This window comes from Streptomyces sp. M41(2017) (assembly GCF_002078175.1).
In the GTDB taxonomy this organism is placed as follows: domain Bacteria; phylum Actinomycetota; class Actinomycetes; order Streptomycetales; family Streptomycetaceae; genus Streptomyces.
Genome location: NZ_MWFK01000001.1, coordinates 5,448,615 through 5,676,090 on the forward strand (window position 1 = coordinate 5,448,615; position 227,476 = coordinate 5,676,090).

Annotated in this window: 207 protein-coding genes and 5 pseudogenes (1 of these 212 running past the window's edge); 134 read left to right on the plus strand and 78 right to left on the minus strand. The window is 69.2% G+C overall.

The window, feature by feature from the left end; translation table 11 throughout:
* The 6 genes from B0675_RS23805 to B0675_RS23830 all read left to right on the plus strand — a co-directional run.
* Positions 1-346, plus strand: partial view of a helix-turn-helix domain-containing protein gene (locus B0675_RS23805; RefSeq protein WP_081220843.1) — the 3' end only. 497 nt of this gene lie to the left of the window's left edge; 346 of the gene's 843 nt are visible here — the last part of the coding sequence; its start codon lies off the left edge, out of view; it ends in the stop codon at positions 344-346.
* Between the two features lie 73 nt (positions 347-419).
* The gene (locus tag B0675_RS23810; RefSeq protein WP_081220845.1) at positions 420-1,031 is read left to right on the plus strand and encodes a dihydrofolate reductase family protein; all 612 of its coding nucleotides are present in this window, start codon (positions 420-422) and stop codon (positions 1,029-1,031) included.
* Between the two features lie 103 nt (positions 1,032-1,134).
* On the plus strand, positions 1,135-1,371 hold the full coding sequence (locus B0675_RS23815) for a ribbon-helix-helix protein, CopG family (RefSeq protein WP_081220848.1): 237 nt from the start codon (positions 1,135-1,137) through the stop codon (positions 1,369-1,371).
* Positions 1,368-1,742 carry a fic family toxin-antitoxin system, toxin component gene (locus B0675_RS23820; RefSeq protein ID WP_081220851.1) on the plus strand — a complete coding sequence of 125 codons (375 nt, stop codon included), beginning with the start codon at positions 1,368-1,370 and terminating at the stop codon, positions 1,740-1,742. Before B0675_RS23815 ends, B0675_RS23820 begins: the two co-directional genes overlap by 4 nt.
* 149 nt (positions 1,743-1,891) lie before the next feature.
* Positions 1,892-2,368, plus strand: coding sequence for an SRPBCC family protein (locus B0675_RS23825; RefSeq protein ID WP_081220853.1), 477 nt, complete (start codon positions 1,892-1,894; stop codon positions 2,366-2,368).
* A gap of 220 nt (positions 2,369-2,588) precedes the next feature.
* Entirely contained in the window at positions 2,589-3,185 is a 597-nt protein-coding gene (locus tag B0675_RS23830; protein ID WP_081220855.1) for an HD domain-containing protein, read from the plus strand.
* 72 nt (positions 3,186-3,257) lie between these two features.
* Here the strand turns inward: B0675_RS23830 and B0675_RS23835 are convergent, their stop codons facing one another.
* Both B0675_RS23835 and B0675_RS23840 read right to left on the minus strand, forming a co-directional pair.
* A complete protein-coding gene (locus tag B0675_RS23835; protein ID WP_081220857.1) occupies positions 3,258-3,941 on the minus strand; it encodes a hypothetical protein in 684 nt (227 codons plus the stop codon).
* A gap of 11 nt (positions 3,942-3,952) precedes the next feature.
* On the minus strand, positions 3,953-5,212 hold the full coding sequence (locus B0675_RS23840) for a 2-isopropylmalate synthase (RefSeq protein ID WP_241539851.1): 1,260 nt from the start codon (positions 5,210-5,212) through the stop codon (positions 3,953-3,955).
* A gap of 334 nt (positions 5,213-5,546) precedes the next feature.
* Here B0675_RS23840 and B0675_RS23845 point away from each other — a divergent pair, with 334 nt between their 5' ends.
* Positions 5,547-5,789: a hypothetical protein gene (locus B0675_RS23845; RefSeq protein WP_081220858.1), complete on the plus strand. Its 243-nt coding sequence runs from the start codon at positions 5,547-5,549 to the stop codon at positions 5,787-5,789.
* 45 nt (positions 5,790-5,834) lie between these two features.
* Here the strand turns inward: B0675_RS23845 and B0675_RS23850 are convergent, their stop codons facing one another.
* Complete coding sequence (locus tag B0675_RS23850; protein ID WP_081220859.1) at positions 5,835-6,740, minus strand: LysR substrate-binding domain-containing protein; 906 nt, start codon at positions 6,738-6,740, stop codon at positions 5,835-5,837.
* Positions 6,741-6,827: 87 nt separating this feature from the next.
* Here B0675_RS23850 and B0675_RS23855 point away from each other — a divergent pair, with 87 nt between their 5' ends.
* Entirely contained in the window at positions 6,828-7,313 is a 486-nt protein-coding gene (locus tag B0675_RS23855; RefSeq protein WP_241539852.1) for an ester cyclase, read from the plus strand.
* Between the two features lie 43 nt (positions 7,314-7,356).
* Here the strand turns inward: B0675_RS23855 and B0675_RS23860 are convergent, their stop codons facing one another.
* The 3 genes from B0675_RS23860 to B0675_RS23870 all read right to left on the minus strand — a co-directional run bounded on the left by B0675_RS23860 (position 7,357) and on the right by B0675_RS23870 (position 11,424).
* Positions 7,357-8,583: an NUDIX domain-containing protein gene (locus B0675_RS23860; RefSeq protein WP_107482715.1), complete on the minus strand. Its 1,227-nt coding sequence runs from the start codon at positions 8,581-8,583 to the stop codon at positions 7,357-7,359.
* A gap of 31 nt (positions 8,584-8,614) precedes the next feature.
* The gene (locus tag B0675_RS23865) at positions 8,615-9,475 is read right to left on the minus strand and encodes an NUDIX domain-containing protein (protein ID WP_241539853.1); all 861 of its coding nucleotides are present in this window, start codon (positions 9,473-9,475) and stop codon (positions 8,615-8,617) included.
* 233 nt (positions 9,476-9,708) lie between these two features.
* Complete coding sequence (locus B0675_RS23870; RefSeq protein WP_081220862.1) at positions 9,709-11,424, minus strand: sodium:proton antiporter; 1,716 nt, start codon at positions 11,422-11,424, stop codon at positions 9,709-9,711.
* A gap of 345 nt (positions 11,425-11,769) precedes the next feature.
* Here B0675_RS23870 and B0675_RS42045 point away from each other — a divergent pair, with 345 nt between their 5' ends.
* Both B0675_RS42045 and B0675_RS42050 read left to right on the plus strand, forming a co-directional pair.
* Entirely contained in the window at positions 11,770-12,558 is a 789-nt protein-coding gene (locus B0675_RS42045) for a DUF6348 family protein (protein WP_241539854.1), read from the plus strand.
* 27 nt (positions 12,559-12,585) lie between these two features.
* Positions 12,586-12,934, plus strand: a pseudogene (locus B0675_RS42050) (hypothetical protein); the annotation flags it as partial.
* Between the two features lie 34 nt (positions 12,935-12,968).
* Here B0675_RS42050 and B0675_RS23885 read toward each other — a convergent pair.
* Positions 12,969-13,703: an alpha/beta fold hydrolase gene (locus tag B0675_RS23885; RefSeq protein WP_081220865.1), complete on the minus strand. Its 735-nt coding sequence runs from the start codon at positions 13,701-13,703 to the stop codon at positions 12,969-12,971.
* Positions 13,704-14,050: 347 nt separating this feature from the next.
* Between B0675_RS23885 and B0675_RS23890 the strand changes: the two genes are divergently transcribed.
* The 18 genes from B0675_RS23890 to B0675_RS23975 all read left to right on the plus strand — a co-directional run bounded on the left by B0675_RS23890 (position 14,051) and on the right by B0675_RS23975 (position 32,971).
* Complete coding sequence (locus B0675_RS23890; protein WP_081220867.1) at positions 14,051-14,863, plus strand: helix-turn-helix domain-containing protein; 813 nt, start codon at positions 14,051-14,053, stop codon at positions 14,861-14,863.
* A 109-nt stretch (positions 14,864-14,972) separates the two neighbouring features.
* Positions 14,973-15,602 (plus strand): TetR/AcrR family transcriptional regulator, encoded by a 630-nt coding sequence (locus tag B0675_RS23895; RefSeq protein ID WP_081220869.1) that lies wholly within the window; start codon positions 14,973-14,975, stop codon positions 15,600-15,602.
* A 653-nt stretch (positions 15,603-16,255) separates the two neighbouring features.
* A complete protein-coding gene (locus B0675_RS23900) occupies positions 16,256-17,134 on the plus strand; it encodes an ABC transporter substrate-binding protein (RefSeq protein ID WP_081220871.1) in 879 nt (292 codons plus the stop codon).
* Positions 17,135-17,247: 113 nt separating this feature from the next.
* On the plus strand, positions 17,248-17,550 hold the full coding sequence (locus B0675_RS23905; RefSeq protein WP_081220873.1) for a muconolactone Delta-isomerase family protein: 303 nt from the start codon (positions 17,248-17,250) through the stop codon (positions 17,548-17,550).
* Between the two features lie 581 nt (positions 17,551-18,131).
* Complete coding sequence (locus B0675_RS23910; RefSeq protein ID WP_081220875.1) at positions 18,132-19,322, plus strand: CoA transferase; 1,191 nt, start codon at positions 18,132-18,134, stop codon at positions 19,320-19,322.
* Between the two features lie 28 nt (positions 19,323-19,350).
* Complete coding sequence (locus B0675_RS23915; protein ID WP_081220877.1) at positions 19,351-20,238, plus strand: TIGR03619 family F420-dependent LLM class oxidoreductase; 888 nt, start codon at positions 19,351-19,353, stop codon at positions 20,236-20,238.
* Between the two features lie 23 nt (positions 20,239-20,261).
* Positions 20,262-21,716, plus strand: a complete 1,455-nt coding sequence (locus B0675_RS23920; RefSeq protein ID WP_081220878.1) for an aldehyde dehydrogenase family protein — start codon at positions 20,262-20,264, stop codon at positions 21,714-21,716.
* Entirely contained in the window at positions 21,698-23,329 is a 1,632-nt protein-coding gene (locus B0675_RS23925) for an AMP-binding protein (RefSeq protein ID WP_081220879.1), read from the plus strand. Before B0675_RS23920 ends, B0675_RS23925 begins: the two co-directional genes overlap by 19 nt.
* Before the next feature lie 189 nt (positions 23,330-23,518).
* Positions 23,519-23,992, plus strand: coding sequence for a VOC family protein (locus B0675_RS23930; RefSeq protein ID WP_081220880.1), 474 nt, complete (start codon positions 23,519-23,521; stop codon positions 23,990-23,992).
* 190 nt (positions 23,993-24,182) lie between these two features.
* Complete coding sequence (gene npdG, locus B0675_RS23935; protein ID WP_081220881.1) at positions 24,183-24,851, plus strand: NADPH-dependent F420 reductase; 669 nt, start codon at positions 24,183-24,185, stop codon at positions 24,849-24,851.
* On the plus strand, positions 24,848-25,171 hold the full coding sequence (locus B0675_RS23940) for an NIPSNAP family protein (protein ID WP_081220882.1): 324 nt from the start codon (positions 24,848-24,850) through the stop codon (positions 25,169-25,171). The genes npdG and B0675_RS23940 overlap by 4 nt, the downstream gene beginning before the upstream one ends.
* 138 nt (positions 25,172-25,309) lie before the next feature.
* Positions 25,310-26,359 carry an LLM class flavin-dependent oxidoreductase gene (locus tag B0675_RS23945; RefSeq protein ID WP_081220883.1) on the plus strand — a complete coding sequence of 350 codons (1,050 nt, stop codon included), beginning with the start codon at positions 25,310-25,312 and terminating at the stop codon, positions 26,357-26,359.
* Positions 26,356-27,012 (plus strand): enoyl-CoA hydratase/isomerase family protein, encoded by a 657-nt coding sequence (locus B0675_RS23950; RefSeq protein ID WP_206602727.1) that lies wholly within the window; start codon positions 26,356-26,358, stop codon positions 27,010-27,012. Before B0675_RS23945 ends, B0675_RS23950 begins: the two co-directional genes overlap by 4 nt.
* Before the next feature lie 59 nt (positions 27,013-27,071).
* On the plus strand, positions 27,072-28,229 hold the full coding sequence (locus tag B0675_RS23955; protein ID WP_081220884.1) for an acyl-CoA dehydrogenase family protein: 1,158 nt from the start codon (positions 27,072-27,074) through the stop codon (positions 28,227-28,229).
* A gap of 31 nt (positions 28,230-28,260) precedes the next feature.
* On the plus strand, positions 28,261-30,831 hold the full coding sequence (locus B0675_RS23960) for a bifunctional FO biosynthesis protein CofGH (protein WP_081220887.1): 2,571 nt from the start codon (positions 28,261-28,263) through the stop codon (positions 30,829-30,831).
* Positions 30,828-31,508, plus strand: a complete 681-nt coding sequence (cofC, locus tag B0675_RS23965) for a 2-phospho-L-lactate guanylyltransferase (protein ID WP_143661083.1) — start codon at positions 30,828-30,830, stop codon at positions 31,506-31,508. The genes B0675_RS23960 and cofC overlap by 4 nt, the downstream gene beginning before the upstream one ends.
* Positions 31,505-32,245 carry a 3-oxoacyl-ACP reductase FabG gene (gene fabG / locus B0675_RS23970; RefSeq protein WP_081220892.1) on the plus strand — a complete coding sequence of 247 codons (741 nt, stop codon included), beginning with the start codon at positions 31,505-31,507 and terminating at the stop codon, positions 32,243-32,245. The genes cofC and fabG overlap by 4 nt, the downstream gene beginning before the upstream one ends.
* Before the next feature lie 177 nt (positions 32,246-32,422).
* Positions 32,423-32,971 (plus strand): hypothetical protein, encoded by a 549-nt coding sequence (locus B0675_RS23975; protein WP_081220895.1) that lies wholly within the window; start codon positions 32,423-32,425, stop codon positions 32,969-32,971.
* Between the two features lie 211 nt (positions 32,972-33,182).
* Here B0675_RS23975 and B0675_RS23980 read toward each other — a convergent pair whose 3' ends face one another.
* The 3 genes from B0675_RS23980 to B0675_RS23990 all read right to left on the minus strand — a co-directional run bounded on the left by B0675_RS23980 (position 33,183) and on the right by B0675_RS23990 (position 35,544).
* Positions 33,183-33,545, minus strand: a complete 363-nt coding sequence (locus tag B0675_RS23980) for a hypothetical protein (protein WP_081220898.1) — start codon at positions 33,543-33,545, stop codon at positions 33,183-33,185.
* A 137-nt stretch (positions 33,546-33,682) separates the two neighbouring features.
* Positions 33,683-33,952, minus strand: coding sequence for a hypothetical protein (locus B0675_RS23985; RefSeq protein WP_081220901.1), 270 nt, complete (start codon positions 33,950-33,952; stop codon positions 33,683-33,685).
* A 674-nt stretch (positions 33,953-34,626) separates the two neighbouring features.
* Positions 34,627-35,544 carry an NADP-dependent oxidoreductase gene (locus B0675_RS23990; RefSeq protein WP_081220904.1) on the minus strand — a complete coding sequence of 306 codons (918 nt, stop codon included), beginning with the start codon at positions 35,542-35,544 and terminating at the stop codon, positions 34,627-34,629.
* A 395-nt stretch (positions 35,545-35,939) separates the two neighbouring features.
* On the opposite strand from B0675_RS23990, the gene B0675_RS23995 reads away from it, so the two are divergent.
* On the plus strand, positions 35,940-36,242 hold the full coding sequence (locus B0675_RS23995; RefSeq protein ID WP_081220906.1) for a metalloregulator ArsR/SmtB family transcription factor: 303 nt from the start codon (positions 35,940-35,942) through the stop codon (positions 36,240-36,242).
* Entirely contained in the window at positions 36,239-36,631 is a 393-nt protein-coding gene (locus tag B0675_RS24000; protein ID WP_081220909.1) for a VOC family protein, read from the plus strand. The genes B0675_RS23995 and B0675_RS24000 overlap by 4 nt, the downstream gene beginning before the upstream one ends.
* Positions 36,632-36,696: 65 nt before the next feature.
* On the opposite strand, the gene B0675_RS41425 is transcribed toward B0675_RS24000, so the two are convergent.
* Positions 36,697-36,855 (minus strand): hypothetical protein, encoded by a 159-nt coding sequence (locus B0675_RS41425; RefSeq protein ID WP_179165354.1) that lies wholly within the window; start codon positions 36,853-36,855, stop codon positions 36,697-36,699.
* 243 nt (positions 36,856-37,098) lie between these two features.
* On the opposite strand from B0675_RS41425, the gene B0675_RS24005 reads away from it, so the two are divergent.
* From B0675_RS24005 to B0675_RS24020, 3 genes are all read left to right on the plus strand, one after another.
* Positions 37,099-37,326, plus strand: coding sequence for a hypothetical protein (locus B0675_RS24005; protein WP_081220912.1), 228 nt, complete (start codon positions 37,099-37,101; stop codon positions 37,324-37,326).
* Between the two features lie 693 nt (positions 37,327-38,019).
* The gene (locus tag B0675_RS24015; RefSeq protein ID WP_081220917.1) at positions 38,020-38,673 is read left to right on the plus strand and encodes a hypothetical protein; all 654 of its coding nucleotides are present in this window, start codon (positions 38,020-38,022) and stop codon (positions 38,671-38,673) included.
* Positions 38,674-38,748: 75 nt separating this feature from the next.
* Positions 38,749-40,011 (plus strand): DUF6357 family protein, encoded by a 1,263-nt coding sequence (locus tag B0675_RS24020; protein WP_081220919.1) that lies wholly within the window; start codon positions 38,749-38,751, stop codon positions 40,009-40,011.
* Positions 40,012-40,103: 92 nt separating this feature from the next.
* Here the strand turns inward: B0675_RS24020 and B0675_RS24025 are convergent, their stop codons facing one another.
* Complete coding sequence (locus B0675_RS24025) at positions 40,104-40,856, minus strand: hypothetical protein (protein ID WP_081220922.1); 753 nt, start codon at positions 40,854-40,856, stop codon at positions 40,104-40,106.
* Positions 40,857-41,190: 334 nt separating this feature from the next.
* Here B0675_RS24025 and B0675_RS24030 point away from each other — a divergent pair, with 334 nt between their 5' ends.
* From B0675_RS24030 to B0675_RS24075, 9 genes and pseudogenes are all read left to right on the plus strand, one after another.
* Positions 41,191-41,727, plus strand: a complete 537-nt coding sequence (locus tag B0675_RS24030) for a YcxB family protein (RefSeq protein WP_081220924.1) — start codon at positions 41,191-41,193, stop codon at positions 41,725-41,727.
* A 364-nt stretch (positions 41,728-42,091) separates the two neighbouring features.
* Positions 42,092-42,871: a hypothetical protein gene (locus B0675_RS24040; protein ID WP_179165423.1), complete on the plus strand. Its 780-nt coding sequence runs from the start codon at positions 42,092-42,094 to the stop codon at positions 42,869-42,871.
* A 142-nt stretch (positions 42,872-43,013) separates the two neighbouring features.
* Positions 43,014-43,751 carry a GNAT family N-acetyltransferase gene (locus B0675_RS24045; protein WP_081220933.1) on the plus strand — a complete coding sequence of 246 codons (738 nt, stop codon included), beginning with the start codon at positions 43,014-43,016 and terminating at the stop codon, positions 43,749-43,751.
* A gap of 127 nt (positions 43,752-43,878) precedes the next feature.
* On the plus strand, positions 43,879-44,313 hold the full coding sequence (locus B0675_RS24050) for a VOC family protein (RefSeq protein ID WP_081220936.1): 435 nt from the start codon (positions 43,879-43,881) through the stop codon (positions 44,311-44,313).
* Positions 44,314-44,657: 344 nt separating this feature from the next.
* Complete coding sequence (locus B0675_RS24055) at positions 44,658-45,521, plus strand: STAS domain-containing protein (protein WP_081220938.1); 864 nt, start codon at positions 44,658-44,660, stop codon at positions 45,519-45,521.
* Positions 45,518-45,859: pseudogene (locus B0675_RS24060) on the plus strand (STAS domain-containing protein); the annotation flags it as partial. The gene B0675_RS24055 and the pseudogene B0675_RS24060, both read left to right, overlap by 4 nt.
* A gap of 95 nt (positions 45,860-45,954) precedes the next feature.
* Positions 45,955-46,368 carry an anti-sigma regulatory factor gene (locus B0675_RS24065; RefSeq protein WP_081220944.1) on the plus strand — a complete coding sequence of 138 codons (414 nt, stop codon included), beginning with the start codon at positions 45,955-45,957 and terminating at the stop codon, positions 46,366-46,368.
* On the plus strand, positions 46,365-47,582 hold the full coding sequence (locus B0675_RS24070) for an ATP-binding SpoIIE family protein phosphatase (RefSeq protein ID WP_081220947.1): 1,218 nt from the start codon (positions 46,365-46,367) through the stop codon (positions 47,580-47,582). The genes B0675_RS24065 and B0675_RS24070 overlap by 4 nt, the downstream gene beginning before the upstream one ends.
* Entirely contained in the window at positions 47,579-48,943 is a 1,365-nt protein-coding gene (locus B0675_RS24075; RefSeq protein ID WP_241539855.1) for a PP2C family protein-serine/threonine phosphatase, read from the plus strand. Before B0675_RS24070 ends, B0675_RS24075 begins: the two co-directional genes overlap by 4 nt.
* Positions 48,944-49,098: 155 nt before the next feature.
* Here B0675_RS24075 and B0675_RS24080 read toward each other — a convergent pair whose 3' ends face one another.
* Together B0675_RS24080 and B0675_RS24085 are read right to left on the minus strand one after the other, a co-directional pair.
* Complete coding sequence (locus B0675_RS24080) at positions 49,099-50,217, minus strand: acyl-CoA desaturase (protein ID WP_081220950.1); 1,119 nt, start codon at positions 50,215-50,217, stop codon at positions 49,099-49,101.
* A gap of 7 nt (positions 50,218-50,224) precedes the next feature.
* On the minus strand, positions 50,225-51,280 hold the full coding sequence (locus tag B0675_RS24085; protein ID WP_081220953.1) for a ferredoxin reductase: 1,056 nt from the start codon (positions 51,278-51,280) through the stop codon (positions 50,225-50,227).
* A gap of 86 nt (positions 51,281-51,366) precedes the next feature.
* Here B0675_RS24085 and B0675_RS24090 point away from each other — a divergent pair, with 86 nt between their 5' ends.
* On the plus strand, positions 51,367-52,506 hold the full coding sequence (locus tag B0675_RS24090) for a helix-turn-helix domain-containing protein (protein ID WP_081220955.1): 1,140 nt from the start codon (positions 51,367-51,369) through the stop codon (positions 52,504-52,506).
* 205 nt (positions 52,507-52,711) lie between these two features.
* Here the strand turns inward: B0675_RS24090 and B0675_RS24095 are convergent, their stop codons facing one another.
* Together B0675_RS24095 and B0675_RS24100 are read right to left on the minus strand one after the other, a co-directional pair.
* Complete coding sequence (locus B0675_RS24095) at positions 52,712-53,368, minus strand: maleylpyruvate isomerase N-terminal domain-containing protein (protein WP_081220958.1); 657 nt, start codon at positions 53,366-53,368, stop codon at positions 52,712-52,714.
* Positions 53,369-53,471: 103 nt separating this feature from the next.
* Positions 53,472-53,819 carry an NIPSNAP family protein gene (locus B0675_RS24100; protein ID WP_081220960.1) on the minus strand — a complete coding sequence of 116 codons (348 nt, stop codon included), beginning with the start codon at positions 53,817-53,819 and terminating at the stop codon, positions 53,472-53,474.
* Positions 53,820-54,173: 354 nt separating this feature from the next.
* Here B0675_RS24100 and B0675_RS24105 point away from each other — a divergent pair, with 354 nt between their 5' ends.
* The 5 genes from B0675_RS24105 (at position 54,174) to B0675_RS24125 (ending at position 58,927) form a co-directional block, all read left to right on the plus strand.
* Positions 54,174-55,505 (plus strand): glycoside hydrolase family 18 protein, encoded by a 1,332-nt coding sequence (locus tag B0675_RS24105; RefSeq protein WP_081220962.1) that lies wholly within the window; start codon positions 54,174-54,176, stop codon positions 55,503-55,505.
* A gap of 274 nt (positions 55,506-55,779) precedes the next feature.
* Positions 55,780-56,406 carry a hypothetical protein gene (locus B0675_RS24110; RefSeq protein ID WP_347109818.1) on the plus strand — a complete coding sequence of 209 codons (627 nt, stop codon included), beginning with the start codon at positions 55,780-55,782 and terminating at the stop codon, positions 56,404-56,406.
* On the plus strand, positions 56,403-56,795 hold the full coding sequence (locus tag B0675_RS42055; protein ID WP_241539856.1) for a hypothetical protein: 393 nt from the start codon (positions 56,403-56,405) through the stop codon (positions 56,793-56,795). Before B0675_RS24110 ends, B0675_RS42055 begins: the two co-directional genes overlap by 4 nt.
* Positions 56,796-57,121: 326 nt before the next feature.
* The gene (locus B0675_RS24120) at positions 57,122-57,652 is read left to right on the plus strand and encodes a hypothetical protein (protein ID WP_081221978.1); all 531 of its coding nucleotides are present in this window, start codon (positions 57,122-57,124) and stop codon (positions 57,650-57,652) included.
* 72 nt (positions 57,653-57,724) lie between these two features.
* On the plus strand, positions 57,725-58,927 hold the full coding sequence (locus B0675_RS24125; RefSeq protein ID WP_081220965.1) for a serpin family protein: 1,203 nt from the start codon (positions 57,725-57,727) through the stop codon (positions 58,925-58,927).
* Between the two features lie 21 nt (positions 58,928-58,948).
* Here the strand turns inward: B0675_RS24125 and B0675_RS24130 are convergent, their stop codons facing one another.
* A complete protein-coding gene (locus tag B0675_RS24130; protein ID WP_206602728.1) occupies positions 58,949-59,191 on the minus strand; it encodes a hypothetical protein in 243 nt (80 codons plus the stop codon).
* An 845-nt stretch (positions 59,192-60,036) separates the two neighbouring features.
* Here B0675_RS24130 and B0675_RS24140 point away from each other — a divergent pair.
* The 3 genes from B0675_RS24140 (at position 60,037) to B0675_RS24150 (ending at position 61,778) form a co-directional block, all read left to right on the plus strand.
* Positions 60,037-60,510, plus strand: coding sequence for an ion channel (locus tag B0675_RS24140; RefSeq protein WP_081220970.1), 474 nt, complete (start codon positions 60,037-60,039; stop codon positions 60,508-60,510).
* Positions 60,511-60,788: 278 nt separating this feature from the next.
* On the plus strand, positions 60,789-60,992 hold the full coding sequence (locus B0675_RS24145) for a cold-shock protein (protein ID WP_081220973.1): 204 nt from the start codon (positions 60,789-60,791) through the stop codon (positions 60,990-60,992).
* A 600-nt stretch (positions 60,993-61,592) separates the two neighbouring features.
* Positions 61,593-61,778, plus strand: coding sequence for a hypothetical protein (locus B0675_RS24150; protein WP_081220975.1), 186 nt, complete (start codon positions 61,593-61,595; stop codon positions 61,776-61,778).
* Positions 61,779-62,044: 266 nt separating this feature from the next.
* Here B0675_RS24150 and B0675_RS24155 read toward each other — a convergent pair whose 3' ends face one another.
* Both B0675_RS24155 and B0675_RS24160 read right to left on the minus strand, forming a co-directional pair.
* A complete protein-coding gene (locus tag B0675_RS24155) occupies positions 62,045-62,545 on the minus strand; it encodes a TspO/MBR family protein (protein ID WP_081220977.1) in 501 nt (166 codons plus the stop codon).
* A gap of 538 nt (positions 62,546-63,083) precedes the next feature.
* On the minus strand, positions 63,084-64,406 hold the full coding sequence (locus B0675_RS24160; RefSeq protein ID WP_241539857.1) for a phosphatase PAP2 family protein: 1,323 nt from the start codon (positions 64,404-64,406) through the stop codon (positions 63,084-63,086).
* Between the two features lie 773 nt (positions 64,407-65,179).
* Here B0675_RS24160 and B0675_RS24165 point away from each other — a divergent pair.
* The gene (locus B0675_RS24165; RefSeq protein WP_081220980.1) at positions 65,180-65,470 is read left to right on the plus strand and encodes a WhiB family transcriptional regulator; all 291 of its coding nucleotides are present in this window, start codon (positions 65,180-65,182) and stop codon (positions 65,468-65,470) included.
* 130 nt (positions 65,471-65,600) lie between these two features.
* On the opposite strand, the gene B0675_RS24170 is transcribed toward B0675_RS24165, so the two are convergent.
* The 4 genes from B0675_RS24170 to B0675_RS24185 all read right to left on the minus strand — a co-directional run bounded on the left by B0675_RS24170 (position 65,601) and on the right by B0675_RS24185 (position 70,526).
* Positions 65,601-67,061 carry a GH1 family beta-glucosidase gene (locus tag B0675_RS24170; protein ID WP_081220982.1) on the minus strand — a complete coding sequence of 487 codons (1,461 nt, stop codon included), beginning with the start codon at positions 67,059-67,061 and terminating at the stop codon, positions 65,601-65,603.
* 86 nt (positions 67,062-67,147) lie between these two features.
* The gene (locus tag B0675_RS24175) at positions 67,148-68,089 is read right to left on the minus strand and encodes a carbohydrate ABC transporter permease (protein ID WP_081220984.1); all 942 of its coding nucleotides are present in this window, start codon (positions 68,087-68,089) and stop codon (positions 67,148-67,150) included.
* Between the two features lie 13 nt (positions 68,090-68,102).
* On the minus strand, positions 68,103-69,050 hold the full coding sequence (locus B0675_RS24180) for a sugar ABC transporter permease (protein ID WP_081221980.1): 948 nt from the start codon (positions 69,048-69,050) through the stop codon (positions 68,103-68,105).
* Positions 69,051-69,212: 162 nt separating this feature from the next.
* Positions 69,213-70,526 carry an extracellular solute-binding protein gene (locus tag B0675_RS24185; RefSeq protein WP_081220987.1) on the minus strand — a complete coding sequence of 438 codons (1,314 nt, stop codon included), beginning with the start codon at positions 70,524-70,526 and terminating at the stop codon, positions 69,213-69,215.
* A gap of 285 nt (positions 70,527-70,811) precedes the next feature.
* On the opposite strand from B0675_RS24185, the gene B0675_RS24190 reads away from it, so the two are divergent.
* Complete coding sequence (locus B0675_RS24190; RefSeq protein ID WP_081220990.1) at positions 70,812-71,828, plus strand: LacI family DNA-binding transcriptional regulator; 1,017 nt, start codon at positions 70,812-70,814, stop codon at positions 71,826-71,828.
* Between the two features lie 85 nt (positions 71,829-71,913).
* Here B0675_RS24190 and B0675_RS24195 read toward each other — a convergent pair whose 3' ends face one another.
* Complete coding sequence (locus B0675_RS24195) at positions 71,914-72,549, minus strand: class I SAM-dependent methyltransferase (RefSeq protein ID WP_081220993.1); 636 nt, start codon at positions 72,547-72,549, stop codon at positions 71,914-71,916.
* A 176-nt stretch (positions 72,550-72,725) separates the two neighbouring features.
* On the opposite strand from B0675_RS24195, the gene B0675_RS24200 reads away from it, so the two are divergent.
* On the plus strand, positions 72,726-73,331 hold the full coding sequence (locus B0675_RS24200; protein ID WP_081220996.1) for an XRE family transcriptional regulator: 606 nt from the start codon (positions 72,726-72,728) through the stop codon (positions 73,329-73,331).
* Positions 73,332-73,496: 165 nt separating this feature from the next.
* Positions 73,497-74,234, plus strand: coding sequence for a flavodoxin family protein (locus tag B0675_RS24205; RefSeq protein WP_081220998.1), 738 nt, complete (start codon positions 73,497-73,499; stop codon positions 74,232-74,234).
* Positions 74,235-74,623: 389 nt separating this feature from the next.
* On the opposite strand, the gene B0675_RS24210 is transcribed toward B0675_RS24205, so the two are convergent.
* Complete coding sequence (locus B0675_RS24210) at positions 74,624-75,592, minus strand: DUF5996 family protein (RefSeq protein WP_081221001.1); 969 nt, start codon at positions 75,590-75,592, stop codon at positions 74,624-74,626.
* 281 nt (positions 75,593-75,873) lie between these two features.
* Here B0675_RS24210 and B0675_RS24215 point away from each other — a divergent pair, with 281 nt between their 5' ends.
* Entirely contained in the window at positions 75,874-76,470 is a 597-nt protein-coding gene (locus tag B0675_RS24215) for a nucleotidyltransferase family protein (protein ID WP_081221981.1), read from the plus strand.
* 445 nt (positions 76,471-76,915) lie between these two features.
* Here the strand turns inward: B0675_RS24215 and B0675_RS24220 are convergent, their stop codons facing one another.
* The 3 genes from B0675_RS24220 to B0675_RS24230 all read right to left on the minus strand — a co-directional run bounded on the left by B0675_RS24220 (position 76,916) and on the right by B0675_RS24230 (position 79,609).
* Complete coding sequence (locus B0675_RS24220; RefSeq protein WP_081221003.1) at positions 76,916-77,938, minus strand: DNA-directed RNA polymerase subunit alpha; 1,023 nt, start codon at positions 77,936-77,938, stop codon at positions 76,916-76,918.
* A 406-nt stretch (positions 77,939-78,344) separates the two neighbouring features.
* Positions 78,345-78,683, minus strand: a complete 339-nt coding sequence (locus B0675_RS24225; RefSeq protein ID WP_081221006.1) for a cyclic-phosphate processing receiver domain-containing protein — start codon at positions 78,681-78,683, stop codon at positions 78,345-78,347.
* A gap of 102 nt (positions 78,684-78,785) precedes the next feature.
* A protein-coding gene (locus B0675_RS24230) for an IS5 family transposase (RefSeq protein ID WP_241539977.1) occupies positions 78,786-79,609 on the minus strand; the annotation gives its coding sequence in 2 pieces (ribosomal slippage) (positions 78,786-79,246 and positions 79,246-79,609; 825 coding nt in all).
* Positions 79,610-79,859: 250 nt separating this feature from the next.
* On the opposite strand from B0675_RS24230, the gene B0675_RS24235 reads away from it, so the two are divergent.
* Positions 79,860-80,984, plus strand: coding sequence for a DUF6183 family protein (locus B0675_RS24235; RefSeq protein WP_081221982.1), 1,125 nt, complete (start codon positions 79,860-79,862; stop codon positions 80,982-80,984).
* 149 nt (positions 80,985-81,133) lie between these two features.
* Here B0675_RS24235 and B0675_RS24240 read toward each other — a convergent pair whose 3' ends face one another.
* Complete coding sequence (locus tag B0675_RS24240) at positions 81,134-81,490, minus strand: hypothetical protein (RefSeq protein ID WP_107482717.1); 357 nt, start codon at positions 81,488-81,490, stop codon at positions 81,134-81,136.
* Between the two features lie 846 nt (positions 81,491-82,336).
* Here B0675_RS24240 and B0675_RS24245 point away from each other — a divergent pair.
* Both B0675_RS24245 and B0675_RS24250 read left to right on the plus strand, forming a co-directional pair.
* On the plus strand, positions 82,337-82,897 hold the full coding sequence (locus B0675_RS24245) for an SMI1/KNR4 family protein (RefSeq protein WP_081221009.1): 561 nt from the start codon (positions 82,337-82,339) through the stop codon (positions 82,895-82,897).
* A 557-nt stretch (positions 82,898-83,454) separates the two neighbouring features.
* On the plus strand, positions 83,455-83,808 hold the full coding sequence (locus B0675_RS24250; RefSeq protein WP_081221984.1) for an amphi-Trp domain-containing protein: 354 nt from the start codon (positions 83,455-83,457) through the stop codon (positions 83,806-83,808).
* A gap of 30 nt (positions 83,809-83,838) precedes the next feature.
* Here B0675_RS24250 and B0675_RS24255 read toward each other — a convergent pair whose 3' ends face one another.
* Positions 83,839-84,831: a LacI family DNA-binding transcriptional regulator gene (locus B0675_RS24255; RefSeq protein WP_081221012.1), complete on the minus strand. Its 993-nt coding sequence runs from the start codon at positions 84,829-84,831 to the stop codon at positions 83,839-83,841.
* A gap of 328 nt (positions 84,832-85,159) precedes the next feature.
* On the opposite strand from B0675_RS24255, the gene B0675_RS24260 reads away from it, so the two are divergent.
* The 3 genes from B0675_RS24260 to B0675_RS24270 all read left to right on the plus strand — a co-directional run bounded on the left by B0675_RS24260 (position 85,160) and on the right by B0675_RS24270 (position 88,988).
* The gene (locus B0675_RS24260) at positions 85,160-86,878 is read left to right on the plus strand and encodes a discoidin domain-containing protein (RefSeq protein WP_081221015.1); all 1,719 of its coding nucleotides are present in this window, start codon (positions 85,160-85,162) and stop codon (positions 86,876-86,878) included.
* Positions 86,879-87,030: 152 nt separating this feature from the next.
* Positions 87,031-88,401, plus strand: a complete 1,371-nt coding sequence (locus B0675_RS24265) for a DUF1996 domain-containing protein (protein ID WP_081221018.1) — start codon at positions 87,031-87,033, stop codon at positions 88,399-88,401.
* 11 nt (positions 88,402-88,412) lie between these two features.
* Positions 88,413-88,988 (plus strand): DUF305 domain-containing protein, encoded by a 576-nt coding sequence (locus B0675_RS24270; protein WP_143661085.1) that lies wholly within the window; start codon positions 88,413-88,415, stop codon positions 88,986-88,988.
* Between the two features lie 181 nt (positions 88,989-89,169).
* Here the strand turns inward: B0675_RS24270 and B0675_RS24275 are convergent, their stop codons facing one another.
* From B0675_RS24275 to B0675_RS24290, 4 genes are all read right to left on the minus strand, one after another.
* Positions 89,170-90,813 carry a M4 family metallopeptidase gene (locus B0675_RS24275; protein ID WP_081221022.1) on the minus strand — a complete coding sequence of 548 codons (1,644 nt, stop codon included), beginning with the start codon at positions 90,811-90,813 and terminating at the stop codon, positions 89,170-89,172.
* Positions 90,814-91,311: 498 nt separating this feature from the next.
* A complete protein-coding gene (locus tag B0675_RS24280; protein ID WP_241539858.1) occupies positions 91,312-92,685 on the minus strand; it encodes an MFS transporter in 1,374 nt (457 codons plus the stop codon).
* Complete coding sequence (locus tag B0675_RS24285) at positions 92,682-94,694, minus strand: PEP/pyruvate-binding domain-containing protein (RefSeq protein WP_081221025.1); 2,013 nt, start codon at positions 94,692-94,694, stop codon at positions 92,682-92,684. The genes B0675_RS24280 and B0675_RS24285 overlap by 4 nt, the downstream gene beginning before the upstream one ends.
* Positions 94,691-96,064: an ATP-grasp domain-containing protein gene (locus B0675_RS24290; RefSeq protein ID WP_081221028.1), complete on the minus strand. Its 1,374-nt coding sequence runs from the start codon at positions 96,062-96,064 to the stop codon at positions 94,691-94,693. Before B0675_RS24290 ends, B0675_RS24285 begins: the two co-directional genes overlap by 4 nt.
* A 300-nt stretch (positions 96,065-96,364) precedes the next feature.
* Between B0675_RS24290 and B0675_RS24295 the strand changes: the two genes are divergently transcribed.
* Positions 96,365-97,405: a PAS domain-containing protein gene (locus tag B0675_RS24295; RefSeq protein WP_241539859.1), complete on the plus strand. Its 1,041-nt coding sequence runs from the start codon at positions 96,365-96,367 to the stop codon at positions 97,403-97,405.
* A gap of 215 nt (positions 97,406-97,620) precedes the next feature.
* Here B0675_RS24295 and B0675_RS24300 read toward each other — a convergent pair whose 3' ends face one another.
* Positions 97,621-98,172 (minus strand): TetR/AcrR family transcriptional regulator, encoded by a 552-nt coding sequence (locus B0675_RS24300; protein WP_081221030.1) that lies wholly within the window; start codon positions 98,170-98,172, stop codon positions 97,621-97,623.
* A 121-nt stretch (positions 98,173-98,293) separates the two neighbouring features.
* Here B0675_RS24300 and B0675_RS24305 point away from each other — a divergent pair, with 121 nt between their 5' ends.
* Genes B0675_RS24305 through B0675_RS24315 form a run of 3 tightly spaced genes read left to right on the plus strand, consistent with a single transcriptional unit; the run spans position 98,294 to position 100,865 of the window.
* Positions 98,294-99,343, plus strand: coding sequence for an aldo/keto reductase (locus B0675_RS24305; protein WP_081221032.1), 1,050 nt, complete (start codon positions 98,294-98,296; stop codon positions 99,341-99,343).
* 59 nt (positions 99,344-99,402) lie between these two features.
* The gene (locus tag B0675_RS24310; protein ID WP_081221035.1) at positions 99,403-99,774 is read left to right on the plus strand and encodes a VOC family protein; all 372 of its coding nucleotides are present in this window, start codon (positions 99,403-99,405) and stop codon (positions 99,772-99,774) included.
* 41 nt (positions 99,775-99,815) lie between these two features.
* Complete coding sequence (locus B0675_RS24315) at positions 99,816-100,865, plus strand: aldehyde reductase (RefSeq protein ID WP_081221038.1); 1,050 nt, start codon at positions 99,816-99,818, stop codon at positions 100,863-100,865.
* Between the two features lie 191 nt (positions 100,866-101,056).
* On the opposite strand, the gene B0675_RS24320 is transcribed toward B0675_RS24315, so the two are convergent.
* The 4 genes from B0675_RS24320 to B0675_RS24340 form a co-directional block, all read right to left on the minus strand.
* On the minus strand, positions 101,057-101,722 hold the full coding sequence (locus tag B0675_RS24320) for a hypothetical protein (protein ID WP_081221041.1): 666 nt from the start codon (positions 101,720-101,722) through the stop codon (positions 101,057-101,059).
* Positions 101,723-102,185: 463 nt separating this feature from the next.
* Positions 102,186-103,109 carry a sucrase ferredoxin gene (locus B0675_RS24330; RefSeq protein ID WP_081221046.1) on the minus strand — a complete coding sequence of 308 codons (924 nt, stop codon included), beginning with the start codon at positions 103,107-103,109 and terminating at the stop codon, positions 102,186-102,188.
* Complete coding sequence (locus B0675_RS24335) at positions 103,106-104,308, minus strand: cupin domain-containing protein (protein ID WP_081221048.1); 1,203 nt, start codon at positions 104,306-104,308, stop codon at positions 103,106-103,108. Before B0675_RS24335 ends, B0675_RS24330 begins: the two co-directional genes overlap by 4 nt.
* Entirely contained in the window at positions 104,305-104,658 is a 354-nt protein-coding gene (locus B0675_RS24340; protein WP_081221050.1) for a BatC protein, read from the minus strand. The genes B0675_RS24335 and B0675_RS24340 overlap by 4 nt, the downstream gene beginning before the upstream one ends.
* Positions 104,659-105,434: 776 nt before the next feature.
* Here B0675_RS24340 and lanKC point away from each other — a divergent pair.
* From lanKC to B0675_RS24360, 4 genes are all read left to right on the plus strand, one after another.
* Complete coding sequence (gene lanKC, locus B0675_RS24345) at positions 105,435-108,020, plus strand: class III lanthionine synthetase LanKC (protein ID WP_081221986.1); 2,586 nt, start codon at positions 105,435-105,437, stop codon at positions 108,018-108,020.
* A gap of 58 nt (positions 108,021-108,078) precedes the next feature.
* A complete protein-coding gene (locus B0675_RS24350; protein ID WP_058940762.1) occupies positions 108,079-108,207 on the plus strand; it encodes a SapB/AmfS family lanthipeptide in 129 nt (42 codons plus the stop codon).
* Between the two features lie 188 nt (positions 108,208-108,395).
* Complete coding sequence (locus B0675_RS24355; protein WP_081221052.1) at positions 108,396-110,285, plus strand: ABC transporter ATP-binding protein; 1,890 nt, start codon at positions 108,396-108,398, stop codon at positions 110,283-110,285.
* Complete coding sequence (locus B0675_RS24360; protein ID WP_081221053.1) at positions 110,285-112,417, plus strand: ABC transporter ATP-binding protein; 2,133 nt, start codon at positions 110,285-110,287, stop codon at positions 112,415-112,417. Before B0675_RS24355 ends, B0675_RS24360 begins: the two co-directional genes overlap by 1 nt.
* Here B0675_RS24360 and B0675_RS24365 read toward each other — a convergent pair.
* The gene (locus tag B0675_RS24365) at positions 112,392-113,003 is read right to left on the minus strand and encodes a response regulator transcription factor (protein WP_179165356.1); all 612 of its coding nucleotides are present in this window, start codon (positions 113,001-113,003) and stop codon (positions 112,392-112,394) included. The two genes, B0675_RS24360 and B0675_RS24365, sit on opposite strands and share 26 nt — an antisense overlap.
* 486 nt (positions 113,004-113,489) lie before the next feature.
* Here B0675_RS24365 and B0675_RS24370 point away from each other — a divergent pair, with 486 nt between their 5' ends.
* Positions 113,490-114,323 (plus strand): hypothetical protein, encoded by an 834-nt coding sequence (locus B0675_RS24370; RefSeq protein ID WP_241539860.1) that lies wholly within the window; start codon positions 113,490-113,492, stop codon positions 114,321-114,323.
* A gap of 339 nt (positions 114,324-114,662) precedes the next feature.
* Here the strand turns inward: B0675_RS24370 and B0675_RS24375 are convergent, their stop codons facing one another.
* Both B0675_RS24375 and B0675_RS24380 read right to left on the minus strand, forming a co-directional pair.
* Positions 114,663-115,502 carry an RNA polymerase sigma factor SigF gene (locus B0675_RS24375; RefSeq protein ID WP_081221055.1) on the minus strand — a complete coding sequence of 280 codons (840 nt, stop codon included), beginning with the start codon at positions 115,500-115,502 and terminating at the stop codon, positions 114,663-114,665.
* A gap of 1,123 nt (positions 115,503-116,625) precedes the next feature.
* On the minus strand, positions 116,626-116,796 hold the full coding sequence (locus tag B0675_RS24380; protein ID WP_067385923.1) for a hydrophobic protein: 171 nt from the start codon (positions 116,794-116,796) through the stop codon (positions 116,626-116,628).
* Between the two features lie 181 nt (positions 116,797-116,977).
* On the opposite strand from B0675_RS24380, the gene B0675_RS24385 reads away from it, so the two are divergent.
* The 6 genes from B0675_RS24385 (at position 116,978) to B0675_RS24410 (ending at position 123,152) form a co-directional block, all read left to right on the plus strand.
* Positions 116,978-117,154 carry a CsbD family protein gene (locus tag B0675_RS24385; RefSeq protein ID WP_081221057.1) on the plus strand — a complete coding sequence of 59 codons (177 nt, stop codon included), beginning with the start codon at positions 116,978-116,980 and terminating at the stop codon, positions 117,152-117,154.
* 763 nt (positions 117,155-117,917) lie between these two features.
* A complete protein-coding gene (locus tag B0675_RS24390) occupies positions 117,918-119,483 on the plus strand; it encodes a PP2C family protein-serine/threonine phosphatase (protein WP_107482834.1) in 1,566 nt (521 codons plus the stop codon).
* On the plus strand, positions 119,480-120,562 hold the full coding sequence (locus B0675_RS24395) for a B12-binding domain-containing protein (RefSeq protein ID WP_081221060.1): 1,083 nt from the start codon (positions 119,480-119,482) through the stop codon (positions 120,560-120,562). Before B0675_RS24390 ends, B0675_RS24395 begins: the two co-directional genes overlap by 4 nt.
* Positions 120,559-121,047, plus strand: coding sequence for an STAS domain-containing protein (locus tag B0675_RS24400; protein ID WP_081221062.1), 489 nt, complete (start codon positions 120,559-120,561; stop codon positions 121,045-121,047). The genes B0675_RS24395 and B0675_RS24400 overlap by 4 nt, the downstream gene beginning before the upstream one ends.
* A gap of 60 nt (positions 121,048-121,107) precedes the next feature.
* Positions 121,108-121,638 (plus strand): MarR family transcriptional regulator, encoded by a 531-nt coding sequence (locus B0675_RS24405; RefSeq protein WP_081221064.1) that lies wholly within the window; start codon positions 121,108-121,110, stop codon positions 121,636-121,638.
* A gap of 347 nt (positions 121,639-121,985) precedes the next feature.
* Complete coding sequence (locus B0675_RS24410; protein WP_081221066.1) at positions 121,986-123,152, plus strand: PP2C family protein-serine/threonine phosphatase; 1,167 nt, start codon at positions 121,986-121,988, stop codon at positions 123,150-123,152.
* Between the two features lie 97 nt (positions 123,153-123,249).
* On the opposite strand, the gene B0675_RS24415 is transcribed toward B0675_RS24410, so the two are convergent.
* The 3 genes from B0675_RS24415 to B0675_RS24425 all read right to left on the minus strand — a co-directional run bounded on the left by B0675_RS24415 (position 123,250) and on the right by B0675_RS24425 (position 124,761).
* Positions 123,250-123,747, minus strand: coding sequence for a MarR family transcriptional regulator (locus tag B0675_RS24415; RefSeq protein WP_081221989.1), 498 nt, complete (start codon positions 123,745-123,747; stop codon positions 123,250-123,252).
* Positions 123,748-123,960: 213 nt separating this feature from the next.
* Entirely contained in the window at positions 123,961-124,230 is a 270-nt protein-coding gene (locus B0675_RS24420; RefSeq protein ID WP_081221068.1) for a GlsB/YeaQ/YmgE family stress response membrane protein, read from the minus strand.
* 237 nt (positions 124,231-124,467) lie between these two features.
* A complete protein-coding gene (locus B0675_RS24425) occupies positions 124,468-124,761 on the minus strand; it encodes a DUF1330 domain-containing protein (RefSeq protein WP_081221071.1) in 294 nt (97 codons plus the stop codon).
* 18 nt (positions 124,762-124,779) lie between these two features.
* Between B0675_RS24425 and B0675_RS41430 the strand changes: the two genes are divergently transcribed.
* Both B0675_RS41430 and uvrA read left to right on the plus strand, forming a co-directional pair.
* On the plus strand, positions 124,780-125,052 hold the full coding sequence (locus B0675_RS41430; protein ID WP_179165357.1) for a hypothetical protein: 273 nt from the start codon (positions 124,780-124,782) through the stop codon (positions 125,050-125,052).
* 9 nt (positions 125,053-125,061) lie between these two features.
* Positions 125,062-127,530 carry an excinuclease ABC subunit UvrA gene (gene uvrA / locus B0675_RS24430; protein WP_081221073.1) on the plus strand — a complete coding sequence of 823 codons (2,469 nt, stop codon included), beginning with the start codon at positions 125,062-125,064 and terminating at the stop codon, positions 127,528-127,530.
* A 265-nt stretch (positions 127,531-127,795) separates the two neighbouring features.
* On the opposite strand, the gene B0675_RS24435 is transcribed toward uvrA, so the two are convergent.
* Complete coding sequence (locus B0675_RS24435; protein ID WP_081221075.1) at positions 127,796-128,602, minus strand: crotonase/enoyl-CoA hydratase family protein; 807 nt, start codon at positions 128,600-128,602, stop codon at positions 127,796-127,798.
* A 103-nt stretch (positions 128,603-128,705) separates the two neighbouring features.
* Between B0675_RS24435 and B0675_RS24440 the strand changes: the two genes are divergently transcribed.
* Positions 128,706-130,040 (plus strand): PLP-dependent aminotransferase family protein, encoded by a 1,335-nt coding sequence (locus B0675_RS24440; RefSeq protein ID WP_081221076.1) that lies wholly within the window; start codon positions 128,706-128,708, stop codon positions 130,038-130,040.
* A 40-nt stretch (positions 130,041-130,080) separates the two neighbouring features.
* On the opposite strand, the gene B0675_RS24445 is transcribed toward B0675_RS24440, so the two are convergent.
* Entirely contained in the window at positions 130,081-130,560 is a 480-nt protein-coding gene (locus B0675_RS24445; protein ID WP_081221078.1) for a VOC family protein, read from the minus strand.
* A gap of 301 nt (positions 130,561-130,861) precedes the next feature.
* Here B0675_RS24445 and B0675_RS24450 point away from each other — a divergent pair, with 301 nt between their 5' ends.
* The 10 genes from B0675_RS24450 to B0675_RS24500 all read left to right on the plus strand — a co-directional run bounded on the left by B0675_RS24450 (position 130,862) and on the right by B0675_RS24500 (position 142,082).
* The gene (locus tag B0675_RS24450) at positions 130,862-131,476 is read left to right on the plus strand and encodes a redoxin domain-containing protein (protein WP_081221079.1); all 615 of its coding nucleotides are present in this window, start codon (positions 130,862-130,864) and stop codon (positions 131,474-131,476) included.
* Positions 131,473-132,432, plus strand: coding sequence for a nitronate monooxygenase (locus tag B0675_RS24455; RefSeq protein ID WP_081221081.1), 960 nt, complete (start codon positions 131,473-131,475; stop codon positions 132,430-132,432). The genes B0675_RS24450 and B0675_RS24455 overlap by 4 nt, the downstream gene beginning before the upstream one ends.
* A gap of 163 nt (positions 132,433-132,595) precedes the next feature.
* Positions 132,596-132,802 carry a hypothetical protein gene (locus tag B0675_RS41030; RefSeq protein WP_143661086.1) on the plus strand — a complete coding sequence of 69 codons (207 nt, stop codon included), beginning with the start codon at positions 132,596-132,598 and terminating at the stop codon, positions 132,800-132,802.
* Positions 132,803-133,225: 423 nt separating this feature from the next.
* Entirely contained in the window at positions 133,226-134,776 is a 1,551-nt protein-coding gene (locus B0675_RS42060; protein ID WP_241539861.1) for a methyltransferase domain-containing protein, read from the plus strand.
* Between the two features lie 310 nt (positions 134,777-135,086).
* On the plus strand, positions 135,087-136,118 hold the full coding sequence (locus tag B0675_RS24470; protein WP_081221083.1) for an NlpC/P60 family protein: 1,032 nt from the start codon (positions 135,087-135,089) through the stop codon (positions 136,116-136,118).
* A 297-nt stretch (positions 136,119-136,415) separates the two neighbouring features.
* Complete coding sequence (locus tag B0675_RS24475; protein ID WP_081221084.1) at positions 136,416-136,946, plus strand: SigE family RNA polymerase sigma factor; 531 nt, start codon at positions 136,416-136,418, stop codon at positions 136,944-136,946.
* A 500-nt stretch (positions 136,947-137,446) separates the two neighbouring features.
* Positions 137,447-137,881 carry a hypothetical protein gene (locus tag B0675_RS42065; RefSeq protein WP_241539862.1) on the plus strand — a complete coding sequence of 145 codons (435 nt, stop codon included), beginning with the start codon at positions 137,447-137,449 and terminating at the stop codon, positions 137,879-137,881.
* Between the two features lie 294 nt (positions 137,882-138,175).
* A complete protein-coding gene (locus tag B0675_RS24485; protein ID WP_081221089.1) occupies positions 138,176-139,912 on the plus strand; it encodes an LCP family protein in 1,737 nt (578 codons plus the stop codon).
* 845 nt (positions 139,913-140,757) lie between these two features.
* Positions 140,758-141,339 carry a TIGR00730 family Rossman fold protein gene (locus B0675_RS24495; protein WP_081221991.1) on the plus strand — a complete coding sequence of 194 codons (582 nt, stop codon included), beginning with the start codon at positions 140,758-140,760 and terminating at the stop codon, positions 141,337-141,339.
* A gap of 317 nt (positions 141,340-141,656) precedes the next feature.
* A complete protein-coding gene (locus B0675_RS24500) occupies positions 141,657-142,082 on the plus strand; it encodes a DUF6003 family protein (protein WP_081221095.1) in 426 nt (141 codons plus the stop codon).
* A gap of 59 nt (positions 142,083-142,141) precedes the next feature.
* On the opposite strand, the gene B0675_RS24505 is transcribed toward B0675_RS24500, so the two are convergent.
* The gene (locus B0675_RS24505) at positions 142,142-142,576 is read right to left on the minus strand and encodes a DUF2267 domain-containing protein (protein ID WP_081221097.1); all 435 of its coding nucleotides are present in this window, start codon (positions 142,574-142,576) and stop codon (positions 142,142-142,144) included.
* A 363-nt stretch (positions 142,577-142,939) separates the two neighbouring features.
* Positions 142,940-143,374 carry an Hsp20/alpha crystallin family protein gene (locus B0675_RS24515; protein WP_081221099.1) on the minus strand — a complete coding sequence of 145 codons (435 nt, stop codon included), beginning with the start codon at positions 143,372-143,374 and terminating at the stop codon, positions 142,940-142,942.
* A 331-nt stretch (positions 143,375-143,705) separates the two neighbouring features.
* Here B0675_RS24515 and B0675_RS24520 point away from each other — a divergent pair, with 331 nt between their 5' ends.
* From B0675_RS24520 to B0675_RS24535, 4 genes are all read left to right on the plus strand, one after another.
* On the plus strand, positions 143,706-144,509 hold the full coding sequence (locus B0675_RS24520) for an alpha/beta hydrolase (RefSeq protein WP_081221102.1): 804 nt from the start codon (positions 143,706-143,708) through the stop codon (positions 144,507-144,509).
* A complete protein-coding gene (locus tag B0675_RS24525) occupies positions 144,506-145,795 on the plus strand; it encodes a SpoIIE family protein phosphatase (protein ID WP_107482720.1) in 1,290 nt (429 codons plus the stop codon). Before B0675_RS24520 ends, B0675_RS24525 begins: the two co-directional genes overlap by 4 nt.
* Positions 145,792-146,145: an STAS domain-containing protein gene (locus B0675_RS24530; protein WP_081221108.1), complete on the plus strand. Its 354-nt coding sequence runs from the start codon at positions 145,792-145,794 to the stop codon at positions 146,143-146,145. Before B0675_RS24525 ends, B0675_RS24530 begins: the two co-directional genes overlap by 4 nt.
* 462 nt (positions 146,146-146,607) lie before the next feature.
* The gene (locus tag B0675_RS24535; RefSeq protein WP_179165425.1) at positions 146,608-147,321 is read left to right on the plus strand and encodes a GAF and ANTAR domain-containing protein; all 714 of its coding nucleotides are present in this window, start codon (positions 146,608-146,610) and stop codon (positions 147,319-147,321) included.
* A 236-nt stretch (positions 147,322-147,557) separates the two neighbouring features.
* Here B0675_RS24535 and B0675_RS42070 read toward each other — a convergent pair.
* A pseudogene (locus B0675_RS42070) lies at positions 147,558-147,758 on the minus strand (Hsp20/alpha crystallin family protein); the annotation flags it as partial.
* Between the two features lie 133 nt (positions 147,759-147,891).
* Between B0675_RS42070 and B0675_RS24545 the strand changes: the two are divergent.
* Positions 147,892-148,542 (plus strand): type III effector protein, encoded by a 651-nt coding sequence (locus B0675_RS24545; RefSeq protein WP_081221114.1) that lies wholly within the window; start codon positions 147,892-147,894, stop codon positions 148,540-148,542.
* 231 nt (positions 148,543-148,773) lie between these two features.
* Here B0675_RS24545 and B0675_RS24550 read toward each other — a convergent pair whose 3' ends face one another.
* Positions 148,774-149,175, minus strand: coding sequence for a hypothetical protein (locus tag B0675_RS24550; protein WP_081221117.1), 402 nt, complete (start codon positions 149,173-149,175; stop codon positions 148,774-148,776).
* Between B0675_RS24550 and B0675_RS41035 the strand changes: the two genes are divergently transcribed.
* Positions 149,151-149,384, plus strand: a complete 234-nt coding sequence (locus tag B0675_RS41035; RefSeq protein WP_143661087.1) for a hypothetical protein — start codon at positions 149,151-149,153, stop codon at positions 149,382-149,384. The two genes, B0675_RS24550 and B0675_RS41035, sit on opposite strands and share 25 nt — an antisense overlap.
* 710 nt (positions 149,385-150,094) lie before the next feature.
* Here the strand turns inward: B0675_RS41035 and B0675_RS24555 are convergent.
* A complete protein-coding gene (locus B0675_RS24555) occupies positions 150,095-150,694 on the minus strand; it encodes a hypothetical protein (protein WP_081221120.1) in 600 nt (199 codons plus the stop codon).
* Positions 150,695-151,020: 326 nt separating this feature from the next.
* On the opposite strand from B0675_RS24555, the gene B0675_RS24560 reads away from it, so the two are divergent.
* From B0675_RS24560 to B0675_RS24595, 8 genes are all read left to right on the plus strand, one after another.
* Positions 151,021-151,509, plus strand: a complete 489-nt coding sequence (locus B0675_RS24560) for a DUF6193 family natural product biosynthesis protein (RefSeq protein WP_143661088.1) — start codon at positions 151,021-151,023, stop codon at positions 151,507-151,509.
* A 333-nt stretch (positions 151,510-151,842) separates the two neighbouring features.
* Positions 151,843-153,192: an FG-GAP-like repeat-containing protein gene (locus B0675_RS41735; RefSeq protein WP_193791572.1), complete on the plus strand. Its 1,350-nt coding sequence runs from the start codon at positions 151,843-151,845 to the stop codon at positions 153,190-153,192.
* Positions 153,193-153,673: 481 nt separating this feature from the next.
* Positions 153,674-154,264, plus strand: a complete 591-nt coding sequence (locus B0675_RS24570) for a TetR/AcrR family transcriptional regulator (protein WP_081221123.1) — start codon at positions 153,674-153,676, stop codon at positions 154,262-154,264.
* A 267-nt stretch (positions 154,265-154,531) separates the two neighbouring features.
* On the plus strand, positions 154,532-155,302 hold the full coding sequence (locus tag B0675_RS24575) for an SDR family NAD(P)-dependent oxidoreductase (protein WP_081221124.1): 771 nt from the start codon (positions 154,532-154,534) through the stop codon (positions 155,300-155,302).
* A gap of 502 nt (positions 155,303-155,804) precedes the next feature.
* Entirely contained in the window at positions 155,805-157,391 is a 1,587-nt protein-coding gene (gene dacB / locus B0675_RS24580) for a D-alanyl-D-alanine carboxypeptidase/D-alanyl-D-alanine-endopeptidase (RefSeq protein ID WP_241539863.1), read from the plus strand.
* Between the two features lie 331 nt (positions 157,392-157,722).
* Positions 157,723-158,592, plus strand: coding sequence for an alpha/beta hydrolase (locus B0675_RS24585; protein WP_081221126.1), 870 nt, complete (start codon positions 157,723-157,725; stop codon positions 158,590-158,592).
* Positions 158,593-159,395: 803 nt separating this feature from the next.
* Positions 159,396-160,589: an Ig-like domain-containing protein gene (locus B0675_RS24590; RefSeq protein ID WP_179165358.1), complete on the plus strand. Its 1,194-nt coding sequence runs from the start codon at positions 159,396-159,398 to the stop codon at positions 160,587-160,589.
* A 966-nt stretch (positions 160,590-161,555) separates the two neighbouring features.
* Entirely contained in the window at positions 161,556-162,335 is a 780-nt protein-coding gene (locus B0675_RS24595) for a hypothetical protein (RefSeq protein WP_081221992.1), read from the plus strand.
* 144 nt (positions 162,336-162,479) lie between these two features.
* On the opposite strand, the gene B0675_RS24600 is transcribed toward B0675_RS24595, so the two are convergent.
* Together B0675_RS24600 and B0675_RS42585 are read right to left on the minus strand one after the other, a co-directional pair.
* A complete protein-coding gene (locus tag B0675_RS24600; protein ID WP_081221130.1) occupies positions 162,480-163,121 on the minus strand; it encodes a hypothetical protein in 642 nt (213 codons plus the stop codon).
* A 172-nt stretch (positions 163,122-163,293) separates the two neighbouring features.
* Complete coding sequence (locus B0675_RS42585; protein ID WP_347109823.1) at positions 163,294-163,632, minus strand: RHS repeat-associated core domain-containing protein; 339 nt, start codon at positions 163,630-163,632, stop codon at positions 163,294-163,296.
* 56 nt (positions 163,633-163,688) lie between these two features.
* On the opposite strand from B0675_RS42585, the gene B0675_RS24605 reads away from it, so the two are divergent.
* The 4 genes from B0675_RS24605 (at position 163,689) to B0675_RS41440 (ending at position 167,187) form a co-directional block, all read left to right on the plus strand.
* Positions 163,689-164,477, plus strand: a complete 789-nt coding sequence (locus B0675_RS24605) for a hypothetical protein (RefSeq protein ID WP_241539864.1) — start codon at positions 163,689-163,691, stop codon at positions 164,475-164,477.
* A 581-nt stretch (positions 164,478-165,058) separates the two neighbouring features.
* Complete coding sequence (locus B0675_RS24610) at positions 165,059-165,664, plus strand: sigma-70 family RNA polymerase sigma factor (RefSeq protein ID WP_081221132.1); 606 nt, start codon at positions 165,059-165,061, stop codon at positions 165,662-165,664.
* Positions 165,665-165,666: 2 nt separating this feature from the next.
* Positions 165,667-166,632 carry a CU044_5270 family protein gene (locus tag B0675_RS24615; protein ID WP_081221135.1) on the plus strand — a complete coding sequence of 322 codons (966 nt, stop codon included), beginning with the start codon at positions 165,667-165,669 and terminating at the stop codon, positions 166,630-166,632.
* 387 nt (positions 166,633-167,019) lie between these two features.
* The gene (locus tag B0675_RS41440) at positions 167,020-167,187 is read left to right on the plus strand and encodes a hypothetical protein (RefSeq protein ID WP_179165359.1); all 168 of its coding nucleotides are present in this window, start codon (positions 167,020-167,022) and stop codon (positions 167,185-167,187) included.
* Between the two features lie 19 nt (positions 167,188-167,206).
* Here the strand turns inward: B0675_RS41440 and B0675_RS24625 are convergent, their stop codons facing one another.
* Positions 167,207-168,394 carry a lipase gene (locus tag B0675_RS24625; RefSeq protein ID WP_241539865.1) on the minus strand — a complete coding sequence of 396 codons (1,188 nt, stop codon included), beginning with the start codon at positions 168,392-168,394 and terminating at the stop codon, positions 167,207-167,209.
* 695 nt (positions 168,395-169,089) lie between these two features.
* Between B0675_RS24625 and B0675_RS24630 the strand changes: the two genes are divergently transcribed.
* Both B0675_RS24630 and argG read left to right on the plus strand, forming a co-directional pair.
* Positions 169,090-169,539 (plus strand): hypothetical protein, encoded by a 450-nt coding sequence (locus tag B0675_RS24630; RefSeq protein WP_241539866.1) that lies wholly within the window; start codon positions 169,090-169,092, stop codon positions 169,537-169,539.
* Between the two features lie 319 nt (positions 169,540-169,858).
* Positions 169,859-171,307 carry an argininosuccinate synthase gene (argG, locus tag B0675_RS24635; protein ID WP_081221141.1) on the plus strand — a complete coding sequence of 483 codons (1,449 nt, stop codon included), beginning with the start codon at positions 169,859-169,861 and terminating at the stop codon, positions 171,305-171,307.
* A 264-nt stretch (positions 171,308-171,571) separates the two neighbouring features.
* Here the strand turns inward: argG and B0675_RS24640 are convergent, their stop codons facing one another.
* Positions 171,572-172,210, minus strand: a complete 639-nt coding sequence (locus tag B0675_RS24640) for a dihydrofolate reductase family protein (protein WP_081221143.1) — start codon at positions 172,208-172,210, stop codon at positions 171,572-171,574.
* A 601-nt stretch (positions 172,211-172,811) separates the two neighbouring features.
* Between B0675_RS24640 and B0675_RS24645 the strand changes: the two genes are divergently transcribed.
* Positions 172,812-175,019: a PP2C family protein-serine/threonine phosphatase gene (locus B0675_RS24645; RefSeq protein ID WP_081221145.1), complete on the plus strand. Its 2,208-nt coding sequence runs from the start codon at positions 172,812-172,814 to the stop codon at positions 175,017-175,019.
* Between the two features lie 140 nt (positions 175,020-175,159).
* Here the strand turns inward: B0675_RS24645 and B0675_RS24650 are convergent, their stop codons facing one another.
* From B0675_RS24650 to B0675_RS24660, 3 genes are all read right to left on the minus strand, one after another.
* Entirely contained in the window at positions 175,160-175,555 is a 396-nt protein-coding gene (locus tag B0675_RS24650; RefSeq protein ID WP_081221147.1) for a hypothetical protein, read from the minus strand.
* A 389-nt stretch (positions 175,556-175,944) separates the two neighbouring features.
* Positions 175,945-176,583 (minus strand): CchlQ, encoded by a 639-nt coding sequence (locus B0675_RS24655; protein ID WP_241539867.1) that lies wholly within the window; start codon positions 176,581-176,583, stop codon positions 175,945-175,947.
* Between the two features lie 223 nt (positions 176,584-176,806).
* Positions 176,807-177,196 carry an ATP-binding protein gene (locus B0675_RS24660; protein ID WP_081221149.1) on the minus strand — a complete coding sequence of 130 codons (390 nt, stop codon included), beginning with the start codon at positions 177,194-177,196 and terminating at the stop codon, positions 176,807-176,809.
* A gap of 901 nt (positions 177,197-178,097) precedes the next feature.
* On the opposite strand from B0675_RS24660, the gene B0675_RS24665 reads away from it, so the two are divergent.
* From B0675_RS24665 to B0675_RS24685, 4 genes are all read left to right on the plus strand, one after another.
* The gene (locus B0675_RS24665) at positions 178,098-178,436 is read left to right on the plus strand and encodes a MerR family transcriptional regulator (RefSeq protein ID WP_081221151.1); all 339 of its coding nucleotides are present in this window, start codon (positions 178,098-178,100) and stop codon (positions 178,434-178,436) included.
* A 218-nt stretch (positions 178,437-178,654) separates the two neighbouring features.
* Positions 178,655-179,182, plus strand: a complete 528-nt coding sequence (locus B0675_RS24670) for a MarR family transcriptional regulator (protein WP_081221154.1) — start codon at positions 178,655-178,657, stop codon at positions 179,180-179,182.
* A 665-nt stretch (positions 179,183-179,847) separates the two neighbouring features.
* Positions 179,848-180,204 (plus strand): STAS domain-containing protein, encoded by a 357-nt coding sequence (locus B0675_RS24680; protein WP_081221159.1) that lies wholly within the window; start codon positions 179,848-179,850, stop codon positions 180,202-180,204.
* Positions 180,205-180,591: 387 nt separating this feature from the next.
* Positions 180,592-181,305 (plus strand): SDR family oxidoreductase, encoded by a 714-nt coding sequence (locus B0675_RS24685; protein ID WP_081221161.1) that lies wholly within the window; start codon positions 180,592-180,594, stop codon positions 181,303-181,305.
* 93 nt (positions 181,306-181,398) lie between these two features.
* Here B0675_RS24685 and B0675_RS24690 read toward each other — a convergent pair whose 3' ends face one another.
* Positions 181,399-181,824: a helix-turn-helix domain-containing protein gene (locus B0675_RS24690; RefSeq protein WP_081221996.1), complete on the minus strand. Its 426-nt coding sequence runs from the start codon at positions 181,822-181,824 to the stop codon at positions 181,399-181,401.
* 98 nt (positions 181,825-181,922) lie between these two features.
* Here B0675_RS24690 and B0675_RS24695 point away from each other — a divergent pair, with 98 nt between their 5' ends.
* Complete coding sequence (locus tag B0675_RS24695) at positions 181,923-182,564, plus strand: MBL fold metallo-hydrolase (RefSeq protein ID WP_081221163.1); 642 nt, start codon at positions 181,923-181,925, stop codon at positions 182,562-182,564.
* A 190-nt stretch (positions 182,565-182,754) separates the two neighbouring features.
* On the opposite strand, the gene B0675_RS24700 is transcribed toward B0675_RS24695, so the two are convergent.
* The 3 genes from B0675_RS24700 to B0675_RS24710 form a co-directional block, all read right to left on the minus strand.
* Positions 182,755-183,198 carry a DUF3618 domain-containing protein gene (locus tag B0675_RS24700; RefSeq protein ID WP_081221166.1) on the minus strand — a complete coding sequence of 148 codons (444 nt, stop codon included), beginning with the start codon at positions 183,196-183,198 and terminating at the stop codon, positions 182,755-182,757.
* Positions 183,195-183,566: a phage holin family protein gene (locus B0675_RS24705; protein WP_081221169.1), complete on the minus strand. Its 372-nt coding sequence runs from the start codon at positions 183,564-183,566 to the stop codon at positions 183,195-183,197. The genes B0675_RS24700 and B0675_RS24705 overlap by 4 nt, the downstream gene beginning before the upstream one ends.
* 205 nt (positions 183,567-183,771) lie before the next feature.
* Positions 183,772-184,317 (minus strand): phosphatase PAP2 family protein, encoded by a 546-nt coding sequence (locus tag B0675_RS24710; RefSeq protein WP_081221171.1) that lies wholly within the window; start codon positions 184,315-184,317, stop codon positions 183,772-183,774.
* Between the two features lie 266 nt (positions 184,318-184,583).
* Here B0675_RS24710 and B0675_RS24715 point away from each other — a divergent pair, with 266 nt between their 5' ends.
* The gene (locus tag B0675_RS24715) at positions 184,584-185,495 is read left to right on the plus strand and encodes an SDR family oxidoreductase (RefSeq protein ID WP_081221174.1); all 912 of its coding nucleotides are present in this window, start codon (positions 184,584-184,586) and stop codon (positions 185,493-185,495) included.
* Positions 185,496-185,824: 329 nt separating this feature from the next.
* Here the strand turns inward: B0675_RS24715 and B0675_RS24720 are convergent, their stop codons facing one another.
* Positions 185,825-186,436, minus strand: a complete 612-nt coding sequence (locus tag B0675_RS24720; RefSeq protein ID WP_081221176.1) for a TetR/AcrR family transcriptional regulator — start codon at positions 186,434-186,436, stop codon at positions 185,825-185,827.
* Between the two features lie 160 nt (positions 186,437-186,596).
* Between B0675_RS24720 and B0675_RS24725 the strand changes: the two genes are divergently transcribed.
* On the plus strand, positions 186,597-187,331 hold the full coding sequence (locus B0675_RS24725) for an SDR family oxidoreductase (protein WP_081221178.1): 735 nt from the start codon (positions 186,597-186,599) through the stop codon (positions 187,329-187,331).
* 33 nt (positions 187,332-187,364) lie between these two features.
* Positions 187,365-187,988 carry an NAD(P)-binding domain-containing protein gene (locus B0675_RS24730; protein ID WP_081221181.1) on the plus strand — a complete coding sequence of 208 codons (624 nt, stop codon included), beginning with the start codon at positions 187,365-187,367 and terminating at the stop codon, positions 187,986-187,988.
* A gap of 133 nt (positions 187,989-188,121) precedes the next feature.
* Here the strand turns inward: B0675_RS24730 and B0675_RS24735 are convergent, their stop codons facing one another.
* The 3 genes from B0675_RS24735 to B0675_RS24745 form a co-directional block, all read right to left on the minus strand.
* A complete protein-coding gene (locus tag B0675_RS24735) occupies positions 188,122-188,763 on the minus strand; it encodes a hypothetical protein (protein ID WP_081221997.1) in 642 nt (213 codons plus the stop codon).
* 241 nt (positions 188,764-189,004) lie between these two features.
* Positions 189,005-191,770, minus strand: a complete 2,766-nt coding sequence (locus B0675_RS24740; RefSeq protein ID WP_081221184.1) for an ADP-ribosylglycohydrolase family protein — start codon at positions 191,768-191,770, stop codon at positions 189,005-189,007.
* Positions 191,771-192,144: 374 nt separating this feature from the next.
* Positions 192,145-193,359: a DUF2207 domain-containing protein gene (locus tag B0675_RS24745; protein WP_143661090.1), complete on the minus strand. Its 1,215-nt coding sequence runs from the start codon at positions 193,357-193,359 to the stop codon at positions 192,145-192,147.
* Between the two features lie 604 nt (positions 193,360-193,963).
* On the opposite strand from B0675_RS24745, the gene B0675_RS24750 reads away from it, so the two are divergent.
* Positions 193,964-195,310 carry a hypothetical protein gene (locus B0675_RS24750; protein ID WP_143661091.1) on the plus strand — a complete coding sequence of 449 codons (1,347 nt, stop codon included), beginning with the start codon at positions 193,964-193,966 and terminating at the stop codon, positions 195,308-195,310.
* Between the two features lie 109 nt (positions 195,311-195,419).
* On the plus strand, positions 195,420-197,411 hold the full coding sequence (locus B0675_RS24755; RefSeq protein ID WP_081221191.1) for a hypothetical protein: 1,992 nt from the start codon (positions 195,420-195,422) through the stop codon (positions 197,409-197,411).
* Positions 197,412-197,893: 482 nt separating this feature from the next.
* On the opposite strand, the gene B0675_RS24760 is transcribed toward B0675_RS24755, so the two are convergent.
* The gene (locus B0675_RS24760; RefSeq protein WP_081221193.1) at positions 197,894-199,018 is read right to left on the minus strand and encodes a hypothetical protein; all 1,125 of its coding nucleotides are present in this window, start codon (positions 199,016-199,018) and stop codon (positions 197,894-197,896) included.
* 259 nt (positions 199,019-199,277) lie between these two features.
* On the opposite strand from B0675_RS24760, the pseudogene B0675_RS40670 reads away from it, so the two are divergent.
* Positions 199,278-199,379 (plus strand): annotated as a pseudogene (locus tag B0675_RS40670) (hypothetical protein); the annotation flags it as partial.
* A 985-nt stretch (positions 199,380-200,364) separates the two neighbouring features.
* Here B0675_RS40670 and B0675_RS24765 read toward each other — a convergent pair.
* Positions 200,365-201,483, minus strand: a complete 1,119-nt coding sequence (locus B0675_RS24765; protein ID WP_081221196.1) for an inositol polyphosphate kinase family protein — start codon at positions 201,481-201,483, stop codon at positions 200,365-200,367.
* Between the two features lie 585 nt (positions 201,484-202,068).
* Here B0675_RS24765 and B0675_RS24770 point away from each other — a divergent pair.
* A complete protein-coding gene (locus B0675_RS24770; protein WP_081221198.1) occupies positions 202,069-202,494 on the plus strand; it encodes a DUF5958 family protein in 426 nt (141 codons plus the stop codon).
* 728 nt (positions 202,495-203,222) lie between these two features.
* Here the strand turns inward: B0675_RS24770 and B0675_RS41445 are convergent.
* Positions 203,223-203,387, minus strand: a complete 165-nt coding sequence (locus tag B0675_RS41445; RefSeq protein WP_179165360.1) for a hypothetical protein — start codon at positions 203,385-203,387, stop codon at positions 203,223-203,225.
* A 503-nt stretch (positions 203,388-203,890) separates the two neighbouring features.
* Here B0675_RS41445 and B0675_RS41040 point away from each other — a divergent pair.
* The 4 genes from B0675_RS41040 (at position 203,891) to B0675_RS24790 (ending at position 209,810) form a co-directional block, all read left to right on the plus strand.
* The gene (locus B0675_RS41040) at positions 203,891-204,280 is read left to right on the plus strand and encodes a hypothetical protein (protein ID WP_143661092.1); all 390 of its coding nucleotides are present in this window, start codon (positions 203,891-203,893) and stop codon (positions 204,278-204,280) included.
* Positions 204,281-204,457: 177 nt separating this feature from the next.
* Entirely contained in the window at positions 204,458-206,377 is a 1,920-nt protein-coding gene (htpG, locus tag B0675_RS24780) for a molecular chaperone HtpG (protein WP_081221201.1), read from the plus strand.
* Positions 206,378-206,725: 348 nt separating this feature from the next.
* On the plus strand, positions 206,726-208,330 hold the full coding sequence (locus B0675_RS24785; RefSeq protein WP_081221202.1) for a phospholipase D family protein: 1,605 nt from the start codon (positions 206,726-206,728) through the stop codon (positions 208,328-208,330).
* Positions 208,331-208,901: 571 nt separating this feature from the next.
* Positions 208,902-209,810, plus strand: coding sequence for a phosphotransferase (locus tag B0675_RS24790; protein ID WP_081221204.1), 909 nt, complete (start codon positions 208,902-208,904; stop codon positions 209,808-209,810).
* A gap of 269 nt (positions 209,811-210,079) precedes the next feature.
* Here the strand turns inward: B0675_RS24790 and B0675_RS24795 are convergent, their stop codons facing one another.
* Both B0675_RS24795 and B0675_RS24800 read right to left on the minus strand, forming a co-directional pair.
* On the minus strand, positions 210,080-210,334 hold the full coding sequence (locus B0675_RS24795; RefSeq protein ID WP_081221207.1) for a hypothetical protein: 255 nt from the start codon (positions 210,332-210,334) through the stop codon (positions 210,080-210,082).
* Positions 210,335-210,579: 245 nt separating this feature from the next.
* Positions 210,580-210,915, minus strand: coding sequence for a hypothetical protein (locus tag B0675_RS24800; protein ID WP_081221209.1), 336 nt, complete (start codon positions 210,913-210,915; stop codon positions 210,580-210,582).
* Between the two features lie 566 nt (positions 210,916-211,481).
* Between B0675_RS24800 and B0675_RS24805 the strand changes: the two genes are divergently transcribed.
* The 3 genes from B0675_RS24805 to B0675_RS24820 all read left to right on the plus strand — a co-directional run bounded on the left by B0675_RS24805 (position 211,482) and on the right by B0675_RS24820 (position 215,535).
* Complete coding sequence (locus B0675_RS24805; RefSeq protein ID WP_081221212.1) at positions 211,482-212,465, plus strand: hypothetical protein; 984 nt, start codon at positions 211,482-211,484, stop codon at positions 212,463-212,465.
* Between the two features lie 872 nt (positions 212,466-213,337).
* Complete coding sequence (gene uppS, locus B0675_RS24815; RefSeq protein WP_081221218.1) at positions 213,338-214,057, plus strand: polyprenyl diphosphate synthase; 720 nt, start codon at positions 213,338-213,340, stop codon at positions 214,055-214,057.
* Positions 214,054-215,535 (plus strand): oxygenase MpaB family protein, encoded by a 1,482-nt coding sequence (locus tag B0675_RS24820; RefSeq protein WP_081221220.1) that lies wholly within the window; start codon positions 214,054-214,056, stop codon positions 215,533-215,535. The genes uppS and B0675_RS24820 overlap by 4 nt, the downstream gene beginning before the upstream one ends.
* 396 nt (positions 215,536-215,931) lie before the next feature.
* Here B0675_RS24820 and B0675_RS24825 read toward each other — a convergent pair whose 3' ends face one another.
* Genes B0675_RS24825 through B0675_RS24840 form a run of 4 tightly spaced genes read right to left on the minus strand, consistent with a single transcriptional unit; the run spans position 215,932 to position 220,830 of the window.
* Positions 215,932-216,954 (minus strand): DUF5914 domain-containing protein, encoded by a 1,023-nt coding sequence (locus B0675_RS24825; protein WP_081221223.1) that lies wholly within the window; start codon positions 216,952-216,954, stop codon positions 215,932-215,934.
* Positions 216,951-217,976 (minus strand): phytoene/squalene synthase family protein, encoded by a 1,026-nt coding sequence (locus B0675_RS24830; RefSeq protein ID WP_081221225.1) that lies wholly within the window; start codon positions 217,974-217,976, stop codon positions 216,951-216,953. The genes B0675_RS24825 and B0675_RS24830 overlap by 4 nt, the downstream gene beginning before the upstream one ends.
* Positions 217,973-219,514 (minus strand): phytoene desaturase, encoded by a 1,542-nt coding sequence (locus B0675_RS24835; protein WP_081221228.1) that lies wholly within the window; start codon positions 219,512-219,514, stop codon positions 217,973-217,975. Before B0675_RS24835 ends, B0675_RS24830 begins: the two co-directional genes overlap by 4 nt.
* Complete coding sequence (locus B0675_RS24840) at positions 219,511-220,830, minus strand: polyprenyl synthetase family protein (RefSeq protein WP_081221230.1); 1,320 nt, start codon at positions 220,828-220,830, stop codon at positions 219,511-219,513. Before B0675_RS24840 ends, B0675_RS24835 begins: the two co-directional genes overlap by 4 nt.
* Before the next feature lie 264 nt (positions 220,831-221,094).
* Between B0675_RS24840 and B0675_RS24845 the strand changes: the two genes are divergently transcribed.
* From B0675_RS24845 to B0675_RS24855, 3 genes are read left to right on the plus strand one after another with little or no spacing between them, the layout of a single operon-like run.
* Entirely contained in the window at positions 221,095-222,288 is a 1,194-nt protein-coding gene (locus B0675_RS24845) for a lycopene cyclase family protein (protein ID WP_107482724.1), read from the plus strand.
* A 43-nt stretch (positions 222,289-222,331) separates the two neighbouring features.
* Positions 222,332-223,066, plus strand: a complete 735-nt coding sequence (locus B0675_RS24850; RefSeq protein WP_081221236.1) for a methyltransferase domain-containing protein — start codon at positions 222,332-222,334, stop codon at positions 223,064-223,066.
* 53 nt (positions 223,067-223,119) lie between these two features.
* The gene (locus tag B0675_RS24855) at positions 223,120-224,637 is read left to right on the plus strand and encodes an NAD(P)/FAD-dependent oxidoreductase (protein WP_107482835.1); all 1,518 of its coding nucleotides are present in this window, start codon (positions 223,120-223,122) and stop codon (positions 224,635-224,637) included.
* A 167-nt stretch (positions 224,638-224,804) separates the two neighbouring features.
* Here the strand turns inward: B0675_RS24855 and B0675_RS24860 are convergent, their stop codons facing one another.
* On the minus strand, positions 224,805-225,164 hold the full coding sequence (locus B0675_RS24860) for a hypothetical protein (RefSeq protein ID WP_081221243.1): 360 nt from the start codon (positions 225,162-225,164) through the stop codon (positions 224,805-224,807).
* A gap of 334 nt (positions 225,165-225,498) precedes the next feature.
* Between B0675_RS24860 and B0675_RS24865 the strand changes: the two genes are divergently transcribed.
* Entirely contained in the window at positions 225,499-227,241 is a 1,743-nt protein-coding gene (locus B0675_RS24865; protein WP_081221245.1) for an endo-1,4-beta-xylanase, read from the plus strand.
* A gap of 137 nt (positions 227,242-227,378) precedes the next feature.
* Here the strand turns inward: B0675_RS24865 and B0675_RS41450 are convergent.
* Positions 227,379-227,456: pseudogene (locus tag B0675_RS41450) on the minus strand (WhiB family transcriptional regulator); the annotation flags it as partial.
* Positions 227,457-227,476 lie beyond the last annotated feature (20 nt).

Consider the following 227,476-nt stretch of genomic DNA (forward strand, 5'->3'; position numbering starts at 1 on the left):
CCGTCTGGAGATGACGCATGGCGGGATCTCGGTCGGTGCGCTCGCCGACGCCGCCGGGGTGAGCGGAAATCACCTGGCCAACCTGTTCAAGGCTCATGTCGGTGTCACCCCGAAGCACGTGGCGCGGATCTACCGCTTTGCCCGGCTGATCATCTCCGTGGACGCCCAGGGGCCGGTCGACTGGGCGGAACTCGCGCAAAGGGCGGGCTACTTCGATCACGCCCACTTCAGCAGGGAGTTCAAGGACTTCACCGGTCACACGCCGACGGAGTACCTGGCTCTCTGGCGTCGATTCCCCGCCGAGCGGCGAGGCCCGCAGGACTACGGCCCGATGCCCGCTGATTGATTTCTTACATGCCCGGATCCTCCGGCCGCGCAAGGATTGCAGTGAACCCGCAACGAGACGTGGAGGAGGACCCATGGGCAGGGTGATCATGCACAGCGTGGTGTCGGTGGACGGCTTCATCGCCGACGAGAAGGGCGAGGTCGGGCCCCTTCACGAGTGGTACTTCAGCGGTGACGTCCCGATCGTCGTGGGCCGGGGCGAGCAGTACGACCATTCCGGATCCGAAAGCGGCTTCAAGGTCTCGCCCGCCTCCGCGGATCATGTCCGGTCGATGTGGGAGTCGATCGGCACCATCGTGATGGGCCGCAACCTGTTCGACCTGGTGAACGGCTGGGAGGGCAGGCCACCCGCGGGTGATCACGTGGTCGTGGTGTCCCATCGGCCCAAGCCCGAGGGGTGGCACCCGGAGGCGTCGTACCACTTCGTCGACGGCGTGAGGGCCGCGATCGACACGGCCCAGGAACTCGCCGGCGAGCGAGTCGTCGCCGTGAACGCCGGCGACGCCGGCGCCCAGATCCTCGCGGCCGGTCTCGTGGACGAGGTGGCGATGGACGTGGTCCCCGTGGTGTTCGGATCGGGCAGACGCTTCTTCGGCGGCATCGACGGACAGCACCTGCTGGAGGATCCGCACGTGGTCATCCAGGGTGACAGGGTGCTGCACCTGCAGTTCAAGGTGCGCCGCTAGAGCACAGGAAGACGGGAGCACGGGAGCACGGGAGCACGCGAGTGAATGCGGGAGTGCACCCGAAGCCGTTGTAGCGCCTCGTATTCCCCGCTACGCTCTCCGGGTGAAGCAGATCAACGTGCGTGTGGACGACGAGACCGCTGCCACCATCGAGAAGCGGGCCGAGGCGGCGGGGCTGACCGTGCCCGAGTACGCCAAGCAGGTGCTCGCTGACGAGGGCAACGACGTACGGCACCGCTTCCTCGCCGCGGGCGCGCACTTCACCGACCTCTTCGCCGACGCCTTCGCCGAGGAATTCGGGGCCCCGAACACCGACCGCGGACCGGCGGCCGCCGCGTGATCGTGCGCATCGACCGCGCCTGGCTTCTCGACCTCGCACACCGCCACCTTCCCGGAGACCCCGACGTCACGGACTTCGGAACGCTCGCGGCAGCGGCGGCCCGGCACACCGACGCGGTCATGGACACCCCCGTCTACACCGAGGTCCACCACCGAGCCGCCTCCCTCATGCATCAGCTGATCCGTTGCCCGGCGCTGGCGCACTCCAACGAACTCTTCGGCGCCGTCGTGGCCGCCTCGTACCTGTCGGTGAGCGGCGTCATCGTGGACGTACAGCCCAAGCAGGCCGCCGCGCTCGCGGCCCGCGTCAGCCGCGACGCCCTGGACGTCAGGGGCATCGCCGCCGAGATCAAGGGATGGGCCGCCCGCTGAGCTCCGGCCCGGGACGCACAGGCCGACCTCTGCCACGGTCCTCCTGGCCCCCCCCGGCACCCCATCCGCATCATCGCCGCGGACCGGCGGACCGGCGGACCGGGTTCCCCCACCGCAGGTCGGCAGGGGGAAGCGTGTAAGGGTGGGGCATGACGACAGACCGTTTTGAAGTCACTCGCCAGATCGCCGCACCCCCGTCGACGATCTTCGAAGTGCTGCGATCCCCGCAGGGCCACGTGGACATCGACAGCTCGGGGATGCTGCAGTCCGCAGAGGGCGATCGCGTGAGCGCGGTGGCGGACGAGTTCGTCGTCCACATGGACCGGGAGGCTCTGGGAGACCTCCCCATGGGCCGGTACGACGTCACGGTGATCGTCACCCGCTACGAACGGGACGCGCTCCTGGAATGGACGATCTCGGGCACCGTCCAGCCACCCATACGCCACCTCTACGGGTACCGCCTCGAACCCAGCCAGTGGGGCACCCTCGTCACGTCGTACTACGACTGGAGCCAGATCGAGGACAAGTACCGCGAGGCCGGCATCTTCCCCGTCATCCCGGAGGCCGGTCTGCGCGCCACGCTCGGCATTCTCGCTCGCACCGTCGAATCGGTCGACCGCCACTGATACGCGGCTGGGAGTCCCCTGATCCGAGCGGAGTCGAGAACCCTGGCCCGGCGGTGAGCCTCCGGTGGCAACTCCCCGGTAGGTGGGGCCGGTTCGTGAATCCGCCGGGTGCGGTGGAGAGGAACCTCCGCGCGCCTGGTGCCGCCATCACGGCGTTCGTCCGGTGAGCGAGCCGGTTGCGACGAACTCCTAAGCTCGGACGATCTCCTAAGCTCGGGTGATGCAGACTCCAGGCCTCGCCGAGATCCGATCACTGCACGAGAAGTACGCGCCGAACACCGAAGCGCTCGACGTGGTCTTCACGCACTGCCAGATCGTCTGGTCCATCGCGAAGAGACTCATCCCTTCCGCGGGCCGAGAAGTCGACGAGAACCTTGTACGGGCCGGCTCCCTGCTGCACGACATCGGCGTCTACCGCCTCCTCGACGCGTCGGGGAGAGTCGACGAACGCAACTACGTGCGTCACGGACTCCTGGGCCACGAAATCCTCGCCGAGGAAGGATTCTCCGAGGAACTCTGTCGATTCTGCTCCTGCCACACGGGCGTCGGCCTGACGAAACAGGACATCGAACGGCAGGGCCTGCCCTTGCCGGCCGCCGACTACGTGGCGGTCACCGTCGAAGAGCAACTCGTCATGTACGCCGACAAGTTCCACACCAAGTCCACTCCGCAGAGATTCCTCACGGCAGCCTCGTACGCTCGATACGTCGCACGTTTCGGCCCCGACAAGACGGCCGCCTTCGACAACCTGCGCGCGAGGTTCGGTGAACCGGAGCTGACCGACGTGGCGGCCGAGCACCGACACGCACTGGTCTAGCGGTCGCGAGCCCGCGCGCCATCGGGAACCTGGTCCAGGGGACGTCTCCCCCTTCCCGGCGGCCGGCGGCGATCACCAGCGCGCGACGGCCCCCTTCCGGCCTCCGATCGTGCGCAGGTACTCCAGGTACTGGACGGGGTCCGGTCCGTGAGCGAGGTCCTGGGCTCCGTGGCGGACGTGGGTCAACGTGCCGTCGGATGCGATGCGCAGCATGGTGGTGGCGTGGTGCGGGGCGTCGATGTCGCGCAGGGCGTCGGCGCTGGTGATGTGGATGTCGGGGCCGAACATCGTCGAGGCGTGGCCGGCGGTGGGGGCGGGCGCCTGGCCGGTGCGGTTGGCGCTGCTGACGTACAGGTGGGGAAACCGTTCCAGCAGCGAGGCCAGGGGCCGCCAGCGGGCGCCGAAGAGGAGCAGGTGGTTGTCGCGCAGGGCGGGGAGGGCCCAGGGGGGCGGGGTGGCGTCCTTGCGCAGGGGCACCAGCAAGGTGACGAGTTCGGTGCGCAGCAGGTCGAGTGCCCTGTCGAGGGCGGCAGGCGTCAGGTCGAGTGCGGGGGAGAGGTCCGCCCAGGTGGTGTCGTCGTGGACCCATAGGGCGACTTCCTGGCCGGCGGGTCGCCCCTTGGCCTTGTTGACCATTTGGGGATCGGTGGCGGCGACGACGTACGTCAGGGGGCTGGGGTTGGGCAGGATCGCGGCCTGTCCGGCGGCCAGGGCATCGGCGGCAGGGCAGGTGTCGGGCAGTGCGGTGCCCGGCATCGGGAGTCCGTTCAGGAAGCGGGCGTGGTGGTGGGCGCGGTGGCGTCGGCGGTGAGGCCGTCGAGGTAGGCGGCGAAGTCCGCGTCGGTGACGACGGCCCGGCCCTGCCGGTAGGCGCGGTCCTTGACCCAGGCCAGAGCGGTACGCGTGTGGGCCGGGGTGAGGTGATGACCGAGGCGTTCGGCGACCGCGCGCAGGACGCGTTGGCTGGCGAGGTGGGTCAGCACCACGCTCGGGGCAAGGCCCAGGTGCTCCTCGGGATCGTAGGGCTGGAACGTCCTGGGGTGCGTGAAAGGGGTGCCGGTCGAGATGGTGGCGACGCCGGTGCCCACGATGGGCGTGGTGACGGTGAGCGGGACGCCGGTCTCGGCGGACACCATCCGGGCGATGCCGGGCAGCCGGGTCAGGTCCGGTGTCGTCCACCACGGCGCGCAATCGGGGCCGAGGACCTGCGCGGCCTTCGCCGGATCGTGGGCGAGCAGGAAGAGCAGCTGCTCGGTGGCCACCATTCCACTGCGCTCGGCCATCCCGAGCCAGGAGCAGGCGGCCACCCTGGCCCCGCTCTCCAGCGCGGCCAGGGTGTTGGCCAGGCCGAGGCCCAGGTCGTTGTGCAGGTGGGAAACCAGTACCGCCTCCGGTCCCGCTGCGGTCGCCACCCGCTGGAACAGTGTGCGGGTCTGCCCGGGCAGCAGATCACCGACGGTGTCCGCCAGCACGATCGTGCCCGCGCCCTGGGCCGTCATCGACCCCGCGTACTCGCCGACCAGCGCGTGGTCCGCGCGTGGCGCGTCCACCAGGCACACGTCCACGGCGACTCCGTCCGCCAGGTCAACGGCCGCCTTGACCACGTCCAGGCCACCGGCCAGGGCCTCCCGGGCATCGCTGTGCACCAGGGCCTGCGCGGTCGCCTCCGACGCCGCCACGATCACCATCACGCGCGCGTGCGCCGCACCCCGGACCGAGCTCAGGGCCAGACGCACGTCCGACAGCGTGCCCCGGCAGATCGCCGCGGGGCTCACCGAACCCTGTGCCTCCAGCGCGACGTGACGCGTCGCCTCGAACTCCTGCGCACACACCGAGGGGAAACCCGCCGCGAACACCACATGCCGCGGCCCGTCCGCTCCGAAGACGGCCCCCTGTTCCCGGGCCAGGCGCACCCGGAAGTCGGCGCCCATCAATGTCTTGGCCTGTGCTCCGTCGCGCGCCGACTCCTCGAAGAGCACCACACGACCGGCCAGCGCCGACTCCCGCACCACATCCACTGACGCCACCACTCGACCCCGTCTCGACGCAATGGTCACGCACCCGGAACGGTGTGACCCCGCTCGCAGGATGGCAGACGAAAACCGCAAAGGCGGTGTAAATACCGATACGGCTCAGGCGGGTTGAGATCGTGGGATATCGTGCCGGACATCGACATCGGCGGCCCCCCGTCCAACGGTTCTCGTGTCGGACACCACCGCGGTTCACTGAAGTACCTGGAGCGAAGTCGGCTCTGCGGGAACCCCCCCACCCACCTTCATCAACAACCGCCTGTGGGGGACCGGCCGTTCGATCGAGTACTTCGACTCCAATCGCGAACCCGCCGGCAAGGGGCAGTACTTCATGCTGGGCGCGGGGCACTACACCACTGGAGTTGCCAAGGTCACCGTCAACTACGGCAACAAGCCGAAGGAGTACCCGGCTGTCATGGCGGGCGGCGCGTTCGTCTATGCGGCGGCTCTCCGTCCCGACACCGCTCCCGGCCCGCACTGCGCGGGTCCGAGCCCCTACATCCATGCCTACGACGCGTCAGGCAAGGAGGTCCACGACCAGACGAAGGACCCGCAGTTCACCAGCGAGCCGTAGGACGGCGTCCCGCGCGGTGAGGTCGGCGCGTGGAGGAGGACCGGGTCAGGCCTCGTGGAGGCGAGTGGCCTGATTCTGCAGGGCTGACACCATCGCCTGTGCCTGGGCGGAAGGGTGTGCCCGGGTCACGACGACGGTGGCGCGGCCGGGCCAGTGGCCGTCGGTGACAGGCACGGCGCGTACGCCCTTCGGCAGGGCGGGCAGCGCCAGGTCGGGGATGACGGTGAGGCCCAGGCCGGCGGCGACCAGAGCGAGGCGGGTCGACCAGCTGCGCGCGGTGTAGGTGATGCGGGGGTCCGACAGGGTCGGCCAGGCGCCGAACTGGGGCTCGCCCGCTGCCCCGTCGCCCACGATCCAGAGTTCCTGGGCCAGGTCCGCCACCGTGGTGCCGTCATGGCCGGCGAGGCGGTGCGTGTCCGGGACGACGACCAGAAGATCGCCCGGGAGCACCGCGGCCTGCCGGAGTTCGCTCATGTCGTACTCCGGCAGGCCGTGGCCGACCCCGATGACCGCCACATCCAGTCGGCCGGTCCGCAGGCGGCGGAGCAGGGCGGGTGTCGATGCCTCCTCCAGGACGACGGCGAGACCCGGATGCCCGGCGGTCACCTGCGCCGTCGCTCGCGGGACCAGGGCCATGGCGGCGGTGGGGTAGGCGCCGACCGTGAGGCGGCCCGCGAGCCGGTCGCGGAGACCGGCGAGTTCCAGCTCGGTCTCGGCCATGTCGGCCAGGATCTCCGCCGCGCGGCGGACGAGCACCTGGCCCGCCGGGGTGAGCGCGGCCCCGCGCCGGCCGCGGTCGAAGATCGGCGCGCCCGCCGCCGCCTCCATGGCCGCGACCTGACGGGAAACGGCCGACTGCGTGTAGCCGAGCAGTTCGGCAGCCCGCGTGAACGATCCGGCGGTGGCGACCTGGTGAACGATTCGGAGACCCGCGAGGGTGAACTCGGCCATGACCGCGACCCTAACATGCGTATTCCTCATGGAAACGATGACAATTCATCGTTGGACCGCATGGCTGGGAAGGTGCAGGCTGACGGTATGACACAGCGATATACGCGAGACGAACTGGTGGCGCGCCTGGTCCGGGCCGGCGAGCTGGAGGTGTCGGGCGAGGCTCCGGCCGAGGTCGCGACGTACTTCGACACGGAGAAGTTCCGCTTCCACGGACCCGACGGCTTCGCATCCGACTTCGCCGGGCTCGACGCCTACTTCGCGTCCGTGCGCGGGGCCTTCGACGACCGGTCGATCCGACGCGGCATCGTGGTGGCCGAAGGCGCCCACCTGGCCTGCCAGACGTGGATCGAAGGCACCTTCGTCCGCGAGTTCACCCAGTCACCCGTCGGCCCGCTGCCCCCGAACGGCAAACGCGTCGTCTTCGACCTGATGAACATCTTCCGCTTCGACGACCGCGGACGCATCGTCGAGGAGTGGGTACGCACCGACCATCACAGTCTCCTGCGCCAACTGAGCGCGGCGCGGGAGGGTCTCCAGGCAGGGGGCCAGCACCGGCCGGGGTGCTCCTGAGCGGCGCACGGGCGCCAAGAGAATCCCTCGCCTCCTCCGCGGCCTACGAGTTGGGCCCGTGCTCCCTGGCATGGATGGCCGTCCGGCGTTGTCGGTGCGGAGACGCCGGGGTGAAGGGTGTGAAGTACGCGGGTGTGTGGTCTATGGGCAGGTCAGGGCGCCAGGCTGTGAGGATCTGGGCGCTGCATACGAAGAGGCCGTCGGGGAGGCGGTCGAGGGGGTGCCATGCCCAGTCGCCCACGCTCTCGTGGGGCTGTGTTGCGGGTTCTCCCCGCCAGGCATGAACGATCGCTCCGACGGTGATCCGTGGGACTCCCTCCACGTGGTCGACGAGCGTGCCCAGGAGCTGAACGTCGCCGAGTTCGGCGATCAAGCCGGTCTCCTCGGCGAGTTCGCGAACGGCTGTGGCTTCGAAGGATTCCCCGGCCTCGACGGTTCCGCCCGGCAGTTCGAGGGTGCCGCGGCGATGGCGGCCGAGGAGAAGTCCCTGCTCGCTGAGGAGGATGGTTCCGACGCCGACGGCTGCGTGAGGGGTCGGTGGTTCGGTGGTGCGAGGGCGGCTGCTGATCCGTGCCGGCCGCTGCGTGAGCCGGCGGGCGTGGATGAGCTGTTGGGTGACGGGGACATTCTCGTCAGGGTGGCGCAGCAGGTCGAGTGCCTCGACGCGGAAGCCGTACTGCTTGAGCAGTGCCTCCCACAACGGGGGTGCCAGTACCCACATCTGGGTGGCCAAGGGCGGGTCGTCGCGCAGCAGGATCATCTGTTCGCGTGGAGCCGGTTCCGTGGAGGGCCCATGGCCGTGGAGGTCCGTGTGGAGGAGGGAGAGGACCAGTGGCGCTCCGGGACGCAGGCCTTCGTACAGTGCCGGAAGGGCGCGATGGGGGTCGATGAAAGCGAGCGTCCCGATGGCGTAGGCGGCGTCGAACGGTTCGGCGTCGGCCAGGTACTCGGCCACGTCTCCTTGGGCGAACTCCACATTGTCGATGTGTCCATGGGCGGAGATGGCGCGTTGATGCTGGGTTGGGGACAGTTCGATGCCGGTGACGTGGGCGCCGTGGGCCTGCGCGAGGTGGACGGCGTGGTGGCCGGCTCCGGAGCCGATGTCCAGGACGCGTCGGCCGGCGATGTCTCCGAGGATTTCGACGCCTGGTCCTACGCCCTCCCAGGATGTCCAGGAGATCTGGTCGGGGACGGGCGGGGAGTAGGCACGGGCGAGTTGGCGTCGGCCGTAGACGTTCCAGGCTTCGCTGTTGATGTCCTCGGCGGGCAAGTCGGCTCCTCGGTGGGCACTGTGACGCCGATCAGACATGCGTGACGAAGTACGCGGGACCCTCGCCGCGGCGGGATCTCTCGATGGCGTCGAGGCGGGCGAAGTCCTGAGGGGCCATCAGCGCCTGCCAGTCGGGTAGGTCGTGGACGGCCCACATGTCGTGTTCGGCGGGATCGAGGCGGATCCGGCGGAGCTGATCGGCGCTGAGCCGGCCGCCGTCGAAGATGAGGCCTACTTTGTCGAGGGGCGTCCGGGTGCCGGTGTGCAGGAAGTGCACCATGAGCAGGCGCGGGGTCTCCGTGTCGAGTTCGAGGCCTGTTTCCTCGAACGTTTCACGACGGGCGGTCCGGAGCGGGTCCTCTCCGACGTCGAGGTCGCCGCCGGGGAATTGCCAGGGCCGGGATCCGTGGACCGACCGCAACTGCACCGGCCGGTCGTGGTCGTCCCGTACGTACAGGCCGCCGTACATCGTGTGATGGGGAAGCGTCTCCGCGTACTGGGAGGGCGTCATCGGCGTAGGACGGCCGGGCCGCGCGGTCCGGTGGTCGAATGCGAGGACGATGACACCGAGTGCTTCTCGGGCCGGCGGGTAGATCGCCCGGAGGCCGGCCAGGAGTTCGGCTCTCGTCGCGTCCGGGTCGATGCGGATGTGGTCCTCCGCGTTGAGCAGCGCCTCGAACGAGGTGTACCAGGTGACCCGGTTCACCTCGATGTCGAGTTCCCGGCCGCTGCCTCGGTCGTGGAAGACGATCGTGTCTCCGACTGAGACTTCGGCCTTATCCGGGGTGGCCACGCGGACTTCGATCGTCTTGCGTCCGGCTTCGACCTGGTCGTAGTAGCGCTGAAGCAAGTGCATGTGGCGTTCGGGGGTGCCCGGTGCGACGTCGGTCATGAGCCTCCTCCTCATGTGCGGGTGCGGGCCGGAGCGGCCCCACCATGCTTCCTCCAGGACGGGTCGGTCATGCCGGATGCCCCAGAGTTTTCCGAGGGGCGGTGGGTCCTCGACGGGATCAGCGATGGCGACAACGGCGGGCAGCCGACCCACCCGGGCGGCACAACCCGCGGGAGAGTCCGAGGCGCTGAAGGCGCGGCGTACCGGGCCGCGCTCCGACAGGACGGGCCCTTTCAGCCCTCGGGGTCCTGGAAACGGGCCAGTTCACTGTCGATCATGGACTGTGCCCGGGACAGGACACGGGAGTTGTACGTGCCGCTGGCCCGGAGGGAGAGCAGGGCGTTCTGCTGGGCGACGGCTGCGGCAAGCATCAGTTCCTGATACTGCTCGCGGGGATTGACGTCCTCCGGGACGACCCCTTGAGGAGTGGGCCGGCGCCGACGGGCTTCGGTCCAGGTGCGCACCTGCTCCCGGATCACCGGATCGAAGGGGGTGCCGTCAGCCATGGTCAGACTCGGGTCGGCGAGTGCCTCCGTCACCTCGTCGGTCATGGCCGCGTACAGCTCGCCGAAGGCGGCCCGGTCGGCGGCCTCGTCGTCGCCGTCGACCCTCAGCCGGCGGATGACCCAGGGGAGCGTCAGCCCCTGGAGGAGCAAGGTCGTGGTGGCCACGGTGAACGCGATCAGGAGCAGTTGCGGCCGATAGGGAGTGTCGGACGGCAGTGTCTGGGCGGCGGCCACCGTGACGGCGCCCCGCATTCCCGACCAGGCGATCACGGTCCCGCCGCGCCAGCCGAACTTCTCGTTGATCCTGAAGTCGGCGTCGCTCCGGCCCCGTACCAGCCGTCCCTGAAGACGTTCCGGGTCGCTCTTCCGGAACCTGTGGGGCAGCTCCTGGCCGCTGTTGAGTTTGTCCGCGAGATCGTCCACCGCGGTGCGGAACGTCTCGGCCTTGTCCGCGTCGTGCCTGAGCGAGGCGACCAGCGGGACCAGGAACAACATGCGGGCCGCGATCGCCAGCAGCGAGGCCAGCAGGCCGATCCCGACGGCGTGCGTGACGCTCTGGCCCGCATCGCGTGCCTGGTCCACCAGCGTCCGGAGCTGCAGCCCCATCAGCAGGAAGATCCCGCTCTCCAACAGGAACGCGATGGTCTGCCAGTTGATGTCCTCGGCGAGCCGGTCCCGGGCGCGCAGGAAGCGCGGGCTCAGGTGGCCGCTGACCAGTCCCGTCACCACGACGGCCAGCACCCCCGACGCCCCCAGCGCCTCGGCCGGCAGGAACGACAGGAACGGTACGACGAACGAGAGCGCCGTGTTGGGGACCGTGTCCCTGAGCCGACCCCGCACCAGCACCGTCAGGACGCCCACCAGGACGCCCAGCAGCGTGGCGACGGCGACCGAGAACACGAAGTCCGCCCCCACCCTCCAAGGGTGCACGGAGGAGGTCATCGCGGTGATCGCCGAAGCCAGCAGGACCAGCGAGGACGCGTCGTTGACCAGACCCTCGCCCTCGAGGATGGTCATCAGCCGCGACGGCAGCCCGAGCCGCTTGCCGATGGAGGTGGCCGCGACCGCGTCGGTCGGGCTGATGATCGCGCCGAGCGCGAAGGCGGCGGCCAGTCCGAGACCGGGCAGCAGCCAGGCGAACAGATAGCCCTCGCAGAGGGTGGTGACGGCGACGAGCAGGACGGCGAGCCGCAGGATGGTCTTGATGTCCCGCCGGAAGTCGATGACCGGCATGTGCACCGCGGAGGCGTACAGCAACGGGGGCAGCACGACGGTGAGGACGAGCTCGGGCTCCACCTCGATGTGGGGAACCTCCGGCAGGAAACTGAGCCCGATGCCGACCACGACCAGGGCGAGCGGCGCGGCCACACCCACTCTGCGCGACGCGGCCGCCACCGCGACGACACTGATGACACCCAGCACGGCGACCAACGTCAGTTCCACGAGCCCGTTCCCATCCACCGCGATCTTCGTGCGTGCGGTGTCCCGGCCCGATCACATCCCGTGACCACCTGTCGTGCGGTTCGACCGGGCACACCGTGCCGGTGACGGCACTGAAGGCATGCTCTCAGATGGGCCCCCCGACATCGGGCCGCCCCGCAGACCCGGCGACGCTCACCTCCGACCGGCCGGACCGGCCGACGCGGCACCCATGACGGGTGGAGCGCCCCTGACTGGCGTCACCACAGTGGCGAGTTGGAGGATGGCCCTCTCCAGCTGGGCCACGTCGATGGACCCTGTGTTTCGACACGGCGCCGCACACGGTGGCGGCTCAGTAAGATCCACCGCATGCCTTGGATACGACGGCGTGCGCGCCAAGCCAAGTCGGCTGGGGAGCGTCTGCCCGACCTTGAGTTCCTCGCCCTGGTGAGAGCGAGCCTTGAGGAGTACGCGCCCGGTGTGACGCGGGGGGCTGTACTCAGGGGCAACTCGCTGAGCAGTCCGAGCGGATGGGCCGTGGGTGTGGCGCCGCCCCACCACGGTGGCGGTCACCATTACGACCTCGTAGCGATGCCGGACGTGGGCGTCCAGCCGGATGTTCCTTGTTTCATGGACTGTGTCGTGGCGATGTCGGGTGACCCCCGCCAAGCGGCCAATGCGTGGGTCCGGACGGCCGGTGCGTGCATGCTCGAACTCCTCGACCGTCGTGAGGGTTTCGCCGATCACGCGGGTCCCGAGCACGAGCGCGGTGTTCCTGGCTGGTACTCGATCATCTCAGGCGCGGCCGGCTTCGGGCTCGACGCCGACGAGAACCGGCGGATGCAGACCGCCGTACTCGACGCGAATGTGCTGCACCGCATCGCGGACACCTTCACCGCGGACCTGGAGTCCCCGTTCTTCAACGGCGCCAAGATCTTCTACGGCGGACGGCCCGGCGCGATGCAGGCGGAGATCCGGATCAACGGGGAGCGTCACGAAACGGCCTCCGCCGCGATGACGGCCCTCGGCCTGCCCGAGCCGAGGGTGTTCACGACGGTCCGCTATTACGCGCTGCTGCTCCCGGTGCCGGACGGCGGCGGAGAGCCGAGTTACCCACCGGGGCGCCTCAACGGCCCGGTGACCGAGGGACTCGACTAGAGCCAGCCTGCTGGTCACTTCGCATTCCGCCACGCCACCGGGCACGCCACCGACGTGGAGCCTCGTGCTCTCGCCGCCGTGCTGGACACCTTCATGCGGGCGTGTTGCCCCACACGTTGCGCAACACGCCCGCATCGGCCGGGACGCAACTCCAGGTGGTCATCGATGGGCCGGTCGGTGGTACGTGGACCGCGACCGCCACAGGGGAGCGCCGGTCGCCGGCCGGGCGGCCGCATCCGTGCGGCTGCACCCGGAGACCACGTAGCGGCTGTGCACCCGCGGCATCGATCCCGACACCGCCCTGGCCCGAGCCCGCATCAACGGCGATCACCAACTCGCCGCAGCGGCCTGCCGGATCGTGTCTATCGTCTCCTGACGCGGACCGATCGTCGCCCGGGGAACTCCTGCGGCTAGCGCGAGGAGTCCGCGAGTGCCGTCATCTCCAGGAGGACGCGGGCCGTCGCATCGGGTGCTTCCAGCATCATGTCGTGACCGACGGCGAGTGTCCGCACGGCGCAACCCTGGGCGACCGCGGTCGCGAAGGACGCGTCCAGACTGGGCAACGGCGGCTCTGTGTGGCGTACGTAGAACCGGGGGAGTGCTTCGAGAGGAGCGGGGTCGAATCGCACGGCCTCGGTCTGGCAGCGGAACGGGAAGGCCGTGAGGCGGGGACCCGCCCAGGCGCGGACCATCTCGTCGCGCACACCCCACTGCGACAGGAAGGCAGGGTCGGCCGGCAGGTACCAGCCGTCGCCGGCCGCGGCCACCTGCTCGCGATAGCGCCGGGCGACCTCCGGCGGTTCGACATCCAGGAGACATTCACCCGAGTTCACGACGAACCCGCCGAGCCACACCACGCTGCTCAGGCGCCCTCGCGCGCGTTCCGCGACCGGGCCCGCCAGGATGCCGGCGTAGCTGTGCAGGACGAGGTGGACGTCCTGGAGGTCCTCGTACCAGAGCAGGTCCGTCAGGTCGTCGATGTGAGTGGAGACTCCGACCGAGGGCGACAACTGGCCGCTGCGCTCACCCTGTCCCGTGAGACTGGGCGTGAAGACCCGGTGCCCACGTGCGGTCAGGGCGTCGCGTACCTTCCGCCAGCACCAACCACCGTGCATGGCACCGTGGACCAGGAGAAAGGTGGCCATGAGCGTCACCTCGCGACAGTGGATCGGGGACGGCCGGCCCGGCGGACCAAGCGCCAGCGGTCACCATCAGTATGCGTCGACGCGTGATGGCATACGGAGAACGCCACGGTTCAGCAGATGAGTGAGGCTGATGCGCCTGGGGTGAGCACACCCTGGGGGTGGACACACCTGACCCGAGGCCCTGCGACGGGCCTTGTGTCCTTGGCGACCGAATCACGGGCCGGCGTCCCTGCGAGAGCGGCACGGTGACGATGTCGGTGGCCAGGCCATCTTCGGAACCACGGGGTGCGTGCGCAGGGAGGTTTAATACGAACGGGTACGACACCCGGACCGGAAGGTAGGAAGACGTGGCGAACGGCCTTTCCCGGCAACACGGCGGGGCGCTGGACGACGATGTGGATGAGCAGGGTGGCGGAGCTCTCGTACCGGCGGTGTCGCGCACGGTCCGGGTGCTGGACACCCTGGCTCGGCACGTCGGTGGTGCCACGCTCACCGAGCTCGCCAAGAGCTGCTCGCTCGCCAAGAGCACGGCTTCGAACCTGATTCGGACGATGGTGGCCGAGGGCCTGATCAGCTACGACAGCGAGACTCGGCGCTACAACCTCGGGCCGTTGCTGGTGGAGTACGGCATCGCGGCGGTGACCCGCACCACGCCGGTCACTGAGGCGCGGCCTTACATGGAGCGGCTCGCCGAGCGGACACAGCTGGCGTGCCTCGCGATCCAGCCGATGCCCGACGGGCACTTCACGGCGATCGCCAAGATCGAGAGCCGCAAAGACATCAAGATCACGATCGAGATAGGGGCGCGTTTCGATCGGACCGCGCCGCTGCTCAGCCGACTGATCGCCGCTTGGGACGAGTCCGCGAAGCAGGTCGTGCGGCCTGACGGACCGAGTCGTGCGGAACTGCGCGCCCATGGTTTTGGGGCCGTCTTCGGTGAGTACCGTCCTGAACTCAACGTCGCGGGTTTCCCGGTCTTCGACCGAGATGGATACCCCTGCCTGCTGATCACCCTGCTCGGTATCGGCGCGGATCTCACGCCGCACGACGTCGAGGAGCTGGCGGAGTACCTGGTACTTGCGGCTCGGGCCATCACTGCCCGCAGTGGTGGACAGGTACCGGCCGACTACCCTGCCGCCGGGGAGGAATCTGCCGTCTGAAACTGGTTTCGTATCACTTGCGTGGTTTCGAGCGGGAGGAGTGCGGCGGTCCTGCCGGGTCGGGCCGAGTGCCTTGACGGCGCAGGTGGCGGGGTGCAGGATCGCACCCATGGAAACTAATTCAGTTTCCGGCGTTTCCACGGATGATGCGCAGCGTGCCGATCTCATCGTGGAAGCCGCCGGCCGGCTTTTTTTCGCGCCGGGTTGCCCGCGGGTGAGTATGGACGACCTCGCGCGCGAGCTAGGGATGAGCAAGAAGACGATCTACCGCCACTTCCCAGACAAGCGCAGTCTGCTGGCCGCGGTCCTGGACCGGAAGTTCGCGGCTGTGGAGCGCTCGTTGATCGCTGCTGTGGAGAACGCGGAGGGGCAGCCGCTGGACGTCCGCATACAACGGTTCCTGATCGCGGCGGGCAGTGAGCTGGACAAGCTCGGTGCGGCTCAGCTCGCTCTGGGCCGGGGTGACGCCATGTTGCGCGAGTACGTGGAGCAGCGAGTGGACGAGGTGATCTACCGCCGGCTCGACGAGTTGCTCGTAGACGGTCACCGGCAAGGGGTGCTGCCCGCGCCGCCGGAACTGCTCAGCGCGATCATCTCCGGGGCGCTCGAACGGTTGCTCACCTCGCAACTGCCCCGCGAACTGAACTGGACTGCGGCCGATCTCCTGCGGGCGACCGTCGATACCGTGCTGTACGGGGCGATCCACTCCCGGGACCACGCCGTCGCCGATGCGCCGTAGCGTGCTGCCGGCCCGAGCATTTGTGGCGACAGCCCCGGGTGGGACCGTGGCAGAGGGTGGCACGTCACCGTGACGAGTCGTTGAGTCTGTGCGGCGTCGCGCGGTCTGTGACGTGGGATGTCACAGGCGTCAACCCGGCCCGCTGGGCCTGAGCCTGGACCGGAGAGTGTTGAGGTGCTGCGGCGTCGTGCGCGCCGCACCCAGTACGTGGCATGGAGTGGGCTTCAGGGACAAGGGCGAGCGCACGGTGGGCGGCCTTGGGTATCAGGCCCCCCAGGGATGGAGGCTCCGAACACCGTCGAAGTCCACGGCGGACACCTCCATCACCATGTCGCCGCCCGAGCCTGGTGCCGGAGGGCGCTGTCGGTCTCCCCATCTGTGGGGTGGCACGCCTGTGAGCGACGCTCGCGACGATTCTCGCCCGCCACGACGGACGACCTGTGCGTCCTCATCTCGTCCGTCGAACTGCCGCGCATGCGCGCCGGTTGCGTGCCCTCGCGGTCGGTCGGCGATTCCACGCCTCCGTCACGGCTGCGATCGGTGGCGACTTGGCGAGTGCGGCGTTCTCGGCCCGCCCGTCGTCGCCCCCGCCTGTCGAGGTTCGGCTACGGCATGGCGACCTGGTTGATGGGACACATGAAAGGAGGACACTCATGCACACGATCGATCTCGCCTATGTCGGGCGTGGCCCGCACGAGGAACTTGTCACGTACATCGCCGACCAACAGGACTACTACGCGGACGAAGGTGTCCACGTGGCCTTGCGCGACGGCTGCGTCTGGGACCCGGAACGGCTGCGCCGTGGCGCTGTCATCGGGCTCGGGCGAACACTGCTCTCCCGGCTCGTCGGTGGCATCCCCTGGGTCGCGCTGAACGTCAACACTCAGCGCCCGCAGTTCTGGTTCCTTGCCCGCTTCGGCCTGAACTCCCTTGCGGATCTGGCCGGTCGACGGCTGGCGCTGCATCCGGCCCATACCGGACCCGGGTGCATCGCCCGCATCATCCTGCGTGAGGCCGGCCTCGACCCCGACCGGGATGTACACACCGTCGTCCGGTCGCCGGGCAACTACGGCATGGACCTGCGCCGGCTACGCGACGGCACGATCGACGCAGCCGTGGTCGGCGACACGATGGCCCCGGAGGCGGTGGCGGCCGAGAACGGATGGCAGGTATTGGCCTTCGCCGGAGATCACTTCCAGATTCCCACCGTGGGCGTCGCTGTCGACTCCACGTACACCCGTCCGGACGACCCGGCGGTCCAGGCCGTAGTCCGGGCTCACCGGCGAGCCCTGCGATTGATCCAGCACGAACCGGACACCATCCAGCGGTATCTCCACAGCTTCCTCGGCGGACATACGCCGAAGGAGGCCCGAGCGCACTACGAGAAGTTCATAGCCCCGCACTTCAGCACGGACGGCCAAGCCGACCTCGTGGTCGGCGACGCCGCCATCACCGCGGTCGCCGCCGAACTGGGCGTCCCCGCCACATTCACCGCATCGGACTTCTTCCGCACCACGCAGGCTGCGGCCTAGCCACGGCCACGCCACACGCAAGTCGCCGCAGGTGGCTGGGCGGTCGTCGCCCGCAGGGTTCGGCAGGGGGCGTGTGGCGGCGCGTTTTCGGAGGAGTACAGAGAGGCCGACTTGTGAAAGAGTTTTTGGTAGAGGTCACCACCGCGATTCCCGAAGGGACGGATCCGGCCGAGGTGGACCGGCGTCGAGCCGCTGAGGCCGCTCGGGCCCGAGAACTCATCGCCATGGGCCACTTGGTCCGGCTCTGGCGACCGGTGGGCGAGACGCGCAGCATCGCCCTGTGGCGCGCGATCGACGAGGCCGAACTGTACGACAAGGTTCTCAACACGCTGCCGTTGTGGCCGTGGATGACCGGGACCGTCACCGCTGTCGAGTCCCATCCGAACGACCCGGGCAGGGCGGACGCCACGTCCTGAGGACGTGTCCCGAGGTTGTCCGTCGCTCCGCTGTTCCTGCGGGCCCAGCCCCGACCGCTCCCCGGCGCGGCTGTGTGGAGGTGCGCGATCCTGTTGAGGTCGGCGCCTGGCGCAGGGCTGTCCTGGACTCCGCGAGGCCTGACCCAGATCGCCGAACCGCGCCCGTCGTGCGCCCGACATGCGGGTGAGGACACGGCCTCCTGCCGGCCCGACGCGTTGTCGCATCGGCCTGAAATGTACTGACAAAAAGGGTAGTTGGCGGGTGCGTGGGCGGCTGGCCGGTGTACCCGGTCGATGCCGTCACGCTGTCCTCCGGGGCCCGTTCATGCCCGACCACCCGCGCAGGCAACGTCGTTCGACGTGGCCGATGGGCTCCGTCCGGCAATTCCCCCGCTGCGCCGGTGACATGGGCCTGCGGCTCCGTCTTCCGGTCGACTCCCGGGTTCCGGGTGATGCCAGGTACGGCCCGTGAAAGCCGATCTCCGCCCGGCAACAGCTTTCTTGACGGAAGGGCGACCCGTACTTACAGTCGTCCACAATGCTGATCTGAGTTCGAGATAATGAACAAAGGTGGTCCCGTGATGGCGCAGACCAAGGCTCTCCTGGGGACGCGTGTGATCGACGCCGCCACGATGGTGGCGGGCCCGCTGGGCGCGTCGATCCTGGCGGACTTCGGTGCGGACGTCGTGAAAGTGGAGCCCATCACGGGTGACGAATCTCGAACCTTCGGACCAGGTCGCGACGGTATGAGTGGCGTGTACTCCGGCGTGAACCGGAACAAGCGGGCGATCGCACTGGACCTACGCGCCGAGGACGGGCGGGAGCTCTTTCACGAACTGTGCGCGGGGGCCGACGTGTTGATCGAGAACATGCTGCCCGGCGTGCGGGAACGGTTCGGCCTGGATCCGGAGGCCCTTCGCAAGCGGCACCCGCACCTGATCTGCCTCAACGTGAGCGGCTACGGCGAGAGCGGGCCACTGGCCGGAAGGCCGGCGATGGATCCCGTGGCTCAGGCGCTCACCGGCCTCATGCACGCCACCGGCGACGCGGACGGCGCGGCCACCAAGGCGGGCCCGCCCATCGCGGACAGCGCGGCCGGCTACTTGATCGCCATCGCGGCCTTGGTAGCACTGCTGGCCAAGCAGCGGACCGGAGCCGGACAGGACGGTTCGGTATCTCTCGTGGGCTCGCTGTTCCATCTGCAGACACCGTGGCTGGGGCAGTACCTGCTGGCTGGGCACGTGCCGTCGCGCGTCGGCAATGCGAGCGCCTTCTACGCCCCGTACAACGCCTACCCGACGCGGGACGGCGGATCCGTGCACGTGGTGGCCTTCAACGACCGTCACTTCACACGACTCGCGCAGGTGGTGGACAAGCGGCTCCTCGACGACGAGCGATTCGCCGAGGCGGCGGGTCGGCTGGCCCATCGGGCGGAGCTCGACGCGGCGCTGGCCCCGTGGTTCGCCGACCGCGACCGCGACGCCGTGGTCACGCTCCTCAGCGAGCAGAACATCATCTGCGCCCCGGTGCTGGCTTACGACGAGGCCGTGGCACATCCCCAGATCCGTGCGCTCGACCTCGTGGTCGACATCGAGCACGACACCCTCGGGCCACTCCAAGTACCCGGCATCCCCGTCAAGTTGTCGGACACCCCCGGGCGTGTGGAACGGCCGCCGACATCACTGGGCGAGCACACGACCGAGCTGCTCGCGGAGCTCGGACACGACAAGCAGGACATCGCGCGTCTTCTCGCGGCGCGGGTCGTCCGCTGACCTCGAAACTCAGACGAAGGAGCATCATATGAAGGTCGGTATCAGGATCCCCGGCGCCGGACCGTGGGCGGGACCGGACGCGATCAGCGAGGTCTCCCGCTACGCGGAGAAGATCGGCTTCGACTCGCTGTGGATGACCGATCACGTGGCGCTGCCCACGAAGGTGGAGACCCCCTATCCGTACACGACGGACGGCAAGTTCCTCTGGTCGCCCGAGACCCCGTACCTGGACTGCCTGACGGCCCTGACCTGGGCAGCGGCGGCTACGGAGACAGTCGAACTCGGTACATCCTGTCTGATCCTCCCCTGGCGGCCGCTGGTACCGACGTCGAAGACGCTCGTGAGCATCGACGTCCTGTCCAAGGGTCGGCTGTCCGTCGCCATCGGCGTCGGGTGGATGAAGGAACAGTTCGCGGCCCTGGGCGCGCCCTTCAAGGACCGGGGGCGCCGGGTGACCGAGATGGTCAACGCGATGCGGCAGATGTGGGCCGACGACGAGGTGGACTTCGACGGCGAGTTCTACAACCTGCACGACTTCAAGATGTATCCGAAGCCCGTGCGCGGCACGATCCCCATCTGGTTCGCCGGCTACAGCGAGGCGTCACTGCGCCGCATAGCCGCCATCGGCGACGGCTGGCATCCGCTGGCGGTCGGCCCCGAGGAATACGCCGGCCACCTCGCCACCCTCCGCAGGTACGTCGAGGAGGCAGGCCGTGACATGGGCGAGATCACGCTGACGGCGAGGCCGCTGCGCAAGGCCCCCTACAACGCCGAAACCATCGAGGCGTACGGCGACCTCGGCGTCACCCACTTCATCTGCGACACATCCTTCGAGCACGCAACGCTCGACTCCGCGATGGAGGAACTCCAGGCGCTCGCCGAGGACGTCCTGCCGACCGCCCACCGCCTTCCCTGACCCCCGAGCGAAGGAGACCGACCGTGCGTGCTCTGACCTCCCATGTCCCGCTGGTCATCGGCGACCAGCTTGCCCCGGCCTCGACAGGGGCGACCTTCGACAGCGTCAACCCGGCCGACGGCACCGTCATCGCGACGGTCGCCGAAGCCACGGCGGACGACGTCGCCCGTGCCGTCGAGGCCGCGCGCGCCGGCGCCACGGTGTGGCAGCGGATGCGACCGTCCCAACGAACGCGCCTGATGCTGCGCTACGCGGCGCTCATCGAGGCGAACAAGGAAGAACTCGCCGAGCTGCAGACCCGCGACATGGGCAAACCCATCCGCGAGTCACTCTCGATCGATCTGCCCATCATGGTCGAAACCCTCGAGTACTTCGCCGGCCTGGTGACGAAGATCGAAGGACGGACCACTCAGGCGCCCGGGCGGTTCCTCAACTACACCGTGCGCGAGCCGATCGGTGTGGTCGGCGCCATCACCCCGTGGAACTTCCCTGCCGTACAGACCATCTGGAAGATCGCGCCCGCCCTGGCCATGGGCAACGCCATCGTCCTCAAGCCGGCCCAACTGGCCCCGCTGGTACCGGTCGCGCTGGGTGAGCTGGCGCTGGAGGCGGGAATCCCCGCCGGGGTGGTCAACGTCCTGCCCGGCCGGGGCTCGGTCGCCGGGAACGCGCTCGTCCGCAACGCGCACGTCGGCAAGATCACCTTCACCGGATCCACCGAGGTGGGCCAGGAGATAGGCCGGATGGCCGCCGACCGGCTCATCACCACCTCGCTCGAACTCGGCGGGAAGTCCGCCCTGGTCGCGTTCTCCGACGCTTCCCCGAAGACGATCGCCGACGTGGCCTTCACGGCCATGTACGGCAACCAGGGCGAGACCTGCACCGCTCCCAGCCGACTGCTGGTCGAACGGCCGATCTACGACGAGGTCGTCGAGTTGGTCAAGGCCCGGGTGGAGGCCGCCAAGATCGGTGACCCGCTCGACCCGGAGACCGAAATCGGCCCCCTCATCAACGCGGTGCAGCGCGACTCGGTCCACTCCTACGTCCTCTCCGGCGTGGAAGAAGGCGCGGTCCTGCTGGCCGGAAGCACGAAAACACCGCAGGACCGTCCCGGTCAGGGGTTCTTCTACCGGCCCGCGTTGTTCGGTGACGTCACCGCGGACATGCGGATAGCGCGCGAGGAGATCTTCGGACCCGTACTCGGCGTGCTGCCCTTCGAAGGCGAGAAGCAGGCGCTGGCCCTGGCGAACGACACCATCTATGGCCTCGCCGCCGGTGTCTTCACCCGCGACGTGGGCCGGGCACTGCGCTTCGCCGGGACTCTGGACGCCGGGAACGTATGGATCAACAGCTGGGGCGTACTCAACCCCGCCTCGCCGTACCGAGGGTTTCGGCACAGCGGCCACGGAAGCGACCTCGGTCAGAGCGCGATCGAGAGTTTCACGAAGGAGAAGAGCATATGGGCGCGGCTGGACTAGCGCCGGACGGCGCCGACGGGCCGGTGGTGTCCCGGCTGCGCGCACTGCGAGGGGTCACTCACTGGAGGCCGGCGCCGGACTACTCGATCACCCAGGACGCGCTCTTCGGCCACGATCCGAGTGCGGTGGCCCTGCTCACCGTCGGACCGCACGCGCCGACCGAGATCACCTTCGGCGAGGTCCAACGTGCGGCGCTGCGCATTGCCGGCGTCCTGCAGGCACGTGGCGTGGACCCGGGTGACCGCGTCGCCATGTATCTCGAACCCTCACCCACCGCTGCGCAGACGGTCTTCGGCGTGCTGGCCGCGGGGGCCGTACTGGTTCCGGTTCCCCGGCTCATGGCCGGCGCGTCCGTGGCTCATCGCCTGGGCGACTCGGGGGCGAAGGTCCTTGTCACGGACGGGCCGGGGCTCGACCGCCTGATGTCGACCGGATGCGTGATCGAGGACCGTATCGTCCTGAGGGTCGACGACGCCGACGGACAGCTCGTCGCCGAGCAGTCCGGCGAGCCGCACCGCGAGGCCCCCCATGCCGGTGGACCGACGCAGCCGGCACTCCTGATGTACACCTCCGGGACCAGTGGTCCACCCAAGGGAATCGTCCACGGCCACCAAGTCCTGCTCGGCCATGCCGGTGTGGACTGCGCCTTCGAGCTCTTCGAGCCGGGCGACGTCTACTACGGGACGGCCGACTGGGGGTGGATCGGCGGGCTCATGCTGGGGCTGCTCGTACCCTGGTCGTTCGGTGTTCCGGTGGTCGCGCAGCGGCAGCAGCGTTTCGACCCGGACGCGGCGCTCGACCTCTTCGCCCGGTGCGGCGTCACCACCGCGTTCCTCCCGCCGTCGGTCCTGCGCCTGTTCCAGGCGAACGGCCGGGCGCCGGAACGCAGACTGCGGGCCGTCGTCACCGGTGGCGAGCAGGCAGGCCGCTCCGAGATGGCGTGGGCTCGGCTGCACCTGGCCCAGGCCGTCAACAAGGCGTACGGGCAGACCGAGGCGAACGCGCTCATCGGTGACGCTGCCGTCCTGGGCTCCGTCGACGACGACACGATGGGAACGGCCTACCCGGGGCACCGCATCGCCCTCCTCGGCGAGGACGGCCAGGAGGTGGGTCGCGGCGAGGTCGGCGAGATCGCCGTGGGGCTCCCCGATCCCGTTGCCCTGCTCGGGGTGTGGGACGCGGAGTCGGCACGTGCGGTACCGCCGGATGGCACGTGGCACCGCACGGGAGATCTGGCCCGGCGGGCACACACGCGGCGGTTCGAGTACCTCGGTCGCGTGGACGACGTCATCAAGAGCCGCGGCTACCGGATCGGGCCGGCGGAGATCGAGGACGCTCTGGTGAAACACCCGCGCGTTCTGGAGGCCGCGGCGGTGGGCATACCCGACGACAAGATCGGCCAGCACATCAAGGTGTTCCTCAGGCTCAGCGAGAGCAAGGGCGACGGTGAGAGCGGCGGGCTCGACGACCCGCTCCGCGCGCAGCTGGGCGAACTGGTGGCCACCTCGGTCGGCCCGCATGCCAGACCTCGGCAGTTCGAGGTGGTAACGGCCCTGCCGAGGAACGAAACCGGAAAGCTCCTCAGGCGCCGGCTCACCTCACACAGCCACTGACGCGGAGCGACGCCCCTCGACGGAGGGCCGCGCGCAGGCCCAGGGCTCAGGAATCTGCTGTTGATATCCGCCCTCACGAGAAGGCGCCCCCACCGAAGCCCCCCTGTCGTACCCGCCCATGCCGCCCGAACGTGGACGGCCGCACCCGGGCCCGCGACGACCAAGAACGTACGGATGGAAGGAAGCGTCATGCGCAAGTTCTGGCATGTGGGAATCAACGTCACCGACATGGACCGGTCGATCGAGTTCTACCAGCACGTCGGCTTCGAGGTCGTGCAGGACAAGGCGGTCGACGACGTCAATCTGGCCCGGGCCTTCATGATCGAGGAGGGCAGCAAACTGCGCTTCGCGCACATGCGGCTCAACAACTCACCCGATGAGGCGATGCTGGACATCATCGAGTGGCGCGACGTCCCGGCGACGCGTGAGCGGTCCATCGCCGACACCGTCAACCCCGGCCTGTGCCGGTTCTCGATCCTGACCGACGACATACAGGGCGAGTACGACCGGCTGAGCGCCGCCGGTGTCGAGTTCCTGCACACGCCGCAGACCGTCATGGGTCCGGACGGTGTGAACGGCTGGCGGATTCTCTTCGCGGTCGACCCCGACGGCACGCTCTTCCACTTCGTCGAGCTGGTGGGGGACGCCGCCGCTCACGCGTGAGGCGCCTTCGAACGGAACGCGGGAGAGGCCGTCACCGTCGACAGCGGCGGACGGTGACGGCCGATCTCTCCCGCAGCGGCGCTGACGAAGCCGCCGGCTGACCCTTCTGATCCCAAGTGCCCTGGCGTAGTCGCGCCGGGCCGATTGCCCGGTGACCGGCTGACGGCACCCTTCGAAAGGAACACCGACCGTGGGTAGACACACCATCGCTGTGGTGGGAGGAACCGGCCCGCAGGGCAAGGGCCTTGCCCTGCACTTCGCCCGGGCGGGCCGCGAAGTCGTCATCGGATCGCGCTCCGCCGAGCGCGCCGAAGAAGCCGCACAGGAGATCCGGCGCCGTATCGGGCCTGGGGAGCACGTACGAGGCCTCAGCAACGCGGCTGCCGTCCGAACGGCCGGGGTGGTCGTGCTCGCGGTGCCGTGGGACGGTCACGAGCAGCTCGTGCGTGACCTCGCCCCGTACCTCGCCGGGAAGCTGGTGATCAGCTGCGTCAACCCGCTGGGTTTCGACAAGCGCGGCGCCTACGGGCTGGACGTCGAGGAGGGCAGCGCCGCGGAACAGACGCAGCAACTCGTCCCCGACGCAGTCGTCGTCGGCGCGTTCCACCACCTCTCCGCTGTGTCGCTGTGGGATGCGCAAGGGCCCCTGGAGCATGAGGACGTCCTGGTGGTCGGCGACGACCGGGACGCGAAGGAGCAGGTCGCCGCTCTCGCCGCGACGATCACTGGGCGACCCGGTGTCGACGGGGGTGCGCTGCGCCTGGCACGCCAACTGGAGCCGCTCACTGCCGTACTCATCGGCATCAACCGCCGCTACAAGACGCGCTCCGGCGTCTCGATCTCGGGAATCCCCGCGTGATCCTCGAATTGCGTGAGTACGTCGCGCTGCCGGATCGCGCCGAGGACCTGCACCGCCGCTTCGGTGAAGAGACCCTCGACCTCTTCGACCAGGTCGGACTCGACCTTCGGGGCTTTTGGCACGCCGTCGGGGAGCGGCGGCGGATCGTCTATCTCTGCGCGTTCGCCGACGTTGACGTTGCCGTGGCCTTCTGGGAGGCCTTCCGCGCCGATCCGCGGTGGATCGCGCTGAAGGAACGCACCGAAGCGAACGGGCCGTTGATCGAGAGGATCGAGAGCACCTACCTCGTGGAGCCCGACTACGTCGACGCCCGCAGGTGATCCTCGGACCCTCCCGCTGCCTCGAGCGCGGCTGCGTACGACCAGCCGAGAGGCGGTCAGGGTCTTGACCGGAGTGGACCGATACTCCACCTGCTCCACATCGTGGACATAGTTCGTCAGTGTGAATTGAGGCTCTCGATGATCAAGAGTATTCAGCTACACGCCTGGGCCGCCGGACCGAGCATCGTGGAGGTCGCCGAGGTCGCCGCCCGAACCTTCGAGACGATCTGGGTCACGGACCAGATGCAGTCGCGCGGCGTGGGCGCCGTCCTGGGCGCGATCGCGGCTCGCACCGGGGCCGGTGTGGGCACGGCGGTGACGTTCCCTTTCGGTCGCAACCCACTGGAACAGGCCTCCACGATGGCCACGTTGGCCGAGTTCATGCCAGTGGGGCGCCAGGTCAGCATGGGGATCGGCACAGGCGGCGGTCTGGTGAGCGCGCTGATGGAGCGTCGCAGCCCTGTCGGCCGCGTCGCGGAGCTCATCAGGATCTGCCGGGCACTCTGGCGGGGCGACAGCGTCCGACTGGGCGACTTCCCCCTCACCTGCGCGGACCTCGGCCTGCGCGAAGAGGCGCGCGTCTCACTCGACTGGGTCGACCAGCCCGCTGTGCGGGTGATCGTCGCAGGCGCGGGACCCCAGGTGCTGGAGATGGCCGGCGAGCTGGCCGACGGCGTCATCTGCGCGAGCAATTTCCCCGCGCACAGCCTGGCCGCGTTCCGCAGCGGGCAATTCGACACGGTCAGCAATCTCGATCGCCTCGAACGCGGCCGAGAGCGTGGCGAGCGCGCCGACTTCACCCGCATCTACGGCGTGAACGTCTCCGTCTCCACGGACCGCGACCGAGCCACCGCTGCGGCGCGCAGGCAGGCCACGCTCATCGTCGCGCAGCAGCCGCACGAAAGCCTGCAACGGGCCGGCTTCGAGCAGTCCGACTACGCGCCGACACGGGAGGCCGTGAAGGCAGGCGCGAGTCTGCGCGAGGCCGCCGCACTGCTTCCCCAGGAGGTGGCCGACCAGCTGATCATCTCGGGCACGCCGACCGACTGCATCGACGCGCTCCTGGAACTGCTGCAGTACGCGCGTGGCGCGGGCTTCACCGAGGCGTACGTCGGGGCCCCCGTCGGCCCGGATCCGGCGGAAGCAGTGGAACTCCTCACCTCCAAGATCCTCCCGGAGATCCTGTGAACCTTGACGCCGACCAGGCCCCGGCACTGTGCCTGACGGAGCGGAACAGCTCCATGGCGACGGTGACCCTCAACCGCCCCGACGCCCGCAACGCCCTCAACATCCCGCTGCTCCAGCACCTGGTCGGAGCACTTGACGAGGCCCGCACCCACGGCGCGGACATCCTGGTGCTGCGGGCGGAGGGTACTGCCTTCTGCGCGGGAGCCGACATCCGCGCCGACGACGGCACCGCGATCGGCCGGCCCGGCCTGCGCCGTCGACTGATCGAGGAGGTCTGCGACCTCATCGATTCCTTCCCCGCATCCGTCGCCGCCGTCCAAGGACCGGCTGTCGGCGCGGGCTGGGCTCTGGCCACAGCCGCGACGGTGACCCTGGCGGCCCCCGAAGCGACCTTTCGTTTCCCGGAACTCCGTCTGGGTTTCCTCCCCCCGGACACGACAGTGCGGCGCCTACGCGACCGCGTCGGGGCCACGGTCGCGTTCCGGTTGCTCGCAGCCGACGAACGCCTCGCCGCGGACGACCTGGCCCGCCTGGGACTCGTCGAGGTCGTCCCCGCCCCCGACCTTCACAGCCGAGCGCGTCACCTCGCGGACCGGTTCGCGGCCGCGCCCCCCGACCTTCTCCGCCACCTTCGCACCGCACTCACCACGTGAACTCCCCTGAGACAGCAGCACCGACCCGGCCGTCCGAATCCCCCAGAAAGGGGACCATCATGCGCGCAAGCGCCTTCATGGACAGCGAAGAACAAGCGGAACTGCGAGCCACGGCCCGTAAGTTCCTTTCACGCCGCGCCCCGGAGCGCGACGTCCAGATGTGGGACGAAGAGGGTTCCTACCCAGAACAGCTGTACCGCGAGATCGCGAAGCTCGGCTGGTACGACATGGTCACGGACGCCGACGAGCCCGTCGAGAACGTCGCCGGCCTGCTCACCACCCTGTGCGAGGAGGTGGGCCGCGCCAGTTCGGACCTCGTGGCGCTGCTCAACCTCAACTTCAGCGGCCTTCGCGACCTGGCCCGTTGGGGGACCCCCGACCAGCGGCGAACCTACTCGGTCCCCGTACTCGGCGGGGAGAGCCGATTCGCGATAGGGGTGAGCGAGCCCGACGTGGGCTCGGACGCCGCCAGCGTCACCACGAGAGCCGAGCGCACCGACGGCGGCTGGGTCGTCAACGGCCAGAAGACCTACTGCGAGGGCGCCGGACTGCCGGGAGCGGTCATGGAACTGCTCGTCAAGGTCGGCGACAGCGGACGCAAACGAGACGACCTGGCCGTGTTCCTCGTCCCTGCCGACCACCCGGGCGTCGAGGTCCGCCGCATGCCGGCACTGGGCCGCAACATCAGCGGCATCTACGAGGTGTTCCTGCACGACGTCCAACTGCCCGACACCGCACTGCTCGGCCAACCGGGACAGGGCTGGCAGATCCTCAAAGAACGCCTGGTCCTGGAACGGATCATGATCAGCTCCGGCTTCCTCGGCAGCGTCGCCTCGGTACTCGACATGACCGTCGCCTACGCCAACGAGCGCATGCAGTTCGGCCGGAGCATCTCCTCCTACCAGGGAGTGAGCCTTCCACTGGCGGAGACGTACGTCCGGATGGACGCCGCCCGATGCGCGGTACAGCGCGCGGCCGCACTCTTCGACGCCGGCCTCCCCTGCGAGACGGAGAGCACCATGGCCAAATTCCTGACCGGGCAGATCTACGCCGAGGCGTCAGCCCTGGCCATCCAGATCCAGGGCGCGTACGGCTACGTCCGCGACCACACACTGCCCATGCACCACTCCGACGGCATCATCGCCCGGGTCGTCGCCGGCCCACCGTCCGTCCAACTCGACTTCATCGCCCGCTCCATGGGACTGAGGGCCGGCTGATGCGCTCCGCCGTCCATGTGAGGAGGCCCCAGTGACCACCACATCCCTTCGCCGAGCGCTGGCCCGAGCCGGGGCGGGCAAGAGCATCGACCGCGAGGAAGCCATCGCCCTGCTCCAAGCGCGGGGAGAAGACCTCACCCGGCTGTGCTCCATCGCGGCCTCCATCCGGTCGGCGGGACTCGGGGACGCAGGACGGCCCGGTGTCGTGACGTACAGCAAGAAGGTGTTCGTCCCGCTCACGCGACTGTGCAGGGACCGCTGCCACTACTGCACCTTCGCCACCACCCCGGGCCGGGTGGAGGAGGCGTACCTCACCCCCGATCAGGTGCTGGACATCGCCAGCGAGGGCGCCCGACTGGGCTGCAAGGAAGTCCTCTTCACCCTTGGAGACCGGCCGGAGGACCGCTGGCAGGCCGCGCGCGACTGGCTCGACGCCCGCGGCTACGAGGACACCCTGTCCTACCTCCGCGCGATGGCGATCCTCGTCCTGGAGCAGACCGGGCTGATCCCGCACCTCAACCCCGGGGTGATGTCCTGGGCGGAACTGCAGAAGCTCAAGCCTGTGGCCGGATCGATGGGCCTGATGCTGGAGACCACCGCGCGCTCGCTGTGGGCTGAACCGGGCGGCTGCCACTACGGTTCACCGGACAAGGAACCGGCACTCCGGCTGCGAACCATCGAGGACGCCTCCCGGACCAACATCCCCTTCACGACGGGGATCTTGATCGGCATCGGAGAGCGTCCCGCCGACCGCGTCGACTCTCTGCTGGAGCTCCGCCGCCTCGCCCGGCAGTACGGCGCGGTCCAGGAAGTGATCGTGCAGAATTTCCGGTCCAAACCCGGCACGGCCATGATGGCCACGCCGGACGCGGATCTGGAGGAATACCTCGCTGTCATCGCGGTGGCACGGGTCCTGCTGGGCCCGCGGATGCGGATCCAGGCGCCGCCCAACCTCACCGACGCCGAAGAACTGCGTCTGCTGCTCGCCGCCGGCGTGGACGACTGGGGCGGGGTCTCGCCGCTGACTCCGGACCACGTGAACCCCGAGCGCCCGTGGCCCCAGTTGGAGCGCCTGGCCGAGCTGACCGCGGAGGCGGGCTTCGAACTGCGCGAGCGGCTGGCCGTGCAGCCGGAGTACATACGTGCCGGCAGCCCCTGGGCCGACGCCCGGGTGCTACCGCACCTGGAGGCACTGGCGGACGAGGCCACAGGACTGGCGGCGGACGCTCTCCCGGTGGGCCTGCCCTGGCAGGAGACTGCCGACGTGGTCTCCTCCGGGCGCACCGACCTCCATGTCGCGATCGACCAGGAGGGTCGCAGGACCGGTACACGCGGCGACTTCGACAACGCCTTCGGCGACTGGCAGGCCCTGGCCGAGCAACTCGACAACAAACCGACAGGGAGCGGGGCGCGCGGCATCGAGCGGCTGGACGGCGACGTGGCCGCAGCCCTGCGTGCGGCCGAGCACGACCCGGCCGGCCTCACCCAGGAACAGGCACTGGCACTGGCGTACGCCGATGGACCAGAGCTCGACGCGCTGTGCCTGCTCGCCGACCAGGTCCGCCGCTCGGCCGTCGGCGACCTCGTCACCTATGTGGTCAACCGCAACATCAACTTCAGCAACGTCTGCTACGTCGGCTGCCGATTCTGTGCGTTCGCCCAGCGAGCCACCGACGCGGACGCCTACCGCCTCTCCCTGGATGAGGTCGGTGAACGCGTCGAGCAGGCATGGGATGTGGGCGCGACGGAGATCTGTATGCAGGGCGGCATCGACCCCGAGCTGCCCAGCACCGTCCACCTCGACCTGGCCCGCGAGGTCAAGCGACGTCGTCCCGACATCCATCTGCACGCCTTCTCACCGATGGAGATCATCAGCGGCGCCTCGCGCAGGGGGATCTCCGTCGCCGAATGGCTGACCGAGGCACGCGCCGCGGGCGTCGACTCCCTGCCGGGCACAGCCGCCGAGATACTCGACGACGAGGTCCGCTGGGTCCTCACCAAGGGGAAGTTGCCGGCGGCGGAATGGCTCCGCGTCATCCGCACCGCGCACGAACTCGGCGTCAGAACGACGGCCACCATGATGTACGGCCACGTCGACGAGCCACGTCACTGGGTCGACCACATGCGAACACTGGTTCAGCTGCAACGGGAAACAGGCGGGTTCACGGAGTTCGTACCCCTGCCTTTCGTGCACCAGAGCTCGCCCATCTATCTGGCGGGCATCGCCCGTCCAGGCCCCTCGCGCCGCGACAACCGCGCCGTACACGCCCTGGCCCGGCTGCTCATGCACGGCCAGATCGACAACATCGAGTGCTCTTGGGTGAAACTGTCTCCCGAGCAGTGCGAGGAGATGCTGCGCGGCGGAGCCAACGACCTCGGCGGCACGCTGATGGAGGAGACGATCAGCCGGATGGCGGGATCGACCAACGGATCGATGAAGACGGTCGCCGGGATCAAGGAACTGGCGGCCGCGGCAGGCAGGCCCACTCGGCAGCGCACCACCACTTACGGCTTCGTCACCCCCGAACGAGCGCAAGCCGCAGGCAGGTTCGACGCGGAAGTGCACCGCGTCGTGCCGCTCAGCGTCGGATTCGTTCGGTGACGCCATGGCCGTGGGCGGTCGTCGTCCCGCAAAAGGATCTCCGGCTGGCCAAGAGCCGGATGGAACTGGACGGCCGGGACCGCCGACGAGTGGCCCGCGCGCTCCTGCGCGACACTGTGACAGCCGCACGGGCGACTCCCGGGGTCTGCGAAGTGATCGTCGTCCTCGACCGGGCCCGGGACCTCGCCGCGATCCAAGACCTGGGTGTCCACCATGTCCTGGCTCCAGGGTCAGGCCTCAACGAGGCGCTGGCCCTGGGTGAGCGGGCGGCGCGGGCGGTCCGTCCACGGTGCGGCGTGGCCGCGCTGCCCGCAGACCTCCCGCTCATCGAACCGGCCGTCCTCGGCCATGCCCTCGCCCTGGCACGCACCCGCGACCGGACATTCGTCGCCGACGCGGACCATCGCGGCACCACGTTGCTGACGGCGGCTCCGGGACACTCACTGCACTCGGCGTACGGCATCGGCTCGAGGGACGCCCACCGCCGAACCGGCGCCTTCGAACTGACCGGACCTCGCTTCGCGCCCCTGCGACTCGACGTCGACCACCTCGACCATCTGCTGCTCGTCGCACCGATCGCGCACCACGCGAACCTCTCCGAGGCGCTCGCCCGGCTCGATCCCAGCACGTTCGGGCATTCCCCGTCCGCACCTCCCTGTCTTGGAGCACACCGATGAGCTTGTTGAGCGACAAAGCCGCGATCGTCACGGGCGGTGCCCAGGGCATCGGGCTGTCGATCGTCGAGACATTCCTGCGTGAGGGTGCGCGCGTGGTCATCGCCGACCTGGACGCCCAGGCCGGTCGCCGCGCCGCCGAACTCCTCGACGCGGGTGACAACGTCACGGTCGTTGCCTGTGACGTCACTGACGCCGGTGACGTCCGGGCCGCCGTCGACCGGTGCGTCTCCACATACGGCTGCCTCGACGTCATGGTCAACAACGCGGGCATCACCCGGGACGCGACCATGCGGACGATGACCGAGGCACAGTTCGAGCAGGTGATCGACGTCCACCTCAAGGGTTGTTGGAACGGCACGCGCTTGGCCGCCGCCGTGATGCGTGAACAGCGCTCCGGTGCCGTCGTGAACCTCTCCTCCATTTCCGGCAAGGTCGGCTTCGTCGGCCAGACCAACTATTCGGCGGCCAAAGCCGGCATCGTCGGCCTCACCAAGGCCGCGGCCAAGGAGATGGCGCATCACGGGGTACGAGTGAACGCCATCGCGCCAGGCCTCATCCGCTCACCGATGACCGAGGTGATGCCGGCACCCATCTGGGAAGCCAAACTGGCCGAGATTCCGATGCAACGGGTCGGCGAGGCATCAGAGGTGGCGTCGGTCGCGCTCTTCCTCGCATCAAGCCTGGCGTCCTACGTCACGGGCACGGTGATGGAAGTGACCGGAGGCCGCCACATGTGATCAACGACTACACGGTGCCTTCGAGTACCGAGGGCTCAGAGCATGCGCCGACGCACCACACAAGCGTCCAGATCGGGGCGGCCGAGAGCGCTCGGAGCTGCCGCCCCCCTCCGGCTGAACGTGCGTGACCGGGTCGCACCCCTGCCCGCGCCACATGTCCTTGGCTAGGGTGCGACCATGGCCAGCGCTCGTGTCCACGAACCCGCCTTGCTGGACCCCAAGGGCCCGGTGATCACAGCGGTCGCGTGCACCGTGGGCGCGGCCCTGTTCCTGGGCGCGGGAGGGGCCTTCGTCTACGTCACCGTCCGCACTGTCGCCGACCTCGATGCGACGGGCAGCGGCTGGGTGTGGGCCGGCGCCGGCCTCGCCCTGGCCGCGGCGTTCATCGCCTGCGTCGGGCTGTCCACCCTCCTCTCCGCGCGCGAGGACCGGCGTGCCACGCTCCGACTCGCCGCGCTGGGCGTCGACGCGACCGCGCTGGTTCTGGCGGTCGCCTCCGCTCCGCCGACCAACGACCACTACGACCAGGTCCGCCTCCTGATGCGCATCAGCGGCCCCGGTTTCGAACCGTTCGAGTGCAGCGATGAAGTCCCGGACTACCGGTTCGGCAGCGCCACACAGGGGACGGTGCTGTCGGCCCGGGTCGATCCGGTCACCCGAGCGTTCACCATCGAGCGACCGCCTGGGCCCCCGGTACCGCCTCCGGAGGCGCGTGCCGAGGCATGACCCCGGTGGCTGCGGCTTACGAGACGGCGGGCCACACCGCGACTGCTCAAGCCGCGTCCTGCCACCGGTGGATCAGAAATCGCGGGAGACGCCGAGGTCCGCGGGCCGGCCGACCGATCGTCCGACGGCTGTTGGCTGGTTGGTCACGGGGGTCCGACGGCCGCCGCACGTCACCGCGGTACGCCGACAGCGGCGGCCTGACGCGTCGAAGTCACCCGCAGAGGTATACGCGGTGCGGATCATGAAGGGCGACAGTGACCCCGATGATCACGAGAGACAACCCCAACTGCCCTTTCAGAGCCGCAACCGACCGTTGCTTCGCCTCCGACTGCTGCAGGGGTATCCGATAGGCGAGTACGGTCGCAACCACGCTGATGATGACCAGGGCCATGACCGCGATCACCCTGGAGGGGTCGAACATCTCGCGCGAGGTTGCCGGCCATGCGCCAGGGGAGATGCATCCGGTGCTGAAGGCCAACACGAGCTCGCCGGGGCACCACAGAGCGGCGCCGATGCAGACCGCCTCCACCGCCACGAACACCAGGCCCGACTTCCAGACCTGCTTGGCCTTCACACCCTCTGGCAATGTCAGCCCCTCTCGACTGCGCGTAGTGAAGTGCGGACGAGTGTTGCGCGGCGTTTCTGGTTCAGCGGATCGGGGTGGGGCTGCCTGTGCCGGACCAGGCCACGGAGGCCGGGTATCGGGTCGGATCAACGGGGCAGCTGCGGTCGGGGTGCGGGCTTCACGACGTGGCCCAGGGTGACCAGCCCGATCCCGATCACCAGCGCGGTGGCGCCGCCGAACCGTGCGGAACAGACCACGAGCAGCACGCCGACTCCCCAGAGCCTGGGGCGGTGGATCCATCTCGCCGGCTGTGGGCCGGGCATGCGTCCGAGCAGCAGGGCATGGATGCCGAGCACGGTGACCGCAAAGACGACGAGCCCAGCGACGAGCAGTGACAGGAGCAGAGTCAGAGCCATGTCATCGATCCTCGGGAGGTAGAGGAGCAACCGCTCTCCACCGGGGACGGTTGTCGAGCGTCATCTTGCCAGCAGTGTTGAACATGTTCAAATAGTTGTCCGGATGCTGACGCGAGCCCGCAATCGTCCATGCCGAGCACCAGCGATGGCGGACGCTGGGCTGCCGGGCGTCAGGTGAGGGGCCCGCTCGCAGGCCAGGCGCTGGCCAGGCGCAGGCGGGCGTGGCGCCGGAGCCACTGTGGCCCGGCCATCAACTCCGGCTGCGGCGGCGGTCGGAGTGACTGAGAGCCTAGAGGTGGGCGCCGTGTCGTGTGGGCCGCGCTGAGCGAGTTCGCGGCTGTGTGATGCGAAGGGGGCCCAGTCGGGCGGCGCCTTGTGCCCGCTCGTGGGCTTCGCCCGGTTCGTGGTGGCGTATGTGTTCGCCCCCGCTCCCATGGCTCCCGCCCTGGACGGACGTCGACGATCAACTGACCCCGCGAGCGCGAGGGTGAACGGCCCGCAGGCGCCGCTCCTGATCACTGCGGGTGGCCGCCGTCAGCGCCTCCTGGCCGACGCCACCCAGCGGCATCACCGTCGACCACCACCACGAACGTCATGCCGACGGTCCACCAGTCGCCACTGACCAGCGTGGTTACCGCCTGCCCGGACCCACGGGGGTCGCCGTCCCCGAGTCCTCAGGGGCGAACGCGGATGATCGTCTTTCCCTTGCGCCGCTCGGTCGGATTGAGGGCGGCGACGGCGGCGTCGAGGGTCGAGACGTCACCGATGTTCGTCCGCAGCCTTCCGTCGCGCACCCGCTGCACGATCTCGCCCAGTTCGGCTCGATCGGCCTCGACCACGAAGTCCACCGCCAGGCCCTCGGCGGGTCGTGCCTCGACCGGACCGACGACGGACACGAGCGTTCCTCCAGCCTTGATCAGGGCGGTGGATCGCTTCTGGACGTCGCCACCGAGGACGTCGAAGACGAGATCGACGGCGCCGACGTCCTCCAGCGTGTCGTGCTCGAGGTCGACGAACTCGTGCGAGCCGAAGTCGAGTGCCTTCTCGCGGTCGCCGGCCCGCCCGGTGCCGATGACGTAGGCGCCGGCCTCCCGTGCGAGCTGGGTCACCATCGTCCCTACCGCGCCGGCCGCGCCGTGGGCGAGGACGGTCTGGCCGGGCTGAAGGCGGCCGTGCTGGAACAGTCCCTGCCATGCGGTCAGCCCTGAGATGGGCAGGGAGGCGCCCACCGTGTAGTCGACGTCGCCGGGCAGGGGCGCGAGGTTACGTGCCTCGATCGCCACGTACTCCGCCAGGGTGCCGTCGCGGTGCCAGTCGGCGAGGCCGAACACCCGCTGGCCGACCGACAGCCCCGTCGTGCCGTAGCCGAGGGCGGTGACCACTCCGGCCAACTCGTGGCCGGGGATCGACGGGGTCTTGTCACGGCCGGCGCGATCGGTCCAGGTCGACGGCCACTCCAGCTCGGTGGGCACGAAGCCCGATGCGTGAATCCGGACGATGACGTCGTTGATCGCCGCAGACGGCTCCGGCCGCTCCTCCAGCGTCATCCCGGCCGTTCCCGTGGTCCGGTCCCTCACCACGATCGCCTTCATGGGAATTGCCTCCTTGGTCGTTTGTCTCTTCGGTGCAGACGCTGCCGGGATGGAGGACCCGTCCGGCAGCCCCTCGACGGGGTGACAGGAGACGTCCGGCCGATTCGGACAGTGCCGGTCGGACTGCTCCTCGTGCGTCGGCACCTCTCCGATCGTAGGAGCGGACCAGCCCAAGAGTTTGGTCCATTTTCATGGCAGAACCTTGGGCCAACCAGGGCCCTCTCGACCGCGAGGCGCGGCATCACCGCACGCTTGGGGTGCCGCGTCGCGTCGGCGGGCGTCGGCGGGTGCTGCGAGGCCGTCCGCCGCGGTTGCGCCCTCGGCCGGTGGTTCGGACTGGCGACACGGAGCCCTGAGACTTGATAGGCAAGCCGACACTTGCCTAAGGTGACGGAGTGGCCGACGACATTTTCAAAGCCTTGGCCGACGCCACCCGCCGCACCATCCTCGACGAGCTCGCGCTGAAGTCCGGACAGACCTTGTTCGAGATCTGCTCGCGACTGTCCATGAAGCACCAGCTCGGCCTTTCGCGGCAGGCGGTCTCCCAGCACCTCGCCGTGCTGGAAGCCGCCGGTCTCGTCGAGACGCGGCGGGAGGGCCGTTACAAATTCCATGACCTGAACACCTCGCCGCTGCGGCGGATCACCGAACGATGGCCCGTGCCCGACCCCTCCCCACCGGAAGAAGTCACCCCATGAAGATCCACCTGACCAGCGTCTTCGTCGACGACCAGGCCAAGGCCGAGCACTTCTACACCGAGATCCTCGGCTTCGTGAAGAAGCACGACGTCCCGCTCGGTGAGCAGGCCCGGTGGCTGACCGTCGTCTCGCCCGAGCAACTCGACGGCACCGAACTCCTTCTGGAACCCGCCGGGCACCCGGCCGTCAAGCCCTACCGCGACGCCCTCGTCCAGGACGGCATCCCCCTCGCCCAGTTCGCGGTCGACGACGTACAGGGGGAGTACGAGCGCCTCCTCGGTCTCGGCGTCCACTTCACTCAGGAGCCTCTGGAGATGGGCCCCGTCACCACGGCCGTTTTCGATGACACCTGCGGCAACCTGATCCAGATCGCCTCACAGCCGCGGTAAAGCATCCTGCTGGCACGCGGCTGAGGTTCTCCACCGGTCCTGTGTCAGGTCCTTCGTGGGTGTCGTTACGAGCCTGCCGCGGGGCCGCCGTCGCCGAGACCTTTCACGTCGACCTTGGGCGCGTCGACCAGGGCGCACGGCTCGTGGGACCAGTTCCACCACACCCCTGCCGTGGTCCCGGCGACCAGCAGGCCGCCGCCGAGTGAAACAGTCAACCTGGTCATGTGCACCTTCCCCCGGCACCAGTTGACTGACGTAGTGCACGAGCGGCCGGTTTCCGTGCGCAACGACGCCGGTCGATTGTCGACGCCGGTCGGGATGTGCGCTGGGAGAGTGGTGGCTTGCTGTCGGGCGCTGGTGCCGTGGTCGCGGAGAACCTCTGATCTTGCTCAAAACCAGTAGTTCTGCGCATGTCGGAGACATAGGTTCATCCGACTGCAAAAAGTAACGACGGGGGCGTTCGGGCGATGGCGAAGAAGCCGGTACGTGCGGCACTGGGCGATGTCTGGCTCAACTGCCAGGTCTGCAAAGGGGATCTGTTCCGAGAGCGGGATGTCCTGCTCAACAGCACCGGCATGGAGTTCATGAAGTTGGCCTGGGCCGACGAGAGCGCCACCGGCCTGATCTGCTGGCGGTGCGGCTATGTCCACCTCTTCGTCAACAGGGACATCAAGCTCTACCGGGCGGACAAGTAGACGACCACCTGCGGTGGCTGGCACCAGCAGCCGGGGCCGGCTGCCCGCGCGTCCAGCGTATGCGGGGTGTCGCCTCCCGCATGGGCATCAGCTGCGTGACGTCGTGACGGTGCCCGCCGGTTGGCTCAGCGTCGCGGTCGGCATCCAGGTGGCCTCAGTGGGGCAGTGCAACATGGACTGGCCGTCGGGGGATTCCTTCTCGCGCTGCCAGGTGTCGCGGCTACCTTCGGCGTCGGATGTACCAAGCGGCCACCAGCACGATGAGCATGGCAACGACGAAGGCCCACACGGTTGTTGTGCCGTGGTAGGAGCGGTAGGCAATCAGAGCAAGCATGTTCAGGCGGATACCCCGGGCATACGGCTTCAGCGTCTCTCGGCCATGCGGATGCACCAACAGTTGAGGCATGCGCACCGAGGAGATGCACTGCACCGGATACTGACCGCGTGCGCGTGTGTGTGAGTGCATGGGCTCGGATTCCGTCCGCCATGCGCCCTCACCTGCGACTACGAACGGTGCTTCCGCCGCCCGTCGTGCCCGGGGCCTTCCGCCGAGGCGAGGTGGGCCCGACAGGGCGAGACGGCTGACGGGGTTGGGGGGCGGGCCTTGCCGACCGTTCTCCTCGCCGTTCCGTGCGCTCCCGACTCGACTACGCTGGCGGAGCCATCACACGTGAACGAAGGACGCATCCGCACATGGCTCGCCCCTACAGCCCCGGACCGAAACAGTTCGTCTTCTCTGTAGGTGATGGCGACGACCAACAGGTCTCTGTGGGCGACCCTCAGGAAGCCTACGTGGCGTTCTCTGCGTTCTTCCGTGATCGGGATTCCGAGACCTACACCATCAGTGACGAACCGGCGGGGCAGCGATTGGTGCTCATGCCCGAGCGGGGTGTGATCTCCCGGACCGAAGAGGGGAACCGCCCTCGGTCGGAGCACCTCAAGGTCGACAGGGGCAATCGCTGTCTCCCGAGCGCGATGCTGTTCTTCGAGAACGGATATGAGGGGCTCGACCGCTTCGGCCAGTGGATCTCCGACGTAGCTCACCTCGACGCGTCACCGGAAGCCCGCGGTGCCGCCCGCGCCGCCACGATGACGACGGAAGCGGCGGCGATCGAGGAAGTCGCTCGGATCTGGGCAGATTCGGGCAGCGTGGACCCCAGCGGACGGCACCATGTGTTCTTCGACGCGCACAGCGTCGACGATGACCGAGCCGAACGGGCCGAACTGCTCATGCTGCTCGAGTTCCTGGGCATCGAACGAGTCGACGCCCCGGCCGAGAGGGCACGGGGCGAAGTCTGGGTGCGCACCGACCCGCGCCTCGACGTGGAATGTGCACGGTGGTCGTGAACAGGTGGCACGGGTGGTGGGGTGACGACATCGCCGTGACGCCGGCCGGGCGCCGCTCCGGGGAGGACTGAGCCGATGAGAGACGTCGTCTTTGCGCGCCGGAGCGGCTGGATCCCGAACGTGATCCGTGAGGACGGCGAACTGAAGCTGATGCTCGGTGCCGGGGCCGACGCCAACCACGATCCCCGCACGTTCACGTTCCCGATCAGCGAAGCGCACCTTGAGGTGATCCAGGAGGACCTGGCCAGACACCTGCTGCTGTGGAGCGCGGTCCTTCCGCTGTGCGACGCCGCCGGGCCCCGGGGCCGACTCGACGAGAACGCTGCCGTCGCGCTCCTGGACCCGATCCTCCTCGCCGCTCCCGGGGACGTCGACGCGCTCTTCCAGCGCATCCGTTGGGACAGGAGACGTCTCATCGCGCACGGGGCCGACATCGGTCCACTGGAGCGCGGTCAGGTATGCGCGGCGATGCGCGCGGCGACGGAGACGGCGAACGAGAAACGAGCGCAGGAGTACCACGCGAACCACCGTAGGGCCGAGCGCGGAGCAGCACTCGGTCCCCTCGACGCCGCGATTCTGAGGTATACCGGCCAGTATCTGCACGGCGCGACCGTTCCGAGGCGGATGCCCGACGCCGTCGATCCCACTCTGCTGCCCGAGGTGATGCGGGTGATCGCCACTGCGGAGCGGGCGTGCGCCGGGATGCGGATCGGTCGCGATCCACGACGGGGAAAGCGCGCTACGGACAGGCGCGACTGGGCGCGGATGGAGACGACGGTCCAGGAGGTCGTGCGCCGTGCACATCCTGAACTCGTCGATGACGCTGTGCGCACCGTGGGCTTCCTGATGTGCTCGGAGGCCGCGGGCCGGGCTGGAAGCACGCCCATGGAGGACGTCGAGGCCGCTGCCGACCACCGCGCCGAACCCGGTGGCAGTGCGATGAAGACGGCCCTGTCGTTCACCGACGACAAAGGCGCCGAGAAGAGATGGCTACGGAACAGTCCGCGCACTGCCACCGCGGAGTTCTGGGAGTTCGTCGGGGATCGCTCCGCCGCGGACAACGAAGTGTTCACCATCGAGGACGAGGAGATGGGCGAAGGCATCCAGCTCCACTTCTACGCCGACTCCATCGCCCGGATCACGACCTTGCGCGAGGGTGAAGGCGGGGCGGATCCGGAGTACCGGGTCGAGTACAGCCTGGTCGACGGGATCGCCGGGTACCGCAGCCTGGTGAGCGCCTTCGTCCGCGGCGGCTGCGCCGCACTCGAACACCACGGCCCCTGGATGTCGGATGTCGCCGAGTTCGAACGCGCGCGTCGGCGGCGCGACACCCGGTAGCCCCGGATCCGGCCGGGGTGCGGGGGAGGGAGCCGGCGCACGCTCCGCCCAGCCCATGGGCGGAGCTCGGCAACACGATCCACCTGAGCGCGCTACGACCGGTGGCCGCCGGTTCCCAGGACCTTCATCTGGGCGGCCACGAGCGCCGCGGGAACCTGCTTGACCTTGTGGGCGTCGGTGTCGAACGCGGAGAAGACCGCCACGGTGGATCCCGAGCGGATGACCTGGAAGCTCTGGAGCGTCCTGACGGGATCGTCGCCGCCGACAGGAGAGGACGACACGACGTCGAGCCGGAACGAGACTCCGTCGTCGCCCTGATGAGGATCGCCGGCGGAGCGCAGGTTCTCGAAGGTCGTGTCCGTCGGCCACTTCACCGTGTAGGTCGTGCAGGTCGCCAGGGCCGACCGCAGTTCGTCCATCACCCGCACGGCGTCGGCCGCGCGATAGGACACGAGGTGGAAGGTGGAGGTTCCGCTCCTGGTCTGGGCCATACGCGTCACGCTGCCGAGCGGTGCGTACCTGCTGGCGCCGCCGCTGACGGCGGAGCTGACCGGCGCGCAGGACGCGGGACGCGTGTCCTCGGCGGACAGGGCACTGACGGTCCCGTCGCCGAAGCCGTCCGTGCCGGATCCCAGCCGGGTGACCTCCAGCCCCGGCAGGTCCCGCTTGCCGACCACGGCGCGTTCGAGCTGATCCTGCGTCAGGGGGCGCTGTGCCGGGCTCGTCGGCGTCGACGTCGTGGCGGGAGCCGTGCGCGCGGCGATTTCCGCGCCCGGCGCGTCGACCGCGGTGGAGCCCCCGCCCTTCTCGGCACCGCAGCCGACCGCTCCGAGGCCCAGGACCATGCCTGCGGCGCCGACGGCCCATCTTCGTATGACGACGTTCTTCACTGCCCACCCCTGGATCGCATCTGTGAGGGGGGATAGTACGGCCATGACCTCGGGTGTTGTCTCCTCGACCCCGGGCCCGACCCCGCTGGACGACAGGCGGAACGGCCCAATGGATCACTGCGTAGCCCGCTTCGCGGCGGTCTGTCCGGTCGGCGTCGCGGCGCGCCGGCGGCCCGCCTGCCGGTAGCCCTTCGCGGTGGGCCACGACGAGGAAATCGCGGGTGTCACCGGCCTGTTCGCAGGCTATTCTCCCCTCGTTCGATCATGAAGAGGTCCCAGGGGAGGGCTCATGGAGGACCGTGTGGAAATCACGGCGGGGGAGTACGTCGAGCTGGAGTACCAGCTGACGCGTGAGGACATGAGACAGGCGCTCACGGCGCGGGCCAAGGCGTCGGGCCGTGCCCAGCGGACCCAGCGGTTCGCCGTGATGGGTGTGGCCGTGCTCGTCGGCGTATCGGTGGTGCCGCTGGCGAAGGGTGAGGCCCCCGACACGCACTCGCTGGTGCTCGCCGGCTTCATCGCCGTGCTGATGTTCGTGCTGCAGCCCTGGCTCACGGCCCGCCAGTTCCACAAGATCGCGTCGCGGAACGGTGCGTACAGCGCCAGGGTCGACGACTCCGGTGCGACCGTCAGCAACACGGGTGGCTCCAGCCGGCTGAACTGGACCGCGGCCCCGCACTACGCCGAGACGGCCGACACCTTCGTCCTGCTCAGCGGGGACAAAGACGTCTCGTGCCTGACCGTGTTGCCCAAGCGGGGCGTGCGAGAGCTGGCGGACGTGGACGGAATCCGGACCCTGCTGGACCGGCACATCCGCAGGCTCTGACACCAGGGCTGTCGCAGCGAGCTCGAACGAGGCCTCGCCCTCCGAGCCGTCGAGGCGCAGGAGGCGTCGACCTCGTCACCGCCCGCGCCGCCCGCCTTGCCGCACCAGGCCGGCCGGGTCGTGCTCACCGCCGCCCACCCGGCTCGATCTGCCCGGCAGGCCGCCGCCGGCGCTGGGAGTTCGTTGAGCGTCTCGTTGCCGGAGATCCACACCAATGTCTTACGCGCCGCCTCGTGCGAGGCGTCGATCGTCCGATGCCCGATCGTGATCCGCGGGTGTGCAACCCCGTGTGATTCCCGGCTGTCTGAGAAACGCGCCGGAGGACGAGTCTTCGGCGCGTATCGGTTCAGAGATCGGGGATCAAGTGGGGAAGAAGCTCGGGAGAGCTGTCGTGGCCGGTGGCGCGGCCGCCGTGTTGACCGGCGTGGCCGCGGTTCCGGCCGGCGCGGCCGAAGGCGGGGCCTCGTTCACCCGCGTCCACGTGAACGGCGGCAAGCCGATCGTGATCGGGGTGTCGAACGAGGTGACGGCGCCCACCACTTTCAGGCTGACGACCACCCACAGATGGAAGTGGCCGGCGGTGTTCCTGTACCGCGGTGACGCGGGTGATCGACTGTGGCACGCCATCGAGACGAGCGACTGCATCAGGGTGAGCCCGAGCGTCTGCGACATCGACGAGACGATGTTCTTCGACCCGAGCGAGTGGGAGATGGAGAACAGCGAGGCCGGCGCTTGGAAGGTCGGAGCCGAGGTGTACTACGAGGATGCAGCCGGTAACACCGACGGCGGAGACACCGACGACGAGGGCCTCACCGTCTACGTCAAGCGCAACTCCCGTCTGACGGTCAACGCTTCACCCGAGCCCGTGACCAAGGGCAGCACCGTCACCGTGACCGGGAAGGTGACGCGAGCAAACTGGGAGACCAGGAAGTACGCCTCCTACGAAGGCCGCCTGGTGACCCTGCAGTTCAAGCCCAACGGAGCCACCTCCTACACCACGGTGAAGAAGGTGTACGCGAACGGCTCGGGCAATCTCAGGACAACGGTCAAGGCATCCAAGACGGGCACGTGGCGCTGGGTGTACTACGGCAACACCACCACCGGGCCGTCGACTTCGGCCGGCGACAACGTCGTAGTGAAGTGACCTCCCCGGGCGCACTCGCCTGCCGGCCACGAGCCGATGCCTGGGCTTTCGGGCCGAGTCCGCGGTCGCAGACGACACCGTCCTCGATGACGGCGGGACGACGGTGTCGAGTTTGCCGAGAACTCGTGTGCTATGAACGGGCATGGCATTGAAGATCGAGCGAACTGACGCGCGCGCGTGGCCGGATGAGCAGCTGAAGGAGCTCTTCAGTGAGGGCTTTCCGGAGTTCATCTCTGCCGACCGCCTGGTGAAGGAGTACATCGGCAGGGTCCGTGAGTGGTTCGCCTGTCTTGACCTCATGCTGGTGGATGAGCATGAGGTGCCCGTTGCGGCGGGCTGGGGTGTACCGATTCACTGGGACGGTCTGACCGGCACACTCCCCACCGGATACAGCCAAGCCCTTGTCCGCGCCGTCGAAGGCCGTGAGCGGGGGACCGAAGCCAACACCCTGGTCATCTGCGGAGCTGTCGTCACCCCGTCGCTGAAGGGCCGCGGACTTGCGGGTGAGATCCTCAAGGCTCTGCGCCGGACCGCCGAGGAAGCCGGCCTGGTCCGGATCGTCGTGCCGGTTCGCCCGACGATGAAGGCCCAGTATCCGTTGACACCCATCGAGTCCTTCATGAGGTGGAGCCGTGAGGACGGCATGGCACTTGACCCCTGGATACGGACCCATCAGCGTCTTGGTGCCGAGATCCTCGCGGCCGCGCCCGCTTCGCAGACGATGACCGGCAGGGTTGCCGAGTGGGAGCGGTGGACGGGAATGGTCTTCCCGGAATCGGGCGACTACGTGATTCCACAAGGCCTGACCGTGCTTCGGGTCGACCGCTCCGCAGATCGTGGCGTGTACAGCGAGCCCAATATCTGGATGCGGCACAACTGAACAGGGACAGTACGCGTGCCCATGGTGGCCCGGCACCGTGGGCACCCGGCTGTGACGCGGTGTCCGGCTGCCGTACCGGGCGGCTTCGGGCAGGGTTTCGGTAGGCATCAGGCGCTACGGAGGACAGATGGCAACGGTCAAGCAGTTTCAAGTCACCTTTGACTGCGCGGCACCTGAGCGGGTCGCCCGGTTCTGGTGCGAGGTGCTGGGGTACGTCGTCCCGCCGCCCCCGGACGGGTTCGCCACGTGGGACGATTTCAAGCTCGCGCAGCCCCCGGAGCAGCGGGATTCCTGGTTCGCCTGCACGGATCCCTCGGGTGTCGGCCCGCGGCTGTACTTTCAGCGGGTCCCTGAAGGGAAGGCAGTGAAGAACCGGCTGCACCTCGATGTGCGGGTCGGTACCGGACTGGTCGGTGAGGAGCGCCTCGCCGTACTCCAGGCCGAGTGTGCACGGCTGGTGGCGCTCGGCGCGGTACACGTGCAGAGCCTCTTCGCCGATGGCGTCAACGAGTCGTGCATCCCGATGCAGGACATCGAGGGCAACGAGTTCTGCATCGACTGAGGGCCTTGAAACGGCCGGTGCAGTGCCCGCAGGACGCCCATGGCGAGCACAGAGCCGAAGGAGAGGAACATCAGCCATAGCGGGCGAGGAGGAACCACTGTGCGCTACGGGCACCGTACGAAGGCTCAGGTGTAGCTGGATCCGGCGGGCCCGATCTGGGCGACGCTGAGCGACGCGGCGCCCAAGGTGCGGCCCGGACGATCCACCAGCCCTCACGGGGATGGCGACAACACACTCTCGTGGGCGGCTGACTGGGTTTGAGAATCGCGCAATGGGGTACCACCCCGCCCCTCACCTGGATGGCTTAAGGTTCGTGAAGGCCGCGTGGCCACTGTGAAAAAAGGATGTGTTTCGTGGCTGGTGACGGGATTTCAGATCGTCTGGTCGGCTTGCTGACGGTTCGGGGTGAGGATCTCGGCGCCGAGTGGGCGGACAGGGTCACCGGTTCGCTGGGCGGGCGGGTGAGCCGTGCCGAGGTGCAGCGGGAGCTGCAGGAGATCTACACCGCGCTGGTGGCCGCGCTCGGCGCCGGCAGTCTCGACGGCCGCGGAGAGGCGTTCGGTGAGGTGCGGGCGCTGCTGACCGAGCTGTCTCGCAACCGCGCCCATCAGGGGTTCACTCCCACCGAGACCGCGGTGAGCGTGTTCGCTCTCAAGGAGGTACTGGAGCCGGCCGTCTCGCGTTCGGGCGGCGACCTGGAGGCCTACCTGAAGTTCGCCGGGCTGCTGGACACGCTCGGCCTGTTCACCATCGAGGTCTACACCCGGACGCGCGAGGAGCTGATCTCGGCGCAGGCCGAACAGCTTCTGGAGCTGTCCACGCCGGTGGTGAAGCTGTGGGACGGCGTGATCGGCGTTCCGCTGGTCGGCACCCTGGACTCGGCGCGCACGATGGTCGTCATGGAGAAGATGCTCCAGGCCCTCATCGACACGGGATCCGAGCAGGCCATCATCGACATCACCGGTGTCCCGGCGGTGGACACCGAAGTCGCCCAGCACCTGCTCAAGACCGTCGTGGCCGCCCGCCTGATGGGTGCCGAGTGCACCATCTCCGGCATCCGCCCGCAGATCGCGCAGACCATCGTGGCCCTGGGCATCAACTTCGGCGACATCGTGACGAAGGCCACCCTGGCCGACGCTCTGCGGCACGCCCTGCGCCGCTCCGGTGTCACGCTCTCCCGCACCGCGCCGCAGGCCGGTACCCGGTGACCGAGCGTGTCCCGGTCCTGCAGATCGGGCAGGTCCTGCTGGTCTCGATCCAGACGGACCTCGACGACCAGTCGGTGATGCTTCTTCAGGACGACCTGGCGGCCAAGGTCGTCGAGTTGGGCGTCCACGGAGTGGTCATCGACATCACCGCGGTGGACATCGTGGACTCCTTCGTGGGCCGGATGCTGTCGACCATCGCCTCCATCTCGCGTCTGCTGGACGCCCAGACCGTCGTGGTGGGCATGCGCCCGGCTGTGGCCATCACCCTGGTGGAGCTCGGTCTGTCGCTCGGTGGCGTGCGCACCGCGCTGACCCTGGACAAGGGCCTGCGGGTGCTGGAGCAGGCCCGCGTCGCCTCCCTCGGCGAGTCCGAGCCGGAAGGCCTCGCCGATCCCGGCGCCGACGGTGTTGCGTCAGATGCTGCGGCAGGCCTGTGAACAGCCCCTCCAGCGGTGACCAGACGCTGGAGATCACCGCCAACGCCGGAGTGGTGCAAGCCCGCCAGCTGGTGCGCGCCCTCGCTCTGGAGTGCCGCTTCTCCCTGGTCGAGCAGACCAAACTGATCACCGCGGCCAGTGAACTGGCCCGCAACACGCTCATTCATGGAGGCGGCGGTGCGATGACCGCCGCCCTCGTGGAGGAACGCGGCCGGCGCGGTGTGCGCCTGGTCTTCCGCGACCGAGGACCCGGCATCGCCGATGTGGACCTGGCACTGACCGACGGCTGGACCTCCGGCGGCGGCATGGGCCTGGGACTGTCCGGCTCCAGGCGGTTGGTCGACGACTTCGTTCTCGACACCAGCCCAGGACAAGGAACCACCGTGACCATCACGAAGTGGAAGCGATGACGAGCCCCGGCTCCGCGTCGATGTGGGACTGCGAGGACGTGGCCTGGTTCCGCGACCAGCCGGAAGCCGCCCGAGGTGCCGCCGCCGCCCTCGGCCGGCGGATCGGCCTGGGAGAACAGCGCAGTTCCCAGCTCGTCCTCGCGGTCGCCGAACTGGCCGGAAACATCGCGAAGCACGCCATCGACGGCTCCCTCCTTCTGCGCGTCCTGCGCAACGAAGCCACTGCCGGCGTCGAGGTACTGGCCGTGGACAACGGCCCGGGAATCGCCGACGTACCGGCTGCGCTGAGGGACGGTGTGTCGACGACCGGCACCCTCGGCATCGGCCTCGGTGCCGTCCAGCGCTTGGCCGACTCCTTCCACATCCACTCCCAGCCCGGCGTGGGGACCGTACAGGTCGCGCGGTTCTGGCCGCGCCCCGAACCTCCTTCCGCAGCCGGCGAGTCGATGGTGGGAGGCATCACCCGGCCCATCGGCGGCGAGCAGGTCTGCGGCGACGCCTGGGCCGTCCGCACGGACACCGGCGAGCAGGCATCCCTCCGACACTCCGAGAGCACCACCCGACGCGGAACTTCCGGGTCCGCTCCGGATTGGTCAGCCCTGACGGGCCGGCCGGCCGCGGCGCGCACCACGACGAGCTCCGAGCGGGTCTCCTCTCCGCGCCCGGGCACCGTGGGCCGTCCCGCCGCGGTGCGTGCCGCCGTCGCCGGGCCGGGCGAGGGCGTCCTGGTCATGTCCTGTGACGGGCTCGGTCACGGTCCGATGGCCGCAAGGGCCGCGCAGGCGGCCGTTCACGCCTTCAAGACGGGTACGGCCCGCACGCCGGAGCAGGCGATGGAGCAGGTGCACGGGGCGTTGCGCGGAACGCGCGGTGCGGCGGTGGCCATAGCCCGCCTGGAACCGGACGGCCGACTCCTGTTCTGCGGGGTCGGGAACATCACCGCGGCCCTGGTCACGAACAGCAGCCGTAGCACGTTGCTGTCCCATCCGGGCATCACGGGCCACCAGATGCATCAACTACGGACCTACGAGCACCGCTTGCCCGCCCACGGGATCCTGGTGATGCACTCCGACGGGCTCAGCGAGCGCTGGACCCACAGGGACCTGGCGGGCCTGATCCATCACCCGCCCGCGTTGATCGCGGCGGCTCTGATGCGGCAGGCCGGGACCCGACGTGATGACGCCAGTGCGGTGATCGTCAAGGCCGCGCTGTGACCGTACCTGCCGCCCGTACGACCGGCGCCACGGCTCTGCTGGTGACACCCCTCAGCACGGAGCAGGACATCTTCGCGCTGCGTCGCCACGCCAAGGCCGTCGCCTCGGCCGTCCGGCTGGAGGACAGGGAGCAGGTGCGGCTGGCGACCGCGGTCAGTGAGCTGGGGCGCGACCTGCTGCGGCCCTCCTCGATGACCGCGGTGTTCAGCCTCCAGCAGGAGCCGCCCGCGCTTCGTACCCTGCTGCAGTGGCGCGACGACCGTGCCCCCAGCCGCGAGTCGCTGACCGCGATCATCCGGCTGCTGCCACAGACACGCTACGAGCCGGCCCCCGGCGAGCCGGGCCACTCGGGCGGCGGCCGGATCGAGATCGTCTGCGCCATCCCCGAACTCGCCGCGCGGGACCTGAAGATCGAACAGGTTCTGGCGCTGCTGGAGTCGGACGGTCCCGCCAGCGCGATCGACGATCTGCAGGCGCAGTCGAGGGACCTGATCAACGCGCTCCAGGAAGCCCATGCCCAGCGCGACGAACTGGAACGGCTGAACGAGGAGCTGACCGAGACGAACGCCGGGGTGATGGCTCTCTACGCGGAACTGAGCGTCGAGCACAAGGACGTCGTCGAGCGCTTCGGCCAGGAACACGAACTCGCCCTGGCGCTGCAGCGCACCTTCCTGCCCGCGACGCTGCCCCGGACCCCCGGCGTGGAACTGGCTGTGCGCTACCTTCCCGCCGCCGCCACGACCGAGATCGGCGGAGACTTCTACGAAGCGGTCACCACACGACAGGGGCTGCTGCTCGCCGTCGGAGACGTGGTCGGCCACTCACTGCAGGCCGCCATGGTGATGGGCGAGATACGCCATGCGCTGCGGGCGTACGCCGCCCAGGACCACCCACCGCACGTTCTGCTGGAGCACCTGGACCGGCTTCTGAGGCTTCACCAGCCGGGATGGACCGCCACCGTGTGCATCGTGCTGGTCGACCCCGGCAACGCGCGGCTCCACATCGCCAACGCCGGCCATCTCCCGCCTCTGCTCACGGCGGCAGGCGGGACACCCCGCTACCTGACCGAGCACGGCCCGCTCCTGGGTCTGGGACTGCCGCAGCCCGCCGCTGTCAGCCACCCGGTAGAACCGGGCAGCCGGCTGCTCATGATCACCGACGGGCTCATCGAGACGCGTGACAGCGACCTCCGCGACCGCATGGAGCTCCTCCGCGCGGCGGTGGCCGACGGAGCCGCGGAACCGGAAACCCTGTGCGGCGAACTGGTCGACGCCTTCGGTGGGGAGGCGGACGACGACATCATCGTCTTCACCGCCCGGCTGCAACCGCCCGAGGCCCCCTCCCAGCCGGGGTTCGACTGAGTGGGAAACCACAGGCGAGTCGCCTGATCCCGACCGCGCGGCAGCGGACGGGTCTCCGCCACTCGTGAAACGGCTGCGCTCTGCCCGTCCGGCAAGGGGGCAGAGCGAGCGGTCCCACCCGCGTCAGCGGGTACGGAGGTGGCGGAAACCGGGAATCAGGCCGCGACGAGCGCCTTCTCGCGCTCCGGCATCTCGACCCTGGCCTTCTTGTTCGGCAGCGACAGCCGGAAGACCTTGTGCCACGCGGAGAACACCTGCTTGGGCAGCGGCCCGGTGACGTAGTCCAGCTCGTACTTCTCGAACAACGCCCGGACCTTGACGGCGACCTCGGCGTACCGGTTGCTCGGCAGGTCGGGGAAGAGATGGTGCTCGATCTGGTGCGACAGGTTGCCGGTCATGAAGTGCATGGCCTTGCTGCCGCTGATGTTCGCCGAGCCCATCATCTGGCGCAGGTACCACTGGCCCCGCGTCTCGTTGTCGATCGACCGGCGCTCGAAGACCTTCACGCCCTCCGGGAAGTGCCCGCACATGATCACCGAGTGGGTCCAGACGTTGCGGACCACGTTCGCCGTGAATGTCGCGGCGAGCGTGCTGAAGAACGACGGGCCCGACAGCAGCGGGTGGATCACGTAGTCCTTGAGCACCTGCTTGCGGATCTTGCGGCCCACGGCCTTGGCCCGGGCGCGGAACTCCGGACTCCTGCGGCGGCTCTTCTCCAGGTTCCTGCCGAGCTCCAGGTCGTACGCGGCGATGCCGTACTCGAAGAAGCAGGCATTGATGAAGTTCCACAGCGGCTGGCCGAGGTGCACCGGGTGCCACTTCTGGTCCTCGTCGACGCGCATGATGCCGTACCCGAGGTCGTTGTCCTTGCCGATCACGTTCGTGTACGTGTGGTGCAGCTCGTTGTGCGAGTGCTTCCACTGCTCGGCCGGCGAGACGTGGTCCCAGTCCCAGGTGGTGGAGTGGATCTTCGGATCCCGCATCCAGTCCCACTGGCCGTGCAGGATGTTGTGACCGATCTCCATGTTGTCCATGATCTTCGCCACGGACAGACCGGCGGTGCCGATCAGCCACGCGGGCGGGAAGATCGAGAACAACAGCACGCCCCTGCTGACCAGCTCGAGTTTGCGCTGCGCCGAGATCACCTTGCGGATGTAGGCGGCGTCCTTCTCGCCGCGGCCGGCGATCACCCCGTCGCGGATGGCGTCCAGCTCGCGGCCGAGCTCTTCGATCTGCTCCGCGGTCAGGTGGGCGGTGGGGTCGATAGCGGTCAAGGTGTTCCTACCGTTCGATGTCGCAGGGGCCCGCCGCGGCGGACACGCAGGTCTGGATGAGGACGCCCGGCTCGGCCTCGGTGATCTCGCCGGTTCGAAGGTCGCGGACGGCGCCCGCCTTGAGCGGAGTGACGCAGCCGAAGCAGATGCCCATGCGGCAGCCGGAGGGCATGAGCACGCCGGCCTCCTCGCCGACGTCCAACAACGGTGTGGCGCCGTCCGCGTCGACGGTCCTGCCGGTGGTGCTGAACGTGACCTCGCCACCGTCGCCGGCGACGACGATGCGGGGGCGGAAGCGTTCGGTGTGCAGGCGCTCGTGGACGCCGTGCTCGGTCCAGTGTGCCTCGGCGGCGTCGAGCAGGCCCGCGGGCCCGCAGGCCCAGGTCTCCCGCTCGGCCCAGTCGGGAACGAGTTCGTCGAGACGGGAGATGTCGAGCATGCCGCCCGTGTCGGTGTGCAGCTCGGTGAGACGCAGTTTCTTGTCCGCGACCAGGCCGTGCAGGTCGTTGCGGAAGATCACGTCCTGCGGCCGCGGCGCGGAGTGGACCATGACGACGTCGTCGAACTCGGTGTCGCGCAGCATGCCCATCACCGGCGTGATGCCGCTGCCGGCGGTCAGGTAGAGCACCTTGGCCGGCCTGGCCTTCGGCAGCACGAAGTCACCGGTCGCCTGGTCGAGCTGGATCAGCGTGCCGGGTGTCGCCCGGCGGACCAGGTGGTTGCTGACCTTGCCGTCCGGGATCGCCTTCACGGTGATCGTGACGCGTCCGTCCTGGCGGTTCGTCGGTGAGGTGAGCGAGTAGGCACGCCACAGGCGCACGCCGTCGACGTCGACGCCGACCCGCACGTACTGACCGGCCGTATGGCCGCGCCAGCCCCGTCCCGGCCTGATCACGATGGTCGCGGCGTCATCCGTCTCGGGGTGCACGGCCTCGATGCGTCCTCGCAGGTCGGCGCCCGCACGCAGCGGGCTGACCAGGTCGAGGTAGTCCGACGGCAGCAGAGGCGTCGTGACCATCTCCAGCAGCTTCCAAGCCCTGCTGCGGAGGGCTGCACTCGTCATGACTCCAGCTTGATGCGCCGCCGGGCGTAAAGTCCTGTCCGTAGGACGTGAATCTGGTCGGCAGAATTGTTCGTAGGGAACAAAAGATGAGCCATGCAATTCAGAGAGTCACCGAGCTCGCACTGGATGAGACGACGGTCACCGTACTTCGGGCCGACCTGAAGACCACAGCCGACGAGATCGTCCAAGCGATCATCGACGAGGTCCCTCCCTACGCCAACGCCCTGTCCGGCCGCATGGGCGGCACCATCCGCCGAGCCGTCCGCACCGCCCTGGGCCACTATCTGAACGTCGCGAGCGGCAACGTCACGGGCGGCGACGCAGGTGACGCGGCCTACGAGCTGGGCCGGGGCGAGGTGCGCGACGGCCGCTCCATGGACGCCTTGCTCGGCGCCTACCGCGTCGGCGCCCGCGTGGCCTGGCGATGCCTGGCCGCGGGTGCGGTGCCCGCGGGGCTGCCTGCCGCCGAGGTCGCCAAGTTCGCCGAGCTGACGTTCGCCTACATCGACGAGCTCTCCGCCGCCAGCGCCGCAGGTCATGCCGACGAACTCGCCGCCCAGGGCCGGGCCCATGAACGCCACTTGGAACAACTGGTCCGCGACCTCCTCGCCGGCGCGAGCCCGGACGCGCTGTTGGCCTCCGCCCAACGGGCCGGGTGGCAGCCCCCGGTTTCACTGACCGCGGTCCTGCTGCCCGCCGCCCAGGCCCGCCCCGCCTACCGCACGCTCGATCCGAACACCCTCGTTCTCGACGATCTGCCGGACGCCTCCGGCGTGCTGCTGGTCCCCGACGCCGACCGCTCCCATCTCCTGAGGCAACTGACCGACCGCACCGCCGTGGTCGGCCCGGCCCGGCCATGGACGCGCGCATCCGCGTCGTACGCACGAGCCGCACGCGCGCGCTTCCTCTCTCCCGATATCCGCGACACCGAGGACTACCTGCCCGAACTGGTGCTGAACGCCGACGTGGACGCGTTCGCGGACTTGCGCGCCCGCGCCCTCGCGCCGTTGCGGACCTTGCCTGTCGCGACCGCGCGGCGGCTTGAGGACACCTTGCGGGCGTGGCTGCTGCACCATGGCCGGCGCAACGAGGTGGCGGCGGCGTTGTTCGTCCACCCCCAGACCGTCCGCTACCGGATGTCTCAGCTCCGGGAGCTGTTTCCGGACCTCGGATCGCCGCAACGGGTCTTCGAACTGACACTGGCGGTCGGTCCCCGGGTCAGCTGACTTCCTCGACCGTCCGCGACCGCGTTCGCGAGGAGGGCGGTGGCGAGTGGCGTGACGGTCGGCCGGGTCGAGGCGGCGACGGTCGCCGTACCGGCGGCGGGCAAGGCGTGGGGAACCGGGGAACCTCACCTCTCCGCCGGCCGGCCCTGTCGGCGGGCCGAGCGACGTCGACTGCGGCGCACGCGTGCACCTCGTGGTGAGCTGCTCAGGCGAGGATGAGCGGCAGCCTTCCCGCGGTGTCTCCGAGGTCGGCCGTCTCGACCGCGCTCGGCCGACGTCGCCCTGTACCGATGAGCAGCGCGTCCGTGTCCGTGAACGTGACCGGGAATGCGGCACCCGCGATCTTCTCCAGGGCTGTCCGGGAGGCTCCCAGGGTCTGGGCGGGCGGCCCCGGCGCGGACGGCAGGTGGGCGACGAGGTCGAGGTGGTGCAGTGTCCATTCGAGGACGTACGCGGACAGGTAGTCGTCGGTGGTCAGGATCTTGTCCTGGGTGATGACGCGCTGAGCGGGATCGGCGAGTCGGGCGGCGCGGCCCGCGGCGGAGCCGACGTCATCGAGGTGGAACGTGAGCCGGCTCGGCTCGCCGTATGCCGCGGCCAGCCGTGGGATCAGCGCGGCGAGGGGATCGTCACCGCTGGGGGGTTCGGCGAGCAGTTCCCAGTACGTGGCGGCGTCGGCGGTAGCCGCCTTGTCGGTCGGCGTGACGAGGGTGATCAGCACGTCTTGGGCGTCGATGACCAGATGGCAGACGAGATCTTGCACGAGCCAGCCGGTGCAGCCGGAGGGCTGTCCGAAGTCGGCGTCACGGAGATCGGCGACTGCGGTGCGCAGGGCCGCCCAGGACGTTGAGAAGAGATCCACCTCGGCACGGTAGGGCGGGCCTGGGCGACGGGCAAGCGGAGGGGCACGCCGATGTCTCGGCCGATGACCCGCGAGGCGCCTGTGCCGAGGGCCTCGGTCGCCCTCAGCCGTCGGTCGGGGGCGCCCCGTCGACCGGCCCCGGGTCGTCGGGAAGCAGTGGGCGCATGAAGGTGCGTTCATAGCGCAGTACGCAGCCGCTTTCGTCGCGAATGCGGTCCGCTTCGATGAACTCGGGTTCCCGGCCGAACAGTTGCCGGTATTCCTCGTAGGCGGCCAGGCTCGCAAAACTGAACAGGGCCAGAGCTTCGTCACTCGCCCCCTCTGAGGGAAGGAAGTAGCCGTGGTGCGTGCCGCCGTGAGCCTGCACCAGTTCCATCCAGCGGCGGCCGAACTCCTCGAAAGCCGCGATCCTCTTCGGGTCGATGACGTACCGCACGACGCATGTGATCATCAATCAAGACTAGGCCGCCGCAGGCAGATCGCCAGATCGCCAGATAGCCAGGTCGCCCCGCCCCGGAATCTGGCCAAGGCGCCTACCCGGGGAATGCTTGCGCGGGCCACGTCCCCCAGGCTCGGGACGCCCTGGGCTCCGTCGATGGCCTCCCGGTAGGCCACGTGACGGCCTGAACGTGGGGGAGGACGATCGCGGCCAGAACCGCACGATCTCCTGGTGACACAGTCGCAACGTGCGTCGACACCCTTCCGACCCTTGACCCCCGATGGTCCAGACCAATAGCTTCTCGTGCAGATAAGTCCACCGCTGTGTACGGCACTTGCACCACGCCTCAGAGGAATGAGCTCCGTTATGCGCCTACGCCCGCGTCCTCGCCGAAGACTTCTCTCCCGAGCGGCCGTTGCCGTCACCTCGTTCTCCCTGCTCGCCGCGTTCGCGCCGGCAGCCGCCGCCCACGGTGACCACCACCAGGACACCCCGCGCCGCGTCGGCTACTTCACCCAATGGGGCGTCTACGGGCGCGACTTCCAGGTACAGGATCTCGACCGCAGCGGCGCTGCCGCCCGGCTCACCCACGTCAACTACGCGTTCGGCAACATCGGCACCGACGGCAAATGCCTCATGGGCAACGTCCCCGGCGAGTCGGATCCGTGGGCCGACTACGAGCGCCCGCTGGACGCCGAGAACTCGGTGGACGGCATCGCCGACAGCGACACCCAGGCCCTCGCGGGCAACTTCAACCAGTTGCGGGAACTCAAGGCGGCGCACCCCGGCCTCAAGGTGATGATCTCGCTGGGCGGCTGGTCCTGGTCGACCCACTTCTCGGATTCCGTCCGCACGCCCGCCGCCCGCAAGGCACTGGTCGCCTCCTGTGTGGACCTCTACCTCAAGGGCAACCTGCCCCAGGACGGCGTCCGCGGCGGCGCCGGTGCCGCTGCCGGCGTCTTCGACGGCGTCGACCTGGACTGGGAGTGGCCCGGCTCCGAGGGCGACACCGACACCGTGTACCGCCCCGAGGACAAGCGCAACTACACCGCTCTCGTCGCGGAGTTCCGTCGTCAGCTCGACGCCTACGGCCGCACCCGCCACCACCACTACGAGCTGTCCGCGTTCGTCCCGACCGCACCCGCCAAGATCGACGCGGGGTTCGAGGTCAGCAAGATCATGAAGGACTTCGACTTCGTCAACCTGCAGGGCTACGACTTCCACGTCAGCGGTGAGAAGACGACGGCCCAGCAGTCCGCCCTCTACGCCCGCGACGACTTCAGCGTCGACGGCACGGTGGACGCGTGGCTGCGGCGTGGCGCCCCCGCCCGCAAGCTCGTCGTCGGCATGCCGTTCTACGGTCAGGGCTGGACCGGTGTCAGCGGCGGCGGCGACGGCCTGGGCCAGCCGGCCACGGCGGCCGCCCCGGCCAAGTGGGCCAACGGCTACGCCGACTACAAGGAACTGAAGGCCCTGGCGGGCACGGGCCAGTACCGACTGCACCGCGATCCCCGCGGCGGCCACGCCTGGCTCTTCGACGGCACGACCCTGTGGACCTACGACGACCCGCAGGTGCTCACGCTGAAGTCCCGCTACGTCCGGGCCAGGGGACTCGGCGGCGCGATGTTCTGGTCCCTGGACGGCGACACCCCTGACGGGGAACTCGTACGGACCGTCGACCGCGCCCTCGGCCACTGAGCCTCGGGCACCGAACCCCGTGCGGGGTGGCCTCACACCGGCCACCCCGCACACCAGCGCGTGGACTGCGGGACCCTCGACGAACAGCGGCACCACACCAGCAGACAGCTGATGCGCCTGTCCGGCACCACCGAAGGGACCGCAGTGCGCTGTGTCGGCACCGCCTGCGCGGAGCGCACCACGAGCCCGCCCGGGTAGCGGGCCCGCTCCGTCCCGATGGCGCAGCTGAAAGCCATTGGAGGTGCAGCCGTGAGTCCGGCATCATCCCCCTGTGATGGTGATGCAGCCCGTTCTGGAGGTCTTCGCCGCGGACGACTTCGCGCTCTGGCCGACCGGTGAACGTGAGTCGTACGGCCACCTGGTGCTGAGTGGAGAGCTGACTCCGGCGGAGGTAGGCACGGCGGTCATGCGGATCGCCGCCTGCAACGACTTCGAGCCGGAGGAGGAGCAGGGGCCGTGCCCGACCGATCCGCTCGGCTCATTCCTGCACGGGCTGCTCACCATGCCTGATCTGTTCGCCGCCGGAGGGTTCCGGATGACCGACCCCGCCACCGGCACCGTCTTCGTCGAGCCGGGCTGCTGCAACGGCCTGGAGACCTGGCGGGACTGGCTGGAGGTGCTCGACGGCACCGGCTACTCCTCCTTCGGCCACGATCCGTTCTCGGTGGCCGAACGCGTCGGCGACGGCATCCGGCTGACCTTCGACGCCCACGGGACGGACGGAAGCCCGGTGATCGAGCTGCCCGCAGACCAGGTACGAAAGCTCGTCGCGGGTGCCGAGCAGGATGTGCGGGACTTCCTCGGCCTCGTCGGCACCTGGGCTGAACGGCAGATGCCGGCACGTGCTGCCGCCGTCACTGCCGCCCTGGCACGGGCACTTGACCTGGCGTCCACACCATGACCAGTTTCCTGACCCGCCGAGCGCACGTGCATGACGCCCACCTGTCCCTCCGACGCAGGCACAGCGCGCTGCGGACCTGCATCACCCTCTTCGCTCCCTACGGTTTCCGGGCGACGTACCACCACCTCACGCTGAGCGCCGCGATCCCCCGGCGGCTCGAAGGGGACCCGGACGCGCTGGTGCGGGCGGTGGAGGAACTCCATGAGGCGCGGGTGCTGTGGCTCGCGCGGGCGGAGGAGTACGCCGCGCACCGCCGGGCCGAGAAGCGGGCCGGGCGGCGGTCCGTACCGCCCCCGCGACCGTGGTGGCTGCGGAGGACGTGGGAGAGCCCGGAGCGCGTCTGGCACCTGGACCCGTTGCGCCACCCGTCGCTGCGTCTCTCCGAGTAGGTCCGGCGGCAGAACGCGATTCTGGACGGTGCCGAGCCGCCTGGCTGCCCGGCGTGCGGGGAGGAAGGACCGCGGGTGCTGAACTCGACCGGGCACGGCTGGAACGAGCTGTGCCGACGGTGCGCGTGGGTGCTGGCGCCATGTCCCTGCGGGCAGCGGCACCCGTATCAGCCGGAGATCCCCGGCAGTTGGAACGGGATCCGGCAGCGGGCGCACATGAACGATGACGGCATGCCGAACCCGCATTGGCCTGCCGGCTAGTTCAGTTGGACGCGACACAGCGAACACCCGGACCATCGGGATCCGGCTACCGCACAGTGGAGACCATGACAGCCGAGCTCCGGCGCCTTCGATCGGGACCGGCGGCCGAGGACGACCAGTCCCGGCCGTTTCTGGTGCGCCTCCGGTTCACGGCCGAGGACCCCGCCCAGGTCCTGGCCAACGCGCGTGCGGTACTGACACGTGTGGTCGCACAGGTGGATGACTGGCCGGGGGATGAGGTGTGGCCGCACCTGCTGCCGACCTGGTTCATCCAACGGTGCGCGCCCGAGGCCCCGGAACCGGACCAGGGCGAGCCCTTCGACGTCGCGGCGTGGCTGCGTCGTTGGCGGGCGATGATCTCGGACCGGAGAGCGGCCGTCGATGAGGGGCGGTGGACGCTTTCGGATTGGCTGTACTACTTCGACCCGACCGATGAGGGAAGGGGAGATGATCGCAGCTGGTGGTGGTGGCATGCAGGGATCGACGCGTCGGGCGGCTGGGTGCAGGTGGCCACCACTGGCCGGCCCTTCGGGAGTGGTTCGCTGTCTTGGCTGATCGAGGCGAGCGGGGGTGCGGATCTCGTCTACGGACCGTGAACGGAGGCTCGCCGTGATCGCGGAATACGGTTGACAACAGGTCGGGGAATCGCGGGGCGAGGATGGGGTGGCATGGGAGTCGCAGCGACGACGGTCCGCGCGGTGAACGGGTTGACCGCGCGGTGGGCGGGGGTGTCGGAGGGCGGTACGACGTTCTCGGCAGCCGGTGTATGGCCTCTGTTGGCCCTCCTGGCCGATGGAGCGGGAGGTGCGGCCCGGGCCGAGTTGGCCGAGGCTCTCGGACTTCCCGCCGGGCAAGCGGCCCACTCCGCACATGAGTTGCTCGCGGCAATGGGCAGTATGCGGGGACTCGACACGGCCCTGGGTCTGTGGACGCGGCGGACCCTGGAGCTGCGGAAGGAGTGGCTGGCGGGGCTGCCGGTCGATGCTCACGGAGTGCTCACCGGTGACCCGGCCTCCGACCACCGGGCGCTGGACGCCTGGGCGGTGCAGCGGACCGGCGGGTTGATCGACGGTATGCCGGTCATGCTGAACCAGGCCACGCAGCTGGTGCTGGCGAGCGCGCTGATCCTGCGCACACAATGGCTGAGCCCCTTCCACGAGCTGCCCTTGGACACCGCGTACAAGCCATGGGCCACCGTGCCGCGGATGGGCCTGCGGCGCTCCAGTACGGTGCTGGACCGGGTGGGCGTGACCGACACACCCGGCGGACATGTCACCGCACTGAAGGTGCTGGGCAACAACGCCCTGGACGTTCATCTGCTTCTCGGCGAGGAGGGCATGACGCCGGGGCACGTGCTCAGAGTCGGGGTCGACATCCTCGCCGGCCGGTGCACGGTCGTGTCGGGACCGCGGCTGCCCTACGGCAATGTGGGACCCGGGTTGCTGGTGGAGAAGGTGCGCAGTGCGCGACCCGAGCCGCCGTCGCTGGAGGTGACGACAGCGGCATTCACGATGAACGCGGGCCACGATCTGCTGAAGCTGCACGGGTTGTTCGGGCTCACGACCGCACGGGACACGTCGCGCGGACACTTCCCCGGCATCAGCGACCTCCCGCTCGCCATCGAGTCGGCCAACCAGAAGACGATGGCCAAGTTCGGCGCGTTGGGTTTCGAGGCCGCCGCGGTGACGGCATTCGCCCTCGGCCCGTCGGGCGTACCCGAACTCCGCTACCTGACCACCCGGATCAGCGCCGCGTTCGACCGCCCCTTCGGCTTCCTCGCCGTGCATCGCCACACGCGCCTCGTGCTGACGGCGGGCTGGGTCACGGATCCGTTGCCGTTCCCCGAGGAGGAGTGGGGGGACGAGTGGTGAGCGCGACGACGCGCGGCGGCTTCACGCCGCGGTTACGAGGGCCACCGGGGTCTGTCCTACGGCTGCGATGGGCCACAGCCAGATCCCGACCGGTCCGGCGGTCTGCTGGACTTCGTCGAAGGTCGCGAAGATGCCGACCGGCACGGAGATGAACGCGAACGAGATCGCGAACACCTGGAAGGAGCCGAGTGTCCGCTTCGGCTCCTGCTGGTAGCCCCCAGCCTCGATGGAGCCCGCATCGTCTTGGGCATCGGAGGACTCCACCCATCGAGGCCACCTCACCTTCCAGGGCCCCTCCAGTGCACTGGATAGGCCGCAGGCGCGGACCGATCGAAGCATCCGCAGTGCGAGTCGACGACGCGCGTGGAGGCGGTTCGATGCCGCAAGAGGAGGCAAAAGTGATAACTAAGGTCGTAAGGGTGGGCCTTGACGGGTCCGCTGCGCTCGGTGGTCGGCAGTAAAGGATGCTCCCTCATGACGTCGCAGGCCGCGGACTTTCGGCAGGAGCGGGTCGTTCTGGCCGGCTTCGGCAGCGGGCACGGTGCCGAGTACATGGTGGGGTCCCCCGGCCGCGGATTCCGCAGGATGGCTCGCAGGGGAGCAGTGACAGCTGTGGGGGCAGGTGGAAACGCGTACGGCTCAGTGCGGTTGAGGCAGGCGCGCGTGCTGACGGCGAAGGGCTTGGTGCGTGCGCTGCTGCGCGTCTGTTTTTCGCGGACGGTGGGACCCATGGGCCTGTTCTCGACCGTGAAAGGGGCGACGGCCGGGGTTCACGCGGCAGGCGTATGCCGGAGCCACGTCGATTCCGATACGAGCGAGGGCCACCGGAACGTCGCCGAAGCGGGTCCTGATGCTGTCGTCACGCTGAGTCGGGGTGCAGACGCAGAGATCCGGCAGGCGGTCGCGGCAGCAGCCGCCGACCGTGCGACACGCGGTTGGGAGGGCCCGCTCACCGCGTTCCTCGGAGCCCAGGATCCGGGCCCTGTTCACGCCGGTGTCCGTGCCGCTGTCGCCCACCCGGCCAAGTGAGTGACGGAGCCGGCCGCGGGCCGGAGACCTTGCGGGGATCGAGGCCGACCCGCGGCAGGGTGGTACGCACGCTCCTTCGGATGGCGGGATCCGCCGCCGCTCTGGTGACCTTGTATTTTCTGCTGCCCCTGGACCGTTCCTCCGCCGGGGTCGCGGTCACGATCCTGATCGTCGGGTTGTTCGGGTTCGTCGCCCTGGTGGCCTTTCAGGTTCGTTCGGTCATGCGATCGCCGTTTCCCGGACTGCGGGCAGTGGAGGCCCTGACGACCAGCGTCCCGTTCTTCCTGCTGCTGTTCGCGGGCACCTACGTCGTCATGGCCAAACTCTCGGACGGCAGTTTCGGCATCCCGCTGACCCACACCGACGGCCTGTACTTTGCCGTCACCGTCTTCGCGACGGTCGGCTTCGGCGACCTCACGGCCAAGAGCGAGGCGGCCCGTCTCGTGGTCACCGGACAGATGATCGCGGACCTCGTCATCCTGGGTGTCGCTGTCAAAATCATCACCGGTGCTGTCAGCCGACGCCGCGCACTGGGGGACGACAGCGGCTCCTAGCGTGCCGAGGCCTTATGTCGGCACCGCCGATTCCGCCGGGTGCCGCCACGACGACAAGGCGATGACCAGCGCACGTGCGCGCCGCGAGGCCGGTCCGGCCGCTTGGGCGGCGCCGCGTCGGCATCAGTCCCGCATCGACCGTCAGGATGTTGTGCGAGGAACGGTTGATCAGCCTGGCTGGTGGGGTAGAACAGGTGTCGGGTGCCCTCCGGTGACGGAGGGGTGCCTCTCACAGATCAGCCGGGGGAAGCTCCGGCGCTATTTCGAAGGACAGCAGTATGGCCAGCGGCACCGTGAAGTGGTTCAACTCCGAAAAGGGCTTCGGCTTCATCGAGCAGGAGGGCGGCGGCCCGGACGTCTTCGCCCACTACTCCAACATCTCGGGCAACGGATACCGAGAGCTGGTCGAGGGCGAGCACGTCACCTTCGACGTCACCCAGGGCCAGAAGGGCCCCCAGGCCGAGAACATCGTCCGCGGCTGACACCGGCAGCCCGTCGCCACCCAAGGCCTTCGGAGCCGCGGGCTTGATCATCAGCGTGTGAAGAGGGGCCCGGCGCAGTCGGGCCCCTCCACCGTTCGCGCGTCTTGCATCAGGGGGCTGGTCAAGGGGTCGACTACCGTCCGCATGGCCGAGTTCGTGTCCAGGAGCTGCCGGAACATCCTGGGCCGAGGGGCTCGACGGGGCCGAGGTCGTCTTCCTCGCCGGACTCCACGGGATCTCGTTCAGGTCGGTGCTGGGACCGGAGAATCCCCGGTCGCGCCTGCCGAACCTGCCTCGCATACGGCTCAGCCCGTGGTCCAAGTCCTTCGGAAGGTAGGCGCATCACCGCTGGAACGCGTCGTCGACCGACTACGCGGCGATTTGGTTGCTCGCCCTGTCCGGCGGGGACGCCGCCCCGGGGCGATGCGGACGTGTCGGCCATCTCCCGGCGGTTGGTGGGTAGCCGTCGGCCCTCCCTGTGGCCGTCTCACCCCGCCGTACCCGGATGGTCTTCCACCGCGGGGGCAGACGTGTGAAGCTGCTGCGTCGAACGGACCACGCATCCGTCTGCCCATGTCCGGTGCTGGAGAGGATGACCGCATGAAGCCCACGAAACACCGCTACAGCCTGACGTGGACCGACCCGGACGGTGTGCCGCAGGCGGCGGCCGGCCACTACGACAAGCGCGCGGCCACCAAGCGTCGGCGCGCACTGAAATCGGTCGGGTGCACCCGGGTCGAGGTCGTCGTGGTCGAGCCCGGAGAGCTTCCGGAGCCGGCGCTCTGAGGGGCCGGTCCCGCGTCGAGTCGGGCCGGGTGCGCTCAGCGGCGCAGGCGCCAGGTGCCGTAGGGGCAGGCGACAGCGGCGGTGATGACAGAGAAACCCGCATCTCCGACGAGCCGGTAGACCCCTGCGACACACCCGACCACGACGGGCCGATTCACGTCAGGCTGTGGACAGCGGATCTCCGCCCTCCAGGCCGCTGATTTCGGGGACGCAGCCGGGGAGCAGCCGAGAGGCCTGGAGGGCCGTCTCTTTGTCGAGGGGACCGATCACGCAGGGTTGCGTTTGAGGATCGCCGCGTTCAATGCCGTCGCGAATCCGCACCACCCCGCGTACGGGAGCAGCGCGCGGGCTGCCGACCGGTCGACGTCCGCGGTGCGCCGGATGAGGGCGATGTTGCTCAGGTCGATCAGGAGCGTGCCGAGCAGTCCGGCCCGCGCGCTGTGCCGACGGAAGAAGAGCCAGTTCCACGAGGCGTTGAGCACGAGATTCGCGCCCAGGGATGCTGCCAGGGCTCCTCGCTGCGCGTTCGTGGCACGGGACAGAGCGTGTCCGCCCGCCCAGGCGAGAGAGGCGTACAAGGGTGTCCATACCGCGCCGAAAGCCCACGGGGGCGGCTGGAAGGACGGTTTGTCGAGGCGCCGGTACCAGGTGCTGTCCGGGTCCACGGCCACCGCTCCGGCCACCGCGGTCGCGGTGACCGCTGTTGCGGCGGCCACGTACGGCCATCGGCTGTCCGCCCTGCTGTGCCCCTCACTCAAGAGCTTCATGTCCAGCCGAGTCCCCTCTCTGGGGACGTCTCACACCCGCGGCGTTCGGCGCCGGCTCCCGTCCGTTCCGTCGGCACGATCCGGCAGCCGGACTGCCCGCAAGCCGTGCATCGTGCCCGGACAACGGCCGTAAGCCGTGCGTCGTGCCCGGACGACCGCCGCAGGGGCCGCCTCGTACGACCGCACCGCAGCGATCGCCCGACAGTGGCGCGCAGCCGTCACGGACTCGCTTCCGGCGACGACGGCGACGAGGACGGGCCCGGCACGGCTGGTGTCACCGCAGTACTCGGCTGGGGGCCACCAGGACCGCTGCGACTGCGACTCGACATCCGCGGGCAGGATCTCATCTCAGGACCGCCCGCGGTCGCGAAGGTCCCAACCCATCCCCGACCGGGCGAGTTGAGGCCAAAAAGGAGCTCCAGAGTCGGACAGTGCTCCGCGAGGCCGCCGCGACGGGATTCTCGGAGGCGCAACCGCACCTCGGGCAGAGGCCCGGGCCTGTTGCCTGCTGTCTGTCGCGGCGCGGGCCGGCGTGCCGTCAGATCAGTTCGGGTTGCGGCGTGGACGGCTTCGGGGCGGATACCGGCCCCGGTTCCCAGGACGTGTCGGTCCGTACGTAGCGGTGGATCACCGAGCCCATGGCGAGGAGCAGCAGGGGGCCGGCCAGCCAAGGATGGGCGGCCATCTGCACCGGCAGCCAGCGGTACGACAGCAGGAGGGCCGCGAAGACCGTCGAGCCGTGGGCGACGAGCTGGATCCCGGACCGGTCCCAGTTGCGGTCGTGGGCGCGCAGGGCCCCTTCGATGGTGAGCGTGAACACCACACCGGCGATGAGGTCGACGCCGTAGTGGTAGCCGAAGCCGAGGGTCGCGGCGAGGGTGGCGACCAGCCAGAACGTGCCGGCCCAACGCAGTGCGCGGGGTCCCTTGCGGGAGTGGATGAAGATCGCGGTGGCCCACGCGGTGTGCAGGCTCGGCATGCAGTTGCGGGGAGTGATCTCGTCGAACGGCATGGGGTGCGGGGGGTTGAGCGGAGACGGCGTGTTCGGCCAGAGGTCGGCCACGGCCCACGGTGCGCTGGCCGGCATGTGCGGTGCCCAGAGGCTGATCCCCTCCCAGTGTTCGGCGCCGGTGCCGTAGGCGAAGACGGGGCCGACCACGGGGAAGATCAGGTAGAACGCCGGGCCGATGAGGCCGATGGTGAGGAAGGTGCGCACCAGGTGGTGGCGGGGGAAACGGCGTTCGGTGGCCACATGCCGCAGTTGGTACAGCGCGACGACCACCGCGGCCACCGGAAGCTGTCCGTAGACGAAGTCCAGGACGTTGAAGCCGATCGAGCCGGACGCGGTGACGAGCCGGCCGGCGAGCCAGGAGGGGTTGCCCAGGGCGTGGTCGGCGGTCGCCACGTACTGGTCGAGCACCATGGGGCGCGTCCTGGAGGTCAGGTACAGCCAGGCGTCACCCGTCTTCCGGCCGGCCATGAGGATCAGGGCGAGTCCCACGCCCTTGAGCAGCAGGATGCGTTCGGGGCCGGTGCGGCGGGTGAGGGCGAGGACCGCGCAGCCCAGGATCACCCACAGGGCGCCGTTGCCGAAGGGGTGCCCCTCGCCCAGTTCGATGCCGGCCGCCCAGCGGACCAGCCCGAAGACGATGTCGATGCCGATCGCCGTGCCGACGGCGAGGAAGCGCTGGCGCCAGGTGAGGACCACCATCATCAGGGCCATGCTGGCGTAGAGCAGCCCGCCGGACTTGGGTGGCCAGAACACCTCGCGGGCCTGGGTGGTGATCGGGCCCGGCATGCCGTAGTGGCGTACGGCGAGTTCGAGGGCTATGAGGAACCCGAAGACCGCGACGGCCGTCACGGCCCACAGTCCTGTGCGTGGCTGGCGCCGTATGTGTATCAATGCCCGACCGCTTCACTAGATGCTTTTTTGTGCTGCCCGTCCCACTCACCCGGGCAAGACGGAAAGGACCCCGCACGGGTTCCTGACCGGGGGGACTTCGCGTGCCGCTCCGCGGGGAGTCGGTGCCGGCTCCCCGCCGCCCCGGCGGGGAGCGGCTGCTCGGGGAGGACGAAGGGTGGTGCGTGCCCGTGTGTTCCGGCAGCCGCGCCCACTGGATGGATCTCCCCGAGTCCCGAGCCAGGTCGCCGCCTGGATCAGATGAGCGAAACACAGCGGTCTGTGCAGGTCAAGAGGCATGCGGCGGTGGCCGTCGGGTCCTCGCCGCCCGCTTGCCGTGCGCGGGGTGTGGCAGGAGGGCCTGCTGGGGCCGCGGCCCGAGTGATGTCCTACGGCACGCGGAGGAACGTGGTCGCTCTCGGCACGTTGTGCGACAGACCGCGACCTCCGGTGAGACGCACATCAACCCGGAGTCGGTGGAGCCGGGTCACCGGGCCTGTGTCCGCCAGTGCTGTGGGCCGCAGATCCCAGGAGTCCAGGGCAGGGGGGCATCGGGACCCGCCTGAGACGAAGGAGCCCGCCTCGCGTATAGAGGTTGGGATGTCGAGGAGGACCGCAGTGCACGTCACCCGTCGGACCGAGGAGATCCGGACCGTGGTCGGGCCGGTGACGTGCCGGGGTGACGACACGCAGAGGGGTGGTCATCCTGGTCAGTCGCGGGGGAGAGGGACGTTATGACGAGGGCGAAGACCGACTGGAGGCAGAACTCCGCCTGCGGTAGTTCGGACGCGGACGCGTTGTTTGCCGACAGTCCACGGCAGAAGCGGGCCAAGGTGATCTGTATGGGGTGTCCGGTGCGTACCGAGTGCCTGGCCGAGGCGCTCGACGAACGGATTGAGTTCGGGGTGTGGGGCGGCATGACCGAGCGGGAGCGCAGGGTGCTCCTGAAGCGACAGCCGAATGTCGCGTCCTGGCTCTATGTCCTGGATGCGGCTCGGGCCGGCGTGGTCCCCCGGGCCGGCTGACGCCGGGGGAGTCACGCGCCGCGTACTGCACGCCGGACGCTGCCTGAGACTCTCCGGGAAGAGGGGGCGGTGCGGGCCTTGGCAGCGGGCCGGTGCAGGAGAGCGGGGCCGGCACCGGCACTCGTTGACGTCACCTGTCGTCGTTCTTGTCCTCCGGGAGGCGGCCCGTGCGCGCCACGTCGGCGTACCATCGCGCGCTGGCCTTCGGGATGCGCTTGCCGGTCGGATAGTCGACGTAGACGGCGCCGAAGCGCTTGCTGTAGCCGTAGCCCCATTCGAAGTTGTCGAGCAGGGACCACAAGAAGTAGCCGCGGACGTCGACGCCCGCCGCGATCGCCTGCCGCACGGCCGACAGGTGCCCGTGGAGGTAGGCGATCCGTTCCGGGTCCGTCACCTCGCCTTCCGGGTTGACGTAGTCGTCGAACGCGGCGCCGTTCTCGGTGATCATCAACGGCATGGCGGGGTGGTCCGCCTTGAGCCGCAGCAACAGGTCGTACAGTCCGCTGGGATCCACGGCCCAGCCCATCGCCGTGGTACTGCCCGCGGGGCGATGGAAGGCGACCTGGTCGGCGCCCGGCCAGGGGCTGTGGTCGCTCACCCCGTGGCCGTCCGAGTGGTGACCGGCCTCACCGGTGGCCGCGGAGACAAGGGTGGGCGTGTAGTAGTTGACCCCCAGGAAGTCGAGCGGCTGGTGGATCGTGGATGTGTCGCCGTTCCGCAGGAAGGACCAGTCGGTCAGGTGGGCCGTGTCGTCGAGGAGATCCTGCGGGTAGTGGCCTTCCAGGATCGGGCCGGTGAACACGCGGTTGGCCAGTGCGTCGATCCTGCGGGCCGCGTCGACGTCCTCGGCGGACTCGGTGAGGGGGCGCACGTGATGAATGTTGAGCGTGATGGATGCCCGCGCGGAGGACGGCAGTTCGGCGCGCAGTGCCTGAACGGCCTTGCCGTGGCCGAGGTTGAGGTGGTGTGCGGCCCGCAGCGCCGCGACCGGATCAGTGCGTCCGGGGGCGTGGACACCGGAGCCGTATCCGAGGAAAGCGCTGCACCAGGGCTCGTTGAGGGTGGTCCAGGTCTTCACCCGGTCCCCCAGGGCGCGGGCCGCCAGGGCCGCGTAGTCGGCGAAGTGGTCGCTGGTGACGCGCTCCGGCCAGCCGCCCGCGTCCTCCAGCTCCTGGGGCAGGTCCCAGTGGTAGAGCGTGACGACCGGTTCGATGCCGTTCTCCAGCAGGGCGTCGGTCAGGGCTCGGTAGAAGTCGAGCCCCTTCTGGGCGGCAGGGCCGCGGCCGGTCGGCTGCACTCGGGGCCACGACAGGGAGAAGCGGTAGGCGCTCACGCCGAGATCGGCCATGATCGCGACGTCCTCCCGCCAGCGGTGGTAGTGATCGGTGGCCACGTCACCGGTGTCGCCGTTGCGTACCCTGCCGGGGGTGTGCGAGTAGGTGTCCCAGATGGAGGGAGTACGGCCCTCGGCGGAGGCCGCTCCTTCGATCTGATAAGCGGCGGTCGCCGTGCCCCAGGTGAACCCCTGCGGGAATCGGCCGGTGCCCGTGGTGTCCGGGGTGGGAGCGACGCGTCGGATGGCGGTGGTCACGTGAGTCCTTCCAGTGGTGTTGCGGTGCGGGAGGGCGACGGGGTGGTGGGTCTCGAAGACCCGGGCGCGGCGGGTCGGAGGGCCGGTCAGCCCTTGACGGCGCCCTGCATGATTCCGCCGACGATCTGGCGGCCGAAGACGACGAACATCACGAGCAGGGGCAGCGTGCCGAGCAGCGCGCCTGCCATGATCAGCGACTGGTCGCGGACGTATCCCGCGCTCAGCTGCGTGAGGGCGACGGGCACCGTCGGATTGGTCATGTCGAGGACGATGAACGGCCAGAAGAAGTCGTTCCAGGCGTGCACGAACGTGATCATGAACAGTACGGCCATGGGAGCGCGGGCGATGGGCAGCACGATGCTCCAGAAGATGCGCAGGGAGTGTGCACCGTCCACGCGGCCGGCCTCGACGAGTTCGTCGGGGAGCGCCTCGGTCAGGTACTGCCGCATGAAGAACACCCCGACGGCGCTGACGAGGGTGGGGAAGATGACGGCGGGCAGCTTCTGCCCCCAGCCCAGCTCCGCCATCATCATGAACAGCGGGACGACGCCGAGTTGGGGCGGCACCATCATGGTGCCGATCACGAGCATGAGCAGGATGTTGCGGCCCTTGAAGCGGAGTTTGGCGAACGCGAAACCCGCCAGCGTGGCGAAAAGGACGGTGGACAGGGAGATCACCCCGGCCACGATCAGGCTGTTGAGCATGGCCTTGCCCAATGCGGCGTCCTGCCAGGCCTTGACGAGGTTGTCGAGCAGGTGGGGGCCGGGCAGGAACGGCGGGGGCGTCTGGGTGACGCGCGTGTTGTCGGTCGACGCCGCCACCATCGTCCAGTACAGCGGGAAGAGGGAGAACAGCGCCGCGATCCCCAGCAGGATGTAGGCGACCGGGCCCGCGTGATGCTGGCGTCCGGCACCCGGGTGCCGGAAGAGCCGCCGGCCCTGTCCACCCGGTGCCGTGTTCCTGCGCGTTCTCGGTGCGGTCCTGGGGGGCGCGTCCGCCGTACGGACCGGGATGCTGTCTGTGGTCATGGGGATCTCCCGGTCACGCCCTGCGCGCGAGGACGCGCCTGACGACTTGTTGGACGATGAACACGGCGATGAGCAGGAGGAACATCGCCCAGGCGACCGTGGCGGCCCGGCCCATCTGGTAGTTCTTCCAGCCCTCCTCGTACAGCAGCAGTCCCAGCGTCTGGTACTGGTTGTCGGCTCCTCCGGTGATGCCGTTCGGGCCCTGGCCGAAGATCAGGGGTTCACCGAAGAGCTGTGTGGCACCGATCGTGGACAGGACGATGGTGAACACGATGGTGGAGCGGATGCCGGGCACGGTGACCTTGAGGAACTGCTGCCAGCGTGAGGCGCCGTCGATCGCCGCGGCCTCGTAGCGGTCGCGGGGGATCGCCTGCATCGCCGCCAGGTACAGCAGGGCGTTGTAACCGGTCCAGCGCCAGATGACGATCGTGGAGATCGCCGTCTGCGCCGCCCACTTGTTGTTCTCCCAGTCGATGTTGTCGACGCCGACGAGGCTCAGCATCCAGTTGATCATGCCGAAGTCGCGTTCGAAGAGCATGGTGAACACCAGGGCGGCGGCGCCCACCGACGTGGCGTAGGGCGTCAGGGCGGCGACGCGGAAGAACGTGGAGCCGCGCAGCCGGTAGTTGAGCAGGTGGGCGAGTCCCAGGGCCATCATCAGCTGCGGCATGGTCGACAGCACGCCGATGGTGATCGTGTTGAACAGTGCGTTCCAGAAGCGGTCGTCGTCCCACAGGGCCGTGTAGTTGTCGAAGCCGACCCATTCCATGACGTTCAGGGTCGACAGTTCGACGCGGTGCAGGGAGATCCACGAGGTGTAGACGAGCGGGTAGAAGCTGAAGGCGGCGAAGACGATGAAGAACGGGGCGACGAAGGCGTAGGGCGCGCCGCGCACGTCGAGGCGATGCAGCAGCGTACGGCGCCGAAAACCGTCCTCGCCGGTGCCGTTCGCGGCCGGCAGGGCGTGGCCCGGGGCTCCGTCAGGAGGTGTCGAGGTGGAGATGGCCACCGGAAGGGGTCCTTCCTGGAGAGTGTGAGAAGCGGACACGGGCCGGCCCGGCGGCCCGCGCGGGCCGTGCGGGGGACGCCGGGCGGTACGGCGGTTGGGCAGCGGTGCCGACGGTCAGCCGGCGGCCTTCTCGATGCGCTCGTCAGTGGTCTTCCACGCGTCGTTCGGGCTCTTGTCCTGCGCTTCGATCAAGGTCAGGCCCTGCGAGAAGATGTCCTTGATGGTGCCGTCCTTGCGGCCCAGCACCTGCTCGTCGGGGATCTCCTTGGCCGCGGCGCCGAAGATCCGGCCGATGGGTGCGCCGCTGAAGTAGGACGACGTGGCGTCGACGACGTCCGGCATCTCCAGCGCGGTCTGCGACGAGGGGAAGTTGCCGATCTTCTTGAAGAGGTAGGCCTGCTGTTCGGGGGCCGTGAGCCAGGCCACCAGCTCCTGCGCCTCCTTCTTCACGGGGCTCTTCTCCATGACGCCGAGGAACGATCCGCCCCAGTTGGCGCCCTGCGGAGCCTTCGCGACGTCCCACTTGCCCTTGTTCTTCGGCCCGGCCTTCTCGCTGATGTGCGCGAGCATCCACGCCGGGCAGACGGTGGTGGCGAAGGTGCTGTTGGCCAGGCCGGGGTCCCAACCGGGCTGGAACTGGCGGAGCTTGGCGGTGAGACCGGAGGTGGCCGCCTTGGAGGCCAGTTTCCAGGCGTCCTTCACGACAGGGTTGGAGGCATAGATCAGCTTGCCCTGCTTGTCGTAGAACTGCTCGGAGTGGCCGTAGATCATGGCGTTGAACAGTCCGCTGGAGCTGTCCATGAACGCGACCTTGCCGTCCTTGGACCCCTGCTTGAACTGCTTGCCCGCATCGACGTACTTGGACCAGTCGCCCTCCCACAGCTCGGCGACCTCGTCACGGTCGGTCGGCAGGCCCGCCTGCTCGAAGAGGTCCTTGCGGTAGCAGACCGCCATCGGACCGATGTCGGTGCCGAGGCCGATGACCTTCTTGTCCTTGGTGGTGACCTGGCTCTGCTTCCACGGCAGAAAGTGGTCCGTGCCGGACACGCCGGCGAGGTCGACGAAGTTGTCCTTCTGGGTGTCGGCCAGTTCCTTGGCCCGGCCTATCTCTATGCCCTGGATGTCCTTGAGCCCGCTGCCCGCGGCCAGGTGGGTCTGCAGCGCTGTGTAGTAGGTCTGTTCGTCACCGGCGACGTCGGCCTTGATGACGACGTCCGGATGCTCCTTCATGTACTTGTCGAGCAGCCCGGTCTCCTTGAAGCCCATGACGCCGAACAGCCCCATGGTGATGGTGACCTTGCCGTCCTTCCTGCCCCCGCCCGTCCCGCCGCTGTCGCTGCTCCCGCAGCCCACGACCAGGCCGAGAGCCGACACGACCGATACGGCGGCCACGGCTCGTGTACGCAACTTCCTTTGGGCCTTGTCCATTTCGTCCTCCTAGCGGCGGCGCTGACGCACCGGAGCTCGGGCCCCACGGTCCGCTCCGCGAGTCCCGATATGTCCCGGTGGGTACGTTCCCAACATGTGGTGGGAACGTGCCCACTCAAGGCCCCGAAGCGTGGCGGCCCCCTGAGGTTCCTGTCAAGAAGGTGAATCCAGTTCGTTGCGGAACGATGTCGCGCCCGCGCGCCGGGGCCTTCCGGGAGCCTGGGGAGGGTCTGGCACAATGCGCAGGTGAAAGCCGGTGGAACGGCGCGCGAGCGAGGAGATGCCATGGGGGGCAGGCAACGCCCGACCATCAAGACCGTGGCCGCCCGCGCCGGTGTCGGACGCACCACGGTTTCACGAGTCATCAATGGCTCCGAACTCGTCAGCGAGAAGGCGAGGGCCGCCGTACTCGCCGCCATCGCCGAGCTGAACTACGTCCCGAACTCGGTCGCCCGGGGACTGGTGACGAGCCGGACCAACTCCGTCGCCCTGGTCATTCCCGAGTCGGAGAGCCGACTGGGCTCCGAGCCCTACTTCTCGGCCGTCATCCGCGGGGTCAGCACCGCGCTGGCCGAGACCCGGACGCAGCTGCAACTCGTCCTCGTACGCGATCAGGCCGAGCGGGACCAGCTCACCGAGTCGGTGGCCGAGCGACGGGTGGACGGCGTACTCCTCGTCTCGGTGCACGAACACGATCCGCTGCCGGGGCTGTTGGAGGACATGGGCCTGCCCACGGTGCTCGCCGGGCGCCGCTCGCCCGAGGAGTCGCTCAGCCACGTGCACTCCGACAACGCGGGTGGAGCCGCGGCCGCCGTCGAGCACCTGCTCGGCCGGGGACGCCGGACGATCGGCACGATCAGCGGGCCCCTGGACATGGACGTGGCCCGTAGCCGGCTCCAGGGGTGGCGCGAAACCCTCGAGAAGGCGGGCCACGAGGTCCCCGAAGGTCTCGTGGCCTCCTCCGACTTCACCGAGGAGGGCGGCGGGGCCGCCATGCGCTCACTCCTTGAACAAGTGCCCGCGCTCGACGCCGTGTTCGTCGCCTCGGACGTCATGGCCGCGGGTGCGCTCGCGGAGTTGCGCCGACAGGGGCGGCGCGTTCCCGACGACGTCGCGGTGGTCGGTTTCGACGACTCCATCATCGCCAGGCACACCCACCCGCCCCTCACCAGCGTGCGTCAGCCGGTCGAAGAGATCGGCAGCACGATCGCGCGCATTCTGCTGGCGGAGATCGACGACCCCGAGGAGCCTCGCCGGCACATCGTGCTTCCCACGGAGCTGGTGGTGCGGGAGTCGTCCTAGGAGGCCCCTCTGTGGTCGGGTGCGACCACCGCACGCCCGGCGGCTGCTGGCCCGCCCACGGTCGCGAGGGGCACAGGGCGGGACCTCAGCGGGTGCGCTCGGCTCTGACGACGGTGTCGTGGATCGTGACCGGAGCGCCGTCAGGCGTGGTGGCACTGCGAGCGCGGGCGGCGCTGGTGAGCACGTTCCACGTGTGCGCGGGAAGATCGGCGATGAGATCGTCCGCGGTGTAGAAGAGATCCGGCTCGGGCGGGCGGGGCATGGCGGTGTCCAGGTCACTGGGATGATGACCGATGATCACCAAGTGTCCGCCGGGGTCGACCCGCGCCGCGAGGGCGGCGAAGACGGCTCGTCGCACAGGCCGGGGAAAGTGGATGAAGGACGCGGTGACCAGGTCGTAACGAGGAGTGTCGCCGGGCTTCCAGTCGCGGACATCGGCCTGCTGCCAGGTGAGCCGATCGGTCAGCGGCGCCGGGGTGTGCTCGGCCGCGCGGTGCAGAGCCTGGGCCGAGAAGTCGACGCCCGTGACCTGCCAGCCCTGTCCGGCCAGCCAGAGGGCGTCTGCGCCCTCGCCGCAGCCCGCCTCCAGCGCGGTCCCCGGTTCGAGAGCGGCCACCTCCGTGACCAGTACGGGGTTGGGATCACCGCTCCACAGGGGGCCGGTACCGCCGTAGCGCTGGTCCCAGAAGGCGGCGCTGTAACGCGGATCGGTCTCGCTCATCAAAGAGTCTCCTCATCATGTGATCGGGCTGAGCCGACCATGTGCGGTGTCGAGCACACATGTGCGGTGTCGAGCACAGGGGTGCATCCGGCAGACTGCCCGGTGCGCTCGTCCACCAGCGTGGAACGGCGGCCCGCACCACGCAAAGATCCCTGCTGCGGTGGCAAGGTGGTGAGATGGGCGAACAGACCGCATCGACGATGGCGGCGGTCGGCCCCCGCCTCAAGGGGTTGCGCACGCAGCGCACCCTGTCGCTGACCTCACTGGCCGAGGCCACCGGAATCTCGCTCAGCACGCTCTCGCGACTGGAGTCCGGTCAGCGTCGCCCGACCCTGGAACTGCTCCTTCCGCTGGCACGTGAGCTACGGGTGGACATCGGCGAGCTCATCGGTGCGCCCCAGACCGGCGATCCTCGCCTGCACCTCAAGCCCGTCACGCGCCACGGCATGACCATGCTCCCGCTCACCCGCAGGGCCGGAACACTCCAGGCCTACAAATTGATCATCTCGCCCAAGCTGCGCTCGCCGGAGCCCGAGCAGGCCAGCCACGAGGGATATGAATGGATCTACGTCCTCGACGGACGCCTGCGTCTGGTCCTGGGCGACAACGACCTGACCATGGGCCCCGGTGAAGCCGCCGAATTCGACACCCGCACTCCCCACTGGTTCGGCAACGCCGACCGTCACCCCGTCGAGATCCTGAGCCTCCTGGGCCTCCAAGGAGAGCGCGCACACCTACGCGCCCGCACCGCACGGCCCGCCGAGACACCGGAGTCGCCGTAACACCGTGCCCCGGACGAACCCTCAGGGCGGCCCCGTTCCGGGTTCGGCCGGGGGAGTGGTTCATGGAAGCGTGCACCCTCAAGGACCGCGGCTCCCCAGCGATCCACGAGAGGATCACAGCGGCCCGCGGTGACGGGCGCAGCCATCGAAACCACGGAGGCACCAGTGACCGCACAGGCCCCAGAGTCCGCCGCGCCGCCGGCCCGCTACGACGATCTGCGAGCCGTGGTCTTCAACTGCACACTGAAACGGTCACCCGAGCTGAGCAACACGCAGGGCCTCATCGACCGAAGCACGGCCATCATGCGACAGCAGGGCGTCGCCGTCGACATCGTGCGCGCCGTCGACCACGACATCGCCAGTGGCGTGTGGCCCGACATGACGGAACACGGCTGGCGTTCCGACGAGTGGCCAGCGCTGTACGAGAGAGTCCTGGCCGCGGACATCCTCGTGCTCGCGGGGCCCATCTGGCTGGGTGACAACAGCTCGGTCATGAAGAAGGTCGTCGAGCGCCTCTACGCGTGCTCCGGGCTCTTGAACGAAGCCGGACAGTACGCGTACTACGGCCGCGTGGGGGGCTGCCTGATCACGGGCAACGAGGACGGCGTCAAGCACTGCGCCATGAACGTCCTCTACAGCCTTCAGCACCTCGGGTACACCGTCCCGCCGCAAGCCGACGCGGGGTGGATCGGCGAGGCCGGGCCGGGCCCCTCGTATCTGGACGAGGGTTCAGGCGGCCCGGAAAACGACTTCACCAACCGCAACACGACCTTCATGACGTGGAACCTGCTGCACATGGCGCGGCTGCTCAAGGACTCCGGGGGCATCCCCGCCTACGGCAATGTGCGGGCCGCCTGGGACGCGGGTTGCCGTCACGATGCGGCCAACCCCGAACACAGGTGAGTGGCCGCGGCCGAGTCGCGGGGCTGGTCGGTCCGGGTGGCGGGCGCGCGGGTGACGGCCTGGACGGCGCGGTGGAGGCCGGTGCAGACGCATGCGCCACCGCCCAACTCGGTTGAGCCTTCGCACCGATGGCGGGGCCCCAGTCTCGCCACGCCCTCCTGCCCGCGATGTCGGCCCGTCACCGATCGGGCGTGGTGACGACGATGCAGTCCTCCAGCAGGGACAGCGGGCAGCCCGAGGACCGCCCACGTCGAGGACCGCCCACGTCGACTCGCGATTCGACGGGGGTCAGCCGGTGGGCTGTGGCGGGTCGACAGCATGACGTCGCGGATCACCAGCGCGGGTGAACCCGTCCGCACGGTGGCTGGACCCGGCCGCACGGCGTCGGATCAGCCCTGGCGTCCCACGTTCTCGGTCGGCTGGTGCTCGCTCATGTGCCAGCCGTCGACCCGCGGCCCCATCAGATCGGTCGGCCACCCCGCGGTCCGCACGGCCGCGTCGTAAACGGCGTCGCCGAAGCCGACGATCGCGCCGTGCGGGTCCGGCAGCCGGCGCAGGTCCTGCCACGGCAGCAACGCCAGGCCGAGATCCGCGTGCCAGTCGGCGCCCTCGACGCCCCAGTCGCAGCCCGAGAGACCGTCCGGCTGCGGCCAGATATAGGCGTACATCCCGATGTCCAGCGGGCTCGTACCGTCGCTGTGGGTGTTGTCGAAGGAGAACCCCACCGACACGTACTCGTGCAACTGGGCGTTGCGCATGAACGGCGGGCCCCCCGGGCCGGGCTTCGTCCGGATCGGGCGCCAGCGGGTCGACGACAGGTCGAACCCGCCCCACATCACGCCGACACGCGGCCGGTGCCCGAGGAAGGGGGCCTGCCACGCCTCCAGACCGTCCGCGGCCAGATCGAACGCCTCCCACATCAGACGCGCCGAGTGAGCGTCCCACACCCGCTCGTCCCGGTCGTCGGCGAAGTTCGACGGAGCAGCAGGGATCTCGCAGATCTGCGTGGTGCCCGGATGCGGGATGCCCAGTTCGGTCGCCGCCTCGCAGAACGCCGTGAAGAAGTCGGCGACCGACGTCCGTGCCAGCGACAGCGTCCGCGAGGCCCGGTCGGTCTCGATCAGCACGTCACCGTCGAGCAACCGGTAGTGCACCGTGAAGGTCGCCCCCTTCCGCCGGAACGTCGGCGTGCGCAGGCCGCGAGGGGACACCTCCAGGACGATGTTGCCCCACCCGACCTCGAAAGGGTCGTCCAGCGAGTACTTGCCTGCGACCTGGACCACCCGGTTCACATACTCGATCATGGGCGCCAGTTCCGCGTGGTCCAGAACCGGCCACGCCTCGGGACGTTCGCTCACGGGAGCCTCCCGGCGGATCGATCCACGTGCAGCGGACAGCCGCGGAGTGCCGCAATTTCCGCGCGCGACAGCCTCACGACCGCATGCCCCGATTCTCCCACGGGCCTCGGAGGGCCGCCTTCTCCCGCCCACGTGGGATCGCACCAGGCGTGCCACAGACGGAACAGCCGCGTTGTCAGCGGGCTGTGCCAGGGTTGCGTGTCGTGGACGAATGGGTGGAGCGTGTCGACGATCAAGATCGTGCGCTGGGGGTAGCGGCGGGCCGCGGGCAGGCCATCCAGATGCTTGGCCGACGCTCGCTCGATGAGCAACTCGAAGGCCTGCGGTCCGCGCTCTCACGGAACGAGGTCCTGACCGAGGTGATGAGCCGGGCAGCGACGATGGAGCTGCCCGGCTGGTACGTGACGGCGGGCTGCCTGTTCCAGACAGTGTGGAACGTGGTCACCGACAAGCCGCCCACCAGCGGCATCAAGGACTACGACATCTTCTACTTCGACGCCGCCGACCTGTCCTGGGAGGCGGAGGATGCCGTGATCAGGGCAGGGCAGGAGCTGTTCGCCGGGCTGCCGGCCGAGGTGGAGATCCGCAACGAGGCTCGTGTGCATCTCTGGTACGAACAGAAATTCGGCGTGCCGTGTCCGCCCCACGAGTCCACCGAGGCGGCGATCGACTCGTTCGCCTCGACGACGTGCTGTCTGGGGGTGCGGCTGGAAGCCGACGGCGGGTGGCGTATCTACGCGCCCCACGGGCTGTCCGACGTGTTCAACCTGGTGGTCCGGCCGAACCCGGTTCTTGCCCCGAGGGAGGTGTACGAGACCAAGGCGGCTCGCTGGAGATGCGAGTGGCCGGAGCTCACCGTGCTGCCGTGGCCTGGCTGACGCTCGGATGCGGTGGTCATCTGGCGACTCTTCTCAGGAGCGCCAGTTCGCCTTGAGTTGCGAGACGACGGGGCTGGGTGGCGAGGTCCGGAAGGTCGACCGATCGGCATCGTCGACCTTGCCGACTCCGCGAGCGCGGCCATGGGTTCCGCTGGGGCCTTTGCCGGGCGATGAGTTGCCGAACCCATGCCGATGGTGCCCTGACGGACGAGGCCGAGTCGGGGCTCTGCGTGAGCCGTTGAAGCGGCTCGCAAGACCGTCAGCGACTGCCTCTTCGCCTTGAGTTCTTCCTGGAGGAGGCCTTCCGCTTGGCGGGCCTCCTCCAGGTCGTCGGCGGTGCACGGTTCGACGAGCTCCGCTACGTCCGAGGCGAGGATGCAGAGGGTGTCCCCCCTGGACGAAGGCCTCGGACGCGAGCCTCCGCGACCGGCGTGCAGTGCGACGGTCAGTACTGCTCGGTCTCGACGAAACCGGCGTCCCCGTCGTCGTCGGCGCCGAAGGCGTCGGCGGCGGCGGTCGGGTCGAATCCGGGCGGGCTGTCCTTGAAGCCCAGGCCCAGTCCGGCCAGCTTGACCTTGACCTCGTCGATGGACTTCGCGCCGAAGTTGCGGATGTCCAGGAGGTCGGCCTCGGAGCGGGCGACGAGCTCACCCACGGAGTGGATGCCCTCACGCTTGAGGCAGTTGTACGACCGAACGGTGAGCTCCAGCTCCTCGATCGGCAGGGCGAGATCGGCGGCGAGGGCGGCGTCCGTGGGGGACGGGCCCATGTCGATGCCCTCGGCGTCGATGTTGAGCTCGCGCGCCAGACCGAACAGCTCGACCAGGGTCTTACCGGCCGACGCCATGGCGTCACGGGGACGCATGGCCTGCTTGGTCTCGACGTCGACGATCAGCTTGTCGAAGTCGGTGCGCTGCTCGACACGGGTCGCCTCGACCTTGTACGTGACCTTCAGCACCGGCGAGTAGATCGAGTCGACCGGGATGCGCCCGATCTCCTGACCGACCTGCTTGTTCTGAACGGCGGAGACGTAGCCGCGACCGCGCTCGACGGTCAGCTCCATCTCCAGCTTGCCCTTGCCGTTGAGCGTGGCGAGGACGAGGTCGGGGTTGTGCACCTCGACACCGGCCGGGGGCGCGATGTCGGCGGCGGTGACCAGACCCGGGCCCTGCTTGCGCAGGTACATCACGACCGGCTCGTCCTGCTCACTGCTGACGACGAGCTGCTTGATGTTGAGGATCAGGTCGGTGACGTCCTCCTTGACGCCCGGCACGGTGGTGAACTCGTGCAGGACACCGTCGATCCGGATGCTGGTGACAGCGGCTCCGGGGATCGAGGAGAGGAGCGTGCGGCGAAGAGAGTTGCCGAGGGTGTAGCCGAAGCCCGGCTCCAGCGGCTCGATCACGAACCGGGAGCGGAATTCGTCGACGACCTCTTCGGTCAACGAGGGACGCTGAGCAATCAGCACGTGGTGTTGCCTCCAGTAGTTTGGCACCCGCTATGGACGCCGTGGACCCTACGAAGGGTACGTGCGATACGGCCGCCGCAGAGTACGCCATGGCGTAGCCGACGCGCCGTTGATTCAGCCCGCGGGGTGAACGCGTAGCTCCATAGCAGGTCGCCGGGCTGCATTCGCAGAGATCGGCGCATGTCCTGGGCCAATGGATGGCTGCTCGGAGTTGAGGAAAGCGTGGGAGGCGTCAACGACGTCGAGTTGCCAGACCAGGCGGGTGTCTCGGCTCTTGCGTCGCGGACGGATTCTTCTCCCCAACCGGCGGTTCGAGCGACGGGCACGCTCCAGGTCACGCTCGTTTCGCCCGACGACTACGGCAGCGCGGACGAGAACGAAGAGGGCGGACCTCGAAATCACGTTCCTATACCGTCGCCCGCCGGACGTCGTAGTCCCAGCGGGTGAGTGACCGGACGACAGTCTCCGCGCCCGTGGGGTTGGAGCTGTGCACGAAGACCGTGCCGATTCGAAAGGGTCGGCCGTTGAACGCGGCTTCTTCCATCAGGGTCACCACGGGCAGGATGGTGTCGTCACCGCCGAGGTCGTGGTCGAGCCAGAGTTCGTCGATGAAGCTGTCGCGGTGCTCTTGCAGGAGCTTGACGCCTTCACCGCTGCTGCGCGCGATTCGCGTGGTCCAGGGCAGAGACCGGAGGTCGTCTATGCCCAGGATGACGGGCGTTGGGGCGGGCGATTCTTCTTTCACCCGAGCATTATCAGGGCACGACAGGGCCCGGCTCAGGGGCCTGACCGCCGAGCTGGGTCGGTGTATCTCGCGACGGTTCGCCTCTGGTCGGCCTTAGAGGTCCTAACAAAGGTGTTGGACGTGCCGGTGGGTGATCAGGCAGGTGGCGAGGCCGAGGAAAGCCTCGTGGATGTCGTCGCGTCGTTCCCAGCGGATCCGCAGTCGTCGGAAACCGTGCAGCCAGGCGATCGTGCGCTCTACTACCCAGCGGAAAATGCCCAGGCCGGAGCCGTGTTCGACGCCTCGTTCGGCGATGACCGGGCGGATGCCGCGGTCCCAGAGCAGGCGGCGGTACTTGTCGTGGTCGTAGGCGCGGTCGGCGAGCAGGGCATCGGGTCTGCGTCTGGGTCGGCCGACGACGCCTGCCACGGCCGGAATCTTGTCCAGCAGAGGCAGCAACTGCGTGACGTCGTTGCGGTTTCCGTCGGTCAGCGATACCGCGAGCGGGATGCCCTGGGCGTCGGTGACGACGTGGTGCTTGCTGCCCGGCCGTGCGCGGTCGACCGGGCTGGGTCCGCTTTTGGGCCTCGCCGAGCGGCCCGGACGTGGGAAGAGTCGATCACCGCCCGCGACCAGTCCAGCCTGTTCGCAGCCCGCAGCCGCTTCAGCAGCACCAGGTGCAGCGCGTCCCACACACCGGCCTCGTTCCACGCGGCCAGGCGCCGCCAGCAGGTCATGCCCGAGCCGAAGCCCAGTTCCTGCGGCAGGTACTCCCACTGGATGCCCGTATGCAGCACGAACAGGATCCCGCACAAGGCCTGCCGGTCCGGCACCCGCGGTCTGCCCTCCACCAATTTCGGAGCGGCCTCGGGCAACAACGGCTCGATGAGCGACCACAGTTCATCCGAAACGATCCACGGCCGCGACTGACGCTTCCCCACGACCAGACCAACGAACGCTGAAGCCGAAAGTCACATGATCAACAGCTTCTGTTAGGACCTCTTATACGTAACCCGGCGCAGCATCGCCGAGTTGGAAAGCGTGCGGAACGGTGAGGTGTCAGTGAGAGGGCCCGAGGAGTGTGTCCCTGCTGAGATCGCCAGAGAATACTCAGCGCCTGGGTTCTGTGGGTGCGCCCGTTCTGGCGTCAGGGGCGGTCCCCCGGACCGGGGCGGTCGGGTGCGTAGGCTCGGGGCCGTGGCTGATGAGATAGAGAAGATCGTAACGGGGCTGCCGGACCTGAAGAGCGTCACCGACGTTTGGGCCGTGGTTGATGGTCGGGTCGCGCAGGGGGATGCCGCCTTTGCGGCGGACCTTGGCATCGCTCTTGCGAGGACGTACGGCACCGGGGAGCAGATCTGGCAGCAACGAAGCGTCTTCGACCATCTGCTTCGGTTGCTGGCTACCACTGCCGGTCCCGAGAATGTCACCCAGGCGCTGCGGCTGGCCTCATCGGATGAGGTCACCAGCCGGAAGCTGGATCGCTACACGGCCTCATTGCTGGCTTCCAGCCACGAGGCGACCGACCTGGTTGCGGCGTTCACCGGTCGTGCTTCGGAGGAGCTTCGGGCTTGCCTTGTTCATGAACTGGTACTGAGGGGCGTGTTCGTCGAGGACACGCCGGGGATCGCGGGTTGGGCGACGTCGCCGCATTGGAGTCATCACCCGCTGGGCCGGCTGCCTCTGACTCGGTCAGACGTGGAGGGACATGCGGATCTGCCGAGCTACAGCATCCGAGGCAGCAGCCACGCGATGCCGTACGGACCCTCGGAGAGCCGCGAACTGACGGTGATCGCCGACGCGCGCATCCCGTCGGCGGAGGAGACGACAACACAGCCCGCCGCCGAGGCGATGGGCAGGGCTGTGGCGAACTGGAGCGAAGAATCCAACGGGCGCATCGAGGCGCGCGTGTTCGGCCTGGCGGAACCCCTGGATGCCGAGTCGGTCCCGACCGCGCTTCTGACGCTGGGGCTGGAGTGTCTGCAGGGAGCAGGTAAGAAGGTCCCTCTGTCGGTAGCTGTCAGTCCGCTCTCCGAGGCATGGCGCGTGCTCTTCGCGGCGGCATCGACGGGAGGGGCGTACAACTCCGGTTCTTACGGCGCCTACGGCCGACTCGCGGCCTGGCAGTCGATGGCCGCGCTGGCCGGAAGCCCGGACGGATCCATCGTCGCTGAGGTCGAAGCACATGCGTTGGACTGTTTGTGGCACAGTTTCGGTGCCGACACGAAGTGGTTCGACCAGGTGGCCTGGGACGTCGGTCTGGCCGTACTTTCCCCAGACCGTCGGCGCCTGGCGGTGCTTGCCGCGACCGACACCGACTGAGACGCCCGTGGTTCGTACGCGGACGGGCCTGAGTTCGGACGCAACGCTGCCTGCCTGCTCGGATCGCTGGACTTCCTCTATCGCCGGCGAGCGGAGTCGCGTCGCGCGATGTCGGGCTGCGCGGACCCTCCCAGGATTCGGAAGGCGCACTACGACCCCGACGCTACGCTCTCCCGTTCGGCGAGGAACTTGTCGAACAGCTCGAAGAGCACCTTGAGGACGTGGGCTTCCTGTTCCGGCGTGAGGTCCCAGGTTCCCTCCCGGCCCGGCAGGGCGATCTGCCGGATCTGGGCTTCCCAGATGAGGTTGGCACTGACCTGATAATGCGTCATCAGCCAGTCTCGCCAGCCGAATAGGCCCAGCCCTCCGTGCCGTTGGGCTGCCTGGTCGTAGCCCACCATGAAGGCGGTCACGCCGGTCAGGGATGTGCGGCCTATGAACATGCCAGTCCGTTTGGCGAACTGGGCAAAGTACTCCCGCTCGTTCATGGCGCTGACATTCGGCACCTTCGAATTCTGGTCCCGGGACTCCTGGTTGTCGATGAGTATCTGCGTCTCGGTTAGGCCTCGACACCAACATCGGCCCGGGTGGCCTTCCGCGTGCCGGGGACATGATTTGCCTCGCAGGTCTTCACACGCTCCACGGCCTGCCTGGTCGCCCGCTTGCGACTCCTTCGCCGGTCATCCCCCCACCCAGAGGATCGCCGAGGGCGCCGTCGCGGGACAGCCGAGAGAAGACGGTGGCGATGTGGTCGGGCGCCGGTGAGACGGGAAAGGTGTGCGCGTACGATCCGGGGGTGTCTCCGTCTGTGCTGTTCCGCTCGCCTCGAGGCAAAGTCAGCTTGATCGTCCTTGCTGGGCTGTGTCTGTTTGCCTGGTGGTCGGTGCAGCCTGTCGGCCCCGGCTGTCCCGCGAGGACGCTCAGTTCCGATCCCTACGGTTCGGTCTACGACCCGTCAACTGCGCGCACGGGCGGCTTCGGTCACGAGTGCACGGCCGACGCGCGGCATCCGCGCCTGTACGGCTGGCTCGGCCTGTGATGCGTCCTGCCGGTCAAGGTCGTGGAGAGGGGCCGCGGAGCTGAGCGGGTCGGCCCTGGGTGGCGTATGCCGCGTGTTGGGGAACCTGAGTGGCCGGCGTGGATCGGCGCTCGGATGCCGTGTACTCATCGCGGCGGGTTTGAGAACACACCGCTGAACCGGCGAATCACCCGCTGGACCGGCCAAGGTGCAGCGCGCTGACGCGGGTCCCACCGGAACTGACCACCTTCACCGCCGCGGCCGCCAACCGCGGTCATGGGTTGAGTCCCCGCACGAGTCCGACCTTGTCGGAGCCGAGTGGTATCCATGCCGCATGAACAGTGATCAGGCCGACCCTGCTGAACTCGCGGCGCTTCGTGCGGTGTTCGATGGGGATGGCGGAGCTGAGTCGGCCCTTGGATGGGAGGCGGTGCAGGCCTTCGAGGCAGGGCACGGGATCGTGATGCCCGAGCCGTATCGGACCTTCGTCGCCGAGATATCGGACGGCTCGTACTCCGGTCCGCCGGAGTACGGCCTGATGCCAGTGGCGGAGCTGCCGGACGACTGGGGTGACGAAGAGCAGGAACGCGACCTGAGCAGGCCGTTTCCCCTCGTGGAGGCATGGTTGTGGGAGGACGACTCGGACCCCGCCGAGGACGCCGACGAGATCCTTGAGCAGGTCTACAACCACGGCTCTGTCGTGCTCGGCACCGACGGCTGCGCGATGAACTGGCACCTCGTCGTCACCGGACCTCACCGAGGGCACGTCTGGATGATCAGCGACGTCGGCGCTGTTCCCTTCGGCGCACAGTTCGGCTTCACCACCGCCGAGCCCGGGTTTGCCGGCTGGGTCCGGCACTGGGCGGAGAACAAGCCCTGGTACGACGCCGCGTGACTCCTCAGGGAGCCGTGTTGTTGTCCGCGCATGGTGAGAAACTCGACGCGGTCCCGTGAGCCTCGGGCGATCTGCTTCTGACCGGCCGGTGCGCAACTCTGAGTGCTGGAGCGCACCTTGACACCAGGTGGTCTTGCTGGCCTCCCTTGCCTCCCCGGAGCCGGGGGAGGGCAGCCCGTCAGGCGGCGGGAGCAGGACGAACCACAGGATCGCCAGGAAGAACCAGAGCGTGCTCCAGAACCGGGGTGTGCCGTCGGGATCGGGCCACGTGAGTTCCTCGATCGCTGTGCCGCTGTCGGTCTCCCGTGCCGTGTCCAGGGTGTCGTGGAGCCTTCCCGTTGTGCGGCACGTTCGCCGTCGGCGCTGTTCAGCGTGGGCACGCGGTGGCGGGACGGCTTCACCCGCTGGGGGTGACCGTGCGGTCGCCCAGGGCATCCGATCCGGGCCCGACGTGCGAGGCGGGCCCGGAAGAGCCAGATTGGAAGTACTCCGACTGGCCTCACGTGTGGCTGTGCGGGGCGGACCGGGCGCCGAGCGATATGCCGATCGGAGACATGATGAGAGATCTCAAGTTCGAGCAGAAGCGCTCTATGTCGCGTCAGGAGGCCGCTGACCAGCTCACGGCGCTGGCCACCGCTCTGCGGGACGGAGGAGAGGCCGAACTGGAGCTCGGGTCCGGAAAGCTGAACCTTCGGATCCCCGACGACCTCCGCAGCGAGATAGAGGTCGAGGTCAGCGGTGGAGAGATCGAGCTGGAAATCGAGTTCAAATGGCCGACATCATCCCGGGCCCGGGCGTCGCGAGCCGGCGCCGTCGCGGAGGACGCCACACCTCGACAGGCCAAGCCCGCGACCCCGGCACGCAGCGGGACGGCAACCAAGAAGGCAAGGACGGCGAGGCGGAAGTCCTGAGAGGGGACCTGTCAAGAAGCGGAGGGCCCCTCAGGTCGATTCACGCACCACCAGCTCGTTCGGCATGATCACCGGGTTCGAGGGGCCGCCGCCGATGAGGCCGAGGAGCAGGTGGACGGCGGCGGTTGCCTGGTCGGCCATGGGACTGCGTACCGAGGTGAGGGCGGGGGTCGTGTAGGACGCGGCCTCTATGTCGTCGAAGCCGACGACGGCGACGTCCTCGGGGACGCGGCGTCCGGCTTGGTGGAGGGTGCGAAGGGCTCCGATCGCCATCAGGTCGTTGGCCGCGAACACCGCGTCGAGGTCGGGATCGTCATCCAGGAGCTGACGCATGGCTTCGGCGCCGGAGACCCTGGTGAAGTCGCCCAGGGCCACGATGGAGCGACGGCCGGTGTCGCGGAGCGTTCGGCGGTAGCCGTCGAGGCGTTCCCGCGCCTCGTGCAGTTCGAGCGGTCCGGTGATGGTCGAGATACGGCGGCGGCCACGTTCGAGAAGGTGACGGACCGCCAGCGCCGCCCCACCGGCGTTGTCCAGGGCCACGTAGGGGACGTCGTGTGCTGAGGTGCGGTTGAAGGAGACGACGGGCAGGCCCTGCCGGGCCAGTGCTGTGGGCAGCGGATCCGTACCGTGCAGGGCGACGAGGAGGACGCCGTCCACGTGCCCGCCGGCGACGTACTGCTCCACTCTGGTGCGACTCTGGTCCGACTCCGCGAGCATGAGTACGAGTCGCTTGCCGGCGCTTTCCAGTTCCCGGCTGACCGCGCGCACGACGGCCGAGAAGAGGGGGTCGTCGGACACGACGCCTTGCGGCGGGTCGGAGACCACCAGGGCGAGGGTGTCGGTGCGACGCGTGACGAGGTTGCGTGCTGCTCCGTTGGGCACATACCCGAGTTCGTGGACAGCGCGCATCACGACGTCTCGGATCTGTGGGGCAACGGTCGTCTCGCCGTTGATGACGCGGGAGACGCTCGATTTGGACACGCCCGCCCGGGCGGCGACCACTTCGAGAGTGGGGCGCTTCATGCCTGGTCGTCCTCCCTGCCGCCGCCCACGTACGTGTCTGGGACGGGATTTCTCATCGGGGCGACCTCCGGCTTTGCGTCGTGGCGATGCCAGCAGCGTATCCGCAGGCCGGACGCCTCAGACCTGCTTGATGGCCTGAATCGCTTTGCGGTACACCGTGCCTGTTTGCCGTGAGGGGACGGCGTTCAGGAACCGCTCCCTCGAAGCATGAGGCGATCATGGTGCTCAAATTTCTTTGTGGCTAACGGACTTGACAGTCTCTGACACCCCCTCCATTCTCCCCTCAGGGAGCGCTCCCTCGCCTCAAACCCCACTTGAGGAGTCGCAGATGCAAACGCTCGTCCGCAGATTTGGCCTCTTTTTGGCAGTTGCTGCTTCGCTGATTGCTTTCGTCGCACTGCCCGCCCCACCCGCTCAGGCGGCCGAGGTCCTGCTCTCGCAGGGCAAGACCGCCACCGCTTCGAGCGCCGAGGGACCCTTCGACGCCCGCAACGCCGTCGACGGCGACCCAGGCACCCGGTGGTCCAGCGCATTCACCGATCCGCAGTGGATCCAGATCGACCTGGGGTCCAGCGCGAAGATCAGTCGTGTCACGCTCAACTGGGAGGCTGCGTACGGCAAAGCGTTCCGGATCGAGGTCTCGGACAACGCGCAGCAGTGGACGGTCGTCCACCAGACGACCACGGGCACGGGCGGTACCCAGAGCCTGGCCGTGACCGGCACGGGCCGCTACGTACGGATGTACGGCACGCAGCGCAGCACCCAATACGGCTACTCGCTGTGGGAGTTCCAGGTGTACGGCGACGGCTCGGGTGGCACCGGTGGCACCGCCACCCTCCTCTCCTACGGCAGGACGGGAGCCGCCTCCTCCTCCCAGAGCGATCAGAACTGCTGGGAGTGCACGCCGGCCCGGGCCTTCGACCGCGATCCGGCCTCGCGCTGGGCGACCAGCACCACCACGGGATGGACCGATCCGGGCTGGATCTCCGTCGATCTGGGCGCGACCGCGCAGATCAGCAAGGTCGTCCTGCAGTGGGATCCCGCCTACGCCAAGTCCTTCCAGATCCAGGTCTCGCCGAACGGGCAGGACTGGACGCCCATCTATTCGACGACGTCCGGCACGGGATTCAAGCAGACACTCGCCGTGTCCGGCACCGGTCGCTACGTGCGCATGTACGGCACGGAACGTGCCACCCCGTACGGCTACTCGCTGTGGGAGTTCCGGGTGTACGGCACCGGCGGCGATCCGTTGCCGGCGCCTCCCCTGCCGAGCGATCCCGCGAACCCGCCGCGCCTGGTCTGGAGCGACGAGTTCGACGGTGCCGCAGGGAACAAGCCGGACGCTTCGAAGTGGCGAGCTGATCCCGGGACCGGGCAGAACGGTGAACTGGAGTACTACACCGACCACCGCAACGCGGCGATGGACGGATCCGGGCACCTGGTCATGGAGGCACGCAAGGAGGCCACCGCGGGATCGTCGTGCCCGAGCGATCCTCTGAGCGGCAGCACCACCTGCCAGTACACCTCGGCGCGCATGAACACCGGCGCCTCCTTCCAGTTCACCTACGGACGCGTCGAAGCACGCATCAAGGTCCCCAAGGGCAACGGACTGTGGCCCGCGTTCTGGATGATGGGTGCCGACTTCCTGACCGGCCGGCCGTGGCCGTACAACGGTGAGGTCGACATCATGGAGATTCTCGGGAAGGACGTGAAGACCGCCTACTCGACGGTCCACGCACCCGCCTACAACGGCGGAGGCGGCATCGGCTCACCCTACAAGTTGCCCCAAAGCGCGGACTTCTCCGCCGACTTCCACACCTGGGCCGCCGACTGGAACAGCAAGGGCATCACCTTCAGCCTCGACGGCCAGACTGTGTTCACCCTGGACAAGGAACAGGTGGAGCAGACCCGAGGACCGTGGATCTTCGACCACCCGCACTACATGATCCTCAACCTCGCGGTCGGCGGCGACTGGCCCGGCCCGACCGACGCCACCACGCCCTTCCCGGCCAGGATGCTCGTCGACTACGTGCGGGTCTACCAATAGGCACCGGTTGACGTCCGCGACCATCCAAGCCGCTCGGTCCGTTCCCCCCCCCGGCGGTGCGACGACCGAGGCCACCCGGATCTCCGAACAGTCACCCTCTCGTCCCACCACCTCTCCGGCTCTTCACCCCCGACGCACGTGAAGGAAGTGAGATGCACAGACAACCCGCACGTCTGTACACGCTGTTAGTGGAAGCGCTGGTGGTCGCCCTGGCCGCGGCCTTGAGCCTGACCGTCTCCACGCAGCAGGCGCGAGCCGCCACGGTCACCGTCCAGGCCGAGTCCTACGCCGCCCAGTCAGGGGTCGCCCTGGAAGGGACCGCGGACGCGGGAGGAGGGCAGAACGCGGCGTTCCTCGCCGACGGCGACTGGATGCGCTTCGACAACGTCGACCTCGGCACAGCCGGCCGGCTGACCGTGTCGGCGCGGATCGCCTCCGCGGTCGGTACGGGCACGATCGAGCTGCGCACCACCAGCGCGACCGGACCGCTCCTCGCCGTCCTGCAGACCGCCCCCACCGGTGGCTGGCAGAACTGGGCGACCCGGACCACCGACGTCACCACCCACCCCACGGGTACGCAGACCGTCTTCGCCGTTCTCCGCAGCACGACACCCGGCGACTTCGTCAACATCAACTGGTTCTCCTTCGTCGGTGAAGGCAGCGGTCCGGCCGCGGGTTGGGTGCCGATCGACCAAGCCAAGTGGAACGCCCAGGTGGCACAGTTCCGTGCGATGACGGCCGCGCCCGTGCCCGCCGACGTGGTCCGGGTTCCGGAGTTCAACGCCACCTGCGACTACAGCCACTCCAAGCAGGACGACCCCATCGTGCTGCCGAACCTGGCCGGGGCATCCCACATGCACAGCTTCTTCGGCAACAAGAGCACCGACGCCTTCTCCACAGCCCAGTCCCTGCGCGGCAACGCCGCGACCACCTGCGCGCCTGCGGACGACCTCTCCGCGTACTGGATCCCCAGCCTGTACGAGGGCACCAAGGCCGTCGAACCGCAGAACATGATCGTCTACTACGGTTCCCGGCTGCCCGACCCCGCGGCAACCCTGCCCTTCCCCGAGGGATTCCGCATGATCGCGGGCGACGCCAAGGCCCAGACACCCACGCCGGCGGGATCACCCGGCCAGTACTGGTGCGCCGGTCCGGGCGGCGAGATCGGCCGCAGCACCGACGGCAACTGGCCGGTCTGCGCCCCCACCGCCCATCTCACCCACCAACTCGTCTTCCCCGACTGCTGGGACGGCAAGAACCTGGACAGTCCCGACCACAAGTCCCACGTCGCCTACACCTACGACGGCAAGTGCAGCGGCGCCTATCCCGTCGCCATCCCCAACCTCTCCTTCGTGGTCAGCTACCCGACCAGCGGCAGCGCGGCGGGTCTCCGACTCGCCTCGGGCATGGCCTCCTCCATCCACGGTGACTTCTTCAACGCGTGGGACAACGCCGCCCTGGGACATCGCGTGAAGGACTGCATCGTTCAGAAGGCCAAGTGCAACTCCGCCGGCACCTTCTGACCCTGCGTCTGGTGTGCGCCACCGTCATGGCGCTGCTGGCTGTCGGCTGCACCTCGCAGCCGACAGCCGGCACGTCGTCCCGGACCGGCGCATCGCCGACGACAGCCTTCAGTCCGACCGACATCGCCTGGATCCAGTTGATGATCCCCATGGCCGAGCGTGCGCAGGCACTGACCGATCTCGCACCCTCCCACGCGGCAAGTCCGGCACTGGCGGCACTGGCGGCCGACACCGGAACACAACTTCGCGAAGACCAGAAGCGCCTGCACCGACTCCTGGACCTCTCCGGGGTTCCCGACAGCCGACCCCACGAAGGGCACAACATGCCCGGCATGGTCAGCCTCCCCACCATCGAGCGGGCAGGCACCCTGACCGGCAAGGCGTTCGACCGGCTCCTCGCGGAAGCACTGCACGCCCACCTCGCACAATCCGCGCTGCTCTGTGCCGGCGAGCAGACCCAGGGGCATGCGAGCACGGCGCAGGACCTGGCCGCCACCATCGCAAAGGACACGACCGCGCAGACATCCCGGCTCGACGAGGTGCGCCCGGCGGAAGCGTCATCGCCGGGCGGAGCCACGGCCGGGTGATCGAAGAGAAGGGAAGCCGCAACAGGGGTCGACGCACCGGCTGCTGCGTCGATCCCTGACGGAATCCGCCGGGAACCGAACAGCTCTCCCAGCCGACCGCCTCGCCTACGGACGAGGCAGCACAGGATGGCACCCGGACCGCGGTCCGGGTGCCATCCTGTGCGGGCGGGAGGGGGACGACTCAGTGCACGTCGACCCCGGTCCAGGCGGCCTCGACGGCCTTGTACTCGGCGCTGTCGGCGCCGTACAGGTCGCCGGCCGCGGAGAGTGTGCCCTTGCGGGCGTCGGCGTAGTCGGTGGTGGACGTGAAGTAGGTCGTCAGCGCCTTGTACCAGATCTGGAGGGCCTTGTCCCGGCCGATCCCGGTGACCTTGGAGCCGTCCTTGGTCGGCGAGTCGTAGTCGACGCCGCCGATGGTCTTCGCGCCGCTGCCCTCGGACAGCAGGTAGAAGAAGTGGTTGGCGACGCCGGACGAGTAGTGAACGTCCTCGTTGCCCACGGACGAGGTCCAGTAGTCGGCGGAACCGCCGTCCTTGCTGGGCTTGTCCATGTAGCGCAGCGGTGTGCCGTCGCCGTTGATGTCGATCTTCTCGCCGATGAGGTAGTCGCCGGCGTCGGTGCTGTTGTTCGCGGCGAACTCGACGCCGGTTCCCATGATGTCGCTCGTGGCCTCGTTCAGTCCGCCCGATTCACCGCTGTACTCCAGCCCGGCGGTGTTGGCGGTGACGCCGTGGCTCATCTCGTGGCCGGCGACGTCGAGCGAGGTCAGCGGGTCGCTGTCGTTCGTGCCGTCGCCGTAGGTCATGCAGAAGCAGCTGTCGTCCCAGAACGCGTTCACATAGGCGTTGCCGTAGTGCACGCGGGAGTAGGCGGCCTTGCCGTCGTTCTTGATGCCGCTGCGCCCGAAGGTGTTCTTGTAGAAGTCCCAGGTCACCTGCGCGCCGTAGGCGGCGTCCGCGGCGGCGGTCGCGGCGTTGGTGGTCTTCCCGTCGCCCCAGGTGTCGCTGTCCTGGGAGAACAGCGTGCCGGTGCCGTCCTGCTTGTGGTCCAGGTTGTAGGTCTTGTGGCCGCCGCGGGTGTCGTCGGTGAGGGTGTAGGACGAGCCCGACTGCGTGGTGGAGAGGTCGACCTTGCCGCTGTACTGGGTGTTGCCCACGCCGGTCTCGATGCCCTGGTACTGGAAGAGCTTCTTTCCCGTGGCCGCGTCGGTGACGACGTGCAGTCGGTTCGGTGTGCCGTCGTCCTGGAAGCCGCCGATGACGGTCTCGTAGGCGAGGACGGGCTTGCCGCTCGCCGCCCAGACGACCTTGCGCGGTGCCCGGTCGGTGGTGGGCTTCGCCGAACCGTCCTTCTTCGCCAGGCTCAGTGCCTGCTTCTGCGCCGTGGTCGCGCCGACCCGCGGCGTGAGCGTGGCGAGCTTCAGCGTGGCCTTCGACGCTCTGCTGACGCCTTCGGTCCTGCCTGCTTCGGAGGTGTGCACGATCAGGTCGCCGCCGAGCACCGGGAGGCCTTCGTAGGTGCGCTCGTAGCGGGTGTGGACGGTGCCGTCGGCGTCCTTGACGACGTCCTTGACGACCAGCTTCTCCTTGGCGCCGAGACCTATGTTCTTCGTCGTCTCGGCGAGCCTGGCCTGCGCGTTGTGCAGGAGGCCGGCGCGGGCGGAGGCCGACAGCGCGACGGGTGCGGCAGCCGGTCGCGCGGAGTCGGCGGTGGGCAGGGGGGCGGCCGACGCGGTGGGCGAGGTGCTCATCAGGGCGGCCGCGGTGGCGACGGCGATGGATGCCGCGAGGGCCGCGTGCTGGTGGCGCGTGGTGCGGGAGGTCATGCGAGCTCCAGTTTCCGTGGGGGGATTTTCCGGCCGGTGTGGAGTCGGCCGGTGTGAGCTACATGAAGGGCACGCCCCGAAAAGGCAGGGGCATGACAACAGACGAAGGAGGTGCGCGATTCATCAATCCTCGACACTCCGTGGGCAGTTGGGTCCGACACCCAGAGACAACCTCAGTGATCGCGCTCGCGCCATGCATGGGGATCACAAATGACAACAACCCCACGCGCCCTTCACAAGCGACGCACGGCACGTTCCACCTGTGCATGTGCCGCGAATTGGTTGAACAGAGCCACCAGTGTGATGTGAAGGCCGCTGCGTCCCGACGGCGGGCACGGGAGCCGGCTCCACCCTGACAACCTGCTGGTCTGCCCGGTCCTGCCGCTCGCCGGGGACAGGCCTTGCAGCCGTCGGTGCCTGCCGCGGAGCCGAACACGGCGCCACGGCAGGCATCTTGGGGAACCGGTCGGCTTGCGCCCCGCTCGGTCCCGGGCCGGTTCAGTGCCGCGGGGCCGCGCCCTCGTCGACGGGGAGCGCGACCGGTTCGTCGACCGGGAGCGCCGTCGCCTTCCTGGATCGCGGAACGGCGCCGTGTGCGGTGTCCGTTCCAGGAGCCCGCCGCGCCCGGTGCACGCGGCGCAGCGCCAGGTGAAGAACCAGGATCACCCCACATGTGACGGCGGCGGACTGCCACAGCAGCGCGTCGATCCGGTCCGCCGCCAGATAGGCACCCGCGGCCACCGCGGCCAGGGCGCACACCCCGCGGTCCACGATGCTCTCCACCGACAGCAGGGTGGCGCGCGGAGCGCCCTCGGGGATCGCGTCGTTGATGAGTTTGCGCTGTACCGGGTAGCAGAAGCCGGTGATCGCGGCGAACGCGCAGAGCAGACCCACCACGGCCCACGGGCCGCCGACGGCGGTGGCCGCCAGCGTGGCCGCGAGCCCCACACTCAGCAGGGACACCCAGGCCGTGGGCGAGAGCCGCGACCCCAGCCACTGAGGCCGCGCCGAGGCGACCGCCTCGGCGACCGTCATCGCCGCGAGCACGCTGCCATGGCTGCCCTCACCGATGCCATGGTGCAGCAACACCGGCTGAAAGAGGTTGACCTGGCAGATCCGTGACAGCGTGAAGACGCCGACGCCCTGCACCATCAGCAGGGTCAGCCACGGCGACGACCGCAGGGCCCGCAACGCGGCTCCGGTGTCGCGCAGCAGTGCCGTGCCGCCCTGTCCGGAGCCGCGCTTCGCCGCGACCGGGTCGCGGGGAGCGAGCCGGGGCAGAGCCAGGGCGCATCCGAGGGAGCCTGCCGCGCTCGCCGCGCTCAGGACGTACGGAGACTGCGGAGCCAGCGTCATCAGCGGCCCGACGAGCGGCCAGCAGACCACCTTGGCGGCCAGTCCCAGAGCACGCGCCGTGCCCTCCGCGCGGAGATAGTGCGCGTCCGCCCCCTCCGCGCGCAGCCCGTCGTACAGGCAGGCACTGGCCGCACCCGATGTCAGGGAGCGGCCCGCGGCGATGGCCAGGAAGTGGAGGAGGAAGCCCGTGTAGGAGGGCGAGAACACCGGCATCATGTTCGCCGCGGTCATGACCGCCGCGCCCGCCCACAGGCAGTTGCGTGCTCCGATGCGGTCGGCGACGAGCCCGGTGGGGATCTCGAAGAGGCAGAAGGCGACGTAGTAGATGCTCTGGATGCCGAAGATCTGGCCGTCGGACAGGCCCGCGTCACGCTGGAAGGCGTAGAAGACGGGCATCCACCACAACAGATTGAACAGCAGCTGGAACCCGTTGTTGAGGCGGATCACACGGCGGGCGGCCGGAGTCAGATCCCTCTGGGGCGCGCGGCGCCGCAAGGGGAACCTACGGCGCGTCATCGGGCGTACGGGCGTACCTGGACCAGCTGGAACGCCCCCTCGTCCGTCATCAGCCACTCGATGTCCAGGGCGTCGTCGGGGTCGCCCGTGCTGAAGTGGGACTGCAACAGCCGTCCCGCCAGGGCCAGTCGGGCCAGCGCCGCCCGGGTACCCGCTGCCAGGTCCGTGCCCGAGGATCCGACGGCCACGGTACGGCCGCCGCCCTCCACCGTGTTGTACAGGTACTGGTGCGGCAGGACCGTGCCGTCCACCACGCGCTCGGGCGAACCGGGCGTGCAGTTGAGGTAGACGTTGCGGAAGTCCTCCCGGCGCGTGGGGTTGCAGGTGACCAGGACGCCGCCGAGGTCGGCCGACGCGTACTCCTGGATGATCACTCCCATGTAGGTGTCGTCGAGCGAGATGCCCACCTGGTGCCGCATGCGCACGCTGCGCGGGGACAGCAGCGAGGCCCACACCTGCACGACGGCGTCCAACAGCTGTCGCGCGCCGTGCACGGTCGTCACCGAGTCGTAGATCCCCGCCGCCGAGAACCCCGGCAGGTCCTCGGCGTTGGAGGAGGAACGCACCACGAGACGGCGGCCTTCGGCCAGCAGCTGCGGTACCGCTCCGGTGATGGCTCGCGCCACCTCGTCGGGCATCGGCGTGTTCCGCATCAGGTGCTGGAGGTCCAGCGACAGTGAGTCGATCATGTCGAGCGCGTCGAGTTCGAGCGCCATCTTGAGCTTGCCTATGCCCTGTTGGAGGGCCGGCGACGAGGTCAGGTAGAGATGGTGCAGGTGGAAGGGCAGTGCGACACCCCGCGGGGCCCGGACCGTCTGCGCCACGCGTTCGGCTGCCGAGGACCGGAGCCGCTCCAGGGACGCTCCCGGCTCGTCGAGCCGCGAGCCGAGATGGGCGAGCAGGTCCGGCCGGGGCGGACGTGGGCGGGCGTAGAAGGCGGTCAGGTCCGCGGTGCGGCTGTCCAGCACATGGTGCAGTTCACCGAGATGGGCGGCCTTGGTGCCGTAGCTGTCGCGGTCGTCGCTCCGCAGCCGGCGCAGTTCCATGATCGGCGCGTCCCCGATGAGCGGGGCGCCGAGGTGGATGCGCTGGGTGTCCCAGACCGGCCGCTCCAGCGCGGGAGCGCGGCTCAGCCGTTCCAGGGTGATGGTGTCTTCCCGTACGTGGTAGTCGACCCACGCGTCGTCCAGGCCGTGCCGTTCCACGAGATCGTCCAGGTCACGGATGATCGCGTTCGGGATGCCCCAGCCCGAGGCCAGCACGTTCGTGTGCGAAAGCGGTGTCGTGGCGGCGGTGTTGATGAAGCCTGCCACTCGGGGCACGTCGTCGGGCAGGCCCGCCATGGCGACGATGTCCGACCAGCCCAGGGCGGCGGCGCCCGCGCGGTACTCCTGGGGGCTGCGGAAGTAGCGCAGACGTCCCTGCGCCACGCCCGGGTTGAGGCAGGTCCGGGTGCGGTTGCCGAACAGCTCCTGGCTCAGGATCCTCGGGAGCCGGGCATCGCTGACAGTGGCGAGTTCGTGCTCCTGGCCGTGGTTCGCCGGTTTCAGGAGCAACGGGAGGCGGCCGTCGACACGGACGCGCACGTAGTCGTAGAAGTCCTGGAGCAGGGGGCCTTGCATGGTGTCGGCCTCGGTCGTCTCCAGGACGAGGAAGGGCCGTTCGGCACCGTCGGTGTCCTCGTCGCTGTGCAACGAGAGGACTCCCAGCAGGAAGCGGCGGTCCGGAGCCATGTACACCGAGGCGTTGAAGGCGTCCAGCTCCGCGTCGAGCTGCTGCGGTGTCATGCCGAGGACGCGCGTGGCGATGTAGTCGACGTGGAAGGGGTGCACCCGGGTGTCCAGCAGATGCCAGGTGTCCTCGGCCCGGTCCACCACGACCTTCAGGTACGGGTGTCCGGCGAGCACGCCGGACAGCGTGCGGAACAGGGGCAGCGACAGATTGGCCCCGACGACGGTTCCGTCGCCCGCCGCGTCGGGGGCGCGGGTCTCGCCCTGTGCGACCGTCATGCGCGAGCCTCCTCGGCGGCGTCCACCCGCAGGATGTCCGGCAGGGCCTCCACCAGGGCGCTGAAGTCGCTGACGACCGTCTGCGGCCGGTCGGCCGACAGGAGACACAGCCCGGCCATGGTGTTGGCGCCGCCCGCCGGGTCGTAGACCGGTACCGGCGAGCCGTCCGGCAGAGAGCTCTCCCGGACCACGGACAGCGTGCTGTCCGCGCCGACCGGTGCCTCGCGGACCACCGTCGAGGAGTCCCACCGGCCCCGCCGCGCCCACGGGGTGCCGTCGCTGTTGACCGCGAGCACCACCAGCGAGCCCGCCGCGCGCTCGGTGTCCGCGGGCGTCAGCGCGCGAGCGGGCCAGGCGGGCGAACGGCCGAGCAGCTGATCGGTGAACAGACCCACCAGATCGAGGCCGAAGACCTCCTCGATCTGCGGCACGGTCATCGCCCCGCCGAACCGCGCGGCCGTCTCGATGACCCACATCCGGCCGTCCGCTCCGAGCTTGATCTCCGTGTGGGTGCCGCAGTTCTCCAGCTCCAACGCGTCCACGGCCTGCCGGGCGAGCTCCACGATCCTGTCCTGTGCTCCGCTCCCGACGGCGGCCGGCGTGATGCCGGCGCGCTCGGTGAACGGCGCCACCGTCGGCATCCGCCCGCTCAGGCAGACCGGCCGGAACTCACCGTCGACGACGGCGCCCTCGACGCTCACGTAGTCGCCCCAGCCGGGGCCGTCGAACCACTCCTCGGCCCGTCCGGTGACGATCTCCTCGACGATGAAGTCCTCCGACGCGCCCGGCACGTGCAGTTCGGCGAAGCCGAGCTGTGCCGACTCCGCCATCACCTGACGCGAGCGGTGCCAGGCGTGCCGCGTCTGCCCGGGCTCGTCGATGATCTGGTGCGCGGTCGACCCCGCACTCCAGGCGGACTTGAGCAGTAGAGGACATGACAACTCGATGGCTGCCCGGTCCAGTTCGGCGAGGCTCGCGACGGCACGGAAGCGCGGCTGCGGCACACCGCGGCGATCCCAGGTGGCACGCATCAGCCGTTTGTCGCGGGCGAGGGACGCGGCGGCCCCGGCACCCCTCAGGCCGAGCAGTCGGCACGCCTCGGCCACCGCGACCACCGCGTACTCGGAGAAGGTGACGACCGCGTCCGCCCCCACCTCGCGGGCGCGGGCGGTGATCAGCTCGACCAGATCCCGGCGCTCCGTCCCGGGCGGCGTGACGACCGAGGCACACAGTCGCGCCGCGTCGTCCGCCACCTCGACGGGCAGCTCGCTCAGCGCCAGCAGGTGCACCGGGGACCTCGCGGCGACCCGCGCTAAGGCATGGCCCACCGGGGGTCCGCCCTTGGCGTGCACGTACAGCACCTGGCTCATGTGGATCCATCTCCTTCGAAGTCGACGCACTCGCTGTCGGGAGCACTCACGTCCGCCCGGTGCGCCTTGCTCAAGCGAACCAGTCCCAACTCGCCCTCCAGCAGCCGTGGAACGAGAACCACTCAGGCAAATGCCCTATGCGTGCGCGTGATCGGCGTCATGTGAAGATGCCGTGGTGCGCTAGCGAACGGGCGGTGCAGAGCGTGGGCGTGCCCGGTCTCCCCGACTTCCCAGGGTGCTACGGCTTACACATGAGATGTCACCGAACGTCACATCGTGCGGCATTCAAGGAGTTGGATCGTGAACGAGACGGAATTCAAGGCGTGGCCGGTTCACATGACGGGACCGCCCGGCCAGAACCCGTTCGGCGCCCTCGCCGAACTCGCTCCGGCCGCCGCGTTCATGCGCGACAGCGCCGGCCGCTACGTGTGGGCCAACCACGCCTACGCCCATCTGTACGGGACGACACGCGACGCGGTGATCGGCCGCCATCTCTCGGATCTCGACGAGCCCGCCGACGTAGGCCGCTTCCTCGCCATGGACCAACAGGTCCTGACCGACGGCAAATCCGTGCGGCACGCCCTCACCTACCGGCGCCCCGACGGATCCTCCGCCCACGCGGCGGGCTATCGATTCCCCGTCCACTGGGGGGTGCAACGCTGCGTCGCGGGCATCTACGTCGATGTCACCGACTATGCCCGGGTGATGGACCAACGGCACCGGGCCGAGGCGGACTTGCACGCACTGCGTGACCAGAGCGGGGTGGCCTGCGTCCGGCTTTCCCCCGATGGTCGCGTGAGCGAGGCCGGCACCGCCACCGCGGAGATCCTGCGCCTCCGCCTCTCCGATCTGACCGGCCTGCGCGCCGACTCCCTTCTCGCCGACACCCCCGACCGCGTCGACCTGCTCCGGGCCTGGGACGACCTGATCACGGGCCGACGCAGGACCGCTGAGGCGTCAGCGGTGATCGTCGACGGAGAGGGCCGGCAGCGCAGGGCCCGCATCCGGCTCGCCACGGTCGGCGCGACGGCGCCCGGCGTGCGGGGCGTGTGGGCCGTCGCCACCCACCTGGGCCGACGTCTGCAGACCCAGCCTGCCCTGACCGCCGCGCAAGTGCGCATAGTCGCCCTGCTCGCGGCAGGCCGGAGCAACGCGGACATCGCCGAGGAACTGCGCCTGTCGCGCCAGACGGTGGACTATCACCTGAGTCGCCTGCGCGTCCTCCTGGAAGCGCCGACTCGACCCGCCCTGGTCGCCCGGGCCTATGTCCTCGGTATCCTCTCGCCGCAGGCGTGGCCACCTCGCTCAGCCACGGCGGCTCATCCCTCCAGCCCGGTGTGACCGATCGGCGCAGGCCGAGACGGTGGTGCGTGCGGAGCGGGACAACGATCCAAGCCGTCGGGCGGTCCTCCACCGGTGGTCGACTTCGACCGGGCAGTCGCCCAGCAGCGCGGTGGGAGCCGGAACCGTGCGAGTGGCGCCGGACTGACAGTGGTCGAGCGCTTCCTGCCCGACGCCTGCCTCGTGCTGAGCGGTGACAGCCCACCGCACGGTGACTACGGACGGAAGCCGTCGATGGCCAGCTCCAGGAGGCGGTCGGCCTGGGCGGTGCCGGCGGCGGTGCTGGGGGTCCGCCACAGGCAGCTCAGCAGCATGATGACGTCGACGGGGTCGATGCCGGGCCGCACCTCGCCGGCGCTCTCGCAGGCATCGAGGAGCTGCTTGACGGCTGCGGTGACGGGGGGCCACGAGGCGCTGACGACCTCCTGTGCGGCCGCCGAGTGCAGCGCTTCGCCCATGCCGTGCTTGATGCGCACGTAGCTCGCGAGGGTGGTGAACCATCGTCGCAGGGCATCGAGCGGGGGGTGCGCCGCGAGGACGTCCGGCACGGATGCGACGAGGCGCTCGGTGTCGTGGCGGTGGACCTCGAGGATCAGTGCCTCGCGTGTGGGGAAGTGCCGGTAGAGGGTGCCAGGGCCGACGCCCGCGCGCTTGGCGATCGAGTTGAGGGATGCGTCGGGGGACTCGGCCAGCGCGTCGTGGGCGACCTCGAGGATCAGTGCGCGGTTCTTCAGCGCGTCGGAGCGTTGGGGCGCTGCGTCGGGCATGGGGTTCTCCTGGTCTGCGGCCGTGTTCCGTTTGCGATGCGGAGAACTCTCCGTTAGCGTTGCGTGAGTCAGACGGAGATGTCTCCGCTTGTGTCCGCTCACCCATTCTAGGAGCCCTTTCATGCGCTACGCCAAGCTCGGCCGCACCGGCCTGGACGTGTCTCCGGTCGCCATCGGCGCCATGACCTACGGAGAGCCCGACCGGGGCCACCCCGTCTGGTCCCTCGACGAAGAGAGCAGCCGCCCCCTGATCAAGCACGCCCTCGAAGCGGGCATCAACTTCTTCGACACCGCCAACATGTACTCCTACGGCTCCAGCGAGGAGATCCTCGGCCGGGCCCTGAAGGACTACGCCGACCGCGACGACGTCGTCATCACCACCAAGGTCCGCCACGACATGCGCCCGGGCAGCCCCAACGGCGGCGGCCTGTCCCGCAAGGCGATCATGTCCGAGATCGACAACAGCCTGCGCCGCCTGGGCACCGACTACGTCGACGTCTACATGATCCACCGCCTGGACAACGACACCCCGATCGAGGAGACCCTGGAAGCCCTCCACGACGTGGTCAAGGCCGGAAAGGCCCGCTACCTCGGCGCGTCCTCGATGCACGCCTGGCAGTTCGCCAAAGCCCTCCACCTCCAGGAACGCCACGGCTGGGCCCGGTTCGTCACCATGCAGGACCACTACAACCTCCTCGCCCGCGAAGAGGAGCGCGAAATGCTCCCCCTGTGCGCAGACGAAGGCGTCGCCACCATGGTGTGGAGCCCTCTCGCCCGCGGCCGCCTCGCCCGCCCCGCCGACCAGGCGAACACCGGCACCCGCTCCGCCACCGACGGCGCCTACGCCGACATGCTCTATCAGGCCACCGCGGACAGCGACCGCCACATCATCGACGAGGTCGGCACCATCGCCGACGCCCACGGCGTCTCCCGCGCCCAGGTCGCCCTCGCCTGGCTGCGCCGCAACGCCGTCGTCGCCGCACCCCTGGTCGGAGCACGCACCATCCAGCAGATCGACGACGCCGTCGCCTCCCTCGACCTGGACCTCACCGACGAAGAAGCCCGGCGGCTGGAAGCCCCGTACACCCCCCGCCACGACTTCCAGGGAGTCTCCGACACCCGCGAACTGGAACGCATCAAGGCGAGCATCCCCGGCTACGCCAACGTCTGACCCCGCGCCCGACCTGCAGCGCACACAGCCCGTTCCCCTTCATGCCTCGAGGAGCCGAGATGACCGAACCCGTGGGCCGCCTGGGATCGGTAGCCCTGGACTGCGACGATCCGCGAGCGCTCGCGACGTTCTGGGCTGCCACCCTGGGCGGCGAGATCACCCTCGAGTCCGACGGATTCTGCGCCGTCGACCTGGGGTCCCTCCTCCTGGTCACCGTCCGCGTCCCGGATCACCGTCCGCCACAGTGGCCGGAGGGAACGCCGAAGCAGTTCCACCTGGACGTCGCCGTCGTGAACCTGGACACGGCCGAACGACTGGCGCTCGCCAACGGTGCGACCGAGCCCGCCGACCAGCCCGCCCCCGACCGCCGGCGCGTCCTCCTGGACCCCGCGGGCCACCCGTTCTGCCTCACCACGCTCATCCCGGCTTGAGCGCCGCCGGCTTCCACCCCTGCGCAAGGAGAACAAGAATCATGGCCGAAGTACTGGTGACGGGCGGTTCGGGCTACATCGGCAGCTGGTGCGTCCTGGCCCTGCTCGACGCAGGACACTCGGTACGGACGACGGTCCGCAGCCTGTCCCGTGAAGCGGAACTGCGGGCGATGCTGCAGCGCGGCGGAGCCGCACCGGACGCGCCGCTTCAGGTCCTGACCGCCGACCTGACCCAGGACGCGGGCTGGCAGGAGGCGGTGCAGGGCTGCGACGCCGTCCTTCACGTCGCCTCGCCGACCCTGACCACCGCGCCCCGATCGGACGAAGCGATGGTCACACCGGCTCGCGAAGGCGTGCTCCGCGTGCTGCGGGCGTCCCGCGACGCGGGCGTCCGACGCGTGGTCCTGACGTCGGCGATCGGCGCCATCGCCTACGGCCACCCCGATCGAGACACACCGTTCACAGAGGACGACTGGACGAACGTGGACGCGGGCATCGAGCCCTACCAGAAGTCCAAGACGCTCGCGGAGCGCGCCGCCTGGGACTTCATCGCCACTCAGGGGGACGGGCTGGAACTGGCCACCGTGAACCCCACCGGTGTCCTCGGTCCGGTACTGGGACCCGACTTCTCCCCCTCCCTCGGACTGATCCAGCACATGCTGGACGGCTCGATGCCCCTGTCTCTGAAGTTCGCCTCCGGCTACGTCGACGTCCGCGACGTGGCCGACCTGCACCTGCGCGCCATGACCGACCCCGCCGCCGCAGGACAACGGTTCATCGCGACGTCAGGACGGAGCCTGTGGGTCCGTGAGGTCGCGGGGATTCTCCGCCGGCGACTCGGGAAGCGGGCCGACCGCGTGCCCACGCGGGAGATGCCCGTCTGGGCGGCCCGCACTCTGTCCCTGGTCAAGCCCGAACTGCGCCCGCTCCGCGCGCTCCTGGGCAAGGACCTCGACGCCACCTCCGAGAAGGCTCGGCGCCTCCTGAACTGGCAGCCGCGGCCCGTCGAGGACACCATCGCCGAGACCGCGGAAAGCCTCCTGGCCCTCGACGCGCATCTGCCGGCCGACGGCGTGAACGAGACCGCCTGACCGACGTCGGGCCCAGTCTCCCGCGAGGCGCCAGTGAATCCCCGGGGTGGCAGATCGCCTCCTCGAGGATTCAGCCGAGGTTCGCGCAGTCCGGACGGCCCCCCACCGCCGATCCCTCGTACGCGGAAGCCACCTGGGGTGAACTCCGCGCCGGACTCCACCAATTCAAGGGGGAGGCGCCCCGCAAGGGCTCAGTGCTCCAGGACCCTCGCGTCCACGGAGGCACTACGGGTGCTCCTGCGACAGGCGGCGACTCCGAGAGCGAGCATCCAGTAGCTGAAGAGTGCGCCCATCAGGGCAGTGGTGCCCCAGCCGTTCGCCGCGTAGAAATGTGAGGGGGTGTTGCCGAAGAACAGGGACGGCACGAAGGCCAGGTTGACTGCCGCCAAGGTGAAGGCGGTGTGTCCCGTCCAGCGCGGCAGCAGATGCGTGTGGGAGATGGCGTAGCCGATGGCGGCCAGGAGCAGCGCGAGCATGATGCGGCCGATGGATCCGTACAGAATGTAGGTTCCGTTCACCGTGATGGTCGGGTCAAGGGGATGGTCGGTGGCGATGACCGCGCCGGCCTCCAGCCCACTGGAGACCAGCGTGACGGTGGAGTAGACCAGTCCGGCGGCGAAGGCCACGGTGCCGACCCATTCGTAGGCCGGATTCGCTGCTTTGACCCATTCACGGAAGACCGTCACGAAGACGATCAGGAACGCCAGTGCCAGAATCCCGATCAACAACCGGGCAAGGACGTTTGCGTCCGGCGGCGGACCGGAGTAGATGAAGTACAGCGGTACTTCGATGATGAAGGCGGCTGCTGCGGCGATGCCGGCCCTGCCGGTCAGTCGCCTAGCCACGGTTTCGTTCATGGCTGTCTCCCGGTGTCCGTGGTTGGTCTCGTGGTCGGTTCCGTGAGAGAGAGTCTGCTGTCCCGGCTGCTCGACGTCCCTGGGCCTGGACACCCGAACGGGGGTGGGCCTGGCAACACCGTGACGGCCCGCCCCGGGACCCGCCGGTGGATAGCCCCGCGGTCACCTGGGCTTGCCGGAGCGGGCGTCACATCTCGGCTTGTCGACGAGTCGCTGCTGGAGTGCCGTTCGGCGCCGGCCGGCGGATCATCACGAACGACCCCGGCTACCGTCCGAACAAGGGCCCCGGGAACCCCGGCGACGACGACAGAACGGCATCCTCGCAGCAGCACAGCAGCACAGCAGCACAGCAGCACAGCAGCACAGCAGCACAGCAGCACAGCAGCACAGCAGCACAGCAGCACAGCAGCACAGCAAGCACAGCAGCCGGGGCCGCAGGCGTCAGCGGGTCGCGCGTGGGCTCTCAGGACCCGGGCTCGGCCCCGTCGCGGCCGAGCCTGCGCATCGACGTCACTTCGTACCGCACAGCCGAACTATCGGCCGGCCCACGGCACGTGAGCTGCCGTGGGGGCGTGAGATGCGGCATCACTTCTACCTCGAGCGCCGGTGTGCGGGGTGAGCGGCTCTTGACCCGGATGTGCCACCCTCTGCCGTGCCGGACCGACTCGGCAATCGTGTAGTCGTCTCTGCCTGCGGGGCCGAATCGCCTGAGGACGGCGCTGATGGCGGCCTGTTGGGGTGGGAAGAGGGTGGTGTAGCCGCGCAGATGGTCGGCGCGGATGCGGTCGGCCATGTGGTCCTCGATCACGGTGATCGCTGTTTGTGCGTCAAGGCCGCCGTAGTAGACGCCGTCGGGAACGACCACGATGTTTGCTGCGAAGCGGTCTCCGCCGACGTGCGAGCATTCCCAGACCATGTCGGGCCACAACCCGCTCAGGGTCCGTCCGACAGGAATCCCGCGTACGGCGCAGCAGGTGTCGTGGAGGCCGTGCGCGCACACCAGGATGACCGGAGGCAGGTCGGTCGTCCCACGAGTCGTCAGGGCCGGAACGACGTGTGCCAGATGTTCGTCGCGCTGCCAGGTGCCCCAATGCTGCAGGAGCGCTCCGTCGGTCTCGCGACGGAGGACCGCCCAGCGGTTGGCGCCGTCGCAGTGGCGGCGCCCGGGGCGTCTGATGAGGAGGATCCGCGCTCGAGCCCGCTGAGCGGCATTGCTGACGAGCGTTTTGGTCCGCGGATCGAGGTCGAGCCCCTGGAAACCGTTGACGGGCCATCCTTGTCGGTACTCGATCAGGATCCAGACTGTGCCGTGGGGCGCGGTCCCTGCCAGGGCGTCCCCCCGGGAGCGGGCCGCGTCGGAGCAGAAGAAGCGCTCGGTATCGGTCACCGTTCTGCCGGCACCAGCACGCCGGCCCGGAGCAGCCTCTCGGCGAGTGCGGCACCGAGCTCGCCGACAGTGCGAGCCTGCCCGTCGAGCAACCGTGTTACGGAGGCAACATCGGTTTCCGCGAAGTCGAGCCAGCCCACTCGGGTGATCAACCGCGCTCCCTCCCACCGCGGAGCCAGCGCGTCACGGAGCCGGATCAACGAGGTCGGGTCGAGATTCCGCAGCGCTGCGAGCTGGGCCAGGGGACCCAGCGGCGCGGGCCGGCCCTGAGATCGTCGGGCCCGGTGGAATCGCGGCCTCACATCGGTCTCCGCCACAGCCTCCAGCAGACGGGACCGGACGAGTTCCAGCTCGGACTCCAGATGCTCCGGTCCAAGGGGGAGACTGCGGCGTGCCGCCGAATCCTCCCGAAGTACGGCAAGCGCGGCTCGGGTGAACTCCTCGGCCAACGCGTGGCGAGTCCAGACATGAACGCCGAGGGTTACATGAAGGGAGACGTCGCCCTGAGCCTGCGCGGAGTGCAACCAGCCCCGTGGCAGATAGAGCACGTCGCCGGGGTTGAGCACCGTATCCAGGTACGGCTTCTGCCCGGCCGCCTCAGCGACTGCCTTCCGGTGATCGGTCCAGGGCTGGTCGCGGAGCGGGTCGGGCAGGACGGGCTTGTGGATGACCCACCTCTTGGAGCCCTCGACCTGCACGATGAACACGTCATGCACGTCGTAGTGGGCGTCGAACCCGCGGTTCTGCGGCGGTGTCACGTAGGCATTGGCCTGTACGGGGTGCCCCAGCTCCTCACTGAGCGCGGACACCAGATCGGCCATCGGCTCCCAGGTCCTGTGCAACGCCTGCAACACAAGGGTGGCCCCCTCGGCGAACGCGCGCCACAGCGCAGTGTCGTCCAGCTGGTCGGTGATGGTGGCCCCGACTCCTGCGGACGACGTGAACGACGAATCGGGAAGAGCCGCGCCCTCCTTTGCGACACGGAGGAAGGGCGTACGCAGACCACGACGTGAAATGAGCTCGTCCACCGCGTCGGCGGAGAACACGTCTCCGAAGTCACTCGCGTCCCGGTTCAGCAGTGGCTCACGCCCCCAGAAACCACCGGCGAACGACTCACGGCTGCACCCGGTCAAACGGGACTCCAGGGCGCCCGCCGAATCGTTGCCGGCGCCCTGAAGATCGGTCCGTACCGGCCTCAAGAGCGGCCAGCTCCTCCGTCGGCTCCGCCGTCGTGCTGGCCGGGTGTGCCTGCGGCGCCGCCGTCCGCGGGACCTTCGGCTCCTCCGTCGGCTCCTCCGTCGGCTCCGCCGTCGTGCTGGCCGGGTGTGCCTTCGGCGCCGCCGTCCGCGGGACCTTCGGCTCCTCCGTCGGCTCCTCCGTCGGCTCCGCCGTCGTGCTGGCCGGGTGTGCCTTCGGCACCGCCGTCCGCGGGACCGTCGGCTCCTCCGTCGGCTCCTCCGTCGGCTCCTCCGTCGGCTCCGCCGTCGTGCTGGCCCGGTGTGCCCTCGGCGCCGCCGTCCGCAGGACCCTCGTCTTCAGAATGCGTCATGGTTCCTCCAGTGTTCGATCTTTGTGTCTGAGTTCCCGATATCTGCCCTGGCATGCAGTCCGGTTTTCGATGCTTACCGATGCTCGCATTCATCCTTCGTGTCGCAGGGCAACGACTCGACTTCCCGCGCGTTCGTGTAGAAACACATCGCGTATCGGCGGTCTCGCACAATGGTGGGCGCAGAAAACGCGGCCCTTACTTCGCCTCGGCCGGTGAGATCGGATGCGGCAATTCGATCCGGGCGCACGACTCGGCCCGTGGAAGAAGGCACCGTAAGAACGCTGAGGACGGGAGCAGGAAGTGAGTGCTCCCTGCGTCGGCTCGTATTGGGGATGAGATTTCCAGACTCCCTTTTGCAGTCGTGCCTCATGTGCGGGGCCATAACGCACGGTGCCCGCCGGCTGCCGCTGCGGCCATTTGTGTGGCGATGGGACAGATGTGGATTCCCGAGTGGTGCGCGTTGTGCCGCGGACAGCCGAGTGGGTGAGTGAAATGCCGTACGGACCGTCGGCCCGTCACGGGTGGGGCGATCCGTACGAATCAGCGGGTCGACACCGCGGCTCCGATCAGCCGGTCGTCGCGTACAGCGGCCGGGAGAGTCTCTCGCCAGGAGCTGCCTCCGCTGGTGCGGGCACCCTTCCCCAAGGTCCGGGTCAACCGTGCGTTTCGCACGGTCAGTTGCTGACGTGTGTGACTGTCGGCGCCCCTTCACCGGATGACACCGTTCTTCCCGTCAGGCCGACACGGAGCCGGTACCGCCGACCGAGGGAGTGGACGTGATCAAGGGCTACGCCGCCTTCTGTGACGCGGACCCGCACTTCTACGACGCTCCGCACCGGATGAACACCGGCCCGACCGGCGCAGCCGACCGAAGGGGGGAGCAGTACGAGGTGGCCCTCGCACCGGTCCCCGAGGGCTGGCAGCGTCACCGCGTCGGCGACTGGCTGGCCTTGCGGCCGATGGACAGCCAACTCCCCGAACAGGGATGGAAGATCCATGTGTCCGCGTGCCTCGGCAACGCCGAGTCCGTCCTCGCGAGGGTCTCGACCTACTGTCAAGAGCAGCGTGTCGCCCACAAGTTCGTGCCCAGTCGCTATCTGCTGCACCATCGCAACGCCAAGTACGCGGACCGGGCGGCGAGCGGCAAATTCATCACCGTGTACCCGTCCGACGACGAGCGGTGCCGCCGCGTCGCAGAAGACCTCGCCGCTCTCCTCGCCGGCGAGCCTGCACCGTACATTCTCAGCGACCTGCGCTGGGGATCCGGACCGGTCCACCTCCGCTACGGCAGCTTCACCCGCCGGCATTGTTACGACGAGGACGGGGAACTGCGGCCCGCGGTACGGCGCCCCGACGGACGGCTCGTCCCCGATCTGCGCGGGCCCGCCTTCCGGATACCCGACTGGATCGAGCCGCCGGCCTTCCTCGCGCCCCACCTCGAGGCCCGGGCCGCGGTCACCGTCGGCGAACTTCCCTACGCCATCGAGAGCGCCCTGCACTTCTCCAACGGAGGCGGGGTCTACGTCGGCCGCGACCGCGCCACCGGTGAGAAGGTCGTCCTGAAAGAGGCCCGCCCGCATGCAGGACTGGCCGCCGACGGCGCCGACGCGGTGGCCCGGCTGCGCCGCGAACAAGAGGCGCTGGAGCGGCTCTCCGGACTCGGCTGCACCCCGGAGGTGCGGGGGACGTTCTCCGTCGGGGACCACCAGTTCCTGGCGATGGAGTTCGTGGAGGGCAAACCGCTCAACACCTTCTTCGCCCGCCGTCACCCCCTCATCGAGTCCGACCCCGGCCCCGAGGCACTCGCCGAATACACCGCCTGGGCCCTGCGTATCCACCGGCTGATCGAGGACGCGGTGCACGCGGTGCACGCTCGCGGAGTCGTCTTCAACGACCTTCATCTCTTCAACATCATGGTCTCCGAGGACGAACGGTCCGTGACACTCATCGACTTCGAGGCCGCGGCCCCCATCGACGAGGGCCGACGCCAGACGGTCGCGAACCCCGGCTTCGTCGCCCCCGCCGACCGGCGAGGACACGACGTGGACCGGTACGCCCTGGCCTGCCTCCGGCTCGCCCTGTTCCTGCCGCTCACCAGTCTGCTTCCGCTCGACAGGGCCAAAGCCCGACACCTGGCGGACATCGCCGCCGAGCAATTCCCCATCGACAGAGGCTTCCTGGACGAGGCGGTCGAGGAGATCACCCGCGGCACCGCCCGACCCGCTGCCGGACCGTACCTGCCCGTCGAACCAGGTGACTGGCCACGCAGCCGCGACTCGATGGTCCGCGCCGTCCTGGCCTCCGCCACCCCGGAGCGCGACGACCGGTTCTTCCCCGGCGACATCGCCCAGTTCGCCACCACCGGCGGCGGAGCGACCTTCGGGTACGGCACCGCGGGAGTCCTGTACGCCCTCGCCGAGACCGGCGCGGACCCGCACACCGAGGCGGAGGAGTGGCTTCTGCGCCAGACCAAGGCACCGGAGTCCGGCACCCCGATCGGCTTCTACGACGGACTGACCGGCATCGCCTGGACACTGGACCGCCTCGGCCACCCCGAACGGGCCCTGGAACTGGCCGAGTCGGCCCAAGCGCGGCCCTGGGAGGGCATCGCCCCCGATCTCCACGGCGGCCTCACCGGCGTCGGACTCGCCCTGGACTCCCTCGCGGCCACGACCGGAACACCCGCCCTGCACGAAGCGGCCCGGCGCTGCGCCGAACTGGTCGCCGAGGCCGTCCCCGGCATCACCCGCGCCGGGCTCCTGTACGGGGCGTCCGGACCGGCCCTGCTCTTCGTCCGCCTCTACGAACGCACCGGTGACACCGCGCTGCTCGACCGGGCAGGCGACGCGCTCCGGCAGGATCTCGCCCGGTGTGTCCGCAGCGCCTCCGGAACGCTCCAGGTCGACGAGGGCTGGCGGACCATGCCGTACCTCGGCGCCGGCAGCGTCGGCATCGGCATGGTGCTCGACGACTACCTCGCCCACCGGGCGGACGAGGACCTCGACAGAGCGCGCCGCGAGATCGTACGGGCCGCACAGGCCACCTTCTACGCGCAACCCGGACTCTTCCGCGGCGCCGCCGGCATGGTGCTGCACCTCAGCCGGACCACCGCTCCCGGCCCCGGCACCACGCCGGGGGACGTGCGCCGACAGATCGACGCCCTGTCCCGGCACGCCGTCCCCTACGCAGGCCATCTGGCCTTTCCCGGTGAGCAGATGATGCGGCTGTCCATGGACCTCGCCACCGGCACCGCCGGTTGCCTTCTCGCCCTCGGCAGCGCCGCCTCCGGCGGAGACGTGCATCTGCCCTTCCTCCCGCCGCCCCGGCGGAACCCACAAGCCGGTCCCGTCCAGGGATCGTGAAGTGCACCACCCGCAGGACGTACGAACCGCTCACAGTCCCCGATCGAAAGGAAAGACGATGACGCTTCTCGACCTGCAGTCGATGGAGACCCCGAAGGAAGAGGCCACCGGCGACGTCGCCACCGGCAGCCGCGCGAGCCTGCTGCTCTGCGGCGACAGCAGCCTGTCCGTCACCACCTGTAACTGACACACCGGCCGGTCCGCGCGGCGTCACCGCCGCGCGGACCGGCGCCGGTCACGGCCCGGCGCCGCTCATGCCCGACGTCCGCCGAGACCGACGTCCGCTGAGTCCGACGACGGAAGCTCGTCGGCCCGAGCCCGACACCGGCCTCCACACCACGTGTCCCAGCCGTTCCCGGGGAGGAGACCTCCACGATGACCTCCGCCCCGGACCTTCCGGATCGCCCGGACCTCTCGGACCCACCGGCCACCCCGTCCTTCGCCGGGAGCGACGCAGAGGAAGACTCGGAGGTCCGCGCGGCCTGTAACGGCGTACTGCGCCAGGCACTTCGCCACAGCGGCGGACACAGCCTCGCGATCCTCCTCTGCTCCGTCACCTCCGCGCTCGTCTCGCTGGCCGAACCGGCGGTCCTCGGGCACGCCCTGGACCTGCTCCTCTCCCGGTCGCCGGGCGCCACCCCATGGACCCTCGCGTGCGCGGCGCTCGTCGTCGCGGAGATCCTGCTCGACTCCGCGGACGCCCTCCTCGTCGGAACCGTCAACGCCCGCTCCACCGCGTGGCTGCGCACCCGGACACTCGACCGGCTCCTGCGCGCCGACCCGAACCGCGCCACCGCCTCCTTCGCGCCGGGTGATCTGGCCACCCGGCTCACCGCCAACGCCACCGAGGCGGGCACCGTTCCCGCCGCCGCGGCGGGAGTCGCGGCTGCTCTCCTCCCGCCCCTCGGTGCCCTTGTCGCCCTGACCGTCATCGACGGGTGGACCGCCGCGGCCTTTCTGCTGGGGGTCCCTCTGCTGGTGCTGCTCCTTCGGACGTTCGCCCGCTCCTCGTCCGTGGCCGTCGGCCGGTATCAGGAGGTCCAGGCGGAGATCGCCGACCGGCTCGCCGAAGTGCTGGGCGGAGCCCAGACCGTCGCCGCGGCGGGCACCGTACGTCGGGAACGACGCCGCGTGCTCGCGGACCTGCCACGTCTCTCCACCGAGGGCCGTTCCATGTGGCGGGTCTACGGGCGTGCGGTCGCGCACAGCGGAGTCCTGATGCCGCTGCTGGTCTGTCTCGTTCTCGGTGTGGGGGGCCTGCGGCTCGCCACCGGACACCTGAGCGTCGGTGACCTGGTCGCCGCCTCCCGGTACGCGGCACTGGCAGCGGGCGCCGGGGCGGTGGCCGGGGTGGTCGGTGCCCTCGTGAAGGGAAGGGCGGCCGCTCGCCGCACGGTCGAACCGGCCCTCCTGGCCCCGGTCGCGCACGGTCCCTCGGTGCTGTCGGCAGGCGGACCGGGGACGCTGGAGCTTCACGGTGTCGGTGTCGTACGCGACGGCGTCCGTGTCCTTGACGACGTCACCGTCACCGTGCCAGGCGGGACGACGGTGGCCGTCGTGGGCCGCTCCGGTTCGGGCACGTCCGCCCTCGCGGCGGTGGCGGGCCGGCTGACCGACCCCGACGAGGGCTGCGTGCGTCTGGACGGCGTCCCGCTCGACCGGCTCACCGAGGAGGACCTGCGCACGGAGGTGGTTCACGCCTTCGCACAGCCCGCGCTCTTCGGAGCCACGGTCGCCGACGCCATCGCGTTCGGCGTCGTGGCACCGCCGCCCTCGGCCGTACGCGCAGCCGCCCGTGCCGCTGGAGCGGACACCTTCGTGACGCGTCTTCCGCAGGGCTACGACACCCCGCTCACGCACGCGCCGTTGTCCGGCGGTGAGCGCCAACGACTCGGGCTGGCGCGGGCGTTCGCGCACGCCGGACGACTGCTCGTGCTGGACGACGCGATGTCCGGCCTGGACACCGTCACCCAGCGGGAGGTGGAGCGCGCGCTCGCCCGTGACGTCCGTGCCGGGACCCGGCTGCTGGTCGCCCATCGATTGTCGACCGCGGCCCGTGCCGATCTGGTGCTCTGGCTGGAGAAGGGCCGCATCCGCGGGATGGCCCCGCACGACGTGCTGTGGCGGATGCCCGACTACCGTGCCGTCTTCACCGCCACGGCGGAAGCCGGACCGGACCGTCCAGGCAACTCTCGAACGGTCCCGGGAAGCGGTTCGCCGCCCGGGGCCACCTCCGGACACCCGGCAGCGGGGGAGGGGGCCTGATGAACGACACCCGTCCCGCGGCAGCCCCCGACGGCTCCTCGCCCCTGCACAAGCCCGGACCGTCGACGCGGCGAACCCCGGACGACCCGAGGTCGAGCAGGAACGATGAACGTGGCTCCCTGACACGGGTGTTGCCGGACGGCCGACGGTTCCTGCGCCGGCACCGATCTGTCCTGTTCGCCTTGTCCGGCTGGTCCCTCCTGGAGAGCGCTCAGATCTTCCTCGGCGGCTACGGAGTCGCCCGCTCGCTCGACGACGGCTTCCTCGCCGGCCGTACCGGCACCGGCCTGCTCTGGCTCTGCGTCGCGGCGGGCGCCACGCTGCTCGGCGGCTTCGCCGTCCGGCAGGTCTTCCGAGGACTGGCCGACCTGGTCGAACCGTTCCGCGACGGCCTGATGCGCCGGGCGGTGGACCAGGCGCTCGGCGCCGCGCTCGCCGAGCCGGCACGAGCCGACCCGACCGGGGCCGTGTCCCGGCTCACGCACCAGACCGAGATCGCCCGCGACAGCTTCGCCGGCCTGGTCCTGACCGCCCGCTCGTTCGTCTTCACCACGGCGGGCGCGCTGCTCGGCATGGCCTCGCTCGACCCGGCGCTGCTGTTCGTCGTACTGCCGCCGCTGCTGGCAGGACTCATCCTCTTCCTGTCGACCTTTCCTCCCATGGCGGCCGCGCAGCGTGCCTATCTGGACGCCGACGAGGCACTGTCCGCCCTGTCCGGGCAGGTGGCCTCCGGCCTGCGCGACGTGGCGGCGTGCGGGGCCGGAGCCCGGGTCGCCGCTGAGATCGGCAGGCTGATCGCCGTCGAGGAACGGCTGTCCCGGAGGCTGGCCCGCTGGGCGGCCGTACGATCGTTCGCGCTCGGCGTCGCCGGCCGACTTCCCCTGGTCGTACTTCTCGCCGCGACCCCTCTTCTCATCGAGGGCGGACTGACGGCGGGCGCCCTGCTGGGAGCGCTGACGTACCTGGTCCAGGCTCTCCTGCCCGCCCTGCACGCCCTGATGACCGCCGTCGGAACGGCCGGCACCCGCCTGTTGGTCGTGCTGGAGCGGTTCACCGACCAGGATGACCACGCTGCCCCGAGAATCCCGCCCATCGCACCCATCCCGACTGCCCAGCCTCCAGTCGAACCCGGCGCGCATCCGTCCGGGCGGCCACCTGCCGACGATCCCCGACCTGCTTGCCCCGCGAGGTCGGGCCGCTCCGGACGGACACCTGCGGCCGAGCTTCGAGGCGTGACCTTCGCGTACGGCACCGGAGCGCGCCCTGTGCTGAGGGAGCTGGACCTGACCGTTGAGGACGGCGAGCACCTCGTGGTCGTCGGGCCGAGCGGCATCGGCAAGTCCACCCTCACCTCTCTGCTTGCCGGACTCCTCACGCCGGATGCCGGTTCGGTACGGGTGGCGGGAGCGGCGCCGGGTCCCGACGGGCCGGCGCATCCGCAGCCGCGCCGGACACTCCTGCCGCAGCGGGCGTACGTCTTCAGCGGGACCGTCGGCGAGAACCTCGCGTACTTCCGGCCCGACGCCTCCCGTGCCGACCTCGACCGCGCCACGCGCCTCCTTGGTCTGGAAGGCCTGGTGCGGCGGCTCGGCGGCCTGCACGGAAGGGTCGACCCACGTCTCCTCTCACTCGGGGAGTGCCAGCAACTGGCCGTCGGACGCGCCTATGTGTCCCCGGCCCCCCTGCTCCTGCTGGACGAGGCCACCTGTCACCTCGACCCGGAGACGGAGGAGCGGACCGAGCGTGTCCTCGCCGAGCGCCCCGGCACCCTCGTGCTCGTCGCCCACCGGATCAGCTCCGCTCTACGGGCCGACCGCGTCCTCGTCCTGGACGGCGACCGCGCCCTGTGTGGACCGCACGACGCCCTTCTGGCCGAGTCGGAGCTCTACCGCGACCTGGTCGGCCGCTGGTACCACGAGCCCGGATCCGCCGTGGAGGAGCGTGATCGGCGCGCGTCGGAGCGCCGCGCTCACGGAGGAGAGGAATCGGAGGACCGCGGTGTGAGGGCGTCCCTGCCCGCGCTTCGCGGCGACGACCCCCCGGCGTCGAAGGGTGCGGTCACAGCGGTCGGCCCGGCCTGCGACCGCGACGTCGGACCCCGCGACGTCAGACCCAGCCGGCGCCCTGCGTGATGCGGATGGCGTCGATGCGGTTGCGGGCGCCGACCTTGCGGGTCGCCGCGGCCATGTAGTTCCGTACCGTTCCGCTGGTCAGATGGAGTCGACGGGCGATCTCCGCCACCGTCTCGCCTTGGGCGGCCCGTGCCAGCACGCTCAGTTCGCGCGTGGTCAGCGGCATTTGGGAAGCTTCCAGGAACCCACAGGCCAGTGACGCGTCCACGAACCGCTGACCCGCGGCCACTTCCGTGATGCCCTTGATCAACCGTTGCGCGGAGCTGTGTTTGTCCACGAACCCCAGGGCCTGGGCATCGAACGCTCTGCGCAGCGCTCCGGGTCGTCCGGCCGACGCCAGGACGACGAGCCCGGCGCGCGGCACCGGCACCCGCTCGCCCGTGTTCCCGGCGCCGCCCTCTAATAAGGAGGTGGCGCCGGGACAGTCGAGGTCGACCAGGCACACGTCGGGGCGTAGCCCGCTTGCGTTCTCACGGGCGGACATCCAGCCCGCCGCATCCACGTCGAACGTGGGTTCAGTCCGTAGGAGTGCCGTCAGCGCGGAGCGCATCAGGCTGACGCTGTGCAGTACGAGCACCGCGGTCATGGGTGTCCTCTCTCGATCCTCCGCCCGGCATGCACACACCCGGCATCCGTTGTGTCGTCTCTCCGGCTTCCCGAGAGGCCGAGAGGGAACCCCGAACGGTTTTCGACGGTGGCTCACTTCCATGCCGTGTCAGCGCGCCAAGATCCTTGCGGATCTCGGCCGGAAGCCGTGTGTCGCTCGCGTCGGGACGCATACGCCCTCGTGACGGGGCGCCCCCGGCCAGGGCAGTGACGGTCCGTGGGCTGTGGGCGGACCCTGACGGTCGTGTTGTCCGTACGCGCCGGCGGGCGAGAAAGGCGTGATCCATGCAGGTGCCTGGCCGCGGCGGCCTCCGGGAAAGATCTTCGAGGTGGGTCTCGGCACGGGCCGGAATCGAGCCGGTTCGTCGGAGATGCCGTTTGAGCACGCGGCCAGGAGCCGGAGTCCGTTCGCTGAAGTGGGGGCCGACGACGGGCAGTTGCTCGTGCGTCGCTAGCATCCGTGATCATGACCATGCGGGGGTGGCGGCTGGGTGCCGCGTTGTTGCTTACGGCGCTGTGTGTCTCCGGTGCGGGAGGGCCGGGCGTCATCCGTACGGCGTCGGACCTCGGCTCGCTCCCGGGCGACCGCTTCGACTACACGTCGCAGGACTACCAACGATCCAAGCGGGCCACAGCATTGCTGGTCCGCCGGTGCATGGCGCAGCGCGGCCATCCGGACTTCCCGCTCGACCCTCGCTATCCCAGCGATCCCATGGTCGCCACCGCGGTCGCCAGCGACTACGGAGTCCTTGATCTCGACGCCGCTCGCCGCTGGGGCTACGGCTGGGACCCGTCAGTGGCAGTGTCGTCCCAGCCGAAGGGCCGCAGGATGACGATCGCCGAGTATGCGGACTTCCCCGCGTGCACTGCCGAGGCGGGCGAGCGGTTGATGCACGGCATCGACGTCCAGCGGGACTGGTTGTACGCCGGTAGGCGGGCGGTCGAGGTCGACACGGTGGTCAAGCGCGATCCACGCCTGCGCGCCGCGTGGGAAGTGTGGTCCCAGTGTGTGGCAGAACAAGGATTCACGCGCTATCCCGACCCTGTGGCCGCGTACTCGGACACTGCCTGGCGGCGTGGCAGTGACGGCAACACCCGGCACCTGCCGCGGGAGCGAGCGACCGCGACGGCGGACGTCACCTGCAAACGCCGTCACCATACGGCCGAGGTCTGGCACGCCGCCCGGGCGCGGGAGCAGAGCGCGGACATCGCCAGACACCGTGACCGCTATGCCGCCGGTCTTGAGGCGCTGCGAGCGTACCGGGCAACGATCGCCGAGGTGCTGCGAACCTTGGGCTAGGCGGACGCGGCGACGAAACGGCCGCCCGCCTCGGACTGTTCGCCGCCACCGTGCGTCCTTGAGGGTCGTGGCCGGGTCCCGGCGGCGGAACGTCGGCCGGAAAGGGGTCCGTACGGCGGCGGCGCGAACTCCTCCCGGTGCGCGGAAGGCAACGATGTCGAGTTCGGCGTCCTGATCGGCGACCCGAAGACGTCTGCGGTCGTGGGGGACCGTGGCCGGCGACGAACGTGTCTCGTCGTCGCCGGCCACGCAGCACAGGGCCGTCACGGCCGTGCCACCGCCACTGCGGGGAAGGACTGCGACGAGTCGCCTCGTCCGAGGGTGGCTCGAGGTTCGTGCTCAGGTAGTGGTGAGCATGCCTTCGCGGAGTTTGGCGAGGATGCGGTTGAGGAGTCGGGAGACGTGCATCTGGGAGACGCCGAGGTGCTCGCCGATCTGGGCCTGGGTGAGTTCATCGACGAACCGCATGTGGATGATCCGCCGCTCACGGTCGTCGAGCTGCGCGATCAGTGGGGCCAGCGCGCTGACGTCCTCGACCAGTTCGAGGGCGGTGTCATCCACTCCGATGAAGTCCGCGAGGGCGGCTTCCCCGTCCTCGCTGGAGGTGATGGCGGCGTCCAGAGAGGCGGAGGTATAGCCGTTGGAGGCCTTACGAGCCTCGATCACCTCTTCCTCGGGCAAGCACATCAGTGCCGCCAGTTCGCGCGTGGTGGGCATGCGGCCGAGCCGGCTGCGGAGCTCCTCAGTCGCCTTGGCGAGGGCGATCCGCGCTTCCTGAAGCCGGCGCGGGACGTGCACGGCCCATGACGTGTCGCGGAAGAAACGCTTGATCTCACCGACGATGTAGGGCACGGCGAAGGAGGTGAACTCGACTTCGCGACTCAGCTCGAAGCGGTCGATGGCCTTGATGAGGCCGATCGTGCCGACCTGGACGATGTCTTCCATCTCGTCGCTGCTGCGGCTGCGGAAACGTGAGGCCGCGAACTGTACGAGGGTGATGTTGATTTCGATGAGGGTGTTGCGCGCGTACTGGTACTCGGGGGTGCCCTCTTCGAGGACGGCGAGACGGTCGAAGAACAGCCTCGACAGCTCGCGGGCATCCTTCGGGGCGACGTGCGACGGGTGGCTGATTGCCGGCAGCACGACGGTCCGCGCCCCGTTGGTGTCGGTCACTGTCATGCTCGTCCCTTCCCGCGTGATCCAGCCTTGGATGCCCGCCGCCTCGGGACGGGCAGAGACGGCGTACCCGCGGTTGAGGCATGCATGCCAGATGAGATCGTCACCGTGCTGCTGTGGCGCTGACTTGCTCCTCGGATGAGACACGAAAATCTATGGTGGCTGAAGTAGACATTGCTTGATCGTGTGGCTATGGTTTCTCTCGTAGTCGAGATCGGTGGAGCCCGGCAGACACGAACTGCCGTGGAGAAAAGCGCAGTTGTAGTAGGCAGAGCGGTTCGGTGGTGGAGTTCCGAAGCCAGGGTTGTCGAAGGACGGCGACGGGGCTGACGACCGGACCGGGTGGCCCGAAGTGATCAGGGGCCGCCGTGAGCAGGGCCGAAGATGTGCGGCGCGGCCCGTTGGCACCAGTTGTTCGAGAGGGAAGGAACGGAGGAGCGAGACGCCATCAGGATCGCCCGGGCGGAATGGCTGAGCCCGGGTACCGCAGGACATCGATAGTGAGGTGGTCTCCGGTCGAGCAACCGCGATCCCCGCGTCCCCGACAGCAATCCGGTCGGGCCAGCGGTTACAGAAGGCCGGTGCAGTCCCCAAGCCGGCAGATGGTGTAGCAGGTTCCTTCGGGGCCCTGGCGCAGAGCGCCAGGGCCCCTCGATGTGTTGCGTGAGGGAGGTGCAATGGCGGCAGGCGACTCGTTCGACCGGCTTGATGACGGTGCCCGTACCGCTTGTACGACAGGGCGGCCCGTCGTGGCAGCCACGCATACCGCCGCTCCGCTCCGCCCGCGGAATCCCCTACGGTCACCTGGAACAGTGGGGCCCTTGACCCTTCCTGTCCGCCCCTTTCCTCCGCGAGGTACAACAGGCGCGGTTCGGATGCCTTACGGCGGTCGAACTGAGGACGCCGCGGGCCCGCACATTGGGTGACGCCCCCTCAGGGGCCCGCTTTCAAACGCCGTGACCTCACGTAGACGCGCTGTGCGAAAGCGTGGATGGCCGGAGGTGTCGTGCTGGAATGCCATGATTCCCGGCGTCGCGCCTTGTCTCGCGCCCCCGAGGCGTGACATGGGTGGGGCCCGACGCCATGGCGTCGGGCCCCACCCATGTATCTGTGCTGATCAGGCTGTTTACCAGCGGTACCAGCGGCCACGCTTGCCGCCGCTTGCTGTCGGGCGGATCACGAATCCGAGAACCCAGACGATCAGGACGATCACGGCGATCCACCAGAGCGCCTTCAGCGCGAAACCGGCGCCGAAGAGGATCAGGGCGAGCAGCAGAACAAGAAGAATAGGAACCATGGTTATCAACCTCCGGACCGTCGTGTGCCCTGCGCTCCGCTCTTCATTCCTGCGCGTCGTGGGTATTGCTCGGGCTTGGGCGGCTGGGAAAAGCGCGGCAGTCGTCGCGCTGGTTTGAGGATGTGATCCGGGGTGACACGGAGGGCGTACGTGAATTCCGATTGAGGCAGGGTGAGTGGTTGTGGCTGCGGACGAGAAGGCTCAGGCCAAGGGCGAGCAGGTCGAGGGCAAGGTCAAGAAGGTCGCCGGCGGCGCCGTGGGCAACGAGTCCCTGAAGGCCGAGGGGCAGGCCAAGGAGACCCAGGGTGACCTGCGTGCGGCCAAGGAGAAGGCCAAGGACGCCGTCCGGCCCAAGTAGCGCTCAGCACTCCTGATCCCGGCAGCCTGATGGCTGCCGGGATCTGTGCTTCCCGGGCCGGCTTCGTTTCCGCGACGGATGCGGTGCACGCGGTCGCGTCGCCGGCCCGTCACAGCACGGGACCGAGGGCGCTCGTCACGGACTGGGCGCACGGCCGCGGTCGAGCGCCGGGATCGTCGCCGCCCCGTCGGGCGGAGCGCTCGCTGCTCCGGCCGCTGGGACATGTTCACCGGAGCAGCTGTCGAGGGACTCGACCAGGGCGATCTGTTGGGAGAAGACACCGAGGGGCCGTTCGTACGCGCTGCCGGATCTCCCGTGCGCGGCGACGATTGCAGGCTGTCCTGTCGTCCTGCTGCGGGCATCCGGACGATTTTCTGGTGATCCAGTGGCGAAGTTACGGAATCTCCTCAAATTCTTCACTCTCTGCTCCCCGGTCGCCCGCGACGTGCTTCATGTCACCCGGAGGAGTCGCTGACCTGCTCCCGAGGCCTGAAAGGCCGGACTCACCCCGCGACAGCGCCACGTTCGGCCCGCTGTTCCGGCGGCCTCACGCCGGCCGGAGGCGCCCGTGAGGCCGGAGCGGGTTGCCAGGACGGGGAACCGTGGAGGATGGTTGCCGTGAGGCAATAATTCATCGACCGGATGAGGTGAGGGGTTCGCTCAGCGGGCCTTCGTGTTTGTGACTTCCATCGAGCAGGGCCCTGCCGTGAGCGCCGACGCTCCGGCAGACGCGGTATGGACGTGTGCGCCGTACCCGGTTGTGATCGTCGACCGGGCCGGCACGGTACGCCACGCGAACCCCCGGGCCGGCAGCCTTCTGCCTGCCCTTCGCTCCGGCGCGCCCCTGGCCGGGAGCGTTCCGGCGTGGCTCTCGGACGGTCACGCGCACCGGGTGCGGGCCGGCTCTCACCCGGGTGACGCGCTGTCCGGACCGGTGGGGGAGCGCACCTACGAGGCTCACTCCACGGTGCAGCACGACGGCGACGTCGTCTGGTGGCTGGTGGACGACACCGATCACCACCTGGCCCGCGAGGCGCTGCGGATGGAACGCGAGCGGACCGCGTTCCTGACCGAGGCGTCCAACATGCTGCTCTCGTCATTGAATCTGGAGCGCTGCATGGACGTGACCGCTCAACTCGCCGCCGAATACCTCGCCGATGCCGCCCTGGTCATCGCGCCCCGCGCCGGGCGCGTTCTGCCGGTCGTCCTGTGCCTGACCGGCGAGGCACCGCAACGGTTCACATGGAACGTCGACCCCGAGGACGTTCCCGGCCTGGGGGAAGCCCTGCAGGGCTTCCCGCCGGTGCCCTCCCGGTGGATAGACCCCGCCTCCGCGCCGAGCTGGCTGGTCCCGGACGGCTTCGGCCCGGTCGGTTCCATCGTCATCACCCCCCTGCCCGGCCATGGAGTTCCGGCCGGCGCTCTCGTTCTCCTGCGGCGCAGCGGAGAAGCCGCTTTCAGCGCGGACGAGGAAGTCTTCGCCCGCCTGTTCGCCGCCCGGGCCGGTGCGGCCATGTCCGCGGCCCGCCTGTACGTGGAGCAGTCCTCACTCGCCCAGACCCTCATGCGGGACCTGCTCCCGCCGGTCCTGCACCGGGTCTCCGGGGTGGAGTTCGCCGGCGGCTACAGGGCGGCGAGGGACCAGGACCGGGTCGGCGGCGACTTCTACGACGTCCACCCCGCAGCCGCCGACGGCGAGGAGTCCTTCGCCGTTCTGGGTGACGTCTGCGGCAAGGGCCTCGAGGCCGCCGTGCTGACCGGGAAGATCCGCAACACCCTGCAAGCCCTGCTCCCGATGGCCGACGACCATCAACGCGTGATCGACCTCCTGAACAGCGCACTCCTGAACTCGCATGCCACTCGCTTCGTCACACTGACCATGGCGTCCGTCGTGCGGGAGGGGAGCGGTGTGCGTCTGCGGGTGACCAGCGCGGGACATGAGCCGGCTCTGATCGTGCGGGGCGACGGCACGGTCGAGGAAGGCAGGTCGCGAGGGACCCTCGTCGGTGTTCTTCCCGCAGCCCGGGCGTCGACCGCGCAGGAGACGCTCGAGCCCGGGGACTTCTGCGTGCTGTTCACCGACGGCTTCACCGAGGCCAAGGGCGGGCCCTTGGGCAGTGAACTGTTCGGCCAGGCCCGCCTGAAGCGCGCACTGGCACAGTGCGCGGGGATGCCCGCCGAGGCCGTCGTGGAACACATGCTGATGCTGGCCGACCAGTGGGTGGGCCCCGACGTTCACGACGACATGGCCGTCATGATCATCTCTGCGCCGCGGACCACCCATCTCAGTGCGGTGGACGGCCACACTCGGGGCAGGTTCACGGGGTGACCTCAACCACAACCGATCCGCGGCAACGGGAAGAACAGCTGTGGGAAGCCGTCCGAGTCGGCGACGAAGAGACCGCCACTCGTACCGTCTTCGACGCCCTCGACGACGGAGCCTCGCCGGAGGACGTGCTCCTGGACCTCATCGGCGCCGTGCAGCGGAGGGTGGGCGAGGAGTGGGCGGCCAACCGTCTCACGGTCGCCCAAGAGCACGCGGCCACCGCCATCAACGAGCGCGCCGTCGCGGCCCTGTCCTACCGCTGCGCCCAGCGCACCCAAGCGGTCCGGGGGCGGGTGACCGTGGCGTGCGTGGACGGTGAATGGCACGGCCTGCCCGCTCGCCTGGTCGCCGAGGTGCTCAAGCTGCGCGGCTGGAGGGTGGACTATCTCGGCGCGCAGGTTCCCACCAGCCATCTGATCAGCCACATCCACCAGACCGGCCCCGACTTCGTCGCACTGTCCAGCTCGATCCCCGTCCGCCTGCCGACCGCACACGCCACGATCACCGCGGTCCAGGCCACCGGCACCCCCGTCCTGGCCGGCGGCGCCGCCTTCGGCCGGCACGGTCAGTACGCCCGCAGCCTGGGCGCCGACGCCTGGGCACCCGACGCCCGGGCCGCCGCCGACCGCCTCGAGCAGGGCCCGCTGCCCCGCCCCGCGACCGCGCACCAGCCCATCGACGACCTGCCGCACCTGGCCGACCAGGAGTACACGATGGTCGCCCGCACCCGCACCCGGCTGGTGCGCGAGGTGATGGCCGCGCTGGAGGAACGCTTTCCCGCGATGCGGGACTACACGGACGTCCAGCGTGAACGCACGGCCGAGGACATCGCGCACATCGTCGACTTCCTGGCAACCGCCCTGTACACCGACGACGTCGACCTCTTCACCGACTTCATCTGCTGGACGGCCGGCATCCTCGCCACCCGCGGGGTCCCCGCCCGGTCCCTCATCCCGGCCCTGGACATCCTCGGCGAACAGCTCAAGGACTTCCCCCGTGCCGTGTCCACGCTCCACCAGGCCGCCGACCGCCTCACCCGGGCAGGATCAGTGATCGCCCCCGAGACCAGGAACACCGTATGACCCCACTCGTTGGATTCGACCTCGACCACCTGCGCCTGACCACCGTCGCAACCGACGGCGCGGTGCATGTGGGACTGGAGGGATTCCTGGACTACGACAGCGCCGACCACTTCCTGGCGGTGGCAACCGAATCCCTCGCGGCGTACCCGGGCCTGCGCCACCTGCATCTGGACTGCGGTGCTCTGAGCGGTGTCGACTCCATGGGCCTCGCCATGCTGCTCATGCTCCACCGCCGGACCGTCGCGGCCGGCGTCACCCTCTCCCTGGACAACCGGACACCGGCGCTGAACCGGCTGCTGGACATCACCGGCACCCACGACCACCTGACCGCAGGACATACGGCGCCGGAGCACGCACGGCACGAGACGGACACCGCCGGCGAGGTCGACGGACTCCCAGATGCCCAGCACATGGCATATCGTCATACATCCAAAGACGGCACCCCTGCCAACTCTCGCAGTGCTGAATCCGGCATCAACAGCTGACGTCCGATACGAGCACCCGAAACGGTGTCAAGGGAGCCCAACCTCTCGGAGGGGAACCGCATGACCGAGCGCGTCCGTCCTGCCTCCGAGCCCGTCCACGCTGCGATCCGACAGGTGCAGAGCATCGTCGAACTCCTCGACATACTCTGGGAACAGGCCCGCAGCCAGACACCGCCCCCCTACATCCCCGCCTCGCAGCTACGCGTGATGTGCATGGTCGACCGTGAGGACGGCATTCGCATGCGCGACCTCACGCAGGTCCTGGGCGCCGCGCCTCCTTCCGTCAGCCGCTTGATCGACCGCCTGCAGGCCATGGGCTTCGTCGAGCGCGGCGCCTGTCCCGGCAGCCGCCGCGAAGTCCTGCTCTCCATCACCCCGGCCGGCCACAACCAACTGGCCCGGATCCGTGAACTGCGCGACCGGCTCCTGTACCAGGCCCTGGCCGACATGCCCTCCCCTCAGCGCATCGCACTGACCGAGGGTCTCGCCAGTCTCCAGCACGCGCTGCTCAGCCAACCCGCACTCCACCTGGTCCAAGAAGGTGTGAGGCCCGAAGAGGGGCAACGAGGCACAGCGGCGTATTCCGCCTGAGGGCGCGGGGCATCCGGACGTGCGTACGTGATGGCGCCGCACTCGCCGCTTCACGACTGCGGGCGTCGGATGCGACGCGCAGCGCGGGCTGCCGGGGGAGGACCGTGTCCGGCCGGCACCGGGCCCGTCATCGCGAGGTCGGGGTCGTTTCCGCACGCCGTACCCGGCGCCGGACAACGCTGCCCGAGGTCCGGTTCACCCGCTCGCAGGCACCAGGACGGCTCGCCGGCGTACGGGGCGAGCGAGCTGGTTAGAGATGGGTTGCATCACCGACACCGCACCCCTCCGGGGCTTCGACGCGAGCCGAGGCTTCCCCCGCCTCACAGAAGATCGGCGTACTCACCACTATGAACAGATTCGTGGCTGCTGAACGGGCCCTGCGTACCGCAGCGCCCCACCAGTTGCTCGACGCGGTCCGCCGGGTTCTCGTCGAGCAATACGAAGCAGACGCCGTCGAGCTGTTCATGGCCGACTACGGCACGACCGTGCTGCAGCCGGTCTCCAGGCTCCCGCACACCCAGGAGCCGGTCTCGGTGCACAACAGCCCGGCGGGGCGGGCCTTCGGCGCGCAGGAACCCTTCATCGAAGGCCTGTCCGACGGCCTGGTCTGCGTCCATCTGCCCGTCACCGTTCGAGGAGACCGCCTCGGCATCCTCGCGGTGAGCCTGCCCGGTGGGGAACACGCACGCGGCTGCCTGAAGGAACTGGCCGAGGTCGCCGACGTACTCGGACACGAGGTCGTCGTGGCCGAACGCGACACAGACCTCTACGTGCAAGCGCGCCGCAAGGACCGGCTGACCCTGGCTGCCGAGATGCAGTGGCAGCTCCTGCCCGGACGCTCGTATGCCTGCCCCGAATACGAGCTGGGTGCGCAATTGGAGCCCGCCTATGCCATCTTCGGTGACAACTTCGACTGGTCCGTGACCGCCGACCGGCTCCTCCTCTACGTCTCCAACGGCATGGGCGAGGGCATGGAGGCATCCCTGCTCACCAATCTCGCTGTCAACGCCCTGCGCAACGCCCGACGGGCCGGTATCGGGCTGTCCGACCAGGCCGCCCTGGCCGATCAGGCGGTCTACGCCCACTACCGAGGCCGCTGCTACCTGTCGTCCCTCATGTTCGACTTCGACCTGATCAGTGGTCAGGTCCAGGTCGTGGACGCCGGATCCCCCCAGGTGCTGCGCCTGCGCGACGGCACGGTCGAGCGCGTCTCCTTCGAGGCCCAGCTGCCGCTGGGAATGTTCGAAGAGACGGACTACACGGCCCAGGACTTCCAGGTCGAGCCAGGTGATCGTCTCGTCTTCGTGAGCGACGGCGTCTACGAAGCCTTCTCTCCCGGCGGAGAGTCGTACGGGAATGCCGCACTGACCCGGGCCATCTTGTCCACCCGGCTCCTTCCCCCCGCCGACGTCCCCCGAGCGGTCCTGCGCGAACTGACGGGCCACCGCGGTCAGGCCGTGGCGACCGACGACGCCCTGGTGCTGTGCCTGGACTGGCGCGGGAGACCATCCTGAGCCCGGCGCCACCCGTCGGGCCCCCACCACGTGCCTCCCCGCAGATACTCCGGGGCGGCCGGAACTTCGGAGGCCCGAAGGCAGCGGTGAAGCCCTCCTACATGACGCCAGGACGAGGCGACGCCGCCCCCCGCGCCTTGAGGAAGGCCTTCAGCCCCATGCTCAGCGCGGCCCGCTCGTCCGGTGCCATCCCTCCCAGGACCGCGGTGAGCGCTTGTGTTCGACGCCCGGCGATATCCCTGAGCACGCCCTGGCCGGCCGAGGTCAGAAGCAGCTGCACTTCGCGCCGATTGCTCGGATGGGACGCTCGTTCCACAAGACCGGCTGCCTCGAGGCGATCACAGAGCCGACTGGCTGTGGGCAACCCGATGTCCAACCACTCGGCCAACGCCGTGAGATTCAGGGCCGGTGACGCGCTGAGGGTCCGCAGCGCCTTCGACTGGGGCAGAGACAAGCGCAGCGCCGCATCGTGCCCGGCAACGGACCACAGGTTGGCGAGGCTCTCGACCGCGTCGGAGATCTCCAGGGCGACGACCGCGGGGGCATCGCCCGGCCTTCTCGTCTGATCGTCACCGTGGTTGTCGAGGTGCGTCACGGACAACAACTTTCAGTAAGCCCGAAGCATTGATGAAGCACAACTCATTCAAACGCAATACCCGAGGACTCGACGAGCAAGCGGTCCCGCCGTGTTCCGTCGCCAGGGAGGGAAACGGCCCGAGGCGGCACCAGGGCAAGGCAAAAAGCGGCGGCTCCGTCCTCCCCTGGAAGGGAGGGCGGAGCCGTTTCGCCGAAGGTGCCTGGATTGGGGTCAGGCGTGGCGGCGGTTGCCGGCGAAGACCCGGTACAGGGCCAGCAGGATCAGCGAGCCGATGATGGCGGCGATCCAGGTGGAGAGGTCGAAGAAGCCGTCGATGGAGTCGACGCCGAAGATGACCTTGCCGAGCCAGCCGCCGAGGAGACCTCCCGCGATACCGATGAGCATCGTGATGATGATGCCGCCCGGGTCCTTGCCCGGCATGAGCGCCTTGGCGATGATGCCCGCGAGCAGACCGATGAGTATCCAGGCGATGATGCCCATGAAGTGTGTCTCCTACCTGGTCATATAAAGGCTGTGTCAGAACTCCGTGTGTTCAGTGACGGCGATCTCAAACCTCACAGGCGGGTGTACGAATACCCGGAGACGACGTTCGCCGTCCGTAAGCCGTCTGTGAGCACCACGGGTGCGGCCGACGCGGCGATGTCGTGCCGACGCTGCACGCCCCTCCTCCGGGACGCCTTCAAGTTCAGCTTCGGTGACGATCCGACTGGATCTTTGTCAGTCGATGCCTTCGACGATGCGGAAGTCACGCTCGACGCCGTCGGACAGGGCGACCAGCGCCTCCTGGTAGGCCGCACTCTCGCGTGCCGCGACGGCCTGCTCGAAGCTGTCGAACTCGATCAGGACGGTGCGCTCGGCGATCCCGGCGTCGTGCGCCTCGACCCGCCCGCCCCGGACGAGGACACGGCCGCCCCCGGCCGCGACGGCCGGACCGGCCAACTGGTTGTAAGCAGCCAGTTTCTCAGGGTCTGAAATGGTGCGATAGGCGCTGACCCAGTAGCCCTTGGGCATGGAACCTCCATGGTCGCGATGAGTGCATCCGACGCACGGGGTGGTCTCGGACGAGCGTCGGCGGGCGAGCGCGAGGCTTGTCAGCGCCGTGATCGCCATGGCGCCGATGCCGCCCAGCGCCACGGTGGTGCGGGCGCTGTCGTCGGGGTAGAGGTGGCCCTGGCCGCCGTACTCCTCGGACGCTCCATTGTCGCCCTCGCCCTGGCCCTGACGGCGTTCGTCATGACCGGTGTCATCGTCGGGAACAGCACGGCGCGCGCCCGTCGCGCGGTGCCCGGCGCCATGAGGTAGTCAGGAAGGGTGAACGAGGACACGAGTGACCCCTTCGTGCATGTTCGGGGCGCCACTGAGAACAACCTGCGGAACATCGATGTCGATGTTCCGCGGGACGCGATGGTCGCCTTCACCGGCGTCTCCGGTTCGGGCAAGTCCTCGCTCGCCTTCGGCACGCTCTACGCCGAGGCCCAGCGCCGCTACTTCGAGTCCGTGGCGCCGTACGCCCGGAGACTGTTGCACCAGGTCGGCGCACCGCACGTGGAGGAGATCACCGGGCTGCCGCCCGCTGTGGCCCTGCAGCAGCGGCGCGGGGCGCCCAGCTCGCGTTCGACGGTCGGCACGATCACCACGCTGTCCAATCTGCTGCGCATGCTGTACTCCCGAGCCGGAACCTATCCACCCCATGCAGCACGGCTGGAAGCGGAGTCGTTCTCTCCCAACACCGCGGCCGGCGCATGTCCGGAGTGCCACGGGCTGGGTGTCGTGCACGACGTCACCGAGGACCTGCTGGTCCCGGACCCCTCACTGAGCATCCGCGAGGGGGCGATCGCCGCCTGGCCGGGAGCCTGGCAGGGCGCCAACCTGCGCAGTGTGGTGAGCGGCCTGGGGATCGACATCGACCGGCCGTGGCGCAGGCTCAGGAAGAAGGACCGGGACTGGCTGCTGTACACGGACGAGCAGCCCTCCGTGTACATCGAGCCCGAGGAGGACCGCGTCGACTACGGCTACCAGGGCAAGTTCTGGAGCGCCCGCAAGCACGTCATGCATGTCCTCGCCGACTCCAAGAGCGAGAAGATGCGTGACCGGGCGCTTCGGTTCGTCAGGAGTGTGCCCTGCCCCGAGTGCGACGGCAGCGGACTGCGGCCCGAGGCGCTCGCCGTGACGTTCGCCGGACGTTCCATCGCCGAGGTCAACGCGATGCCGCTCACCGAGGTCGTAGCGCTGCTGCGGCCCGTCGCCGGGCAGGCCAAGGCCGACGCCACCACATCGACCGCCCGATCCGGGGAGACGACCGAGGCCGCGGTCCGGATCTGCGGCGATCTGGTCGCGCGGGTGGACGTCCTGCTGGACCTCGGCCTTGGATACCTCAGCCTCGGCCGCCGCTCGACGACCCTGTCGCCCGGCGAGGCCCAGCGCCTGCGGATCGCCACACAGCTGCGCTCGGGACTGTTCGGCGTCGTCTACGTCCTCGACGAACCCTCCGCGGGTCTGCACCCGGCTGACGCTGAACCACTGCTCGACGTGCTGGACCGGCTCAAGGCTGCGGGCAACTCGCTGTTCGTCGTGGAGCACGACATGGACGTCGTACGGCGGGCGGACTGGGTGGTCGACATCGGCCCCGGCGCGGGGGAGGGCGGCGGACGCGTCCTGTACAGCGGCCCCGTCGCGGGCCTTGAGGCGGTCGCCGAGTCGGCCACGAGCCAGTACCTGTTCGAGCGCGCCCAGCCCCTCGATCACCGCCCCCGCACACCGCACGGCTGGTTGCACCTCCGCGGCGTCTCCCGCCACAATCTGCACGACGTGTCCGTCGACGTACCGCTCTGCGTGCTGACCGCGGTGACAGGCGTGTCCGGCTCCGGAAAGTCGACGCTCGTGACGCAGGTGCTCGCCGAGGTAGTCCGCAACCACCTCGGACTCGAACCGGAGGAGCCCGACGAGGCACGGCTGGTGGTCGACGTCCAGGACGCGGCGGGGGTCGAGTCGTTCGACCGGCTGGTCCTGGTCGACCAACGGCCCATCGGCCGAACTCCCCGGTCCAACCTGGCCACGTACACGGGGATGTTCGACGCGGTGCGCAAGCTGTACGCGTCGACGGACGAGGCGCGGGCGCGCGGCTACTCGGCCGGGCGGTTCTCCTTCAACGTGCCCGAAGGGCGCTGCGAGACCTGCCAGGGCGAAGGCTTCGTCGCGGTGGAACTGCTCTTCCTGCCCGGCACCTATGCGCCGTGTCCGACCTGCGAAGGCGCCCGGTACAACGCCGAAACGCTGGAAGTCACCTACCGCGGCAGGAACATCGCGGAGGTGCTGGCCCTGTCCGTCGACGCGGCCGCCCGGTTCCTGTCCGCCGTCCCGGCCGCTTCCCGCAGTCTGGAGACGTTGCGCGAGGTGGGACTGGGCTACCTGCGGCTGGGCCAGCCCGCCACGGAACTCAGCGGTGGTGAGGCACAACGCATCAAACTGGCCACCGAACTGCAGCGAGCCCGCCGCGGGCACGCGCTCTACCTGCTCGACGAGCCGACCGCAGGACTGCACCCCTCGGACATCGCGCTGCTGCTGAGGCAGCTGCACCGGCTCGTCGACGCCGGCAACACGGTCGTCCTCGTCGAGCACGACCTGGACACGATCGCCTCCGCCGACTGGGTCATCGACCTCGGGCCGGGCGGAGGTGACGCGGGCGGCCGGGTGGTCGCGGCCGGCCGGCCGGCCAAGGTGGCAAAGGCCCGCCGCAGCGTCACGGCGCCCTACCTCGCTGCCCGGCTCGCACGCTCCTGACCGCCACGCGGCCCGAGCGCCGGTCGCACGCGGTGGCGCGTCGGAGCGCGCGCGTCGTTCGACGGCGTTCCGGCTGATGGAGGACATGGCTCGTGCCCATGCCGGTTCCGGCGCGGATTCGTGCCGTGGCCGCGTTGTTCGACGGCTGCGTCGGGGCAGAGGCCACGCCGCCGCATCGGCACCCTCCCTTCCGGGCACGACCACCGCGCCGCCACCGGGGCACGTGGGAGCACACCGGTGCAGTCGTGACCGATGCGAGGCCGGATCAAGGGTTCGCGCGTCCTGAGCGGACGGAGTTCGCCCGCTCTGCCGTGCGGTCGAAGAAGTGCTGAAGCCCGGTCCGTACGCCCTCGGTCCGCACGGTCGCGGCGAAGCAGGCCGCCTCCACCGCGAGTCCTTCGTCCACGGGGAGGTTGATGCCGCGGGTGACCGAGCGCAGGCAGGCCGCTACGGCCGTCGGCGCGTGCCTGATGATCCGTTCGGCCAGGTCCCGTGCGGCGCCGAGGAGTTCGTCGCCTGGTACGACGCCGTTGATGAGCCCGATCTGTGCGGCCCTCGCGGCCGAGATCGGGTCTCCGGTCAGAATCATCTCGAGGCCGCGCTTGCGGCCCACGTGCCGCGGCAGCCGTTGGGAGCCGCCGAACGGCGGTGGGAAGCCGAGGGAGATCTCCGGTTTGGCGAATGCGGCGTGTTCGGCGGCGATCGCCAAGGGAGCGGCCTCCGTGATCTCACAACCACCGCCGTACGCCAGCCCGTTGACGGCGACGATGACGGGCTTGGGGAACTCCTCGATCCGCCGGGTCAGTGTCTGCCCTCGCCGGACGATCTCGCGGAGGGCGCGTTCGGGGCCGCCGGCGATGCTCTCCGCCAGAGAGGGAATGTCCGCCCCGGCGCTGAAAGCCCTGCGCCCGGCACCGGTCAGGACGACCGCCCGGACGGAGTCGTCGGAGTCGATGTGGTCGAGAGCCGCGATCAGCGCGTCGATCGTCGGGTAGTCGAGGGCGTTGAGTTTGTTTTCTCTGTCGATGGTGAGGGTGACGACGTGCTCGTCCCGGTCGATGTGGACGTTCATGCCACGTGCTCCGTTCCCGCTGAGCTTGGATGCACAGAGGCTAGGAGCCGTACCCTAGGGCGATCCAATCATTGTCCTGGATACAGGGGGGCGCGGGTTTCCCATGCGGCCATCGTCCTACAAGGCCATCGTCGACGAGTTCGCCGCCTCGATCAGATCCGGCACGCTCCCGGCGGGCACCCGGCTCCCGACGCACCGCGCACTCACTCGCGAGCGGCGGATCGCTCTGGCCACCGCCACGCGGGTCTACGCCGAACTCGCCGCCATGGGGCTGGTGGTGGGGGAGCCCGGGCGTGGAACGTTCGTTCGGGTGCGGTCGGGTTACGACGGCCTTGAGCCGTCTCGCGTCCTGCCGGTCCCGAGAGTCGCCGACTTGTCGTTCAACCAGCCACTGGGGGAGGGACAGGCCGACCGACTGCGTCAGTCGCTGCGTGCCCTCTCCGTCTCGGGCGAGGTCGAGGCGTTGCTGCGCCAGGACCCGCCGGGCGGCCGCCTGCACGAGCGAGCGGTCGTGGCCACCTACCTGCTGGAGCGCGGGATCGACACGGCACCGGCGAACGTCGTCATCACGAGTGGCACCCAGCAGGCCCTCGATGCCGTGCTGCGCTCCCTGACCAGGCCCGGTGACGTCCTCGCGGTCGACGCACTCAGTTACCCCGGCATCAAGCTGCTCGCATCCGCCCACGGACTCGACATGGTTCCGATCCCCGTCACGGAGAAAGGACCCGACCTCGCCGCGCTCGACAGCCTGTGCCGCGCGCGCCCCGTGCGTGCGATCTACGCGATCCCCACCCTGCACAACCCACTCGGCTGGGTCCTCGACACGGAGCAGCGCGAACGCTTCGTTGCCATCGCCCGCTCCCACGACTGCCTGATCGTCGAAGACGGCACCTACGCCTTCCTCGACGCGTCGCCACCTCCGCCCTTGCACACCCTCGCCCCCGAACGAACCTGCTACGTGGCCGGTCTGTCCAAGAACGCCGCTCCCGGCCTGCGGTTCGGATTCGCCGTGCTGCCCCGCCCTCACATCGAGACCGTAACCCGGAGCCTTCGCCTCGCGGCCTGGGGCGCTCCCGGACTCATCACCGCGGTCGCCACCGGCTGGCTGGCCGACGGTACGGTCGCCCGCTGGGAACGGGACCGGCGGGACGATGCGGCAGCGCGGCAGGACATCGCCCGCACCGCACTCGCCGGAATGAGCTGCACGGCGCACCCGGTTTCCTACATGGTCTGGCTCGGCCTGGAGCCCCATCAGCGCCCGGACCACGTCGCTGCGCTGCTCGCCGAGGTGGGCATCCTCGTCTCCACGGCGGACGCCTTCGCCACCGGCTCCCATCACCCCCGAGGACTCCGCCTGGCGCTCGCCACGCCACCTCGAGAGGAACTCGGACTGGTGTTGCGGCGCCTGAGGGAGGTGATCGAGGCTGTCCCACCGTGATGAGCCGACGGCGAGGCGCGACGCGCGATCCGAGAGCTCACTAGGAATCGCCGGTGCGGGAACCCGGAGGCCAGTGAGCCGGTGTCCAGTCTCCCTCCGGGTCGGTGGCCTGCCCCACTTCGATCAAATGGCCGTCAGGGTCACGGATGTAGCAGCGGATCTCGTACTCGTGCTGTTTCGGCGGCGTCAGGAACTGGGCACCGCGGGCGCTCCACTCCTCGTACAAGGGGTAGATGTCCTTGACGCGGATGTTGAGGAAACTGCTGACCCGGCCGGAATCGCGTGGTGTCTCCAGGGTGACCGCCGGCTTGTCGTCCGTCGGGCCTCCGCCGCCGTTGATGATGATCCAGCTGTTGGCCAGTGAGACGTAGGTCAGGCCTCCAGGGCCGGAGTAGGCCAGCCGGCCGCCGAGCACTTCGGTGTAGAAGCGTCGGGAGCGTTCGACATCGTCCGAGACGATGAAGTGGGCCAGCAGGATTCCTTCTGGCGGTGGGGGAGTTCGGCCATCTGGTGCCTCCACTTGTCGGTTTCATGACCGTTGATGTGCCTTGACGGAGGGTTCCCCTTTCGAGGCGGCCGGTGATTCACCAGCTCGCCCTCCTGGGCGATTCGCCGGCAGCTCCACACGGATGGCTCCCCGCTCAAGGCCATTGGAGCGACGCGGAGGTGTGTGCGGAAGCGCAGACGGTCACACATCAACGGCAGCGGCCGGGCACGTTCGTGCCTCCCCGCACAGTCATGTCCTGACGTACAGCACACAGATACTGCGCCAGGCCGTGTGTGGGCAGCACCCGCGGCATCGCAGGAGAGGCGGTCATCCCGTGCGTTCCGACATCGTCCCGGGCGGGACCTTCCCCGATTTCGCGCTGCCCGACCACACCGGCACCGTCCGCACGCTGAGTGAGATCCAGGGCGGGGACCCGTTGATCCTGACGCTCGCGCGTGGCCACTACTGTCCGAAGGAGAACTGGCAGCACCGGGAACTCGCCGAGAACTACCCGAAGATCGCGGTGGCCTATACGCAGGTGGCCACGATCGCCACCGACGACCATCACACGCTGCAGGAGTTCCGTGCCTCCGTCGGCGCGCAGTGGCCCTTCCTGTCCGACCCCGAGCGGACCGTCCAGCAGGCTCTGGACATCCAGGAGTACACCGACCCCGAGCACGACCCGATGATCCCGCACACGCTCGTGCTCAAGCCGGGGCTGGTGGTCCACAGCGTCTACAACGGTTACTGGTTCTGGGGGCGCCCGTCGTTCGACGACCTGTGGCACGACCTGCGGACGGCCACCCGCGAGATGCGCCCGGACTGGGATCTGAGCAGCCCGGGACTGCGCGAAGCGTGGGACGCGGGCGACTACGCGAAGTTCCACGGGTGGGATCGCCGGGCCCCCGAGTCGATGCCCAACTCCTATGTCCCGGAGGGCGAGGGATGAGCACGATGCCCACGCCGGTGTGCGCCCTGCTCGGGATCGAGCAGCCGATCGTCCTGGCGCCCATGGTCGCTGTTCCCGCGCTGGCCGCGGCGGTGTCGAACGCCGGCGCGCTCGGCATGCTGACGCTGACGTGGGCGGACGATGTCGCGGCTGTGGTCCGTGAGACGGCGGCGCTGACCGAGCGGCCGTTCTGCGGCAATCTCGTGCTGACCGAGGATCGGCACCGCCGCCTCGATCAGGCCCTTGACGCCGGACTGCGGATCGTGTCGTTCTTCATGGGCGACCCGAGCGGCTACACCGAGCAGGTCCACGACGCCGGAGGGATCGTCCTGCACACGGTCGGTACCGCGGAGGAGGCGCGGCGGGCGGTCGACGCCGGCGTGGACGTGGTCGTGGCGCAGGGCTGGGAGTCCGGCGGGCACGTGTGGGGCACCGTCGCGACGCTGCCTCTGGTGCCGGCCGTGGTGGACGCGGTGGCGCCGGTACCGGTGATCGCGGCCGGCGGCATCGGCGATGCGCGGGGCGTCGCGGCGGTGCTGGCGCTGGGTGCGCAGGCCGCCTGGCTGGGCACGCGGTTCCTGCTGGCCGAGGAGATGCCGATCCACGACGACTACCGGCGCCGCCTGATCGCCGCGGCGGAGACCGACCCGCAGCGGTACGCCGACCTGTACTCGGTCGGATGGCCCGACTCTCCCCACCGCGCGCTGCGCAACTCGACCGCCGACGCCTGGCAGGCCGCGGGCAGCCCTCCGCTCGCGCAGCGCCCGGGCGCCGGCGACGTGATCGCGCACTTCAGCTCCGGCGAGGCGATCGTCCGCTACGAACCGGCGCCGCCCATGGCCGGGACCACGGGTGACATCGAGGCGCTCTCGATGTGGGCAGGGCAGAGTGTCGCACTCGCGAGGAGGTCGCAGCCCGCGGCGGACATCGTCGCGGAGCTCACCTCTCGGATCTGACTCCGCAAGCCTTCTGAGCGCACGGACCGGCGCGAACAGCGTTGCCCGCTCAGGGAGGCAAGCCCGGTACCCGCTTCCGCCGACCGCACGGCTCTGTTTCCGCCGTGCGGGACCCGCCCATCCGGCGCACCCTGGAAGGTGAGACCCGGCCCGGGAGGCGTCGATGGCGTTCCACGAAGGCGACCCATGGAAGGACCCGAAGCGCACGCGCCGAACCAGCAATAGCCGCGTTGTCGCGGGGTGCATTCTGGCCGTGGCCCTGTTCATCGTCCTGGCCGTCATCGAGCCGCAGGCCGCCGTCATCGTGGCCGTACTCACCGCGCTCACCGCGTTGATCCTGTTCGCAACCAGCCGGCGACGCAGTCCCTGACGGCTGTGACGTCCGACCCCTGACGGCTGAGACCGCCCGGCTCTCTGGTCCGCGGTCAGGGCAGCAGTCCTCGTGGCGGGGGCCGTGATGCCCATGCGTCCGGGGCACGGGTCCTTAGAGGGGGCCACGCGTGCTTCGTCCCCCAGGCCGGGAAGTTTTCGGCTCTTGAGGGTGGTCTGCCTGCTATCGTGCGCGACGTCGGTCTGTGAGCCATTCGAGGCATGAGGAGGTGGGTTGATGAACGCCGGGTTCGGCGCTGCCGCGTGCAGTGCTTCCGCCATCCCCGCCTGCCGGGCCCGGGGCTGACGCACACGACCTCTCGTCCGTTCAGTTCTCCGGGTCCTTGATCTCTCGACAAGGGACCTTCTTTACGCCATGAGCGACTCTTCGTTTGACCTGACGCAGTTTCAGAAACGTATAGCCGTGAGCAGTGCGCCACGCGCCGGGGCGTACCCGGCCGACTGGGTGCTGGAGAATCAGATGGGGCCCAACCCCCTCTGGCTCGTCGAGGAGCTCACCGCCACGATGGATCTCCGGCCGGGCATGCGCGTCCTCGACCTCGGCTGCGGGCGCGCCCTGACCTCCGTCTTCCTCGCCCGCGAGTACGGCGTCCACGTGACTGCCGCAGACCTGTGGATCGACCCGTCCGACAACTGGGAGCGGATCTGCGCCGCCGGCGTCGAGGACTCGGTCGTCCCGCTGCGCGTCGACGCGCACGACCTCAAGTTCGCCGAGGGGTATTTCGACGCCGTGGTGTGCGTCGATGCCTACGAGTACTTCGGCACGGACCACTGGTTCCTGCCGTCCCTGCTGCGGTTCGTGCGGCCAGGCGGGCAGATCGGCGTGGTCACGCCGGGGGTGAGGCGCGAGCTGGCCGGCCGTGCGCCCGAGCACCTCGCGCGGTGGTGGGACTGGGAGTTCAACGGCTATCACACCCCGCAGTGGTGGCGGCGGCTTTGGGAGTCCTCGGGGAAGGTGGACGTCGATCGTGCGGACTTCCTCCCGGACGGTGCGGCGCACTGGCTCGCCTGGGAGGAGGCGGTGCTGGAGACCGGTCCCGGGGAGCGTACGGCCGGAGTCGTCGCACTGCTGCGGGCGGACGCGGGGGAGACGCTGGAGATCGTACGCGTCGTGGCCTCGCGGAAGCCGAGCGAGGCGGGCGACGGCAGCGGGCGGGTCTCGCTGTGGGCGTGGCCGGTGGCCGAACCGGGGGTACTGGCCGATCGGTTGGCGCTGCCGGCGTATCCGCGCAGTGCGGCGTACGACCCTGCCTGGGTGATGGCCAACGTGATGGGACCGCATCCGCTCTGGCTCATGGAGTGGCTGACCGGAGCGATGCGGCTGGAGCCGGGGATGCGCGTGCTCGACCTCGGTTGCGGGACGGCTGTCACCTCGGTGTTCCTGGCCCGTGAGTTCGGCGTGCACGTCACAGCGGCCGACCTGTGGACAGCCCCCGGAGACAACTGGCGACGGGTACGGGAGGTCGGCACCGGTGCGGGGACGGTGATGCCCCTCAGCGTCGAGGCACACGAACTCCCCTTTGCTGCAGGCTACTTCGACGCAGTCGTGAGTGTCGACGCATATCACTACTTCGGGACGGACGTCCGCTACCTACCGACGCTGGCACGGTGCGTTCGGCCCGGCGGGCAGATCGCGATGGCGGCACCGGGCACTCGGGTCGACTTCGACGCCGAGCCGGTGCCGGAGCATCTGACACCGTGGGCGGCCGAGGCGGACTTCTGGACGTTCCGGACCGCCCAGTGGTGGAGGCGAAACTGGGAGCGCAGCGGAGTGGTCACGGTGGAGACCGCGGACGCCTTGGAGGACGGCCGGCGGGAGTGGTTGCTGTGGAACCGCGCCTGCGCGGAGTTCGCCGACCCCGAGTGGACAGCAGGCCCGGCTCGGGAGGACCCGATCGTCGCCGACACGGAGCGTCTGTTGACCCTCACCAGGGTGGTGGCGTCCCGGGACTGAGCGCCGACGCCGCACGCCGCACGAACAAGGCCGTTGTCTGTGACGGCGCGGTACACGTGTGCGTCGGGCCAGGAGGGCCATGCCGCGGACGTGCCTAACCAGCAGGCAGGTTGTGATCGATTTGTGCTCAATAGGTGCGGAAGGTGATCGCAACTGTTCTCGTCAAACTTTGAAACGGTCACAAGAAGATCACTAAGGTGAGGTCTCGAACCTTCGCACGGACAATCGCACGCAAGGGGCGAGTGCCGATGAAGGGTGCGCCGTTCACGGGCAGTTGCGCGGGCGCTGACGGAAGAAGGAGCTTGTCTTCATGGCGCTTCACCGCCGACCCAAGTCACCCAGTCGCGCCCGCGTGACGGTGATGACCGCGACCGCCGCCGCTGCCGTGGCACTCACCTCGCAGGCCGCCAACGCGGCCCCCAAGCCCACGAAGAGCGAGGTGAAGTCCGAGGTCGACAAGCTCTACAAAGAGGCGGAGCGGGCCACCAACCAGTACGACGGGGCCAAGGAGAAGCAGGAGAAGCTGCAGAAGGAGATCGGGCTGCTGCAGAGCCAGGTCGCCCGCGAGCAGGACGAGCTCAACGAACTGCGCGAGGGCATCGGCGCGATGGCCAGCGCCCAGTACCGTTCCGGCGGCATCGACCCGTCCGTTCAACTGCTGCTCTCCGCGGACCCCGACGACTACCTCGACAAGGCGTCAACGCTGGAGTCGCTCTCCGCGCAGCAGCTGACGTCGCTGCAGAAGGTCCAGGCGAAGCAGCGCGAGCTGGCCCAGCAGCGCGCCGAGGCCACGCTCAAGCTCAAGGACCTCGCGGACACCCGCACCGAGCTGGGCGAAAAGAAGAAAGTGGTGCAGGACAAGCTCAACAAGGCGCAGAAGCTGCTGAACACGCTGACCGCAGCCGAACGCCAAGAGATCGCCCACGCCGAACAGAAGGCCAGTCGGACAGCGGCGCAGCAGGTCGACCTCGGCAACGAGGTGGCCGCCTCCCCGTTCGGCGCCGCCGCGCTGAACGCCGCCGCCACGCAGATCGGCAAGCCGTACGCCCGGGGCGGCACGGGCCCCGGCTCCTACGACTGCTCGGGTCTCACGCAGTGGGCGTACGGCGAGGCCGGCGTCCAGATATCCCGTGTCACCTACACGCAGGTCAACGACGGAACGCGGATCGGCATGAGCGCGCTCAAGCCCGGTGACCTCGTCTTCTTCAACAACACCGAGCATGTCGGCCTCTACGCGGGCAACAACCAGGTGCTGCACGCCCCGTACCCGGGCGCCTACGTCCGCTACGAGTCGATGAGCACCATCGGATCCTTCCAGTTCGGCGTCCGCATCGCGGGTTGAGCGAGCATGCCGTTCGTCCGCATCGCGGGTTGAGCGAGCATGCCGCCACTTCTCGGGCGGGACGAGTCGGCGTGGGGCAGCGGGCGGGCCCGCTCTGCTGGTGACCCGCGACGGCCGGCATCTCACGGCGAAGGTGCTGGGCGAGTATGAGCTGCCACACGATGCGTGTCAGTGGCATCGAAGGTCGGCCGGAACCTCGGCCTTCGACCGGCCTGCACCCTCGGCTTGAGCCGCCCTCTCCCTCCGGGCAACCGAATCCGCCGAAGCGGTGGTCTGGAGGGCGAGGGAGGGTGCTCGATGCAGGCCGAACTAGAGGACAGATTCCAGGACTTCGTCAGAGCGCGGTGGCCGCAACTGGTGCGGACCGCGTATCTGTTGACGGGGGACGTCCACCATGCGGAGGACTTGACGCAGACCGCGCTGGCCAAGGCGTACCGGTCGTGGCGACGGATCTCGCGTGCCGACAACCCGGAGGCATACGTCCGCCGCATGCTGGTCAGCTGCAACAGCGACCGGTTTCGCAAAAGGCGGGTCAGCGAGTCGCTGACGGCGGCCGTACCCGAGAGGGCGGGGTGCGACGAGGGCGCGGTCCGGGTGGAGGAGCGCGGGACCCTGCTCGCCGGACTTGCTCAACTCCCCTCGCGGCAGCGGGCGGTGGTGGTGCTGCGGTACTGGGAGGACCTGTCGGAGGCAGAGGTGGCCGAGGTGCTCGGATGCTCGGCCGGCACGGTCAAGAGCCAGGCATCCAAGGGACTGGCGAAGTTGCGTACGCATCCGGGGCTGGCCGACAGCCGCACGGTGTCCGGCGGGCGGGGAGGCAGCAGATGAACGGGCCAGGCGATGCGCAGAGGTCCGGTTCTCGGGCAGAGGAGTCACGGGGCGAGCCGGAGTTCGGATTCGAGGAGCGTATGCGTGGGCTTCTCGCCGAGGACGCCTACACGATCAAGCCTTCGCCGGCGCCCTACACGGCAATCCGGAAGCGCGGTCGCAGTGAGCGGAAACGGCGGGCGACGGTGGCAGGGGCGGCACTGACGTCTCTGTTCGTGCTGCCCGCGATGATCTACGGCCTGGCCGGAGGAGAGGGGGAACGGGGCGCTGACACGGCGGCACCGAAGCCTTCGGGCAGCGCACCGCGGACCTCGGCCCCCACGACACCCGGACCCACGCCCTCCGCCGCCGAAGGACAGTTGCTCGACGGGATCACATTCGCTCAGGCCTCTGACGGGCTGAGGAAGTGCCTGACGGCGGAACGCGGCGCGCCGGCAGCCCCGTTGGGTGAGGCCGAGGACTACAGAATCATCCTTGCGGCGAGGGGTATCGACAGTTCCGTGCCCGGTGACACCTTCCATGTCGTGGGCGTGCGGGAGCACCCCGCAGGGATGAGGGTGGTCTGCACCATCGAAGACGGCAAGGCCTCCGGCATCAGCACCGGCGCCGGCGACGCCGATCCGCCCGGCCGGAGTCCTGTCGTGCCCGACCTCAACTCGGGCGACCTGTTCCGGCAGACGGCCGCGGCCAGGGGCAGCTGGGTTCTCCCCTTCCGGTGGGCGGTCGTCGGAACGGTTGATCCGTCGGTGGCGGACGTGTCCGTCTCCTACGGCGGCGCCACCCGCCAAGCGGTCGTGAAGCACGGCTGGTTCGTCGCCTCCGGCGTGCTGCGCCGGCAGGTCACAGTGGCACCGCGCATCAAGGGGTACGACGCCGCCGGAAAGCTCGTCTATGACTCCGACCAGGACAAGTACTGGGCAAGGACTCTCCCGTGATCTGACCGTGCTTGCCGGTCGCGCCGTACAGAGCTGATGTACCGGCTTGGCCGGCAGCTCCGGCCCGCGCTCGGAAGCGAGGGGTGGGTCGGACCGACGGGCGGCTTGCCGAAATCCGCATCGCGTCGGCCGGCCCGCACGGGAGGGACACCGGCCGATTCCCGGCCGCACACGCCGGAGGCTGAGCAGATTCACGACGGACACGTTGCGGCACCGGCCGGCGAGCTCAGGGCCTGGGGACGACCCTGCACGACGGAGGTCCGGTGCTGTGCGCGTGGCCAGGGAAGGTGAGGGATGAGGACACGACCACGAAAAGGCGGAGTACGATCACGCGTCCGTCAGGATGACGAACCAGAACGTGACCTTGGTGCGTCGGGCGGGAACAGCACTCCAGTCCCTCTCACGGACGCATTGGCAGTGGACGTCGAGTCCACCGCCGGCGGGGGCGGTACGCGCAATGCGACGTCCAGGAAGAGGGGAGCGCACCGGCAGGGCCTGCGGTCCGGGGGCAGGCCGTCGACGCGCGGCCGTGGCGCCTCCCGGTCGCGGTCCAGACGGCGGCGGGCTCTTCGCTGGTCCTCAACGGTATTGGCGGTTCTCATACTTGGCGCCGCGAGTGCCGGGTACCTCTACTACCGGCAGCTCAACAGCAACATCAAAAAGGAAGCCCTGAATCTCGGGGACGAGAAGGACAGGCCCGTCAGAGCCACATCCAATGCCGCGGGCCAGACGCCGCTCAACATTCTCCTGATCGGCTCGGACGCTCGGGACAGCAAGGTGAACCAGAAGCTCGGCGGCGCCCGACGCACCTTCGACGGAGTGCCCCTTGCGGACGTCCAGATGCTCGTGCACGTCTCCGCCGACCGCTCCAACATGTCGGTCGTCAGCATGCCACGCGACACCTTGCTGCAGATCCCGAAGTGCACGGACCCTGACAGCGGCACTGTCTACGAGGCCACCGTCTTGCCCACACCGGCCAACGAGTCCCTCGGCCGCGGCGGACCAGGTTGCACGGTGGCGACTTGGGAGAAATTCACCGGCATCCACATCGACCACTTTCTGCAGATCGACTTCTCCGGAGTGGTGGCGATGGCAGACGCCATAGGCGGCGTGCCGGTCTGTGTCGACGCCAACATCTACTCCAGGGACGGTCAGGGCCACGGCTCAGGACTGAAGCTGTCCAAAGGAACCCATCCGGTAAAGGGCGAGCAGGCCCTGCAATGGCTGCGCACCCGCTACGGTTTCGGAGATGGCAGTGATCTGATGCGTGCCCGCGCCCAACACATGTACATGAACTCGATGGTCCGGCTCCTACGGGAGAACGCGACCCTGGGCAACCCGGGCAGACTGCGTTCCCTCGCGGAGAGTGCGACCAAGGCGCTGACGGTCGACGACGACCTCGGCACAGTCAAGAAACTGTACGACCTCGCTGTCGAACTGCGCAGAGTTCCGACGCGGGGCATCACCATGGCGACGATGCCCAACCGCTACGCCGGTGTCCGGGTCAAACCCACTCAGGACGCTTACACCCTCTTCCGCTTGGTGCGCGAAGACATCTCGCTCGCCGGCACGAGCAGGAAGGAAACGGCGCGCACCGAGGCCTCCGACGAGCCCGTCGGGGAACGCAATCAGATCAGCGTGCTGGTCCGTAACGGAACCCGCACGGACACGCAGAGCCCTGTCAGCGGTCGGGCAAGCACGGTGACCCGGCTCCTTGCCGACATCGGGTTCACCAAGGCGACGGCCGACACCACGAGGGCGACCTCTCAGAAGACGACGACAGTGCGGTATCCGAGCGTCAGCATGGAGGGCGACGCTCGCCGAGTGGCCAAAGCCCTCCGTATTCCCGCGAGTTCGGTCAGAGAGTCCCCGAGCGCATCCGCTGTGACGCTCGTCGTAGGGGCGGACTGGCGCTCAGGCACCACCTACGACGTTCGGAGGAACGACGAGCGGGTCCCGGACACAGCGGACGCTCTCAACGGTGCGGACAAGGGGAAATGCATGCCGGTGAATTCGAACTACGTTTGGTGACGAAAGCTGCGGGGGCGGTGATTGAGGCGGCTCTACCGCAGCAGAGCGAGCCCAGGGTGCCCAAGAGCGCCGGGCCCGCCTCGACTCCGCACGAGGTCGGCAGGCTTGGCGCGTCTCGGCGGCTTCGTGCCCCGGACAACAGGCGGACTCGTTCGGACGTCGGACGGCCGGCATTCCGGGTTTCCTCGACTGCTACGCCCTGAACGTGTCGGGCGCCGCCGCCTGCGGGTGCCCGTACACGGACTTCTCTCTCGTCGAGATACGCCCGGACCGTACCGATCGGCCTGTGCGCGGGTGTGGGCGAACCGCGCATTTTCAACGGCACGCCGGAGAGATCGAGAGCGGCTTCCTCCGCGTGGTCGAGGGCACGTGGTTGGGGACGGGCGGATGCGGGGACAGCTTGACCGCCGTGTCACCGCTGCGAAAGGGGCCCACAGTGGCCGAGGAAACGCGTGAATCCGAGTCGACCGACACCCGGGCCGGGAAAACGAGCGATCAGCCGCTGCCGCGCAAGGCAAAGCGCCCGGTCCGCAAAGGGGATCCGGCGCCGGACGGCGGCGAGGGCAGCTCCCCGAGCGGCTCTTCGAGCCGCGAAGGAATGGGCCCGGCGCTGCCCCGTAAGGCGAAGGGTCCGGTCAATTACGCGAAGGGTCCGGCCCCCGACTCCCATGGTGGCGGGAGTAACTCACCGAACGGTGCCCAGAGCAGCTAGCGCACGAGCAGCGAAGCGTCATCCTTCCGGCCGGCTGGTCAAGTAGGTCAGGACTGGGTTGCGAAGTCTTGGTCAGCGCCGGGACGCCTGTGGTAAACCGATGGCCTGCTCCGCACCCCTTCCGGAGGCCTTCATGCACCGCCTCGCCGTCTTCCTCGCCTCGTCCAACGGAAACGACCCGGCGCACGCCGCGCTGGCCGCCGGCGTCGGCGCAGAACTCGCCCGGAACGGAATCGGTCTCGTCTACGGCGGGGGCCGTCGCGGTCTGATGGGCGTGTTGGCGGACAGCGCGTTGAAGGCGGGTGGCGAGGTCATCGGTGTCATGCCGCGCAGCATGGCCGAACGGGAGTGGGCGCATGAAGGGCTGACGGAACTGCTCCTCTGCGACTCGATGCACGAGCGCAAAGCGCTCATGGCCGAGCGTGCCGACGCCTTCATCGCCCTGCCCGGCGGTCTCGGCACCCTGGAAGAGATCTTCGAGGTGTGGTCCTGGCGCCAGCTTGGATTCCACGCCAAGCCCATCGGCTTCCTCAACACCGACGGCTTTTGGACGCCGCTCCTCGGCGCCCTGCGCGGCATCGCCGACTCTGGCTTTCTCCCCGCAGCCACTCTCGACGACCTTGCCGTCGCCCCTGATCTGCCCCGTCTGCTGGAGGCGTTGCAGGAGCGGTTGAGCAGTGTGCCTCGGCCCGCCCACGGTCACCATCTGCGCTGACCGGGAACCGAGCGCGCACGGCGCGAGCACCAAGTCCCGTGAAGAAGGGGTTCCAGAAGACGGTGTGTCGCCAAGATGTCCCTTCACCTTTTCGGGTGATGCCATCGGGCGGCTGCCCCCTACTGCGCCATGACCGTTCTCGGCGCGCCCGATGACGGCGACGTGTGCGATTGCTTCATCTGCTGTGGTGTGGTGGACGTGGGTTCGCTGGGAGACCGTACGCACGCCCGAGTTCGCGACTCGACGAGCCGCCGGTGAGACGGCCAGGGGTGGGTACCGTTTGAGCACCGACCGTCTTCTCCCGTGAGGAACCGACCATGACCGCCGATGCCTACCTCGTCCTGCTGAACGGCACGGCTTCGACACTCGGGGTATCCCCTGCGGCCGTCGGAGATCTCGCCTGCATGGAGACTCCCGCGGTTCAGGGGTGGCTCCACGCACAGGGGGCGTCGGTCCCGTCGTCACGTCTGCGTCTCCTGCCTCCGGAGGAGACGTCGGGCATTCCCGAGGAGGCCGAGAGGCTTCCCGTGCCGCTCAGTGACGAGGAACTGAGCCGCGTCCGCCACCACGCCACGTCGCAGGGCGTCGGGCGTATGGAGGAGGAGCTGCAGGCATACGGCTTCCAGATGGGCGGACGCGAGTCGCTGATCATCCGTGCGTTCGCGGCTGGGGTTCCCGCGCACCGTATTGCGGAGTTGACGGGTGAGGATCTGGCTGCCGTGAAGGAGATCGCGCTGCGCTAGGCCGTGTCCGGAGGGTCAAGGCCCGTAGGTGAAGCGGGCCTTGACCCCCGCCCTGGGTGTCAGGCAGCTCGGACGAGCTGCGCTCGGCCGAACAGCAGCGCGTAGCCCTCGGGGAGCTGTCCGATGATCCGGGAAGTGAGGCCGTCGCCGGCGAGTCGCCCGACGACGCTCAGAACAGTTCCGGTGTCCCAGCGGGCGACTGCGGGAGCAGTCCCCGTGCGGGTGGCGAGATCCTTCACGAAGCCCCAGCCGGTGAGGTGGTGCGGGTGGGGAACCTGACGGGTGAGGAGCCTGGCAGCCTCGGGAGGAAGGCACGCGGCGAGTTCGTCGCGCTCCGCTCCCGCGAGCTGGCGGCCGAGGGCTTCCAGTACGGCGCGGGTGACGTGCTCCGCCCGCTGCAGCGTCGGATAAGCGCCTTCGTAGCGGATCCTTTCCAGCATCTCGTGAAACGTCATACCGGTCCGGGCAGAAGCCGGTTCACGCAGCGAAAGCATGGGAAGGCGTTCCCTTTCTTTGGCAGGGGGATTCAGGGGGGCGTGGCCCAGGTCAGTAGGAGGGATCACGGCGACCGCAGAGGAGGTCGTAGCCCGGGGGCGCTGGAGCACGGTGGCCGGTGTGGTCTTCGTGTGCGGCGTGGGCCGTCACACTGCGCACGGCGCTGATGTCCCAGGCCGCGGTCCGTTCGCTCGGTCCCTCGCTCCATGCCGCTGTCGCCCGCCCTCACGAACCGCCGGGCGGCAAGCTTTCGGCGGCCTGGAGCGGGTCGAGCAGGGTCAGCGCGACGTCTCCGGGAGCAGGGCGGAGGGCGGAGCCCGAGGGACGGGATCCGCCCTCCGCGTCGGCCGGAGATCGGCTGATCAGCCGCTGATCTGCGGGTGATCGCCGGTGCCACCGATGGCGATCTTGCGGGGCTTTGCGCGTTCGGCGATCGGGATGCGGAGCGTCAGCACCCCTGCGTCGTAGTCGGCCGTGATGCGCTCGGTGTCCAGGGTGTCGGCGAGGACCAGCTGGCGGGAGAACACGCCCAGGGGCCGCTCGGAGAGTTCCATCTGTACGTCGTCGGCCTTGACGACGGGGCGCCGCTCGGCCTTGACGGTGAGCATGTTCCGCTCGACGTCGATGTCGATCGCGTCCTTCGCGACGCCGGGCAGGTCGAGGGCGATCACGTACTCCTCGCCCTCGCGGTAGGCGTCCATCGGCATGGTCGAGGGCCTCGACCATGTGCCGGACCCACCGGTCAGCTGCTGGGCGAGACGGTCGAGTTCGCGGAACGGGTCAGTGCGCATCAACATCGCGAAAACACCTCCACAGGTCTGGCAGGAACTGCCAATGCGCTTCGTCTGACTCAGTTCTAACACGTCATCCAATGGATGACAAGTAGCATGTCATCCGTCCGCTGACGAACGATGGCTCCGCCTGTCGGCGCTCAGGTGCGGTCCACGGCGAGGCGGCCGCTCTGCGCAGTCCGCAGTGGGGGAGGGGTGGGGAGCGGGCGGCGGCGCGTCCCAGGTGCGTCGGCGCACGCAGGGCGTCGTCTACGCGGTCGGTCCGGCGACGCCCCCTGCCTTGAGGTACGCAAGAGGCTCCTGCCGCGTGTGATGAAGGCGGTGGGAGACTTGCGGGATGGACATCCGTCGCAGGAACAACGTCACCGTCACCGGCCGTGCGGGCGGGCAGGTGCTGCTGTTGGCGCACGGCTTCGGCTGTGACCAGAACATGTGGCGGCTCGTCGTCCCCGCGTTGGCTCGTGACCACCAGGTGGTGCTCTTCGACTACGTCGGCTCGGGCCACGCGGATCCGGATGCGTGGAGCGAGCAGCGCTACGGCTCCCTGGAGGGCTATGCCCAGGATGTTCTGGACATCTGTGAGGACCTGGATCTGCGCGATGTGGTGTTCGTGGGGCATTCGGTCAGCGCCATGGTCGGGGTTCTCGCCGCGGCGCAGGCTCCGCAGAGGTTCTCCGGCTTGGTGATGGTGGCTCCCTCGCCCCGGTATATCGATGACGACGGTTATCGAGGCGGATTCGGCGCGGACGACATCGAGGAGCTGTTGGAGTCGCTGGAGTCGAACTATCTGGGCTGGTCGGCTGCGATGGCGCCGGTGATCATGGGTAATGAGGACCGGCCGGAGCTCGGCGAGGAGCTGACCGCCTCGTTCTGCGCCACCGATCCGGACATGGCCCGGGTCTTCGCCCGCACGACCTTTCTCTCCGACAGCCGGGCCGATCTGAAGACGGTCGCGGTGCCGACGCTGGTGCTGGAGTGCCGACAGGACGTGATCGCGCCGCGCGAGGTGGGCGCCTACGTCCACGCCGCGATCCCCGGCAGCCGTTTGGTCACGCTCGAAGCGACGGGCCACTGCCCTCAGCTGAGTGCTCCGCAGGCCACCGCCGCCGCGATCACCGAGTTCACCGGGGGCGCCCGATGATGTGCGGGACGACCGACCAGGGACCTGGCGGGGAGCAGGAGGCGGGGGACACGGACGCGGCCTTCTCCTCACTGCTGGAGGACAGCGTTGAGGAGCTGTACGAGCAGGCGCCCTGCGGCTACCTTTCGACGCTGATGGACGGCACCGTCGCGAAGGTCAACGCCACGCTGCTCGACTGGCTCGGCCTCTCCCGGGACCAGGTCGTGGGCCGTTTGCGGTTCGCCGATCTCCTCACCGTCGGCGGCAAGCTCTACCACGAGACGCACTTCGCGCCGATGCTGCAGATGCAGGGCGAGGTCAGCGGTATCGCCCTGGACCTCAAAGCCGCCGGCAAGCAGCGGCTCCCGGTCCTCGTCACCTCGCGGGTGAAGACCAGCGACGACGGTGAGCCGCTGCTGATCCGCACCACCGTGTTCGACGCCCGCGAGCGCCGCGCCTATGAGCAGGAGCTACTGCGTGGCCGCCTGGCAGCCGAAGAGGCGCACCGGCAGGCGGAGACCGACCGGGCCCGGCTCCAAGAGGCCCTCGCCGTCCTCCAGCGGAACCTGCTGCCCGCCGAACTTCCCAAGATTCCCGGACTCGACGCGGCCTCGTACTACCACACCGCCTCTCCGGACCTGCTCGGCGGAGACTTCTACGACCTGTTCCCCCTGGACGCAGGCCGGTGGGCCTTCTTCCTCGGCGACGTGTGCGGGAAGGGCCCCCAGGCGGCCGCGCTGACCTCGCTGACCCGCTATACGCTGCGCGCCGCGGCCCTGCACGATCCCGACCCCGAAACCGTTCTGAGAACCCTGAATACGGTGCTGCACGAGCGGTACACCCGGGGTGACACCCGCTACTGCACAGCGATTTTCGGAGTCCTGCAGCCCAAGGACGAGCATGTCAGTGTGCACCTGGCCTCCGGCGGCCACCCGCCGGCGCTCATCCAGCGCGCGGACGGGACCGCCGCCTATCTGCCCACCCCCGGCGGCATGCTCATCGGCGTCCTGCCCGACGCGCCGTTCACCTCCGTCCACACCGAACTGACCCGGGGAGACACCTTGCTCCTGTACACCGACGGCTTGACGGAGGCCCGAATCGGCCCGCGGCGTGACCTCTACGGTGAAGACGCCCTGTGTGCTTTCGCCGCCGCGCAGCCCGCCTCGGGCCCTCAGGCATTGGTCACGGCCCTGACCGGGCTCCTGGCGGGCTTCGGCAAGGGCCTGGACGACGACACCGCGCTGCTCGCCCTGGGCGCCCCCGCCCCGCATCCCACCTCCGCGACCGGAGAGCAAGGTCTGACATGAGCCAGCTGACGATCACCCGCCGAGACGCCGCCACCGGTCCCGTACTGGAGATCGCCGGCGACCTCGACTATGCGAGCGCGCCGGAACTCCGTGACTCCCTCGACGGCCTCGCTCTGGCCGATGGGCAGCTACTGATCCTGGATCTGGCCGGCTTGGACTACTGCGACTCCAGTGGCCTCACGGCATTGCTGGCGGCCCGGAATCTGGCCGCAGAACGGAGCGCACACATCGCGCTGGCCTCAGTCCCGGCAGACACCATGCGCATCCTGTCCCTCACGGGCCTGGACCGGGTCTTCCCCCTGCATTCCGATGCCTCAACGACCGACGTGTCGCACTACAGAGCGGGCTGACCTGGTGGCACGGGTATTGCTCCCGAGTCCCATGACTTCGGCCGTGCCACCCACTTTCGACTGAATTTGTGCACGAGTGGTCGTTGATCGGGCCGACAACGGGGCACTCAGGGAACAGGCCGGCTAGGTGGCCGCCCCCTAGGGGACTGGCTGAGCTCAGGTTCTCCCGGTTCGGCCAGAGTGCCGGGAGACCCGCCCCTTACCGGGCCTCGGACCGGCTTGTGCGACCTGGCTCCATCGGGAAGGAGAGGTGGGTCAGCTTGGCGATGGGCGCGCACCCGTGCGCTCGGACGCGTCATGGGTAGGGTCCAGAGCAGGGGCAGTGCCGCGTTGACGGATTCCGACCGCACGCGCGGCTGTTCCCTGACGTGACCCATCGCCTCCATGACGCTATGCACAGCCACCCTCAAGAGGCCGCCAGTCTGTCGAAGGATGCGAACAGTGAGCGCAGAAGACGCCGAGATGGCGTGGGACAGTGCATCGGTCACGCAATGGCTGCTGGAGATGCAGTCGCTGGAAGGATTCCTGCAGACGCTGGCCGACGCCGCTTTGAAACGGACCGTCGTGGAAGGCGTCGGCGTCACGATCGAACGGGACCACCGTCCACTGACCGTCGTCAGTGCGGGGCCGGCCGCCCCACCTCTGGATGAGAAGCAGTACGGCCAGGACGACGGACCGTGCCTGCAGGCTGGACGCACCGGCCAGGAGATCCTCGTCGAGGACATGCTGGAAGAGTCGCGCTGGGGGGAATATCCGGCCTTCGCGGCGGCCTGCGGGATCCGCTCCTCATTGTCCCTGCCCATTGCCGACGGCACGGAGACCGTGGGTGCGCTTAACCTGTATGCGGGACCACCTAACGGATTCGACCCGGCCGACCTGACGCTCCTGCGCTCGTTGGCCGCGCAGGCCACTGGCGCCATCGTCCTGGCCGAACGCCTCGCGCAGACGCGAGAGTTCGCTGAGCAGATGCGGACCGCCATGCAGTCCCGCACGGTCATCGACCAGGCCCTGGGCATGGTGATGCTGCAGCGCCGCTGCAGCGCCGATGTAGCGTTCGGCATCCTGCGGTCCGCCTCCCAGCACCGCAACATCAAACTGAGGGACTTGTGCGCGCAGATGATCACCAGTCTGACGGGCCACCCACCGGTCATCCCCGAACTGCCCGACCGGCCGTAGCGGACGCTGCGCCCCGTCGCTGACGCCTTCGGGGCGGGCCATCTCCGCGACTCACGCCCATGGAACGCGGCAGGCGCCGGACGCGATGGTCGCGGCATCCGTTTGGGCTGTCGCGACCACTGCTGCTGTGGGGCCGACGGCGCCCGGGCACCCCCATTCCGGGGCCTGCCCCGCATCGGCCCCGTGGGCTCGGCCGCCGAGCGCCTTGCGGTCGCCGGTGCCGCGACGCTGACCTGGCGCACGCTGAGCATGTTCCGCTCGATGTCGACGTCCAGGGCCGTGGGGTCCACGCCAGCCAGGTCGAACGCGATGACGTAACGCCCGCCGTCTCGGTCGGCGTCCACCGGCACGGCGGAGGGGCGGGGCGAGGTACGCGGACCGATCAACTGCTGTGCAGGAAAGTCGAGTTCACGGAATGGGTCAGTAGACGCCAGCACGGGGTCACACCAACAGGAGCGTGCGGGCAGTTGCTGCCAATGCGCTGAACCCGGATCCGTTGTAGCATGTCGTCAAAGTGATGACGAGGTCGATGTCGTCAGGCTGATGACAGCAGGTGAGGGAGGTGCACTCATGAGTGACGAGAATCCGACTTCGGCACCGCCCACGATTCACGCGACGATCGCGGCGCTCCACACGCTCACCGATGCCTTGGAAAGCGCGCAGAACGCCCGGGCCGACACCGCCGAGGACCCCCAGAGGGCGCTGGCGGCGCTGCTGCTCCTACGGCAGGTCCGCGAGCAATTGGCAGGCTGGGAGCCCCAGATGATCGAAGCCGCGCGGGAAGCCGGTGCGAGCTGGGCGGAGCTGGCGCACCCACTCGGCGTCGCCAGTCGCCAAGCAGCCGAACGCCGCTACCTGCGCGTGCGACCCGGCGAGGCAGGTGCCACCAAGGAGGAGCGCGTGCAGGCCACTCGTGGCCGGCGCGCGGCAGACCGATCCGTGAACGCGTGGGCCAACGACAATGCCGCCACCCTCCGGCAACTCGCCGGAACCATCACGGATCTGAGCGACCTCCCCTCCTCGGCGTCGAGCGCAGTCGAAGCCCTCCACGCCGCACTCGGCGACAAGAACCCCGGTCAGCTCCTGGGCCCCCTCTCGGAGACGGGTCCTTACCTTCGCGCCGGCCACCCTGACCTCGCGGACCGCGTGTCCGACATCGGTCGGCACGCCGACGAAACACGCGAGAACGAGCAGCGGCAACGCTCCTCCGCCCAGCCATGAGAATCCCCGGGCACGGAGGGACCACGCCCCCTCGATCGCCCACGCAACAGAGACTCCGGCCGCTGCGATGAGGACCACGATGAGGCGGCGTCGGAGGCGGGAGTTGCATTGAGGCCCCAGCGTGCGCACGGCGTGGACGCAGTTCAGCACTGCCGGCGCCGGTCAGGTCGTCGCCGCGGAGGCCGAGGGTTGCCGCGTTGTGATGTATGGCGGCAGAAGGCATCGGTACCTCTAAGCGCCCCAGCTCTTGAGCTCCTTGGCGGCGGTGCCGTTGTTGCCGAGTTGGTCGGTGCTGATGCCGCTCGCGGAGAAGGTGAGGGGGGTGACCGGCTCTGCCTCGATCGTTTCCAGGTCGGCGAGGGTGGCCAGGCCGACGGTGATGTGAGGGAGGTAGTGGTCGCCGCTGTGCTGGGGGACGTAGTTCTCGATGTAGGTGAGGGTGGGCGCGTTGATGTCGGGTTCGGCGTCGGTGCGGAAGTAGGCGTCCGCAGTGCCTCCGCTCTCGGTGTAGGGGCGCAGGCTTCGATGAGGCGGGCCTGGAAGTCGAGGACCCCGGGCCCGGGCCTGACGACGACCGCGGCGAGCCCCATCGAGGGCTGTACCTCCATGTGCGCGACGTAAGTCGTGCCGCACACAGTCTTCCCCTGACCAGCCGCGCCGGCCGGGTCATCGGCCTGATCTCCTCCCACCACGCACCCCCTCTGTCGGGGTTCAGCCAGCCGCAGCTCACAGCCCTCGCGTCCACGGGCGCCGCGGTCGGCGGCTGGCTGCACTGGCATCGTCGGACCGTCGTGCTGGATGCCCTGGAACACCTCCAATCCACCGCCCGCGTCGCCCGCTGATCGGCGGACTCGCCGCGCCGTCGAGAGCCGCCGTTCGCAATCGATGAAGCGGGCTCTGTCCCTGGCCTGACGTGAGACCCTGGACAGGGCGGGTGCAGGGCTCTGGTCACTACAGAGACAGCCTCTCGCAATCGGGGCTCGCTTAGGCAGTCAGGCGGGAGTCGCCATCCTTGAGGGGCGGCTGTGCGTCGGCTCGACTGTGCTCTATGCCCGGACCCGCATGCGCACCCCCAACCCCTTCTCACCACCGCAGGGCGAGCCCGCTCTGCCAGCAACGGAGCCTCCGGTGCGGGGCGATGAAGCCGCGGCGGCCCTCTGGTCGCGATCGCATCTGCAGGCTGAAGATCATCGGTCGCAGCCTTCTCGGCACGAGGTCCTGCGCATGCCCTGCTGCCGGCTGCTCCGGGAGGCGGGACGATCCACGAAGGTGGAGACGACGGGCGCGGCGCTGCTTCTCCGCTCGGGCGGCGGCGCCGGTCTGCTGCCGGTGACGCCGACAAACGCGCACTGCGCCCGACACGTATACGAGACGGGGCGCCGGGCACGCTTCGAGGCGGTGGATGAGGACCCGGTGCCGTCACGGTTCCGGGTCCTCACCGTCGCGCATCTACGGGTGCGCGGTGCCCGGTGTACGTGGCCGGAGAGCGGAAACGTAGCTCGGGCCGGAGCGGCCGCGGCCGTCGGCGTACCTTGGCCGTGCTGCTGTCAGCTCAGATCGTCGGCGTGTCGTCGATGACCTCGTGGTGCGGTTCGACTATGAACTTCCAGCCGGTGCTGGCCTCCATGAAGCGCACTCGGGTCGGGTAGATGTCCAAGGCGCGGCGGTCGCGATTCTGGCCGCTCGCGCTCTTGCGCCCTCGGACCGGCTCTTCGAACAGGTCGACCTTGACGTCCGGCACCGCCACGACTTCCTCGTTCCAGCGCTGAACGATTCCCGCGCCGAACGCCTCCCGTGCGGCGGTGTAGAGCGACTCCAGAGCGTCCTTGTTCCCGTTGGGCACGAAGAGCGCGAGGTTCAGGAGGACGCCGGCACTCTGGAGAACCTCGATCTCTTCCCCTGCCTCGTCCGCGACCCAGATCCCACGCTCGTCCGGATTGTTCGGAAGAACCTGAACTTCCTTGCCGAAAATGGTCCTTGCCGTGAAGGACCCTCCTTCGAAGTACTTACCGGGCTTCGTCAGGAAAGCAGGAGCGTGGCAGTCGAGAGAAAGATGGTCCAGCTCCGCCGAGACGAATATCTCCTCCTGGGGACCCAATTCTGAAACCTCCTCGACGGTGAGACGTCGAGCCATGACCTTTTCGGTGTTCACGCGGTTCTCCTTCTTCGTACGGCCACGGACAGTCTAAAGATCCGCTGCTCGCGCGCCTTGCCACCGCCCCGCCGACAGCACTGAGTTGGGGTCGCCGGTTCTATCCGGATGTTGTCGCGGCCGGCAGCCTGGCTGCCGCACTGGAGCGAGCGGCGGCCGGTCTGGAAGAGCAACCCACGCTCGTTCCCGGCCGCAGGGAAATACCCGGTTCGGTGGGTATCGCCACGACAACCCCGTTCCGGCTGCCGCTCGTTGTGATCCTCCGGACCGAGAGCCGTGCCTTCCAAGTCCACGGTCGGGCCGGCGGCATCGACATCGTGAGCGGAGTGACACGTAACCTCACGGACGTCGTCGAGGCCGGTGTCGCGTGGGCACCCGGTGCCACCGTGGCACGCATGCGAGCGACCCTGACCTTCCTCGACTCCGACCCGATCGCCGAGGCCCACGAGCGTGGTCCCGTCGCAGCGGTCACGGCACAGTGGGACCTACTGAGGGAGAAGGCGACCAGCGTGCCGAGGTTCCCCGAGTTCGGCTCGTTGATCGAGGCGGCACACGCGGAGCCCCGACTGCGCCGACTCTTCCCGTTCACCAGCCACTGGACCGTCGCCTCCAGCTCCTGCACGGGGCGCCCCTACCGCGACGAGATCGCGATAAGCCCCCCATCCGGTGGCGGCCCGTACATCGTGCTGCGGTACGCGAACACCGGCGTCCATGGAGAAGCCCCCAACGCCGCGGAGGCGGTGGCGCCGGCTCTGGCCCACCTCCCGCACTCGGTCGGTCCAGCCGTCGCAGGGTGTACCGGCAGGCCCAAGTGACCGACGTCAGTACATCTGGATGGTGACACCTGTGACCTGCGGTCGCCGAGCGGATCACTGCGCCGGACTGCCGGCGGTCTCAGTGCAAGGGGTCCGGCCCTGGCCCGTTCGCGGCTCGGAGGCCTTCCAGCGGCGTAGCGATGTTGCTGTCGGGCTTTGATCCCGGCCCAAGGTCGGAAGGCGGGCGAGGGATGCCCGTACAACCATCGGCCCCGAGGACGGGTCTGCCGTGTCATGCGAAGACTCATCGTCGCCGGCGCCGCGTTGCCGGCCGCCCTTGCGGCCTCCGTCCTTCTGCCCCCGGCCGTCGCTCACGCCCGCACACCGACTCCCTTGACCGACTTCAACGGCGACGGGTACGGCGATCTCGCCGTCTCCGCACCCGGAGCGGCGATCGACGGGCACACCCTGGCCGGGGCGGTCGTTGTCGCCTACGGCTCCTCAGGCGGGATCAAGTCCTCGCGGACGAAGACCGTCAGTCAGAACACCGCACACGTGCCGGGTGTCGCCGAGGCCTTCGACCGCTTCGGCGCCTCCACCGCGCCGGGGGACTTCAACAAGGACGGATACACCGACCTCGCGGTCGGCTCACCCGGCGAGGACGTGCCGCGCGGTGACGACTGGGGTTCGGTCACGGTGCTGTGGGGCAGCCCGGGGGGACTTGGCGCGGGCGGGGCGCTGAGTCAGCCGCTGGGCATCGAACAGACCGGATTCGGCACTGCGGTCACCGCCGGGGACTTCGACGGGGACGGCCACGCCGACATCGCGGCGAGCACGGGCAGCGGCACCCACCTGTGGCTCTACCTCAACCGGAGCACGGGCCAGTCCGGTGAAATGGGCTTCGTGCACGCCGACTTCGAGGCGTCGGCGGTGCCGGCCACCGGCACCGGCGTCACCGCACTGGCCGCCGGGGACGTCGACGGCGACGGCACCGACGACCTGGCCGCTGTCACCAACCCGCTCAGCGGCTCGGGCGGCGCGCTCTATCTCTCCCCAGGTGTTCCGGCCGAGCGCCGTACGGCGGGCGAGCTGCCCCCGGCACTCTCCCTCGCCGTCGGGGACGTGGACGGCGACGGCCACGGCGATGTCGTGTCCGGGCAGCCGTACGGGAGCGAGGAGGTGCACTGGGCCCGGGACGGCGGGAGCGTGAGCGTCCTGCGGGGCTCGGCACAGGGTGTCGACGGCCGACGGGCGGTCGTGATCACGCAGAACACCGCCGGGGTGCCCGGGGTCGTCGAGGAGGGCGACCGCTTCGGCTGGTCCGTCGAACTGGGCGACGTCAACCGGGACGGACGGGCCGACCTGGCCACGGGCGCCGTCGACGAGGGGGTGGGCCCGACGGGCTTCACCGGCTCCGTCACCGTGCTCTCCGGCTCCGCGAAGGGCCTGACGGGCACCGGCTCGTACGCCTTGCACCAGGACACTCCGGGTGTGCCCGGTGTCGCGGAGTCCCGCGACTCCTTCGGTGAGGCACTGGCGCTCGCCGACACCGACCGCGACGGTCGGCTCGACCTGGCCGTCGGCGCGCCCGGCGAGAACGGCTGGTACGGCGCGCTCACCTCGCTGCGAGGCGACGGAGTGCGGATCACCGTCACCCGCGCGGTCGGCTTCAGCGCGGAGACCATCGGGCTCGCCACCGGCGAGGACTGGTACCCCGAGTTCGGCGCGCCGATCAGCGGATGATCCCGGACGCGCGGGCAAGGGGCGTATACCGGTGTGCGTACCACCGGGGCGCGCCCCTCTGCCTTGTCGACGCGGTCCGAAACGCGGCGGGTTGAGCGGGGGACTCGCTCCGCACACTGCAGCGCAGGAGAGGCCCGCCGGCCACGAGAAGGATCGGACCGGCACCAGGCCACGCGCCGTGGCACAAAGGCGGGCCGTCAGGCAGGTGGCAACGCCAATCCGCGTGACCGCACCCTGTTATGGCGCTTTCCCCGGCGGGCCGGAGTCGACTTTCGCGGGAAGGCCGGTGATCCATCAACAAGAGGCGGTCCCCGGGTGGCCGGGGCCACCTCTCGTCCCCGACCGCACCAGCGTGCCCCCCGGAAGGCTTGGAGGTCCCCCTGGGTGGTCGCTCTCAGTAGTGCAGTTCCCCCTGTTTTGGGCAGCTCTGCGCATGGATACTATGTAGGTCGGCATATATGTCAGGAGAAGAGGGTGCGCCATGGGCAGGCGAACGGATGCCAAGCAGAAGATGGTGCAGGCCGCGAAACAACTGATCCGGCAGCGTGGCTACGGTGCCACGGCCTTCTCCGATGTGCTCGAACTCAGCGGTACGTCCCGCGGCTCGGTCTACTTCCACTTCCCTGGCGGTAAGGCGCAGCTCGGGATCGAAGCAGCGGAAGCCCACGCGTTCGAGCAGGTCGACATCATCGACCGTGCTGCCGGGGAGGCTACGTCGGCAGGTCGGATGATCGAGCTCTACGTCGACTTGGGCCGCGACGCGATGGTGGCCGGCGGGTACGGACGGGGTTGCGGTGTCGCCCCCCTGATCGTCGAGGGCGCCGCAGAGGATTCGGCCGAGATCGCCGAGACCGCACGGCGGGCCTTCTCGGAGATGACGGACAGGCTGGCCTTTCACTTCGTCGCCTTCGGCGTGGAGCGTGCGGCGGCACGTGTGCTGGCGGACGCCGTGATCGCGGGCGTGCAGGGGGCGATGATCACCTCCCGGGCGCTGAAGAGCCCAAAACCGTATGAATCGCTAAGAAAGGTACTGGTCAGTCATGCCGCGCATGTGTCGTCCGTGAGGTCCTAGGCCGCGCCCGCCTGGGCTTGGGCGGCCTCGATGCGCCCGCCGGGTTACTCCGGGGCGGTGAGTGGGCGATGGCTGTGCGTCTGCCCGAGGCGGCTCATCGTTCCGCAGTCGCACGGTGCGAAGGCATTATGTATGTTGGCCTACATAGTATCGGTGGCCGGGTGGCGGGTGGCCGTATGGCAGCACAGACCTACGAGGCGGGACCGCGTATCGCGGGGCGCCGGCCGCGGAGGACGCCGGCCGACAGAAGAGAGTGAGGCTCGGATCATGGCTCGTGTACTCATCACCGGAGCATCCCGGGGTATCGGGAAGGGCGTCGCGACGGAGTTGCAGGAACAGGGTCACGAGGTCATTGCCACGGCCCGCGATGTGACCATGCTCGACGACCTGTCGGTGGCGCAGAAGCTGCAGCTCGATGTCACTGACCAGGCCTCGGTCGACCGAGCGCTGGCCGAGGCCGGTCACATCGACGTCCTGCTCAGCAACGCGGGAGCGACTGTGCGCGCTCCGCTCGAGACGATCCCGCTCGCCGCGCTCGGCGACCTCTTCGAGCTCAACACCTTCGGGGCCCTGCGGGTCGCCCAGGCCGTTCTGCCCCAGATGCGCCGACGCGGAGCGGGGCAACTGATCTTCATGTCCAGCGTCCAGGGCCGCTACGTCATTCCGTTGATCGGCGCCTATGGCGCGAGCAAGCACGCCTTGGAGGCCATCGCCGAGGTCCTGGCCATCGAAGCCGGACACTTCGGCGTGTCTGTCCACGTCGTGCAGCCGCCCGCCGTGGACTCGGGAGGCGCCGAGCGCGCTGAGGTCCACCTGGACGACAGCAACCCTTACCGCCCGTTGCTGGAAGAGATCTCGGCGTTCCGGGCAGCACCGGTCTCGGTCCAAGAAGTCGCCGACGTGGTGGCGGCGACCATCGCAGAGGGTGCCAAGGCTCCCTTCCGTATCCCCGTAGGGGAAGGCGCGAAGGCCACCCTGAGCGCACGCAAGGCCGCACCCGACACCGTGCCCTTCCTGGCCGCACCCCTGGACTGGTAGCCGCACATCGCACCTTGGCGTGCGGGCGGACGTAGCGTCACATGCGGCATCCGGGCATCGTCCCGATCACGCAGCCATGTTGTCCCCGTGGGTGACTCAGACCGTGCAGTCGGCGCGATCACCGGCACCTGCCCAGGACGGGCACCGGACCTCCCGGACTTCGCTCCGCGTGACGCCGTTTCAGGACAAGGCGTGCGGCGCCCGCAACCGTAGGAGAGGGGGACCTCTGGTGGCCACGGCGCCACGGCATCCGTGGGCTGCGACGTCCGGGCAGGGATTTCGTGCCCACAGGCGGGGGAGGAGGCGCGTATCGATGATCGACCGACCGGATGAAGTTCCGCTCTCCGGCCGCGAGACCGGGCCCAGGCGACCGAGTGGCCGGGCTTCGGCTTCCTACGATGCCGCCAGAAGTAGTCCCAGCCCGGTGAGCCGCTGAGCTGACGGGCCTGTACGTCGCGGACTGCCTCGATCCGGCTCGCCACCTCGAGAAATGACGGAACGTATGAGACCGATGTTCTGCGGACGGATCCGTACCTGGGCCGCTGCCGGTGCGACCCTCACCGCACTGAGCGGAGCGGTGGCCGCCGGCCCCGCGGCGGCGGCGCACGGCGACGACCTCGGGCCCGCCATTGAGGCGATCATGCACAAGCCCGGTTACGAGCACGCGCAATGGGGGGTGCTGGAAACGGACCCGGAGAGCGGCCAGGTGATTCACTCCCGGTTTGCGAACCAGTTCTTCGTCCCGGGCTCAACGGTCAAGCTCGTCACCATCTCGACCGCGTGGCACACGCTCGGGCCCGACCACCGCTTCACCACGCCCGTCATGGCGACCGGCCACCGCACCGGATCGACCTTGCACGGGAATCTGGCTCTGGTCGCGCAGGGCGACCTGACCATGGGCGGGCGCACCAAGCCCGACGGTTCGGTCGACTACACCGACATCGACCACACCGAAGCCGAGCTCCCGGGCGCCACCCTCACACCGGAGAACCCGCTCGCCGGCATCAACCAGATCGCCCGGCAGATCCGCAAGGCCGGGATCACCCGGGTCGACGGCAACGTCATCATCGACCCCCGCCTGTTCAAACTCCCCGACTTGGACCCGCAGCCCACGCCGCTGATCCTCAACGACAATCTGATCGACCTGCTGACGGCCCCGACCCGGCCCGGACAGCAGGCCAAGCTGTCCTGGCGCCCGCAGGTCGCGCCGTACAAGGTGACGTCCAGTGTCCGGACGGTGTCCAGCGGCGGAACCACGTCCATCAACGTGACCGCATCGCCCGACGGCACCCGCATCAACCTCACCGGCACCATCGTCGCAGGCGCCCAGCCGGAGCTGCGCGTCTCCGCCATCAAGGACCCGAACGCGTTCGGCCGTACCGCGCTGATCGAGGCCCTCGCCCGCGCCGGTGTCACCGTCACCGCGCCGCACACCGGACCCAACCCGCAGAAGCAGCTCCCCGCGTCCTACCGCAATACCCCCCGCGTCGCGGCGTACGTCTCGCCGCCCTACAGCCAGTACGCCAAGCTGATCCTCAAGGTCAGTCACAACCTCGGGGCCAACCTGGCCCTGTGCAACATGGCGGTCGCACGCGGAAGCAAGAACTGCTTCGACGCTTTCCCGATCGAGCACGACTTCCTCACCGACGTTGCGGGTATCGACCCGAAGCAGTTCCAGCTCTCCGACGGGCGCGGTGGCACGCCGTCCGAGCGGGTCACACCGAAGGGGCTCGTCGAGCTCCTGACCTACTGGCTGCACACGCCCGACGCGAAGGCCTTCCAGCGGCTGCTCCCGATCCTCGGCGTGGACGGCTCCAACGGGATCTCCTGCCAGACCAACTGCCCGGCGAAGGGCAAGGTCTTCGCCAAGCCCGGGACCATCGTCGGTGACGACGAGTTGAACCAGCAGCTCGCGGCCACCGCGCAGAACGAAGCGGGCTATCTCAAGACCGACGACGGCCGCCTGCTGACCTTCTTCGTCGGCGTCAACGGCGCCAGCAGCCCCGACCTCACGAGCTTCCTCAGCATCTTCAACGACGTCAACCAGATCACCGCGCTCCTCCAGGAGCAGGCCTCCGCGGGCAACTAGGCGCGGCCGGGTCCCCGTTCCAGCAACACATGTGCCGCAGCCCCTGCCCGGGTCCTTCCCGCGCGGGGGCTGCCGCGTAGACCCGATGGGCGCATGGGCCCGTCGTGCGCATGGGCCGTCGCGCCGCCGTCTCGCAGGGAGGATCAGGCAGTCGACGGGGCGTCAAGGCACGCGCCGCGGCGCCGCGTTTCCACCGCTTGGTCGCCGACATGGCCTGAGGGCGCAGCCGGTCGCGCGGATCGCCGGATCGTCCTGTCCGGTCTGCCGTTCGGTGATCGTCGAGGTGCGGGGTAGACGGGGCGCAGACGTCTGCGGGGAGGGTGGTGCTGGCATGTTCAAGGGCTTTCGGCTTGAGTACGTCGACCTGGGGGAGGTCACGCTTCGGGTGCGGCACGGGGGCACGGGGTCGCCGGTCGTGCTGTTGCACGGACATCCGCGGACCCACACGACGTGGCACCAGGTCGCGCTGCGGCTGGCCGAGCACCACACGACGGTGGTGCCTGACCTGCGTGGATACGGCCGCTCGTCACTGCCGCCCGACGAGCCGGGCCATCGCCAGTCCAGCAAGCGGGCCATGGCGCACGATGTCGTCCGACTCATGGCTCACCTCGGCCACGACCGGTTCGCTGTCGTGGGGCACGATCGCGGTTCTCTCGTGGCGTTTCGGACCGCGATGGATCACTCGGAGAGGGTGTCCCATCTGGTGGTTATGGACGGGCTTCCGGTTATCGAGCATCTGGAGCGCACCGACGCCGGTTTCGCGCAGGCGTGGTGGCACTGGTGGTTCATGGGGCAGACGGACAAACCTGCCGAGCGCGTGATCTGCGCCGACCCGGAGGCCTGGTACAGGACGCCTGCGCCGCAGATCATGGGCGAGGGCAATCATGCTGACCTCTGGGCGGCCTTGCGCGACCCGGACGTCGTGCACGGGATGTGCGAGGACTACCGCGCGGGTCTGCGCGCCGACCGGGACGACGACGCGGCGGACAGGGTTGCGGGCCGCCAGGTGCAATGCCCGGCCCTGTTGCTCGAGTCGGCCCACGACGACCTGGACATTCACGGGGACCCGGCCGCGATCTGGCAGCCCTGGCTCGCGCGGCCGCTGCAGCACCGTGTGATCGACTCTGGTCATCACCAGGCCGAGGAGGCACCGGACGCGGTCGCCGACGCCCTCCTCGAATTCGTTCGGGATACGGGGTGAGAACCCGGAACCGTCACGGTGCCGTGAGACGTGTCGGTGCGCTGAACATCGACGACGCCCGTGCTGTGTCTGCTCGCAGCACGGGAACCCGCGCCTGGACCCCGCCTTCAGCAGCCCGCCGAAGCCGCCCCTGTGGTGGCTGCTTGCGATGACCCGAATGGGAGATGAGGTGACAACCCGCACCGCTGCCTACCCAGCGGCTTGAGCTGTCCCCAAAAACGGCGGATGCCGATCCTTTACGTGGTGGCGGCGCCGCAAACGGCGACGCCCCGCACATGATCCTCGACGATCGACGCCGGCAGCCACGGTGAAACCTGTTATCACGGCCGGAGGGTGTGGCTGCCCACGGCCGGATGGGGCGGTGCCGTCGAGGTGGAGGGCGATCGCTGCGGCGCTGAAGCGATCGCCCCGTCCTGGCGGCTGCCCAGGCCCATGGTGCGTGGCGGTGGCGAGTGCCGTTGTGGGCGGACGCCGGGGCGCCTGGCAACTCGTACAGCGCGTACCCCGAGCGCCGATCGATCAGGTCACCGTCAGGCCTGTCGCCGCAGGTCTGCACCGCGGTCGAAGGGAGTGGGTCGATCACACGCCATCCACCCGTCGCGCGGATACCGGCATCGCGCCCATAGTGCGTGAAACCTGTCACAATCCACCCAATAAATCGGACTAATAAGTAAAAATGGCTCCTTGGGGTTGATTCCTCCTCTGTCGATCAGTCGGGGGAATCAACGATCAGCCGGGGGAATCGACGACCAGCGGCCTGGGAGAAGAGTTTGATCACCGCACGCAAGCGAGGCACCGTACTGATGGCTTCGGCCGGGGCCCTCGTGCTCACGGCCCTGGCCGGTACCAGCTACGCCGCCACCGGCGACAACGGGGCTCACCCTGATGCGCAGCAGCAGGCGCAGGCGCATCACAGGGACACCCAGGACGTTTCCGACGCCCGAATAAAGATCACGCCCGGCGGGGCCCACGGCGTCGGAGCCAGCGACCCCGTGAATGTCGCGGTCAGTAACGGCAAGCTCACCAAAGTGACCATGACCGACGTTGCGACGGGTACCGAGGTTCCGGGCACCCTGTCCACGGACGCTACTTCCTGGATGCCGTCCGGCCCGCTGAAGCAGGCCACTCGCTATCAGGTCGCCGCGGAGGCCGAGGATGCGAAGGGCCGCTCGGCCATCGAGAACGCCGCCATCAGTACGGTCTCTCCGGCCAACGACTTCCTCGGGCACCTCTCGCCCGAGAACGGCTCGACCGTCGGCGTGGGCATGCCCGTGACCTTCACCTTCGACAAGGCGATCGGCGACAAGGCCGCGGTGGAGTCGAAGATCCAGGTCAGTTCCAGCAGCGGCGAGCAGATCGCCGGCCACTGGCTCACCAACAGTCGACTGGACTTCCGCCCCGAGCACTACTGGAAGCCCGGCTCCACCGTCACCGTCAAGATGAGCCGCGACGGCGTCCAGCAGACGGTCACTTTCAAGATCGGCCGGAGCCAGATCAGCACCGTCGACGCCAAGACGAAGCAGATGTCCGTCGTGCGGGACGGCAAGACGATCAAGACCATCCCCATCTCGGCCGGCAGCGCAGAGCACCCGACGTACAACGGCCAGATGGCCATCTCCGAGAAGTACCGGCAGATCCACATGAACGGTGCGACCGTCGGCCTCACGGAGAAGAACGGCAAGCCCTCCTACGACATCGAGGCCGTGCCGCACGCCATGCGCCTGACCGACTCGGGCACGTTCATCCACGGCAACTACTGGGGTGGCGACTCGGTCTTCGGCAAGGTCAACACCAGCCACGGCTGCGTCGGACTCAAGGACGTCAGGAACGCCGACGACGGCAAGCTGCCCGCCGCATGGTTCTTCGACAACTCGCTGACTGGTGACGTCGTGATCGTCAAGAACTCCCCGGACAAGGCCACGGTCGCCCCGGGCAACGGCCTCAGCGACTGGAACATGCCGTGGAGCCAGTGGGTCTCGGGCAGCGCGTCGAACTGACGCCACGTCGCTCACGCACGCGAACCTGAATCCTCCCGTCTGGCGGCGGCCGGGACATCACCGCCCGGCGCCTTGATTCTGACGCCGTCGATTCCGAAGAGCGCGTGCATGGAAAAGGTGGAGCCCCGCCCGGTCGTCGGGCGGGGCTCCATCAGCTTGGTACGGCCGGAGTCTGCGTGAGTTTCCGCCGTGACTCCGCTCGGGCACGATCACGGTGGCTCGGAGCGAGAAGGGCCGGCTATTCCCAGCAGCGGCCTACCCACCATCCGGCCTCGGGTGACGCGAAGGGGTCGGGCCAGGTCCTGGCGATGTAGAGATCATCGAGCGGTTGCACCAGGCGCCGCAGCTCGCGCGCCGCTTGTGGCGCGAGAGCGTGCATGGCCACTTCCAGAACTCCCCGCACGTCGGTTGCGTAATAGGGGCTGCACAGAGTGCAACCACAGCCGCCGGAAAGACCACGACTGGGGCGGTGGGCTGTTCGCGACCACTCCTGCAGGGCCTGGGCTGTCGCCCCGGGCCAGAACCGATCGCGCTCAAGACGGGAGATCGCTCCGGCGAGCTTGCCGGAGCCCCGCGGCATTCCGGGTGCTCGTACTTCATGCAGCCGCCGCCTCGGGTGGCGTCCGGCGGCGCGGACTTGGGACGGCCGATTACGCGGCATCGTCCTTTCTGAGCTTGGTGTTCACGGGGGCAGCATGCCAGACCCGAGAGACACCGCGCACTTGATAAGGAGCTCGACGGGGCGTCCACCCGGCGGCGAAAGTCGCTCAAGGCCTGCTGCACCAGAGCCTGGTGACGGGCGAAGAGTACGCCGTGGTGATCAAATCGTTGCTGTCCCGCGTACAACCGCCTACAGCCCTCCGCTGTCCGACAGTTGGCCGCCAGGAATGATCCTTCGGCCGGCATTCCAGAGGCCCGGTCAGGGCTGTGGGGGAGAGGACGGGCTCGTAGATGGGGAAGCCGACGATGGGCAGAACGATGTGGAGCACAGTGGTGGCCGGTGGAGCGGCGGTCGTGTTCACCGGGGTGGCGGCGGTGCCCGCCGGGGCCGCTGAGGGCGGGGTCTCGTTCACCCGGGTCACGGTGAATGGCGGGAAGCCGATCGTCGTCGGGACCACCAACGAGGTTGTCGTGCCCGCATCCTTCCGGATGACGACGAAGCTCACCTACGACTTCGGTCCAACCGTGTTCCCCTACCGGGGGCACCCCGACAGCAGTGACACGCTGCAGAGCACCGTCATCACCAGCGACTGCAAGGTCGTGGACAAGGCCGACGGGATCTGCGACTTCAAGGAGTGGCTGTACATCGACCCGAGGTTCGCCGACTTCGGGAACGAGTACGCCGGTGCTTGGAAGACCGCAGCGCGGGTCTTTCTCGCCGGTGACGCCTTCGACACCGACGACGAGAACCTCCCGTTGCAGGTGCAGCGGGCTACGCGGGTCACGGTCAACGCATCGCCGGAGCCCGTCGCGGCAGGCAAGACGATCACTGTCACCGGCCGGGTCGAACGGGCGAACTGGGACACCCACACGTACCAGGGCTACGCGGGCCGCACGGTGAGCCTGCAGTTCAAGGCGGCCGGCGCCTCCTCGTACACGACGGTCAAGAAGGCGACATCGAGCAGCACCGGCGCCCTCAAGACCACGGTGAAGGCGACGAAGTCGGGGACGTGGCGGTGGACGTACTACGGGAACTCCACCTCCGGGGCGAAGTCGTCGACCGGTGACTCTGTCGCCGTGCAGTAGTCGACGTGCCCGGACCTCTTCGCCATCTGCCGTGACCGTGTATTCCGCGCCGTCAGCGCGCTGTTCGGCCGGGTCGGCCAACCAGCGCGCTCGGTTGCAGCGAGGCCGGCATCCCGGCCCGTCGCCCCAGGAGCCTCGGGCCCGTCACAGCGCGAAGGCGGGGACACCGGCGGTACGGGTCACCTCGCACACCCTCTGGGCCGGCGAGGGCGCGGCGGGTGGTGGCGCGAGGGCCGGGCCGATCAGCGGCATGACGCTCGCCAGCATCTCCGCCTCGCTCGCGGTCCCGTCCACGATCAGATCGGCCGCCGCCCGGGAGGGCGCGACGTGGGCCGCGTGGCGGTCTCTGCCGGTCTGCAGATAGTTGCGCAGGGACAGCCGGGGGTCCTGCCGCTGCACTTCGATCTTCCGGAGGATCTTGCGGGCCAGGCGTATGTCGTCGGGGGTGTCGACATACACCCGCCACGCGGCTCGCCGGACCACGGACGGCAGGGTCAGCGCGAACAGGCCCTCGACCACCACCAGCAGCACACCGGCACGCAACAGCGCCGCGTCGATGGCGTGTGTCACCGCTGCCTCGTCGATCGAGCCCGGATGGTTCCAGTCCAGGACGGCGTGGTGGTCGGCACTGACCGTCCACACACCCCTCAGGGGGTCGTGCGCGGGCACGTAGTAGTCGTCCAGATGGATCAGCGCGATGCTCTCGGGACACTGCAGGGAAAGGGCTTCGGCAAGGGTGGACTTGCCGGATGCGGTGCCGCCTGCGACCGCCAGTACACCCGTCATAGCGGGCGCTCCTCATGTGCTCAAAGGGATAGACGAAGCGACCGGACGAGCCGGGTGCAGGGAATGTACGGCGACGAGATCGCCCCTGGCAAGCGGTGAAGCGCAGCCCGGTTCTTTCCGCCCGGCACTGCTCGACCTGCAGGACTCCTGCCGCGGCTGGAACCCCGGGTGATCAGCAGAAAGCTCCCGACGGCAACCGGTCCGAGGCGCACCGACGCTTCATCGGCCGCGGCGTTCGCCGGTCCTGGCCGGAGGGGTCGTTCCGGGTGAAGCGGCCGGTACTGGTGCCGTAGTTGCGGGCGCCCGTGTGGTGCAGATGCATGGGGTCCTGGTAGGTGCCGGCGAAGCGGTAAGGCCGTCCGGTTGCCGGGGGATCGGTCGGCGTGATGACGCGATCAGCCGCCTTGCCGGCCGGGTGCGGAGCGGCGTCGGGTGCCGCCCCTGGATGATCTAGAGTTCCGGCGGCGGGCAGTCGACCCGCCGCTCTCGTATCTGACTCAGGGGTGGGGATTGATCACTGCGACATCCGCTGCTGTACAGCGGAACAGACCGGCGACCGCGCGGAGCGTGGCCGCCGCGGTCGTGGCCGGAGGTATGACGCTGGTGGGCGTGGGGCTCACGGCGCCGGCCGCGCACGCGGCTGAAAGCGACATCTCCTTCTCGAAAGTCGTCTTCAACAACGGCGAGCCGATCGTCGTCGGTATCAGTGCCGAAGTCGAGGCCCGACTGACGTACACGGTGAAGAGCAAGGTGGCGCTCGACGACTGGTATGTCGACGCGTACCGCAGCAGCGGGTCCAACCGGTACATGCTCTCGATCTCCTCGACCCGGTGGAGCTGCAAGGTGTCGTCTGCGGGGGGCTATACCTTCCGTGCCTGCGACGAGACGGTGACCATCGACCCGAACGGGATGCCGGTCGGTCATGGCAATCACCTCGTCAACAGTGACGCCGCCGCGTGGAAGACTCTCGGCACGGCCATCAAGAAGAACGGTGGCTACGACGACGACCTGCTCTCCGCGACGGTCAGCCTCCAGCGTGCCTCGCGCATCCAGAGCGCGAACGCGTCCCCGGAGCCCGTCGCAAAGGGCAAGCAGATCACCGTTACGGGCACTGTGCAGCGCGCCAACTGGAGTCAGCACCGCTACGACAATTACGGCGGCCGGTCGGTGAAGCTGCAGTTCAAGCCGGCCGGTTCCAGCACCTACTCCACGGTCAAGTCCGTGACCGCCGGCAGTACCGGTCACCTGAAGACCACCGTGACGGCTTCCCAGGACGGCACCTGGCGCTGGCGTTACAGCGGCAACACCACCACCGGTGCCAGCAACTCCTCCGGCGACTACGTCGACGTGAGCTGAGGACCCGTACCACGGTCGGTGCGCCCGACTGCGCAGCGAAGGCCCCGCTCCGGCGGGGCCTTCCACACCGCCGGCGCACCTCGATGGCCCGCCTTCCGCGTGTCCTCCCCGCTGAGGCCGTCGGTGCAGTCACTGGCGTCGGGACGAGGCGGCATTCGCCCCGTCGACGCGTTCACCGCGCACGGATGCGCGTTGTGGGACCGCTTGGCGAAGTGAGCCGCCGGGGAATCTGTCGGGCCTTCGGCCTCTGTCCCGTCACTTCATCGAGCCGGACAGCACCATCGTCGAATGGGACATGGACGTCGAGGCGCCTTCGACGCTGCCCGTCGGGCGTCGGGCGCGGATCCGCGACAAAGCACAACCGGACGCCGGGCCCACCCGGATCGCGAGTCGTTCGATCCGCGAACGGCCGGACGAACCTCGGAGACCGGGCCCCTCCGTGCGGAAGGTGCTGAAGCGGATGATTCCCCGAACGCCTGCGTGTTCACCGGGGGGCGACGGCTTTCGCGAAACCGTGAACCTTTTGGATGTCGGCGGGGAACAACGGGTGAGGCATTCACCGAGGAGTCAGGGGAAGCACTGTGAGCGGACCACCGCCGTCCACGGCACCGACGATGGACGACGCGGAGATCGTCGCGCAGTCGTTGGAGGAGCCGGAGCTGTTCGCCACGCTCTACGACCGCTACGCCCCCGATGTCCACCGCTACGCGGCCCGTCGCCTGGGCGACGCGGCCGCTGACGACATCACCGCCGACACCTTCCTGGTCGCCTTCCGGATCCGGTCCCGCTACGACCAGAGCCGCGCCAACGCGCGCCCCTGGCTGTACGGCATCGCCGGGAACCTCATCGGCAAGCAGCGCCGCGCCGAGGTGCGGGCGCTCAGGGCGCTCGCCCGCACCGGCCACGACCCGCTCGCCGCGTCCGGGGGCTCCTTCTGGCCGGAGGACACCGACAGCCGGATCGCGGCGCAGGGCCCGCTGGCCGGCGCTCTGGCGGGACTGTCGGCGCCGGACCGGCACGTCCTGCTGCTCGTCGCCTGGGCCGAACTGACCTACCAGGAGGTCGCGGAGGCGTTGGGCATACCCGTCGGCACGGTTCGATCGCGGCTCAACCGGGCGCGACGCAAGGTACGTACGGCGCTGGGCGCCGATCCCACGTTCGTGATCGACACCGCGGAGGTGGCCTAGCCATGGACGAGATGACCGAAGTGCGTGAGCTGCGCGCCCACACGCCGGTACCCGACCGAGGCCGGCTCGCACCGGGGCGGGCACGGCTCACCGAAGCCGTGCGAGCCAGGGAGTCGCGCCGCGCGGTGTGGCGACGGCGGGAGTTCGCGATCGTCGCGGTCGCGGCCGCGGTGACCGCCGTCGCCGTCGCCGCCACCCTGCTGGTGGGTGGGAAGGACGCCGGACGCGCGGTGCAGCCCGCAGCCACGCAGGGCGTGCGCTTCAAAGGAGTGAGCGCGGCGGAGTTCCTGCGGCGGGCCGCCGACGCGGTCCAGACTCAGCCGGACGGCACCGTTCCGACGGCGAAGCAATGGATCTACACCAAGTCGGTGCAGGAGCCTGAGAACAAGTCCAACAAACGCGTGGGCGCTGTGGAGAACTGGATCCGCTACGACGGCTCCGCCAGCGCCTTCCGGTTGAGGAACAAGCCGCTCGACGTCACCAAGATGCACATGGAGAACGGCGGCGGGCGCGATGACCGCTCGCCACGTGAGATGTACCAGGTCCTCACCGTCCTGCCGGCCGACGGCAAGCAGACGCTGAAGGCGCTGCGCGAGCAGGATGCCGTCGCCGATTCCCAGGAGGTCTCACAGGCACGCAACGACTACTCCGAGATCAGAGTCCTGCTGTCGGCCGACGTGATGCCGGCCAACGGCCTGGCGTCTCTATACCGCGCCCTCGCACTCCTGCCGGGCGGAGAGGTCACCGGCCACCTGGTCGACACCGCCGCCGGACGCCGGGTGATCGCCCTGAACTACTTCCGTGGGGAGAACTCCGCCACCGGCGAATCGATCCACGACCGGTGGCTGATCGACCCGAGGACCTACCGGATCGTCGGTAGCCAGATGATCTCGGCACGAGGCAAGGTCCTCGGCGGTGACTCGATCGTCACGACGGCTGTGGTGGACAAGGCGGGTGACCGCAACTGACCGACCGCGATCCTGCGCGGTCCGCGCCACGGGGACGGGCCGCGCCACGGGGGGCCGGGCCACGGGGGGCCGGGCCACGGGGGGCCGGGCCACGGGGGCGGGGCCGCCCGTCTTCCGAGCCGCCGGGCGCGCGCTCCGCGAGCCCAGCGAGGGTTGTTGCGCTTGCCGCACGACACTGCTGTCCGCACGCCAGAGGCGCGACCGCGCTCTTCGGCGCGCTGTGCGGGTGCGCGGCGGCGGGAGACCGCCGCCGCGCACCGCTCCGTGCCCGACCCGCGGGGAAACCCTTGCCGTGTCCCCGGCCGGCCGTCGCCAAGGTGGTGATCCGACGACGCCCGGCCCCCTGGCCGGCCTGGAGACCGACGCCAGCAACCGTCGACCCTGACCATGACCGGGTGGGAACTCACCCGTCTTCCGGTGCGTGACGGGCCCGCGCTGTTCCGCCTCTTCCAGGGCGAGGCCTTCTTCCTCGTCCGTACCGAACGGGCCTGCCCAGCAGGGGCGTTGCTGGTGATGCCCGTCGTCGTGCGGCAGGGCCGCGGGCAGAACGCCTGAGGGCGTCCGGCGCCGGTTGCTATCCGGCCATGTACTCGATCTCGGGGTAGCGCGGCGAAGCCCCCCACAACAGATGCCCGGCGTCCGGGCGGCCGCGCAGCTGAAGATCGAAGAAGGCCCGCACGGTCGCCCGCACGGCAGCCACAGCCCGGTCGGCGGGGATCGGGCCGATCTGCAGCGTATTGCGTACTGCCTCGGGGAGCTTGGGGGCGATGGCCACGAGGTCGGTGAAGCAGTTGTGGTCGGCTTCCGTGAGCCGCAGACAGCGGTGCCAGTCGCTCAGGTGCGCCCAGAACGGTGGCCAGGTCTCGTCTTCGTTCAGCCCGTCGTGGACCACCGTGTCCATCAGCAGGAACGGCCGGTCAAGACCGTGCTTGACCACCGGCCCGTACAGCGCGCCGTCCAGATTGACGCCGGCCCGCACCCGCTTGTCCAGATACATCAGCGCCGCCGACGCTGCTCCGCCCCGGGAGTGCCCGAAAGCGCCGACCCGCCTGAGATCCAGCGTCCCGCGCAGCCCGCGCGGGAGCGGACGCCCCTCGGCGTCGGGGTTGCCGCCCCGCTCCAGCACGGTCAGTTGGTCGAGAACGAACCGCATGTCGGCGGCGCGCACCGCGACCGCGGCCGTGCGGGCCTCGTCGCTGGCGTCGTCGGGGCGATTGACGACCACGCGGCCGTCCGGGAACTCCACCTCGCCCGAATCGTAGGGATGGTCGATCGCGACCACGACATAGCCCCAGGACGCCAGTTCCTCGATGACCAGCGTGTTGAACGTGCGGTCCGCGTTGTATCCCGGCGAGTGGAGCAGCACCGGCCGGCGGCCGGGCCGGACCGGCGCGCGGTTGGCACTGTGGGTCGTCGGCAGCGCGTAGCCGTCCACCGCGCCCCCGAAGCGTGCTTTCAGGGCCCGCTCGGCACCAGCGGGAAGCCAGGGGAACATCGCGCGGTCACGCACGTCGGCAGCCGGGTACGTCACGGTCACCATCACTTCGCGTGGCTGCCCCGACCAGGGGTCGGTCCGCGACGGGTCGACCAGGTGCAGCTCTACTGCGCCCACCGGCGCGGGACCGGTCGGCCCGGCCAGCCGGAGGGGGATGAGACCGGCCGCCACTGAGGGCGTGGACACCGACAGGGGAACGGCGGTCGCGGCGGCCACCGCGAGTCCACCGGCTATGAGGGAACGGCGATTCGGGCGTACGGGAGGCACTGCACTCCTTCCGCGGCCGGATCCTGGGCGCACTGCGAAAATGGTAAAGAGAACGCCATCGTCCGACCTGCTCATCGTCAAGTTCCTTAAAGGCTAGGTCATTTGGCGCCGAAAGCCCGATCAATTATCGGTTCACACCGTTCTCTTACCGGTGAACGCAGTCCTGCGTGGGGCCACCGGAGGGCGCGCTGCGACTTCGACGTCGTCCCGTCGGTGTCGGTCGGGCCGGCCCCGCTTGGCGGTCCCGGGCGCCCCTGCCCAGGTGGCTTTCCGGCGCCCCCGCGGGGTGGGTGGATCGGTCAGTGGCGGCGTCCGAATCACGCGTTTCGGGTCGTCAACCTGTCGCCGCGGTGCTCTTCCACCGGTACTTCGGGTCGAGGCACGGCCTGCTCGCTGTTCCGAGGGGCGCGCGGCCGCGTAGGCGTGCGTCGTGGGCCATGCCCGCGAGGCGTTCGTCCTGGAACCCGACCGCGCCGCTGGGCGGTTGATGGGGATCTTCGTGACACCGGGACCGTTGACGACCGCGGCCGATGCGACGGCGACCCGCTTGCGACGCTGCCCGGATGCCCGCCGACCGCGCCCGCGCGGGACCACGCACGGAAGAAGTTCACGCGAAAGGGTGGCGGAGGAGAAACAACTCGAAATTCCGGTAGAAGATGGGACATTCCTCAACCGGAAGGACTTCCATGCGTCTGATGCGGACCGCAGCCCTGATCTCCGCCACCGCGCTCGCCCTCCTGCTTCCCGCTGCCAACGCCCACGCCGCCGCCGTCGCCTGCGGCGGCTCCGTCTCCACTCGGGGTATCGCAGCCAACGGCTGCATCAGCGCCGAGAAGGGCAAGGAGGGGCGCATCTACACCCGCGACATCAAGGCCCACGTCGTTCTTCGCAACACCAGCCCCCACGCCGCCCACGTCGAGTACGAAGCCTTCTTCCGCGTGGTCTCCGGCGGCCACTGGGTCAAGATCGGCAACGGACGCGCCCTCGTCCCCCGCCGTACGACCACCGGCCCCACCGAAATCGGCAGCACCACCCGCGTCTGCTTCGTCGTCAACGCCAAAGTCGAGATCCGCGTTCACGTCAAACCCGCGGGAGGCGCCTGGAGCAACTGGACCGGCGCCGCGACCTCTCAGTGCCAGACCTGACCGCCACGTCGTCAGGCGCACGCCAGCCCCCGTGAAACCCCACGAAGCGGGTTCGATCACCCTCGGTCCCCCTGGGGGTCGTTCGACAGCACTGCGGCGGACCCGGCGACCGGGCAGGCCCTCGCGGGTTGACCGTGAAGCCGGCGGGTGAGGGCTGGCGACAGCTGACGCGGACGGGGCGGTCCTGACTGCATGCGCCCGGCGCTTTGCGCGGCCTATGCGCCGCCCTTCAGTCCGATGCAACACCAACGTCGGCGTCGGTGGCGTCCGAAGGGTCGGATGGTTTGCATGAAAATGCAGAAGCCTGCATACTCTACCTATGTCCAAGGTTCTCACCTCACTGCCCTCCGGCGAGCGCGTCGGCATCGCCTTCTCCGGCGGCCTCGACACCTCGGTCGCCGTCGCCTGGATGCGCGACAAGGGTGCCGTCCCGTGCACCTATACCGCCGATATCGGCCAGTACGACGAGCCGGACATCGCTTCGGTGCCCGGGCGGGCAAAGATGTACGGCGCCGAGATCGCACGCCTGGTCGACTGCCGTGCGGCCTTGGTCGAGGAGGGCCTCGCCGCGCTGGCCTGCGGCGCCTTCCACATCCGCTCGGGCGGGCGCGCATATTTCAACACCACGCCGCTCGGCCGCGCCGTCACCGGCACCCTGCTGGTCCGGGCGATGCTCGAGGACGACGTACAGATCTGGGGCGACGGCTCGACGTTCAAGGGCAACGACATCGAGCGGTTCTACCGGTACGGCCTGCTCGCCAACCCTCACCTGCGCATCTACAAGCCCTGGCTGGACGCGGACTTCGTCTCCGAACTCGGCGGCCGCAAGGAGATGTCGGAGTGGCTGCGAGCCCACGAGCTGCCCTACCGCGACAGCACCGAGAAGGCGTACTCGACGGACGCCAACATCTGGGGCGCCACGCACGAGGCCAAGACCCTGGAGCACCTGAACACCGGCGTCGAAACCGTGGAACCGATCATGGGCGCGCGATTCTGGGACCCCCAAGTGGAGATCCCTGTCGAGGACGTGACGATCGGCTTCGAGCAGGGCCGCCCGGCGACGATCAACGGCGAGGAGTTCGCCTCCCCGGTCGACCTGGTGATCGAGGCGAACGCGATCGGCGGCCGCCACGGCATGGGAATGTCGGACCAGATCGAAAACCGGATCATCGAGGCCAAGAGCCGCGGCATCTACGAAGCTCCCGGCATGGCTCTGCTGCACACCGCGTACGAGCGCCTCGTCAACGCGATCCACAACGAGGACACCCTCGCCCACTATTACACCGAGGGACGGCGTCTGGGCCGGCTGATGTACGAAGGCCGCTGGCTCGACCCGCAGGCCCTGATGGTGCGGGAGTCGCTGCAGCGATGGGTCGGCTCGGCGGTCACCGGCGAGGTCACCCTGCGGCTGCGGCGTGGGGAGGACTACTCGATCCTCGACACCACCGGCCCGGCGTTCAGCTACCACCCGGACAAGCTGTCGATGGAGCGCACCGAGGACTCGGCGTTCGGCCCGGTGGACCGGATCGGCCAGCTCACCATGCGCAACCTCGACATCGCCGACTCGCGTGCCCGGCTCGAGCAGTACGCGGGCATCGGTATGGTCGGCACCGACCAGGCCGCGCTCGTCGGCGCCGCCCAGGCGGCCTCGACCGGGCTGATCGGCGCCATGTCGCAGGGCGGGTCCCAGGCCATCGCCTCACGCGGCGAGGTCTCCAGCGATGAGGAGATGCTCGACCGTGCCGCCATGGAATCGGGCACCGACTGATCAGATCGACTTGCCGTTCTTCGTGAGGCCCCGACGGATTCACCGTCGGGGCCTCACGGGCGGGCGGGGCCGAGAGGCGGCCCTGTCGGCCACCGCACGCACTCGAGTCGACGAGCGCAGTCGGCACGGCCTGCCGGGCGTCGATCCGACCTGATGCGCGGCCGGAGGGGAATGCGTGACGCGCCGGGTTCGGCCGGTCCGTCGTCGACGACGGTGTGTCTTCCTGACTGGTGACCGGTGACCGGTGATCCCTGCCCGCGCGCGTCAGCGGCGGACCAGCACCGCGTGCGTGACGGTCGGCGAGCCGACCAGCTCGGAAACCCGGTAGCCGTCGATCCCGTCACCCAGATTGTCGAACAGTCGCTCCCCGTGCCCGATGAGCATCGGCGCGATCGCCAGGTGGAGTTCGTCGATCAACCCGGCGCGCAGATACTGTTGGATGACCGCGGCGCCGCCGCCGATCCGGACGTCTTTGCCGCCGGCCGCGTCGAACGCGCGCTGGAGGACCGTCTCGAGCGGTTCGTCGGTGAAGTGGAAGGCTGTTCCGCCGGCCATCTCCAACGTCGGGCGCAGATGGTGGGTGTGCACGAAGACGTCGTGGTGGTACGTCGGGTTGTCGCCCCACCAGCCCTTCCAGGACTCGTCCACCCACGGCCCGCGCTGCGGCCCGAACATGTTCCGCCCCATGATCGTGGCACCGATGTTCTGATCGCCGCGGACGAAGTAGTCGACATCGACTCCGCTCTTCCCCGCGGCGGAGTCCTCCGCCGCCGAGACGAACCAGCTGTGCAGGTCGTCACCCCAGCCGACGCCATCGCCGAACGGGGCGTCCAGTCGCTGGTTCGCGCCGGCCGCGAAGCCGTCGACGGAGATCGTCACGTTGTGTACGCGGACCTTGGGCATGGCCTTCACCTCTCGTGTCGATGTCGCTCTCTCACCCCTGCGTCGAACAGAGCCTGCCTGGATCGACATCTCCGCGCACCTTCTCTGGGCAGCGGCGTCCTTCGTCCGGTGCGGTCCGGCCGTCAGCCAGGTCCGCGGAGGGGGAGCCCGGCACCATCTCGGTGACGAACGGCCCGACTCGACGACCGTATCCGCCCCTTCCGGGTCGGTGCGTCGTCCCGTACGGACCGGCTCCACGGCGCGTGCGGGGCGTACGGTTCCGAACGCCTCCGCGCCCGCCGCAACACATGGGTGGCCCTCAGGAAGCGAGCCCTGACAGGCGCCCTCGCGTCCGGTGGCCCGCGCGGCTGCGCGAGCCAGCGGGAGATTGAGGCCAGACGGGATCAGCCCGGCCGGCGGTGGCGGGTTCATCGCGGAGTATTCGGGCCGTTGTCTCCCACCGCGGTGGCTTCAATGAGCAGCCCGGGCTCCTGTCTGGTGTCTGATGACGGTGATGCAGGGCGCGTGTCAGGAGGTGGGAGCGACAGTGTCAGCTGGACGTGTCAGTGATGCGAGGGGCTACAGCCTGAGGTGGCACGAGCCGCTCGTCCTTTTGGCAGGAGTGGCGCTGGGGCTGCTGGTGCCGACCCTGCACAGTGCCACATTGGTGCGCACCGGCTCGTCGTTGGGCATGGACGCCACGGATCGGGCGGCATCCCAGATTCTGGTGGTTGTCGCATCGCTGGCCGGAGTGTTGGCGGGAGGGCGGGCCGTCGACGTGTGGGGCACGCGCCGCGTCGCCGTGGGCGGGTTGGCCGCCGCCTGCGCGGGAGGGGCCGGTCTGGCCGCTGCGCCCACCGTGTGGGCATACTGGGCCGGTCTGCTGGTGCAGAGTGCCGGCGTCATGGCCGCGGTCGTGGGCTTTCTGGCCTCCGTGCCGGTCGCCCATCTGACCGGCCGGATCCGGCATCAGGTGGCGGGAGCCTTCGCCGCCCTGGCTGCGGCTCTGATCGCCGGTGTCGGGCTGGCGCTGCTCGCGGAGCAGGTCGGCGGCTGGCGGGCAGGCGAGTCGGTACCGGTCCTGCTGTGCCTGGCCTTGTTCATCGCCTCCCTGCGCCTGCATTCCCTGACGGGCCCGCCGACCCAAGTCCGCCCCGCACCCGACCGTTTCGCAGTTCACGGTGTGCTCGTCGTCCTGCTCGGAGCAGGCCTGCAGGCCACCCCGCTGCGCAACTGGGCCGACGCGCAGGTGGTGGTCCTGCTGGCCCTCTCGCTCACGGTGCTGTTCGCCTGCGCATGCGGCCAGTGGCCCGCATGGCTGGTGCGGATGAGAACCCGAACCCCTGCCGAGTCCTCAACGAGGCGCCATGCACCGGTGTCGGCAGCGGTGACCGCCGGCGGGGTCTGGGGCTTCGGACAGTCCGCACTCGCGACGGTGCTCCTGGTCCTGCTGAGCGAACGCGGAGCGGGGCAGGCGGCCGGCCTGATCGCCTTCGCGGGCTTCGGTGCGGGCTTCGTCGTCGCCGGGCTCGTCTGCCTGCGCCGCGCCGTCTCCCAGCGCACCGCCTCAGCTCTGGGACTCACGCTCGCAGCGGTCAGCGTTTCCCTCATGTCGACGCTTCCCCACCACCAGCCCTTCCTCGCGACCACCATGGCCACGGCCCTGGCGGTCGTGGTCGGCACCGGCATTGCCATGGCGCAGGTTGCCTCGGTCACCGAGTATCTGGCCGCACTGCCGGCCGACTCGCGTGGTGTGACCGCGGCGGCCTACCCGGCAGCCGTCGTCCTGGGCAGCGCCGCGATCTCCGGCATCCCCTACGAGACGGTCATCACCGACGCCACCCGCGTCGCCACCATCAACCAACTGCTGTGGATCACCGTCGTCGTCCTGGCCCTGGCCGCTGTGCTCCTCGGACGCTCCGCAGTCGCCCTCGCGGTCGCCGGCGCCGCAGCAGTCCAGTACGTCCTGGTCACGGTGCTGAGCGAGCCCCGCTATGCCCAGCGGCCGCTGTCCCTGGCCGTGTTCGTCCTCAGCGGCGTCATCGTCGGGATCGCCGTGTGGATCCGCGGGCGCCAGAGCGAGCGTCTGGCCCGCACCGTGGCCGGCGCGACCGCCTTGCAGCAAGCCGTGCTCCGGCACCCGCCCGCATTCGTCGGCGACCTCAGACTCGCGTGCCTGTACCTCCCGGCGACCACCGACTCCGGCATCGGCGGCGACTTCTACGACGTCACCCGAACCGACCACACCACCCGGATCCTTCTCGGCGACGTCCGCGGGAAAGGACTGGACGCCCTGGGCATCGTCAACGACGTCCTGGGCTGTTTCCGCAGCCGCGTCCACGACACCCCGGACCTCACCGAACTGGCCACCCACCTCGACCGCCACATCGCCCGCACCGCCGCTGCCCGCGACGACACCGAACTCTTCGCCACCGCACTCCTGCTCGAACATCACGACCACAGCGACGAAGTACGCATCTTCAACTGCGGTCACCTCCCACCCGTACTCCTCACTCACCAGCGGGCCGAGGAAGTCGACCTCCCCGTCCTTCTGCCGCTCGGTTTCGCCGCACTCGACCAGCAGCTCGGTCCCGCGCCCACCTCGGTTTCCCTCCAGCCGGGCGCCGTCCTGCTGCTCGCCACCGACGGTCTGAGCGAAGCCCGCAACGCATCCGGCGAATTCTATCCCCTGCTGCCGCGCCTGCTGCACATCCCGGACGGTGACCTGCCCACCCTGCTTCGCTCACTCGTGGCCGACGCGCAGCAGTGGACCCACCGCCTCACCGACGACATCGCCCTCATCGCGATCACACCCCGCGGCAGCCCTTGAACGGGCTCTCCCGATCATGACGTGTGGCTGTTTGCCGTCAGGCACACAGTGCCCAGGGCGGCTGGAGCTCTTGATGGGCGTCGATGAGCTCGGGCTCCGGGTCGCCGGGCCAGGCCTACCGTCTCTTAGCCTGCGAGCCGTCAGCATTTGGGCAGCCACAGGATGTCGTTGCGGAATCCTTCGTCGTTGAGGTAGACGTCGCTCACATACACGTTGTGGTTCCCGGTGTCGTCGTCCGTCTTGAGCCAGACAGAGCTCTGGCGGCCGAAGTCCGAGTAGGTGAGGCCGTACTTGTAGCAGAAGAAGTAGCTCTTGCCCGCCTTCAGAGTTCCCGCGTGGGAGGAGTCGTGCCAGTCGGGTGTCCAGTGTGACCACTGGTCGACGATCGTGGTCATGTAGACCAGGGATGCGGACTGCGGCGCGGCGGCCGTCGTCCCGGGACTGGGCTGTGCCGAGGCGGCCTGGGCGGTGCCGGCGAGCAGTCCGACCGCGGCCAGCGCGGCGAGGAGTCCGTTGCGCAGAGTACGTATGGGCATGGATGGTTCCCCCTGGGCTCCGTGGGCCGTCCCGCTGCGACGAGGTGTGCTGCGGTGGTCCGTCGATGCTGACGCGCAGCACCGTATGACCGACGGCCTGGCGGCCACCAACGTTTCAAGAGGGACTGAAATGTGTTTGGCCGCGGGGCGTCCGTGCGCCGCGCCTCGGGACCGCGCCAGTTGAGGGAGTACACCGACAACGGTGCCACCGGGCGAACGCCGCCCAGCTGGAGTCGGCACCGAGCCAGGCCAGGGCGCGGGCATGGTGGCGGAGCACGAGCGTGACCGGGCTGCGGAGACCGAACGTTGGGTCGCTGAGTTTCCCGCCGATCCGCAACCCGTGTGGGAGGTGACGCCGCGTGAGCCGATCCTGGCTGGGGTCGTGGTCGTCAAGGTTGCGCGGGAGTGGTGTCGGCCCCGCGCTGCCCGCAGTGCGCGCAGCGTTCGCGGCCGTCCCACGTGGACCAGCCGAAGTCGGCCGGGGTGAGGGCGGGGCCTCCCAACTCGTCACGGACAGCCTCGCGGTAGGCCCAGACCGCGTTCAGGTAGGGGTGGTAGATGTCGTGGAACGCGGGTGCCGAGAGGCCGGCCCCGGCGGCCACCGTCCCGCGGAGGGCGCGGAGACGTTCGAACATGGTCTGGCCCGTGCCTGCGATCCGGGCGCTGGCGTCGATGAAGAGGCGCTCGCGCACCTCGTAGATCCGGGCGTCGGTCAGGGCCAGGCGGCTCGCTTCCTCCAGGTCGGTCGCAGCCGTGCCGTTCTGCGCGAGGCGGCGCAGTTCGGTGTGGGCCGTGCCCGCCGCTGCGATGAACTCCGTGTAGACGTCCCGTCGGCGCGCCTGAAGGCCGCGACGATGTTCCTGCCGAGTACGTAAACGGTCTGCCAGTACCGTGCCCGCTATCGCGATCAGACCGCCGCCCAGTGTGGCGACCAGCGTTCCCCACTCCATGCCCTGCCCCCAGTCGGTGTCCCGCCAGGACGCGTTCACTCCACGCCGTCCCGTCCCGCTGATCATGCCGGACGCCACGAGACGACCGTGCTCGCTTGGAGCACGAACTCGCGCTGGTGATGCTTGGCGTGCCGGCGTGCTCAGGTCGCGTCGACACCGTCCAGGAGGCGGAAAGTGCGCCGGAGCCGGTTCGCGTGAACCGTGCCGGTCGAGGGTCGGTGGGGCTCGGCCGCCGGTCGGTCGGCGTCATGTCCGGCTTCAGAGTGGAGCGACTCGCGTCGATCGACGGCGCGCCGTGGGGCTACCGGGGGAGGAGCGCGCTGACGGTCTTGCCGCCTTCTGCTGGGCGGGTCACGGCGGTGGCGCGGGCGAGGTGGTTGACCATGCGCCAGCCGAAGCCGCCGGTGGCGCCGGTCAGGTCGGGGGTACGCAGGTGGGGCGCTTGGCGGCTGTGGTCGTGGACGGCGACCTCGATGCTGTCGGGGTGGGCGTACAGGTCCAGGGTGCAGGTGCCTCCGCCGTGGCGCAGGGCGTTGGTGACGAGTTCGGAGACCACCAGGAGGATGCTGTCGGCGTCCTTGGCCCCGATCGGTCGGTGAAGACCTTCGAGGAACCTGCGGGTGCTCTTGCGTGCGCCGGCGAGGGACGGTGTGGGGCGGTCGGCTGTGGCGTTGACGCTCATCGTGTCCATCGGGTCACTCTCTCTGCATCGTTCCGCCTGTTCCTCCGTGCTGTGCCGGGTGCCCCGGTCGGAGGCCGCCAACCCGCAGAACGGTGGGCTTCCCTCGTCCTCCAGCACTGTTCGAGCCCGATTAGCTCGCTGCCGAACGCGCAGAAATCTATGGTGGCTGGAGTAGACATTGCTTGATCGGCTGGCTATGGTTTCTCTCGTAGTCAAGAAGACAGCGGCCCGGCAGTCACGAACTGCCGGGCAGCGGTGAGCAGTTGGCATCTGTTGGACGGTGCGGTGGTGGAGTTTCGAAGCCAGGACTTTTGCGGTACGGCGACGGGGCTGACGACCGGACCGGGTGGCCCGTAGTGATCAGGGGCCACCAAAAGCAGGACCCGCGATGGTTTGCGGTGGCAGTACCGGTGAGTGCAGTACGCGAGATTCCGCAGTGAAGATGTGTGAGTGGTACCTCGGTGAAGGCGTCGGCTGCGGGCGCGCGCACCGGGAGGTTCGGCAGTGGGGTTCCAAGCCGGAGCAGATGCAGGAAGGGCGACGGGGCTGACTGTCGAAGAGTGACGCTTCCCCAGGTCACCGAGTAGTTCGCATCACCAGTAGTACCCAGTAGTACGCAGTGCAGCAGTACCAGCAGTCGGCTTGATCCCAGAGGGATGAACGGAGGAGCCAGGCGCCATCAGGATCGCCCGGGTGGAGTGACGAGCCCGGGTACCGCAGGACATCGATAGTGAGGTGGTCTCCGGTCGAGCAACCGCGATCCCCGCGAACCCCGAGCCGATCTGGTCGGGTTCCCGGATACAGAAGGCCCGTGCGGTATCAGGGCCGGCAGATGGTGTAGCAGTTCCTTCGGGGCCCTGGCGCGACGAGCGCCAGGGCCCCTCTACGCGTTCCATTTCAGAGAGGTGCAATGACAGCAGACGACTCGTTCGGCCGGCTCGACGACGACGACTACCCCGCCTACACCATGGGCCGGGCCGCCGAAGTCCTCGGCACCACCCAAGGCTTCCTCCGGGCGATCGGGGAAGCCCGCTTGATCACCCCGCTGCGCTCCGCGGGTGGCCACCGGCGTTACTCCCGCTACCAGTTGCGCATCGCGGCCCGTGCGCGAGAGCTCGTCGACCAGGGGACGCCGATCGAGGCCGCGTGCCGCATCGTCATCCTCGAAGACCAGCTCGAAGAGGCCCAGCAGCTGAACGCCGCATATCGCCGCAATGACGGAACGGCAGACCCGACGGCCGCGGCGTAAGACGGCCGCGACCGGACTCGGCTCCCAGGGCCGTTCATGTACCAGCTCGGGGCAGGGCGGACGAGCAGGGGTTTGGGACCGAGACGGATGAACAGTCGAGAGAAGAGAGAATTTGCCGACCAAGTGCCCGGCGGTCTGCCGGGCTGGATCGACCGCGGTCACGTGCCAACGCCGGTGGTGACTCCGTTCAGAAGCCGGGTCCCGTGGATGGGAAATGCATGACCGAGTGGACATACCCCTGCCTCGGCCCGCTCTTGGCCGTCGCCCGCCAGGCCGGCCGCACGGCTGAACTCCTCGACTTGTTGTGGGAGCAGGACCGCAACGCCGGCCCGCCTCCGTACATCTCGGTCTCTCAGCTGCGCGTGCTCTACCTCGTCGACCGCGAGGACGGGATCCGCATGCGAGCCCTCGCCCGGCTCCTGGCCGCATCTCCGCCCTCGGTCTCCCGCCTGGTCGACCGCCTCCAGGCCCTGGGACTCGTCGAACGCCAGCCCTGCCACGACAGCCGCCGGGAAGTCATGCTCCGGGTAACCAGCGCCGGCCGTGAACATCTGGCCCACATCCGCGAGCGACGCGACCAGGTCCTCCTTCAGGCCCTCAACGCCATGCCCGACCATCAGCGCGCCGCACTCGCCGAGGGCCTGGCAGGACTCCAACAAGCAATGACCAGCCACCCCATGCTCCACCTCGTCGCCGAGGACACACCGCCGTGGGGACTCCCGACGTTGGGAGACGGCGCGCCGTGACAGGCGGTCACCGAACAGCCCCACCGGATCCCCTTACGGTCAACGCTCCGGAACCGTCCCCTCGGCCGGAGAGATAGACGTCCCGGGTCGTCGCGCCGATGCGTTGTGGGTCGGTCCGTACGTCGTCGGACGGACGGGAGCCCCGGCGTCGGAGGAGCACTGGCGGTCAATTCGCCTACGGCTGGCGGTCCTTGTGGATCTGCGGAGGCCTCTGCCGTGGAACCGTGGGCGGTGCGCCGCGGTGGACGAGCCCTCCAACGGGGCTGAGCAGCACGGGTTGGAGCGGCGATGGCGGTGTGCCGGACCTCCTGTGCCCAGCGCGAACACGCAGCCAAGAGGATCTCCGCCGCGGTCGTATTCCCCGGCGCGCCCCGACGAGCGAAGCCGGCCATCGGGGCCTGTGAGGCAACCGGGCGCATCGGCCTTGAGTCCGGCGGGGCGGCGGGTTGCCACGCAGGCGTCAGGAGAGGATGGTTGTCGAAGGACAACATTTTCGAGTTCTTCGCCGACCGACGCACGGGGGGCCCGTCGGATTGCCTGCCGCCTTGGCGCTTCGCCGTTCTCGCCGCAAGGGAGCAGATGCTGCACGGTCCCGTGCAGACCGTCCGATCTCTGCGACGGATGGCGTCGCGCAGCTCTCACACACAGAGGATCGCTGAAATTTTGTGAACGACGACATCAGGCAGCACGCGCTCTTGTCGATCAGCCGGACCACTTCTCGAGCGGGCGTCCGGGTGGTGGCCTGCAGAGGTGAGATCGACGACGACACGGCGGGGCTGCTGCGCGACGCCCTCCGGTTCGATGACGGGGTATCCGGCGTCGTTGTGGACCTGGGCGCCGTCACTTTCCTGGACTCCAGCGGTATCCACGTCCTGTTCGCCGCCCATCGGGACGCCGTGGCGGCAGGCGGCTGGCTGCGCATTGCCGCCATGACCCCGGCGGTTCACGAGGTCGTTCAGATCGTCGGCCTGCCGACCGTCATCCCGTGCTACCCCGGTCTCGCTCAGGCCCTGAACGCCTGAGACCCGCCCGTTCTGCCTCCACCCGGCTGCTACAGCAATTTCTTGTCTGCTGCAGGGTGAGAAAGAAGCGGTCGGCGTGTCGGCGGATCTTGCGTGTCCTGGCGATCGACGCCGGCAGGCAGCACAGCGGTGCCTCGTCTCGAACCGGCTCGGGCTGCGAGGCGGGGTGAGCGCTGAGAGAGTGAGAGGCAGCCTGCGAAACCCTTACCGGACCACAATCGGCTGCTCTGAAACTTCCTTGCAGAGGGGGGCCGATCTGCACGTTCCTCCGGGTTGGAGTGTCCGGGTTCCACGGGGTTGCGGTGTCCGGCCGGGGGCGAGGCGGCACGCGGGTCACCGTTTCCCGGAGGCGAAGGGAACCCACTGGTTCCCGGAAAGGGCAAGCTCATGACCAGCATCGAAGGTTCCGTGGCACTGGTGACCGGCGGCAGCCGCGGTATCGGCAAGGCGTTCGTGGAGTCCCTCTACGAGCGGGGCGCCGCCAACGTGTACGCGACCGCCCGCGACCCGAAGTCGGTCTCCCACCCCGACGCGGTGCCGCTGGCGCTGGAGGTCACCGACCCCGCGTCGGTCGCGGCCGCCGCCGAGCGGGCCCAGGACGTCACGATCCTGATCAACAACGCGGGCGGATCGGGACGGACGTCACTGCTCGACTCACCCATCGAGGACGTACGGCGCGAGTTCGACATCAACTTCTTCGGTCCCCTGCTCACCACCCGGGCGTTCGTCCCGGTCCTGGAGCGCAACGGCGGCGGGCACATCCTGACCGTCCACTCCGTACTGTCCTGGCTGGCGGCCCCCGGCTCGGGCGGATACAGCGCCTCGAAGGCCGCCCTGTGGTCGCAGAGCAACGCGCTGCGCCTGGAACTCCAGCCGAAGGGGATCAAGGTCACCGGGCTGCACGTCAGCTACGTCGACACGGATCTGACGACGGGTCTCGACGTGCCCAAGGTCACCGCGCGCGGCGTCGTGGAGCAGGCTCTCGACGGCATCGAGACGGACGCCCACGAGGTTCTCGCCGACGCGGTGACCCGCCAGGTCAAGGCCGGCCTCTCGGGCGACCTCGGCGGCCTGTACCCGCAGCTCGCCGAGCAGTCATAGCTACCCGTGGTGCCCCGCCGCTGCTTCGTCGACGGCCGAAGTCGCCCCCTGCGGCGCCGTGCACGCAGGTGGGAACCGCCCGCTATTTCCCGGCTACCGACTGCTCAGGCGTGCCGTCAGCCGGGCCAGCAGGGGCAGTGCCGCGGCGAGCGTCGCGCGTTCCTCGGCGCTGAGTGTGTCGCCAATGGCGCCGCCGAGCGTGTCCGCGCGCCTGCGACGTTCCTCGGCGAGGCGGTCGCTTCCCGCGGCGGTGAGGTGCAGCAGCAGCTTGCGGCCATCCATGGGGTGCGCCTCGGTTCGAACGAGGCCCTGGGCAAGCAGTTCCTTCACCGACTTTGCGACCGACTGGTGGCTCACGCCCCGTCGCTGGGCGGCGTCCGCGGTGGTCAGTGGGCCGTCGCGGTCGATGTAGCCGAGAACGGCGGACTCGGCGGGCGGCATGGTGTCGGCGGTACGCACGGTACGCACCAGTTGTCCGACGGCGAGCCGGAGTTCCTCGGCCAGCCGGGCGTCGTCCAAGGTGTTGTCGGGCATGGAGGCAACCTACCCCGCTTCAAACTGTGCAACCCAGGTGTACAGTTTGGTTGTAGTTATTGACCGATCTGAACGGAATCCCCATGCGGCTCACCAAGCACGCCCACGCATGCGTCACGGTCGAGAAGGACGACACCCGCCTTGTGATCGATCCCGGCACCCTCACCCCCGACGCGGCGGACGCCGTCGGCCGCGCACAGGCAGTCCTGATCACCCACGAGCACTTCGACCATTTCGACGAGAAGCTGCTCGCTGCCGCCCTCGCGGACCGGCCCGAGCTGCAGATTTACGGCACGGCCGGCGTCGCGACCGCCCTGGGAAGCCAAGGAGGCCGCGTCCACACCGTCGCAGAGGGCGACACTTTCACCGTCAGCTCCGTCACCGTCGCTGTGCACGGCCACCGTCACGCGCTGATCCACGCCGACATACCGTGCCCCGACAACGTCGGCTACCTTCTCGACGGCACCCTGTATCACCCGGGCGACGCGTACTACGCCCCCGGTGTCCCCGTGCGCACCCTCCTGCTCCCCACCAGCGGGCCGTGGACCAAGCTCGGCGAAGCTGCCGACTACGTCCGCGCGGTCAAGCCCGAACGGGTCGTCCAGATCCACGAACTCATGCTCAGCGACCTCGGACAGCACTCCGTCGCCAACCTCCTGGGCGAGAACGGTCTGACCGGGATCGCCGTCGAGCGCCTCGCACCGGGTACCGCCGTCCAGTTGTAGAAGGTCCCGCACATCACGGCGTGCCCACCGTCAGGCCTTGCGCCATTCGCCGGTAGGCCCGGGTGGCGCGGGTCCGGCGACGCGCCCCCTCCGGGCCGGCGCTGACTGGTCCGGTCCGGTCCGGAAGCAGAAGCGGCCAAGGGCCCGAATCCTCATCGGATTCGGGCCCTCGGCCGCTTCATGGCCACTGTCAGCTCTTCCGGCGGCGGGCTGTCAGCCAAAGCACGGCGACGCCCGCGCCGGCCACGAGCAGAACGGAGCGGCTGTCGCGCGCCAGCCGCGCGTACTGAGCCGTCCTGTCCTGCACGGACGCGGGTGCCTTCTCCTCCCACACCTGTCCGGCCTTGGCCGCTGCGGTCCGGGCCTGCGCGGCTGCCTGGGCGGCCTTCTCCTTGACCGGGGCAGGCAGCTTGTCCTGGACCTGTGAGGCGGATTTCGCCGCCTGGATCTTCAGCTCAGCGGCCTTGACGACCGCCTGCTCCTTCAGCTGACCGGCCCTCTGCTGGGCACGGGCCCTGGCGTCGGTCCTGTCCGCAAGATCCTGGACACCGAGGTCATGGCGAGTCTGCTCGATCTGTTCGCGCAGCTCGGCCGGCGTGGGAGGGGTGTGCTGGTCGGCGGGCGTGTGGGTCATCGGTGTGCGCTCCTTTTGATCTCGGCCACGTCGGCCTTGACGTTCTCGATCGTGGTTTCGGGGACGGGCGAAGAAGCCTTGGCGGCCTGCTTCTTGCCGGAGAGGGCCAGCGCCGCGGCGATCACGCCGAGGGCGGCGGTCACGACGAGGGCTGCCGCCCAGAGCGGCAGCACGAGGGAAAGGGAGGCGATAGCGGTGGCAACCAGTGCCTGGAGCATCAAGAATCCGGCGAGCGAGGCGCCGCCGAACAGTCCGCCGCTCTTGCCGTACCGCTTGCCCTTCTCCTTCATCTCCGCCTGCGCCAGCTTCATCTCGCCACGCACCAGCTCGGTCAACTGCTGCGAGGCCCGCTGGACCAGCTCGCCCACCGGCTCGTGTCCGACACCGGTCGGGTGGGGGGGCCGAGTTCAGGTTGGGCGGTTGTGTGCTCGACATGCGATCACCTCCTGTGCTGTCCGTGGGACCGCTGTCGGCGGCCCTGGCTGTGTGGCGTAGCGAGTACCCCGAAGTGGCCGGTCCAGATAAGGGATGCGTCGCCATGAAGCCCGAAGCGCGCGGCACCTTGGGTGGCGGCTACAGCGGATGAGGCAGGAGGTACCGGACACGGCGGGTGAGCCAGCCGGCTCCCGCACCGATCAGGGCGCCGGCGCCCACGTCGCTGGGGTAGTGGGCTCCCGACTGAACGCGCTCCAGGGCCAGCAGGGCGGCAGGAACCGCGCAGACGGCAGCGGCAAGCGGCCACTCGGGCGCGACGGCGGCGGTGAAGGCTACGGCGGCCGCGGTGTGACCCGACGGGAAGGAGGAGGAATCGGGCCGGTCCTCGACCTCATCGTGGTCGATCCACTCCTTGGGCGGGCGTGGGCGGTCGACCACCTGCTTGCCCACGCCGTTCGACACCAGCTGGGCGAGCGCGAGCGAGGCAAGTCCCAGCACCGCGGCTCTGTGGCCGCGCCGCCCACCGGTCATGGCCATGAGCGCTGCGGCTCCGCACCACAGCTTGCTGTTCTCCGCTGTCTCCTCGACCGCCGAAAGCAGCCGCCCGATGCCGGGAGGGATGCGACCTGCCGCACGCTGGGTCAGAAGCCGATCTGCGTCGCGGGCGTCCGCTATCAGTTCCATGAGCGGCAGGTATCCCGGACGGCGCCTCACACACCCGTCCGCGGTCGTTCGATGGGCCCGTGCCGAGGATTACTCACCCGTGTCGTCAGTGGCGCGGGTCGCGACGTGGAACGCGGAGCCGGCCGAGGCGATCATCCAGATGCCGCTCACCGATGTGCGCCTCGTCCGCCGGGGTTCTCACTCGGAGGGGTGTTCAGGACAGGTGGACGCACCGGAAGCGTGATCGACTGCACTTGGCGGTAGACGCTCTCGCCGGGGAGGTAGCGATGGTGCAGGGCCGGCCGGACGGGCGGGTGGCGGTCGTCACGGGCGGCGCCCGAGGAGTGGGGGAGGCGACAGCCCGCCACCTCGCGCGCCGCGGACTGCGGCTGGCGCTCCTGGGACGCGAGCTGGATACGCTGCGCCAGGTCGCCGACAGCCTGCCGACCCAGACATGCTGCATCGAGGTGGACGTCACCGACGAGGCCGCACTGCAGGGCGCGGCGTGCAGCGTTCAAAGACGCCTCGGTCCTGCATCGGTTGTCGTGGCGAACGCGGGTATCGCCGCCGCAGGGCTCTTCGCGGACACCGACACGGCCCTGTTCGACCGAGTCATCAACGTCAACCTGCTCGGCAGCGCGAACACGGCCCGCGCCTTCCTGCCCCAACTCCGGCGAACGGGCGGATACTTCCTGCAGATCGCCTCCACCGCAGCCTTCGGCTCCGCCCCCTTGATGAGCGCCTACTGCGCCTCGAAAGCAGGAGTGGAGTCCTTCGCCCAGGCGCTGCGCACCGAACTGCACCACCAAGGCGTCGACGTGGGAATCGCCTACCTCCACTGGACCGGCACCGACATGATCGGCGGCATCGACGACCATCCGGTGCTACGCGCCCTGCGAACCCACCAGCCCTCCCCGGCCCGACGTGTTCACAGCCCCGACCAGGTCGCCGCGTGGCTCGTACGCGGCATCAACAAGCGCGCAACCAGCGTGTACGCGCCGCCCTGGCTGCGTCTGGTGGAGCCGCTGCGCCCGCTGCTGCCCTCGATCGTGTCCCGGGTCGCACGCCGCTCCCTCGCTGATCTTCCGGCAGCGGAACTGCACAGCAATACCGGCGTTCTGGGAGCAGGCGGTCGCGCCGACTGGGAGTCGCACCGTCCCGCGCCCCCCTTGCCCCCCGTGACCCCGCCGCAGTGCTGATGGATCAGTTCCCCCAATAAAGACTGACGGGACGTGAACACAGGCGCGCCCGCGGCGACTGACCCTTTCAGTCAGTCCAGGGTCCGCACCTCGAAGTGCGGGTGAGCTTGCCTGCTTCGTCAGCACCGCCGTCTCGATGACCGGGCCAGTGGGGCCTCGGGAGGGGGACGCCGGTCTCCCCGCCGCTACTGCTGCGGCCTTCAACAAGCGGGCGGCCGGTTCCGTTACGGCCGGCAGGATCGGGCCGAGCGCCGACGGCTGGTGCCGCGTACCGACGGGTTGCGGAGGTGCGATCGGCAGTGCGGCCGGCCCGGCTGAGTAGTGCCAAGTCAGCTTGGCACTACCTCCCCTCCCCGGTCATCGCCGGCCGTGCCGGGGATGGCGTCGTCGATGAGGACGGCGGCGATGGCGGCGGCGGTGGGGAAGGCGTCGGCGTTGAGGACCCGGGTGCGAGCCGCGGCGCCGTCGATGAGCAGCGCGAGCTGCTCGCCGAGCTGTTCAGGGTCGGCGGCGCCGGCTTCGCGCGCGGTGTCGGCGAGCCGCACGGCGACGGCCATCTTGTACTCCCGCGCGTACTGGGACGCGGGGTGCTCAGGGTCGTGGAGCTCCACGGCGGTGGCGATGTAGGGGCACAGAGGCGTGGTGGGGGCAACGTCGAAGGCGGCGAGGAGCCGTTCGCGGGGCGTGAGGTCGGTGCGGTCGAACACGCCGGACAGAACGGAGGGGTCGAACCGGCGCAGGTACTCGGCGACGAGTTCGTCCTTGCCGCCGAAGTGCTGGTAGGCCGTGCGCTTGGACACCTCGGCCGCGGCGCACAGCTGGTCCATGCCGGTGCGGTTGATGCCCTGCTCGCGGAAGAGCTGCTGGGACGCGCTGAGGATGCGCTCGCGAGCGCCCCTGCCGCGGCGGCGGCCCGTGGGGCCCTTCTCCAACTCCGTCATAGCTCCACCCTACCGCAGGTGGGTAACGAGCGGTGTACATAGTTTGCGCCGCAGCTGATCGCCCCGTACGGTAAGGAAACAGGACGGTGTACTTAATGCCGTCGTTCCAGGTGCGCAGGGCACCACCTGTCAACTGCACCACCTACTCAAGGGAGCGACCATGGGAAAGCTCGACGGCAAGGTTTCGGTCATCACCGGTGGCACCACCGGCATGGCGCTGGCCGGCGCGAAGCTGTTCGTCGACGAGGGAGCGCACGTCTTCATCACCGGCCGTCGCCAGGACGCCCTGGACGAGGCCGTGCGGCAGATCGGCCGCAACGTCACCGGCGTCCAGGGTGACGCCGCCGACCTGGACGATCTGGACCGCCTGTACGACACCGTCAAGCGGGAGAAGGGCAGCCTCGACGTGCTGTGGGCCAGTGCCGGCGGCGGCGAGCCCGCTCCGCTCGGCGAGATCACCGAGGCCCAGTTCGACACCTGGTTTGGACTCAACGCCCGCGGCACCCTGTTCACCGTCCAGAAGGCCCTCCAGCTCTTCAACGACGGCGGCTCCATCCTCATGACCGGCTCCAACGCCTCCCTCGGCGCCTTCCCCGGCTGGAGCGTCTACGCCGGCAGCAAGGCCGTCCAGCAGGCCTGGGCCCGCATCTGGCTCAACGAGCTCAAGGACCGCCGCATCCGCGTCAACGTCCTGACCCCCGGCCAGGTCGCCACCGCCAAGCAGGCGGAACTCTTCGACGAGGCCACCAAGCGCCAGTTCGAGTCCCTCATCCCCCGCGGCGAGATGGGTCACCCGGACGAGATCGCCACCGCCGCCCTGTTCCTCGCCTCCGACGACTCCAGCTACGTCAACGGCATGGAACTCGTCGCCGACGGCGGCACCACCGCCATCTGAACCCGACACCACACAACCAGGGCAGGACATCTCATGAGCAGCATCAGCATCATCGGCACCGGAAACATGGCCCGCACCCTCGGCGTACGGGCGATAGCGGGCGGCAACACCGTCGAGATCATGGGCCGAAATCAGTCCAAGGCCACTGAACTGGCCAAAACGCTCGGCGGCGACACCACGACCGGAGAATGGGGCACCGCACCGGCCGGGGACATCGTCATCGTGGCCCTGCTGTACGACGGTGTCGTGCCGGCCGTCGTCCAGTACGGCGACGCACTCGCGGGAAAGGTCATCGTCGACATCAGCAATCCCTTCAACGCCACGTTCGACGGGCTGGCCCATCGCGAGGAGACCTCGATCGCACGGGAAGTCGCCAAGGCCGCCCCGGCCGGCGCCGGCGTGGTGAAGGCGTTCAACACCGTCTTCCGTCAGGTCCTGGAGAAGGGCCGGCCCGATGTCTTCATCGCCGGGGACGATGCGTCGGCCAAGGCGCGGGTGGAGGCGTTCGTCGAGAGCCTCGGGCTGCGCCCGCTGGACGTCGGCGGCCTCTCCATGGCGCACTGGCTGGAAGGCGCGGGCGTGCTCACGGTGGGCCTCGCCAACCACGGGGTGGGGAATCTTGACTTCGCCATCGGCGTCACCGAACTTCCCGTCTGAGCAGACGGTTCAAGGGTCCGATGGGGAGCGGCCACCGATGGAGGGACGGAGCCGGCGTGAGGCCGGGGCCCAACGGACAAGGCTCCCGTGCTGTTGTCACCTGATCGGCCCGGTGGCTTTGCCCGGCCGGGTCCTAGCAGTAGCCGTGCACCCTGGCGCCGGCTGGAGCGAGGTTGGGCCAGGGATGCCCGGCTCTGTCGGAGGCAGCGGACCGTAGGAGGTCAAGAAGAGTGCACCCCGGGTAGCCCCGGAAAATCGCGTAGGTGCCACGGTAGTAGCAGCTCCAGTAGCTCACGACCCGGCGTTGGGTGCGCGCGAAAAAGGCAGGGTTGTTCACGATGAACTGCCCGTAAGCGAGGTGGCCGCGCGTGCCGGGCGTGGCGAGATCACGGAGTTCATCGCAGATGACGACAAGGATCTCCACGACGTACTCGCCAACCAGCTGCACGACGAAGGGGACGACCCATGGGTCCGTGCTAGCAACGATCTTCTCCAGGTGACGCTGTCTGACCACCCCGTCGCAGTGCCTTGAGTACAGGCAGTGCAGAAGCTGCCGTTGACGCGACGAAAGCGACGCCACCGCGTCGGTCGGCGGCTCGTCGTGGTAGAGACGGCCAGGGATGTAGACGTGCTGGTCCGCCACAACGACCGAGAACGAGGCGTGCGGTTGGAGCCGAGAGGCAGGCATCACCGCCAGCACTGCCTCGGCATCGCTCGCAAGCTCGGATGGGAATGCCGTGGTCAACGGATTGCTGCTGTCGGAAAGCGGTTGCACGTACCGAGCATAGGCGGATGAGCGGCCGGGTAGCCGGAAACGGCCCCACCTGCTCAACCCGGCGCAGGATGCGGTGAGTTCGGGGCTCCTGCGGCACCGTGCGTGATCCGCCGTCCTGACCACACGGACACCTTCTCCTTCCTGGCGCCGGTCCGCCTGGACGACTGAGACCGACCGGATGGGATGGGACGGGATGGGACGAGGTGGTGGCCACGCGGTTCGCGTGGCCATCGGCAGCGGGTCACCAGCCGGGGTAGCGGTCCAACCAGGTCGGATCCCAGCCCGAGGTGTACTCGGTGCCGCCAGGGAGATCGGCGAGTTGGGCTGTGAGGTCGCGGGCCAGCGTGTCGAGCACCCAGGCCAGTTCGTGACGGCTGACCAGGTCGACGGGCAGGGCCTCGGCGCCGTGGGCTGCTCCGAGCAGCGCACCGGCCACGCAGGCGACCGAGTCGGCGTCCGGTGCCCGGGCCGCGAAACTCAGCGCGTCGGCCACCTGGTCCCTTTCAGGGAAGGAGGCGGCGGCATACATGCCGCCGAGCAGGGCTGACGGAGCGGTGGCGTCGGGTGCCAGCTTCGCGAGCCGCTCTGCGTCGGCGGGGTGAGCGATGGCCATCTCAAGTGCTTGGCCGAGCCGGTCGAGTCCTTCAGAAGCGTAAGCCCGGTCGATACCACGAAGGGCACGAAGACCCTCGGCCAACGCCTGCCGTACCTGTGTCCGACCTCCGGAGGAAGCCTTTGCCTCGGTCAGGTCGGTCAGGCAGTGCTGGGCCAGCACCACCGCCTGGGCGGTCGCGGTGTGCGCGGCCGGGTCGCCGTGGGTGAGGGATGCGATGTCACGGGCTGCGTCGACTGCCGGCTCGGAGCCGTAGGCGGCACTGAGCACGGCGACCGGAAGGGTGCGGGTGAGCGCGTGGCAGCCGCGGCTGGTCGTCGGCGTTTTCACCTGGCCATGCGCGCTGCCTGCGAGCGCGGTCACGGTCGCCGGCGCCGAACCGCGCCGTTCGGTCAGGGCAGGCACTTGGGCGAGCCAGCCGTCGGGCCACCTGCCCGCGGATCTGCTGCGCTCGGCTTCCAGTCCCTGCAAGGCGGCCCATCGGCGGTAGGCGTGCCACACCACCCCTGGGGGATGGCAGATGCCCTTGTGGTCGCCCCGTACGAGCGCGCGGATCGTTCCTTCCGTGGTGAAGCAGGCCAGCTGGGTGCTGACTCCGGCCAGCAACGGACCGTCGGCGGGCAGCTTGCCCTTGGCTCGGCCGAGCGTGTCGCCGATGGCCAGGCCGAGCAGCAGCCCGCGTACCCGGGACACCGCGTGTTTCTCCTTCATGAACTCCCGCGGTGTCCGGCCCGCATCGTGATCCTCGGGCTCCATGGAAAGCAGCGAGTCCTGTTCCGGGGTGGCGTCATCGCGCGGGCCCCCGGTCTCGTCGTCCGTCGTTCCCGCCGTGACGTCGTGCGCTTGGTCTGTTCGCGAAACGGCTCCGGTCGTCTTGCCTCCTGGGGACGTGGGGGTGGCCAGCTCGTAGACGGCGTTCTGCAGTTCAGGGTGCTCCGACAGATGCCAGCCGTTCACCAGTGCGGTACGCAGCTCCTTCAGTGCGGTCCTGGGATCGAGGCCGAAAGCCAGGTTGCTGTAGGCGGCGCCGACGGCCGGGGTGCGGCTCTGCCCGGCGTAGCAGTGGAGAAGGACTCGTTTCCCTTCCTGACGCAGCCGCAGCACTTCACGGGCGGCCTGGTCCAGTACGTAGTGGAGGTTGGCGTTGTCTCCTTGGCTGTCCACCAGCCAGACGCGGACGTGTTCGACGTCGCTGCCGTGCAGGACCGGTCCGGTGCCCATACGGCACAAGGACACCACGGCGTCGACAGGAAGCGGCTTGACACTCTGGGCCGTGGTCAGGCTGCCCAGTACCACCCCGGGATCGTGCGGGTGGGGGATGGCGAAGCCGGGGTGGGAGGAAGGCATCTGCGGCGTCGAGGGCCAGCCGGCGGCATCGTCGCTTCCACCGCGGGCGGTGAGCAGTGCCAGCCGGACCAGGTCGGCCCCCTTCATGCCTGGCCAGCCGGTTACGGCCCGCTGCCACTCCAGCGGGACAGCGGAACTGCCCCAGCGCGCGCCGAGCAGGGCACCGGCGATCGCCGCGACGGTGTCGGTGTCCGTTCCGGCCCGTACCGCCGCCTCCAAGGCCAACTTGAGGTGCTGGGCGGGGAAACTGCCCTCGGCGGGACGCAACTCCGGTACGGCGGTCCGGGTGATCGCCGACCAGGCAGCCTGGAGAGCGTGGACGACCCAGCCGTTGTTGTTGAAGCGGCGCGGTGGGTGGGCCTCGGCCTCGTCCAGTCGCTCTGCCCACGTGCCCCGGCGTTCGACTGGCAGGAGATCCAGGCCGGCACGCACGCCGTCGAAGGTCCCGTCCAGTACGGCGGTACGAATGCCGGAGCACCACAACACGCAGGCATCGGCGCATTCAGGGTCCGGGTGGGTGAGCGCGCTGACGGTGATGGCGGCCTCGGCCATCGCGACGGGGTCACCGAGGTGGGCGAGGGCGACGATCCCGGTCCGCATCAGGGAGCCGTTCCCCGCGCTGCGCGCGTTGCCGGCGGTGTACTCGTGGGCCGCCTTCCGCATCGCCGTGCCCGCCGACCCGGGTTCGCGAGCGGCGATGCTCAGGATCATGCTGGTCTGGTTGCCGACATCGCTGGCGCCTTCGCCCAGCCAGGCCTGGAAGTTGGCGGCGATCTCGTCCTGGGCTTCCGGGTCGCGCAGATCCGCTCCGGTCGCCGCTACCTGGGCGATACAGACCTGCATCTGGGTGTCGTCGGAGTACTCACCGGGCTCGTACGGCCCCAGGCCGCCTCCGATCATCATCGGCTGCTGATCCGCGCGCAGCGTCGCCTTGAACTCGTAGGGCACGCCCAGCGCGTCACCCGCAGCCGCGCCGAGCAGCACTCCGGCGGCCCGGTCGGTAGCCCGTGCGTCCAGCTCGGGGTGGGGTGCGGGACTGCGTGCCATGCGGACTCCAGACGGTGCGATGGCCCGCGTACACCGGGCCCGGCAGGTGGCGTGAGGCGGTGGGGAGTGGTCGGTCGTCCTGATCGGAACGATCAGAAGGGCGCTGGCCACAGCAAGATGCTCGTGCAGGACATTCGGGCGTGTCGACTACGTCAGCCTCGCATGACGATCCACTTATCGTCAATGGGACGCTTATGGGGGTCCGTTGCTTGCTGTCGCCCTCGTGCGGGACAACCCGCGCATGTATCGGGGCACGCCGCTGCGGGAGTTCTTCTTCCGGGCCAGCCTCCGTGCCCGGTCTGGAGGCCCTCTCGTAGACGTCCCCACCGGGCATCCGCAGGCTCATGGTCAGCCTGCGAGGGCGGGTCCGATCGTCAGTCGGTCCGCGACACGGCCTCGGCCACACTGATCCGACGGATCTTGCGCCGGCGCGGGCTGCAGTGGACATCGACGACGTCCCCCACGCGGAACCGGTCTTTGAGCTGCGAGTTCGCTTCGCGTGAAAACATCGGTCGGCTCCACCGGTCCACCTCGAAGGACCAGGCTTTCCGCGTTGCCGGATCCTCGATGGAGCAGCAGTAGTGTGTGACGTCCGTGTGTGGGTCGTCGTAGTGCGTGTCGTAGTCCCAGCGCGAGATCACGGCGCCGCGGAAGCTGGACTCGTCGGGAACAGCCAGGACATGACGGCGGGCCGGTAGCCACAGGCTCCACAGCAGTACGCCGGTGAGGACCGGAGCGGTGTCCCATTCCCAGCCGTAGGGCGGGCGCGCGGTCAGGCTCACCACGAGCATGGCGACAAAGCCGACGCCCACGGTCACGGCCAGCACGACGAACTGCCACAGGTGTCCCCAGCGCGGGGGATCCAGGGGTCCGGCGTCCACGACGTGCCACGCTCTGCCGTACGAGGACCAGATCTGCCGCGGCTCGCGTACGGGAAGCGCCGATTCGGGACCAGCCACTCCCACCTGGCGTTTGGGCAGCCGATGTTCCCCGTCGCGGTCGTGGGTCCGCCACTCGCGCGCGGCCTGCCGTCCTTCGGCGGTCAACCTGGGCGCGGATCCGAGCGGGACGTCCGACAGCCGTACCAGCCCCAACAGGCTGAGTACGAGGACTGCTTGGAGGAGGACCCGTACCCCGTCGGGACTCCACGACACTCCGGCCCACAGGGCGCCGAACCAGGCTGCGAGAGCCGCACCCCGATACGTCAGCGTCAGGTATTTGTTCCGGGCCGGCCGGATGAGGCCGAGAGCCGTCGTCTCGTCGCGGACAGCCTTCTGGAAGTCGCGCCACCATACCCAGAACTCGTCGCCGTCGCCCGGCCCGAGGGCACCTGTCGGCACACGGTCGACACCGTTTCGGCTGCGCCGGCGGATTCGTTCCACCACAAGTGCCTCGACGGGCCGCAGCGGTGCCGAGTCGGCGGTGGGCGGAATCGTCCGTACGGTCAGTGTTCCGTCGGCCTTCCGTTCACCCTGAAGTCGGCCCGTGCGGACCATTTCCAGGGCGGTGGTCTCGATGCCTTTCGGTGTTGCCTCCCCGCCTCCGAGAAGCAGGTTCACCACGTCCGCGGTCAGCATTCGATATTTCAAGTCCGCCCCCTGAAATGTGGCCGAGACGACTGTAGTTGCTCTTGGCGGATGAAAGCATCCGGGTCATCATGCGGTCGAGGCGCTGGTCGGCTGTTGCCCATGGGTTGTCCGGCGGAGTTCCGGGTTGCCGTCATCGAGTTCGTCCTTCCGGGCGTTCCGCTGTACGGCCTGCCCTCGAGCCCGGCCCGTCCTCTGTCCGCCGGCCGACGAAGGGCTCTTGCCGTCACGGCTGTACGTCATCGGCGACCGGCGGGATGGCGAAGGGAAGTTGGCGACGATCCGGGGGAGTCCCGCCGTATTGTCGGGCCGTCTGTGTGGGCGGACAGCCGAGGTGCTTTACCAGGGGGTACCAGGTATGCCAGAGGGGTTGGCTCAGTGGGGGCCAGAACTTTTCACGTTGCGGGAATGGGAGCGACGTCGCGGCCTGGCACCGGAGAATGACGCGGCAAGAGGCATCGCGCAAGGGGGGTTCGAGCCCTGCCTGCTGACCCTTCTGCGGCTGTCGGTGAGAAGGGAGCCGGGCACCGGCCTTACCCGTGGATGGCTCCCGAGGGCGCTCGCCCGCACCGGTCACCTCGTCCGCGCGGCTGAGCTGGCGTACACGATGGGTGACGAGCTCGAGCAGGGTACGGAGCTTCTGGAGTTGGTGAAGGCTGCGGCGGGCGCGGGAGATCTGGACGGTGCTCAGGCACTGGCCGAGTCGATTCCCCTGAGGCAGTCGCGGGACCAGGCACTGGTCTCCCTCGTACCGGCGTGGGCGCGTGCCGGGAGGGGGGACAGGGCTGTCGCCCTGGCGGAGAGGATCCGCTACCCGCACAACTGGGGGTGGGCCTGGGCCCTGCTGGCCAAGGCGACGGCGGACCGCGGCGACATCGCCGAGGCGCTCAGGTTCGCCGCTCGCGCCGACGACGAGGCGCGGCTCTGCGCAGTCGACGGCATGGAAGAGCTGCTCGGCCTCCTCATGGACGTTGCCGTCGCCACCGGCGACCACGACCGGGCGGCAGAACTGGCCGATCGCGTGGAGGAGATGGCCCGGTCCCGCAACCCGCACGGGTGGTGCAAGCCGCGGCCCCTGGCGATGGTCTTGGCGCGGGAGGCGCTTGAGGGGGACTTCCGCAGGCTCGACGCTCTTCTGCGCCCCCCGTCCGAATCCGCCGTCCGGGCCGGCGGCAGTCCCTGTGGATGGAACCTCGGCGAACCGGGTGACCAGGGCACGGTCTTGGAGGGAGACCTGGACGCGTCCGCTGCCTCCCCAGTCTCCGCCCGACTCCTGCTCGGCGCGCGGGACATGGCGTGTCTGCTCGATACGGTCGACGAAAACGCCGACCTCGACGTGGCTCTGGCCCTGGCCGACCGGGCCGAGACACTGCTCGAGACCGGTGATGGCCGTGATCACAATGTTCTGCTCAAGTCGCTGACGCTCCTTCTCGCCCGCCATGGGCAGGTCGAGCGGGCCATGGTCCTCACCGAGGGGCTCGACCTGGATCTGTCCGTGGCGCAGCAGGCGGACATGGTCGGAGAACTTGCCCGCTCCGGCGACACGGACGGGGCTGAGGCTCTCGCGCACACGATCACCGACCGTCGGGCGCATGACAGGGCGCTGATCGAAGTGGTCCGGAAGCTGGTGCTGCGCGGCGATCGGGGCAGGGCCGAGGTCATGACCCGTCTGATCGACGACGGCTGGGCACAGGGTGAGGCGCTGCTCGCGATCGCCCTAGGGACGGCCCGGCACGGTGACCTGGACGCCGCCGAGACGCTGACCCGCTCGATCGCCTGTCGCGGGACACGAGCGCGGGCGCTGGCCGCACTCGTGGAGCTGTCCGAGCCGCCCCGGGCCCGCAGGCTTGCCGCGCAGGTGGTGGTGCTCGGCGGCTGGGAGGCTGTTCTGCCGGTCCTGGAGCGGATCATGCCCCGCTCAGTGGCAGTGGTCGCCGACCGGACGACGAGCTGAGTGGAGCCCGTCGGACGCCGAGCCTCCGATTGTCAGAGCCGATTGCGAGACTTCATCCATGATTCCGAAGTTGCCCTTGCACAGCCCTCGTTGGCGTGACCTTCACGGCGTGAGGGCCGAGGAGGTGAAAGCACTCCTGGCGCAGCTGGCCTCCGCGGCTGACACCGAGGACAGCGACGAGTGGAGACAGAGATGGACCGCCCTGGCCGGTGGCCTGCTGGACGACGGAACCGTCTTCGACGGCGCCTACGCGGCCCTGCCTCATCTCATCGAGGCGGCAGCGGCCATGCCTCCCGGGCAGACCGTGGACTTCTGGGTGGACCTGGGTTCCATCGTGACCGCGGAGGACAGGCCCCCCGTCCCGGCCGATCTCGAGGCAGGGTTCAGCGCAGCGCTGCGGGCGGCCGAGGAGGCGGCTACACGGAGCCTCCTTTCCACCGGCGTACCCGCGCAGGTGTGCGCCCACCTCGTGCTCGCCTGCGTGGCCTTCGCCGGCCATCACATGGGCGAGGCCTTGTGGCGTCTTCGCGATCTCCGGGAAGGTTGCCTGCAGTTGGTGTGTCCCGGGTGTGAGAGCGACACCGAGATCCCCGACTTCTTCAGGGATCCGTTGCATCCGCCTGCGCGGGCTCCGGAGTTGCCCGATCCCGTTCGCGTCCGTGCGGAAGGGCATCCCTGGGGCAAGGCCGCCGCGGCGTTGCGGAGCGATGCGCTGGGGGAGGGGTGGGAATCCTTCCTACGGGTGGGACGCGAGGTCGCGGCGGCCGGGGTACCCGACGACATGCCGGGGCAGGCTGTCCTGTGCCTGGTCGCCGGCATGGTCGCGGTCAAGGGCAGCCCGCGGCGGGCCGGTAGGGAATGGGCCCGCACATTGATGTCGCTCACCGGACACTTCCGCTGCTGGGACTGCGAGCGGATATGGACGATCGCCGACGGCCTGGCGGAGCATCCGGACGGCGCATACCCACAGGAGCGTCCGACGGTGCCCCTGACGGAGGCTCAGACGGACGCTGCTGGGGCGACTGCCTCGGCGACGGCAGGCCGAACAGGTGGAGCGGGAACGGGAACTCGTTTCCGGCAGGACGGGACCAGGGTGCTCGCGGCCGACGGCACACCCTGGAGCCCTATGGTCGTGTTCTCCGATTCCGCGCCCGGTTCGTTCGGGAGTGTCGTTGCACTGACGGTGGTGTCCCGTCCCGGTCGGCCGACGCTGGTGGCCGGCGGCGGGGACAGAGGCGTGGTACGCATGTGGGACGTGGCCGACGGGCGACTCGTCCACGACCTGCTGCCAGGACATCCTGATCGCATCCGCTCGATGACGGCCATGGCTCTGCCCGGCGACCGCGTCCTTCTGGCGAGCGGAGGCGACACAGGCACGATCGCCGTGTGGAACCCTGCCACCAGGGAGCCGGTTCGCGAACCGGCCGGCGACAGCCCCGGTGGAATAACCGGAATGTGCGCCGCGGTCATCCCCGACGGTCGCACCCTGAGGGTCACCGCCACCCCCCGGGGCGCAGTCCGGATGTGGGACCCGGACACGGGCGAATGCGTCGGACGCCTCAACCCCTACGGCAGTCCGATCCAGTCGATCGCCGCCGTCCCCCTCTCCGACAGCCATACGCTGATCGCGGCCTCGGACACCGCGGGCCGCCTCCATGTGTGGGATCCAGCCGTCGACGACCCATGGAAGACCGGCGCGGCCGTGCAGCTGAGCGCGCGTGCGCTCGCCGATGCCGACCACCGGGTGGCGACTGTGGCGACTGTGCCCACATCCGACCGAGCTCTGCTCGCCACGGGAGACGACCAGGGAGTGGTCATGCTGTGGGACCTTGCCACCGGTACTCCGATAGGCGACGGTCTGTCCGCCTCCACCGGCACCGCCGGTCTGCCGGTCATCACCGCCACCACGCTCCGGGACGGCCGCACGGTCCTGGTCGCCGGCACCCGCCACCGCCACCGGCTGCGGATATGGGAGCCGAAGACCGGCACGGTGGACCACATCGCCCTCGATGCGGGCCTCACCTGCATGACCACCGCCGGTGCGGACCTGATCGTAGGAGGCGACCACGGAGTACTCAGCCTGCCGCTCGCGAGGCATTGAACGCATGCGCCGCACCCCGGCCGGCGACAGCACCCCAGAAATGTCATCGGCGCGCGCAGCCGTGCCAGGGTCCGCCGGCCGAATCCCTTGCCTGCCACACCGGAGCGCTCGGCGTGGTCCTGGACGACGCCACGGTCTCGCGCCCGTGCACGTCGACGCGAGTGCAGGTGGCGGCGGCAGGCGGTGTCCCAGCGGACCGCCGCCTACGACGGCCGGCCCCGGCAGGCCCGGGCGCGCTGCGCACGGTGTGCTCGTACGGCCGGAATGGGTGCAGACCCGGCACGCAGCACCTGGGGCGGCGCCGTCCTCCGGTGTGCGGTAGCCGGGGAACCGGGTCGCCGTAGATCAGTCAGAAGCCCTCCGGGTTGCTCAACGCCCAGCCCCTGGAGGGTGCGGGCACACGCCTGGATCCGGTCGGCCGGGTGCTTGGCCGAGGCCGTCCGGGACCAGACGGCTCAGAGCGCACGAGCGTGGAGGAGTCCTCAGCCGCCCTGGATCACGGCCTCGGCCAGGACGCGGGAGGGTGCTCGCAGTTCCTCCTCGATAGTGTCCGCCGTTGCGCGGTCGCAGGACATGACACCCGGGGCGGTGTCCGAGGCACGCGGCACGCCCTGCCCGAAGCAATCCGCCTGCGCAAAAGGTGCGAGCCCATCCCAGTAGTTGTCCGCGGCGTCGAACTTGCTTCTACCGTAAGGGAATGTCTGCGCGGTGATGGCCAGACGATGCATCTCAGCTGCGACCTCACGAGCGAGGCACGGGTCAGGGAGAGCTGCTCCCGAGTACGAGCCGAGGCCGGCAGCGGCACTGTCCGCCCGTCGTTCGGCGCCGAGCGCCGCCGGACGTGCGGCTGTCAGCAGCAGTCGATCCGTTCCGCGAGCGATGAGCGCGGGCAGCAACAGAGTCCAATCCGCGACGCGGGTACGAGAGGTGAACTGGCCTGCCGCAGTGCTCAATTCGTCGCCATAACGGGACAGCGCCGACGGCTTCAGCAACTGATCGACGGCAGCGTCGGACTCGGGCGGTCGGCCGGAGAGGGACGAAATCCGGCGCAGCACGGCGCGGGCACTGTCAATCAGCGGAGTGCTGCAGATGTCGTGGGCCTGGTGCACCAGCGCATGGGCAATCGCCGCAACCCGCTGCCGCCGCGCTTGCACGACCCACAGTGGATAGCCCAGCAACAGCACCCTCCGGCGCCTGACACCCACGGCCACGACTCGTACCGACAACTCCGTGCTGAGCTGAATGACGTCAACGTGCGCTACCCCAGCCGCATCCGCCACGCGGTCCACCAACGCGAACAGCTCCGGCGCCTGCTTGCGTCCCAACGTGGAGCGGTTGGGCCTCAACTTGGCCGGGCGCGGCCACACATACACGGCGCATGCGAGCAGAACCATGCCGGCCGCCGGCTGCAGCACGGTGCTCCACCCTCTGACGATCAAGAGTGCCCCTGTCACCAGGAGGCCTACGACGCCTAGGAGTACCGCGGCAGCGATGAGGTAAGCCCAGGCTGAAGCCAGCCGGCGGCGAGACGCCTGCCCCGTGCCCAACCCGATCACCGCCCCGACCAGGACGAGTACCAGCGCCGCACCGGACATCGACAAGCTCATGGCCAAGCCTCCTCATGGATGACGTCGGGCAGATGTTCTCAGCGGCCCCGGGTGAACACGATGCCTCAGCCCGGCAATGTAGGACCGTCCACGCTGCCGAAGTCGATCCATCGACGGGCCCGGCTGTCGCGGGCAACGGAGCTGCCTTCCATTGGAAGCCGCCGCGTTGACGCATCACACCATGGACGCCAGGGCGTCTCCATCGATCCTGCTCCGGCCGGGAGGGTGAAGCCATTCCTGTCGCTACGATCGCGAGAACCAGGTACGCCTGCTGAGGCTCGTTCGAGGCACGGTCACGCAGCACACGGAGGCATTGCTGTCGCCGTACATCCCGACGGTGGAAGATCCTTCCACGGGTTGAGTCGTGGGCGGGGGTCAGGATCGGAGGCGGAGCCGGATGCGACGAAATCGTCGTCGCCGACATCGGCGCGGGCATCGACGGCCGGGAATTCGGCGGAAGCTCTTCCACCGTGGCGCTTCGATGATGCTCGCTCAGTTCTCTGATCAGCAGGAGGCGTTGGCCCGTCCCGGTGCCGGGACGGGATCGCTCGTGATGAAACAGGGCTCTGAGGGCAAACGGCGGATATGAATCGTTGGCTGCGGGTCGCCTTGGCGACAGTGGGTGTGTACGTCTTCTCAACCCTCAGCATGCGCGCGGGTATGCGGGGGTCGTCCCACTCGTGGGGAACGTCGCTCCTGGTCTCGGCGGTGATCGCCCCTCTCGTAGTGATAGGCATACTCGTGCAGCGGCGCATGGGTTGGGGCAGCGATCGACCTCGCCGCGGACATAGGTAGCCGCCGGCTCCCCTGCGCTCGGCGGTCCTTGCCCCGCGCTCCGTACGGCAGGAGCAGCGCAACCGCAGCACACGGAGCCCTCGGACCGGAGCCCCGGCTGCACCGTCCTGGAGGACAACGGGCTGCGGCGCCGTGACGACCGGGAGAGGGCGACGGTTGCTACGACTTCACCGACGCCAATCCCCGTCCCGTTCACCACGCCGAACCGTCTGGAGGCCGGGGCCCGCGGCGGAGCAGCGTGGGTCCGGTGTGGCCACGGTGTGTCGGTGGGAGACCGTCCCTGACGGCCTCGACGATCCGGCCGACCGCCGGGCCTGGGACGTACGGGAGTGGTGCGCCGGGACCGGAACGACGGAGAGCCGGCGCAGCGCCGACGCGACCGTGCCGCCTTGAGCGAACGGTCGGTCACGAAGCCCCCCTTCGAGCCGGATCCGGTGCCTGAGGTGACGCCGTGCGAGCGATGTGGGCCGCTGAGTCCTCCATCCACGCCGGGCCAGGGCCTCCCCGGGAGGCTGCTTCCGCTCGGCTGCCGCAGCGGAGTCTCCGGGCCGTCAGCGGCCGTGGACGGAACCCTGGGTGTTCTTCGGCGGGACGTACGGCTTGCCCTGGGCCGCCGTGCTGGTCGACTGCTGGGCGACACCCGGTGCGGAGTTCATCGCTGCGAAGTGCGCCACTTGGGCCTGGCCCTTCTCCCCGCGGACCCGAGTGGCGTCCCGGATCAGGGCATCCATACCCCCGATGAACTGTTCCCGGTACTTGTTCTTGAGATTGGTCAGATCGGTGCGGTTGGCCGGCCGGGCGCCCGGATCCAGCTCTGCGGGGCCGAGCCGCGGGCTGCCGTCGGGGCTGACGCTGGGGGACTGCTTGAACGGCTGCGCCGCGTCGATGACATGGGCGAAGTCGATGAGCTTGGCGTCCACCACCTGCTCGCCCGCCCTCGTGCCGGTGACCGAGAACACGCTGGAGGCGATGAAGCCGATGTCCGAGTTCTGCGCCGCGGTCCTGATGTCCTGCATCTTGGTGATGAGCTGGTCCCAGACCGCCGGATCCTCCGAGAACTTGCTCAGGATCCTCTGTGACTGCACGCCGGTGATCAGTCGGCTCTCGCCCGCGTCGGTGCCGCCGACCGCACGCCAGCCCCGGAACGTCGAGCCGGTGGCCGGGTCCACGCCGATGGCGAACTTCAGGGCCTTGGTCCCGGCCGCCCACCTGCCTTTGTCGTGCTGTTCGAGGTTCTCGCGGTAGCTCGTGGTCGACTTCCCGATCTTGGTGTCGAGGGTCTTCGAGTCGTCCAGGCCCGAGGTGATGTTCTCGATGTAGATGTTGTGGCGGTCGTCGAGGCCGTCGAGCTGCGCGGCGGACAGACTGTCACCCAGTCTGTCGCGAACCTCGTCCGCCGTGTAGGACGCCGGTACGACCGGCGTGAAGTGCGGGTACGCGGCGGCGCGTACCCGTTGGTAGAACTCGTTCTCCACGGAGCCCTGCGGGGCTCCCTTCTGCAGAATCTCACCGTTCGGTCCGAGGGGTGTGATGCCGCCGTGTCCGCCCTGGTTGACGTTCCGCTCCGGCGACGGTGACGTGGACCTCCTGCCTTCTTGAAGCGCGCTGCGCTCCGCCTCGTCGACGGAGGCGTACGAGATCTCGTTCGTGGTGTCAGCCGGCGTTGCCATGCGTGTCTCCTGCTCTCATCGAGTGCGCCTGACGAGCGCTTCGAAGAGGGACAACGGCCCTGGGGAGGAAGACGGTTCAATGCCCGGCGATTCGGGGCGGATCGGGCCACCCTGCCCCGTCGCACGCCCCGCGGTGACGGACCGGACCTTCTGGATAGCCGCCGAGGGGGACCAGGCCGCTTGGGCTGCGGGCCGGGGAAACTCGGTATCAAGAGATCAGTTGCTGCGGAGGCATGTGGCGGGGATCTGTCCGCCTCGCACTACGCGCCAGGTTGAGCCGGTGCGGCCGCACTTGCGGTAGGCGGCGCCGCTCGATGTCCGGGCAACCGCGGAGACGCACAGGGCGAGGACGTCGCCGCGGTGCACGTCGTCGTGGACCGGGCTGTCGGGCCGGGCCACTGGGTCCTCGTTCCACGCCGGGCCCCCCGCACTACGAGCGGCCGTCCCGTGACCGTGTACGTGGTCGTGCGGGCAGCGCCGGCAACCGAACGCAGGGACGGGACGGCAGCCGATGCCGCCGGGGCCGTGTCCTGATCGACAAGGATGGGCAAGTTCCCCCAAATGCGATGGTGAAATCCTCATGCGATGAACGAACCGAGCAGTAACGACGGACGTATCTTCCGGCGCGAGACCGAGTGGGTCGTCAACGAGATCGCTCAGGGGCTCCGCATGTTGGACTCTGGTGTTGGCTGGTTCTCCGGTCTCGCGCCGGAGGGGCGGCAGGAGGTTCTGCAGGAAGTCACCGGCTATGCGATGCAGGCGCACATTACTTCTGCTGACGGCCGTGCGGGGGTTGCGCGGTCCGGGGTGAAGCCCACGGCCAATCCGTCGGTCATGATCTGTATGGACCCGCCCCGCTACGGGTTCGCGGGTCTCCCTGCCGCCGAGCACGTCACGGCATTCCGTGTCCTCGTTTCCGTGTTCGCCGTTGCCGATACACGCCGCCGTGAGACGTACTGCAAGGGCGCCTGTACACATGGGTGGCACAATCTGGCGCCCGCAACCGAGTAGCTGTTCAATCGGCCATTTTGGCTCTGTCTGGGCTGTCGTTGGGCGGCTCCTGGTGGTGCCAGTGCTGCTCAGTAGGGACGTTGGCCATCCGACGCCGTCTCCCCTGTCGATCTTGGGAAAACTCGTACGTCGTGTGGTTGTCCGACGCTCAGCGTGGCGGGGTGTTCAACTGTCCGTATCAACGTGAGGATCCGGAAGGGGTCGAATCGCAAGTTTTTGGCCAGAACCGTAGCTTGGCAAAGAGATCACGCTTGTTCGGGTCTGCCGTCCTCGGGCCGGGCTCCTGCTCTCGCCTGTTCGCGTATCGCCTTCGACCAGCCCTGTGGATCCGCGTCGTGGAGATCGCATGCTCGCAGCCAGCGGGCGAGTCCGACTGTGATGTCGTCGCGGGAATGCGTCCACTGGCCTTCGCCTGTCATGCCATGCCATGCCACAGAATGCTGGGACTGCTTGGATCCCGGCACAGGTTGAAGCCGTGCAGGTGTTGCAGGGCTGTCAGGACCAAAGGACTGACGGAGCCCGAAGCCTCGTCGCTCTCAACCCAAGGAGCCGCCCATCCATGTACGGCCTCGCGGGTCACGGTGCCCGCGGCCAGCGCTTGTCATAGAACAGCCACTTCCGCACGGCCGGGTGGGAGCGACGGCGCCTTCAAATGCTGCATGCACTTATCGTTCCAGTCGCGAAGCCGCGGGTCCACATTCCCTGAGTCTTGATCGCTCTGGCAGGGCTTATGACTGGGCGTCGGTGCTGGGCGGGGTGGGTTCGTCGCGGTCGAAGCGGTGCCTGCTGCTCCTGCTGACCGGAGTGGGAGCCGGGTCGACTGCGGTGGTGTTGTCGCCGTGAGCGCGTTCGTGGAAGGTGCTGCCCGGCCGCACGCCAAGGGTGTGCGGCAAGGTGAGTTGGATGATGTCGGCGACACCGACGTTGTGAGGCTGTGATCAGTGAGCATCGCGATCACTCGGGTGCCGGTACCGGTCAGCTCCCGCACCGGCCGCGACCGAAGACCCCGCCGACCGTTGCGGGCAAGTCATCGAAGACGAGGTGACTGCCGGGCGGGTGAGTGTGCACCCCATCGCGGAAAGCACCGGGTGTCGGCGGGCAGTTCGGCGACGAACAACCGGCTCTCGTCAGGCAGGCCGAACCGCTCCCGACGAGGGGTCTGCAGAGACTGGCGTGCAGGATCTTCGCCATGGACTCATTGAACGACACAGCCTGGGTGAGAACACGGGGCGACCTGGTCTCCTACATCAGGAAGCTCAGCCAGGAGGCTGAGGTCACCTGTTCGAGCGGTTGTGGCCAATGTGCCAATGCTCTGCAGAGAGGCCGTTGTAGTGTGTCATCACATGGATGACGGGTCTGGCGTCGTCCCCTGGATGACTGTTCGAGGGGGATGCCCGTGACTGCGGCCGACAAGCCGTCCACGAGCCGTTCCGACGCTCACGGCCCGGCGTCTTTCCTCGCTGCGGCGGCGACCCTGGCTGGCATAGGCGACGCGTTCGCAACGCTCAGCGCCGACGCCCGATGCGGCCGGTCCAGGTCCCGAACAGACCGCCAGGCCACGCCGGCCGGCCGTGCCACGGCCGGCTGGTCCGGTAACCGTGCCGTCGAGCTGTGCGGCCTTGCCGGCCGGATCACCGCACTTGAGTACGTCGCGCCCGAAGCGCGCTCAGCTCAGATCGCGCTTCACGATGTTCTCGGTGCTGTCGACGCCGCCGAACTCTCGCGCCCCTGGCTGGCATGCGACCTTTCCTCGACGCCTGCCAGGCTGTCCCGGTCGATTCCCTGATGGGTCTCGATGACCGGCGCACGGCGACAGTCGCCGAGGAAGGCTGACCTCCAGTGAAGGTCACGCCGTGCGGGTGCGACAACGGCGCGCACCGAACCACGCCGACGACGGGCAACGGTCCGCCCCGGTCCGAGTCCCTATCCGTTCATGACGTTCTTACAGAAGAAAGAGAACCCCATGGGTAGCAGTGCCGAGACGCTCGAGTTCCAGGCCGAGACGCGCCAGTTGCTGCGACTGGTGATCCACTCGATCTACTCGAACAAGGACATCTTCCTGCGCGAGCTGATCTCGAACGCCTCCGACGCCTTGGACAAGCTGCGGCTGGAATCCCTCACCGATGCCGACCTCGCCGAGACCGACGCCACCGACCTGCACATCTCGCTGGAGGTTGACCCTGACGCCCGAACGCTGACCGTCCGTGACAACGGGATCGGTATGACCCGGGACGACCTCGTCGATCTGATCGGCACGATCGCCAAGTCCGGCACCGCGGGCCTGCTGGAGAAGATCAAGGAGTCCAAGGACGCCACCACCGCCGAGAACCTGATCGGACAGTTCGGTGTCGGCTTCTACTCGGCATTCATGGTCGCCGACAAGGTCACCCTGCGCACCCGGCGCGCCGGCACCGACTCCGGCACCCAGTGGGAGTCCGACGGCGAGGGCACCTACGAGATCCAGACCGTCGACGGCCTGCCGACGGGCACCTCTGTCACGCTGCACCTCAAGGCCGAAGACAGCGAGGACGGGATCGCCGACTACCTGTCCGAATCGAAGATCCGTCAGATCGTCAAGCGCTACTCGGACTTCATTCGCTGGCCGATCCGGATGGCCGCCGAACGCACCGACGCCGAGGGCGCCGCCACCCACGAGATCGCCACGCTCAACTCGATGAAGGCCCTGTGGGCCCGGCCCCGCAGCGAGGTGACCGAAGACGAGTACAGCGAGTTCTACCAGCAGATCAGCCACGACTGGATGCCCCCGGCCGAAACGATCCACATGCGCGCCGAGGGCACCTTCGAGTACGAGGCGCTGCTGTTCCTTCCCGCGCAAGCGCCGTTCGACCTGTTCTCCCGCGAGACGAAGCGCGGCGTGCAGCTGTACGTCAAGCGGGTGTTCATCATGGATGACTGCGAAGCGCTCATGCCCAACTACCTGCGCTTCGTCAAGGGTGTAGTGGATGCCCACGACCTGTCGCTGAACGTGTCCCGCGAGATCCTCCAGCACGACCGCCAGATCCGCGGCGTACGCCGACGTCTGGTCAAGAAGGTGCTCGGTGCCATCAAGACCATGCAGTCCAAGGACACCGAACGCTACGCCACACTGTGGGAGCAGTTCGGCCGAGCGCTGAAGGAAGGCCTGGTCGAGGACGCGGACAACGCCGAGGCGCTGCTGGAACTGGTGTCGGCCGCCTCCACCCACGACCCGGACAGGACCACCACGCTGCGCGAGTACGTCCAGCGTATGAAGGACGGCCAGGACACCATCTACTACCTGACCGGCGAAAGCCGTGCCACGGTGGAGAACTCGCCGCACATGGAAGCCTTCGCCGCCAAGGGCTACGAGGTCCTCATCCTCACCGATCCGATCGACGAGGTGTGGGTGGACCAGGTTCCCGCCTTCGACGGCCACCGTCTGCAGTCCATCGCCAAGGGCCAGGTCGACCTCGACGAATCCGACGACGGCGAGAAGGCGACCGACGCCGACAAAGCCCAGCGCGAGCAGGACTTCGCCGCCCTGCTGCCCTGGCTGACCACCACGCTGTCCGACCACGTCAAGCAGGTTCGCCTGTCATCGCGCCTGACGACCTCGGCCGCTTGCATCGTCGGAGACGCCCACGACGTGACCCCGACCCTGGAGAAGATGTACCGGGCAATGGGCCAGCAGATCCCCCCGGTCAAGCGGATCCTGGAACTCAACCCCACCCACCCGCTCATCGCGGTCCTGCGCACAGCGCACGACACGAAGGCCGACGACCCCGCCCTGGCGGAGATCGCCGAGCTGATCTACGGCAGCGCCCTGCTCGCGGAAGGCGGCGACCTGCCCGACCCGGCCCGCTTCACCCGACTGCTCACTGACCGACTCACCAGCACCCTGTAACTACGGGCGCGGTCGCCAATGCCGAACCGTCCGGCGGCCGCGGCCCCAACCTCGCTCCCTCCTTCAAGAATCCTCATACATCGCCTGCTCCGGCGCCCCGTAAGCGGCGACGGAGCAGGCGGACGCATCTCTGGCCGCCGTCTGAGCTCTCGTGCACCAGGCCCCGAAGCGCGCGATCTGGCCGACCAGAGCCGATGCCGTCGCGTTACCGGGTCTGGGTCGCGTGGGTCAGCCGGGTGCCGGCGCTTCGGAGGGCCGGCGGAGCAGAAATCGCGTGGTCACGTGCTCATGGGGTACCCGGACCTGCCAGGCCATCCCGGAAGGGCCGTTGACTGGAAGGACTGTCACGTGGAACGCGCCGACTGGCTACTCACCTCCGCTCAGCGGGGCAATCCGGCGTCGCGGGTGGACCGCCGTCACGCCGACGGAGCGGCGTGGTCCACGGGCAACGACGTCCGCCCCCTGGTACACGGAGCGGTGTACTTCGCCGAGCTGCTCGCGGCCGTGCGCGCGCAGCGGGCCGGCGACATGTTGATGTTCACGGACTGGCGGGGTGACCCCGACGAGCTGCTGGACGGTCCGGACAGCGCCATCGGAGACGTGTTGTGCGACGCCGCACGCCGCGGTGTCGTCGTCAAGGGACTGGTGTGGCGCTCCCACCTGGACCGCTTCCAGTTCAGCGAACAAGAGAACTACCACCTGGGGGAGGAGATCGAGGAGGCGGGAGGCGAGTGCCTGCTCGACATGCGGGTGCGGCCGGGCGGCTCGCACCATCAGAAGTTCGTGGTGCTGCGCCACCCGGGTCGGCCCGAGCGGGACGTCGCCTTCGTCGGCGGGATCGATCTGTGCCACAGCCGCCGGGACGACGCCGATCATCATGGAGACCCGCTGGCGCAACCCATCGCCGACGCCTACGGTTCCCGTCCGCCCTGGCACGACGTTCAGCTGGCCGTGCGCGGGCCCGCCGTCGGCGATGTGGAGGCCACCTTCCGTGAGCGGTGGACGGACCCGGCTCCACTCAGTCGCAGCCCGCGCAGCCGGTTGCGGGCGGCGCTCCGGGACGAGGACACGCAGGCGGATCCGCTCCCCGTGCAGCAACCCGACCCGGGCCCGCGCGGTTCCCAGACGGTCCAGATCCTGCGCACCTACCCGAACCGCCTCAGGGGCTATCCGTTCGCGCCCGACGGTGAACGCAGCATCGCCCGCGCCTACACGAAGTCCCTGCGGCGGGCACGCCGGCTGATCTACCTGGAGGACCAGTACTTGTGGTCCGAGAGTGCCGTCCAGCCATTCGCCCAGGCCCTCGCGGATCATCCGGGACTGCGGATGATCGCCGTCCTGCCGCCACTGCCGGACCAGGAGGGGCGGATCAGTACACCGATGAACCTGCTGGGCCGGATCCGCGCCCTGGAAGTCCTGCGACGGGCCGGCGGCGACCGGGTGGCCGTGTACAGCCTGGAGAATCACGCCGGAACGCCCGTGTACGTCCATGCCAAGGTCTGTGTCATCGATGATGTCTGGGCCTCGGTCGGGTCCGACAACGTCAACCGGCGCTCCTGGACGCACGATTCGGAACTCAGCTGCGCTGTCCTCGACGACACCCGCGACCCCCGTGAACCGACGGACCCCGGCGGCCTGGGTGACGGCGCCCGCGTCTTCGCGCGCGAGCTGCGGTTGTCGTTGAATCTGGAACACCTTGACCGCGACGGAGACGGGGAAGCGGCGGCACTCTGCGAACCGAGCCGCGTCTTCGCCGCCTACGCCGACTCGGCCGCCGCTCTGGACGCATGGCACGACGACGGCCGCCGCGGTCCGCGACCGCCGGGACGGCTGCGCACCTACCATCCGCCGCGCCTGTCCCGCATCACGCGAGCCCTGACCGACCCGCTCTACCGGGTCATCGCCGATCCCGACGGCCGCCCGCGTTCCCTGCGTCGGCACGGTGCCTACTGACGCGGTCGGCGCCGGAGCAGGCCTGATCGGACCTGGCACGCTCCACAACTCCAACGCCGCCTGCTCGCCTGGTCGTTGGAGTTCGAGGCTTCCCCACGGCTGCGTTCCGGTTGGCCAGGCCGCCTCGGAGGGGTTTCGACTGGTGGGGCCGGCGAGAGGCCACGCCGGTCTGCCTCGGTCACTGCCTCATGCAGCAAATTTTGGGTCGGCGTGAGCTTTCTCGATTCCCTGGGTACCTCCTGATGTTGGCCAGTCTTCAACCGCTCAGCCCGACACGGACGGCTCGTCGTCGTCTTCCAGGGCGGCGCGGGGCGGGGCGCAGGAGCAGGCCGGCGCCGTGACCGAGCGGCTGCCCACTGCCGGATACTTCGCTCTCTTCGACAAGCGCAGTGGAGGGGAACACATACGACTCTGACGTGGGCCTGACGGTAGTGCCGCCCTTTCGTGGGCGGGGATGCGACCGGGGCTGAACCACCTGGTCCCCGGAAACGGACCGCCACATTCCAGACTGACCCCCGCCCTGGACGCCTGGTCGTCTCCTCCGCGCGCCGCACGGGCATAAGGTCGGCGCATGACCAGTGGCGGGCGCGACCGTGGCGCAGATGTCCGCAACATCATTGCCGCGCACATGCCCACCTGCCGGATCCAGAGCGTGGTGCGGCTCGGCGAGGGCATGGACAACCTGGCGTACGAGGTCGACGGTGAGCTGATCGTGCGGTTGAGCAAGGAGTCGGACCCGGCACGGCGGGCTGACCTCGTGGTCCGCGAGGCTCGCCTGCTCGCTGCCGTCGCCGAGATCTCACCGCTGCCCGTCCCCGAACCGACCTTCGTGGACGCGGAACAGGGGTGCCTGGCCTACCGAAAGCTCCCCGGTACGCCGCTGTTGGACATGCCACCGCACCGACGCGCGGCCCACGCCCCGTCGATCGCCGCCACGCTCGGCGAACTGCTCACCGCGCTGCATGCCGCACCGCTCGATCTGCTGGCCGGCCTGATGGACGCGGACCACCCGCCGCCGGCCGCGTGGCTGCTCGAGGCCGAGCACGACTACACGACGGTGGCCGGGCACGTGCCCGCGCCGTACCGCCGACCCGTCGAGACCTTCTTGGCCGCCGCGCCGCCGGACGCGGCATACGTTCCTGTGTTCTCCCACAACGACCTCGGGATCGAACACGTTCTCGTGGACCCCGGCACATGGACGGTGAGCGGCGTCCTCGACTGGAGCGATGCGGCCGTCGTCGATCCGGCGTACGACTTCGGGCTGCTGCACCGCGACCTCGGTCCTGCCGCAGTCCGCGCCGCGATCAGCAGCTATCGAGCCGACGACAACGACCTGACCGCGCTCGGCGAGCGTGCCGTGTTCTATGCGAGGTGCACGGTTCTGGAGGATCTCGCGCACGGCATCACGGCGGGACAGAGCAGGTACGTCGACAAGAGCATTGCCGCGATGGAGTGGCTGTTCGGCGGCTCGCAGCCGTGACGGCCATGCGTACCCCGCGAGCTCGGAGACCTGACCGGCGGGTCAGCCGGTGTTGCCGGTGAGGACGCGGCGTAGGTGGCGGTCGTACCCGCGGGCCCTCGCAAACGTTCCTGAACTGCCTCGGACACCCGTCAGGTAGGTCGCTGACCTCGTCAGGCTCACATCCCGACGCTCAGCGAGCAGGCGAATGACCCTGGCCTGCGGGCGGTGTGAATTACGTGTTCCCGTAACCGGATCGGGTTCCCCTGCTCTGATCGGAGAACGGGCGGTCACGCGACCGCCTCATGCCGGGTATAGGAGCGATCCTTGACGCACACGTCGCGGAGCCGGGCCTCGCGGTGGTGGGTCTTTTTGTCGACTTGCGCCAGCAGGCTTACTTCTAGAGCCGCACGCCGCAGCAGCAGCCTGACGACATCCGCGAGTCCCCGACGCAGGCCGGCGCGCGGGAACTCGTGGATGCCGGCGCCCACATCGCCGTTCACGACCCCGAGGCCCTGACCGTCGTACGGGAGGAGGGCACCCAAGCTGGAGACCTTCAGGTCGCGGAGCGGGCCGGTCGACGGAGCAGTCGTCGTACTGCACCCCGTTGACCCAGGGCTGCTGGAAGCCGCCGGGGCTGGGCCGCCGGCCTGCTGTTCCCCCTGGGATGGCACACCCCGACCATTCGTCCTGCACCTTGTATCCGGTCGCACACGCAGCCTCGCCCTCGCCGACGGGGTGAGATCGTTTCGGTGGAGCGGATCAAGCACTTCAGCGGGATCGCAACCCGCTATTGAGCAAGCTCCCAGGTGGCGAAGATCCGGAGCGCCGTCTCGATCTGCAGCTTGGCGCGCTCGTTGTTCACGCCACGGACTCTGACGAACACCACGGATGATCCCGGATCTACTGCCACGAGCAGTGAGATGGCCGGCTGGCCCACGATCGGATACTCGTACCACTCATCCTGTTCGACGTCTGTCGCGGGCAGAGCCGTTTCAACAGCTCTCCAATCCGAGTCGCCGAACTCGTACCCCGCAAACTGTGCGATTGATTCGCACAGAGGCCGCAGGTTCACGTCGATGATCCAGCTGCTATCGAGGATGCGCGCGGGCTCTGAGATGGTCATCTGGCACTTCCCACTCTGGTCTGCTCAAGTCGCCGTGGCCGATACCAGCGTCATAGTGGCACGCGCCTTCGGCTGACGGCTCGTGTCTCCTGCCCACGTCCTTCGAGGGTCCGTTCGGTCACACACCTGGGCTGGTCAACGGCACACTCGCTCCAGCCGTAGGAAGCGACCTCTTGTGGGCGCGGGCGGAGAGCGGCTACTCGTCGACTGCGGTCCCCGTCAGCAGGCAGGATGATGCCCCGTACGTACAGGGGGAGGGGATCGTGCTCGGATCGGCCGGCAGCAGAGTCGGTAGGACCAGAGGTAGGCGTCATGGGCTCGGAAGCAGACTTCGTGGGGGAGTGGCGGCACTGTCCGTGCTGGCCTGCCTGATCACGGGTGCTGGCTGCGGCGCCGGACGTGAGCCGGCGCGCCCCCGTGCCGGAGGTTCTGCTGACATGTCACCACCCACTGATGGGGCGTCCGGGAGCTCGCGGAGCGGCCCGACTTGGGAATTTGCTTACATCGCGGACTTTCACGGACATTTCGAAGATGTCGCCGCGCTGGCCCCGGACGACATCTGGGCGGTGGGGACCGAGAACAACGGGCAGGCCGAGGCCCGGCTCCTGCACTACGACGGAGACCGCTGGGAACAGCGGCCGTTCCCCGAGGCTCTCGGGGCCGGCGCCTACGCTCCCCGATTCGAGGAAGTGGGAGAAGGGGAGCTTTGGCTGAGGCCGTACGCCGACGGCACCATCGACGACAAGCACTGGGCCAAGTGGGACGGGACCCGCTGGTCGGCGGTGCCGAGCCCTCCGCCGGGAAGCGCAGGCGAACTGGTCTCGGAGGGCCCCGACGACGTCTGGACCCTCAACGGCAGCCAGAGCGCCGAACACTGGGACGGCACACGATGGACGGCCACGCGACTGCCCTACACGGCCAATGACCTCGCCGTGGCGGGGCCCGACGACGTCTGGGCGGTCGGCAGCCGGTCGACGGGGCCGGGCACCGAACTCGGCCGTGGCGAGCGGTACAGCCAGCCTGCCTCCATGCATTGGGACGGAACGTCTTGGACGGCGGTGGAGACGCCGCAGGTCCGCTTCGAGGAGCCGATTCCGCCGGAACCCACCGCGGGCCTGACCAAGGTCGTCGCCCTGCACGACGGAGAGGTCCGTAGCTACGGCAGCAACACGTTCGAGCATGGAGAGAGCGTGGGCGAGCCCGCGGACGAGGTCATCGAGTGGCGCTGGGACGGCTCGCAGTGGGTCGATCGGACACCCGCGCCCGGTGGCTGCCAGGCTCGGCTCCCAGTGGCCGAGGACGACAACGGTCTCTTCCTCGACGGCAATTGGTATCTGACCGACTCCGGCCGCTGCGAGAAGATCGGACGTCACCGACTGCCCACGGCCACGGGGGCCGGGACCTCCTCGAACCAGTCGCTGTGGTTGAAGGAGATCCACCGGATTCCCGGCACCGACGAGTGGATCGGCGCGGGACACGTCCAGGTGAACCAGACCGGCGATCCGTTCGACGCGCCCGTGGGTGTACGCCTGAATCGTGGTGCGGTCTGACAGCTTCCGGCCAGGCCGTGCATCCACCGGCATGAAACCCCGGCAAATCTTCGGCGATCCTGCCACCCCGTTACCGTCTTCGTGGCACCACCTCCGGGCCCGGCGTTACTTCCCCCTCATGTTGTTGATGCTGCGGGGGTTGGTGTCAAAGGGGCCGCAGCATTCACGACCGCTCATGAGGGGCTTGGGCGCCGGCCTCACTCAAGGCGGAGCCTTCTCGGCAGGCTACGACCCCGCCCACCCGCTCACCTCCGCGCAACGCGACCTGCTGAGGGCCTTAGTGGACACCGACGAGTCGACGTCCGGCATCGCCGGAAACTGGTTGTGGTTTCGTGCGGCAGGCCTGCCGGAGGACCGGGAGGGCATCGCTTCGTTGCTCTGATGCGTGCGAACCGGGGAGCGGTGACTACGGCGGCCGAACCGGCCAGGTCCGCGGACCCACTCATGCGAACCTGGCCAAGCCCAACTAGCGCGCGCACCGTTCCGAAAACACCTGCCGCTTCGGCGACGAGGAGAGCGGCAGACGCTGCGCGTGACCGCGGCGGGTGTCCCCGGGACGCCGCACCGACGGCCAGGTCACGGTGCGACGAGGCGGGAGATGAGGTCGCGCTGGTTTCCGGAGAAGACCGTCGGCGCCGACGGGAATCGTGCAGGTGAGCCAGGGGTGACGAAGCCTCCGTTTCGCCCGTCGGGCCCACTCGTTCCGCGAGACTCCAGGAAAGGATCACCCCGGTGGGGGCGCGTATGGCGATGCGGGGCGGCGTGAGGGGTGGGGCGTGAAGGACCACGGTGTCCAGCGTGTACGCGCGGCGACGGGTACACGGCCGGGTGGGCGGCAACACGGCGACGGGCAGCCGGGGGTAGACGTTCCGGTGCGTGCGGTGCCGCGGCACGTCGCCTGCGTGATGGACGGCAACGGCCGATGGGCGCAGCGGCGTTCGCTTCCCCGGACGGCGGGCCATCAGGCCGCGGAGACCACCGTCATCGACATCATCGAGGCAGCCAGGGCGGCCGGCGTCGAGTGGCTCAGCCTGTATGCCTTCTCCACCGAGAACTGGAACCGTCCTGGTTCCGAGATCGACTACCTGATGCGCCTGGTCCGCCGGGTTGTGCGCAAGCATGCGACGCTGCTGCTCGCCCGCGGGATCCGCTGCCGTTTCCTCGGAGCCGCGGACCCGCGCATCCCGCGTGAACTGGCCCGAGATTTCGAGGATCTGGCGACACTGACCGCCGACAACCGGGGGATGACGCTGACCGTCGCCTTCGACCATGGTGGACGCCGGGACATCGTCGAGGCCGCCAGGTCACTGATCCGCAACGAGACGTCCGCGGAGGAAGTGACCGAGCAGCTGTTCGCCCACCATCTGCCGTTCTCCGACACCCCTGATGTGGATCTGGTGATCCGCACCTCCGGCGAGCAGCGCATCTCCAATTTCATGCTCTGGCAGGTCGCCTACGCCGAGTGGATCTTCCCCGAGGTGCTCTGGCCGGACTTCCGGGCGCCCGACTTCCTCGCCTGCCTGCACACCTACCGGAGCCGTGACCGCCGCTTCGGCGGCGTGCCGCCCCAGACGAACGGAGACATGTCATGACGACTGGAACCACCACCACGGCCGGTGAAACACCCCTGTTCGGCCCGGAGTTCGGTCCGGAGTCGGAGTTCCGCACCTTCTTCGACGACCCACGCTGGGCGCTGGCCATGATCCGCGCCACCGTACTGGAAGCCGCCCACCCACAGATCGCGGCCGCCCTCGCCGACAACTCCACCTTCGTCGCCCACCCCTGGCGCCGACTGCGCAACACCTTCCTCAGTACACGGCGGATGTTCGACGCCGATCCTGCGGTACGCGAACGGGAGGCCGCCCGCCTCAACAGGCTGCACGCCCGCATGAGCGGCTCCGACTCCCGCGGCCGCGCCTATGACGCCATGGACCGCGCGTCCCGGGCCTGGGTGGTCGCCGCCCTCTTCGAAAGCGCCGTCACCATGTGCCGACTGAGCGGCCAACCCCTCGACCAGGACACCATGGAGCGCATGTACGCCCAGTACCGTCATTTCCTCGCCGCACTGGAGGGCGACGCAGGGGAACTCCCTGAACAACTGCACGACTTCTGGGGGTACTTCGACGGAGTCGTCGAGAACGAGCTGGAGAACACCGAGGCAGCCCGCATCATCCTCTACCGGCTCTTCGACCACCTCCCCGCCCCCGCGCTTCTCGCCGGCGCACCGACCTTGTGGGCGGCGGGCCGGGCAGTCGTCGGCCCGCTCCTCGGCGCGATCACCGTCGCCTCGCTCCCCGAGCCCTACCGGCGCAAGGCCGGCCTGCCCGAGACGCCCGGCGCCCCGACACTCATGCAGGGCGCCTACCTCGCCACCGGACTCGCCCGATTCCTTCCCAAAGGCTGGATCGACGCCGAAACGATCATCGAAGCCCTCTCCCTCTCACCCGACAGCGACGACCCCCGCGCCCGGACCGTCACCACGCTGCACACCAGCATGAAGAGGGCCTCGGCACTGCTCCGCCTCCTCACGCCACTGAGCGATGAGACCAGCCGCGACCCGGCCCCGGCCGCCACGCGGGCTACGCGAGAAGGCCAACGCTCGGCCGAGGAGTTCTTTCGCCAGGTGCTGGACCAGACCGGCGACGGCCATCTCGACTGGCCCGACCTCGCCGCCATGGCCCGCGAACTCGCCACCCGCCTCGACCTGGGCGAACCAGAGGAGACCCGTCTCTACGACGCCTTCGCCGCCTGGTGGCGCGAACTGCAGGCCACCCTCGACACGGACGGCGACGGCCGCGTCAGCGCCGACGAGTACGCTGCCGCCGTCCCCTCCCTTGCCGGGCCCGCCCTCATCCGCGTGGCCGAGGTGCTCTTCGACGCCACCGACAAGGACGGCAGCGGCACCATCGACGCGGACGAGCACAGGACGCTCTTCCGCACCGCCTTCCACCGCGACCTCACCACCACCAATGCCACGTACGGCCGCAGCGCCTTCGTGGGCGAGTTCCTTGCCTTCATGTCAGGCCGCCGCACGAACACCCCATATGACCCTCTGCTCGCGGACGCCTGACGAACCCGCGGGATGCGCCGTGTACCCGCCTTGCGCGTGCAGAGGTGCAGCACGGCCGTCCCGATACGACTCCGCCGTCCGGAGCGGCTGATGGCCTGAGATCAGCACAGGTGCGAGGCGGGCGCGGGACCAGCGGCAGGGTGATGATCGGGGCGCCTGCACGCCCAAGGTCGGCTTCCGGGCGCCCGTCCATGCAGTGGATCGGACGGTGACAGCCGCGACCCGGACGACACGCGGCGGCGAGGCCGAATCCCAGGACGATGGAGCGAAACGCTGGCCGGCCATGCGGCATCAGGTGAGCACTTCCGCCGGCAAGCCACGGCCGGCGCGGGTTCCTTCGTGCGGGCCCGGCTGCGCCACGTACAGACAGCCGTGACAGATCGAAGCAGACAACTGTCAGCCGGGGAAGCGTCCCGTGGAGCGCAGTTGCCAGCGACGCTCGGCGTAAGCGAGGTCGTCGCGCCACAGGCGACCCGCTGCCGCCCGCATCAGAGGGCGCATCAGCGGAGCTGCCGCGCGTGCTGCGGCGAAGCCCCTGCGGCCCGAGGCGGCCACAATCGCCTCGATGACGACCGTCCGTGGCATCCCGCGGTCGTCGGCGCCGAGGGGCGTGGCGTGCGTCTCGACGACGGAGCCCTCGCCTTCGCCCTCGGTGATGCGCATGACGACCGTACGGGGTTCGGGTGCTGTGAAAACGGCGCGGACGGGGACCACGAGGCGCCCCGCCAGTTTGAAGGAGACGTCGACGGCGAAACCGTCCTCGTCCGCCACGCCGTGCGAGGTGTCCTCGCCCGCGTCGAGGACGGTGAGATCGACGAACGAGTAGGGGTGGAACCAGGCGCCGTGCCAGGGGTCCAGCCGGTTGGCGACAATGTCCTCCGGTTCGCAGCGGCCGGAACTGGTGTAGACGGCGGACAGGGCGGCCGTCAGTGCGGGCCGTGTCGGCACGACGGGTGCCGCCAGGGGAGCTTCGCCACCCACGGTGTCCAGTCGCACCCAGACGAGCAGCCCGTCGTCGTGGACGGGCAGGGGCTCCCAGCCGGCGAACGGCGCGCCGGTGAGGGCGAGTCCGTGCCAGTGACACACCAGGTTGCCGCAGCGGACGGGGCTGTCACCCAAAGGGGCGCCGAGGTGGGGGCAGATGCCGGGCCCGGCGACGAGCCGTCCCTCGCTGTCCCGCCAGACGACAACCTCTTCTCCGGCCACGGTTCGGGACAAGGGCAGGTCGGAGCGGACGTCCTGGGTGGCGCCGACGACGTACCAGTTGCCTGAAGGACTGCTCTGCGCGCGCTTGAGGGCCTGGGCGATCACGGAGGGGCGTGCGTCCCGCCAGGTCGGCCGCTGCCCCTCCCAGGGCACGGGATGGCGGCGCAGGGACAGCGGAAAGCGCCTGCGGGCAGGGGAGCGGTCGGTGCTCACGCGACCTCCACGGGGGCGGGGTGAGCGGCGGGCTGCGCGTCGGGACGCGGATGTCCTGCCTCCGGGAAGCCCGCCGGGCGGGGGCTGTGACGCTTTCGGACGCGGGCGGCGGCGACACGTACCAGGCCGTCGACGGCGACGGCGGCGCGGCGCCGGCGGCTCACGGCGGTGCGCCGGTGGACGACCGCGTATCCGTCGTCGGCGATGGCGTCCAGGATGCCGCTGTAGAGGACGAAGGCTGTGCGGATGCAGGGGCGGCTGACGGGGTCGAGCATGGCGATGCCTGGTGCCGCCTGACGGTAGACGTCGCGGGTGAGTTCTTCGAATGCGGCCAGGGCTTCGGTGATACGTCGGTCGCGTCGGCCGGTGCGCCTGCTCCACCGCAGGAGGTCCCGGTCGACGTGGTGGGCGGCGAGGAGGCTGGTGGGCAGGTAGACGCGGCCGCGGTCGAGGTCTTCGCCCACGTCTCGCAGGAAGTTGGTCAGTTGGAAAGCGACGCCGAGTGCGGCGGCGTGCGGTGCCGCCTCCTCACGCGCCACGACCGTGCCGAGAACCGGAAGCATCTGCAGGCCGATGACGGCGGCCGAACCGTGCATGTAGGCGCGCAGATCGGCGTAGGTCGGATACTCGGTGACGCTCAGGTCGCTGCGCATGGACGTCATGAAGTCGCTGAAGTGCTGGTGGTCGATGGCATAGCGCCGAGCCGTGTCGGCGAGGGCCAGGACGACCGGCTCGGTGCTGTCCCCGGTTCGCAGGCCCCGCTCCAGACGGTGGTGCAGTTCGTCCAGGTCGGCCGATCGCTGCTCGGTCGTGTCGGTGCTGTCCAGCGAGTCGACGATGTCGTCGGCCCAGCGGGCGAAGCCGTAGAGCGCGTGGACCGCGGGCCTGTGTTCGATGGGAAGGAGGCGTGTGGCGAGGAAGTACGTCTTCCCGTGGCGGGCGTTGAGCTGCCGGCAGCGCGCGTAGGCGCTCCGGAGCGCGGGGTGGTGGATACCCGCCGCGTCGAGTTCGCGGTCGCTCATGAAGGCGTTCCTTCGGTGGGGGACGGTGCCCTGCGTGGACGGAGGGGTCGGCGGGCCGCGGGGCCGGTGATGCGGGCGGCGGCGAGCTTCCCGGACAGGAGAACGGTGGGGACGCCCACACCCGGGGTGGTGCCGCAGCCGGCGAGGACGGCGTTGTCGGTGCCGCGGACGAGGTTGCGGGGGCGGAAGGGGCCGGTCTGCGCGAAGGTGTGAGCAGCGGAGAACGGGGTTCCCGCCGCGTGTCCCTGGGCCTGCCAGTCGGCCGGGGTGACCAGGCACTCCTCGGTGATGCTGGAGCTGATGCCGTCCAGCCCCCGCTGTTCGAGTTCCTTCAGCACGCTGTCGCGGTAGCGGGGGGCGAGTTCGCCCCACGCCCTCGCGTCGGGCCCGATGTCGGTGTTGGGGCAGGGGGCGAGGATGTAGTGCAGGTGGTGGCCCGGCGGGGCGAGGGTCGGGTCGGTGGCTGTCGGGCGGGTGATGAGCAGGGACGGATCGCTCATCAGCTGTCCGGTACGGGTCAGTTCGTCGAAGGTGCGGCTCCACGCGCTGCCGAAGGACAGCGTGTGGTGGGCGAGGCCGGGCCAGGTCCGGTCGGTGCCCGCGTGCAGAACGACCGCGGACGGCGAGTGCCGGATGCTGACCGGGCGGCGCGGCGTCCGGCCCAGGAGACGGTAGGAGACGGGCAGGTCGGGGGTGAGGACGACCGCGTCGCACGCGATGCGGTCCCCTTCGGTGACGACCGCGGTGACACGGCTGCCGGAGCGCTCCAGCCGGGTGACGGTCTGCCCGAAACGCAGATCCGCGCCGGCCCGGGAGGCGGCGTCGGCCATGGCCTGCGGTACGGCGTGCATGCCGCCGCGGGGGAAGTAGACGCCGGCGACGGTGTCCATGTAGGCGATGACGGCGTAGGCGGCCAGGGCCCTGGCCGGTGGGATGCCCGCGTAGAGGGCCTGGAAGGAGAACACGCGACGCAGGCGCTCGTCCTTGAGGTGGTGTCCGATGCGCGTGTCCAGCCTGCCGAAGCCGCCCAGGGCGGCCAGCCGGCCCAGGTCCGGGGTCAGCAGGCCGAGGGGCGAGTCGAAGTTGGCGTCGATGAAGTGGCGCATCTGCGCCCGGTACAGATGTGTCAGCCAGTCCCGCAGCCGCCGGTAGCCGGCAGCTTCCTGGGACCCGGCGAACCGTTGGATCTCCGCTTCCATGGCGTCTGCGTCGGTGTGGACGTCGATGCTGCTGCCGTCGGCGAACCGTGCCCGGTAGGCCGGGTGGAGCGGAATGAGGTCGACGCGCTCGCGCAGACTGTCGCCGACCGCGGCGAAGGCCTCGTCGGCGATGTCCGGCATGGTCATCACGGTGGGGCCGGTGTCGATGCGGTAGCCGCCGCGCTCAAGTCGCCCGGCGCGGCCGCCGGGCAGCAGGTCGCGCTCCACGACGGTGACCCGGCGACCGGCCCCGAGCAGGTGCAACGTTGCGGCAAGTCCGGACAGTCCGGCGCCCACCACCACGACGTGGTCCGTGCGCCCCGGGATGGTCCTGGTCATCGGCGGACCCCTTCGGCGGTGGCGAGGGACACGGACGCGGCACGGCCGGGGGTGGGGTGGCAGCCGCCGGCAACTGGACCTGGGGCCGGGATCGTGCCGGCGGCGGACCACAGGAGGGCGCGAAGTCGCTCACGGCCTGCTGGTTCGAGCGGCGCGGACTCGAGATGGCGCATCCCTTGGGCGGCCAGTCTGCTGATCTTCGCTTCGGTCGTCGCCTGGGCCCCGGTGGAGACGAAGACCTCACGCACCCGGGCGAGTCCGTCCTGAGAGAGGCCCGGGCACCCGAGCGAGTCCTCGAGCACTTGCAGAGCACCACGGTCGCCGCGTGCCTGGGCGCGGGCTCGGGCGACGGCCAGGAGATAGGTGGGCTTGCCCGAGCGGATGTCGCCGCCCGACGGCTTCCCGCCCTGCCCCGAACCGAAGACGTCATGGAGATCGTCGCGAAGCTGGAAGGCGATACCCACGCAGCGGCCCGCCGAGCACAGGGCGGCCGTGGTGGCACCGTCGGCATCCGCGAGGGCGGCGCCGAGCGCCAGTGGCCGTTCCACCGAGTACAGAGCGCTCTTGAGGCAGGCGGCGCGGATCGCGTGTGCGAGCGATCGTGACGAGGTGACCTGGCCCTGGATGTCCAGGTACTGGCCGGCCACCATCTCCATCCGCATCGCGCTCCACAGCATGCGGACCCGCTGCGCGCGCCCGGGGGGCAGGTCGGTGTCCGCCACGATGTCGTCCGCCCACGCGAGCGCGAGGTCGCCGGCGAGGACGGCCGCCGACTCGCCGAAGCGCGCTCGCTGCGAAGCGGGGACACGGTCGGCGTACTGCGCCTCGACATCCGCGTGCACGGAGGGCCGCCCGCGACGCAGCCGGGCTCCGTCCATCACGTCGTCGTGAATGAGCGCACAGGTCTGGATGAGTTCGAGAGCGGCCCCGAGGCGCAGCGCGGCCTCCGCGTCGTCCGTGCCGCCGCAGGCGCGCAGAGCCCACCACAGGAACTGGGCGCGGGTTCGTTTGCCGCCGTCGAGAGCGAAGCGTGCGACGCGGTCAGCGAGATCCCCGGCGAACAAGGGATCAAGGGCAGACGCCTGCTCGGCGCGCTGCGTCAGCAGGACTTCGAGGTGATGGCGGACGGCGGTAGGCACGTCCGCGTCGATGGCGCGCAGTTCGACGGCGCCGGTGCGGGCTCCCGTACTCGGCTCGGGGTGGCCCGCGCCGGGACGGTGCGTGTGTCCCCCCGCGGACGCCTCCGCGAGCGAAGCGGGCACCGAGTCCGGCGGTGCTTCGACCTCGCGGGGGCCGTCCAGCTTGCTGGGACGCATCCCGATTCCTCTCCTCATGATCGAAACTGGCCGTTCTTAACGCTTTCCGCGCCGGGAAGCACCACGGATGCGCCGTCCGGGGGAAATTGGCCCATGAGCCCCCTGCACGGAGGTCGGTCGCCCTGGCGGCCCGGCGGGCGCGAATGCCACATCGCGTGGTCATGGGCACCTTGCCTGCGCGTCCTGCATCCGCATCCGTCCGCCAGGGGGAATGCTTTCGACGACATGAACGGGGACCGAAAAGAGCAAAGAGGGGAGAAGGTCGTGCTCAGGGCGGATGTCGCCATCGTGGGTGCGGGCGCGGCAGGACTGTCTCTGGCCTATCTGCTGTCCGACCCGGCACCGGGAAGTCGCCGCCTGTCGGTCCTGCTCGTCGACGCCCCACCGGGCCCCCTGCGGCCCCCCGCCCGCACCTGGTGCTTCTGGGAGCGCTGCCGCAGTTGGTACGACGACGCCGTGACCGCCTCATGGCAGAACCTCCGCGTCCACACCCGCAGCGGCCGCATCATCAGCAGTCACATCGCCCCACTGCGCTACAAGATGATCCGCTCGGACGACTTCGAGGCGCTGACCGCGCACAGCCTCGAACGGAGCGACAACGTCCAACGCGTCGAGGCGACCGTCGAGACCGTAGAAGGCACCACCGGCGGAGCGCACCTCTACTGCCGCACGGCGGACGGCGAACCGCTGACGGCCCGTGCCCGCTGGGTCTTCGACTCCCGCCCGCTCGGCAGCCTTCCCGCAAGCCGGACCACGCTGCTGCAGCACTTCCACGGCTGGTTCGTCGAATCCGACCAGCCCGTCTTCGACCCCGGCGCGGTCACCCTCATGGACTTCCGCACCCCCCAGCCGGCCCGAGGACTCTCCTTCGGCTACGTGCTTCCCACCAGCCCCCGGCACGCCCTCATCGAGTACACCGAGTTCTCCCCGCAACTCCTGTCCCGGCAGGGCTACGAGGCAGCGCTGGGCCACTACATCCGTAACGTCCTCGGGCTGCCCGGCCTCCAGGCGGTCTCGACCGAGACCGGGGTCATCCCCATGACCGACGCGTCCTTCGCCCGGCGGACCGCGCCCTCGGTCTTCCGGATCGGCGCCGCGGCCGGCGCGACACGCCCCTCGACCGGCTACACCTTCGCCGCCATCCAGCGACAGACGCAGGCCATCGCCAACGCCCTGCTGTCCGGGCGCCATCCGCTCCCGCCCCCAGCACACTCCGCCCGCTCCCGTGCCATGGACGCCGTCATGCTCCGAGCCCTGGACAGCGGACGGGTCAACGGCGCCGACTTCTTCACCCGCCTGTTCACCCGCGTGCCCACCGAACGGCTGCTGCGCTTCCTCGACGGACACACCCGGCTCCGAGAAGACCTGACCGTCGGAATCCACACCCCCGTGCTGCCCATGCTGCGCTCCGCCGTGGAACTGCCCTACCTGCCCCGCCGCCCCCACCCCGGCGCGTGACCCCTCGCGGACGTGTCCGTGCAAGCCCGACCTAGGAGACCGTATGACCCTGCTGCGCGACGCGGACCTGGCCGCCGCGTTCGACCACGCCGCCCGCAGCTACGACACGCTGGTGGCCGCCAACCCCGGCTACCACACCCACCTGCGCCGCTCGGCGCGCCGCCTCGGCCTGGCCGACGGCGGCCGCGGCCTGCGTGTGCTGGACCTCGGCTGCGGAACCGGAGCTTCCACCGCCGCGCTCACAGCCGTCCTGCCCCACGCCCGGATCACCGCGGTCGACGCGTCGGCCGGCATGCTGCAACGCGCCACCGACAAACCCTGGCCCCGCAACGTCACCTTCGTGCACGCGCCGGCGGAACGCCTCACGCAGGCGGGCATCGGGGGAGCGTACGACGCGATCTTCGCCGCCTACCTGTTCCGCAACGTCGCCCAGCCCGACAGCGTCCTCACCGCCGTGCACGACCTGCTGGCCCCCCACGGCCGGCTCGCGGTGCACGAGTACACCCTCAGCGGCCGCACCGTGGACCGCGCGGTCTGGACGGCGGTGTGCCGCGGCCTGGTCCTGCCCGTCGCCACCGCGCTGGGGGACGGCCAGTTGTACCGCCATCTGTGGCGCAGCGTCGTCGAGTTCGACACAGCGGATGCGTTCGCGGCACGCGTACGCGCGGCCGGTTTCGACCGGGTCCGGGTCCTGCCCCTGCCGGGCTGGCAGACCGGCATCACCCACACCGTCATCGCCCAGCGGGCGACCCCCGACACCAGGACCGGGTCCCGATGAACGCGCCGCGCTCGCACGAGGCCGCCCGGCGCGGCAGGGACCGCCGGGCGCACATGCTGGCGCCTCGTCCCGGCGCTCCGCGCGTCAACAGTGCTCGACCTCCCACAACCGCTGTCGTGGGAGGTGGCATGGCGGGGCTGGCGGCAGCAACCGCACTGGCCGAACGAGGGGTACGCGTCACTCTCTACGAACGCGGAACATCCCTCGGCGGGCGCGTGGCCGGCTGGCCCATCAGCATGAACGACGGCACCACGGCCACGATGAGCCGAGGGTTCCATGCCTTCTTCCGCCAGTACTACAACCTGCGCGGACTTCTGCGGCGTACCGACCCCGGGCTGCGACGACTGACCGGCCTTCCCGACTATCCGCTGCAGCACAGCGGAGGCATGCGTGACAGCTTCCGCAGGGTGCCGCGTACGCCACCCTGGAGCGCCCTCGGCTTCGTAGCCCAGAGCCCGACCTTCACCGTGCGCGACATGGTCCGCATGAATCCCCTGGCTGCTCTGCCTCTCCTCGATGTCCGTGTCCCCGACGTCTACGAACAGCTCGACGCTGTCAGCGCGTACGACTTCCTGCAATCCGTCCGCTTCCCGGAAGCCGCCCACCACCTCGCCTTCGAGGTCTTCTCCCGCAGTTTCTTCGCCGACCCGCGGCACCTCTCCGCCGCGGAGATGGTGCTGATGTTCCACATCTACTTCCTGGGCTCCGCCGAAGGCCTCCTCTTCGACGTGCCTCATGAACCCTTCCCGCAGGCCCTTTGGGACCCTCTCGGCGCCTACCTGCAGCAGCACGGCGCCGACATCCGGCTGTCCACCGCCGTCACGGCGGTCACCCCCACCAGCGACGCGGGCTTCATCGTCGACACCGGCGGCGCCCAGCAGCGACACGACGCCGTCGTGCTGGCCCTCGACACCGCCGGCCTTCAGGCCGTTGTCAGCCGGTCGCCCGACCTCGCCGACTCTCCATGGCGCCAACGCGTCGGCCGCCTGCGCACAGCACCCCCCTTTCTCGTATCACGGCTCTGGCTCGACCGACCCGTCTCCGAGCACCGCCCCGGCTTCCTGGGCACCAGCGGCTACGAGACCCTGGACAACATCAGCGTCCTCAACCGTTGGGAGGGCGAGGCCACTCGCTGGGCCGAGCGAACCGGCGGTTCCGTCGTGGAACTGCACGCCTACGCCCTGCCCGAGAGCAGCTCGCACGACATCGAGCAGAAGCGGCTGCTCACCCAACTGCACACCGCCTATCCAGAAACCCGAGCCGCTTCCGTCGTCGATGAGCGCCACGAATGGCGCAGCGACTGCCCCATGTTCCCGGTCGGCGGCTACGCCGACCGCCCCACGATTCGCACCCCCCAGCCCGGGCTGATGATCGCCGGAGACCTCGTCCGGACCGACCTCCCCGTGGCCCTCATGGAACGCGCGGCAACGAGCGGATTCATGGCGGCCAACGCACTCCTGGAGGGCTGGAACGTTCGTGGCCAGACCCTATGGACGGTTCCCCGCCAGGGGCGAAGCGCGGCACTGAGGGCCCTGGTCGCGATGGGCGACGCGTTCAGCCCTCGCGGGTGACCGGGGCGATCTCCGCACTCAGCAGACGGCCACCCAAGGGGTGGCCGGTCAACGGCGGAAGTCGTGGCCACATGGCCCTCACCTTGAGCACGGAAGGTACGGACCGCCCCTGTCAGCCAGGCGAGGCGACAGCACGCGGCAAAGTGGGTTTCTGCCGCGCCGGCCGCTCAGTGGTCGGAATATCTGAAATCGCCGACGGTCCAGGCACTGACGTCGGCGATCGCCACCCGGTACATACCGCCCGTCTCGGGGATACCCACCGTGCCCTGCAGGATCCGGGCGACATGGAAGTGCAGATGCGTGGGCTTCGCCGCGATGCGGGACGGAGTGTCGAACACAGCGGAGAACTCTGTCAGACGGTCGGAGTCGTTCAGTACATCGGACACCCGCTGCCGCCATACTCCCTCAGGCGCCAGCCGGCCGGTGATGACCGTGCCACCGGTGACCACGGTCAGGGACATCTGGTTGCTTTGCCCGGACTCCACCAGGGTGGCGACGTCTTCGAGCAGCTCGTCAGGCTTGGACATGGCGAAGATTCTATTTCCTGCGTACGTTCCCCCTGCGCCATCCTGTGCAAGGGAGAAACGGACGCTGCCAGGCGAGAGCGTGTTGCGCTCCGGAGAGCAGGCACCAGACCGGTGGAACCTGTCGACCCGTGAACCTGAAAGCAGTTCCGCTCACACGGTCCCCCCACTGACGTCCTTCCGACAGAACCGCGCCTCTGCCCACAGGCCGGCCCCGTCTCCGCGTTGGCCCGGCTCCTGGGAATGGCGCTCACGGGTAGCGGTACGTCATGCGTGATGAACTGTGGCCCGGCTTCGAGACGTTGACCTCGTATCGAACGAGAGAGTGGGAGGGTTCGTGGACCTTGGTGGGGGGACGTGGCAGCGGCTGACCGCCGTGGTGCTCGTCATGGCGGTGGCGGCCGGGTGTACGGGGCAGGGGGAAGTCTCGGGCGGCGGAAACGACGTGGACCTGCTGCGGAACGACGACTGGACACAGATGCCGGGCATCACCGCGCGGAACGACATCCTGCGGGTCAGCGCATTGGATCGGCGCATCGTGGAGCAGGACTCCTCCGGCGGCCAGCCCAACCCCCCGCTGAACCTGGCCGGCCCGCATCTCGAGTCCGATGGCGACTTCACCGTCACCGCGCGTATGTCCGATGTGGGGGACGATGCCGGCGGCTCATGGCTACGGCTGTACGGACGGGCACCGGTCATCTACGACGAGTGGCGGCAGGAGCGGCCCTCCCTCCGCGTCGGCGTGACCGCCGACGGACAAGTGACGATCCAGATATGGGACGGCGAGGACGATGACCCCGCCACCTCCCAGGATTTCGACTGCGACTGCTCCGGGACGGTGACGCTCACCGTGTCGAGCATCGGTGACACGTTCCATGTAACGGCCGACGGGCGGCGGCTGGGAACCGCGCGGGACCCGGGGGTGTTCGCCGAGGGCACTGTCTGGTTCGGCCTGGAGGCCGACGCGGGCGAGGACAAGCGCCACGAGGGATGGCGTCTCACGCAGCTGACCGCGCGGGCAGAGAGCGGTGACGCGCTCCGCGTGATCAAAGCACCGCAGCTACGCCAGAAGCAGTCCGGCGACTCACTGCGCGCGCGGGCCGCAGACGTCGGGCGGCCCTTTGACGTCGGCGCCGCCCTGGCCGAGAACCCGCTGCTCACCGACTCACGCTACCGGGCACTCGCGGGGAGCCAGTTCTCCATGCTCACCCCGGAGAACGCGTTCAAGCCGCAGTTCCTCCACCCACGCCGCGGCGTCTACGACTTCCGCGACGCGGACCTCCTCGTACGCTTCGCCCGCGCCAACGACATGAAGGTGCACGCGCACACCCTCGTCTGGCACGAGGCTCTGCCCAACTGGATGCGGCAGACGGACGACCCCGCGGAGGTGCGCCGGACCATGCTCGGGCACATCGCCAGGGTCGCCGGGCACTTCAAGGGCAAAGTCGCGGAATGGGATGTGGTCAACGAGCCCATGTCCGACGACGAGAAGAGCTACACCGACGGGGATCTCGGTCTGCGCTCCGAGCAGAGCCCGTGGTTCGAGGCCATGGGCGAGGAGTACATCGACGAGGCGTTCAGGGCCGCCCACCGGGCCGATCCGAAGGCACGGCTCTTCCTCAACGAGTACGGGGTCGAGGAGGAAGGCGAGCGATGGGACGCCCTCTACGCTCTGGTCGAGCGGCTCAGGGAACGCGGCGTACCGATCGACGGCGTGGGCTTCCAGAACCATGAGTACGCGCCCGGCGACCGCATCGACCCTGAGACCTTCCGCAGCCATGTGCGGGATCTGGCGGAGCTCGGGGTGCAGGCGCGGGTGTCGGAGATGGACGTCCCCATCAGTGAGGACGAGGAGGACGGGCGGCAGACCCAGGCTGAGGAGATGGCGGGCAAGCTGCGGGTCTGCCTGGAGGAGCCGAACTGCACATCGTTCACCACATGGGGATTCACCGACCGGTACGGTTCCACCGCCGACACCGACATCTATCCTCCGCGCACGGCCGATTCCCTGCCGTGGGACGCGGCCCTGCGGCTGAAGCCGGCGTACGAGCGCCTGCTCGACGCCTTTGACGAAGCGTGAGGAACCAAGGCGCGCTCCCTCGACTTGGCGTCGATGGTGGTGCCAGTCACAAAGCGTCTTGTTCCGCCGCGAGTCCTGACAGAACATGCCGGACGACCAGGACGCCGGCCCCATCGGGCCGGCGAGACTACTTCGGGCAGGGCCCGCCGCTCACGCTCGGTCATGCCGCCCCGGACGCCCCACTCGATGCGGTTGTCGAGGGCGGCGGCCCCGCAACCCCGATGCCAACGACGCT

What these genes read in the sequence shown, in the direction of transcription:
- B0675_RS24850 (WP_081221236.1), top strand. Translation starts at nt 222,332, where the DNA reads ATGACCCTGCTGCGCGACGCGGACCTGGCCGCCGCGTTCGACCACGCC.
- B0675_RS24660 (WP_081221149.1), bottom strand. Translation starts at nt 177,196, where the DNA reads ATGGACACGATGAGCGTCAACGCCACAGCCGACCGCCCCACACCGTCC.
- B0675_RS24200 (WP_081220996.1), top strand. Translation starts at nt 72,726, where the DNA reads ATGGGCGAACAGACCGCATCGACGATGGCGGCGGTCGGCCCCCGCCTC.
- B0675_RS24420 (WP_081221068.1), bottom strand. Translation starts at nt 124,230, where the DNA reads ATGGGCATCATCGCCTGGATACTCATCGGTCTGCTCGCGGGCATCATC.
- B0675_RS24720 (WP_081221176.1), bottom strand. Translation starts at nt 186,436, where the DNA reads ATGACGGAGTTGGAGAAGGGCCCCACGGGCCGCCGCCGCGGCAGGGGC.
- B0675_RS24545 (WP_081221114.1), top strand. Translation starts at nt 147,892, where the DNA reads ATGAGTGACGAGAATCCGACTTCGGCACCGCCCACGATTCACGCGACG.
- B0675_RS23850 (WP_081220859.1), bottom strand. Translation starts at nt 6,740, where the DNA reads ATGGCCGAGTTCACCCTCGCGGGTCTCCGAATCGTTCACCAGGTCGCC.
- B0675_RS24310 (WP_081221035.1), top strand. Translation starts at nt 99,403, where the DNA reads ATGACCGAACCCGTGGGCCGCCTGGGATCGGTAGCCCTGGACTGCGAC.
- B0675_RS23825 (WP_081220853.1), top strand. Translation starts at nt 1,892, where the DNA reads ATGACGACAGACCGTTTTGAAGTCACTCGCCAGATCGCCGCACCCCCG.
- B0675_RS24475 (WP_081221084.1), top strand. Translation starts at nt 136,416, where the DNA reads ATGCAGGCCGAACTAGAGGACAGATTCCAGGACTTCGTCAGAGCGCGG.
- B0675_RS24275 (WP_081221022.1), bottom strand. Translation starts at nt 90,813, where the DNA reads ATGACCTCCCGCACCACGCGCCACCAGCACGCGGCCCTCGCGGCATCC.
- B0675_RS23955 (WP_081220884.1), top strand. Translation starts at nt 27,072, where the DNA reads ATGCGCGCAAGCGCCTTCATGGACAGCGAAGAACAAGCGGAACTGCGA.
- B0675_RS24015 (WP_081220917.1), top strand. Translation starts at nt 38,020, where the DNA reads ATGGCTCGCCCCTACAGCCCCGGACCGAAACAGTTCGTCTTCTCTGTA.
- B0675_RS23975 (WP_081220895.1), top strand. Translation starts at nt 32,423, where the DNA reads ATGGCCAGCGCTCGTGTCCACGAACCCGCCTTGCTGGACCCCAAGGGC.
- B0675_RS24530 (WP_081221108.1), top strand. Translation starts at nt 145,792, where the DNA reads ATGAGCCAGCTGACGATCACCCGCCGAGACGCCGCCACCGGTCCCGTA.
- B0675_RS23990 (WP_081220904.1), bottom strand. Translation starts at nt 35,544, where the DNA reads ATGAAGGCGATCGTGGTGAGGGACCGGACCACGGGAACGGCCGGGATG.
- B0675_RS24455 (WP_081221081.1), top strand. Translation starts at nt 131,473, where the DNA reads ATGAGCACGATGCCCACGCCGGTGTGCGCCCTGCTCGGGATCGAGCAG.
- B0675_RS24730 (WP_081221181.1), top strand. Translation starts at nt 187,365, where the DNA reads ATGAGCAGCATCAGCATCATCGGCACCGGAAACATGGCCCGCACCCTC.
- B0675_RS23900 (WP_081220871.1), top strand. Translation starts at nt 16,256, where the DNA reads ATGCACACGATCGATCTCGCCTATGTCGGGCGTGGCCCGCACGAGGAA.
- B0675_RS23855 (WP_241539852.1), top strand. Translation starts at nt 6,828, where the DNA reads ATGACACAGCGATATACGCGAGACGAACTGGTGGCGCGCCTGGTCCGG.
- B0675_RS24520 (WP_081221102.1), top strand. Translation starts at nt 143,706, where the DNA reads ATGGACATCCGTCGCAGGAACAACGTCACCGTCACCGGCCGTGCGGGC.
- B0675_RS24715 (WP_081221174.1), top strand. Translation starts at nt 184,584, where the DNA reads ATGGTGCAGGGCCGGCCGGACGGGCGGGTGGCGGTCGTCACGGGCGGC.
- B0675_RS24105 (WP_081220962.1), top strand. Translation starts at nt 54,174, where the DNA reads ATGCGCCTACGCCCGCGTCCTCGCCGAAGACTTCTCTCCCGAGCGGCC.
- B0675_RS24300 (WP_081221030.1), bottom strand. Translation starts at nt 98,172, where the DNA reads ATGCCCGACGCAGCGCCCCAACGCTCCGACGCGCTGAAGAACCGCGCA.
- B0675_RS24055 (WP_081220938.1), top strand. Translation starts at nt 44,658, where the DNA reads ATGTGTTTCGTGGCTGGTGACGGGATTTCAGATCGTCTGGTCGGCTTG.
- B0675_RS24195 (WP_081220993.1), bottom strand. Translation starts at nt 72,549, where the DNA reads ATGAGCGAGACCGATCCGCGTTACAGCGCCGCCTTCTGGGACCAGCGC.
- B0675_RS24710 (WP_081221171.1), bottom strand. Translation starts at nt 184,317, where the DNA reads ATGGAACTGATAGCGGACGCCCGCGACGCAGATCGGCTTCTGACCCAG.
- B0675_RS24145 (WP_081220973.1), top strand. Translation starts at nt 60,789, where the DNA reads ATGGCCAGCGGCACCGTGAAGTGGTTCAACTCCGAAAAGGGCTTCGGC.
- B0675_RS24670 (WP_081221154.1), top strand. Translation starts at nt 178,655, where the DNA reads ATGACCGAGTGGACATACCCCTGCCTCGGCCCGCTCTTGGCCGTCGCC.
- B0675_RS24505 (WP_081221097.1), bottom strand. Translation starts at nt 142,576, where the DNA reads ATGCTTTCGCTGCGTGAACCGGCTTCTGCCCGGACCGGTATGACGTTT.
- B0675_RS24440 (WP_081221076.1), top strand. Translation starts at nt 128,706, where the DNA reads ATGCGGCCATCGTCCTACAAGGCCATCGTCGACGAGTTCGCCGCCTCG.
- B0675_RS24400 (WP_081221062.1), top strand. Translation starts at nt 120,559, where the DNA reads ATGACCCCACTCGTTGGATTCGACCTCGACCACCTGCGCCTGACCACC.
- B0675_RS23835 (WP_081220857.1), bottom strand. Translation starts at nt 3,941, where the DNA reads ATGCCGGGCACCGCACTGCCCGACACCTGCCCTGCCGCCGATGCCCTG.
- B0675_RS41440 (WP_179165359.1), top strand. Translation starts at nt 167,020, where the DNA reads ATGACCGGGTGGGAACTCACCCGTCTTCCGGTGCGTGACGGGCCCGCG.
- B0675_RS24355 (WP_081221052.1), top strand. Translation starts at nt 108,396, where the DNA reads ATGACCTCCGCCCCGGACCTTCCGGATCGCCCGGACCTCTCGGACCCA.
- B0675_RS24750 (WP_143661091.1), top strand. Translation starts at nt 193,964, where the DNA reads ATGGGTGACGAGCTCGAGCAGGGTACGGAGCTTCTGGAGTTGGTGAAG.
- B0675_RS24595 (WP_081221992.1), top strand. Translation starts at nt 161,556, where the DNA reads ATGGGCAGAACGATGTGGAGCACAGTGGTGGCCGGTGGAGCGGCGGTC.
- B0675_RS24650 (WP_081221147.1), bottom strand. Translation starts at nt 175,555, where the DNA reads ATGCCCATACGTACTCTGCGCAACGGACTCCTCGCCGCGCTGGCCGCG.
- B0675_RS24470 (WP_081221083.1), top strand. Translation starts at nt 135,087, where the DNA reads ATGGCGCTTCACCGCCGACCCAAGTCACCCAGTCGCGCCCGCGTGACG.
- B0675_RS24640 (WP_081221143.1), bottom strand. Translation starts at nt 172,210, where the DNA reads ATGCCCAAGGTCCGCGTACACAACGTGACGATCTCCGTCGACGGCTTC.
- B0675_RS24855 (WP_107482835.1), top strand. Translation starts at nt 223,120, where the DNA reads ATGCTGGCGCCTCGTCCCGGCGCTCCGCGCGTCAACAGTGCTCGACCT.
- B0675_RS24375 (WP_081221055.1), bottom strand. Translation starts at nt 115,502, where the DNA reads ATGACAGTGACCGACACCAACGGGGCGCGGACCGTCGTGCTGCCGGCA.
- B0675_RS24190 (WP_081220990.1), top strand. Translation starts at nt 70,812, where the DNA reads ATGGGGGGCAGGCAACGCCCGACCATCAAGACCGTGGCCGCCCGCGCC.
- B0675_RS24140 (WP_081220970.1), top strand. Translation starts at nt 60,037, where the DNA reads ATGGCGGGATCCGCCGCCGCTCTGGTGACCTTGTATTTTCTGCTGCCC.
- B0675_RS24435 (WP_081221075.1), bottom strand. Translation starts at nt 128,602, where the DNA reads ATGAACGTCCACATCGACCGGGACGAGCACGTCGTCACCCTCACCATC.
- B0675_RS24570 (WP_081221123.1), top strand. Translation starts at nt 153,674, where the DNA reads ATGGGCAGGCGAACGGATGCCAAGCAGAAGATGGTGCAGGCCGCGAAA.
- B0675_RS23810 (WP_081220845.1), top strand. Translation starts at nt 420, where the DNA reads ATGGGCAGGGTGATCATGCACAGCGTGGTGTCGGTGGACGGCTTCATC.
- B0675_RS24090 (WP_081220955.1), top strand. Translation starts at nt 51,367, where the DNA reads ATGAGCCATGCAATTCAGAGAGTCACCGAGCTCGCACTGGATGAGACG.
- B0675_RS24525 (WP_107482720.1), top strand. Translation starts at nt 144,506, where the DNA reads ATGATGTGCGGGACGACCGACCAGGGACCTGGCGGGGAGCAGGAGGCG.
- B0675_RS23915 (WP_081220877.1), top strand. Translation starts at nt 19,351, where the DNA reads ATGAAGGTCGGTATCAGGATCCCCGGCGCCGGACCGTGGGCGGGACCG.
- B0675_RS24830 (WP_081221225.1), bottom strand. Translation starts at nt 217,976, where the DNA reads ATGAGCGACCGCGAACTCGACGCGGCGGGTATCCACCACCCCGCGCTC.
- B0675_RS24515 (WP_081221099.1), bottom strand. Translation starts at nt 143,374, where the DNA reads ATGTTGATGCGCACTGACCCGTTCCGCGAACTCGACCGTCTCGCCCAG.
- B0675_RS42055 (WP_241539856.1), top strand. Translation starts at nt 56,403, where the DNA reads ATGACCAGTTTCCTGACCCGCCGAGCGCACGTGCATGACGCCCACCTG.
- B0675_RS24120 (WP_081221978.1), top strand. Translation starts at nt 57,122, where the DNA reads ATGACAGCCGAGCTCCGGCGCCTTCGATCGGGACCGGCGGCCGAGGAC.
- B0675_RS24070 (WP_081220947.1), top strand. Translation starts at nt 46,365, where the DNA reads ATGACGAGCCCCGGCTCCGCGTCGATGTGGGACTGCGAGGACGTGGCC.
- B0675_RS24380 (WP_067385923.1), bottom strand. Translation starts at nt 116,796, where the DNA reads ATGGTTCCTATTCTTCTTGTTCTGCTGCTCGCCCTGATCCTCTTCGGC.
- B0675_RS24665 (WP_081221151.1), top strand. Translation starts at nt 178,098, where the DNA reads ATGACAGCAGACGACTCGTTCGGCCGGCTCGACGACGACGACTACCCC.
- B0675_RS24585 (WP_081221126.1), top strand. Translation starts at nt 157,723, where the DNA reads ATGTTCAAGGGCTTTCGGCTTGAGTACGTCGACCTGGGGGAGGTCACG.
- B0675_RS24725 (WP_081221178.1), top strand. Translation starts at nt 186,597, where the DNA reads ATGGGAAAGCTCGACGGCAAGGTTTCGGTCATCACCGGTGGCACCACC.
- B0675_RS24000 (WP_081220909.1), top strand. Translation starts at nt 36,239, where the DNA reads ATGAAGATCCACCTGACCAGCGTCTTCGTCGACGACCAGGCCAAGGCC.
- B0675_RS24185 (WP_081220987.1), bottom strand. Translation starts at nt 70,526, where the DNA reads ATGGACAAGGCCCAAAGGAAGTTGCGTACACGAGCCGTGGCCGCCGTA.
- B0675_RS23830 (WP_081220855.1), top strand. Translation starts at nt 2,589, where the DNA reads ATGCAGACTCCAGGCCTCGCCGAGATCCGATCACTGCACGAGAAGTAC.
- B0675_RS24365 (WP_179165356.1), bottom strand. Translation starts at nt 113,003, where the DNA reads ATGACCGCGGTGCTCGTACTGCACAGCGTCAGCCTGATGCGCTCCGCG.
- B0675_RS24320 (WP_081221041.1), bottom strand. Translation starts at nt 101,722, where the DNA reads ATGAACGAAACCGTGGCTAGGCGACTGACCGGCAGGGCCGGCATCGCC.
- B0675_RS24760 (WP_081221193.1), bottom strand. Translation starts at nt 199,018, where the DNA reads ATGAGCTTGTCGATGTCCGGTGCGGCGCTGGTACTCGTCCTGGTCGGG.
- B0675_RS24350 (WP_058940762.1), top strand. Translation starts at nt 108,079, where the DNA reads ATGACGCTTCTCGACCTGCAGTCGATGGAGACCCCGAAGGAAGAGGCC.
- B0675_RS24290 (WP_081221028.1), bottom strand. Translation starts at nt 96,064, where the DNA reads ATGAGCCAGGTGCTGTACGTGCACGCCAAGGGCGGACCCCCGGTGGGC.
- B0675_RS24020 (WP_081220919.1), top strand. Translation starts at nt 38,749, where the DNA reads ATGAGAGACGTCGTCTTTGCGCGCCGGAGCGGCTGGATCCCGAACGTG.
- B0675_RS41030 (WP_143661086.1), top strand. Translation starts at nt 132,596, where the DNA reads ATGGCGTTCCACGAAGGCGACCCATGGAAGGACCCGAAGCGCACGCGC.
- B0675_RS24085 (WP_081220953.1), bottom strand. Translation starts at nt 51,280, where the DNA reads ATGACGAGTGCAGCCCTCCGCAGCAGGGCTTGGAAGCTGCTGGAGATG.
- B0675_RS41430 (WP_179165357.1), top strand. Translation starts at nt 124,780, where the DNA reads ATGAGTGCATCCGACGCACGGGGTGGTCTCGGACGAGCGTCGGCGGGC.
- B0675_RS24175 (WP_081220984.1), bottom strand. Translation starts at nt 68,089, where the DNA reads ATGACCACAGACAGCATCCCGGTCCGTACGGCGGACGCGCCCCCCAGG.
- B0675_RS24615 (WP_081221135.1), top strand. Translation starts at nt 165,667, where the DNA reads ATGGACGAGATGACCGAAGTGCGTGAGCTGCGCGCCCACACGCCGGTA.
- B0675_RS23925 (WP_081220879.1), top strand. Translation starts at nt 21,698, where the DNA reads ATGGGCGCGGCTGGACTAGCGCCGGACGGCGCCGACGGGCCGGTGGTG.
- B0675_RS24740 (WP_081221184.1), bottom strand. Translation starts at nt 191,770, where the DNA reads ATGGCACGCAGTCCCGCACCCCACCCCGAGCTGGACGCACGGGCTACC.
- dacB (WP_241539863.1), top strand. Translation starts at nt 155,805, where the DNA reads ATGAGACCGATGTTCTGCGGACGGATCCGTACCTGGGCCGCTGCCGGT.
- B0675_RS24695 (WP_081221163.1), top strand. Translation starts at nt 181,923, where the DNA reads ATGCGGCTCACCAAGCACGCCCACGCATGCGTCACGGTCGAGAAGGAC.
- B0675_RS24405 (WP_081221064.1), top strand. Translation starts at nt 121,108, where the DNA reads ATGACCGAGCGCGTCCGTCCTGCCTCCGAGCCCGTCCACGCTGCGATC.
- B0675_RS24260 (WP_081221015.1), top strand. Translation starts at nt 85,160, where the DNA reads ATGCAAACGCTCGTCCGCAGATTTGGCCTCTTTTTGGCAGTTGCTGCT.
- htpG (WP_081221201.1), top strand. Translation starts at nt 204,458, where the DNA reads ATGGGTAGCAGTGCCGAGACGCTCGAGTTCCAGGCCGAGACGCGCCAG.
- B0675_RS23985 (WP_081220901.1), bottom strand. Translation starts at nt 33,952, where the DNA reads ATGGCTCTGACTCTGCTCCTGTCACTGCTCGTCGCTGGGCTCGTCGTC.
- B0675_RS24495 (WP_081221991.1), top strand. Translation starts at nt 140,758, where the DNA reads ATGCACCGCCTCGCCGTCTTCCTCGCCTCGTCCAACGGAAACGACCCG.
- B0675_RS24125 (WP_081220965.1), top strand. Translation starts at nt 57,725, where the DNA reads ATGGGAGTCGCAGCGACGACGGTCCGCGCGGTGAACGGGTTGACCGCG.
- B0675_RS24860 (WP_081221243.1), bottom strand. Translation starts at nt 225,164, where the DNA reads ATGTCCAAGCCTGACGAGCTGCTCGAAGACGTCGCCACCCTGGTGGAG.
- B0675_RS24025 (WP_081220922.1), bottom strand. Translation starts at nt 40,856, where the DNA reads ATGGTCCTGGGCCTCGGAGCGGTCGGCTGCGGTGCCGAGAAGGGCGGG.
- B0675_RS24360 (WP_081221053.1), top strand. Translation starts at nt 110,285, where the DNA reads ATGAACGACACCCGTCCCGCGGCAGCCCCCGACGGCTCCTCGCCCCTG.
- B0675_RS23885 (WP_081220865.1), bottom strand. Translation starts at nt 13,703, where the DNA reads ATGGCCACCTTTCTCCTGGTCCACGGTGCCATGCACGGTGGTTGGTGC.
- B0675_RS24535 (WP_179165425.1), top strand. Translation starts at nt 146,608, where the DNA reads ATGGCGTGGGACAGTGCATCGGTCACGCAATGGCTGCTGGAGATGCAG.
- B0675_RS24685 (WP_081221161.1), top strand. Translation starts at nt 180,592, where the DNA reads ATGACCAGCATCGAAGGTTCCGTGGCACTGGTGACCGGCGGCAGCCGC.
- B0675_RS24165 (WP_081220980.1), top strand. Translation starts at nt 65,180, where the DNA reads ATGACGAGGGCGAAGACCGACTGGAGGCAGAACTCCGCCTGCGGTAGT.
- argG (WP_081221141.1), top strand. Translation starts at nt 169,859, where the DNA reads ATGTCCAAGGTTCTCACCTCACTGCCCTCCGGCGAGCGCGTCGGCATC.
- B0675_RS24425 (WP_081221071.1), bottom strand. Translation starts at nt 124,761, where the DNA reads ATGCCCAAGGGCTACTGGGTCAGCGCCTATCGCACCATTTCAGACCCT.
- B0675_RS24255 (WP_081221012.1), bottom strand. Translation starts at nt 84,831, where the DNA reads ATGAAGCGCCCCACTCTCGAAGTGGTCGCCGCCCGGGCGGGCGTGTCC.
- B0675_RS24285 (WP_081221025.1), bottom strand. Translation starts at nt 94,694, where the DNA reads ATGACGGTCGCACAGGGCGAGACCCGCGCCCCCGACGCGGCGGGCGAC.
- B0675_RS24340 (WP_081221050.1), bottom strand. Translation starts at nt 104,658, where the DNA reads ATGACGCATTCTGAAGACGAGGGTCCTGCGGACGGCGGCGCCGAGGGC.
- B0675_RS24485 (WP_081221089.1), top strand. Translation starts at nt 138,176, where the DNA reads ATGAGGACACGACCACGAAAAGGCGGAGTACGATCACGCGTCCGTCAG.
- B0675_RS24155 (WP_081220977.1), bottom strand. Translation starts at nt 62,545, where the DNA reads ATGAAGCTCTTGAGTGAGGGGCACAGCAGGGCGGACAGCCGATGGCCG.
- B0675_RS24590 (WP_179165358.1), top strand. Translation starts at nt 159,396, where the DNA reads ATGGCTTCGGCCGGGGCCCTCGTGCTCACGGCCCTGGCCGGTACCAGC.
- B0675_RS24215 (WP_081221981.1), top strand. Translation starts at nt 75,874, where the DNA reads ATGCTTGGCCGACGCTCGCTCGATGAGCAACTCGAAGGCCTGCGGTCC.
- B0675_RS24765 (WP_081221196.1), bottom strand. Translation starts at nt 201,483, where the DNA reads ATGGCAACGCCGGCTGACACCACGAACGAGATCTCGTACGCCTCCGTC.
- B0675_RS23910 (WP_081220875.1), top strand. Translation starts at nt 18,132, where the DNA reads ATGGCGCAGACCAAGGCTCTCCTGGGGACGCGTGTGATCGACGCCGCC.
- B0675_RS24110 (WP_347109818.1), top strand. Translation starts at nt 55,780, where the DNA reads ATGGTGATGCAGCCCGTTCTGGAGGTCTTCGCCGCGGACGACTTCGCG.
- fabG (WP_081220892.1), top strand. Translation starts at nt 31,505, where the DNA reads ATGAGCTTGTTGAGCGACAAAGCCGCGATCGTCACGGGCGGTGCCCAG.
- B0675_RS24800 (WP_081221209.1), bottom strand. Translation starts at nt 210,915, where the DNA reads ATGACCATCTCAGAGCCCGCGCGCATCCTCGATAGCAGCTGGATCATC.
- B0675_RS24575 (WP_081221124.1), top strand. Translation starts at nt 154,532, where the DNA reads ATGGCTCGTGTACTCATCACCGGAGCATCCCGGGGTATCGGGAAGGGC.
- B0675_RS24600 (WP_081221130.1), bottom strand. Translation starts at nt 163,121, where the DNA reads ATGACGGGTGTACTGGCGGTCGCAGGCGGCACCGCATCCGGCAAGTCC.
- B0675_RS24820 (WP_081221220.1), top strand. Translation starts at nt 214,054, where the DNA reads ATGACGACTGGAACCACCACCACGGCCGGTGAAACACCCCTGTTCGGC.
- B0675_RS24410 (WP_081221066.1), top strand. Translation starts at nt 121,986, where the DNA reads ATGAACAGATTCGTGGCTGCTGAACGGGCCCTGCGTACCGCAGCGCCC.
- B0675_RS24005 (WP_081220912.1), top strand. Translation starts at nt 37,099, where the DNA reads ATGGCGAAGAAGCCGGTACGTGCGGCACTGGGCGATGTCTGGCTCAAC.
- B0675_RS24315 (WP_081221038.1), top strand. Translation starts at nt 99,816, where the DNA reads ATGGCCGAAGTACTGGTGACGGGCGGTTCGGGCTACATCGGCAGCTGG.
- B0675_RS23895 (WP_081220869.1), top strand. Translation starts at nt 14,973, where the DNA reads ATGGAAACTAATTCAGTTTCCGGCGTTTCCACGGATGATGCGCAGCGT.
- B0675_RS24045 (WP_081220933.1), top strand. Translation starts at nt 43,014, where the DNA reads ATGGCATTGAAGATCGAGCGAACTGACGCGCGCGCGTGGCCGGATGAG.
- B0675_RS24150 (WP_081220975.1), top strand. Translation starts at nt 61,593, where the DNA reads ATGAAGCCCACGAAACACCGCTACAGCCTGACGTGGACCGACCCGGAC.
- B0675_RS23865 (WP_241539853.1), bottom strand. Translation starts at nt 9,475, where the DNA reads ATGACCGACGTCGCACCGGGCACCCCCGAACGCCACATGCACTTGCTT.
- B0675_RS24835 (WP_081221228.1), bottom strand. Translation starts at nt 219,514, where the DNA reads ATGACCAGGACCATCCCGGGGCGCACGGACCACGTCGTGGTGGTGGGC.
- B0675_RS24265 (WP_081221018.1), top strand. Translation starts at nt 87,031, where the DNA reads ATGCACAGACAACCCGCACGTCTGTACACGCTGTTAGTGGAAGCGCTG.
- B0675_RS24280 (WP_241539858.1), bottom strand. Translation starts at nt 92,685, where the DNA reads ATGACGCGCCGTAGGTTCCCCTTGCGGCGCCGCGCGCCCCAGAGGGAT.
- B0675_RS24700 (WP_081221166.1), bottom strand. Translation starts at nt 183,198, where the DNA reads ATGACCCACACGCCCGCCGACCAGCACACCCCTCCCACGCCGGCCGAG.
- B0675_RS41425 (WP_179165354.1), bottom strand. Translation starts at nt 36,855, where the DNA reads ATGACCAGGTTGACTGTTTCACTCGGCGGCGGCCTGCTGGTCGCCGGG.
- B0675_RS23945 (WP_081220883.1), top strand. Translation starts at nt 25,310, where the DNA reads ATGATCAAGAGTATTCAGCTACACGCCTGGGCCGCCGGACCGAGCATC.
- B0675_RS24030 (WP_081220924.1), top strand. Translation starts at nt 41,191, where the DNA reads ATGGAGGACCGTGTGGAAATCACGGCGGGGGAGTACGTCGAGCTGGAG.
- B0675_RS42045 (WP_241539854.1), top strand. Translation starts at nt 11,770, where the DNA reads ATGCCTTGGATACGACGGCGTGCGCGCCAAGCCAAGTCGGCTGGGGAG.
- B0675_RS24630 (WP_241539866.1), top strand. Translation starts at nt 169,090, where the DNA reads ATGCGGACCGCAGCCCTGATCTCCGCCACCGCGCTCGCCCTCCTGCTT.
- B0675_RS24245 (WP_081221009.1), top strand. Translation starts at nt 82,337, where the DNA reads ATGAACAGTGATCAGGCCGACCCTGCTGAACTCGCGGCGCTTCGTGCG.
- B0675_RS24790 (WP_081221204.1), top strand. Translation starts at nt 208,902, where the DNA reads ATGACCAGTGGCGGGCGCGACCGTGGCGCAGATGTCCGCAACATCATT.
- B0675_RS23845 (WP_081220858.1), top strand. Translation starts at nt 5,547, where the DNA reads ATGCTGGGCGCGGGGCACTACACCACTGGAGTTGCCAAGGTCACCGTC.
- B0675_RS24370 (WP_241539860.1), top strand. Translation starts at nt 113,490, where the DNA reads ATGACCATGCGGGGGTGGCGGCTGGGTGCCGCGTTGTTGCTTACGGCG.
- B0675_RS24100 (WP_081220960.1), bottom strand. Translation starts at nt 53,819, where the DNA reads ATGATCACATGCGTCGTGCGGTACGTCATCGACCCGAAGAGGATCGCG.
- B0675_RS24770 (WP_081221198.1), top strand. Translation starts at nt 202,069, where the DNA reads ATGAACGAACCGAGCAGTAACGACGGACGTATCTTCCGGCGCGAGACC.
- B0675_RS24840 (WP_081221230.1), bottom strand. Translation starts at nt 220,830, where the DNA reads ATGCGTCCCAGCAAGCTGGACGGCCCCCGCGAGGTCGAAGCACCGCCG.
- B0675_RS24050 (WP_081220936.1), top strand. Translation starts at nt 43,879, where the DNA reads ATGGCAACGGTCAAGCAGTTTCAAGTCACCTTTGACTGCGCGGCACCT.
- B0675_RS24250 (WP_081221984.1), top strand. Translation starts at nt 83,455, where the DNA reads ATGAGAGATCTCAAGTTCGAGCAGAAGCGCTCTATGTCGCGTCAGGAG.
- B0675_RS24305 (WP_081221032.1), top strand. Translation starts at nt 98,294, where the DNA reads ATGCGCTACGCCAAGCTCGGCCGCACCGGCCTGGACGTGTCTCCGGTC.
- B0675_RS23930 (WP_081220880.1), top strand. Translation starts at nt 23,519, where the DNA reads ATGCGCAAGTTCTGGCATGTGGGAATCAACGTCACCGACATGGACCGG.
- B0675_RS24500 (WP_081221095.1), top strand. Translation starts at nt 141,657, where the DNA reads ATGACCGCCGATGCCTACCTCGTCCTGCTGAACGGCACGGCTTCGACA.